Below are 205,572 nucleotides of genomic sequence, written 5' to 3' on the forward strand. Positions count from 1 at the left end.
AAACCATCAACTTATATCTCGGAGCATCCGTAGGAATATCTCCCTCCTATGTGTGTGATTTCAACATCACATATAAATTCGATCGTGCAAAGAAGGAATATATTGTAGATCAAATTAAGGTCGAACCTGTTGAAAAATAGAAAAGAATTGCAACAAGGTATTTTAAAGTTACTAGTACATTTGAAAATTGCAGCTAATAAAATTAATTTGTTCCTGAATCCCTCCTATTAGTTTCGCTAAATTTAGAAATAAACCGCAGAAAACGAAGCTAACAAAGAACAGGTCAATCATGGTGGTATTTCACCATAATCAACCTGTTTGATGTATCGAAATAGCGTTATTTAAATTATAAAATTAAAACATCAAATGTGCGTATAAACGATATGGAGAAATCTTTATACGGGTATTACATGGTAAATATGTGTTATTGGTTGAAGGAGGGGTATGTTAACTTTGACTATGAAACCAGATATACCATCGACCCCAATGGTATATCTATGGGTTTAATAGACTTACCAAGACATATGCCTACCATTTTTTTATCAGTTGGTGAGTTAGAAATTTGAACTGAAACAACTTCCAATTCTAGCTCTTTGTTTTCCGGTGTCCTAAGAACAATGTTATCACCAATTTTATTTAAAGAAGCGAGAGCAGGGTTAATTCCAACTATAATAGTTCCATTTTCTTTGGATTCAAAAACATCTCCAACTTCCATTAATTTTTCCATATAATACCTTCCCTTCTATCTATTCTGGATATATAGCTCATCCTTAACGTCTCGAATACGAAGTCCACCGTTTTTCAATCTTGTAATTGCATCCCTAAGTAATGTCATTCTTTCAGCTGAAGTTAAATCTGGGGCAAATCTAGCAGCTCTAATACTAGCCTGCGCTTCATCTAAAGCAAAGTTTCTTGCATATGTTGCAGGATCAACATCGTAAAGGTTAAATGCTTTTCCATTTACATACGCGTCATAATGCCCAACAATTTCATGGGCTATGGTTGCCTTACCTGAGACACGACTATTCGCATTTAAAGTTCCGATTCCGGGAGATTTAGCAGGTAACACGTCGGTATTTATATACAACCTGTCATACATCATTCCCGTATTCCAACTATCCCTAAATACAATATTTTCTTCAGGAAAACCTAGCTTTTTCGCATAATCAACCAATTCGCTTCTTTGTGCATTGGTTAATTTTATTTCATTTCTCAATCCTCCTGAAGAAATTTGGCGATGAACACCCGTCCCCTCAATCCCCTTCTCCAGCACCCCACCCTTATTCTTCATTATCGCGGCCGCAGCAACGGTGCTTGCAGATCCGCCCCCTATAAGTGGAGCAGCGGCAGTAGCTACTTCATCGGTTTCTTTTGCTGCTGCGCTCGCTGCTTTTTGCTCAGAACTAAGGGTCTCTGCTGTGGATTCGGCACGATGCGCGCCCATTCCTGCTTCTTCTGCATGTTCAATCTTCTTCGTTGCCGCGATTACATCCACAGCTTCGTCGCTGTGTCTGGTAACCTGCGTAATGGCTCCCGTTGCTTCGAGCGCCTTATCTGTCATCTTAATGATTTTGACTCCGTTACGCACACCTTTGCCTGCTGGTCCGAGCACGGCTAATGCTCGTTCCCATCCCTGTAGCTTCTCTCCCGTGATCAAATCCTGACCACTTATCGCTTCAATGATGCCTTTGGCATTACCAACGATCGGGAGAAAGTCTAACGCCATACTTCCAGCCGTCTTTGTAAAAGACCAAATCTTACCCGCATCAAAGCCTGTACCTTTACCATCGGCTTCGGTGAAGTGATCCGCTTTACGTTCTGTAAATTGCGAAAGGGACTCGAGTTCTTGATTTAGCTCGTTTAATTGCTGCTGCATGGCGCGAAATGCACCGTCTATTTCAGCTCGTCCGCGGCTTTCTAGTGTGAAGCTATTCATCATTCTTATAAGTCCACTTTCCAGCCGCTGTACCTCTTCAGATGCTCGCCTGAGCTCCTTACCTGTATGTCTTAGACTGGATGCCTGCCCTCGATCCTCAAGGTTCATCCCTCCCCGAAATCCCACTCCCTCTATGTATGTTGTGGTATACAAATGTCTTCTCAATGTGACTCAGGATCTAGCTTCAACTTGTGCATCCGCTTGTCGGAATGCTTCTGCCATCTGCTCTAATTGCTGGGAAAACTGCTGCATTTGACTGATGGTACGAGACATACGAGACATCATTTTCTGATATTCCACGTCAAAATGTTGCTGAGCTTGTCCTGACCAGGCTAGCCCTTGAACATTGCCTCTAATTCGACTGCTAGTCATACTCAAGCTTTCGCCAGCCGCTCTTACACTGCGAGCGATGGACATCATCTCCTGAACATCTGCGCGAATTCGCATCCGGATGAAACCCCCTCTATGAACTGGTATCTGCTGCCCTGAATCTCTCGGCAATTGCCGTTAATTCATCCCCAACATCTTTTAGTAAGGTCGATACACTTTGAAGCTGCTGATGTGCATCTTGATAGGATGCATAGAATCTTTCTTTGGAATTTCCTTCCCATTCTCCTCCCATCCCATCGATTAATGACTTTAATTCTTGGGCCATGGTCAAATTCTGTTCACTACAGTTTAAGAAGCGGGTTCCAATTTGCTGCAATTGATCAGGTTCAATTTTGATTCTTTGACTCATGATCTAGCTCCTTCCTTAACTACCTTGAACAAATCAGCAAAACATTCGAGGGAAGCTTTGACAATGGATGGTTCAAAAGCTTGAATTCGAATCGAAGACATATTCGTATCAGATACGAGATATGCCAGATCCCCTATTCTCACAAAATGATAGGATTCTTGATTCCAATAGGAGCCTGTACGAGTCCAATATTCCATGGAACCCGAACTCTCAGCATGAAGAAAACAATGACAAATAACTTCAGCAGCCTCCGGTAAACACCCTTCCTCTAGGAGTGCGTTCATCATTTGCTCGGAGCTGTATACAATCCATTCTCGCCAAGTTACTTGAGACAGTTCTATAATCCATTTTTTTTCACTAGACATATTCAAAGGAAATAATCCGTATAGCACATCAATAGACAATGGTGCATTAGCGACAGGACATATGAACATATTGCCATGCCCATCATCTGTCCATTCCACGGCTAGTTCAGGAGTGAAAAATAGGAACCCTTCGTAATCCCCTAGCCCATCGATGTGTTTCGTTGCACGAACGGCATAGTTAGATCCACATACTTCAATACAAAGAGCTAATGCACCATCGACCTCGTATGTTCCTTTCGTATCATTACGTATTAGATAACCTTTCCGAATAAGGATCGGTAACGTTACTTCCCACTCCTCTTCTATCTCGTCCATCAGATAACCACGAAAAGGATCACTGTAGCCCGCGATCTGATCGACACTAAGCATCTGAGTCAAGAAGAAAAACTCTATGTACGAGATTTTGAAAGAAAATTCATCTTCTTCCAAGCATAATCACACTCCTTTTACTGCAGAAATAACTCCAATAGGGATTTTTACCCAAAAATGGGCGAATCTAAATACCTGTCCCAGCATAATATAGAGAAATTCCACTGAAAGGAGCAAATGCATGTATCTGTTATGGGTATTGATCGTAGGCGGAGTCATTGGATGGTTAAGTGGTAATTTAATCGGAAGAGACGTTCCAGGCGGAGTCATTGGTAACATTATTGCTGGTTTTATCGGCGCATGGTTAGGAACCGAAATTCTTGGTGTTTGGGGCCCAGTTATAGGCGGATTCCATATCTTTCCTGCTATTTTTGGCGCAATTGTTGCGTTGCTTATTTTCTTCGCTATCGCACGTGGCGGCACATTCAGAAGACGTTAATCACAGTCCTTTAAAAATCGTACACGTTCATCTGTGTCATCATGTTGTTACTCTAAAGAAAATAGTATGCCATTATTTACATTGCAAGCTGGTCCCTGAATTCATCAGAGATTAGCTTGTTTGTTTTTCAAATCAAAGAATTTGAGAACATTAATAACCGTCTTCACTTTTAGATTCTTTTTATGTATTTTAAATTATAGTATGATTAGATGGATCCATATCCATATTCAGCATTAGACAAGTAAAGTGAGGTAATAAAATACATGATTATTAAACCAAGAACACGTGGCTTCATTTGTACGACCACACATCCGGTCGGCTGCGCGGCTCAGGTTCAGAAGCAAATTGAATATGTACAAGCTAAGCCTGCTATTCATGGGCCTCGCAATGTACTCGTTATTGGTGCATCGACAGGCTATGGCCTATCTGCACGCATCGCGGCTGCTTTTGGAGCCCATGCAAATACGGTTGGCGTATATCGTCCAAGCGCTGGATCAGAGAAACGTACGGCATCGGCAGGCTGGTACAATTCAGCAGCATTTGAAAAGGCCGCCGAAGCAGCTGGACTGAAGTCCTTTAGTGTAACAGGAGATGCATTCTCCACAGAAACGAAGACCAAAACAATTGAACTCATTCGCAAAGAATTAGGTAAGGTGGATTTAGTTATTTACAGCGTGGCTTCTGCTCGCAGAACCAATCCTGTGACTGGGGAATTCTCCAACTCCGTTCTTAAACCGATCGGTCATTCTTACACGAACAAAACGGTTAATTTTCACACAGGTGAAGTCAGCGAAGTTACTCTTGAGCCGGCAACACAGCAAGAAATAAGCGATACCGTAACCGTGATGGGCGGCGATGATTGGCAGCAATGGATGAATGCCCTTAGTGAAGGAGAAGTCCTTACAAATGATGTAACAACGATTGCCTATTCATATATTGGTTCCGAAATTACCCAAGCGATTTATCGTGAAGGTTCCATCGGTCAGGCAAAAGATCATCTTGAGTCGACTGCACTCCAAATGAATGAAAAACTCGCTGCACATGGTGGACGAGCTTATGTATGTGTAAGTAAGGGTCTGGTAACCCAATCAAGCTCCGCGATTCCAGTGGTACCCCTTTACATGTCCGCACTATACAAAGTTATGAAGGAAAAAGGGCTGCATGAAGGTACCATTGAACAGACATACCGTCTCTTTTCGGAACGCTTGTATCCTGCATCAGGGGTTACTCCTCTTGATGACCAAGGACGTATTCGTATCGATGATTGGGAATTGCGTGAAGATGTACAAGCAGAGGTTCAAGAAATTTGGAACCAAATTACAACAGAAAACATCTACGAACTAACTGACCTTGTAAGTTTCCGCAAAGAATTCTTCCAGTTATTTGGTTTTGAAACGGAAGGTGTGGATTATGATGCTGACGTCAATCCTGACGTAGCTGTTCCACATTCAATTTAATGTAGTTTAACAATGAGGGCTTACCCATTTGGGTAAGCTTCTTTCTATGGTATATGGCTCAAATCTTTTCTCCCCCCTCGTCCACTATTGAAAGGCAACTGTGTTCTGTGTGTGGACATATGACAAATTTCTACTCACCACAATGACATTTAGCTGGCTAAATGAATCAACAAGGACGTATAATGGTAGCGAGTCTAATTGTAATAGCGTTTACAATAGACTCCTATTTTCCAGTACGTAACAGTCGGAGGTATGATTTCATGAGATTAGAAAAGGATTTTCTAGGCTCCAAAGAGGTTCCAGCCGAAGCTTATTATGGTATTCAAACCATGCGCGCAGCGGAGAATTTTCCGATTACAGGTCAGCGCATTCATCCAGAATTAATCAGAGCTATGGCAATCGTGAAGAAAGGCGCAGCCATCGCTAATATGGAAATCAAAAGGCTACTACCCGCCAAAGGCGATGCAATTGTTCAGGCTGCAGAAGAAGTTATCAACGGCCAATGGATCGATCAATTCATCGTGGATCCCATTCAAGGCGGTGCAGGTACGTCCATTAATATGAATACAAATGAAGTCATTGCCAACCGGGCTTTAGAGATTATGGGCAAAGAACGAGGTAGTTACGCCGATATCAGCCCTAACAATCACGTGAATATGGCACAGTCAACAAATGATTCATTTCCAACGGCTGTGCATTTAGCTACGCTGTCTATGATAGAGAAGCTACTAGTTACCATGGAAAACCTGCATAAAGCCTTTACTGATAAAGCAGTAGAGTTTGATGGTGTCATTAAAATGGGACGTACGCATTTGCAAGATGCAGTTCCAATTCGCTTAGGCCAAGAATTCCAGGCTTATGCTCGTGTACTGGATCGGGACATCAAACGTATTAGAGCAACGAAAGCTAATTTACTTCATATTAATATGGGTGCTACAGCTGTCGGGACGGGCCTTAATGCAGACTTACGCTACATTAAGCATGTCGCAGAAGTTCTAGCTGAATTAAGTGGTTTTCCTGTTGAGCCAGCAGAACATCTTGTCGATGCAACTCAGAATACGGATGCGTATACTGAAGTTTCCGCTGCCCTAAAAATTTGTATGATGAACATGTCCAAAGTCGCGAACGATATTCGATTAATGGCTTCGGGACCTCGTGCTGGATTGGGCGAATTAATTCTGCCTTCACGTCAGCCTGGATCCTCCATTATGCCAGGGAAAGTGAATCCCGTCATGTGTGAAGTCATTAACCAAATTGCATTCCAAGTGATTGGTAATGATCATACTATTTGTTTAGCATCTGAAGCCGGTCAATTGGAACTTAATGTTATGGAGCCAGTGCTTGTCTACAACCTGCTTCAATCTTTGGAAATTATGAATCAGGGCTTCCGTGTTTTCCGTGAACACTGTATAGAAGGTATTCAAGTAAACGAGGATCGTTGCCGCGAATATGTAGAAAACAGCGTAGGTATTATTACCGCACTTAATCCTCATTTGGGCTATGAAGTCGTATCTCGTATTGCCCGTGAAGCGATCACGACGGGAAAATCGGTTCGTGAGCTCTGCTTACTCTATAATGTACTATCAGAAGAAGAGCTCAACATCATTCTGGATCCTTATCAAATGACGAATCCAGGCATTGCTGGGGAAGCTTTACTTCATAAAGATTAGATCTTATACAAACAGGCAATACCTAAATTTTGGTATTGCCTGTTTTGTTATATCTAAATAGGTATTGGTTGTGCGATCATTTGCTGTTGTGACAAATATAGAAAGTTCGAAATGATGGTGTATAGAGTAAGAATCTAGACAGAATATATTTTTATTATTGTGAATTTTTCATATGTTGAAATTTTATAATATTGCTGCTTATTTCCATCTCTTTACATAATATCAAGTGATTTATGGCACCATATGGTAATAATTAAGCATTTAACAGTGAAATTAGGTGATTAAAGGGTATGAGCACCAGTAAAATTACTTTCGTTCAAGTCTGTTTAATTCTCATGCTGACTAACGGACTTACAAGTCACGTAATCTTGAATCCTATGATACTTGATGCCTCCGGTCGTGATGCATGGCTGTCCGTTTTATTTGCTACGGTGCTGTTTGTACCTTGGGTACTAATACTCGTGTGGTTTATGAGAAAATCCGGACAGAGTAAGCTACAACCATGGTTAGCTGCCCGAAGTAATCCTATCATTTCTTGGATTGCCGTTGCGCCAGTAATCCTGCAGCTTTATTTAATCGGCGGACTTACAGTTATGCATACCGCTACTTGGACGATTACCAATTATTTACCAGCAACTCCAAAACTGGTTTTGATTGCGTCCATAGCCTTCGCTTGCTATTACGCAGCCAAACTCGGGATTAATTCGATCGCGATAAGTTCCGGAATTCTATTACCGATCGTTGTTCTTCTTGGTATATTTGTGTCTGTTGCGAATACTCCAGTGAAGGATTTCTCTTTACTTCGTCCTATTCTGGAACATGGCATGCAGCCCCCACTAACTGGAATGATCTACGCTGGAGGTGGTTTTATTGAATTACTCATCATTATCACAATGCAGCACAGAATTAAAACCCAAGTGAAGAGCTGGCATTTATTAATCTTCGCATTAATCATCTGTCTTATGACTATAGGTCCTATTATTGGAGGAATTACGGAATTCGGACCACTCGAAGCCGCGAAACAAACAGAATCTCCTTATGAACAATGGAGACTCGTAAAAATAGGGGATTATATTGAGCATGTAGATTTTTTATCTGTATATCAATGGCTTTCTGGGGCAACGGTGCGTATCAGCATTGCCTTATTTCTCTTAGCGGACCTTATGCCTTTTAAGACTAGAGAAATGGGAAGACGTTTTATCTTAGCAATTACATTCAGTTACATTCTTCTATCCATGCTTCCAATTAGCCAAGAGCGATTTTATCAATGGGTATACCATTTTTATTTCCCCTTCTCACTTATCTCTGGAATTGTCTCCACCATGATATGGGTTGGCATTTCTTTCAGCACTAAGAAGAAGCCTAAGGAGGAGAAAACCACATGAACTCTACGAATTCAGACTCAAACCAACAATCGGAGAGTCATACTATTTGGACACAACAAAAGTTCAAACAATTATTTGCAGCAAGCGCTGATGTTCAAATGAAAGTGTATAATTTGGATCATCATTCTCACTCCTCTGAGATCATGCTTATTTATGCTGATGGCTTAACGGATACATCCCTGATTGCAAAGATTATTCTTCCGGAGCTCCATGAAATGTTCCAGAAATCTGGTTTTCTAACCATGAATCAAGGGAATTTATACAGTAAGTTACCTTTAGTACCTATGGTAGGGAATGTAAACTCTCAATTGATTGAAGACACTATATTTGATGGTCGAATCATTATATTCTTCTCACAAACGAACGAATTGTACGAGATGAGCATTAGCAAAATGCCCTTACGCACTCCCGATGAGTCAAATACAGAGATATCCATCAAGGGACCAAAAGATGGTTTCGTTGAGGATATTTCTACTAATGTAGCTCTGATCAGAAAACGGATTCGTAGTAATTCTCTTTGCTTTGAAGAACAAATCATGGGCAGGAGGACTAGAACTAAAGTAGGCCTATTATATTTCCGTGATATTATTTCACCAAAAATTCTTAACGAGGTTCGAAATCGGTTATCAAAAATTGATCTCGATGGTCTTTACACCGTTAATCAGTTAGAGGAACTCCTTGTTGATTCTAAATACTCACTGTTTCCTCTCATTGATACCACTGGAAGGCCAGATTATGTCGTTGCCTGTTTATTAAATGGCCGATTTGTAATCATTGTAGACGGAAATCCAATGGTATTAATCGGGCCAGGTTCTTTGGCTTTGCTTATGAAATCACCCGAAGATGTCCATTTCAATTACATTTATGTATCCGCTGTTCGTTTGATCCGTGGACTCAGTCTCTTTCTGTCCATCGTACTCCCTGCCTTTTGGGTTGCCTTAACCGCTTTTCATCAGGATGAGATACCTTACCGGCTTATGGCCACTATTGCTACCGCTCGGCAAGGACTTCCTTTCTCCGCGCAAATGGAACTTTTCTTGTTGCTACTGCTCTTAGAGATTTTTCGAGAAGCAGGCGTGCGACTGCCTAGCTCCATTGGACAGACTCTCACCGTTATTGGGGGCTTGATCATTGGTGATGCTTCTATACGTGCTGGTCTTGTTTCCCCCTCCTCGGTCGTTGTTGGGGCGATTACGGCTGTAACCGGGGCGACCCTTGTGAATCAGGCACTTAGCTCTGTAGTGAGTGTTCTTCGTTTCGCGTTATTTCTAATCTCTGCTATTCTCGGGATGTATGGTCTCATTCTTGGATGTATTGTACTTGTTATTTACATTTCAAGACTTAGAACATTCGGAATATCCTATTTATCACCGATTTCACCATTTAAGGCCCCAGATTTTATTCGTTCTATTCTTCGCTTACCGTGGACAAAGTTGAAGAACCGCCCATCATTTCTGGACACCATAGATTCCGATCATCAAGGGGATGATAAACCATGAAAAAATGCATACAATGGATTGCCTGCGTTGCTTTATTAATGTTAGTACCAGGCTGTTGGAATGCAAAGGATATTCAAAGTATGGCTTATGTAACAGCTCTTGGTCTGGATTTTGTCGATGGAAAATATAAGAGTTACGTTCAGGTGCTCAATTTCTCTAATATCGCTAAAAATGAAAGTGGGGAATCGGGGAAACCCGTTCCCATATGGGTGGGTAAAGGAGAAGGGAAAACGTTCACTGAATCTTTAACGACCATGTATTCTACTTCACAGCGAAGAATTTTCTGGGGACATTTGAAATCAGTTATATGTACCGAGAGAATGCTTAAGCATGGCGTAACAGAAGCATTTGATATGCTTAACCGTTACCGTGAAGTTCGTTATAACATCCTTATCTATGGAACTAAGGAGCCTTTACTTGATATTCTAACGCAAAAATCTATACTGAATCTCTCGCCATTAGAAACCATTTTAGATTCACCTAGTCAAATCTACTCTCAGCGTTCATTTATTTTGCCTGTATATGCATTCAAGGCTAATGCGCAAATGAATGAAACTAGCTCACCTGTTATGTTGCCATCCATTTCTCTTGTGAGGAACAAATGGTATGAGGATAAAAAAGAGATGCCTATGTTTCGAATTGATGGTTCTTATTTTTATCATATGAAGAAGCTCACAGGCTGGCTGTCAGAAGACGATTTAAAGGGCGCGAGGTGGATCCAGCGCAAACTTGAGCGTTCTCCTATTAACATTCCAGACAGTCAAGATCCTACTGCGGTTCTGATTATCGTGAAGCCACATTATCAATCCATTCCTATTTTTGAGAAAAATAGGGTTCGATACAAGATCAAGCTTACTGCCGAAGCTTATTTGGATGAACTTATTCGTGATACACCTCAGCAAAAGATGGAGCAGCAGGCTGCAAAAGTAATTCAAGATGAGATTATGATGAGTTATAAAAAAGGTCTTGCCATTCAATCCGATATATTTATGTTAGATGAAAAATTATATCGAAAATATCCGATAAAATGGCATGAATTGCATCGACATAAGGATTTTATATTAGACGAGGATTCTCTAAAAGATATACTCGTAAATGTTCAGATACTCAATTCAGGGAAATACAAGGAGAGAATTCACTGATGCCTAAGATCCATAATTCACTTGAGGCTATACATTGAAGGAGCAAGTTTCACTAAGGGGAATATTTGGACTGCCGGCCGCTGTTGTCTCCTGATTTCTTGAATTGTACCGCTGTTCGCGGATGAAATCCGGAGACATAAAAAAGGCGAATTCTCACTCCGAATGTAGTGGAATTCGCCTTTATCATTTCTTACTATTGTGCCGTCAAAATAAGAGGTCCATCCGCTGTGATCGCAAGCGTATGTTCGTACTGTGCGGACAATCCGCCATCCATTGTTCTTGCAGTCCACCCATCGCTATCCATTTTGCTGCGGTAGGTACCAGTATTCAACATCGGTTCAATGGTAATAACCATTCCCTCTTTCAAACGGGCACCCACATGTGGTGGACCATAATGAGGTACTTGTGGCGCTTCATGCATTTGCTCACCGATCCCATGACCAATGAACTCACGAACGACAGACAAACCCTCTGATTCCGCATAGACTTGTATGGTATTCGAGATATCGCCAATGCGATTACCGATAACTGCTTTTTCGATACCTTTGTACAAGGATTCCTTTGTCACATCCATCAGATGCTGAGCTTGCGGGGATATTTCGCCTACAGCATAGGACCAGGCAGAATCAGCAAGCCATCCGTTTAAATTTACGACCATATCAACGGTGATAATATCACCATTCTTCAATACCGTTTTACCCGGAAAGCCGTGGCAAATGACATCATTAAGAGAAGTACACGTTGCATAAGGAAAGCCATTATAACCCTTTTGCTCGGGTGTAGCTCCGTTCTTACGCATAAATTGCTCAGCAAAACTATCGATCTCTAAAGTTGTAATTCCCGGTGCAATCAAGTTTTTGATTTCCCGGTGACAAGCGGCTAGAATCTCGCCTGCTTCTTTCATGCGCTGAATTTGATCTTTGGTTTTGATAATAATCATGGTTCTCCCTCATTCCTGAATGATCTTCTTATTATACCCAAACTTTCCTCACTCTTAAATGCCATAGGGATAATTGATTAAAAAAGCCCCGACCCCAAATATTGGGGTCAGGCCTTCGTTCTTGTATTTCAGTCCATTATGATACGGTAACAGCCAAATCAGACTTTTCGTTATCAGATGACTTTTTACGTCCTTTGAATAGGAAATAACATAACGTAAATAGTAGGAAAATAGCTGCATCTATCCCTAGAATACCTGCCTGTCTCCATACAACATCGAAATTCCCACTGGAAATAATCGCTTTATATCCTGTAACACTATGAGACATAGGTAACCATGGATTCAATGGCTTCAGCCAGTTTGGAATCAGTTCCAGCGGGAATGTACCTGCACTGGTGGCCAATTGAAGGATAAGTAGAATAATGATAAGGAATCGGCCTGGCATATCAAACCATGTGACCATGGCCTGCACAATAAACATAAAGGTTATGCTTGTAATAAAGGAGAACAAGAAGAAAAGCGGTATACTTTTTACTTCCAGTCCTAATCCATATAATATAATGGCAGCAGCCACGACGGATTGGAATAGGCTCATGCCTGCAAAAGATAATGATCGGCTCACAAAGCGACTAAATCCAGATGCGCCTGGAACCGTAGTGCCATTCACAGATATGACGAGCGTAGAAATAAGTGCTCCTACAAATAATCCTAATGACATAAAGTATGGAGTTAATCCAGTTCCGTAATTTGTAACTTTACGATCTGTATTCTCTTTCGTTTCCACCGGACTTGCAAACATATTTACCAGTTCGTCCGTCTTCTTCAGTTCTGAAGTCTTGGAAGCAGCATCATTCAATTTGGTTTCTAGCTCCTTAGAGCCATCATCCAATTTAACAATACCTTCCTTCAAATCTCCAGCGCCGTCATTCAGCTTTTGCGAACCATCTGCTAGCGTAGTCAAACCACCGGCAAGCTTACTAACACCGCCTTGTAGCTTCGATGTACCATTGACAAGCGATTTTGCGCCGCCTAATAAGGTTTGGCTTCCACCAGCAGCTTCAGATAGCTTGCCACCAAAAGTCTGTAGACCACTTACTAGCTTGTGTTGACCTGCAGTCAACTGCGCTGCGCCCTGTTCAAGCTTCTGTTGGCCTTGGAGCAATTGATCGCTTCCTTGAAGCAGCTGCTTCTGTCCTGTGTGAAGCTGTGTTGCTCCGCTAAGGAGCTGCTTTTGTCCTGCGTGAAGTGCAGTCGCACCTTGCGACAGCTTTTCCTGTCCTTGTACAAGCTGTGTGCTACCGTCAGCAACAGCTTTACTGGCTGCAAGCAGCTTCTGTACTTGTGGATTAGAAGCAAGCTCTGGGTCAGCTTTAGCTAGCTGCTCTAACCCATCTGCTACACCCTTAGCTCCAGCCGCTACTTTATTCGTACCGTCTAAGGATGATTGCAATCCTGTTGCAAGATCCGAACTGCCTTGCTCGGCTGATTTCAGGCCTTCCTCAAGTTTCGCACTGCCCTGCTCAGAACTCTTCAGACCAGTATTCAGCTTATGGGTACCCGTTACTGAATCTTGTAAACCTTTATGAAGCTGGGTTCCACCCTGCTCGGCCTGAACAGCACCAGCGGTTAACTGCCCTTGAGCTGCATTTAGTTGTTGTAGACCACTTGCAAGGGTACTCGTACCCTTCTCCAATTGTCCCGCACCTGTGTTCAAGTCTCCAGCACCTTTACTAAGCGGTACCAGGCCATCCTTAGCTTCAATTGTACCTGATGCAAGCTTCGCTAAATTCTCTTTGAGTGTGTTCGCACCATTATTTAGCTCACCCGTACCATCGTGTAGCTTGCCAGCACCTTCACCTGCATCCGCAAGGCCATCAGAGACCTCCTCAAAGTTATCTAGCAAGTTCTCCGTATAAGACTCTGTTACCTTAGCGGATACTTTAGCTTTAATATCTTTAATTGCCGTATTTCCGATTTGGGAGGCTACGAAGTTATAGTCTCCATTCGGTTCGTACACAATATCGGCTGGCTCGGGTTTATCATCCAGAAGTGTCGTCGCTTGACTAGAAAAGTTTTCAGGTATCGTTATTTTCATATAATAGCGATTATCCTTAATTCCTTGTGCCGCCTCTTGCTCACTGACAAACTTCCAATCAAAATCCTTACCCTTCTTCAGCTCATCCACTAAATCAGAACCAATATGAAGTTCTTTCCCTTTCAACTCGGCGCCATGATCCTTATTCACCACAGCAACCGGCAACTGATCCAAATGACTGTATGGATCCCAAAATGCTGCCAAGTATACACCACTGTACAAAATGGGAATAAACATAACGGCGATCACAGGGATCAATACCTTTGGGTTTCTCAAGGCCGAGCCAGATCTTTGAAAAACACAGAAATGGCGTTCATGTAACGGTAATCCCCCTCTTATGATATGTCTGACTATTTCTCAAATCCGGTCATAAACGCACGAAGAGAAAAGCTCCAAAGGCGCTGCTCTAGAGCATTTCTTACACCCAAATCATGATTTCATGATATTTACTGAACAGCTAAACCTTCCTCCAAAAACAAACGAATATGCTCTTGAATTTGTTGCTTACTTAAAGGCTCATGGATTTTATTCCATTCGGAAGTCAAAGCAATGTACATCTTGAACATTAGAAAAGATACAATCTCCGAATCGCATTCGCGAATTTCTTGATGTAATATCGCGTGCTTCACTTCTTTATCCAAATAGTTCAGAATAACGCTCTCCACCCGGGTCATAGCTTCCTGTGATTGGGGAGTACCAAAATCCCGGACCTCCTGTGAAAGCTTAACCAGCAATTCATGTTCACTGCGGAATTCAAGAAGTGAGTCGAGCACACGAAATAAATTATCAAAAAATACTTTCTGATGATCTACTTCTCGCTCAATGATCTTCTTCATTTCCGAAATGACATCCAGCAATATCTCATCAAACAGCTGCTCCTTTGTATCAAAGAACGTGTATATCGTACCCTTGCCGACATTAGCGATTTTCGCGACCTGATCCATCGTGGTCGCTTTGTATCCAAATAAGGAAAATGACTGGGTAGCCGCTTCTAAGACCTGTTTTTTTCGATCAACTGGTGGTATGATCCGTCCCTCCCCTCTCTTATCCATTATATTTGAGTTGTTAAGTACGTATGACCGTTTTGTTAAAATAGTCATAATGCATTCCATTACTTTACCACGTTCTTGATCATATGACAAAGTTTTAATATAAGGGATTGTTAAGTCATCATTCTTGAGCTTAACAATCCCCTATTCTAAAGGTTACATATCCAGCTTGATTGTATACTTCGCACGCTCTGTTTCAAGTACAATCCGACTCTGCTCCGTTTGAACATGAGACAATCCATCTAAAGGAATTTCGAATGTACTTTGTGGAAGAGGGCTCTCCCCCATCTCATTTATAATACTACCCGGGCCATGTAAGAATAACTTTCTTCCTTCTGTATATTCATCCAACCCCGGAGAGCTCTCCTTAAATTCTATTTCTTCTAATTGTACACGAGTTGTATCCAAATCATCCTGTTCCTTCTTCTCGATGAGAACAGGTTGATTCATATGCTTATTAAACCACTCAATCACATGCTGTAATTGATCACTCATGGATAAAACCTTCCTTCTGCCAAATTTATGATGCCTACTAAGAGTCTAACCATTCCACAACCTAACAAAACATGGATTTACTCCATATACGCAATACTAGGATTCATTAAATTTTACCGGATGAACGTATCCATTTAAAAAGGCTGGAGCCCATCCATTGGGCTCCAGCCTTTCATCTATTCCATGCTTATAAGTATTCTATATTTCATAATTTGAATATTTATTCTGATAACTCCGCCTGCTCTGCACTAGACCTTGATTCCGCTGCGCCTAGCCAGCTACGAATCATAGATAGCAAGTGAGCACTGTTTACCGGTTTGGTAATGTAGTCCGAAGCACCTGCTTCCAGACATTCTTCCCGGTCACCTTTCATCGCTTTTGCAGTCAAAGCAATAATTGGCAATTCCTGAAACTCCGGTTTCTGGCGAATAGCTCTTGTCGTTTCATAGCCGTCCATAACTGGCATCATAATATCCATTAAAACAATTTCGATATCTGGAGTTTCTTCCAGAACACGAATGGCCTCATGCCCATTCTCAGCTGGAATGACCATCATGTTATGTCTCTCAAGAATGGTCGTCAGCGCGAAAATATTACGAATGTCGTCATCCACCACAAGTACTTTCTTAAACTTAATCATCTCATCCGACTGATACAAGTTCATAATGGTTTCGCGCGGCCCATCTGGAAGATTATCCGCTTTTCTATGAAGGAAGAGACTTGTTTCATCCATGATTTGCACAGCTGTCCGCACTTCTTTAAGAACTGCTGTTTTTTTCAGCTCCTCAAGCTCGTCCTCTTCCTCAAGACTCCATTTCTCACTACGGTTGAGTACGACTGGAACATATTTATTCTTCAACGTTTTTTGCATCTCACGTACAAAATGTAAAACGCCCATATCCTTCAAATCATTATCCACAAGCACACAATCATAATGCTTACTCTTAAGCTGGTTCAGCGCCTTACGTGCCGTATCGACGGCAACAATATTAACATCCTTATTATTGATCCACTCCGTGAATTCCTTACGGCGCGTATCGTCACTTACAACAATAAGTAGATGATGAACCGTCTGATCTGCATATCGATTCAATTTATCTAGCGTGTTGTCCATCTCTTCATTGGTAACAGGCTTACAAATATAGTCGTAGACGCCCTTTTGCATCAATTCAATTTCATCTTCCTCAACCGTAATGACACAAACCGGAATGTGGCGAATATGAATATCATTCTTCAAATGTTCAATAACCATCCAGCCATCCATATCCGTTAGCCGCAAATCAAGTGTAATCGCTGCCGGTTTATATTTACGTGCAAGCTCAAGCGCATTCGAGCCCTTCATGGTGATGACTGCCTTAATATTTCGCTTATGCAATGCTTCAAGCATAATTTCATTAAACTTCATGTCATCTTCAATAATCAGAAATACACGATCACCAGGTTCAATGCAATCACGGTCATCATTGATTTTTGCATCCGTCTTTCGCGTATAGACTAGTTTCTGCTCAGGCGGAGTTACATCAATAACTTCCGGTACATATTTGGCATGTATCATAGGCGTTGGAACATCGATATCAATCGGAAGATACAAATTAAATATGCTGCCTTTTCCAGCCACACTGTATAAGGTTAATTCGCCACTGAGCATGCTCGAGATTTCACGTGATATCGCAAGCCCGAGTCCAGTCCCCCCATATACACGGTTCGTACTGCCATCAGCTTGCTGGAATGCCTCGAATATGATTTGCTGCTTCTCTTCTGGTATGCCAATTCCTGTATCGCTTACTGAGAAGCACAGCACAGCTTTAGCTTGATTTAATACTTCATTATTGTCATTCCAACCCTCAGTTGCCGTCCGTAGATGAAGAACAACCTGTCCCTCTTCCGTAAATTTAAAAGCATTCGAAAGCAAGTTTTTCAAAATTTGTTGAACACGTTTAAAATCCGTTACGATCGTTTCTGGCACATTGGAATCCGTTTTGATCATAAATTCAATTTTGCTAATATCCACCATATGACGGAAGGAGCGATCCATACCATCCAATAATTCTGGCAAGTTCACTTCACTATAATCTGGCGTAACTGTACCCGATTCAATCTTGGAGAGATCTAGAATATCGTTGATCAGACTTAGTAACTCAAGCCCTGAATCTTGAATCGTCTTAGCAAATTTCACCTGATGGTTCGATAAGTTCTCATCCGGATTCTCAGCGAGCTGTTCAGCTAATAATAGCAATGAATTTAGCGGTGTACGCAGCTCATGCGACATATTGGCTAAGAATTCAGATTTGTATCTTGAGGTCAGTGCAAGTTGTTCAGCCTTCTCCTCTAGGAACTGCTTCGCAACCTCAACCTCATTGTTCTTGCTCTCTACTTCTGCCTTTTGGATCACCAACATCTTCGCTTTATCTTCCAGTTCATCATTCGTATGCTGCAGCTCCAGTTGTTGATGTTGCAGCTCTTCTGTTAGTGACTGTGATTGAGTTAGCAGTTCTTTCGTCCGTTGATTCGCCTGCATCGTATTCATTACAATTCCAATAGATTCTGTTAATTGGTCAAGGAAAGCAACATCAATGTCACTGAAAGATCTGAACGACGCTAGTTCGAGTACACCAAGCACCTGCTCCTCGAAAATAATCGGCATCAGAACGATATTTAGTGGTGTTGCTTCACCGAGTCCCGAAGATATCATCACATAATCGTTAGGTACGTTCGTAAGCAGAATCCGCTGCTTTTCAACCAAACATTGACCTACTAATCCTTCACCAGCACGGAACTGATTAGAGAGATGTTTACGCTGCTGATAAGCATAACTTGCAAATAAAGACAAAATCGGCTCTCCGTTAATGAGTTCATTGATATAAAATACACCATGTTGCATAGAAATGAGCGGAGCTAACTCAGACAGGATCATCTTGCTTATCGCATTCATATCTCGCTGACCCTGTAGTAAGCGAGAGAAGTTAGCTAGATTTGTTTTAAGCCAGTCCTGCTCTGTATTGATCCGTGTCGTCTCTTTGAGATTACGAATCATCTCATTCACATTATCTTTCAATGCGGCAACTTCACCTGCCGCTGCAACATCAATGGTACGTGACAAATCACCCTTCGTAACGGCTGTAGCTACGTTCGTAATCGCTCGCACCTGCGTCGTCAGTGTACTTGCCATATAGTTAACGTTATCGGTCAAGTCGCGCCATGTGCCTGCTGCTCCAGGTACACTCGCTTGCCCGCCAAGCTTACCTTCCGCACCAACTTCTCTGGATACGGTAGTAACCTGATCTGCAAATGTAGCAAGTGTTTCAATCATGTTATTGATTGTATCCGTCAGAGCGGCAATTTCACCCTTGGCCTCTACCGTAAGCTTCTGATTCAAATTACCGTTCGCTACAGAAGTCACGACCTTCGCAATTCCCCGCACTTGATCCGTTAGGTTCGTCGCCATAATGTTAACGTTATCGGTCAGATCTTTCCAAATACCTCCGACACCCCGAACTTGCGCTTGGCCTCCAAGCTTACCGTCCGTACCTACTTCACTTGCAACCCGTGTAACTTCAGATGCAAATGAATTCAGCTGGTCCACCATGGTATTGACTGTATTCTTCAGTTCTAGAAGTTCACCGCTAACATCAACTGTAATTTTCTTGGATAGATCCCCATTCGCAACGGCTGTGGTAACACCGGCAATATTACGCATCTGTATGGTCAAGTTGCGAGTCATATTGTTGACGGTATCTGTTAAGTCTTTCCATGTTCCCGATACGTCTTTTACATCTGCTTGTGCACCAAGCTTACCTTCGGTACCCACCTCGCGAGCCACACGTGTAACTTCAGACGCGAAGGTGCTGAGCTGATCTACCATCGTATTCATGGTATTCTTTAGCTCTAGAATTTCACCTTTGGCATCAACTGTAATCTTCTTCGATAAATTCCCTTTCGCTACGGCTGTAGTAACATCAGCAATGTTACGCACCTGATCTGTCAAGTTACGGGCCATGTTATTAACGCCCTCCGTCAGATCTTTCCACGTTCCGCCTACCCCTTTTACCTGAGCCTGTCCGCCAAGTTTGCCTTCGGTTCCTACTTCTCTGGCTACGCGGGTGACTTCAGAAGCGAAGGTACTGAGCTGATCCACCATCGTGTTAATGGTGATTTTCAGCTCAAGAATCTCACCCTGCACATCTGCTGTAATCTTTTTGGATAAGTCGCCGTTCGCTACTGCGGTTGTGACAACCGCAATGTTACGCACTTGATTCGTCAGGTTCGAGGCCATATAGTTAACACTTTCTGTTAAATCACGCCATGTACCTGCAACACCTTTAACCTGAGCTTGTCCGCCAAGCATGCCGAGTGTACCAACCTCCCGTGCTACTCGCGTAACCTCAGACGCAAACGTACTGAGCTGATCTACCATCGTATTGATGGTATTCTTTAGTTCCAGAATTTCACCCTTGGCATTAACGGTAATATGCTTAGATAAGTCACCCTTAGCTACTGCTGTCGTGACTTCGGCAATATTACGCACCTGATCCGTCAGTGTCCCAGCCATGAAGTTAACGCTGTCCGTTAAGTCCTTCCACGTTCCTGAGACATCTTTAACATCAGCCTGACCGCCCAATTTACCTTCCGTGGATACCTCACGAGCTACACGAGTTACTTCTGAGGCAAAGTTACTAAGCTGATCTACCATCGTATTGATCGTACTCTTCAGCTGTAGGATTTCACCCTTCGCATCAACTGTAATCGTCTTTGAAAGGTCACCCCTTGCTACGGCAGTCGTGACTTCAGCAATATTACGCACCTGATTCGTTAGGTTACTCGCCATATAGTTAACGCTTTCCGTTAAATCTCTCCATGTACCTGCTACACCGCTTACTTCAGCCTGTCCACCGAGAATACCTTCGGTTCCTACATCTCTTGCCATTCTTGTTACTTCTGATGAGAACATAGATAGCTGATCTACCATCGTGTTGATCGTATTCTTCAGCTCTAAGATTTCACCCTGAACATCAGCTGTGATTTTCTTCGACAAGTCCCCGTTCGCTACTGCCGTTGTAACCACTGCAATATTACGGACTTGATTGGTTAAGTTGGAGGCCATGTCATTTACGCTCTCTGTCAAATCTCTCCATGTACCAGATACGCCTTTAACATTAGCTTGTCCACCCAGTTTACCTTCTGTTCCTACTTCGCGGGCCATACGTGTAACTTCTGATGAAAATGTTGATAATTGCTCCACCATCGTATTAATCGTATTCTTCAGCTCTAAAATTTCACCGCTTGCATTCACTGTAATTTGTTTAGACAAATCGCCTCTAGCCACAGCTGTTGTAACCGTAGCAATACTGCGAACTTGATCCGTCAGGTTGGTTGCCATGTTATTCACATTTTCAGTTAAGTCTTTCCATGTACCCGAAACACCTTTTACATCTGCTTGACCACCTAAGATTCCTTCTGTTCCTACCTCTCTCGCCACGCGAGTCACTTCGGAGGCAAACGTACTTAATTGAGTAACCATCATATTAATATTATTAGCAGATTTTTTAAATTCACCTGTGAGTGGTCGTCCCTCAAATTCAAGTTCAACATTCTGGGAAAGGTCACCTTGGGCTACAGCGTTAATAACACGGACCATTTCACTAGTCGGTTGAATTAAATCGCTGACTAGGCCATTAAGGGAGTCCACTCCCTTTTCCCATGAACCTCCTGTGTTTTTATGAACAAATCTACGAGTTAGCTTCCCCTCTTTACCTACCACTTTAGCTACCGTTTGGATTTCAGTAATTAGACTTTCCTGCATATCCATAATTTCATTAAATGTATCCGCAACTTTACCTGCGATCCCCGTGTGATCATAGGCATTCGATAAGAAAAATCACCTTTCTTCAAAGCCATTAAAGCATTTAACAATTCTCCGTTATGTATTTGATCGTTCATAGGTTCCGGTACTACATTCTGATCCGACATCTTATTTACCCTCTTTCGACACTAAATTTTCTATTTTGAGCATTTGTGCCTGATCTTTTCTACCTTTTAGTTTACTATTTCAAAGCTGTATTGTCATTATTCTGATGTTTCCTATAAGAATGAACCGTTGAATCCCCTCGCTCCACATACTAAAAAACCGCTGGCATCCGCCAGCAGTTTATACAATTAGCAAGTTTCCTAGGACTGACGCTCAGCCACAGGTTTCTTCTCAATTTTAATTCTAGCATTTCCCATTAAAAATACGACAACTACTGCAATCACAATCGGTATACAGGCAATTGCAAAGACATGAGCAATCGAACCTGACATCGCTGCTACGATTTTATCCAGAATGTTGGGTGGAATCTTCGAGCGCACATCGGCCTGAAAGATTTGTTTAGGATCTCCTAAATTAGACATCGGGTTATCGCCACCACTCATGCCTTTGAAATTCTCAGCTAGTTTACTCGTAAATGTATTGTTCTGAATGGTGCCGAAAATTGTTATGCCCATCGTCATACCAAGCGAACGTAGAAACTGATTCGTCGAGTTAGCAGTACCACGGAAACGTGGCTCCAAGTTATGTGTTGATGCGGTTGGCAGAAGTGAGAATGAGAAGCCCATTCCGAATCCAACCACCACCATAAATACGGTTAAGAATATTCGAGCCGTATCCGGTGTTAACGTACTTAGCATATACATGCCCACTAGGTATGAAAACACAGAAAGTATCATCAAGTTGCGATAACTTGTTTTGGTTGAGAAAATACCTCCGATCGAACTACCCACAACTGAACCTAACATCATTGGTGTTAGAATTAAGCCTGCATTTGTAGCTGAACCACCATATACCGCCTGCACGTAGATTGGAATATACACCGTCATAATGATAAACGTCGCACCGTATAGAAAAGCCAAAATTTGCGACGTTGCAAATAATCTTCGTCTAAATAGAAAGAACGGAAGAATAGGTTCCTTTGCTTTCAATTCAACAAAGAAGAAGACGATGAAGAAGACAGCAAAGCTTACGAAGAGCGATATAATCGGTACAGAGGACCATGCATATGTTTTGCCACCGAGCTCAAGTGCAAACATTAAACTAATGACTGCAATGACAAGTGTAGCTGCACCCCACCAGTCTATCTTTTGCTTCGCATGAGACGGGGACTCCTTGTAATACTTCATAATAAATGTAAATGCTACAATTCCGATTGGAACGTTAATGTAAAATACCCACTCCCAGCCAGCATATTCAGTAATATAAGCTCCGAGTAGTGGACCCACTACACTCGCAGCTCCGAATACAGCGCCTAGCAGCCCCGTCATTTTACCTCGCTTCTCCATCGGAAAGATATCGAAAATGATGGTAAACGCGATCGGCATCAATGCACCCCCGCCAATACCTTGAATAGCACGATATAAGCTAAGCTGTTCGATCGTCTGTGCAAAACCACATAAAGCTGAACCTAACAAAAACACGGTAAGCCCAAAAATAAAAAAGCGTTTCCTACCATACATATCAGACAATTTACCAAAGATCGGCATACCCGCCATGGTTGTAACCATGTAAGCCGAGGTAACCCAGACAAATTTGTCTAACCCACCAAGCTCAGATACGATCGTTCCCATCGCCGTCGCTACAATCGTATTGTCTATTGCCGACATAAAAATGGCGAGCAGAAGACCCGCTACCACCATTTTAATATTACTTCTGGATGATTCCATGTGTTAACTCCTTTACAAGTTTGTCTATAATCAGCTAAAATACTGGAAAGTTAATTGTCTCATTCTCCAAATATCTCGACCGTCAAGGTAATGAAATTTTAACTGGGGGGTTACCTTATTGTCAAGCCAAAACCACGTTCATTCTATAGAGACCATGGAACAGATGTATTCAGGAATACGCTCGCTCTCCACCCGAATTATCCTGTATCAGCAGAACATTGCTAACGCCTTAGGGGTTTATAACAATGATTTGAAAACGGTGGATATTCTAAGGGAAACAGGACCTATTACGGCTGGTGAATTATCTAGATATACGGGACTCGCAACAGGAACCATTACATCTCTTATCGATCGTTTGGAGCTATCAGGGTATGTCAAGCGTCAGCATGATCCTTCAGATCGCAGACGTGTTATCATTGTTCCCACTTACGAACAAAAATCAGAAGTACAGGAAATTTATAAACCGATACAAAAGGCTATGGATAACTTATGTACTGCTTATTCTGAGGAAGAGCTCAAGATCATTCATCATTTTATAAATAGTATGTCTGGTATGCTAGAAAAGCAAATTCAACCCATAATGGTCCATGATCAAAACACCTCACCTCTTTAAAATTATATGAAAAACCTCCAAAGCCACAATGAATGTGATTTTGGAGGTTTTTTAATGTATAAAGGTATTTCTATTATTTAAATACTTTTACGCGATCTTCAAGCGGTTGGAACTCTTTTTCGCCTGGTTCAAAAGTAGGTTTACCGAAAGGCATTTGTGCAACAAGTGACCAGCTTTCAGGTAGATTCCACTCACTAGCTACTCTTTGGTCAATTATTGGGTTGTAATGCTGCAAGCTTGCGCCAAATCCTTCAAGCTCAAGAGCAGTCCATACCACTAGTTGATGCATACCTGAAGAGTGTGCAGAGAATCCTGGGAAGTTGTCTTTATAGATTGGGAATTGAGCTTGAAGACCTTCAATAACTGCAGCATCTTCAAAGAACAATACGGTACCGTAACCGCTGCGGAATGATTCCATTTTCTCAGCAGTTGGAGCAAAATGCTCAGCAGGAACTACTTCACGAAGAACATCTTCGGTTAAGTTCCAGAATTTATCATGTTGCTCTCCCAACAAAACGACAAGACGTGCACTTTGTGAGTTAAAAGCTGATGGTGTATGTTTCACCGCTTCATTTACGATTTCTTGAATACGCTCATCAGAAATCACCTGTTCTTTGCTAATTCCGTAGTATGAACGTCTATTCTTAATTGCTTCCATAAAATTATTAGACATTTGTATAGTTGCCTCCTTTAATTTATCTACTTACTTTTTTAGTATAACTCCTGTTGCCCAACTTTTCAACACTTTAATCAAAATTAATTTTATATAAGTTTACCTGTTAACTTGGTTTATAAAAGTTAGTACCTTCTTTGTAACAAAAAAACCAGCCGTTAACCAACGACTGGTTTTTCATTACACCTAAGTTTAATCCACAACGACCACTTCAGGTTCTGGAACAAATCCGAAGTTTTTATCAACAGCTTCCATAATGACATTCATTAAATATTTAACATCTTCAGCCGTTGCATGATCATGATTTAATATCATATTCCCGTGAAAAGGCGAAATCATTGCCCCTCCATGAGCAATATTTTTCATATCCAAACGATCAACAAGCGCTCCTACTGCCGTTCCATAATCATAATTATTTTTGAAAACAGATCCACATGAAGGATATTCAAAGTGTCGTTTGCCGCTTCGATAGTTATCGATTTCCGTCATGGAGCTAGGAATAATAATTCCTTTTGAATGAAGCGCAGCAGCTTCGATATTCATGAACTCATAAAAGGATGGTAATGAAGAAGCTCTTTCCCATTTCTTCCAGCGATTCAATAAATCATCAGCACCTTCTACGGGTTCTACTGGCTTCATGACCATATCAGCGCCCACAATGATCCAAGGGTTCTGCTGAAAAATAGACTGTTTGTACCCGTACAGGCACTCAGCCGTTGGAATGGAACGAATATTCAATGTTGGGTCCGACAAATCGATATAATATACCGTCTCAATGATGTCGTTGATTTGATGAGGACCGTATTTTGCATTCATATAGATACCTGCACCCAGACCACCTGGGAGCAAATACGTAAATTCTAGTCCTGGTAAGTTATACGTTAGCCCAGCGACAGATAGCATCGACATCGGAGTACCCGAGGCAATGAACCATTTGTCAGGTTTCATCTCCCAATGAACATAATTTTTGAGCGAGATATATAATCTATCCTTCTTCGGTTTATCCGGAAAAAGCAGGTTAGATCCCATTCCAAAGAAAAAATAGTCCAGCCCATGAGTCTTACATCCTTGCAGAAGTATGAGCAATTCTTCAGGCGTTTCTGGCATGGCTACAAAATTCGCATTTCCACCAATTTCATAAGAAGAATGATTCGCAAGCGGTTCATTCCGCAAGCAGAGTTTTTCAAAAGTTGTTGAGTTATTTGTCATTTTTATGTTCTCTCTTTCGAATCCAATGTAATACAGACTTATCTATTCTAATATATCCCGAAGCAGGATGCCATGTTCCATTTTGCGAGCCGTATTTAAAGTTTCCTATTGTTAAAAGTATCCATCAGCTCAACCTCGTCAATAATGACTGTAGCAGCTTAACTATAAATAGAGGTGTTCACAATGAAATCAGGCAAACCACACTTATCTCAAGGATTCATGATCATTTTGTTGTCCATTGGTATTATGAATCATGTTTTCATTATTCCAGTGCTTCTTCAAACCGCTAAAAGAGATGCATGGATTTCTGTATTGATCTCCATTATACCTTTAATGATCGTAACGACGATGATTTATTATATTTCAAGACAGATGAAGGAGCAGTCTCTTGAAGATTGGATTAAAAATAATTTTGGTAACGCCTCGATTCTAATATTCAGAATACTCATGACTTTTTTCTTTACAGCGATCTGTCTGTTTACTCTTTTTGATACAACCAATTGGGCTCGGGTGACGTTCTTAGCAGCTACTCCGACTTTAATGACAAGCTTATTTCTCCTCGGACTGTGTCTATTTGCGGTCATTTCTGGATTCAAACCCATTGCGGTCGTTTCAGGTATTCTTCTTCCTTTCGTCGTTTTATTGGGTTTCTTTATCATGACTGTAAATGTTCAATATAAAGACTATAGTCAGCTATTACCGATTCTGGAGAACGGGTGGGGCAAGGTATGGAAAGGTGTTATTTACTCTTGTGCTGGTTCTTTTGAAATCTTAGCTTACTTGTTTATGCAATCTAAGCTAGCTAAACCAGCCAAAGCTTGGCAGCTATATATGTTAGCTTTCTTTTTAATCGGATTAACGTTGGGTCCCTTAATTGGTGCCATTACTATTTTTGATCCCATGGAAGCAGAACGTCAGCGCTACCCTGCTTATGAGGAATGGAGAATCGCTACTTTAGGTCGATACATTTCTCAAACTGATTTCTTCTCGATATATCAGTGGCTATCTGGATCATTTATACGAATTTCTCTTGCTTTGTATTTAATGGTCGATCAGTGGAATATTAAGAGTAAGCAACGTAAAAACCTCACTTTTTTTGCGATATCGTTAGGTTTTCTCTTCACCAATCTGCTTCCAGCCAACGACATGATATTTCTTAATTTTCTTAAGAAATGGTATTTCCCAGCATCTTTCGTGTTTATGACAGCTTTCGTTGTAATCTTGTTCTTACTCGCTTTTATTGCATCTAGAAAGAAGGTTCAGAAAGAATGAATACCAGCCCACAAATCGAATCGGTCGATACTCAAAAAGCCAATCAAATGGATTTGGGAGATATCAACTCTAATTTTCTAAGAAATTATTATCAGAAATGTAATGATGTTGTTCTGCATCCTATTGAAGTGGGGCCTAAAGAGCATAAGCAAACCATTCTGCTCATCTATTGTGATGGTATGACCGATTCTGCTCAAATTAACCAATTTGTTCTCCCAAAATTAAACAAAATGTATGGTGAAACTGGGTTTACTGATACTGAGAGTATTGAGTCTGCTCAAGCTATGCCTATAAATAAAATGGAATCGGAATCACATCAAATTTTTACAGAGCTTAATACACAAGTTTTTGTAGGAAATTTAATAATGTTCTTTGAAGACTTACATGTTTTTTATACGATAAATGTTAGTAATATTCCCAACCGTTCCCCTGAAGAATCCACAACGGAATCTTCTATTAAAGGTCCGCATGATGGGTTTACTGAGTCTATTAGTACCAACATAGCTTTGGTCCGTAAACGGTTACGCACACAATCCTTATGTGTTGAAACATTTGTTCTGTCCGAGCGGGGACATAATCAAGTCGCACTTTTATATGTCCAGGATATTATTAATCCTGAAATTGTAGCTGAAATTCATAAACGTCTGAGCAATTATGATGGTGATGCCATCATTGGAACCTCTCAAATCGAGAATGTTATTCAAGGAAATTTAAGAAGCATCTTCCCACTCACGGATTATATCGGGCGTCCTGATTTTGTGGCCGAATGTGTTCTCAGTGGACGTTTCGCCGTACTGGTAGATGGTTCACCTATGGCTATTATCGCTCCTATATCCATGTCATCACTTCTTAAATCACCTGAAGATACAAATATGCCCTTTCATATTGTCTCCATACAACGTATGATCCGTATGGTTGGTCTTATGATTGCTCTCTTTCTGCCGGGCTTTTATGTTGCGTTAACCTGTTACAATATTGAACAAGTTCCCATTCCTTTACTAGCGACTATTATGAATGCACGTACGGGATTACCACTTTCAGTTCCTTTAGAGGGATTCTTAATGCTATTCCTGTTCGAATTATTTCATGAGGCAGGCGCACGCTTGCCCAAGACTGTTGGACAAACCGTTACTGTTGTAGGAGGTTTAATTATCGGAGATGCCGCCATACGAGCTGGCATAACCTCGCCAACGATGATTGTTATGGTATCGCTGACCACAATTTCAACCTTTGCGCTTGTAAATCAAGTGCTAAGTGGGACTACTTCTATCGTTAGACTCTATGTTCTAATGATGTCTTCATTACTGGGGATGTTTGGATTTTTTATCGCATTATTCTCAATTGTGCTTCATCTCTCAAGATTAGAATCTTTTGGAGTGCCTTATTTTTCTCCCATCTCCCGTTCAACCGCCAAGATTTTTGGGAAGGACTATTTCGGAGGCCTGTTCAATATATTCGATACCGTCCAAATGTTCTGCGAACCCAAGATCCAACACGTAAGGAGGAATAGTACATGAAGCATTTCATAGTTTTCTTACTATGTTCCTGTTTATTGACGGGTTGCTGGGATATGAAGGCAGTTCAAGATATGAACATTATTACAGCACTCGGCGTAGATTACGTGAAAGATAAATTTGTTGTTTATGGTCAACTTACTGATTTCAGTGCGGTATCCTCTTCCGATACCGGTGGAGGTAAGAAGAATGATTCAACAAGTTGGGTGGGTCATGGGACTGGAGATAATATGATTATGGCCTTTAATGATATGTATCGTACGGCTCAGCATAATACAATGTGGACTCATGTCAAAGCCATTGTGTTAACTGATTCGGCACTGGAGCATCTGGTAGAGATTGTTGATGCCTCATGCGGGCTAGAGAACTACGTTACACTCCATGGGTGTATGGTACGAAGCAGTCTCTAGAAGAAATATTTTCAGCAAGTACAACACTTAATCAGTCTCCACTTGTCATGCAATTATTCGAGCCTATTGAAGTTTTTAAACAGAATTCAGGTGTTGAACCTATTCATTTACAAAAGTTAATCAACAGTGTTCGTGAACCGGCTACCGTTACGTTACTTCCAGACCTGAATGTCAATAATAAGCATTGGACAGTAACAACGGATGGACATCCCAACCTAATGGAATTCGTTGGTGTCTATGTTATTAAGCAAGGAAAAAATCAAGGTAAGATTAAAGAAAGTGAGCTCACTGGAGCTCGCATGATTAAGTTTTCACGTATGGATAAATACCCTATTCAACTTAATGATGTGGGTCAGAGACCCTTAGTACTATATCTGAGCCAACCTCATTCGGCAATAACCCTTAGACAACAAGGAGAACAGTTGAAATTTAACATCGAACTTATAACTCAAGCTAATATTGTTGACACATCTTGGGATAATCCAATAAGTGAACAGACCATAATTGGCAAAACAAGTGAGACATTAAAAAAGGAAATCGCGAAAAATTTTGAAGATGCGAAAGCGAAAGGAATCGACTTATTCGGACTTGAAGAATATGTATACCGACATCATTATGCTCTGTGGAAACAAAAAAAAAGCAGCGGCAAACCACTGCTTGAGCAAAGTGAACTTGATCATATTAAAATAAAAGTTAACCTAAACCACTCTAATACTTATAAATTGCATTTTGATAGTTAACTTCGTAGGACTAGTGTAACTTAGTTATAAATGTATTATTCCATATCAGAGGGTCCCCAATAAGCCTTCATACTCGCAATTTGACCCAATTCATTAAACGTCATAACCTCAATAACGTGGATGAGCAAATGCTTCTCCTCTGTCTTTGTCTCAATAGATAAGCACATCGCACCCGAATCACCGTGAGATCCCCGAATGGGTCCGTCTAACTTGATTCGGGTATTGCCATTCATCACTTGTCTATAAAATGCTTCAATAGCTGCTTTACCAGAGAGTGGTGTTTTTCCTACGGGATCCTCTACTGTGGCATTCTCCGCGAACATAGAAAGCAACTGTTCCGCATTGTCCATGTTAAATCGATCGATATATTGTTGCATCGCTGCTTTAATAACCTGTTCTTGTGGCATGTCATCGTCCTCCTTAGCTTCCGTTATCCATTCTAGTTTTTCAAGAGTTCTCTACCCTCTTTCTTTAAACTTTAAGAACTTTAGCTAAACTCCCCTCTTATGCAACTCTTTACACGTCGCCATGATCAGGATATGGTTATATAGATTATTAATGCGCATTTTACTATAGTCTAAACGTATGAGAGGACATCCTTATGAACATCAAATTAGCGGATGAAACCATCCACAAACTTGAAACAAAACATACCCGGGTTCTAATCATGACTGCTGTGGAGGCTGAACAAGCAGCCGTACTTCGCGGACTACGCGGTTCGGATCGGTTTGATGTACTGCTTGCTGGCGTCGGCCCAGCGTCGGCTGCGGCTCATACCTCAGCTGCGTTATCTCAGTCTGAATATAGCCTTGTGATTAGTGCCGGAATCGCCGGCGGTTTCTCAGAAGTGGCTCCAATCGGTTCCGTTGTTATCGCAGAACGGATCATTGCTGCCGATCTTGGCGCAGAAACACCTGATGGATTCAGCAGTGTGGACGAGCTTGGATTTGGCTCGTCCAACATTGAAACTGATAATAAACTTGCACTGATGCTTACTTCAGCGATGGCGGCGACAGAATTAACGGTATGTTGCCGGCCCATTCTGTCCGTCTCTACCGCGACAGGCTCAGCTGAACGCGCTACCATACTGCAAGCTCGAGTATCTGGTGCAGGCGCTGAAGCTATGGAAGGCTACGGCGTAGCAGAAGCAGCACGTATTCATGGACTTCCCGTTCTTGAAATTCGCACCATCTCTAACGCAGTCGGTCCTCGTGACCGATCCGCTTGGCGTATTGGCGATGCTTTAGCATCCCTTGAACTCGCTAGCACAATCCTATTGGAGGTATTAGAATCATGAATATTGCTTTTTCCCCGTGTCCTAATGACACATTCGTCTTTCATGCTTGGGTGCATGGACTAATTCCAGGGGCTCCTCAACTGAATGTAACTTATGCTGATATTGATATCACCAATAATTTGGCTGCTAATCCAAGTTCACATGAACTCGATATTTTAAAAATCTCATATGCAGCACTACCATGGGTACTTGATGAGTATGCTTTACTTCCTTGTGGCGGAGCCTTGGTAGAGGCTGTGGCCCATTAGTCCTTACTGCAAATCAAGGCAATGGCACACAAGATCCATCTATTCTCAGTGGACAGCGGGTTGCCGTGCCTAGTGAACGCTCGACAGCTTATATGCTATTCAGACTATGGGCTGCACAAAATGTCCCAGCAGGCATCGGAGAAATTGTTGTGATGCCCTTTGATCAAATTATGCCCGCCGTTCGCGACGGCTCAATAGATGCAGGGCTAGTCATTCATGAAGCGCGTTTCACGTATCCTTCATATGGTCTATCACTCTGACGGATCTTGGAAATTGGTGGGAGCATGACACAGGCCTGCCGATTCCGCTTGGGGCTATCATTGCTAAGCGTACCCTCGATTTACAACAAATCGTAGACTGCACTCGCAAATCTGTCGAATATGCTTGGGCTCATCCGGCCGCATCCCAAGAATATGTTCTTCAACATGCACAAGAATTAGATCCCAAAGTAGCAGATCAACATATCAATCTATATGTTAATGAATTTACAGCTAGTCTCGGCGAAGATGGATATGCCGCGATCACCTCACTCTTAAATCGTGCCGCAGAGGAAGGTATCGTTCCAGCGATTCCTGCTGAAGCACTGAAATGGTCTAAATGACAATAAATTGAGTATGTAAATGTAAGCAAGAAGGCTGCACCTCCGATCTTTCAGATCGGAGGTGCAGCCTTTTTACCTATGCATATGAATTACCTATTGAAGATTCCGATTATCTGAACTCAGGTGGTATTCTACGAGCAACACCAGTCAAAATGGCCGTCTGAATAACAGCTTTGCGAACTTCATCCACGACTTTGTCATTGAATATACTCGGAATAATATAAAGTTCATTCAGTTCTGCACTCGTTACCACAGAAGCAATAGCACGGGCTGCCGCTAGTTTCATAGGCTCATTAATGGAACGAGCTCTGCAATCTAGTGCGCCTCGGAACAATCCTGGAAATACAAGTACATTGTTAATCTGGTTCGGATAATCGCTACGTCCAGTCGCATATACACGAGAATGTGGAATAGCTTCTTCTGGCGTGATCTCCGGTTGAGGATTGGCCATTGCGAATACAATCGGATCAGCAGCCATTGTCTGTATATCCACACCTTTCAAGATGTTTCCACGGGATACACCGATAAATACATCTGCTCCATGGAGAACGTCAGTCAAGCAGCCAGCATGCTCCTCCACTTGAGGTTGATCCGCAAGCCATTGCCACATTGGCTGATCATATGTTCCTCCTCGTACAATCGCCCCTTCACGATCGACTGGAACAAGACGCTGAACACCAGCACTAAGTAGCATTTTACAAATGGATACACCCGCTGCACCGATACCGTTAACGACAACACGGATATCCTCGATACGCTTATCCACAACCTTAAGTGCATTCAGTATTCCTGCTATGACAACAACCGCCGTTCCGTGCTGATCATCATGGAAGACTGGCATATCCAGTTCCTGTGCCAGACGTGTTTCAATCTCAAAACAACGTGGAGAGCTGATATCCTCTAAATTAATTCCACCAAAGATTGGACTAATAGCTTTGATCGTACGGATAATTTCCTCGGTATCTTGAGTATCCAAGCAAATCGGAAAAGCATCTACATTCGCTAGCTGCTTAAACAGCATAGCCTTTCCTTCCATTACCGGTGCCGCTGCGTAAGCCCCAATATCACCAAGACCTAATACAGCCGTTCCATCGGTAATAACAGCTACCGTGTTCCGTTTAATTGTAAGTGAATAGGCTTTCTCTGGATTCTCATGTATAGCCATGCAGACCTTAGCCACACCCGGCGTATACACACGGGATAAATCGTCACGATTCTTAATCGGTAAGGTTGGCTGAATGGTTATTTTGCCTCCTAGATGAACAAGGAAAGTTCGATCCGAAACGTTAACTACTTTAATACCATCTAATTTTTTCAGTGCATCTACAAGTGTGTTTTCTAAGGAATCCGCAACTTCTACCGTGATGTCTCGAATAGAGAAGTCCTTTCCTGGTCGGATTACGTCGATAGAAGTAATATCCCCACCAGACTTACTGATTGCAGCTGCAACATCTCCAAAAGTTAATTTTTCATGATTAAGTTCAACCCGTATAATAATACTTGTATTAGCCAAGATGAATTCCCCCATATCCTTCGTATTCTGAACTCGGATAGTTTTGTTAGTTCATGACATAATCCCCATATGTATACGATTACAATTTCATCAAATCGCACACTGCAACTCTTCAAAGCGTCCGCGCTGGGAAGACAACCATGATCCGCACATATCATAACAGGAGGCTGGGAACAACACAAGTATCTATAGTACAGTATTTACCGGGATCTCTTCCTACTAAAGGATGAATTTAATATTCCGCTTCATTATTTATGCCTTTAACGTCTTATAACGAAGCAGGTGAACCCCCATTTTGATGATGTTTACGTATCGCATGAACTCCCATGACTACAGCAATCAGCTCATAGCTATCCAACAAAGTTGAATGATTTTGTAAACGAAAGGCACCTGACTGCAACCAGCTACTCGTTTGATCGAACAAAGCTACCCTTTGTCCACCCTGATCATACACGGTATATTCTTTGGAAAAAGCAGGGGATGTAATATCATATACACCACGTTCACCCGCGTCGTATTCATACTTTTTGGCTAAAAAGCTTATTCGCTCGCGCAGTACACCGATCGCGTTCCCGCTCCCGTTTGACACCTCCCATTTTCTTGAGAAAAAACGGAACTTTCCACTGCAGATCAATTCACCAATCCCATTATACACATCGAGAGAAGAACCGAACGCACTCTTCAAATCTAAACTTCCTGCTGCTTGCTCCTGCCGATCCATAATCTGTGTATACCCGGCGCTGAAAAAGTTATCCTTAAAAAATAATTCTGTCATCACTCGAACATCCATCCCCTCGCAAAGAAATCGATTGATATCGACTGTTATGCACTAGATGCTGAATCATTTCAATTATAAATCACATCTCATATGAACCAAATTGGAGCTTGGAACAAAGCCCATCTGCTCTAAACTTCGGATAAGTATCGGTTGAGAATGCATCATATGAACCGTTTTGCGTATCAGGACTTGATCGGGAGAGCCATAAACTTCTGATAATAAATATCGAATGATATCCTCTTCATCTTCGTTTCCTGCGATTGCCATACACTGTTTTAGCGTCGTCATGTAATGCACACCTTGCTCATTAAAGCTACGCTTGTAGAGTGCATATCCCACAGCACGCCCTTTCTCATCCCACGCGATATAAGATTCTCCATCTTTTATACTGGCCCAATGTGACCGCCACGGAACCTGGACATCTTTAAATTCAACGCACTGTAAATCATGAGATATCCCATGCGTGAGATGGTACTTCTTGCTAACCTGCTTCGAGAAAGAGAGTACTTGTGACTGTTGCTGCTCGTAATATGTAAGTCTATCAATGATGCTATAACCCAATTTTTCATACAATGCAATGGCTGGATCATTCTCCAGCACGGCCTCCAGCAAAGCTGTAACAGCTCCTTGCTCCTTATAAATATGCTGCGAGGCACCTATTAATTGTCGACCAATTCCCTTGTTACGATATTCAGGAATAATACCTGTGCCACCGTTCCAACCCGTGAGTCGTCCGTTCATCATGCGCACACCATTCATTACAAAACCTACAGGTCTACCATTTATACATGCCGCAATCGATAATTCTAGAGATAACTGTAGATCAGCTGCACGTTGTATAAATGTATCCTCGTTCATATCCATATTGAAGAAATAACCTGTAAATCCTTCGTTCCACAATCGAGTCAGTTCAGGAATCGTGAATGTGCTAAATTTCCGAATTACAATCTCCATTTGTATCCTCCAGTCAATGAACAGCTTTATTACCTATATACATTTTATACTATAATTGAATCTATTCCATCGATAATCTGGTGAGGTGAAATAATGTTCTCTTCAGTCAGGACAGCTTGTATCATTGATATAAACTGTCAATAAGAATTCTAATGCTTTGAAAATAATCGTACTATTGGCATGACTTCCGTCCTATATCCAGTCAGATTTGTATAAACATGATTCAAAATTCCCATAATGCAAAAAGTCAGTTAGATCAACGCTAATCTAACTGACCAACGATATGCTTTACTTACGTTAGGATATATCCATTTGACTGTGAATTATAACTCTTGTTAGAGGAGGTCGCTACAGTGATTCAACCATTAGGAGTTTGTGAGTTATGCGGCCGTGAAGGGGTTGAGACAACGAAGCACCATTTGACACCTAAAGAAAAAGGGGGAACTTTTCTTCCAACAGCAGATCTTTGTATTCCATGCCATAAGCATATCCATCATCTATATACGAACGAACAAATTATGGAGAATGAATTGACAAGCGTTCATTCTCTACAGTCTGATACCCAAATTCGTTCTTTTATCCGTTGGATTCGCAAGCAACCACCTGGAGCTATACCCAAATCACGGAAATCACGTAATGTCAGGCAAAGACGATAGCTTCTTCTGCATATAATTCTTCTGAAGAGAACCCTCAATAATTTCATCAAGGAGTGACGTGAACGAAATACCTGCCGCGCTAGCACTTAAAGGCAAAAGGCTAGTCGGAGTCATACCCGGTAGTGTATTAACCTCCATTACATATGGAACGCCATCCTTCAGCATGATATCCACCCTTGCATACACACTACATTTTAGTGCTCGATATGATGCTAACGCTGCATTTTCCACCTTAGCCTGAAGCTCAGGTTCAAGCTCAATCACTTGATCATCACTCTGCCTGATACATATTTAGACGTATAGTCAAAGAAATCGGCTGCAGGATTAATAGCTATGACGGGTAAGAGCCGACCGTTCAATATGCTGCATGATATTTCTTGGCCTGCAATATACGACTCAATGATGACCTCTTCCTCTAATTCAAAAGCACTGCGAATGGCAGGCATGATCTCTTCTTCCTTACGCACAATAGCCACACCTATACTGGAACCTCCGCAGTTAGGCTTCACGACAAGCGGCAATCCTAACGTCATGATATCAGGAAGACAGACCTCATTCATATTGCTGAGAATTTGCCAACGAGGTGTAGGAATACCTTCGCTCCGCAGCAACCTTTTACTCATATCCTTATTCATACAAATACTACTGGATAGAACTCCACTGCCTGTGTAAGGAATACCTAGTGCCTCAAGCGTACCTTGCACCGTTCCATCTTCTCCATATTGACCATGTAGTGCAAGTAAAGCAACATCAAGTCCACGCACTTCAGAAATCCAATTCTCTCGATTACGAATATCAATGGACACGACTTCATATTTGGAATGATCCAGATGAGTTACCATTTCTTGCCCCGTCATTAACGATACATCCCGTTCACTGGACAAACCTCCCATAATTACGCCAACCTTCATCTCGCTTCCCCCTTGATGATTATTCTTCATCTTAGACTTCAATACTTAGCAGCTTACATTCGGCGCCTCACCGCATCACCAATAATCTGAATCCCCCTCAATAATTCCTCATCATCAACTCTAGAAAAACCAAGTCGAAGCGTATTCGCTCCTCCACCATCGGTGTAGAAAACATCTCCTGCCGTAAATACGACACCTTGCTCATAACAATCCTGCAGAATGTCACGTACATAGCAGTTATCTTCTAGCTCTATGAATAGGTGAAGTCCGCCAGATCCTGTCATACGCTTAAAGGGAATATACGTTTTGCAGTATTCTACCGCTAATTGATGCTTTCGTTTATATTCATGCTTTGCTCGTTTCAAATACTTCTCGAAATTCCCATTATGGAAATACTGAAATAATACCGCTTGATCCAGCGTGGAAGTATGAATATTTCGAGCTCTTTTCACACTCACCAAGTAATCAATCAATTCACGATCCGCTGCAATCCAGCCAATCCGAATGCCTGGAAATAGAATCTTGGAGAAGCTTCCGAGATAAATGATACTATTTCCACTACCCCCGAATGCAGCAAGTGGTGCGACATGCGATCCTGAATAACGAAGTTCTTCATTAAAACCATCTTCGATGAGGGGCACTTGATATTCAGCAAGTAGACGAAGTACTTCACTTCGTTTCTCAGCAGACATCACAATACCTGTGGGATTATGATAAGACGGTGTAAGATAGGCAAGACCAAATGGTTGCTCTTTCAGTGCCTTCTCTAATAACTCTAGGTGAATACCATCCTGCTCCATGGGGATACCTGTAATTTCGAAACCATGCAGCTTGGATATTTTAATCGCCGTATGATGAGTTGGATTTTCACATAAAATTGTTCGGCTTTTCACTTGTAAAGAAGACAGAAGAATATCATAGGCTTCCGTAAACCCATTCGTAATCAGGATATCCTTACCGTCCATATCCACGCCTTTAGTCTCCATATAATTGTGCAAATACTGAATCAATGGTTTATATCCCTTCGCATAACCATAATTCAGCAATACTTCGCCTTCAATCGCCATACGATCAAGAAATGCCCGTTTCACATTGTTCAGATCAAAGAGCTTCTCATCTGGGGCAATCGTTGCAAAATTAATCATACCCTTTACACCACGCAGGTCATGTTTCATTAAATCTAGTTCCGATGCCTGTATAGCCTTCTCATTCAAATGCTCACTCCAGCTCATCTTCCATGTAGGCACAGAGGCAATCCCAACTTGCGAAACAAAACTCCCTTTAGAGTGAATGGTGTAAATAAAGCCTTCTTCCTCCAGCTCCGTGTACACCCTAACAAGCGTGTTACGGCTGACTCCTAGTAGAACGCTTAATTCTCGCGTTGAAGGCAGCTTCTGATCAACTCTTCCCTTCCCCTTCGTAATCCATTGCTTCATATATTCTTTGACTTGAATCGTCAATGGACGATCCATAGCTATCTTAAAATCTGTGAACATCGCTTGATCCCCCCTTTTCTATCTTTACATAAAGTTTCATTCGAAGGAAGATCCACTCCCATAGCAATTCATGCTTCATGTGGTTTATGGTTCCACTATACAAAAAAACCGCCTGGCTCCAAGTGGCCAAACGGTCATTCTCACGCATATACTCATTCAGGAACATAGAAAAACTCCACAGAAGGCTTTGTATCCATAGTCACGTTTCCTGCTACCGCACGTGATATCATACATGAACTTTCTGCTTGGATCGCCAGTTTAGTTGCTAGTTCTAATTCCTTCTCAGACGCCTCAGGCTTTAGGATGATGCGCGGCATATGTGTAATCGACTCATACGTGAAGATGTTATTCGTTACATCCACAATTGCATCGGATTCAAGTGACAATTCTTGAACAGGAATACTCGCTCGCTCAAGCATCGCTGCAAGTGTAATCAGATAACAAGTAGCTGCTGCCCCAAGCAACATTTCATCTGGATTCGTACCTATGCCTGGGCCTCCCATTACTTCTGGAATCGAAATGGTCGTCTTTAACTGTCCCGCTTCGATAAAACCGTCACTATTGCGACCTCCATTCCAATCCGCGTTCAATTTGAATGAATGTTTCATTTATGAGTTAACCTCCTTAGGTAGTCACCACTACGGATTCTTCTCCACTGGGCACTACATTGAAACGTTTACGGTATCCACACTTTCGGCATAGCTCTTCGACCACTTCACGTCGAGAGAATCCATCCACCATCTTCGTAGCCCGTTCCCCTTCAATGATCTCTGCAAAAGATGTCTTATGCACATTGCCCAGATTAATCACACCCTCACCGTCGAGGCAACACGGAATTACTGTACCATCCGAGAGAATGCCTGCTTGATTGCGAAGACCGTGGCAGAAGCCTGGACCAAAATCTTCTTCTTCCTTCAGATCTGGCCATTTGAACTCGTAATCCATGTTAATGTAGACGCGTTCGGCAATCTTAATACCGCTACCGGGCACAATCTTCTCTTCGATTTTGTAATCCAGATTAAATTCTTCCTCAATATAAGCCAGCATTTCACGATTACGACTGCGCTCCAGATTCGTTGTATTATCCTGATCTAGATTCCATAATCGCAAGGAGACAATCAGTCCCGACTCAGAAACCGCTTCTTTTACAAAAGATAGCACCTTCGCGATATAAAGATCCTTGTCTTTGGAGCCTTCATGACCATCGAAACTATGTAACGAGAAATTCATCTGCCGCAGCGCAGGTTTATTTAGAAGTTTGTGCTTCGCCTTATGAAGCAGCGTTCCGTTAGAAGTAATGTTAACTTTGAATCCCTTCTCATGACTGAGGTCCAATAGTTGATCAATATGGGGATGAAGCAAAGGCTCCCCTTTAACATGAAAATAAATATAATCTGTAAATGGTTTAATCTCATCTAGAATATGCGAAAACTCTTCCACTTTAATATAATTTGTACCTCGAATCGTCGGCGGACAAAACGTACAGGCTAAGTTACATTTACTCGTCAGTTCAATATAAAACTTTTTGAATTTTTTCATAAGTTCTCCAGTCTGTTTACAGCTCATTTCCGTGCACAATGATGAATTTGTATATGAAAAATATTATATGAGAAAGCCAGGTTACGCAAATTTATTTACAATCACAGCGCGGAATTAGAGATATTTTGCACATCCAGAAGCATTTCTTTGTTTGTCCAATACATAGGCTATACCATTGCACTAAGTTTGAGCTACTTTCCATATGTGGGTAACGTAAATAAGGAGCGTGATTATTGTGATTTATATTGGAGAACAGCAATCAACATTGGACCCCTCCCCTTGGCCTAACTTCTGGAAAAAGCTCTACTCAGATAAGAGCAATAGCACTGTAGCCTACCATTATGAGTCACCGGAACATCTGAAATTTGAACTTCGTCTGCGCAGTGCTATTGTAGAAGCAGCCAAAGCTTTGAACGCTAGTGGTGCTGAATTCACAACGTTTGTAAATGCACGCTGTAATCAGCGTCTGTGGATATTAAATCAACGCGGAGGATTTGAACTGAGAAGAGGAGTCACACCTGCCCAAGGAATTCGAGATATTTTTATGAACGGAAGATTATATGGGTTCGAATGCGCGACAGGAGTCGTAATTGTCTTATACAAGGGTGTTCTAGATAGCATTAAAGAGAATGAATTTAACAGGCTTTTCGCTGATTTATTACTATATGACTGGCATTATGACAGTGATCTACGCTTGATTGACAAGACGGGTGTAACAGAGTCTTTTCCTGGAGACGTGATGTACTTCAAAAATCCCGATGTAAGACCATCACAAATTGAATGGCAAGGCGAGAACACGGTTAAGATCAACAATGATCTCTATTTTGGTCATGGGATTGGTATTGTGTCTGCAGAAAAAATCATCTATGAGCTAAATCGTCATCGGATACCTGGAAGTACAACATCTGCCTATCAAATGGATCAGGTCATATATCCCGACTTTCTTTATTTATCACAATTTGCTTCTGGGGGCGACATCGTAAGCAGAGAGCTGCTAGAAAATAACTATCATAGAGACGCAAGCATCTATGGCCAAATTGGTGCAAGGCGTTATTTGCACGGTGAAACGATACAGATCTAGGCCCATCCCCTTTAAATGATCGAAACCCGTCTTAAAAACAACTATTTTATCATAAAAAGTAGATATATATAATATTTTACAATACTATTATAGACCATTTTTCTTATTTGATGCTATAATATGGTAAAATTAGTTCATTTTAAGGGGGTCCTATTTCCTATGTCGTGGTTTAAGAATCTTCCGCTATCCAAGAGAGTAATCACAGGATGTTATTTAGTTGCTGCATTATTTGCTCTACCGATGTTGGTTGCTTTCATCGTGACCGGCAATATTATTCTTGGTATTGTGATGGTAGTTGTACTTGCTCTCCTTACACATCCTCTTGCTAGCTATATCGAGAGAGCGCTTACATCTTCATTCGATGATATTGCAAACGTTACCTCTAGCATTGCAAAAGGTGATTTTACAGGGCGGGTAGATGAAACGGGTTCGATGGGTGATCTTAGTCGTTCCTTCAACAGTATGGTGGATAAGCTGAAAAAGATTCTAAATGACGCATCCGGTATCACGAAACAAGTGATGGAATCAAGCCGCGGCATTGCCGACAAGAATCATGAGCTTAAGAACGTCATGTCATCCGTTGCAATGTCTGCTACCGAATTGGCTGTAGGCGCTACCGAGATTTCTAATGATGTTGCTGGAATGACTCAGTCGATTCAGGATATTGAACACAAAGTAGGAAATTACACAAACTCTACCAAAGAAATGAAGAAACAATCCGAATTAACACTAAACCTCGTTGAGAAAGGTCGCCAATCCGTCGAGAAGCAATCCGAAGGGATGCGTAAGAACGTAGCTGCCACAAAGAATGTTGCCCAAACAATCGACACTCTTTCTAAAAGCGCTCGGGGTATCAGCAAAATTACCAAAACCATTTCCGAACTTGCCGAACAAACCAACTTACTTTCGCTCAATGCTTCTATTGAAGCGGCAAGGGCCGGTGAACACGGTAGAGGCTTTGCCGTCGTAGCCCAAGAAGTACGAAAGCTTGCAGAAGAGTCCACTTCATCGACACAAGAAGTGTTTGGACTCGTGAAAAGTATCGAGTATGATGTTCAGCAAGCCATTGAGAACATTAAATTAAATGAAGAAGTCGTTCGTTTGCAGAATGAGATGATCGGTGAAGCAGAGCAAATTTTTGCTCATATCGTGCAAAGTGTGCAATACATAACAGAACAAATAACTGAATTTTCGAATGAGAGTGATCTCATGCTTGAAAGTGCGCAGAAGATTTCTGGATCGATCCAGAATATTTCGGCCATTACGGAGGAGTCTTCCGCGGGCACAGAACAGGTATCTTCGTCCATGAATGATCAAATGCAGTCCATTCAAGCTGTCGTAGATGAGACGGAAGCCATGAGACAAGCTGTATTCCAACTGCAAAAAACGATACATATTTTCAAATTCTAATCTACATAATCCATTCTTCCCCTCTCATTCGTTGCCCTGATCAAGTAATCATTATATGATGGTTATTACGATAGGAATACGTAATTTGGAGGACTATAATGATGGCTGCTCAAATGAAGAAGACAGATCCACGGGTCGTTCGTACACAGCGTCTGCTTCGTAAAGCCATGTTTGAGCTTATGGAAGAACGGGAATTCGAACACATTACGGTGCAGGATATTGCAGATCGAGCGACCATTAAACGTGCGACTTTTTATTTGCATTTTAATGATAAACAAGACTTAGTACACCAGTGTATTTCTGAGCTACTTGAGGAATTACATAATTCAATGGAGTACTCGCAAGAAGAGCTTGAAAACTTTGATTTCACGAGTCGTGAAGCTCATCCAAGCTTTATCCGACTGTTTCACCATATTGCTGAACACTATGATCAATATCAGGCACTTTTGGTCAAGAATCGTATTCCGGCCCTCTCTACTGGATGATGAATCTGATCCATGAGTTTGTATCTCAAGGGATTAATCGCACGGAGCCGAATGATCATAATCTTACTGCAAAACGAGATGTGATTATCAAATATGTCGAGTCAGGATTTCTGGAAGTGATCATTTGGTGGATTGAGAATCAAATGCCATATAAAGAGCAGGATATGGCTGCACAGCTCATGAATGTATCCATTAAAGGGCCTTATATTATACAGCCCGGACTTCATGCCGAATGATCAATATATATCATAGATGCAAAAAGAGCTTTCCCGCTTACGATACGGGAAAGCTCTTTTTACATACACGCTTACAATGCGGTCCATCCACCATCGATAACCAGTTCTGATCCAGTCATAAAGCGAGATTCATCAGAAGCAAGGAACAATACACCATAAGCAACATCTTCTGGCTTACCGAAGTAAGGAAGCTGCGTAAATGTCTTATAATACGGTGTAGATTCTTTAAAGCTTTCAGCCGTCATGGGCGTTTCAATGATACCCGGATGTACTGAATTCACACGAATTTGCTGCTTAGCAAACTCAACGGCAGCTGCTTTTGAAATCGAACGTAGAGCGCCTTTGGCAGCTGTATATGCACTTGAACCAGCCATACCTACAAGTCCACCAATCGATGAAATATTGATGACTGAACCTGCGCCTACCTTCTGCATTTCAGGGATCGCATATTTCATACCTAGCATACAACCGTTCAGATTAATATCCATAACTTTATTCCACTGCTCCATCTCTAAATTAGCAATGGTCATGGTGGAAGAAATTCCTGCATTGTTCACAAGAACATCTACTTTTCCGAAACGTTTGAGTGTTTCTTCGATTACTCTCTTCCAGTCATCTTCAGAAGCTACATTATGTTGAATGGCAATGGCTTCTCCACCATTACTTGTAATTTCATTTACCAATTCATTTAGCTTATCCATATTGAGGTCTGTACCAACAACCTTACCTCCCTCTTGCGCAAAAAGTCTAGCTTCGGCTGCCCCCATGCCATTAGCTGCTCCTGTAATAATTGCTACTTTTCCATTTAAACGGCCCATATTCATCTTCCTCTCCCTCAAGTAATGAATGCTGTTGTCATTGACATAGGAGAAGCATACACCTTTTTGTCTAATTTGTGAAGTAGTGTACACAATGTCATTTAAGTTTATTGAAATGTTGTGCCCACTCACTCCATTGCTCATACTGATGATTATAATTACGAGTTATACTTGACGAACGAACACGCCGATGATAGAGCAATTTATTTACATGTTTAGTTTCAAAATGATTCATTAATCTCAGAATAAGCAGCATGTCTTCATATAATCGTCCATTGGATGGGTCTGATACGTACCAACCACTTATATCCCGCAATGATTCGGTGCGATAGAAACGTGGAGCAAGTGGTGTTGCCCGTTGCAACAGCTCCCTCTCACTCATGGAAGGATTAAATATGCGAGGACTCGACAAGGATAATGAACCATCTCTTTGCTCCATCCATTCGTAATAATTACCATATACGAAGGCGACTTCGTTGGAAGCTGACTTTGTAGCATTGTGTAATATCTCAATACATTCCGGCGTTAACCAGTCATCTGCATCGAGTTCCAGAACCCATTTGCCCCGCACATGAGATAGGCCAATATTCAGCGCATGAGCTTTCCCTAGATTGTTATCCTGCCTGACAACTCGAATACGTTCCCCACATACAAGCTCTGCCATGAGGTTCTTTGCAATGACGTCCGAGCCATCATCTATAATGATAAGTTCCCAATCTTTAAATGTTTGACAAGTGATGCTGTGCACCGCCCATTTCAGATACTTTTCGTCGTTGTATACAGCCATTAATACGGAAACTAAGGGTGTCGTACATTGATCCGTTTGTTTATGATAATTAAGCAAAGGTGAAACGAGCTTCCACTCCGCTTCTTTCCGTTTCCATCCGATCTGCTTGCTTTTCTCAGGCTTCCAAACGTTATCAAGCCACATGTTCAGGCCATTACAATACAGCCCCATCTGGTTAATAGCGAATACTTCCACATAAGTATCAAAGGGAAGCCACTCACTACCCGGAAAAGGAGCTGACCTCATCAGTGAAATATTCCATAGTACGGGTCCGATCTCACCAGAGCGAAATGTATCTAGATATTCTTTATCTTCCTCAGCAGGAAGGAATTGAATCCATCCAAGACCTTCCTGCAACTTTTGCTCCATCTGTTCCCAATGTAGACGAAATGCAGGTAGCAATATGCTACCTGCTCGAATCGTCATACAAAAAGCTGAATCGCTGGCAGCGATGCCAAGATTCAGCTTCTCCATTTGTCCGGACTGGATCGGAACAACATTCCAGAGCGGAAATATGCCATGAATAGACCTCGTTGTTTGATTTAGTGCCCCGTTACGATCGGCCCCGAGAACAAATATATTCATATTAAACTTCCCCCACATTCAAACAGAAACGTCCTATATTGTATGTGATGAATGGAGAAATGTTAAATATAGAATTAATTAAAAAGAAATTCGTAAACAACAAAACCAGCCGCAACAAAGTGTTGGACTGGTTAATCCTTCAAGCCAAATACGTAATATTAACTTAAATCAATCAATCGATTTACGCTTAGCTACCTTCTCAGCGGCATCAACCGTATGTTTGAGTAGTGTAGCTATCGTTACAGGTCCGACTCCGGCTGGGACCGGAGTTATGGCTGAGGCCTTTTCCAAACATCGATCGTAATCAACATCTCCTACGTTACCTTTGTTATAACCCGCATCTAATACAACCGCACCTGGCTTAATCCAGTCGCCCTGAATAAATTTGGGCTTACCTACCGCTGCCACTATGATATCACCTAGACGTACCACATCTTCAAGGTTTTCTGTTTTGGAATGACATGTCGTTACCGTTGCATTTTTATTTAACAACATTAACGATACAGGCTTTCCTAGGATTGGACTTCTCCCGATGACAACAGCATGTTTACCCTCAACAGGAATCTTATAATAGTCTAAAATAGCAACGATAGCGGCTGGTGTACAAGAAGGGAAATCGGCGTAACCAAAGGCATTCTGAGCGAACCCTAGAGCTGTTACTCCATCTACATCTTTCTCAATAGCTATGGCTTCAAAAGCCGCTCTTTCGTCAATTTGTTCCGGAACGGGATGCTGCAGCAAAATTCCATGCACTTTAGGATCGGCATTTAATTTGTGTATCGTCTCGATTAATTGTTCCGTTGTCGTTTCTGTAGGCAGATCAATACGAATAGACTCAATGCCTAGTCGCTTACATGCATTGCCCTTCATTCGAACATAGGTAGCAGATGATGGGTCTTCACCGACTAAAATCGTCGCCAAACATGGAACGATAGCTTGTTCCGCTAGGCCTTGTATTCTCTCCAACAACTTTTCCTTAATGTCAGCTGCAACTACATTTCCATCTAAAATTAATGCTTCTGCTGTCATCTTCTCATCCCTTTCAGTTGTAAAAAATATAAAGAGGTAAGGGGAACCTAATCCCCTTACCTCTTGCCCAGGCGTACGGCTATATATCCATGTGCTCCCTCATGGTTACCCATGTCCGCCAGTCACACACAGTCGATGTATAACTTTATCATAACAAGCACATCTGCTTTTTTCAATAACTTTCCTGTGACATTACGCTTAGTAAGGGAAAGGAGGAACTAGACGCCCAAATATTCCTTAATACCATCTACAATCGACTGCGCTACCCTTTGTTGGAAATCTTCTGTTAACATCGTGGATTCCTCGGCAGGATTCGATAGGAATCCGATTTCTAAAAGTGTTGCAGGCATTGTCGCATCTCGTAGCACTTGTAAACTCTTATATTTTACTTTCCGATCTGTAAAACCCGTAGCTGCAAGCAGATGTCGATGCATTAATTCGGTAAATGCTTTGCTACGATCATTATAATAGTATGATTCCGTTCCGTGCGCTGTAGTAGATACACCTGCTGAGTTACCATGAATAGATACGAAGACATCTGCATTTAAATTATTCGCAATCTTACCGCGATCCGTAAGCTCTACCGCCGTATCATCACTGCGCGTCATGATAATGTTAATTTTACTCTCTTGTTCTAAAAGTCTTCCTACTTTTAAAGCCACCGCTAGATTAAACTCCTTCTCCTTCTTCTTGGAGTACCCTGTCGTACCTGGTGCATATCCCCCATGACCTGCATCGATAACGACAATTTTCTTACCATCTGTAATTAGAGACTGTCCATTCAAATCAATAACAAACTGCCCAGATGTAGATGAACCTTGTGCATAAAAAGAATAAGGAGCAGAACTGCCAAATGGCATTTCAATCCGAACCATTGGAGGCTGCTGAGACACCATTGTATAGTGAATGGATGTGATGTTTGAGTTCCCCACAACCTGAATATCACCTGTAGATTGACCCCCATTAAACGAATTGGAGAATTGTGTATTCGGCAATTCCATCACGATCCGATCGGGGTTCGTCATCTTTACAACATTCGGCTGTGTTGAACCTTCATAACCTACCATTAGACGATTATCGTAGAAGCTTATCGAGTTCACTGCGGCACCATTTATCGGTTTCGTAGGCGTTATTGGTGTTCCTTCACCCGAATTCGTATGCCCAGGTACAAATTCTCCTTCGCCAGAGTTGGTTGAATCTGTCGGTTTGGACGGAGTTACGATAACCGGAGGGTTCTCCATGATCGGCTCATCAGGCAAGGACTCAAGCGATACAATTTTATTCTTATTATCCCAGCCTACCGTTAATCCCATTTCTTCACTTATAAAACGAAGTGGAACAAGCGATGTATTCGACTGAATTAATGGAGCAATATTCAGTTTCTTATCTGCACCATTTACGGTAGCTACCTTACGGCCAATTGTGAGTTCTACAGTACTATCCGCTTTACTAACCGTCACTTTTCCTTGCTTTTGGTTCCAATTCGTATCAAAACCTAAATTTTCAACAATAACACGTATAGGAACCATAATATTGTTGTTTACATTTTGAACCTGCACGTTTCCTGGCATCTTGAGCTGCTGTCCGTTCAGCATGATGACCGAGTTGTTCTTCTTGGCACTAGCAGCCATGACTTGTTGTGATGACAAACAGAAAGTAAAAATGAGCAACATCAGCATAAATCTGTACTTCTTCATCATTCACCTCATCCAATCTCTTTATGATTTAATATAATGCAAAGCAAAAAAGCCGCTAACCTTTAGACTCCAAAATCTTCCAAAGGTTGCAGCTATCATAGATTTAATTCATGTTGTGAATGATTAGCGCTAAGGTTTTAGCACGACTTTGATACAATCGTCTTTCTTGTCGTCAAAAATGTTGTACGCATGCTCTGCATCATTGATACTAAGACGATGTGTAATAATATCTGTAGCATCGATCTTACCTGACTTAATCTGTTGGTACAGCTCTGGAATATAGTGAATTACAGGTGCTTGACCCATCTTGAGCTGAATATTACGTTCAAATAAGTGTCCTAACGGAAACATATTGTAGGTCAGCCCATACACACCCACGAGTTGAATCGTTCCGAATTTTCGGACAATCTTAGAAGCAAATTCAAATGCTCCAAGAGAACCACCTTGCAGCTTCAATGTCGTTTCGACTGTTTCGACTGCTGTGCGTTTAGCGTCAAGCCCCACACAATCGATAACGACATCTGCCCCTCCGCGCGTAATCTCTAACATATGCAGCTCAAAATCTTTGATTTTCTCAAAATTGAATATTTCCACGTGATTGGTGCGCTTCGCATGTTCTAGTCGGTAATCCACATGATCTACAGCAATGACCCGCTTCGCTCCCTTTTGCCAAGCAAACTTCTGTGCGAGTAGTCCAACGGGTCCACATCCCAGAATAATGACCGTATCTCCCGGCTTAACACCTGCACTATCAACACCCCAGTAGGCAGTAGGCATAATATCGGATAGAAATAAGATTTGTTCGTCTTCAAGCTCCGCATCCTCTGGTATTTTAAAAGGGACAAAATTCCCATATGGCACGCGCAGCAGCTCTGCTTGTCCACCCATGTAGCCACCGTATGTATTAGAATAGCCGAAATATCCCCCTGTATCCCGAGCATCATTCGAATTATCACACTGACTCTCCATTTGATTCTTGCAGAAAAAGCATTCTCCACAGGCTATATTGAAGGGAACGATGACGCGGTCACCTTTTTTCACATGGGTTACATCTGGGCCTACCTCTTCTACAATACCCATCGGCTCATGACCAATGACATAATTATCATACATCCCTGGAATAAGGCCGTGATAAATATGAAGATCCGAGCCGCAAATCGCAGTCGTTGTAATACGGACAAGCACATCATCCTTCTTCTCTAACTTTGCATTGTTAACTTCTTTCACTTCAATCTTCTTATGTCCTTGGTAAGTTACAGCTTTCATTTCAAAACCTCCTTGAATATCGTTATTTTGTTCAATACATGATGAAATTAATACAAAAAAGGCACCCTGCTAAGGATGCCGTTCTTTAACTCTTATTAAACCTTGATTGATTAAGCTACTTCGGGTTCCATCTTCGGTTCAGGCTCAGGTTTAGACCTTCCCTTCCACTTTCCTGCATTAAGAAACAAAATCAATCCTAAGATGCTAGCATACCGCCAATCATTTGAAACCAGCTCATTTGTTCACCAAGCAGTAGAAAAGCGAGAATACTAGCTCCTACCGGTTCACCGAGAACACTCATGGATATAGTCGTTACCGACACATACTGCATAAGCCAGTTAAATAACAAATGTCCAAATACAGTTGGAATGACTGCGAGCAATAGGAAGATTCCGTAGTCCCGATTTGGATAATCCGTAAAGGATATACCGCGGGCCGCATTATAGATCGCAAATACAAATGCCGCTGAAGCAAAAACGACAAAACTGTATACAAAGGAAGAAAGCTGTGAAACCATTTTTTTGCCAATCAACATATGAACGGCGACGGCAAGCGTACCGAGAATGGAAAGTACATCACCGATTAGATTCGTTTGGGATACCCCAACATCTCCCCAACCAATGAAAGCTGCTCCTACCATAGCTACCCCCATGCCCAACATAGCGAAAGATGACGTTCGCTCTTTATACACCAAGTATGCCCCAAGAACAATAAACACCGGTTCTAATGATAAAATAATAGTCGAGCTGGATACGCTTGTGAGCTTAAGCGATCCCATCCAGAGCAAGAAATGTAGAGCCAAGAACAGACCAGATGAACCAAGCATCAGCCACTGTTTAAGCGTAATCAACTTGATCTCCGGCAAATGGCGCCGAATGAATGGTAGCATAAGCAGTACAGTAAAGAATAAGCGATACATTCCTTGAATGGAGACGGGTGCAGCAGACCATTTTACAAAGATCGATGAAAATGAAATGGCGATAATGCCAATAATCAAAGGCAGGGCCAACGGGACAGGCGCTGTAGATTTTCTCATGGATGTTCCTTTCCAAATGCCTAACATGAAGTTATTTTACAACATGTTATTGTAGCACGGTCCAGATCAACCCGCCATCCTCCGTTTGTAGCATGGAAGCAGGCGAGGTCAAGAAACCATTCATATCGTCCGTAAAAGTCATCTGTACATTGTTTTCTAAATAAAGAGATTCAGTAAAATCCTGACTTATCCAAGTCTTACCTCCATCTTTCGTGCTAAGTAAACGATATTGCTCGCTGCCTAGAGTATCTACTCCAGCAACCCATCTCGCAAGAAGTAGCCATCCATGCTTCGTATCAGGAAATGAGAGTGCCTTTGTATTCCAATCATAGCCAGGTATGGAACCCACTTTATTCCAATGCTTACCATCCTTCATATGAAAGATATTTATTTGCTCCTTCTTCCGCTCACTTCCATAGGTTGTATACCAACCTTCAGTAAGCGAGAGCATTGTAAATCCTTGAATCGATGTCAGTTTAGGATCCTTAAAACTCTCCTGCCAGCTGATTCCGCCATCCTTTGTTTGAATGATACGTAAACCTGATCCCTGAAATTCAGCCGATACTCCATTGTTGTGGTCTAAAAAGTTCAAATACATCGAGTTAAAACCTGAGCTCATTCCCTGATCCATATCCGTAGACACTGGAGTCCACGTCCTTCCTCCGTCCGATGTAACTAAGTTTTGTGTAAGGTGATGAGTCGGACCTTGCTTGGTCACTATCATCCATCCATGATTCGGATCAATAAACGATATATTATGAAGCTGCGAATATCCATTAAGCGATGTCAAAGCAGACCAAGTCTTACCTCCATCATTCGTTTGTAATAATTGTTGCTGGCTGCTTTGAATGCCAATGCCATACCCGTGAAGCTTATCTGACATGATGATATGGTTAACAGGATGCAGCGGTGGATAAGATTGACCCCACGTCTTACCCCCATCTGCTGAATGCATTAAATAATCCGACGAATTAAAACCGTTACCCGCAGCCCAAATTGAATCTTTGTTGAAAGCTTGTAGCTCATGTATACCCCATCCCTTGTTCTCGGCAATATTGTTGAGACTCTTTCCCCCGTCATTTGTTGACCAAATACCCCCTTCAATGGGACCCGCACCGGGATCGAGTGAGATGAAGCCTCGATTTGCATCAATTAAATCAAGTGATGTAGGACGTGGACGTCCTGTCCGCTGCTTGCTTTGTTTGCTCCAATGCTTACCTCCATCTGTCGTAAGATATAGGTCACCACTTAGCATCCCTTCCTGGTTAGTTAGTAGCCAGCCCGTATTAACATCGGAGAAATCAATTCCTAAGCTTGACCAAACTTCACCCGATTCGGATAAGACAAACTGCTTTTTCCAGTGTACTCCACGATCTGTTGTCTTAAATACTAGCAGTTTAGGATGACTACCTTCCGTTACGCCTGTCACATAACCCGTGTTACTCTGCGGAAAACTCATATGGGAAGGCTTAAACTGCGTGTTATCAAAATTCACCTTCTTCCAATGCTGCCCACCATCATTGGTTAATAACATCTGCTTGTGCACGAATACAAAGCCATGATTTTGATCCGGAAATTGTATCGTTTTCGTATTCCAATCTTGATTCGAGACATTTGAAGCAGCATTCTCCCACTGTGTTATCCACGTTTTACCTGCATCTTTGGTATGTAGCAACTTTTCTTTAGCGCAAATGACGGTACCTTTATTGTTACTTTTACAATCGTCGTCCACCAGCACCCATCCGGTCGTCTGGCTAATGAACTTTAGACCCTGTACCCTCCATCCAGGTAATTGCTTCTCAGCCCAATGACTCCCACCATCTTTGGTTTGAAGCAAAGTGAGTTTATGGTCCACCCCTGATTTAACAGCCCAACCTGTTTGTTCAGTCACAAAATCCATATACGGTATGCTAATACGGCCAAGTTCTTGTTTTATTACTATTCGTGGACCGACTGTTATCGAGAGATCTGTGTCTGCTCCGTTACCGTTAGCAGCAATCAGATCGGTTTGAAGTAACCTAGAAACATGATGCGTTTTGTTAGTTTCTATTCGTGTCGTTTGCTTGGTTTCAGAGTTGCATCCCGACAACAACATCGTTGCAGAAAGTACAATCACTGCCAGTGTTAAAAATCTATATCTAGTAAGTAAATTCATCTGAATTAACCTCCTTTAAGATTACACATTAGGAAAATCTATCAATTAGTATAATGTGTAACTCCATTCGAAAGGTTACCATTTATTCTCAATCAGAAGTCAAAAACTTCTTTTTTTGACCGTAGCCCAGCCTCCAGCGACGGCAAAAGCAGCGCTAAATAATAAGATGTAAGGGTTATAGTAGAGCATGCTTAAATCCGAATTACCGGGTAAACTATGCGTGCTATAATAAGCATTTCTAACTTTCGAGATTTCCAATCCTAGCGCCAAAAGCATGCTTGCCAGAGCAAATGATGGAATGGCTTGAGGATATAACATTTTTGATACCCGATCTTCTAAAGAATCGAAATAACGCACAGCTGCTACGTATATCATGAAGATCAATATAGCTAACATTGGCCAACCCAGCCCATATGTAATCCACACGGTATTTACGTGACTTGAAGTGTCTTGATCATCAGAATAAGTATCGGTCATCATACGAACAAGAAACATCAGGAACACATTCATGGCTAAAATGATCCAATAAGCAATCATCGCTTTACGGCTCAGCATCGTTATTCATTTCCTTTCTTAAATCGAATGTATTCTATGTATATGAAGCTAGTACTGATATTTTGCCTACAATTTAATAGAATGACGATATTTCACTCTATTTGTTTTCCTGCTAATAATCCAAGCCCGGAAACACCCTTAATGAGTAGGCCGATTGACAGAAAAAGTTGAGGTATGGCATCGATCTAGTGCTGCGAGAATCACCTTATATAAGGTTTGGATTAATTAATATATTTAGAATAAATTATGAAAAGGAACTATCCCTATGCTTCTAGAAAACACATGTGATAAACAATAACCTAGAAAGGGGAATATACTTGGATCCATTTCGTTATCCCATAGGACAGTTCGAGCCCATACCAAATCCAACTCAAACTCATCGTGATAGGTGGACTCAGGATATTTTGGAAATACCAGCCATCCTTCGCCTAACTGTGCAAAACCTAAATTCGGAGCAACTCCTTACCCCATATCGATCTAAGGGTTGGACTGTACAACAAGTAGTACATCATCTCGCAGATAATAATATGAATGCTACATTCGTTTCAAAAGAGCACTAACCGAGGATCATCCCACAGTAAATTCTTATCGAGAACATTTGTGGGCGGAACTGAGCGATTATCAGATTCCTATAGAGTCTTCACTCTTTCTGCTAGAATCTCTTCACTGTCGGTTTGCAGCCTTACTTCGTTCATTAGGACCCTCAAGTTTCCAAAAGACATTTACAAGTCCTACTCACGGTTCGATGAGTCTTAATAACGCAACACAAAGATATGCCTGGCATAGTCAGCATCACGTTGCACAAATCGCTTCTCTTAAAAAGCGTTTAGGATGGCAATAAAAAATCCGACCTCTTAAAGGTCGGATTGTTTCCCATATCCAAATGTTAGATGATTTAATTAATAGGAGGAATATCGATTCACATTCCTTATACTTGTCCAAATATCGGCCGTTTCGGCTCCAATGTACCAATAAGCAAATCCAGCAATGCCATGCTCAGCAGCCATGAGATATTTACTAGATATTGAGCGTCCTTCTTCCATCCATATACGGTGCTGCAATCCGTTTTGTGTATAGGTCGCCACATATTGGGCAAGATTCGAATCCCATGACTTTGAGGACCACACCGACCGAAGTCTCTGTCCTTGTTTAACAAGTGATAATTCCTCTGAAGTGGCGCCACTTGTCCTAATCGTCCAGTCACGTGTATAGAGAGGTAACGCCAGAATGGTCTTGCTGGCAGAAACCGAGGTAAGTAGCTTATTGGTCGCTCTTTCAACCCAAGGAAGTGAAGAAACAGAACCCGCTATAGGATCTCCATCCCAATGTTCATCATATCCCATCAGAACAACATAATCTGCTGCCTTACCGAGTGCTGCATAATCAAAAGCATCCGTCCAATCCGTTCCAAGATCAGGTGAGACGTCGATTGACACTACGCCACCCACCGTGTGCAAGCTTTTTGTTAGTTCCGTTACGAAGGACGTTAGGGGCAAGCGATCCTGGGGACTCACATTTTCAAAATCTACATTAATACCTGCAAGTCCATAGCTTTTAACATAAGCCGTAAGCTGCTTAATGATGTTATCTCTACGAACTAAATCCGTTAAAGCTGTATGTGTCCACTCAGCATTCGAACGGTTACCCAGCATTGCCCATATTTTTTTGTTATTTTGTTTCGCATAGGTGAGCAGGCTAGAATCAACGTAGTTAGCGAGAGGTTTATCATTATTATTATCAAAGAAAAACCATCTTGGCACTAGTGTATTAATCGTTGATTGTTTAATTGTCGCAATATACTGGGCAGTCGTGCTCGCATTCTGCCAACCGAGCTGAATATTGGATGCAGGTGTCGTATTCAGAACCTTAGACCAGTAACTGTCCTTAAACACTCGATCAAGAATGGCTGCTGTTTCCTCTCTAGTAACGTAATCATTTGGACGAAAGGATCCCTGATCTCCCCTCATCAGTCCAAGCTTAAGCGCTACCTGAACAGATGATACTGCCCAGTCGGCAACTTTCATTCTGTCCTGATATGGGAGCTCTACATTGGCAGAAGAATCCCTCTCTTCTTTCAAAGCTCGTACGATCAGCACCGCTGCCTCTTGACGAGTAATTCTCGTATCGGGCTGAAACTGATTCATACCTTTTCCTTCAACGATTCCGAGATGGATGCCAGCTTGCACCCAACCATAATACCAAGCACTCCGCGGTACATCACTGAACGTCACGATATCACTGTCGACGGGCTGTAATTTCAACAATCGACTGGTCATCGTTATAAATTCGGCGCGGGTTACATTCTTCTTCGGTTCAAACTTACGATCCCCCGTACCATCAATTATACCTTCTTTGGCTAAATCGATAATATTTTGACGGGCAAAGCTACTTGATATATCATCAAAAGGTTGGCTAGATTTTGTTGTTGCAGCATATATTGGACTCGTTGTTCCAATCGTCAACATCGAAGTCATAATGACTGCCACAAGCTTATGCAGTTTTTTCAAGGAGAATGCCTCACTTTTAATAGTTTATAGATACTCTATCTATCCTATCAAAAAGAAGCTTAGGCGTTGATCTCTAAATAATGGAATAAAACGAAATTTAAGGAGAACTAGAAAGTGAGATATGAGAATGAAGCTATATATGTAAGACTTTTAGAGCTAGGCGATGCGGAGTCGCTTCTTTCTCTACGATTAAGAAACCATGAATTTCTGAAGCCTTTTGAGCCGACAAGGCCAAGCGAATATTTCACCCTTGAAGGACAACAGCTCGATATTGAACAAGGTGTCCGAGGAGCTGAAGCGGATCAATCCTATATTTTTGGCGTGTTTCTGAGTGAACCAAATGAACTAATCGGTAGAGTCGCCTTAACAGGAATAGCTCGTGGGCCCTTTCAAAATGTTAATTTGGGCTACTTGATGGGTCAAGCCCATAACGGTAAGGGATATACGACGGCAGCCGTGCGTATGGTCGTGACCTTTGCTTTTACGGAGTTGAATTTACATCGTATTCAGGCTGGGGTCATGCCTAGAAATACCGCATCCAAGAGGGTTCTTGAGAAGGTGGGCTTCCGGAACGAGGGACTCGCCATCAAATATCTTCGCATTAACAGTCAGTGGGAGGATCATATCCTATATGCACTGACGCAAGAGGATTAGAAATAAAGAAGCATACAAAAGGTCCGACTCGCCTGAGCCGGACCTTTATCATTATGATGGACGAATCTACAGTTGCTTGACCATGTGATAGTACACATGCCCATTAATCATGATCTCTTTATCCACTTTGTATCCTAAATATAGATAGAGTGAATAGGCTCTTTCATTATCGGTGATCACGGCCATAGCAATTTTATTGTATTTTAGTTCTTTTGCTTTGTCTTCCGCCGCACTAATCAAAGCTGATCCAATACCTCGTCCACCAAATTGCGGTGATACAGATAATGTGTCGATATAATATTCATCCTCATCCGACTCTTTATCAAGCTGAAGGGTGGGATCGTTTTTTAGTGCACGAAGACGTTCCAGAATCGGCTGATCCAGTACATTAATTTCATCGCCACCATAGGCGACAACAACGCCTGCAACTTCGCCTTCCACTTCTTTTACAATAGCCTGATGATGCCCAAGACGACCTTTCTCATCTGCAAAATATTGCTCTAATACTTCAACGACTGCTTGCTCGCTCTCTTCACCAGTCAATTGATGCGCGACATCATGCAGTGCATCATAAAGCAATCTTGCTGCGGTGTGGGCATCTTCTCTTGCTGCGGGTCTTATTGTCATGTCATCCTCCAAGTACCGTTCAAATTATGCCTAAAGGCACCTTCACAATAGCTTCTATTATACCCTCTACCCATTAGAGGAACAAATCCCGCTCCAAGCTAATGAAAGTGCTCCATTAAACTAAACCATGATTGCAAGCACAAATTTTACTTTTTGCTGCCTACAGGAATAGATATTTTATGATTAAGGGTTTTAATATAGTCAAATCCATCTAGAAGTAGGCTTTCAGGTTTCTCCATTGTATAAAATGAATATGTCTGCTCCCAAAGAATGTTACCATTCTTCAAATCCCAAGGCTGAGCTGAGGAAATGGATGATACGGGAACGACTGTACCACCAGCTTGAACAGATAAATGTTCCTTATTCAAGAATGTAAATTGTTTTCTGGCGATAACGATATCATAGCCTGTATCCGTTTTTGTGACGCTTCGAATCCATATCTTTTCATTCCCGATTGTGATGGACTTGTCTGATGGTGAGGCTAGAGAAATCGGTTCTTCTACTCTCTGATAACCAGGGAAATTTTCGAGTACAAGTTCAATTTTCTCGATCTTGTCTGTTGGAAGCACATCGAATTCAAGTTCAAATCCCAATTTTTCATTTTCAGCGTAACCTCGCGATCCCCGTGGTTTCACTTCTGATCCATTTACATAAAGCTTTGTTTCACCTTGAAATCTCGGGAATCCATCGTTATCCATTTTATCCATTTCATAATGACCCTTCACGATGGTAGAAGTTGGTGATGCCGTAATAGAATCGTAGTAGACCTTCCCCTGATCGACAGAAACGAATTTTGAAATATCTTCCTTAATAATGCTTTTCATCGCTTTATTGGGTTCATATTTGAACTCAATCGGATAGGTAGCTCGCTTCCCGTTATCTAACCACTCGATGAATGTTACGGTTAGTGTCCTAGAGAATGGACTTACCGGGTCAAATTTATACACTCCCTCGTAGTGGGTCTTGTCTTTGCTAATAAAACTGCCGCCTCCACCTCTTGCCTTGGAATTCGTTAAGAATCCTTGGATTTTATCCAGGAAATAACGATATGAACCTTTCTCATCATAAATAGTGCCTGTTTTACGATCTATCGTGTAGTACAGTGACAATCCATTATCATCCGCAATAACCCCGTTAATTGTTATGATAGACCCATCGAGTAGTGTTTTGCTTTTATTAATCGTTTGACCGTACCCCTGCTCCTCCATTTCAGCAAAGCTGAGTGAATTTAGCTCCATTTGATTTAATAATCTACCTCCGTAATAAGCAAATGCGGGATATTGATAAGTTCCTACAATCAGAAGAAGCGCGGCAGCTGAAGATGCAAGCCATATCATCGTTTTATTTAATTTTCTTTTCTTTGTGGGCACATGTTCGAGTGCAATTCGCAGTCTGCTCTCAAGTTCTGACGGAGCCTGCACACTATTCAAATTTTGCTTATGCGCCTGTAGTCTCTCCTCGATCGTTGTCATAACGATCACCTCCGATCTTGGCTTTTAGTCTCCGTATGCCTTGCGAAATTCTAGATTTGATTGTGCCAATCGGTGCACCCGTCATGTCCGCAATCGTCTGATACGGAAGATCATGTACATAGCGAAGCTCAATTGCTTCCCTCTGCCGTGCATTCAGATGAGAGAGCAGCTCCTGCATATCCATTTCTGACACCGAATTCCGATATGGATTATCATCCATTAATGCATCAAGTGATACTTCTTGCTCGCCATCCAGTGGAACAAATCGTTCCTTTTTGAGCAGCATGGTTTTGCAACGATTGACTAGAATGGTTTTACTCCAGCTGTAGAAGGCTTCGCCCTTTTGCAATTGATCCAGCTTTTCATAAAGTGTAACAATCATGTCTTCCATTGCATCCATCGCGTCATGCTCATTTCTCATGTAGCTGTAGGCAAGTCGATAATAAGCGTCCTGATCGGCTATGATTAATTGTAGTAAAGCTTCCTTGTTGCCTTTTTGGGCTTGTTTGACAAGACGGCTTATATTCATGTTCTCACCCCTTTTCATAGATAAGAGCTCGCAGAGGTTACTAAAGTTCATTATGTACAAAAAAATCTCCACTGATGGATTTCTCCAACTCACATTTATTTATCCAGCACCCTTATTTTATCAAGCTTTATTTTATTGGATACTAAAAAAACGAGAGGTTCGCGCCAATACGCAAAGCCCCTCGTTCTCATCATTTCATGTATAAAACTCTCAAAATCCTAACATCATCTATGCTTTTTTTGCAATAATCATAAATCGTTTTGAATTGGTTTCAATTCCTTTTTCAGTTGTATGATTGTCTATAAATGTTTGGAGTATTTCAAAATCATCATTATAATTACCGAAGTTTGGAATAATCGGAGTAAGTTTAAGCAAGAATACCAAGTCTTCGTAAGTTTCAAAATATTCTTTGGCATCATATTCAAAGGACTGAATATCAACAAAACCTGCTGCATTCAATTCCTCAATATATTTATTTTTTAAAGTCCCATCTATATGGGTATTCTGTCCTCTTCCAAAAGCTTGCGCAATATTGCACTTATCATTTTCGCTTACTTGTTGAGTGAGAAACCATCCATCTTTAACTAAAACTTTGGCTACTTCTTTGGCATGGAAGGGCGAGTGTCTACAAGATACTATATTAAATGAATTTTTGGGAAAATCCAGTTGTTCAGCATCCATTTGTATAAATCGTACATTTGTTATTTTGGAATTGTCCAAATTATGATTTGCGGTTTGAATCATTCCTGACGAGAGATCAATTCCAACTAACAGTGAACAAGCATGCGCAATGGATAATAAAGTTTCCCCACCGCCAGTACCAATATCCAGCAACCTGTCAGACTTTCTGCATCTTTTGGTTACTTCATTATAAAACTGCCACTTTACTCCTTCGGATCTAGCCTTTACTTTACTAAAATCCCAACCGTTTAATAGACCGACTTCATCGTAAAATTTCTTATAATCAAATGGGTTCATATCTAATTTCCACCTTTCAAATGAAAAGAATGTGCAATACATGTGCCTCAACACTTAATCAAAAGTACCTATTCCCGTAGGTGAAAAGGGTAAACTTCCCCCTTTGTTAGCTGGTACGCGTTTTATCCAGCCCGGGAACTAGTTACTTCGAATAAAGCGGAGATCCATTCCATTCACCTCATTTAAAAGTTTCACTTAATATAAATGATAATCCGCCCAAAACACAAGGGAAATTCAAAAATTTTCAATAATGGAATGAATGTAATTCCAGTCTACCTCACCAAATCTCGCTTCATATTTTTTTGCCAATACATTGCGGTAGTTTTGATAACTTATGAGTATGAATTAGCGTAAATACTTTGTTATCAGACGTTATCGCCTTTTTAAATTCATAAAGATTTAGCAATCCGGAATCCAAGGTCATCTATGCTGAACGTTGGGTGACCACGGCGACGATTTGTTGCAAGACAACCCCTCTCTGGATCGCACCAACCTCCTCCACGAAATATACGATAGGAGCCGTATACCTTTTCATCATATACATCCCAGCACCACTCCCAAACATTCCCCAACATGTCATATAGACCCCATGCGTTGGATTCTTTGTTACCTACTTCATGTGTTTGGTCTCCTGAATTTTCTTTATACCATGCAATGTCATCAATTTCCCCATATCTAACTTGTGTAGTACCTGCAATACATGCATATTGCCACTCCGCTTCCGTAGGGAGACGATAACCGTTCGCTTCCAAATCGCAGCTGACATCTTTACCATCACTACTTATTGAATAATATTCTTTTAATTCCAATTCTCGAGAAAGCAGATTGCAAAAATATACAGCATCGTTCCATGAGACATTTTCAACCGGATGTTGTTCTCCTTTACAAAAAGAAGGCGATTGTTGGGTGACTGCAAAATAGAATTCCTGGGTTACAGGATACTTCGAAAGCAGAAAGGGTTTAATTTCTACGTTCCATGTATGTTTTATTCTATCGTCTCGCAAACGAATTTCTCCTTTAGGAATATGTATCATCATACCCTCTACATGACCCTTTATTTTATCAGGCACGCTAAGACCTCCTAATCTAGATTTATTGGTTTAGCCTTCAACTAATTTAAAGTACTTTATATCGCCCTCTTTTGTCTCAGCTATCAAAATATCACTTCGTTCTTTCACACTAAATATCTTTGTGCCTACTGTTAATTTATTAGCTGTCCCATTTTCGAAATATTCACCATTACTTTTTTGCTGCGCAATTTCTGTGATTTGCTTGTCCTTTGTAAGATTCATTTCATCTACCCATGACACCCCTGCGCTATAAATAATATCACTGTACATAAAAATATTGGCCTCTGGATTCCCTTCCAGAACGTTTTCAGCAGTTGGATTTCCAATGAATTCCCCTTTTTCACCAGTTGATTCATTTGAGTTACACCCTGTTAGCATGATAAAGATCAAAATCATAACAAATAATTTCTTCATTTTGCTCACCATTTTGCTCACCCTTTTAAACTTATTTCTCAGGTTTTCGATTAATGAAATAAATACATATGTAATAAATAATCCAAAATAATAATGGAATGCCAATAATAAGGTAACGTTCATCATCAGGAAGAATAGAAACAGAGATGACTGAAATCACTCCGAATGGTATAAATAATCCAAAATACAATCTTTTATGAAGTGGATTAAACATTGAACCCCTCCTATATTTTCAAGCAATAAAGAATCTCGTCGTCTAACATCTTCCCCGTATTTATAAATCCAACCTCATCATATAATTTTTTGGCAGAATGATTTTCAGGTTCAAACGAAATATATATTTCAGTGCATTCCTTAATCTTGCTCATCTCACGAACAACTAGATTTATAGCCTTACGGCCATATCCTTTACGCTGAAATTTATGGTCAATCATAATTCGGCATATTTCAAAGCACTGATCCTCCTTTGAAAATCCGTACATTGTAAAACCTACCATTGTATCGTCGCTATAAATTGCTTTTGTGATCCATCCTTTTTCGATCTTTGATTGCGCAATCGAAACTGCATTTGAAGCTACAAATTCCTCTTGAAGGTAATGTTTGTTATCCGTATCCGTTGTTAGAAAAATACATTGTATCCAGTTCGTTTCGTCTATGTCCTTTAAGCTAACTTCCATAAAATTTTCCTTCTTTCTGTTTCTAAAAAATCTTTATTTTATTCCTTATTTTAACATAAACAAATGTATATTTAATTCCTAATAAAAAACACCCCCTAAGCATCATCAGTTTCCAATTTGGATTCCAATATCTACTTAAGGGGTGTACTATTTAAAATTAAACTTACCTAACTCATTGCAATTTCTGCAGTAGTTTCACTCGATATGCTTCACTCTCAAGCGATTGAATCTCTTTATATTCTTCGTCAGTTAACACTTTAGGTGTGCCGACGGCTTTGGCAGCTAAATAAATTTTTGCGCTTTCCTCTACAACTTCGGTACGGTAATAAGCTTCACGCAGGTTTTTGCCTGTCGTCACGAGACCATGGTTTTCGAGCAAAATGGAATTGAATTTATCTGCTTTCGCAGCGACAGCATCTGCCAATAAATCAGTTGTTGGTAGCACGTAAGGAACGAACGTAACTTCACCCACCAGCGCAGCTTGGTCAGGGAATAGCATCGGAAGCTCTTTACTCACGAGTGTCAGAGCAATACAGTATGCAGGATGCGTGTGAACGATAGCTTGCATGTCTGGATTCACACGGTATGCATACAAGTGCATCAGTACTTCGGAAGAAGGACGAACTTCTTGATCCAACACTTTACCCGATTCAATTTCCACCCGAATCCATTGATGCGGTTCAATATCCTCAAGGGCGAATCCGCTTGGTGAGAGCAGCATGATATCATCAGCGCGAGCACTGATGTTGCCACCAGGTCCAACAACAAGCCCTTTTGCTACGATTTTGCGTGCGTATAATGATAGTTCTTCTCTAGTTTTTTGTTCCAATGATTGTGTCATATGGATCTCCACTCCCTAAATTTAAATTAAGAAAGATGAACGAAGAGCTTCAAATAACGCTCATAACGCTCTTCCCACATCGCTGTATCTTCTGGATGGTAGATTTCTGGCGGGAAGGATTGCTTCACAATTCCACGAATCTCGCTTAAATCCTTCACTTCACCATGCGCTTTAGCCTGCATCATCATATTTCCGATAGCAGTAGCTTCTACAGGTCCTGCAATAACAGGTTTGCCTGTCACACTAGCGGTCAATTGACAGAGCAGTCGATTCTGTATTCCACCGCCTACCATATAAATATGCTCAAGACGTTTCCCAGAAAGCTTCTCCATCTCCGTGAGTGTCTGCTTGTACTTGAATGCTAGACTCTCGACGATACATCGGACGATTTCAGCGCGCGATTCAGGGACAATTTGCCCCGATGCTCTGCAATATTCTTGAATACGTTTCGGCATTCCTCCTGGAGGTAAGAAGACTACGTCATCAGCATCAATGTAACTACCATTCTGAGGCGCAGATAGCGCCATTTGAGTAAGCTCATCATAATTCAATGTAGTTCCTTCAAGCGCCCATGCCCGTCGGCATTCCTGAAGTAGCCACAGTCCCATAATGTTCTTCAGAAGACGAATCTTATGCTCTGCTCCACCTTCGTTGCTGAATAAGCTTTGCCGGCTGTCTACAGATAAAATGGGCTCATCTAGCTCCATTCCCATGATCGACCATGTACCTGAACTTATAAAAGCATAATGAGATACATCTGTAGGAACCGATACTAGGGCAGATGCCGTATCATGTCCGCATGCTGCTACAATGGGTATCGCTCCCACATGAAGCTCATCGCCAATGGCCTTACGGAGGCTTCCCAGCTTTGTACCAGGAGCAACAATATCGCTAAATAAGGTGCTAGGAATATTTAATGTATCCATGATTTCAATATTCCAGTTCCTATTTATGGGATTTAACAGACCACTTGTACTTGCGATCGTATATTCATTAGCCATTACACCCGAAAGATAATAATGGAATAAATCCGGCATAAATAACATTTTGAGCTGATCAGTATGTTGAAAACTGCGAATTCGATCTTCGGTATATAGTTGAAAAATCGTATTGATTTGTGAAGACTGGATGCCAGTTTGCTTATAAAGCTCATCCTCAGATATCAGACCAAAAACCTCGTTCATCGTAGAATCCGTACGTGAATCCCGGTAATGATAGGGGTTGCCAACTAAACGTCCTTTCCGATCAACCAGACCGTAATCGACGCCCCATGTATCTACGGCAATTGAAGCGGGGGAAACGCCTGACCTCAGTTTAGACAGGTGAATTCCCGTCTTCAGTTCATGGAATAATCTGAGAAAATCCCAATGAAGATTTCCACCAAGCTGCACAGGTTCATTAGCAAAACGGTGCACTTCCTGAATCGTCAGCTTCTCTCCATTAAACGATCCTAACATCGCACGGCCGCTGCTAGCGCCGAAATCAACCGCCAGCATGTTTAAAGCTTCTGTTGTATTCACCGTATCACCTCATCTACTCTGGATGTTACTTGTACAGTGGGCCAAAGGTTTGGCAAGCACGGTAATCGGCACTTTCTGGTTCAGCCGTTCCGAAAGATCCCCATGCTCTTGGACGGAAAATCTCTTCTTCTTTTACATTGTGCATACTAACTGGAATGCGAAGAATCGAAGCCAGTGTAATCAAATCGGCGCCGATGTGTCCGTAACAGATGGCACCATGTTCGCTCCCCAGTTATCCATAACAGAATACACATCTTTGAATGCACCCTTACCTGTTAGAACTGGAGCAAACCAGGTTGTAGGCCAAGTGGAGTCTGTACGCTGATCGAGCGTATCATGCACATCCTTTGGTAATTCCACAGTGTAGCCTTCTGCGATTTGCAAGACTGGACCAAGACCCTTAACTAAGTTCAATCTGGACATGGTTACTGGCATACCACCACGCGTCAGGAAGCAAGATGAGAATCCCCCTCCACGGAAATACTCCACGGCTGCCGGTCTCCAAGATACGGCCTTCAAACAGTTATCTGCATCCTCAGGTGTAATCTCCCAGAAAGGCTTCATCACTGGCTGACCATCCTGCATCTGCTCACCTGTTCCATCCAAGGTGGCAGAGCCCGAATTGATCAAATGCAATAGACCATGCTCAGCAACGCCACTTAGCTCATGTCCTGTCACACGTTTCACAGCATCCGGACTCCAGTATGTACGAACGTCTGCGAAAATTTGCGCTGTATTCGTAAGTAGATTCCCGAACAACATTGTCACACCATTCAAGCTGTCATTCTCCGTTGCTACCTGATAAGGAGCGCGTATACCATTCCAATCGAAGGATGAATTTAGCATTGCTTCCAAGAAGTCACCATTCGGAAAGTGATCCGTCCATTGACGTTGCCCTTGGAAACCGGAAACGATCGCATTGTGTCCCATCGCTTCTTCACCAAATCCAAGCTCTCCGAGACGCGGATTGCCAACCATGAGATCACGAACAATTTGCGTCATTTTGACTACCGTCTCCCAATCTTTATCTTTCTGCTCTCTTGAAGTCTGCAACGATTCAGCGTTATTGTCTGAACCTTCCTTACAGTTCTCTTTCACCCAAGCCATTGCAAGCTTAAATTCTTCCGGATCATAAATTTCCTCTTCAATTCGACGGGTAAGTTCGGACATATCGACGTATTCATTACGCATGCCAAGATATTCTTGGAAGAAATCTGGATCAATCATCGAACCCGCGATACCCATGGAAACGGAACCAATCGATAGATAAGACTTGCCTTTCATAAGTGCAGCAGCCATTCCCGCTTTAGCGAAACGAAGCAGCTTCTCCTGTACATCCTGAGGTATGGATGGATCATTCATATCCTGTACATCATGACCATAGATTCCGAAAGCTGGTAGACCTTTCTGAGCATGGGCAGACAATACAGCTGCAAGATATACTGCACCGGGTCTTTCCGTACCATTGAAACCCCAGATGGCTTTAGGCAGCGAAGCATCCATATCCATCGTTTCGCTACCATAACACCAGCAAGGAGTAACCGTTATCGATACACCCACCCCAGCTTTGGCGAACTTATCAGCCGCTGAAGCGGCTTCAGCAACACCACCAATGCAAGTATCCGCAATAACACATTCTACAGCTTGCCCGTTCGGGTAACGAAGCTCGTTACTTAAGAAGTTTGCAACCGCTTTCGCAAGACTCATGGTTACATCCTCAAGCGACTCTCTGACACCCTTTCTTCTACCATCAATCGTTGGGCGAATTCCGATCTTGGGAAAATCCTGATTACATCTTATATCCTGATTCGTCATATGGTTTTATCCTCCTTAAATTTAAATAGGGTTACCGATAACCCTATTAACGAAAAAAAACATGTTTACATTCCATTTTCAAATAATAAACGATAACATCGCATTCTAATTATTCGCAAGTATAGAAGTAACATGGATGCTTAATAAATCTCAAAGTCAAGTATAGTTAGCAGTAGGTTATCGATAACTTTAAAATAACAATCGTTTGGGTTGCTGTCAATCCATTTTTTCTTTAATATTGATTTATAAAGCTAAATGGAGCATTTTAGATGAAAAGAGGTTAGAAGTGGTTACAATATATGATATAGCTCAACATGCTAATGTATCGGCAATGACAGTATCCAAGGTCATTAACAATACAGGCAGAATAAGCGAGCAAACGCGCAAAAGGGTTAAAAAAGTGATGGAAGAGCTCAACTATATTCCTAACTCCAATGCTCGCAGTCTTGTTTTACAGCAAACAAAGATACTCTCATTGCTCATAACAGATATTACTAACCCTTTCTATACAAGCCTCGCAAGAGGTGCAGAAGATACAGCCAAACGGCTAGGGTACCGTCTTCTTTTTGGAAACAGTGATGAAGACTATCTGAAGGAACAAGACTATGTAGATATGGTTCTCTCTACAAGAGTAGATGGTGTACTTTTTGCCCCGGCGGGTGATCAATCCTTGAAAAATCTGGAGAAGCTTATGGCTCACAAAATACCATTTGTTATTCTTGACCGGGCCGTTCCTGGTATTGAATCCGATATCGTTGCGGGTGACAGTAAAGAAGGCGCTCGGAAATTAGTCGATTATTTGATTGAGCTTGGTCATAGCCGTATTGCCCTTGTAAATGGATCTTTAGAAGTTTCAACTGCAAGACTGCGCTATCAAGGTTATGCTGAATCGCTAAAGCTGCAAGGGATTGAACTGGATCATGAGTTAATTATTCAGAAAAGCTATCGCGACTATAAGGATGGGGAATATTTGAATCAGCTATTGTCTAACCCCTCCCCACCTACGGCTATTTTTGCAGCAAATAACTTCCTTGCAGTCGGAGTCATCCGTGCGCTCCGTGAGCGTGGAATACGTGTGCCTGAAGACATGTCAGTCGTATGTTTTGATGATCTAGATTTGTCTTCGGCTCTTGATCCCTTTCTCACCGTCGCTTCACAACCCGCCTATTTATTCGGGGCGATGGGGATGCAGCTTCTCGTAGAGCGCATCCAAGGCAATTCGACACCAGACATACGCAAAATTATTTTACCATCAGACCTTATTATCAGGTCATCCGCTCAAGCATTAACCTCAGAATATGTGTAGTTAATGGAATATTAAATGTAGAAGGTGAGATTATTCTTCGAAACAAATGGCTAAAACAATGGATTACACCTGCTAAAATTTTAGTATTCGGTTTCCTGTTTATTATTGCAATTGGTACTCTTCTATTGTATCTGCCTATTGCATCTTCAACGGGTAAATCCATTTCATTTCTTAATGCTCTCTTTACCGCCACTTCAGCAACTTGCGTAACTGGACTCGTTGTATTGGATACCGGAACAGATTTCTCCCACTTTGGTCAAATCGTAATGATTATGCTCGTACAGGTTGGTGGGATTGGTTTTATGACAATGGCTACACTGATCGCACTCGTATTAAATAAGAAAATCTCACTCCGAGAGCGTCTTATATTACAGGAGGCTCTGAATCACGGTTCAATGGACGGTGTCGTTCGCCTTGTCAAGAAGGTTATCTTATATTCACTCATGATTGAAGTTGTAGGAGCAATACTGATCACACTGCGTTTCTCACGAGAAATGCCTTGGGGACAAGCCTCCTACTTTGGTATTTTTCACAGCATCTCGATGTTTAACAATGCCGGTTTTGATTTGTACGGTATGATTAAGGGTCCGTTTAGTGGATTAAGTTCCTATGTAAATGATCCTTTCATGAACATCGTACTGATGGGTCTAATTTTTCTAGGCGGGATTGGTTTTGTTGTTCTATCAGATGTCATTGAATTCCCTACAAAACGTCGATTTTCATTACATAGTAAAGTGGTTTTATCTGCTACTCTCATGTTAGTTGTCGTCGGAACGTTAGTTATCTTTGCAATGGAATACAATAATCCACAAACGCTTAAGCCACTGAGTCCTACAGGTAAAGTGTGGGCTTCGTTATTTCAATCCATCACAACTCGTTCGGGTGGCGTGAATACGGTTGATATTGGGGCATTGCAACAATCAACTCAGTTCTTCATGATTATTCTAATGTTCATTGGAGCAGCACCTGGCTCAACTGGTGGCGGTATTAAAATCACAACTTTCGTCCTACTCGTCGGGGCAGTCTATGCAATGATTAGAGGAAAAGAAGATGTAATATTGTTCCGCAAACGTATTGCCAAGAAAGTGGTATATAAAGCTGTCACACTAACGATGCTCTCTTTAGTTCTCATTGTGATCTTCTCTATGTTGTTATCGCTGACGGAGCATAAAGATTTCTTAACAATCTTGTTTGAATCAACATCAGCGTTCGGTACGACAGGCATATCCATGGGTTTAACGACTGAACTTTCTCCCTTAGGTAAGGTTTGGATTATATGTCTCATGTTCTTAGGTCGAATGGGTCCCTTAACTCTTGCCTACGCTCTTTCAAAGACTGAAATTGAGAAAGAACTATTTAGTTATCCAGAAGGTAAAATCATTATTGGTTAAGGATCACAATAAAAAAAAGCCCACTTGGATGGTTGTCCAAGTGGGCTTACTTTATTTTCCTACACCATAAAGATTTACATCTTACATAATTGTTTTGATTTCATCCTTCAGAATTTCAGACTGTGGACCAAATACGATTTGAACCGCACCTTTTCCAAGTCTCATGACTCCAGATGCACCCAGTTGTTTCAGAGCTTGGTCATTCACAACTTTGTCATCTTTAACAACTAAACGAAGTCTTGTGATACAAGCATCGATACTTTCAATGTTGTCAGATCCACCAATGTTAGCTAGAACTTTAGCAGCTTTGCTGTCATTAGCCGAATAGCCAGCATTTGCGTTCCCTGGTTCAGTAACGACTTCACCTTCGGTTTCAACATCGTCTTCACGACCTGGCGTTTTCATGTTGAACTTAACGATGACGAATCGGAACAAAGCGTAGTAAACGACTGCAAAGATTAATCCAACAGGGATTAAGAGAAGCGGCTTAGTAGAAATTTTGAAACCTAACAAGTAATCGATTAAACCTGCCGAGAAACCAAATCCTAGTTTAATACCTAAAGCGTACATGATATAACCGGATACCCCAGCCAGAATGGCATGAATACCATACAATACTGGAGCAACAAACATGAATGCGAATTCAAGTGGTTCCGTAATACCGGTTAAGAATGAAGCGACTCCAGCACTGATGAAGATGGAAGCCACTACTTTGCGTTTCTCTTTCTTAGCGGTGTGAATAATTGCGAGTGCAGCAGCAGGAAGTGCAAACATCATCACTGGGAAGAATCCACTCATAAACATACCTGCAGATTTGTCACCTTGGAAGAAGCGGTTCAAGTCTCCGTGGATAACTTGTCCAGCCGCATTCGTAAAGTCTCCAATTTGGAACCACACGATGGAGTTAAGAATGTGATGAAGACCAAATGGAAGCAACAGACGGTTAGCAATCATATAGACGGCAGCACCAAAGCCTCCGAGCCCAACAATCCAGTTACCAAATGTGTCTAGAACGTCTTGTACTGGACCCCAAATTAGACCAAGAATAATACCGACGACAACCATCGTAACGGACGTAATGATAGGTACAAAACGTTTACCTGCAAAGAAACCAAGCCAATCCGGAAGTTTGATTTTGTGGAATCGATTGTAGAGATAAGCGGCAATCAAACCAACAATAATACCCCCAAGCACACCCATATCGAGCTTAACATCTTTACCCATGATGGTCGTAAAGGTAGTTGGCACCACAACGAGTACTTTACTAAGAATAAGGTAACCGATTACAGCGGATAATGCGGCAACCGCATCACCCGTGAGACCAATCGCTACCCCAACGGCAAAAATCATCGGCAGATTATCAAAAATGGTCGTTCCGCCTGCGTTAAGAAAAGGTGCGATGTAGTGGTTCAGGAACCAACCAACTTGATTGCCCAAATGGAAATCTTTAATGTAATCAATTTGGCCAAAACGCATCAAGATGGATGCAGCAGGCAGTGTTGCGACGGGAAGCATTAATGACTTCCCGATCTTCTGAAGAAAAGCTAACATAGTTGTTCATCCCCTTTAAAATATAATGTTCAAGCTTCAACTACCCTTTAAGAACCAATGACATGATGCTATTACTGCCGGCAGTTACCGGACCGAATGTCGTATCCAAACTTTCTACCTTATCTTCACTGTTCGTAATGATGATCGGCGTAATTACTGGATATCCAGCTGCTTGATCGCTTCAATATCGAACTCGATTAGGGTTTGACCCGCTTTCACCTGATCACCCGTAGCAATGTGACTGGTAAATCCAACACCTTTGAGTCCTACCGTGTTAATTCCGATATGGAACAAAAACTGTAGGCCATTCGAATCCTCAATAATCACTGCATGGTTCGATTTGATGACATGTGCAACGGTTCCGTCGAACGGAGCAATTAATTTACCTTCCGTTGGTTCAATGGCAATCCCTTTACCCATATGTCCACCTGCAAATGCTTCATCAGGTACCTTTTCTAAAGAGACTGCTTCACCAGTAACCGGGGATAGAATTTCGATGGGTTGATTTTTCTTTGATTTCCATTTTGAGAACATTGTTGTTCCTCCTCATTGTTGTTTGTTTCGTACGTAAATTTTTAGCTCTTTCTCAATTATGTCCAGCAATGGATTAACTATGTTAGAGCGTTGCACTGTAAGCGATTTCAAATTGACTAATCATATCTATTCCATTTGGAATGCGGTACACCATAAACTGAATTCACGAGCGTATGCAACTCCTTCCTTCAAAATATGTCAACAAAAAAAGCCAAGAATAGACTCCATTCAGGAAGTCGATTCTTGGCTCATGCCCAATTTAAAGGTAACACGCCACAAAGGTTATTCGTTTATGTGCCTATAATAAAACAACCTTAAGCATACGTCAATAGTAAATATCTCATTCATTTTGATTTTGCTTCTGTTCAGAGATTCCACGCATCCCCCTTATTCTTGCAATGACCAACAGAAGTACAGGAATAAATAGTCCAGGTAGAAGTGTGTAAATCGTATAGACATCCCGATTAAACTCTTCGACTTCTGTCGTATTATTAGCTACCCATAAAGACAGCGGGAGCAATAGAAAAACTAAAGGAATCAATAAATATCGATAAGAGGTTACTTTAAATATTTGAACTGTGGCCAAGGTACAGACATACAAGCATAGACTCATTTTAACAAAGGTTGTACTCATCCAAATAATGCCTACAATGGCTTCCATTCGCTCTAATATCCGCTCAACATGTATTTCTTTAGCCATATCATAGACAACGTAAGGGGCGCGTGCAGTCATATCCACACCGAGTACCATAATGGTATATGCCGTTATTAATAAACTGGTCAATGGGGAAGCAACAATTCCTATGTAAAATAATTTTTTAGTCTTTTTTTTATCTTTTACAAACTTAAAAAGCATAAGAGCAATTGCAGATTCCATTAGGGGAAATCCTAATACTGGATAAGTCCCCTTAATCGAAGGCATAATGCCGTTCGGAAAAACAGGTAGCAGATTACTAAATTGCGCTTTCGGAATGAGCAGTAGTGCCGTTAGAATAAATACTCCTAATGCGACGGGTAGTAAAATTTGCGCTGCTTTCCCAATGACTCCTAGACCCAGAAAAACGCCATAAAGTGCAGGAATAAGAAATGTTAAACTTAGTGCATCCAAAGGCGTTTGAATTAGAATTACCGAACCAATGAAATCGCTAACAACTCGAATAATATACCCACCTAGCATTAAATAATAAAGCAAATAGATACAACTTACGATGGTTCCGAGATAGGGTCCTACGATTTTTCGACTGTACTCAATGATTGTCTCATTAGGAAATCTGTAAGCCAAACTCATATATAGTGAAGCCAGTGCCAATTGAATGATCATGGCAATAACTAAGGTGAACCAAGCATCCTGTCCAGCGAGAAGAACCATGAGATGGGGTTGAATTAATGCAGCAGTACCCACAGAGAACATATACATCAGCACAGCAAACTGAACGGATGAAATACTGCTTTCTTTATCCATTATCAATATCCTCCATGATCCAACGTGCTACAGGTTTATATAGCGGTTCTATTCCTTTACTCAATAACTGGCTTAAGGTTGGCATAGGAACTTCAAAAAGAAGGAAAAGATACAGAGTTGTGCCCAGCGTCAAAATACTTAATGCTACAACAAGATCTTTCGTTTTCCCCTGCTGGAGCAAACTTTTCCACTCTAAAATACCTGTAATAACTGCTGCAATAATGATCCCAATCCAAATATACAATCTTGCCACCCCATCTATCTATTTTTGTTTCTCGTTTTATTAAGGTAAGATTGGTTTCGGATACCTGTTGCTAGAATATCAACCTTGGCCTTTACGACAGTATTGATTTCTGGATATATGTTGCTCCATTCCTTACTATGCTCTCTCCAATACTTAGGACTGGCTTGATAGATATAGCCACCATAACCCATAACATCACTATTCAACCGTCTTTGTAAAGTGTGCGCGCTTTCCGCAACTTGATCTTCAAGCTGTTTTTCTGCTTTTTTCTCAAGCCAAGCAATGGTTTGAGTATCCTGTACTCTTACTTTCGAGCTCTTTACCTCAAATATATGGGCCTTTTCTTCAATTTCAATGACTACAACCGGCTTATTTCTGTATATATTGGCTTTTACTTTCGTCTTACTACGGAGCACCCCCAGAGATACCACATCCTCGCCATCCAAAGGTATATCAATTTGGGATCTATTCATTTTTTTCTTTATAATCGTCAGCCCTAACGAGTCTTGTTCATTTAGAAAGCCTACAAGCTTTCCATCTTTAAAAATAGCCATACCACCAAGTTTCAAATAGTTGGCAGGTTTAATCTGTTCGATATTGTCTTTTTTCTGAGCCTCCTCAGCATCGCCAATCAGTTCAATGCTTCCCGCTGCGGGCTGCTGTTTATCACTATCAAGAGATCGAATGAAATCCAACGCTTTAACGGGATACGTGACACCCTGCATTTTATTGTATGTTCGTACCATTTCATACATTTGCTTCACTGGAATTTTCTCCATCGTCGTAAGTGTTGTGAGGATATCTGCAGCAGTGCCATTCTTAGCAACTAGTATTTCGAAATCCGTACGTATTTCTGTGTCTCGATCTATTAGATCAAACATGGTTCCAATCCCTTTCCTCGCTAACTTCTCTCCAATAATCAGCACTTGATTATGTGAAAAGAACAATCTTCTAGACGTCTGTGAGTTCATGGACCTTACAGTATCAATTAACGTTTTTCCTTTACCTGTATACGTTGTAACTGGGATACTTCCAGCCCCACCTCCATTTTGACTGTCTGAGACCTGACTCGGAACAACAACTTGTAGAGTTACTACAACATGTCCAGGTTTATCCGGATCTTCGTCCATGCCGATGGCCATAACAACCGTTAATTGATCCAAATATTTCACATCCCAGCAGCCACATAGAACTAGAATTAAGATGATTGAAACGATAACGGGACTAATGCCTCGAATCATATCAAGGTTTCTCCTTTGTCTGTTTTGCACTATAATTCTCGGGTTGACCGTCAGAACGAAATCGAACTGGATTTTTCTGATTTATTAATTTAGGGCGTTTCTTCATTTTGCTAAACGGGAACCGAAAAAAAGAGTCTTTCATATCACTCGTAACTAAGGGAGCATATGGAGCCATATACGGTACTTTTATTGATTTTAAACTGCATAGGTGGAGCACTAATAATAATAAAAAAATAGATATTCCATACATGCCCAATATCGATGCAAAAATTAACAGAATAAATCGCAACATTCTTGCCGCAATTCCCATGTTGTACGTAGGAGATACGAAACTTGCAATGGCAGTCAGGGAAACGACGATAACTGCCGCAGCAGATACAATTCCAGCCTCTACCGCAGCCTCACCAAGAACTAGTCCTCCTACAATTGAAATTGTACTTCCTACGGTTCTAGGCATACGTACACCCGCTTCTCGCAATACCTCAAATATAAGTTCCATAATGAACGTTTCCACAACCGCAGGAAATGGAACCCCTTCTCTTTGAACAGCTAGTTTGAGTAACCATGATGTGGGAATCATTTCTTGATGGAAATTAATAATTGCGACGTAAAAGGATGGTAACAGCAGCCCAATAACAAAAGAAATGTACCGTAAAACTCGAATTAAACTGCCAACATCGAATCGCTGATAGTAATCTTCCGCCGATTGAAAGAACATATTAAATGTTGTTGGAACAAGGAGTACAAATGGAGTACCATCAACGAGTATAGCAACCCGTCCCTCCAGTAAATTTGCTGCAATGACGTCTGGTCGTTCGCTATTATAAATCGTTGGAAATAAGGTAACATGCGTCGTTTCTATAAGCTCCTCGATGTATCCCGATTCCAGAATTCCATCGATATCGATGGAGCCCAGACGTTCTCTTACTTCTTGTACAATTTCTTCTTCAACGATCCCATGAATGTACATGATACCTACATCGGTTTGCGTAACTCTTCCGATCTGAGTTTCTTCGAGCCATAGATATGGACTTTTAATTTTTCTCCGTAACAGAGCGGTGTTGGTTCGAATGGACTCAGTAAACCCTTCCCGTGGCCCTCGTATAACCGTCTGCGCTGTTGGCTCTGACACCGATCGGCGTTCCCCACCTTTGGTACCTGCAGCAATTCCTTCTGCACAGCCATCGATGAATACAATCGTATCCCCTGATATCAGATGCTGATACACCATTTTCCAATCGGTGAGAACATTAAGTTCACCAATCGTGAACGATTTTTCCTTGAGTACATTTAAGATATACTCTCCGTGTAATTCTTCCTTCGAAGGTATTTTTCCAATTTCATCCATTACGGTTTGAATCGTAAATTCTGATACAGAGGTTGTATCTGTCAATCCGTCTATATAAACAAAAGCTACCGTTAAGTTTGGAGTTCCAGATACGATCTCTCGAGTAACTAGATCGTTGCTGTTACCAAGGTCCTCTTTCAGTTTTTTCAAATTCTTCTTGATATCACAATCCATCTGCTCATTCTCAAAAGATCCGAAGTAGGGCTGATCCTTCTGCTGCATTTTCTTAGATCGTTTTTGAGAATTAGATGTGCCAGTCACGGAAGTCCCCACCTTGTTGTTTGATACTTGTTATGATTCCCAAATTCAAATCAATAATCCAATTTTATGCATTTGTGTAGCAACGTAAAAAAGACGGGAGCAATCGCTCTCCGTCTGTAAACAGTATTTTTTATTCTTTCCGCCTATTAAACAAACCTTGCTTACGGCTCGCAAGTCCCTTTTCCATTGCATATCGGGTCAATTGAACTCGGTTCTCCAGATGAAGCTTCTGTAAAATATTCTTCAAGTGATTCTTAACTGTCTGATCGGATATATGGAGCTGGCTTCCAATCTCTTTATTCGTAAGACCTGATGAAACCCAGCTTAAAATTTCACGTTCGCGTGTCGTCAGCGTCTCATGCTGTTCTCTGCTCGGAAGAGATAAAGGGAATTCCTGTAGTATTCGAGTAGCTAACTCTCGGCTCAGCGCGGCTTCATCACTCATCATTGCGCGTAAATATTCAATCCATGTTGATGATGATAAATTTTTAAGCAAATATCCCTGAGCTCCCTGTTTCAGAGCCTCAAATAAATAAGAAGCATCATCGGAGACAGTCATCATTACGATTTTGACATAGGGGTATCGCAGCTTAATCTGCCTTGTTGCTTCAAGTCCCCCCATCCCTTGCATTTGAATGTCCATCAGAATTAAGTCTGGCATAAGACTATCCGTGAGCTTCAGTGCCTCCTCACCACTCTGTGCCATGCCAACAATTTCGAATGTCTGATCGGCAGCCAGTATTTCAGACACCGCTTCTCTCGCATGAGCTGAATCATCTGTTACTAGCACTCTGAATGAATTCACAGAGAATCAGCCTCCTTATTAATTTCGATCCGACTTCCACGTTCCAATGCTATGATTTTTATACCCCATTGTAATTCTTCTGCCCGTTCTTTCATTATGCGTAGTCCATAACGATCACTCAAATCGAAAGGATTCTGGGTTATTCCTTTGCCATTATCATCAATGTGAACCTGCCAAGATTGACCTTCACCTTGCCCACTTACAGCTACTTGCGTAGCTTGAGCATGTTTATGAATATTCATTAGAGCTTCACGAATACATGCAAGCAGCTCCACTTTCTCCTTGGTACTCAGCACTGTGTCTGGAATGGACCACTCGATTCTAGGGGATACCAGCGTCTCTTTAGCCGTATGTTCAATTCTAGACTTCATGGTATCTTCATAAACAGGCTCATGAATTGCAGATGGAAAGCGTAAATTTGCGATGGATTGACGCACATATCGGTTCACTTCATGTACCGTTTTGCGAATATCCCGAAAACGCTCCTGTTCTGAAAGACTGGACTTCCCAGATTCGGCCTTGTCAATTTTGACAGACAATAAAAATAAGGATTGTGCGATTCCATCGTGCAGCTCGCGTGCGATAAGATCTCTTGCCTGAACGGAAGCCTTCTCGGCTCGTTCCTTATTTAATTCTTCCTGCACATGTTCAAGTAACCGAAATAAGCGGCTGAGTAACGTAATACTGATTAAAAATACAAAAATTGGAGATAAGATATTACCAGCATCCATTGAAATATAAGGCATCAAGAACGTATGTCGCATATATTCCCATAACCCTACCGCTAGCGTGGGCAGAATGATAATCATCCACTTTATTTGTTTATATGACATTGCTTCCTCCTGAAATTCATGAGTTAAATTCCGTAAATAATTCCTATCGTATATTGTAGCATGAGCTGAGCGATTCACGCTTTCTTGATTCGACAAATGAATGATCGATGTATGCTAATAGCCACAATTTCACATACTACAAAACGGACTTTATCTTCGGACCTTAATTGTTCTTTACACACGGGAGGGCACTATGCATAAACGGCTGCGCAAACTAGTATTATGGACGGCTTCATTCACAGTATTCATCTGTTTCACACCTGGACATGTGGAGTCCACTGGATCACCCAAAACCCAGAAGGGCCGGGAATACTATGAGAAAACTGGCGATGTTACATGGGAATATCCTTCGCAAAAGAATATGATCGCACTTACCTTCGATGATGGACCCGATCCAGTCGATACACCTCAAATTTTAGACTTATTAAAAAAATACAATGCCAAATCCACATTCTTTGTCGTTGGCAAGCAAGTCGATGAGCATCCTGAAGTTGCTAGACGTCAAGTGGCAGAGGGGCATGAGCTGGCGAATCATACATATACGCATGCCTATTTCACTAGAAATAGCTCTGTTGCTAGTATTCGTAATGAAATGGAAAAAACGCAACAATCGATAATTAAAGTTACGGGACAGAAATCATATTTATTCCGTCCACCAGGCGGATTCTATAGTGATCGTATGATTGATACATGCAGAAAAGACGGCTATTTGGTCGTAATGTGGTCTTGGCATCAGGACACTTGGGATTGGAATCGCCCCGGCGTTCATAAAATAGTAAACAAAGTGCTGAATAATGCTCGTAGTGGGGATATCGTCCTGATGCATGACCATGTAGAGGGTAAATCGCAAACGATCGAAGCACTCAAGCAAATATTGCCTGAGCTTCAAAAGAGGGGTTTTCGCTTTGTCACCGTATCTGAGCTTGCGGGTCGGCATATTCCCCATGATGCTTCACAAGTCCATTAATACTGTTTAATTGTAATCAACTAGCGTTTATTGAACATTCCATTCCGCATAGAATTCTGTAAGAAACTGCTCCATAAAGGAATGTCTCTTCTCCCCGATCATACGAGCACTTTCCGTATTGAGTAGATTGTTAAGCTTCAGAAGCTTTTCATCAAAATGATTAATTGCCGTCCCTGGTTCGTTGCGATATTGCTCGGGAGTCATATCCATCCTAGCAGGCTTATCTGGATTATAAATTAGATTCCCCTTGGCTCCCGCATAGGCAAAGGTTCTGGCAATGCCGATGGCTCCTATAGCATCTAAACGGTCTGCGTCTTGTACCACGCGTCCTTCGAGGGTAGTCATCTGTGCACCCCCGCCCCTGCGTAGGACATGGTCGAAATAATTTCAATAATGTGCTCAATCGTAGGTGAATCGACTTTGTGTGATGTAAGCCATTCTGAAATACCACCCAGAGCGACATTCTTTGATTCTACTAACTTTTCATCTGCTAAATCATGCAGAAGCGCTGCAAGTTCGCAGACAAACTCATCTGCCCCTTCCGATCTAGCTAACTTGATCGCAAGTAAAGACACGCGGTAAATATGCCACCAGTCATGACCCGATGGTTCATTCTCTAGCTCTGCTTTTACATAGTCCTTTGCAGCCATGATGACTTGCTCCTGATTCATCACTTCACAACCTTAAGTACGTTATTTTTGTCGTTCGGAGTTATATGCTTTAGACCAATGATAAGGCTGTACTTCATGCAATGCCTTAAACGTCAATTCCTCCTAAAATTGATCCTGTCTCCATGCACAAATTCACGGAATCATTGAATACTTCAGGAGCTACGCTTGTCAAAATTGTACCATCCTCAAGAGCGACCGCGGCTGCCCCTCCCCATCCAAGTGGATATCTCACTTCTATTAAATCAATGACTGCCTGATATAGTTGTTGTTCCAAATCCATCACAATCTTCCTCTCCACAATACAGCAATATATTATAGAAACGTAACATCATAAGCTAATTTATTGTAACAAAATAAAGCTTCCACTTCATCTTATCTTCTTTCCGAATAGATGCTTTAAAGGAACAATGCTCTTATGTATAGAATGATTGTTTACATGACCACAAATGGTTGTTAACAAATATAACATAAGGGAGATGGGTCCGAATGATCGAATCATTAAAATATCCTATAGGGCAATTCGATTCCCCTGCAGTAGTGACTCTTGAAATACGCAGAATATGGATTGAAGAGATGCGTGCATTACCCAAACAATTATCACTAGCAGTCATGAACCTGAGCCAAGCCCAACTTGATACTCCTTATCGACCAGAAGGCTGGTCGATGCGTCAGGTCGTTCACCACGTGGCTGATAGTCATATGAACAGCTTTATCCGCCTCAAGCTAGCCTTAACGGAGGATAGTCCTTTAATTAAGCCCTATGAAGAAGCTTTATGGGCCATGCTACCAGATGGATCCGAACCAGAGATCGAGATCTCCTTAACACTACTTGAAGCGTTACATCTTCGTTATGTTTACCTTTTAGAACAACTGAAGGAAGAGCAGTGGAATCGTTCTTACCGTCATCCGGTAAATGGTGACACACGTCTCGACATACATTTGGGTTTATATGCTTGGCACGGTAAGCATCATGTCGCACATTTAACTTCTCTGCGTCAACGAATGAAGTGGTAAGATTACACTTGGTTTCCCATCTTGCGTATGGCACCACGATTCCTATGCAATACTAATCAAAAATAATGTTCTAAGGTAAGGTAGGCGAGTTGAGAATGAAGCATATTGCGACCATATTTGCACGGGACATTAAAAACATAACAACAAATTGGGCCGCCTTAATCATCATACTTGGTCTCGTTGCTTTGCCTTCCTTGTATGCCTGGTTTAATATTAAGGCCTCTTGGGATCCGTATGGCAACACAAGCGGCATAGCTATTGCCGTCGCGAATGAAGATAAAGGTACTACACTTCGAGGAACACCACTTAATCTGGGCAAAGAAATCATTAGTTCTCTGAAAGATAATGAAAAGCTTGGTTGGCAATTTGTAAATAAAGAAAAGGCCATGAATGGAGTAAAGCATGGGGATTATTACGCAACCATTGTGATACCAGCTAATTTCTCTGCCACCATTGCTACCGCACTCTCGGACAATCCCAGTAAAGCGGAAATTTTATACTATGTAAATGAAAAGATTAACGCTGTCTCGCCGAAAATCACTTCTTCCGGAGCAAGTGGCATTATTTCGGAAGTCAGCAAAAATTTTATCAAAACTGCGAACGGTACCATCTTTAAAATATTCAATGATTTGGGCATTGAGCTGCAAAATCAGCTTCCCACAATCGAAAAGGTCAAAACGCTTGTTTTCAAATTAGAAAAGAATTTTCCCGAGCTAAATCATGCCGTAAATGTTGCTTTGGAGGATATTCACAAAACAGATCAGCTTGTAGACAAAGTTCAGAAAAACTTACCTTTAATTACCGATATTGCCAACAACGGTAAAGGTTTTGCGAGCGATTTGGATACGTTTCTCTCTAAAGCATCCACGACTGCGCAAGACATCAGCCCTAAAGTAAAACAGGACTTGTTATTACTTCAGCAAACGGCAAACGCCGGGCAGCAGCTCACCGCTGTGCTCCAAGATTCAAATATAAACCCTGACGTCGTTACTAGTACGCTAGACCATGTATCCAAACGTATAACCCAAGGCATCAAAGTACAAGAGACCTTAATTCCGTGGTTTGAACGCCTAAACAAAATAACCGGGGACCGCATTGGCTTCGTACCTACGAAACTAAAACAATTTAGAGACAAGCTCACTCAGCAGCTATCTCTTGTAAACAATATCAATGTTGCGATTAAGAATGGCGAGCAGCCTGCCCAAGATCTTATCGACAAACTTAACCAAGTTTCAGGTGAAGCTTCGGACATTCTTACTGATATCTTAAACCGGTATGATGGAGAAATTCAGCCTGCGATTATAAGCGGCATTCAAAAAGCTGAGCAAACGGCTAAGAAAGCTCAAACCGTACTAAATCATGCTGTACAAAGCCTACCAGATGTAAAAAAAGTATTAAGTGATGCCTCTAAAGGACTTACCGTTGGCAGCAAGGGTGTAAATGAAATCAAAAAAGAACTACTCGAAGTAGAGGCTAAAATCACAGCATTAGCCAAACGAATGCGCGAATTTCAATCCGAAGGTAGTCTACAAGAAGTGATTGATCTTCTCAAAAATAACTTTGAGCTAGAGAGCCAATTTTTCGCAGAACCCGTAATTTTGAAGGAGAATCAGCTCTATCCCATACCAAATTACGGTTCGGCTATGTCGCCCTTTTTCTCCACCCTTTCTCTATGGGTAGGTGCGACGTTATTGGTTTCCCTTATAACTACAGAGGTTCATACGGAAGACCATACGTACCGAAGTTACCAAGTTTATTTCGGACGATTCCTCACCTTTTTGACACTAGCCCTTCTTCAGTCTGCATTGGTTACATCAGGTGATATTTTTATTCTCAAAGCTTATGTAGTAAATAAGGGCTTATTTATTCTATTGGGTCTAGTCAACAGTGCTGTATTTATGCTTATGGTGTATACTCTCGTTTCTGTATTTGGGAATGTCGGTAAAGCTCTCGCTATTGTGCTGCTTGTCTTACAGCTTGCAGGCTCAGGTGGAACATTTCCAATTCAGACCACACCGGCCTTCTTTCAAGCCATCCACCCGTTCCTGCCCTTCACCTATGGCATCAGCATGATGCGTGAAGCGGTTGGTGGAACCATTCCTGATATTGTAACAAGTGATCTACTCATGATGTGCATTTTTGTTGTAGTCACATTATTGGTGGGACTCGCTCTAAAAAAACCCATTAACCGTTTGTCTGCCGGACTCGTTAAGAAGCAAAAGAAAGCCAATTGATCCATTAGGATTCATGATATGGGTTCCACTCCGACTAGATTGAATCATGTCATGAATTAGACATCTACACAAAATAATAAAGCACCTATGTTAGGATACCTTTACCTAGGTTCCATCATAGATGCTTTATTTACTTGTGTCTGGAAGTTGTTGAATTTGTCCGTATTCCTTAATCTTGGTATGCACGATACAATTCAACTTAACTTTAGGATATACTTCACTCCATTTTAGAGCATTCCACTCCTTATAATTCATATGATTTCGAATATGTTTACCAATACCTATACTGTCTACGCCATTTGTCTGCATCGTACTGACCATTCTGTTAACCGATGCTTGAATGGAATGACTAATCTGTTTCGCCAATTGTTCGATATCGATGTTGTTCGTAAGAATTTGTGTGCCCGTGTATTCTTGAATAGAGCCTTTAAGGTAAAGATGGAGATCCACCATCCAAGAACCTTTGTTATCCTGATGAACATGAAATTTATGTCTGCTGCTTAAGGTACCGAGCATCACTGAGCTAGTTTTCTGATCCTCTTGTAGCTCAACAAATAACTCTCCTTGCTTGAAATTACCTCGTGTCATTGCAAAAATTAAATTATATTTGGGATCTAATCGTACAATATATTTATCATCCTTGAACAATGCAATTCCATCGATGATCACATTGTCTCCTGCTTTCTTAATAATAGGGGCCACAGGATCAATACCATCATCAAGTAAATCCCTAGTGAATTGATGCAGGTTAACTAACGGTATATTCTGATTCTTCAAGTTTTTATTCAGCATATGATCCACATATTGGCTTGTCTCCGGATGACCCGGATAACTGCTAGTTAATAAATCATGTACAGAACCTGCTACTAAAGTTATTTTAACACGTGGTGAAATGGACGGATCCCTAGCTAGATTCTGAATCAAGTCTTTAAGTCCACTACGGGCTATTTCCTCACTGTACATCGTATTCCTCAACTGACCTGTCACAATGCTACGACTTGACTCTCTAGCAATGTTAATTTTAGCTTCCTTACTTGTTTTAGCTGTACTCGTCAATATTTCATCGTTACCTTCGTTTATACTTTTGGGATTGGGTAGAGTTGCCGTAACAAGCAGTTTACCTTGTAATTGATCATAGCCAATGGTATGATCCATACCCAATTTCTCTAATACTCGTTGATTCTTTGCACAACCGCTACAAACAATAATTAAGATTAGTGTAAATAAACAACCTTTTACTATATTACACAAGGGATTTACCTCCCTTCGATTTCTGGAATATTAGTAAAATGATCAACAAAAGAGGCAGTCCAAAAGCAAAAATAATTTGACAATAAGTCATAAACGTTAGCCAATCTCCTATTTTCATAAATGTGTCGGGGATCGTAGAAATCATAAACGAAGCGAAAATAATCAATACGGCAAGTAGTCTCGAATTCGCTCTTGGTATAATCTGTAATAAAGATTCTCTTGCAGACCACATGTAGAGCGTGCATGTAATGATCGATGGGAAAAGAAAAAAACTAAATAACAAATTTTCTAATCTTTCGATAATGGGAAGCTGAACATAAGCTAACATGTTTAGCGCAGGAAACATCGTATGTTTCAATTGATCTAGCTAAAAAAACCGAAACTGAGCAATACGTAAGTAACATAAATAGTTACTGTCATGGCATTGGCTATATACACTGATTTCATCCATTTCTTTCGCCGATCTACATAGGGAATTAGAAACAAGGATAACTCATAGCCTACAAAAGCTGAATACATGTGAACAGAACCGACAAGCATATGCTCACCACCCTTAAACAAAAAAGGAGTTAAGCGAACAAATTCGAAATCACCTGAGAATACAAATAAAAGCCATATCATCCAAATAAGTAGGCAGAAGAAAATTGTAGCTGCCTTTCCTATATTGTATATGCCTTTAATAAGCAGCAAAAATATGAGTACATCAAAGGCTATATTTAGAATAAGCGAAGAAGCGGTTGGGAATGCAATAAGCTGAAACAAAAAAATGTAGAATTTACCTATTACAGAGCCAAGCATGGCTAAAAAGGCCATCATCAGAACATACATCGGCATCAATATCCACCGAGGTATTGAACGTTCAAGAATGGTAAATATGGACTGTCCTTCCCCCATGCGATTAACGATTGATATCAGAAAGATATTAAATGTCGCAACTGCACCCAGAATCAATATGGAAATCCATCCATTGGTGCCGTAATAATTCGCTGCCAGCCTTGCTAGACTAAATGCAATCACGCCCGTTTGAGCCATGTGAAGCATGATTGCTATATGCCTTGGGTACAATCGTTCTTTCATTAATGAAGACACCCTTTATTTTTTCATTTTATTACGTATCGGATTAGGGGAGCTCGATTGAGAGGGTCTCTTCTTAAGCATCCAAAAAGGGCCTCTAACAAATATATCTCTCCAGTCTCCAGGATACATTGGTGCTATGGACGTAACGTAAGATGTCCCAAGACTTGTAAGTTTCGACAGGTGAATGACAATCACAGCAATACCCATCATTAGACCAAAGTTACCCCAAATGCCTGCAAGAATAATGAGGAAAAAGCGAGCAAACCGAATCGACGCGCTCATTACATAACTCGGAATAACGAAGGAAGCTATGGCTGACAATGCTACGGAAATAATTAAAATGTTACTTGTCAGCCCTGCCTGTACAGCAGCCTGACCAATAACGATCCCACCAACGATTCCAATGGTTTGGCCGATCTTAGTGGGGAGTCTGGCTCCCGCTTCTCGCAATAGCTCAATTGTCACCTCCATAAGGAGAGCTTCAAACACAGGAGGAAACGGTACTCTACTCCGTGATTCGATCAAAGTATATATTAGATTCTCTGGAATCATCTCATAATGGTACGTCAGAACCGAAACATAAATAGCTGTGAAGGAGATCGTCACCACAAATGCAATATACCTCAAAAGCCTTGTCGCAGTACCTATAATCCAGCGCTGATAATAATCATCAGGCGAAATGAAAAATTCGAAAAATGAAGTGGGCGATGAGATTACAGACGGGCTTTCATCCATAACCGTAATAATTCTGCCCGCAGCCAGTTTTGACACGGCAAGGTCTGGTCTTTCTGTCGTTAAGAAAAGCGGGAAAATTGAATTTGGGAAATCATCAATATGCTGCACTAACATATTCGTATCAATAATCACATCAATTTCTATGCTCTTAATCCTATCGATCATCTGATCCACATAATCCATATTGACAATGCCATCGATGTAGAGAACATATACATCTGTCTTGCCAACCTCACCTACAGTCAACTTCACGACCTTCAGATGGGAGCTTTTAAGTTTGCGTCTTAGAAGCGACAAATTAGTTGAAGCGGACTCTGTAAATGCATCATGTGGCCCAATAATTACGGTCTCAGTTTCAGATTGCTGGATTGCTCTAGTTTCCGGACCATACAGATTAATTAAATAAGAACCCGTTTGGCAAAAGATAGCTACTCCGCCTTCGAGAACGCCATTTACCATCGTTTTGCTGTCCTCTAACCGAACGTAAAGAGAGCTTTGGAGTATTGCTTCCAGTTCATCTTCTGCCTGAATATTAGTAAAGGGAGTGACGACGTCTCGCTCGAATTCATCTTGATTAATTAGATAATAGAAGTAGACTATATCCGCCTGGATCACAGGGAAATTACGATGAATCAAATCTGCGCAGCGATCAAATTCCTTCAATATGTACGACAAGGAGAGTTCTCCTGCTTCCTTTTCATCTACCTTCATACATGTCTCCTCCTCTCCAGCATCTTTAGTCTGGTTTCTTAAAGGGAAAATATACAATTTATTCTTTAAAAAACAAAAAAGCCGCGCACAGCGCGGCTTAACTAACATTCATATTCATCTTATTGATTACGTAATTCTAGAATGGTCTGTTCCAACCAATCATGATCACACTTAAGCAGTGCAATCCGGTGCCGAAAGGATAAATTCACACCACTTCCCTTACCATGATCTGGTATAAGAGAATAGGTGTGTAACATGACTTGTATCTTCTTCAGTTTCATCTCTAATAGGTCACAGACAACTTCCTTGGGGAGATGATCGATAAACATAAGTCCAATATCGCCAGTAGGGGTCACATTCTCAACATGTACTAACGAGTTACGAAGTAGCTCAAAGAATTTTTCTTGTCCCGTACCCGTAATGGAATACATTTGTCTTGGCGGCCGATTGCTTCCTGCTCTACACTGACATCCACATAACCTGCTTTATCTAAACGCTTCAAAATCGAGTAAGCCGTTGCTTTTTTCATATCGGAAACTTGCCCTAAATTTCGTTCAATAAAATCATTAATTTGATATCCATGCTGGCTCTGAGCCATTAATAATCCCAATACTAGTAGTTCACGCTCATCCATTTCGAAAAAACTCCTTCACATGCTTCTAACATTAGTATAGTTACACTTGACTAAAAGGTCAAAAAATATGCTGTCGTAGCGACATTTTTCATATAAAAAGAACGATTGCCCTATCCTTTTAAAAGGTTAGGAACAATCGTTCTTACTATACCGTTATTGTTCAATTTGGCTACGATTAGCTAACTTCAACCTTCGTTAACCATATTTTCATACGTGATATAACTTCACTAATATTTAAAGGTTTACTCAAATAATCCGAAGCTCCAGCGGCCAGACATTTATCTTTGTCTTCCTTCATCGCTTTCGCGGTAAGCGCCAATATAGGCAGATCATTTAATTCGAGTGTCGTACGAATGTTACGCATGGTCTGATAACCATCCATTTCGGGCATCATGATATCCATAAGAACAATATCGATATCTTGCTCAGCCTGCAACATATCCAAACACTCGTAACCATTTTGCGCTGTTAACACTTTCATATTGTATTTCTCCAAGGCATTGGCAAGAGCGTATACATTACGGATATCATCATCGACGACCAAGACTTTCTTTCCGTCAAATAATTTAGACTCTTCCATAATATACTGACCTTCTTCTTGTTGATAGACCGTTGGGTCCGAGCTCCATGCACTTCTAGTTAGAGGCTCCGTGTCTAAAGAAGCTACCTTGGATACCTCCGGCAGGGTCATCATGAGAGGCGACTCATCAATATGCTCTACCTGATATGGTATCTGGAGTCTGAACGTACTTCCTTCGCCTTCCTGACTCTCAACGACCAAATCCCCACCAAGTAACTGGGCAAACTGAAGTGAAATCGACAATCCAAGTCCTGTACCACCAAACTTACGTGCAGTCGCTCCATCAGCCTGTTTAAATGCTTCAAAGATTAACTCCTGTTGATGCTCTGGAATACCTACTCCTGTATCTTGTACTGCAAAGACAAGTGTTTGGTTTGAAGTAGGTTCTATAGATGTAATTACGGAGTCCTGTATATATACGCTTAAATTGACGTGTCCACGCTCTGTAAACTTAAAGGCATTGGATAATAAATTCCTTAGAATTTGATGTAGTCTAAGTTCATCACTGTAAATAATGTCCGATACATTCGGAGCAATGTCGATAGTGAAATGAAGTGATTTGGATTCCGCAGTCTTTTCAAACAAACGATACAAGACATCGGGTAGCTCCGTCATATTAACAGGCGCAATTTCCAATTGAACTTTGCCCGCCTCCACCTTAGACAAATCTAAGATGTCGTTGATCAAATGTAACAAATCAGTCCCTGATGAATGAATAACTGACGCATATTTAACCTCTTCTTCCAGCAAGTTGCCGCTCTTGTTCTCCGATAATATTTGCGAGAGGATCAGCATGCTGTTAAGCGGTGTTCGAAGCTCATGCGACATATTTGCCAGAAATTCAGATTTATAATTCGAACTCGTCTTGACCTGTTCGGCATATTTCTCCATCTCCGCAGCCGCTGACTCAGCACTATTCTTCTGAACCTCAAGCTTATCGTTCAAGGTCATTAATTCATCTGTTTGCATATGCAGTTCTTCAGATTGAACTTGCAGTTCCTCTGTCTGTACTTGTAACTCTTCTGACTGAGCCTGTAGTTCTTCATTCATTGATTGTGATTCCATATACAGACGCTGGATTTCCATTCGATTTATTACGCTATGCATGGTCACACCAGTGTTATCTAGCATTTGTTTAAGCATTTCCATATGATGGTCACTTAACTTCTGAAGAGCTGCAATTTCAAGTACTGCCAGTGTTAGACCTTCAAATATGATTGGCGCAACTAAAATATACGATGGTGGCGTACTACCTAGCCCTGACGATATTTGGACATACTGAGCAGGTACTTGTTCGAGCGCAATTATCTTCTGATCTGCTGCGCTTTGACCTACAAGTCCTTCACCCCATGCAATAACAGACTTACCAGCATTGTTATCTTTATCCCCTGCATAAGAGGCCATTTTAACCAATTCATTATCTTTTACCGTGTACAGCACACTATACGGAACATTGAGAAGGAATGCCGATTTGTTTACGAAGACCTCACTGAGAGACTTAAGATTAGATTCGTTCTGCACAAGTGTGGAAACTTCAGCAATTTGATCTTTCATCTCGCTTTGCTGCTCCATTACTTCCAGAAGTTCATTCATTCCACGACCTAAGTCTGCAATCTCATCTCGAGTTCGTATCTGAATTCGTCGATTTAGATTACCGCCAGCAGCGATATCTTTGATCGTGCCTGTTACATCCTTAATCGTTGTTACGATATTTCTTGAGATCACAATCGCGACGGCAATTGATACTAGTGCAACGATGGCCCAGAGAATATAGATTGTTATAATTAAACGTTCATTACTTGATGCTAGATTAGCAATTCGTTCATTCGTTAGTGTCTTCTCCGTATTTAGAAAAGAAGTGAACTTATTGCGCATCGCATCCATTTCAGGCTTACCAAGATCATTCTTGAAAAAGTTAAGTACTTCATCTTCTCGCTTATTCTTCTTCATATCGATCGATGGCTTACCTGCGATATCAATCCACTTCATAATATTCATTTTAATATTGTTAAGATTCTTCTGCTGATCCGGATTGTCAGAAATCAGATTATACAGTTTGTTGTAATCCACTTCCCACTGCGTACTACCATTATTATAGGGCTCAAGATAACTTGGATCCCCCGTAATGACATAACCTCGCTGACCTGTCTCCATATCCAGCAAGTATTTCTCCACATTATGGGCTAAATCATGCACTTCAATATCATGTTTACTTAAGAAATCTGTTTCTTTCTGTAAAGAAGCCACTCGGCTTGAGACAACCAGAAGAAATACACCGACACATACCAGGATGAGTATGTATCCGAGTGTGATTTTCGAGCGTATATTTAATTTCAATTTCCCCGGCAAAACGACACCCTCCGTCCTACTAATTTCTCTCTATCGAAACAAAGTTATTAACTATATAATAAAAGGCTCATTGAAACATTTTAAGTCTAGTAACTATTTATTTCAACTGTTATATAAAGTAGATTACTTATAAGCAGCCGATCATTCCGAGATAATCATAAATCTGTGACAACTTGTGTCAAAATAACCATACTGCTCAATTTGTTTATGTATATTCCGTCGCTGCTACTCATATGTAGTAACTGAGAAATCTTGAACTTTCCAAGGAATCGTATTCAAGCAATGCTCAAACTGATTATTTAGTACTTCGAAGAGTTTATTTAATTTCTGATTAATTAGACCACCAAACCGTTGAGTTATAAACAATCGCAGTTAAATCTAATTGTTTCAGCATTTCTTTGAAAACAGTTTGTTTAGAATCGATGATGCGCGAAACCTCCAATCATTAAATAATAAGGTCTATTTAGAAAAAAATGGATTTGAAACTACTAACTATTATACCATTAAAATATGAAGTGGGAGCCCCTTTATACATAAATAACCTTCCCCTATTCATAGGGAAAGGTTATTGGGTCTAGCTACAGTGAATTATCTATTCGGTTCGTTCCTTATTAACCTAGCACAATTCGGTCATCCGCAAGTTTGTGACCACTAATCTGTTCGAATTCGAAGAGTAGTCGTTCTACAGTCAGATTCTGCTTACGCTCCTCATCAATATCAAGAACGATTCGACCTTGATCCATCATAATTAATCGGTTACCAAGTCGTATGGCTTGATCCATATTATGTGTTACCATAAGGGTCGTCAGTTTCAAATCTCTCACAATATTTTCAGTCAGACGGGTTATTAATTCAGCTCTTGCTGGATCAAGTGCTGCAGTATGTTCGTCCAACAGTAGAATTTGTGGCTGTGTAAACGTCGCCATCAGGAGGCTTAACGCTTGACGCTCCCCTCCTGATAACGTACCAACTTTCGCACGTAAACGATCTTCTAGTCCTATGCCTAAGCGTTGAAGCTGTTCACGAAACATCACACGTCTACTTTGCTTGATACTAAATTTTAGACCGCGGGTCTTACCTCTGGCATAAGCCATGGCAAGATTCTCCTCAATCGTCATGTTTGGAGCAGTTCCAGCCATTGGATCTTGGAATACGCGACCTACCCAGCGACTACGACGGAATTCAGGCAGATGACTGATAACCTCACCATTAATACTTACTCCACCTGCATCGGGCTTCATAACGCCGGAAATTAAATTCATTAGCGTTGATTTACCTGCGCCATTACTGCCAATAACCGTTACGAAATCACCTGGATTTAGCTTAAGGTTAATATGATTCAGTGCTATTTTTTCATCTGCAGTACCTGGATTAAACAATTTGGTAACATGCTGAATTTCAAGCATCAGAAATCACCTCCGACAGCATGCTTATGGATGTTATTGGATAATTCCTCTGAACGTTTCTTTGCCAGCTTCTTTTGCTTCACTGAGCGCCCTACAGATGGCAGCACAAGAGCAATAATAACGATTAAAGCGGTAATAATCTTTAGATCAGACGTATCCAACCACTCCACTCGAAGTGCGACGGCTACGACCATCCGATAGACAATTGCTCCAAGCACTACGGATATGGTCGTATGAATGACATTCCGAGCCCCGAATATGGCTTCTCCAATGATTACGGAAGCCAGACCGACTACGATCATTCCGATTCCCATTGAAATATCGGCGAATCCAGTCTGTTGAGCAATTAACGCACCCGATAAAGCAACCAAGCCGTTGGACAAACTCACACCAATAATCTTTGTGTTATCGGTATTTGCACCGAAGCTGCGAATCATTCGTGCGTTATCACCGGTAGCTCTCAAAGCTAATCCCACATCTGTACGCATAAACAAGTTCATAAGTAACAGTACCACGATTACGACAATGGGCATGATAACCATCGGATGAACGGAAGTGAATATCGTATTCTCATCCATTAAGGCAATGTTGGGCCTCCCCATCAATATACGCATGTTAATTGAATACAAAGCGATCATCATCAGGATTCCAGACAATAGTCCATTAATTTTCCCTTTAGTATGCAGGAGTCCTGTACATAATCCTGCTGCGAGTCCTCCGCCAAAAGCAGTTAAGCTAACGATCCATGGATTATAGCCATGGGAAATCATGATGGCTGAAATAGCTCCTCCTGTCGCGAAGCTACCATCAACCGTCAGATCTGGGAAATCAAGAATTCGATACGTAATATAGACTCCGAGGGCCATTAAAGAATAGAGCAGACCCTGCTGTATTGCTCCGTATAATGATTCAAGCACGATGTAACCCCCTTCAATAATGAAAAGAGTGGTCGAAGGATCTCGGCCACTCCCGAATGTATGGCTTATTCAATAATGTCGTTGTCTTTATCTTGAACCTTTTCTTTCATAGCATCCGTAACTGTAATACCTTGGGCTTTCGCAGCCTTCAGATTAAGAATCAGATCCAGCTTCTCCTGCATTTTCACTTCCATATCACCAAGATTTTTACCATCTTTAAGAACTTCTACTGCCATTTTACCTGCCTGATAACCGTGATCATAATATTTAAATCCGACTGTTGCAAAAGCTCCCTTCTCCACCGTATCACGGTCACTCGAGAAGAATGGAATATGTTTAGCATTAGCAACTTGTATAATCGTATCCGCTCCACTAACTACTATGTTATCAAGCGTGATATACAATGCGTCTACTCGACCGACAAGAGATTCTGTAGCTTGCTTAATTTCAGAAGTATTTGTAACGGCCGCTTTTACAAGCGTGATACCATGTGGTTTTAATGCTTCTTCAGCCTTACTCGCCATCAATACAGCATTGGATTCACCTGTATTCAGGACGAGACCCAGCTTCTTCACATTTGGAAAATTCTCAGCAATGAAACCCATTAAATCAGTAACGGCCTTCGGGTTCATATCCGCAACCCCTGATACGTTACCACCGGGTTTTTCCAAATTTGATACCAGTTTTGCATTTAGCGGATCGGTTACACCTGCAAACAGGATAGGGGTTTCTTTTTCTTGTTTAACGATAGCTTGAGCAGATGGAGTCGCTATAGCTAAAATAAGATCATTATTATCTGCAGCCATCTTCTGAGCAATGGATATGTTGTTGGCCTGATCGCCTTGAGCGTTGTTCGTGTCTACTCTAAGATTGTTATCCGCTTCTGATATTCCAGCATCTTTAAGTGCTGCAAGAAATCCTTCTCGAATGGCATCGAGCGATGGATGCTCCACGATTTGTGAAATGGCGATTTTATACGATTTCTTCTCTGTATCGCCGCCTTTATCGCTTGTTCCACCTGAACCCGATGTATCTTTTGCATTACCACAGCCTGCTGCAGTCACGAGTAACGCAGACATTACAACAGATAACAACATTTTCTTTTTCAAAAAAATTACCCCTCTCTAAATTCAGCTTCTTCTAAGTTCATATCGCAATGTCGTGTTACCTTATCAACACTTTTCCGTTCAACTGCGCTAAAGTATATGTATAAAAAAAGAGAGCCCCGCAGCAGGAACTGTTTATTATTTCCTATCATATATGCGGTTCTCATCTACGTCAATTGGTAGAAAGCGAAAACCTTTCTTTTTTCAAAACCTTTTCACGCTGATATGCTAGAGATATTTAAAGTTTATACATTTTCATTCTCGATTACCTCGAAATGCTAGTTATAACATCCGCAAGCGCCATATCAGTCATGCTAGGAATCATTAAGCTATACTCCAGAAATGTATAGTGCTTCGTCATTTCGTTAGGAACAATTACGCAAGGCATACCTGCTGCAAAAGCAGCCTTAGAGCCGTTTATCGAATCTTCAAATGCGATCGCATCAGCAGGATCGACCCCTAGCTTTTCCGCACAAAGCAAATATAGTTCTGGATTCGGCTTAACCTCACTAACTACATCAGCAGTACAGATTGCATCAAAGTAATGACGTAGGTCAAATTTGATTAAATAAGGCTCGATCCATTCATAAAATGAACTCGATGCAAGTCCGATTTTCAAATTCATCGCTGTGGCTGATTTTAAATACTGCTCAACTCCGGGTCTTGGTGTTGCAGCTTGAAGCATTTCCTTGAAGATCACATCCACTTTAGTTCGAATGAGCTCAGTTTCCACCTTATGATCTAGTAACTCAACTAAATGTGTATATGGATTAAATACATCAAAAGATGTTCCACGCACTTGGCATAAGTTAGCAAGGGCAGCTCTTGGCCGTATTCGGCATAAACTTGGCAGAAAGCATGATAAGCGGGGGTCTCCGTATCTACCATCAATCCGTCAAAATCAAATATAATCGCTTGTGTCACTACCTTCACCTTCTCTTTCATATTTGCTTCTAGATACTGTTCAGCATAGGGCTATGGAAATCCTGCGCAATGACATCATAAAAGGGCCAGATGCTAGGCATTCGGCCCTAATGATGACCCAATATTTCATATCGCAAACGAAAAGAACTCCCGCTCAGTCTTGAGTAACCTTTACTTCTTGTCGAAGCTGTTCATAAGCATCGATATTAATACTACCAGCCTGCTCTGTCATTGCATTCGCAGTTCCAGCAGATGCGGATATTCGCAGGCACTCTTGAACTTCAAGTTGTTGAGCAATAGCTAATGCAGTACCAGCGACGAAAGAGTCGCCACATCCAACTGTATTTATAACTTGAACCGGAGGGCAAGTCGCTCGGTAAAACCGACCTTGATACAAGGTTAGCGAACCCGCACCACCTAAGGACACAATGAGGCGGTCCATCTCATACTTCTGCTCCAGCTTTAGCATCGCAGCACGCAGTGCAGATTCATCCTGCACTTCAATTCCAAGCAGAGCAGCGACTTCTTCTTCATTAGGCTTAATCATATTCGGTTTAGCTTCAAGACCAAGCCGAAGTGCCTCTCCACTCGTATCCAAAATGACATAAGCACCAGCCTGTTTGGCAATCTCAATTAAGGACACATAATAATCCTTCGGTACGCCAACGGGAAGACTTCCACTGAAGCATACAACTTCTGATTTGGCCGCAAGCTCCATAATCTTTAGCTTCATGAGTTCAAGTGATTCAGCCTCTACCGAAGGTCCTGGCTCCAAAATTTCAGTCGAAGATTGATCTTCTGCATCTAACATATTCAGACACAAACGAGATTCACCTTCGACAACGACGAAATCATGAGAAACCCCCATCGCACTAAGCTGCTGCTTAATCCATTCCCCATTCATACCCCCTACGAAACCTGTGGCCGTTACAGCCATACCCAGTTGAGACACGACTTTAGCCACATTAATTCCCTTACCACCTGGAGCCGCATGAAGACGATCCATCCGTGATACATGACCTTTAGGTAGACTTGTTAAATAGTAGGTTTTATCAATAGCCGCATTAAGTGTCACTGTCGTAATCATCGCATCATTACATCCAATCTTTAAATTTATTGAAGCATCCGAGTATGTTCATTTTTACTAGAATCGCTTCTGACTAATAAAACATTAACTTTATTCGCGCCTTGGTCATTTCTGATTTTGTTTAAATGAAAGAATGAAGACGCTATCATAATTGAAGTATAACCTGCATGAATACATAGCACAACGACATCAGAACATGTGCTGTGAAACTTGCTTATTTCTACTAAAGTTCGGTTCAATCGTTAAGAAGAACCTAATTCTGTCCCTTTTCCATCAAAGCTTGGATCGATTCCATTGTGGGTAGCGACCCTGTCCCCCCTACACCTTGAGTAGAAATCGCTCCACATGCATTGGCGAACTTGATCATATCCTCATCCCGCAAACCGGATAGATAAGCATAGATCAATCCTGCATTAAAAGCATCACCAGCACCCGTTGTGTCCACTGGAGTTACTTTAAAAGAATGAACATGCTTCGGCTCTTTCCCTGGAGCGTATAATGCAGCCCCAAGGCTTCCGCATTTCACGGCAAGAATATTAAATTTCTCAGGCAATAACGCTTTAACCTCATTAAGCAACTCCACTCCGTAAATATGAGTAATTTCTTCCTCGCTTGGGATAAAAAGATCCGTGTGAGCCATTAATCTATCAATCTTCTCCCGATACCACAGGCCATGCACATCCCAACCTGTATCAAAAGACGTACTGACCCCTTGTTCACGGAGCTGCTCAAACAATGTTTCCCAATGATCCCGCATACCCTCCTGTAAATAGAAGGAACCAAAATGAACATGATCTGCTGCGATCAGCTTCTCCATCGGTAAAGCTTCCGGACGTAGTAGAGGAATCGTTCCCATATATGTAAGAAGTCCGCGATCATTTGGCGTAGAGAACGACAAGGTTACGCCTGTCTTAAGCTGCGTGTCCAGCTTGATTTCGTCGGTGTTCACGTTCATTCGTTTCAATTCGCGGATACATAATCTACCGAAATCATCATCACCAACAATACTGACAAATTCCACCTTCGCTCCGATACTTGCCAAAGCGCATGCGGTAATTGCCGATGATGATCCGAGAACAATGTCAAAAGAGTCAATCAATTTCTCTCGATTCCACTCGGGCATAAGATCCCCACCAGATAGAATTACATCCACATTGAGTTCACCAATAACGACAACGCGCACAGCATCATACCTCCCTTATTTCATGTTAGGAATATATTCGCGTTCTGCTTCGAACAGTTCATCGAACATATCTTTAATCTCAGCTAGTGAACATACAGCAGAAGTCAATGGATCTATCATCAGAGCATGCATCGCCTTCTCTTTGTCGTTCTCCAGTACAGAAGAAACCACGAGTTCGAAGAACGACATGTTGCTACGACATAAAGCAGCCAAGTGCTCTGGAAGATTACCAAACGGTGTTGGAGTGATACCATTTTGATTTACTAGACAAGCAACTTCAACAACGCCATTCTTAGGCAAATTGCCAATTAAACCATGGTTAGGTACATTTCCATGAATAACCCGAGTTTCATTTTTAACCATGGATTCGATAATGATTGGCGCGTATTCCATACCTCTTTGCATATTTATCGGAACTTCACCAGAAATTTGTTTTAGAATTTTCTCATCATTTTCTTGTCTCCATCTTGGCCAGTTGTTGGCATAAAACCCAGTTGCTCCGTTATAACCACTATTACAATGCTGATCAATTAGATCTTGTCTTTTCCGGTAGTATGGGATGTATTCAGAGAAATGTCCGCTGGATTCCGATACAAATGCACCAAGATATTTCATGGCATCGAAACGAACAGGATCTTTCTTCAGGAATTCAGGGTCTTTAATGTTCTCCTTCAATATTGGATATAGATCTTTACCGTTGTGGGAAAGCTCAGTGAACCATGACATGTGGTTGATACCACCTGCTCTCCACTTCAACTCTTCATAAGGAACGTTCGCATATTCAGCTAGTTGACGGGAAGAATGCTGAATAGAATGACATAAACCCACTACAGGAAGATCCGTAATGCGAGAAGTAAGCAAGGTTACCACTGACATTGGGTTCGTATAGTTTAAGATCGTAGCATTCGGAGCCAAATCTTCGATATCTCTGACAATTTCAATCCAACTCGGGAGTGTACGAAGCGTTTTGAACAATCCGCCAGGACCTAGTGTATCTCCAATACATTGGTTTACTCCGTATTTCAAAGGGATTTCAAATTCATATTTCACGTTGGCAAGACCGCCAACCTCAATTTGATTAATGACAAATTGAGAATCGCTAATCACTTCCCTGCGGTTAGTCGATGCAATAACGCGCCACTTCTTGCCGGTTTCTCCTATAAGCTTTTGCACGAGTTTGCGTGCAATTCCAAGTCTCTTCTCATCCAAATCAACAAGGGCGATTACACCTTCATTCAAATCAGTGATATTCAAAATATCTATGACAATTTCATTCGTGAAAGCACTTCCCGCACCTATAATCGATATTTTTGTCATGTGGATGTCCCCTTTTTGTAAGATTACTCTTATCCCTTTAAAATGCTTTTTATAGCAAAATTGTATGTCCATAAATTTGCAATGTCAACCTTATTTTTTTATATTTTTGCCGCAAATATTGCAATATTTATTTTATATATGCGCAAAATTTGCAATTGACCTCTTGGACCCAATGCATTAACATTAGACCTAAGATTTGCGGCAACATTTACACATTTGGTTAAAAGGCGGTTATACAAATGCCCACACTTAAAGATATTGCTGATGTTGTTGGCGTCTCTGTCTCCACTGTGTCTCGGGTTCTGGCTAACGAAGCCAACCGTTCCGTGAACACGGATACGAAACAACGAATTTGGGATACGGCAACCAAGCTTGGATATAAACATAAAAATAAGGTCGTGGAGCAACCAGACACATTAAGAAGTGTCGGTTGTATCGTGTCCACACTGCAAAACCGTCACTATCATCCGTACTTTTCCGTTATTTTAGATGGCATTGACCAAGAACTCGCTAAGCACGGCTATACAATGGCTTATACCTATACGCAGCAAGATCTCAAAAAGCCTGAACTACTGAAACAGGCCGTGCAAGCGAATAAAGTCGCAGGCATCATTCTAATCGAAGGAATTGACGCAAAGAGCTATAGTTTTATTAAAAAGCATGTCCCTACTCTTGTAGGAATCGACGTCTCAGACCAGAGTATATCCAATATATCGTACGACCGGCTCAACGCAGCCGAATCTGCTGTAACTCATCTCATTGAGCAGGGACATCGCAAAATTCTGTTTATCGGCGGCACGGGCTTGTCCGGACATTTTGAAAGAGAGAAGCGTTTCAGAGGTTACAAGCTGGCACTACAAAGAGCTGAAATCATGTTTGATCCGGCACTTGTTATGGATGCCAATTGGGAACCAAACCAAGCATATGAAGGCATGCTAGCCTATTTAGATGCGAATGCTTCTGCTTTGCCCACAGCAGTTTTTGCGGCAAGTGACATCATGGCGATGGCTGCTATGCGTGCAATCTCTGAGAAGGGTTACCGCATTCCGCAGGATTTTGCGATTATAGGATTCGATGATAATGAACCTTCACAGTATACGATCCCTCCTTTATCCACGATCCATATTCCAACGTTCGAGATTGGTGTTATTGCGGCTAAGACTCTTTTGCAGACGATCAAAGATCCCTACCCGCTTCCGGTGCGTATTTCCGTACCATTCGATCCGATGTTCCGAGCATCGAGCCAATGGGTAGTCTCAACATGAATAAGAAAAGGCTAGAGATCAGAAAATATCTGATTCTCTAGCCTTATTTTTGAGTGTTACATGTGCACCTTTAATGTACGATATTTTTCATCTAATCCACGATTGACAGAATAAATAAGCAGTCATATTCTGTAAGAATATGACACTAAGGGAGCCATTACTTTGCCTGATATAAATAAAAGTTCAAAATCTCCATTTGATATGAGTCACCTTAGTCTACGTGCAGACTGTGAGAATTGCTTCGGCTTATGCTGTGCTGCACTGCCCTTCGCAGCCTCGGTGGACTTCGCAATGGATAAAGACGCCGGACAACCCTGCCGCAATTTACAATCTGATTTCCGTTGCGGTATTCACACTTCACTCAGGGAGCAAGGATTCCGAGGTTGCACGGTGTATGACTGCTTTGGCGCTGGGCAAAAGGTTGCCCAGATCACCTACGGTGGAGAAGACTGGCTAGAATCTCCAAGATCCGCGAAGCAAATGTTCGAAGTATTTCCCATCATGCGACAACTCCATGAATTACTCTGGTATATAAACGAAGCACTCACTGTACAGCCAGCAAGTTCAATTCACGATGAGCTTCGCTCCATGTTCAATGAAACAGAACGCCTTACTTTCCTTAGCCCCGAAGCGCTCTTACTGCTGGATGTGGATGCGCATCGAGGACATGTAAATTCGCTACTGCTAAAGACAAGTGAATTTGTTCGGGCAGAAGCCCTTCTTAAGCTAAAGAGCCGTCCAGGACAACGAAAAACATTCGAACGTGGTGCTGACCTCTTCGGCGCTAAACTCCGAGGTGCTGACCTAAGAGGCGCCAATTTGAGAGGGGCTTATCTCATTGCTGCGGATCTTAGAGGTGCAGATCTAAGAGCTACGGACCTCATTGGGGCTGATTTTAGAGATACTAATATCAGCGGTGCGGACCTCACAGATAGTATCTTTCTCACCCAATTTCAGCTCAATGCTGCGATAGGTGATACCAATACAAAGATACCACCCTTGCTTACTCGACCAACGCACTGGTCTAATGTTTAAAGATTTACTTCCCTACTTCACCGTATTCGAATTACTTTAGTAAAAAGCTCATTCGTTTCTACATCATAAGCATGATTGTTTGATAAAGGCTCTTCTATGAAGTTGAGACCCGGCGAATAAATAAAGGCTCCACCTACTTTTAAAGCTTTTAAGATTTCCATGTATTTCAAAGCATAATTCTCAAAATTACCATCCTCTTTCATATGATGATGCATGAAATGATTAGAGAATGCCATATGAGAAACAATAGTGCCCCACGTATCCGGTGTGAACGTATAATCAAGCCAATTTACCTGAATTAAAAAATCAGTATCATTTACATTTCGATCCATTCCACATGCATCTATTTCATTCTCTCTGAGGAAGTGAACCATGCTAGCTTGTGAACCGCATCCTATATCTAGTACGGGTTGCACAATTGTGTCAAAATCTAGTTCTAATAAGGACATTTGGAATTCAGGAGTGTATTCAGCACATTTGATATCCAACAGATCGGATCTCTCTTTATATTTTTCAAATATTGCGGTGCCGTTAGATTTAACTAGATAGCTCTGCAAATTCTGATAATGAGCAGCAAATAATAGCTCAAGTTCTTCTGTCGAGATCTCTAGTTGATTAGCAATATCATAGACTTGATCAAATAAATCACGATACATTTCATGTAGCTTCTTCTGATCATCTTGACTAAAATTCAGATACTGATTCGCCTCAATAAATGACTTAACTGTTTTAACAGAAACATCCTTAATTAACTGTTTATAAGTGCCATCTAATTTAACAGATTTGATGAAATCTGAAAGCTCAGGAGCTCTTTTTCTTAACATTTCCATCGTTTCATCAGAAGGAGTTAGTACAAGATGTCCGTTCGTTTCATAAAAGAAGCTCTTATTTCGATTATGAAATATTTGCTGCTCGATCTCATCCTGAAAATCGGATAACGTGAACATGGTTTTCCTCCTACCTATTCAAAAAGGACTTCCTTATCTAAAATGATGATTTCCTCTTGAAAACTCTCTATTGGCTCCGCATAAGGAATCAATGAAAGAGTAAAACCTGTCATGTCATCAGACAAAGTAGGACTGACTATGAAAGTCAAATGCGTCTTGCCACCGCCTCCACTGGAGCCATTTCTGCGAGCACTATACTCTTTATCGCCTTGAATGTCTAAGAGTAGCTCTGTCCGAAGATATCCTCTGATATTCTCACTATTAAGACTATTAATATCAATATGCACAACACTTCCATGTTCATGCTGCATTGCATGGGTTATATTGTATTCAAAGCCTTCAAGAACCGCTCTTTTCATGATAGACACTGCTTCATCAGGAAACTCAGGACGGTAACGATCGTTAAGACTGTGCATAAGCCAATTAATTTTTGAAATTTTCATATCAAACGTTGTAGCCATTTCTTGTATGATTTCTTGTTCTGGAAAATATCTTTTGCCTTTTGATAAATCCATTCGCTGCCTCATAAGGTTCAAAATCCCCTCATCGATTGCCCGAAATTCATCGTTATACTCGTTAGGTATCATACGAAGTTCACTCCAGCCCATCAATTTTTACCCCTTTCAACTTATACTATAATATTTTATTATAGCTAAACTATAGATGTTTTCCAAATGATGGAATACAAAAAAAAGACAGCCAATCTCTCAGCTGCCTCCAGTTAAATATATTATTTCACTGCCGAAATTATCAAGAACATCGGTCTCCGAGTCTCGTCTTGCATCCATTGATCATCCTTCATCATTTCTTCAGAAGGCACGGGTTCATTAACAGCTTGAATTGCAAAGCCAGCTCCAATTAAATCATTGAAATAGGTCGAGATCGTTCGATGATACTTAATCACATTCTCCGTTAAGAATGTAGTTTCTCGAATCCCCTCTGTTTGGTACTGATCTACTGGCCAATGTAGGCGATTACCCTCACCATCATAGGACCAGTCTTGTTCGTTTCGAGATGTAAATATAGGATGCTCGACAGAGAAAATGAATGTTCCTCCCGGCTTCAAGCAATCATATACCTTTTTACAAACTGCTTCAAAAGATTCGATGTAATGAAAAGCCAATGAACTCAACACCACATCAAATTGTGAAGCCGGGAAATCGATATCTTCAATTGGCATATGGATATATGTAATTGCAGGATCATCAGTTTGATCACGCGCCGTCTGGAGCATTTTCTCAGAAATATCCACACCCACTACTGAACTTGCCTGCTGCTCACGAGCATATCGACAATGCCACCCGAATCCACATCCTAAATCCAGTATCGTTGTATCTCGCAGATCAGGTAATAAGGTTCTAAATTCATGCCATTCTCCCGCACCTTCAAGTCCTTTGATGGAACGTGGCATTTGCTTATATGCTGAAAAGAAATTTGCGTCGTCATATTTGTTTTGCTTCATCAGGTATACATCTCCTATTGTCACTTGTTAATATTCAGTGTTCATTAATATGCTAACTTAAACATTTCTCTACTTCAAGTAGCTCACCAATAGTCGAGAAAAGATAAGGACTCGGAAGTTCTATCTTTGCAATGTATATCTATGTAACCTAACTCTGCATGTTAAATTGCACTTATATTATAACAAAAAAAAAGAGCTGCAATATTGCAAACCCTTTTAACGTATCTAACGATTACAATGCACTTTTTGTCACGTATTGATAAAATTAACCTTCTGTCACATCCGCACGCAATTCTCCCGCTACCTCAAGCATTCTAGGAATTACTGCTTCATTCGTACCCGATACATATACATCTCCTTGATAATATCTGAATGGAATTTTCGTATCTTTAAAACTCCACATGAAAAAATCTCCCTGAATGGACATGCTTGTAGAACCAGTCACCTCAAAAACGGATGTATAGGTAAAATCAGGCTGAGACGTGAAATACTGTTTACATTCTTCCAAAGATATCGTTTGTGGCAAGTCACTATTTTCCTGAAATGCTCTTGTAATACGATAGCGTTGACTCATTTATATGCCTCCAATATAGTTCCCTAAATTAATGCGTTCCGTAAGCTATTTTACACCATGTATAGCTTACTTTCATTCTATCGTCCCTGTTTACAGCCAAAAAGTCGGATAATTACGATCGTTACGCAAATTATTAATTAAAAGTGCAAACAATACAATCAGTATGGATCCAATGAATACAGGTGTAAACAAATACCTCCAACCGTAACCACCCAGCATGATAATGATTGGATCAGCCCCTGCTGGTGGATGGGTTGTTTTGGATATCATCATCAATGCGATGGCTAAGCCGACTGCTAAGCCAATTGCCCAAGGTTCAGATCCTAATACATGGTATATAACTAAGCCAATGAAAGACGAAATCATATGACCACCTATAATATTTCTTGGCTGAGATAACGGTGCATTCCAAACACCAAAGGCAAGAACACAACTCGCACCAAATGGTGCCATTAACCATTCGGAAGCAGTCATACTCGTAAGTAATGCCAAGACAGAGATCGTCAAGAACCCTCCGAAAAGTCCTGTGATCGAATCCTTTACATTGATTTGTAATGGACTTCTCCCTGTTCCCTTCATTTTAGATAAATATTGCCAATAATTCCGTTGCACTTTTTCTTCTTCTCCTGCAATCATTCCATTCATTGCTCCATCCATATATAATTCATCTTACTTTACAGTAAAATAAATTAACCTGTCAAAGTGGCTCACACCGGTAAATTTTCCTAATAAAATGTCGGGTTACTTTCTTATGGAAATGAAGTTCGATCTACTTTTGAATCTATTTTATCAATTTTACATTCTCTATTACTTCCCTTTAATTCACCTATGTCACAAATAAAAGGGAATCTATGGGTTGATAAAGGATTCTGTGATACGGTACATTATAATCACAAGGAGGTTATATAGGATGTCAAAGAGAACTCATATTTGGTTAATTACTACAGATCAAATGCGTGCGGATGCACTTGGTATTGAAAACTCTGCCGTCCTAACGCCTGAGCTTGACAAGCTTGCTGCACAAGGAACACTTTTCACTGGAGCTTATTGCGCCAGTCCTATTTGCACGCCCTCCCGTGCCTCCATTTTTACCGGAAGATACCCACATGTACATGGCGCTTGGAACATCGGAACCGCACTAAATGAAGATGAAATCACCTTATGCGATCATTTAAAGAAAGCAGATTACAAAACCATAGGTATAGGAAAGATGCATTTCCGTCCTCAGATGAAGGGGGATTTTTCACAAGAGTATGAGGAGCCTGCTTACCGAGATCGCGGAAGGTCTACCGATGGCACGTATTATGGATTCGATGAACATCATATTACTGAAGACAACTGCATCGGAGAATACATAGAGTGGCTAAGGGAACGCGACCCTATCGCGGCGGAGCGATTTAGCAAGGACCGTTTTAGAGCCTCCGATGCTCAAAGCGATGTATGGGAGAGCGAAATTCCTCCGGAGCTGCATCAAACATACTGGATTGCTGAACGGAGCATCGATGCTGTCCTTTCTCACAAGACAGACCAACCGCTATTCCTTTGGTCCAGCTTCGTCGATCCCCATCATCCTTTCGACCCTCCACAAGCTTATGCAGAAATGTACGCAGACACTGATATTCCATCGCCAATCAGGGAGGCAGGTGACGTGCATCTTCGTCCAGAGCATCTGCTGCGTCAGGGACAAGGGGGCTATTGGCCGGGCGGAGGAGAGGAACATTCCCATAATGAGGAGCATTTAAAACGAATAACTCGAAATTATTATGCGATGATTACCTTCATTGATGAGCAGATCGGACGCATTATCAAAGCTTGGCAACAAAAAGAAATGTACGACGATTTAATCATCCTGTTCACTAGCGACCACGGAGAGCTTCTTGGTGACCATGGACTAATGTACAAGGGACCCTGGTTTTATGAAGGTTTAACGCGTATTCCAATGATCGTTCGCGTTCCTGGGATGGCTCCCGGACAACGCGTCTCTGCACTTATGGAACATGTTGATATTGTTCCCACACTACTCGAAGCCGCAGGACTGAATAGCGCCTACGGAATTCAAGGCGTGTCACAAATGGATGTGCTTGCGGGAAGGCAGTCCCATGTGCGCAATTCTGCCATTACCGCTTATATAGCTCATGATCGAGGCATCAATGCGAAGTGTTTGCGTACTTCTCGTTATAAACTAGTTGTCTTCACTGGAGAGACCTACGGTGAGTTATATGATCTGAAAGAGGATCCGCAAGAAAACCACAATCATTTTGAAGATCCAGATTATAGAGTAATCCGTCTTGAAATGATGGAACTGCTCGTTCATCGAATGATTCAGGATCAAGATCCTTTACCAGAGCGCCGATGTAGCTGGTAATAATGCAAGCAACACTGGACTCATTTTTATCTAAGAGACAGGAGTAGGGCTGTCCCATAAATAGAATATTTCTTCTATAAAGACAGTCCTTCTTCGTTGAACAACACGTCAAAAGATAACAAAGCGGTAACTCTCACATTATTGGAGAATTACCGCTTTACTTTTTTGGCACCCTTCGATCTACAACACGAATTCACGATTTGACAGGCCAATTAGTTGACGCGTCAACCCAGCTTTATCAAGTTGATATGGAAAAGCAACGAAGCGAATACTCGTATTTGCAAAGTCAGCCAGGTTATAAACTGGGAGATTACCCACACAGGGACAACCTCCATTTCAACTCTCGTCTGCACTTTAGTTCATAACATAACCAAGGAGGACAACACTACGCTTCCTGTGTGGATAAGTTCAGATACTCCTTGGCATGATAGGGTCCACCCTCTTTAAGTACCGTCCATAATGGATCAATATCATAGTCCATTGAGCCCATCATGCTGTCATGCCATTCATTTAACAGATACACGGCATCCTTACAAATATCTTTACGTTCTTCGGCAAGATTATGTTGTTCGTAGGGATCTTGCTTCAGATCAAACAACATTTCTTTTGGAAATCCATGGTACCCATCATGATAGGTACGTATATACAACCAATTCTCAAATCGGACGCTACGCTGACACACATGTGCACATTGCGAGATTACAAGATACTCACGCCCAACGGAGTGTCCTTCTAGGATAGTATCAGCATAGCTTGCACCATCCCATGATGGAGCCCCTTTCAAATTCAAAAGATCGGCTAGTGTCGGCCCCAAATCAATATGATAATGCAGCCCGTCATCCACGATTCCTTCCTTACCGCCCGGCCACCGGATAATCATCGGAATGTGGCAGGTTGCCTCATCTGCCGTACCATGTTCAGAATAAATCCCCAGCTCACCGAGGTTCTCTCCGTGATCTGCGCTGATGATGATAGTCGTATCTTCCATGATGCCAAGCTCAGTCAGCTTAGCAAATACATGCCCGAGATGCTCATCCAAATAGTAGACGGCAGCATCATAGTTATCAAAAATAACTCGCAAATCATCATGATTCTCTATAGCTTGATTATGCCTGTTATGCTGGTGGTAATGCGATTTAGCCAGTGCATTCATGTCTTCAATGCTATGCTGACCCTTCTTTGTCCGATGAAGGTCGAACACATCCTCTGTGATCCATGCCGGTAAAGTATCCTTCTCGAACGGATTCCCGTAGCTTTCGGGTGTACGATAAGGTGTATGTGGATCCCAGAAATTAAGGTGCAGGAACCAATCCTCCGATTCTCCGTTATCCTCAAGCCATTTAAGCGCCACCGGAAGCACCTGCTCCGCAGTCTCATGACCTTTACCACCAATATTAAAAATCTCCTGAAAACCAGCATTGAATGTCCAAGCGGAGTGTCGTTCAGAGAACGTGCTGATCGAGGCGGTCTTCATGGCCGCTTGCCTTAATATGGCGGCAAGGCTCTCCATGCCCAGGCGGTCATTGAATTCCCGAGTCGCCCCTTCTTTGCGCATATCAGCAGCGGTGCCGCCATGTCCAACGATGCCAGTGTGAATACCGAATCGGCCCGACATTAATGCGGAACGAGATGGTAAACATGGGGCATCTGAACAATAGTAATTGGTGAAGGTGACACCTTCTCTGGCAATAGCATCAATATTCGGGGACGTATTCCGATGATAGCCATAGCATCCCAGATGATCAGGCCGAAGCGAATCCAAATCCAAATACAAGATTCTCATAAGTTATTCACTGCCTTTCTTTTTGATCGAAATGGATACGAAACAACAAGCGGGCAGGTCAGAATGATCTGCTTATGATATTCAGAGTAAATGAATATGGATGGTTTAGCTATGGAGAAGCGATGCTTGTTTTTGTAAATTTGATACTTTTCCGGTATGCAGCCGGACCCTTGCCGTATACGCTAAGGAATACCTTGCTGAAGTGCGAAGCGTCATAATAACCAAATCTATGGGAGATATGCTCTAATGTATAATCCGTGCTCTCCAACATTTGTTTAGCATGCTGTAGCCGCAATTTACGAAGCATTTGCATTGGTGTCAGTTTATATATTTCCTTGAATGCCCTACTAAAATAGACTGGATTCATATGATAGCGCTTGGCTAGCTCCTCTCGAGTAATCTCCTGATCAAGCCGATCCTCCATATATTGCAGTACGTCGTTAAAACGGTCTGTGATAGCGGGATCTCGTAAAGAGCGGCGCCCACCTAGCTTGGTGCTCTCCACAATTTCATATAGTAGAAAAAATACCAATGAACCGATTTGAACATTTCTGAAATCATCTTCCTCCTGCAACCACAGACTCCTCAATTCGTCAAACTTCCTCTCATACTCCTTTCGATCCCGAATCTGAATCACCTTACCTAGAGGAATTAATTTAAAGAAGTCCTCCTCATCTCTTACCTTAGCGTTAATATTAAACAAATAATGTACGCCATCCGATTTGGAGATGACATTAAAAGGCTCGTTAGGACGGTGAATCATCACGTCCCCGGCAGAAGCTACAAATTCTCCCTCTGGAGATGTCGTCAATACCTCTCCTTTTTGAATATACGAAACGGTGTAGCATGATTGGACGTAATCAAATAGAATCCGCTTCTTATACTGAGTTTTCATTACGTCCAGCACGGTTACGGCAAACTGACTGTGAATATTAGCAGACAAAGCAGTCCCCCCTTGAGCTTCAAAAGCTACTCGCTGAATCGCAGTCCATCATTTTCAGGAAATATTTTCTAACACACAAATGGACTACCAATATATCCGAACGTTACCGTTTGCTCAAGAAATCAACTGATGAGTACTTCTAAAAATAGGATCGCTTGAAATATCGTTCGTTTCATATGAATTACACTCTTTAATTTCTGGCTTGAATATCCCTTTAGTTAAACGAAAAGTCGGTTTAATTATAGTTCTATAGTTCCCAGCATAAACTATCTATTTAATTCGATCTCTTCTTCCATTCCATTCCATTTAACAATTAATTTCACCTTATCTCCTTCATGTTCATAACCTTCACTAATCCCAATAAAATTGACCGCGAAAGGTGTCGTCTGTTTATCTACACTTCCAGATGCTGATATTTTGTTGCCTGAAAATACATAAGAGAATTTACTAATATTTTTTTCATTACCAATATATTTAATTCTAAAATTCATTTGCTTATTTTCACTAGTATAGGTTAAAGAGGAGCTCCAATGAGAACTTTGTCCCTTCCATTTGTAATGACTACAGCCACTGAGAATGAACAAACATATGATAATGATGAACATGGAAGTAAATTTATTTTTTCTCATCATAGTCTCCTTTATTATCGTTTTATCCTTGTTGTTAACTTAATCAAATCATCCATAAGACATGGATTGATGTAGTCAACAGCGATGAACCCCGATTCATACGGTTATCTATGGTGGTTACTCGAAGAGGGAGAAATTTTTGCATACCTATCACTAGGTGATGGTGGTCATGTCATTTGCTTCATTCCTGAAAAAGACCTAGTCGTCGTGATTCTTTTAAAGATGTTTTGTCATGATGATTTCCAATGGCTCTTTTTCTAACAATAAACATCCTGCATCTCGATACCCAAGTTTTCGATAAAAATGTTGAGCTTCTTCACTAGATAATGTAGAAGTCATTACCCTTTGAAATCCTTTTTGTTTCATTATTTCTTCCCAATAAGTTATCACTTTTTCACCAAATCCCTGTCCTCGATGCTCTTCATCAATCCAAATCATATTCATGAAGGGGATATGATCCCAGAAGTATCCATACCTCATCCAACCTATTTCTTGATTTCGATCTCGAAGAATGAATATCTCATGATTATTGATCTTTTGTCTTATTAATGTTTCTATGAGGTGCTTATCATTTTCGACGATATATGGGTAATCTGATTCAACAGCATAATCGATTCTCATAGGATGCCCCTCCATTCATTATCTGTTATCTTTAAGATAAATCGATAGATACTTGTCTCTTAACCATTTCTAAATGAAACATATAAATAGGCTGCCTCAAGGGCAGCTATTTATAATTATGGCGTTATTTACGGACAGTTAAAATAAACTTCTCAAGTAATCCTGTTTCGGTGATACTTTGATTACATTTATGGTTATCCATACATACGTATTGACCAACCGCAGAATAATCATCCGGTGAAGCGTTCGCATGCTTGGTCTTAACCAAGAAGAAGGCAAGCTCTTGATGTCTATTACAAAAAAGGCAATAACCCTTCTTGTTCGTCGGGGTGATTCTTCCCTCGATGCCGATAAACTGTCCTTCAAACGGATATACAATGAATAACCTGTTCGTAGCAATATCTACCCAGCTCAGATAGGTTACATATCTAAAGTCAATAGATTGAAGATCAGGTATTTTCAGTTTCTTATTCTTAGGAAATAGCTTTTGAATCTCTTTTACCGTGATCGTCGGATATGGCTCTAGGAATGGTTCTAATGAGCTAAGATATCTCTGGAAATCAAATGCTGTCTCGAAGGTCGATATCTGTTCCAGCATCTGCTGCTGTTCTATGGTCAGAGAAGGTATTGCTTCAATGATGTTCGTTGCAGCACGATATCTTACAGTCTCCAAGACTTTTCGATCCGCGACAGTTCGCAGTGTTTTCAAAAGAAAATCCGTTTGTTTCTTAATAACGTTATATTGATGGTTTCTAATAAATGGTGTACTCATAGCTCTTCAGCCCCTTATTTTTTATAAAAAATCATAAGGTGCAAAGCCCGTTATTAGAAACGATAAAATTAAGTTTGGGCGATCGACTATCCTATCGCACCCCACGCAAAGTATCGCCCTAGATTAGGCTTTGCATGAGGACCCTAGCTAACGAGCAATTCAGAATTGCCATCAAAATAACCCCCAATCATATATTATTCGAAAAAAATTATAGCAGAAAATCCCAGAAGGGGCAATTTTACGCGGTGAATAAAGCAAATAATCCAACTAAGTTATATTCTTTGTGTATGAAATGAATGAGTTTTATTACATGTATTTCAGTTAAAGTTCTTGTGGACTACACATTTCTGACGTTCTAAAGTTACTTACAATTTCTCTTTAAAGATCTTTAAATATATTTGATAATTTTCTTCATCAAAGCAAACGAACTGAATTCTATCCATAAACTTCTCATCTTCAATAAATGATTGGACTGAACTGAACGCTATTTGAGCAGCTTTTAACTTTGGAAATCTATATATTCCAGTACTAATGTTCGGAAAAGCTATACTTTTAACATTGTGTTTTACAGCAATATCTAAGGAGTTTTTATAACACTTCTCCAATTTATCTTCCTCATTATTGATTCCTTTATTCCACACAGGTCCCACTGTATGAATTACGTATTTGGCATTTAATTTACCCGCTGTAGTAATTACTGCTTCACCGACAGAACAACCACCTTGCCGAGCTCTAATTTCCTTACATTCTTCTAATATCTCAATACCGCCAGCACGATGTATAGCACCATCTACGCCTCCACCACCAAGTAAACTCGTGTTTGCTGCATTTACTATACAATCCACATTGGTTTTAGTGATATCTCCATAAATTAATTCTATTATTGTTGTACCCACTAGTAATTCCATGTCTGTCCTTCCTTTCGTCTTATCGTCATCTAACGCAACTAATGCATCACCACTATTTGTCCAGTCAGAATCTTGATCCACAGTTAACATTAATTTCCTCCGATTACTCTTCTAAAAAATTAATAATGGACTTTATTTCTAAGCTCTCCATAAGCTTCTTTCAACCAGGGATGAATAACCTTCAACGTTTCTTTCCGTTCCCATAAGTAATTTATATATGCAAATGCCCCATGGGTTAAGGATTTCTTTAATTCTCTATTCAATTCCTTAATATAAGGAGGTTCACCTGACTGATCCCATGCAATCTTATCTGCAACAAATAATACTTGATCAAGTAAGGTGGCATTTGCCCTTAATGTCGTATGACAGCCAACGGCCTCTAATATTTCTTGATCTGTAATTCCAAAAATCTCTCCGGCCATCACCTTTGATATCTTTTGATGAATGATCATTGGAAATAGTTCTTCTTCGGGCAAAACTTCGATTTGCAATTGTCTTGAGACTTCTATACGCTCAGCACTTGGAAATACAGCACTAATATCATGTAACCAGCCTGCAATTTCAGCTGCTTCATGATTAGCTTCAAACATTAATGCAATTCTCCTTGCTTCCGAACCAACGTCAATACAATGATCTGCTGTTTGTGGACATTTATTAGTTGTTAAGAACAGGTGAATATTGCTCTTCAAATCACTTGAAAACTCAATATTCTTTGTTAGATTTTTAAATATGGTATGCATTGTCCGATTCACTCTCACTTATATTAAGTTACATTAATTTCTGCTAACGTTATCGTATTCCTGATGTCAATTTCCCTTAGCTAGTTTTTTTATTAGGTGGATACTCTATTCTTTGTCTGAAATTCTTCCATTCAACTTTTTCACGTGGACTCTTAATAAGTATATCTCTTGACTATCGTTAACAACAAAATACTTTAGTTCTGATAACAAGTTTCATACGTATCCTTCATTAACAAGCTTTTACATGCTAATCCATTTTCGTCATAAATCTCTTTAGCAACTTCCAATTCAATACTTCCATTTGAGTTTGGATACTTAGGTTCTACATTCACGATATTTAGAGTATCCTCATTCTTCCACTCCATAGAAAAGTTACTTTTTGCCTCACTATAATAAATTGTCTTCTTCTTATCATTCTCATTATTGTAAGTGATTTCTACCCATAGATTGACACCACCAGCGGCACCACCATATGTCATATAATAAGCATTAGCTGTATATTTTCCATTGGGAGAATTCAAAGGTCCCTTATACAATTCACCCTCAAGTTTATTAAATGTAAAAAAGTATTGTTGATATAAAAATAGTGCAGAAATCACAATCACTCCTGCCAGGGAAGCAATTAAAAGTTTTTTCGGAAATCGTTTCCTTTGTATAAAAAAACCAGATAATTTGACACAAAAAATGATGAATATGACAACAGTTAAGAAAAGCATGAAAAGACCAACTAAATGTATATAAAGACTATTCATATTACCTCCGTTATTATTGGATGCTATCGTTTTTATAAAATCCAACATTTAATCAATCATATATATAACCCATTCCCCATCTTGTTCCTTCACAAAATTATAGCCTATATTACTTTCATGATTATCTTTAACGTTTACATAGTGAACCATTATTAATAATTTACCTAAATCGATTTGTTGCTTATCAATTATTAATTCACCACTAAAAATATAATCATAATCATCACCTAATAAATACAAAAATGGTTTTGATTGCTCCTCATTTACAAACCCTTTCATAAATTCTTCTTGATCCTTATCAACAATCGCATGCAAGTTTTTTTGTAGAACCTGTAAAGGTTGTTTAAGAAATTCATCATTTTTGTATTTAGAAATATTAATTGAGACTTTCCCGTCATTCTTCTTTTCTACTTCAATTCCATGATCAACTTTATTATTTTGCGAGTTTTTCATTGAATCATTTGTACAAGCAGTTAGCAACAAAGTAATTAAGAATACAAGCATTATTGTCTTCTTTATCTTCATAATATTTCCTCCTATTATACAATAATAAATGAATATTCTAAAAAATTCCAAAAGTTGTAGTTTGCCTAAATTCTTCAACAACTTAGTCATTTTTTTATTTTCGTTATATTTATTAAAAATATTAGATAAATGTTGTTGTTTTCCGAATATATTTTTACATTTTATGGCAGATAAATTCCCCTCGCATATTATTTCACATTTTTACTTTTCTGACGGCAAAATGCTGAGAAATCCGGTGTTTGATTTAAATCATAAGTCATTATTTTTCTAATTAGTGTCTCTAAAATGTTTTGCTCAAGATCATCTTGGCGATCAGGTTTGATTTGAGTGCGAGCAAAGCGTATTTTTGGTGAAATGATAGTTAATATTTCTTGTAAAGCATCGTTATCACCATTTTGGGCACGAAGTACCAAATCATATAATTCATTTTTCATGTTTTCCCTTCCTCTCTAGAAGAGAAATTCTCATTTTTTCTAATGCTAGGTTTCTCGTTTTAGAAATGGATTGCTGCGAGACACCGAGTATGCGGGCAATTTCATGATCTTTATAACATAGTGCATATCCGAGGGTAGCAATCAATTGTTGCTTATTCGAAAGTTTTGAAAAGGCATTCGATAATTCTTCATTCAAAAAGGTAGACTGAAATTGAGTAGGGTTTGAGATGATAGGGTAGGAAGTAGGTGAGTTATGAATGCTTAGCACCATTTCTCCGAAAGTTGCTTGGGCATTATCATCGCTATTTTGGTTAAACGGTATGTCAAAAATGAGTTGAAACCTCTTATCGTTTTTTTGGTTTAGTCTCATATAACCTATTGCTGTGTATTTAATGGTTGATGCGAGAAACTTTGAAAAGCGTATTCGAAAGAAATATTTACGGAATTTTTCTTCTAGTGCTTTTTGACCATCTTGATCTCCATCAAGTGCTTTTAATAAGAGAATAATGTTTTCTTCGATTTGAAAGAACTCCTGAGCAATACGATCCGAAATGATGGTTTTATGGCTACGAATATAATCTTGAAATCTTCTGTTTTGTTCTTCTGAAAGCCCCATTTTTTCACCCCTGTATTTTTACATTCTTACTAATAAAGTAAAGTTCGGGTCATAAAAACAACCTAAAATAGAACAAGTGTTCTTATTTTAGATAAAAAAATAACCCCTAATTAGGTGTGTTGTAAAGTACGTTTCTATATAGTTTTAATGTTATGTGCATTATAATATTTGGTTGTTTTTATTGGAATCAACTTCACTTTAATAGTATGGAGGCCCGATAGAGAGGGAATCTCCGGTGCCGTCCCCTTCATTAAACCATACCAAATCAAAGGAGGTTGTTGCAATGGATTACAATTATCATATCGGGGTCAGCTTCCCAACAAACCGCGATAAAAAAGGGATTATGAAAATGTATAATTCCTCTGGAGTTCTCGTGTTTGGACCAGTTGATGCACTTGGCCGCGGTTCCAACGCGACTGAGAATGGCAACGATCATACGCAGTGGAAGAAGAAATACGCTGATATTCCAACTGGGGAATACGAGACAACGGTTATAGCAGCAAACACACCTGAATCTTCCTATGGACCCCATAAACGTGTATGGCTTAATCCAGCTATTAGTGGCAATGCTAAAATTGCGGAGACTGCTGGTAGAGATGAAATTCTTATTCACGGTGGGAATCTCACGACCGATACAAGTCTACCATGGTATCCTCTTAGACCCACACTGGGATGTATACGTCTTGAAAACTCCAATCAGAAAAAACTAATTGATGCAATCTCAGCTTTAGGTGGAGGTACGGGTTACATTACGATTAACAATGTGTAACCGGAGTAAATGAGGATGTTTATAACATGTAATATAAAAGCAACCACAAATGATAGTCATAGATCTTAGAAGGGATCCGATAAAACGGATTCCTTATTTATTGTAGATGAATGAAACGAATAATAATTTATCTTTTTAACTGAAGGAGAATATATGAAACCGAGAAGCTCACGTTGCTAGTTCGGTCGAGCAGAGCGAATAATAACGTCATTCAAGGTAAAGATCAAGTCGCACTATCTCTAAATGCATTAGATTTACAAGAAAATGAAGAAAGAAGTAGCGCTTCTGTTTTTGGAGGAAACGTTATCTACTTCACTAAAGTAAATGGATCTCTTATGCTCAGCAAAGCAAGTATAAAATCCGCTGGATTGCTGTAATTCATAGAAGATAAGGCTGTTCTCCTTTGAGAGCAGCCTTATTTCATGAAACAACATTGATCACATGACTTATTCGTTACCCTAATAGTTTGTGTCAACAAAAAACTGTGGGCAACAAAATATACCATCTAAGGCTTTTCGACATTTCTCTTAATAAAGCATATAAACTAAGTACTATCCCAAAAATAGCAAAAAGTCGAAAGCTTTAGCTCTTGCTTTAACTAATGCCTGCTCCGAACTATCCATTTTTTTCATAATATTAATATTAAGCTGATTGAATGTATAGCCTGAATTAAACTTCACCGAAATTCCTCTTGGCGGCCAAGCGGCTTATGCGGCGAAGCTGGAATATGTTAGCCGAATTCTCTGCCATCCTGAATTACTTGCAATCTCTCTGTCTTGTCTCTTTACCACACAGATAAACGTGTTCTCATGTCATTTTCTTCAGTTATGTATTCAATATTGATATATCCTTGATATTTCGCATTTAAGTAAAATAATTCAACTATCTCATTATTCTTGCAATAAATTGTTACGTAAGCACTATCAACAACCAAAAGTACAAGTTGACAATCACTAATAAAAAATTCCTCAGATCTTGAAAAATCAAATAGTAATCATTTTCTTCCAAAATACTCTTTAATGTTTTTCCCTCCATACACTCTATTTCTTCTGGAAAGAGAGGTTCACCTAACGTACCGTTAACTATTAAGTAAGATTCTTCTCCACCGACTCGCCAACTATATTCCTCCGTGTCAAAGGGTTTTAGTATATCTCCAAGAAATCTTCCGTATTGATTAGGAATTTCAAAACTAATTCCTCTTATCATCGAAGCCTCCCCTTTCAACAATATTTTTTCATAATGCTGAGATTTCGGATAACGTTTATATATTCGCGATGTCCATTCCCCTTAGATAGCTCTGATCTTAGGGGAATGAATCTGTCTGCCAAAATCTACTTCCTCAAATACATCTGGAAGATCAAGGGCCGAATGGACCGCAGTGCAAATATCGTGTTATCCGAAGTCCTTTGCTTCATTGAAATATCCTAATATGCCCTTCAATAATGTTTCTCTAACTTCTTCACTTGATTGATCTAACATTTGTACTAACTGACTTGCATGATAGGTAACAAATGCAGGATCTATTTTAGAGTTTTTATCAAAAAAGTTTTCAGGGTACCCCGATCGTAAAATATCTTCTTCCTGAACTGCTCCAAAGTAATCAAATAGGTCCCTAAATCCTTCATTTACAATTAATTCGTCAATTACTTGCTCAATTCTGTCACGACTTATATTATCTACAATAATTATTGGAGAAGAAGCGCACCAATATGCGCCATTCAAACAATGTCCTTTCAGTAAATAATCTTTTTTCATAGATTCAATACATTTAATAGTATAGAAATTTGAAATCCATCTTGTTGAATCGGGAAATGTTACGACAACATCTACATGAGCATCTTCTAAATCTTCCGCCCATCCCTCTGCATCTATTCGAATATGTCTTTTTTTCTCAAACAATCTTTTTACTCCTTTGTCTTTAGAGATTTTATACATGCTTTAAGGATACCTCTTCTCTGCCAATCACTTCTCGCGGACCGAATACCGTCAGAATACGATGCATGAATATGATGTTAGCCAATGCCGCTCTGAAGTTACCCTTAAAATATGTTCCTATTAATCCATCTCATCCCTGGAGCATCTGAAGGCCGCTCTTCAAACCCATAATTTTTATAAAAAGCATACTTGTCCTTAGCAGCGAAAAGTTGAATCATTAAAATATCTTTCTCATTGCACTTTCTCAACAGCTCTTTCAAAATAACCGATCCAATACCTTTTCCTTGGTAAAGTGGTAATACGATTAAATCACATACTAATGCATGTAAAACACCATCAGAAAGTATGCGACCAAATCCAATTGTTTTGCCTTGATCAATTGCACTGATAGAATACCAACTGTTTGAGATAGACTCATTTAATTTTTGCTCTCCTTTTGGAAGAATTCCTTGCCATCCTGTGCTTTCAATTAATAGTGTATACTCATCCACTGAAGGAATGACTTCAGAATAACTAATTTCCATATTAAACTCCTTTATTTTTTACTTCTGGGGTTTCATCTAACGTTTGGCATTCCTAACGTTCAAGCAGCTTAAGTGACCATATGAAAGGGGTCGTCAGACATACTCAAAACATTTCACTATTATAATTCCTAAGATCGTATTTCTAAGTACTTATTAATAAAAGCATGTAATGCTTCTTTGGTCTGATAACCAGATTTTCTTACTCAATTTTGTCTGTTGTTATTCCAAGCAAAAAAACAACTATTCACAAGTTAATTTTTTGTAAAATCGTCGATAGCTTGAACCGCTAATTCTATAGCTTTAATTCTTCGTTCTAAAAGGGTTCTTTGCGGACTCCCTTCCTTTAACTTTACGTAAGCCTTTTCCATTGATGGGAATAGTCCATCTAAAATACTTCGAGCTTCTGCGATATCTTTCTGGTTATACATTTGAGGTTTTTGATTCCAAGTGTTTTCAAGCATGGCTAAACCTATCTTAAGAGCATTGAGTCGTTTTTTAATTAATGTAGTACTAGCACCTTTTTGAATCATCTGAGCCAATCCATTTTCTGATTTACTTATTGTCGATTGAAAGGATTTTATAGATTCCAATTTAACTTCATCTGATACCTTTTCCACGAAATCCCTCCCTCGCATTGTAATATAGGGTTGTTCCTTTAGTTTAGTCACCTATAATAGTCTTCTTTACCATTTCCAGGTATGCCTCATCTCTCTAATTCCAATGTCCCATATTCTTTCATCCCCCTCCAAGGTGATCACGAGCTCATTGGCTCCCTGAAGATAAATTGAGGACATCCCCGGTTCATCGCTTGGATCTTTAGAAGACGCAGACAGATACTCCTGGCCATCGGCTGAGATACGAAGACTCCCATAAGCATGCTCTTTATTGGGAATCCCAAAATTTAAGTAGAGATAAAGTTCCTTTTTGCCTAGCGTATATGTGTACGTCACCGTATTTTCACCTTCGGTGCTATATGCATTATATTGGGGCTCTACGTTTTGTCCACCAATTTGAAAGCTGTCTCGCTTTGTTCCTGTCGATGAACTTATACCGCTGTTTTTTAGTTCGTTTAACGCAACGAAGGGGCCAAGCTCTTTTGTGAACGCTTTGTCGGCGATCCCGAAGATTCCCCAAATGAAGGCCAACAGGATAATGGCGGAGATGCCCGTAGTAGCTATGTTTCTCCAGACTTTTTTCGTACGAAATCCGAATCTAAATGCCCCGAATCCGACTGCTGCACCTAAAGAGTTTTGAATTACGTCATTCATATCGAAGCTGCCAAGCATAGAGCACGCCTGAACAGTCTCAACTACAAGGATACACAGAATGAATAAGATCATAAATCGTAAGAAACCTGTTCGATACAACAACGGGATCAAGATACCGTAAGGAATAAAGGCTGCGATGTTTCCAAAAACCCAAGCATCCATCAGAGTAGGATGTTGAAGATCCGATAGACTCGGCAGCCTAAAAAAATCACTTGGTAAAAGTTGAAAATTGAAACCTGTCCCTACGTTTTCTGTTCTCCCAAAAGCTACAAACATATAATAAAGAATCAACACGGTATAACATAGGATTATGACCAAAATCACTTTGCGGTGCTTCGTATTCATTATAATCTCCTTTAAACAAACTGCTTTCTAGACCATCCAAAACATCTCATGAAATATTTTGTAATATGAAGTTGGGGTTCTTAAATATGCGTTTATACTTTCTCGTCAATTATATATTTGTTGTCACCTTGTTTTTCGTTATTTTGTATTTTTATTTCAGTTCTTAAATCGTGAACTTCATTTATCAAATCTTCAAGTCTTTTCGATGTTTTTGATGAATCTAATGCATAACGTACAATTTGGGTTTCCCCACTTTCATATAATCCCCTTCTATACATTAATAAGGAATTCTTCAATTATTCTTAATGGTTTCAACGAGTCCTCGTATATCTCACTAGTTATTGCTATTACCATCTTTAATCTAGGTATTATACAAATATATTGTCCACCAAATCCCAATGCAAAAATCATTTCTGTCCTATTGATTTCTTCTGTTTTCATATTTAGGTTTCTTACCCACCAATGATAAGCATAATAGCCAGTAGATTCATAAGTTAGGTAATAAGGTTGTGTAGATTTCTTCAACCACGCTGAAGAAACAATACGACTGTTTTTCCAGTTACCCTCCTGTAAAATCAAAGTCCCTATCTTTAACATATCAACCGTGCTCATAGTCAAGCCATCAGCACCACGGTTAATACCTTTATTGTCTTCGAACCAATTTGTATTCGTAATTTCTAAAGGTTTGAACAGATGAATGTTTGCAAACTCAATAGCTTTCATCCCTGTTGTCTTCTGCAAAATTGCTGTTAACACGTGGGAACAACCAGAATTATAATTCATTTTTACTCCTCGACTATCTTGAAGGTCTCTCTCAAACACATATTTCACGATGTCTGAACTAAATACCATAGGGGCGAAAAAGTTCCATTCGCCAAATTCTGGCCAGTCAAAACCCGCCGACATAGTAAGCAAATCTTCAATTGTGATGTATTGTTTTCTAGTATCTGCTAGTTTATTAATTAATTCCGGAAAAAAACTACTAACTGGTTCAGAAATACTTTTTATATATCCTTTATCAAGTGCAATGCCAATAAGTATTGATAAAATACTTTTAGTACACGAATTGATTTTTTGCGGATTCATTTCAACTTTCCTATTTTTATAATATTGAAAAAACAATCTATCTTCACTCATAATTAGACAGCTTTTGATCTTCACTTTTTTTTATTGCACGTTCAAATTCATTAAGTATATTAGGATTCATTCTCTCATCCTTATCTGCATATTATTTTACCTAACGTTTGAGTATTCAGAAAACGCTCCAGTCTTAGATAGCTCATATCTTTCAACTTCTCGTAGAAATTCTTACCTATATCATTGATAGACTAATAATCTAATTCAATTTTCTTAATATTATTGAGCTCTGCAATATCATTGACTTTGTTCATTATTTTCTTTCCTGACCCCTTTATTTCAAAGGTTATAGACTTAAATAGTAATGCAAAAATTCGTTATCTTTTTTATATCCATTTCGTTCGTATATTTTTGAGCTCTATCATTATCATTTGACGTTGATAAACCTAAACCTTTTGCTTTTGTTTGTTTTGCGTATATTTTTGCTGAATCTAATAGCAATTGAGCAATACCACGACTTCTATATTCATCTACTACATATAAATCATTCAAAATCCAAGATCTCTTCATTGAAACCGAAGAAAACAAGGGATATAGTTGTGTAAAACCAACTGGTTTATTCGATTCACTTTCTTTGACTAGAAATATAACAGATTCTCTATGTTCAAAACGATCAAACAAAAAACACCTTGCTCCTTCAAGGTCAGACTCTTGCTTATAAAAGATTCTATACTCATTAAATAAGGATATTACCTCTTCAAGATCTTCTATGGTTGCCTGTTTTACAATAAAGGGATTCATATTAATCAATCCTTCTCTTGGATTTTTATGTTTTATTAGATCTTTGCGGGAGTTTCAGATAACGTTCCCGCATTCACGAATCCGAGAACCTTAAGCCCCCAACGGGGGCGGCCGTGAGGGGTTAGGTTCGCAGGGTTATCGCCTGAATTCGCTCCCTCGAAATCCCTCTGACGACCCAGGGCTGCAAGAACCGCCGCGTGAATGCATAGTTATAGGATGTCAGCACCTTCTTCGAAATACCCTCAATTCTCTGTTCGATTAAAATTCCGCAAAATTCTAAGGGCATTAAGTGTTAAAATACCCTTCCACTCTTCTTTTGCGGTTAACCATTCTTCTTCAAACTGATACCACGACCAATTAGGTTCCCATGAGCCATCTTCAGATTGCTGGTCGATAAGGTTATCAAGTTCAATTGGGATTAGTTCTCCATATTTACTGTAATATGGAGAGCTTGGTGAATCTACTACCTGAAGGGGTGTCGCTCCATATCCGCTTCTTTCTTCTGTATTGATACTCACACAATTATCCATAAACAAATATAACTTCCTTGCTATTATTGATATCCGATCGTCATCCAGCCTTTCGGCTAAATGCAGATAACAAAATAACTCGTGCATTTCTGTCAAGTCACATTTGTGCAGTAGATTTTTCATTGCAAAATCGATTAGATCATTAAGATTGTTTAAAGTGTAATCATTCTTATAATCCATAAAGAAACCAATAACATCGGCATTAGGATTACCCCAATTCTCCCTAAAAGCACCGTAATTCCACCAAACCGCCCTTGGTGATTGCTCAGCCTCCTTAGGTATAATATCCCAACCAAATATTTCCTTATCAAATGTCCCTTCTAAATAATTTAATGCTCCCTTTATCAAATCAATAGATTCGTTATTCAGATGTAAAATTTCTAACGCTCTTACTGTTGCTAATGTGGAGGATTCTTTGCATCTCAAATCGGGATCAAGAGCATTGCCAAATCCACCATCTTGATTTTGAAATCTCCTTAATTCATCAAGTACTGCAGAAAAGGATTGGGATTCAAACTCATATTCGAAAATTGATTTCTCGAGTTTCCTAGCCTTTGTTTTTAAAAAGGTAATCGCCGATTCATAATTATCTTGGGTAAGTAGCTGCACCTTCAGTCCCTCCTAATATATGGGTTTTCTATTGGGTTTTTGCGCTTATTTCCTATAACGTTTGGCATCTGCGACGCGACCCGGCCTTAGATAGCTCTTATCTTAGGCAGGTTCGTGTGTTGTCTGAACCTACTTCCATGATTAGACACCTGACAACCAAGGGGCGAATGCCCCGCAGCGGGAAAACCTTGTTATACGATGTTAATGCCATCATTGACTCTACTAAATCAATCTCCTAATGTTTTTTGTAATAATCTTTCAGTTTTCACTGATGGAATTTGGTTAATGTTATTCAGAGTAATTATATGTATCTTAGTTAATGATTCTAAGTAACGTTAGCTCCAAAACAACATATGATCTCATGAATGCCTAAAAATTATATTTATTTAATCTCTATCATTCTTCATAAAAAAACCTATAAATATGAAAATAAAGCCTAATAGCCCAATAAAAAACTCATTACCGTAAAATTGGATACCAGGTTCTCCTTGGATGTATATACAAACTAAAATTAAGGATACGCCGAACAACATCAGTTTAATTGATTTCATTGGTGATGCTCCTTTAAATTGAGATCTGATTATCTTCGCATTAATTTCGTATAACGTTACTGTATCTACGAACCCGAAAGGCTTAAAAGAGCGTAGCGACTGGGTCCGCAGGACTTAGCCTTGCAGGGTTATCTGCCTGATCTAACTTCATCGAAATGCCTCGGGCAGATCAAGGGGGCTTACCCCCGCAGCGTAGATACTATGTTATGTGCAGTTACTGCCATCTTGGAATACTCATATTGGGTTGCATAATTTATTGTATGATTTCGTTATTTCATCTTTCACATATTTATTACTTGCAAAGACATTCCTTATATTAAGTAAATAAAGACAGCGCAAATAAAATCCATAACACTTATACTCATTGAAACTTACTTCGATTATTTCGTTTAATTCTCTTTTTCCAATCCACTTTGCAACTATTTTCTGTTCTGCCCCTCGTTCTAACTTCAAATTAAAAAATAGTTCAAATTCTCCTTCTTCATTATAAACATTAAAATTCATCTCATCCCATGTAAGAACTGTAATTACTGATTCTAAATTTGATACAAATGCCGACACTAAATCGAAGTATAAATCTATTTCGTTTATGTCAGGTATTGTATATTCATGCTCCATTTTATTTCTAATTTTATTTAGTTTAGCAAGAGAATTAGAGTTGAAAACACCTATTGCCTCAACGAGCTCAAGCTTTCTTTCAAATTTCAGGTTTCTTTTCTTAAATACTTCATATATTGAAAGCGAAAATAAAAAAGTATCAATTTGACAATCCACTGCCCTCTTTAGATTTGAAATACAATTAATTCTTGCTTCTGTTGTTCCAATCTTAATTTGGTTTTCTGCAAACCCTAAATAATCTCTAGCGTATAAATCAAATTCTGGAATCTTAAAATCACTCCCTTCAGAACCTTCATCTTCGAATTTATCAATATAAAGGTTAATAAATGTCCTAAGTTTTTCTATTTTCTCTAGTTCTTTCATTCCTTTAATACTCCTTATTTGATCTGCATTAATTGCACATAACGTTTCCGCATTCCTGACGTTCAAGCGGCTTAAGGTGCGTAGCACCGGGTCGTCAGACTTAGCCGTTTTGAATGTGTCGCCTGAATCTACTTCTACGAAAACCATCAAATGGCGACTGAGGAGCGTCAGCTACGAAACAGGAATGTTCTGTTAACTGTTGTCTCCGACCTCTTTGATATACTAAAATTGCTCTTCATATCGTACTTAACACAGTCTTTAATAAAGTCCTTAGATGGTATTATAACCCATCTCTATTGATCTGGCTCTTCCATTTATCTTGCCTTATTCTCCTACCATCTTTTATAATTATTCAGTGATTTTTTGTGAAAAATAGCCGCGGCGCCGAAGGGGGTTACCCATTTCTTCGGATTCACTCGCGACTATCTATCTCTTTGTCTTTTAATTTGTAGATTTACCAGTACTTATATATTCTTTCCAAGGTTTTACCTATATCGGTGATTTCAGTTAACGTTCCCGTGTTCACGACAATCCATATCCCTTAGATAGCTCTTATCTTAGGGATATGGATGTGTCCGGCTGATTTGACTTCTCTGCCAACTTCTTCTGCCGGACCGAGGGCCAGATGGCCCGAAGCGTGAACATATTGTTATCTGATGGGGCACGCTTCGAAGCGATACTAAAAGAAGTTATATATCCCGTCTTCGAAGTAGTTATACTCTTCATCAGTTATTCTTAGCTTTCCATATGCGTTCAAGAATATTTCTTTATCTCTTTCATTATCAAAAGCATTATATTTGGGTCTGATTGCTAACGCTACATCATATCTGGGATCTCCATATGCAGCCCCTGACCAATCAATAACTCCGACTACATTACTTTCTTTAACTAATACATTATCTATTGTAAAATCTCCATGAATCAAAGTGTTTTCTACTGGTTTTGGCCTTAATTCTTTCAACCGTATTAGTCGTTCTTCTGTTCCGTCTACATCAAAGTGAGTAAGATTATATTCTGCTTTAATAAGCATTGCATCTAACCAAGGTTCTTCATCATTTAATAATTCAATGGGGCAAATACATTCATGTATTTTCTTCAAACTAAGTCCAAAGTTAGAAATTACTTTTTCTTTATCTTTTGAATTGGGCTCTTTAGATAGATATTCTCTTAAACTTATTCCCTCAATATGATCCATTAAAAGCCATCTAGATTTATTCTCTACATAATATGAATATGGTTTCGGAACTGGCAGTTCCGTATGGTAAAGATATCGAAGTGCTTTGTATTCTTCTGACAACCACTCATTGTATAGCTCGTTTTCTGTTTTCTTAAGTATGTACTTTTTATAGGATGTATCTAATATAGCAACGACTGAAGTATGACCTTGTCGAGGAAAAATAATTTTCTTTATATCCCCAACTTGTTCAATTATCTCTATTGGTATATCTTGAATTTTCATATTTTCATCCTTTCTTGTCTTTGTGCCCTTTCAGATAACGTCTTATTCACGTACTTCCCAAAATACTCCCCAAATGAATTATTCGCGAAATAATTAAGCTCTCACCCTTCTGAGAATCCTTTTCTAGCGTTAGTTTCCCATCATTTTAATATAATCCATCTAAATTTACATCTTATTTCCTCTACTCCTAGTCGGTTAAATTTACAATAACTTAAATCATTTGCATCTAGAAACGCACCTGAAAATTGGGCTGATCGATATAAAATCCACGTTAGATAGATCACATTTCTCAAAAATAATATCTGTACATTAATCACCTGTTATTGTTTCTATGAACGTTACATTCTTAAACAAGATTTTACCAATGGTAACTTTATCGGCATTTTGCTTCTCAATCACACAATCTTAATTTCAATATCCATTAATGTTAATTGGATTGTTCACTTGGAAATAGTTTAGGAGCTTCTAATTTCAAGACTTTTTTCTTTTGATTCATCGTTGTGTGTTGTCCCCTTATGTATAATTTTAAGCTTCACTTCAAATATTAACAGAAATATGTGTGATAAAGGAGGCTTCTCATGCCTACAAATCGCTTCATGATTCCAATCGTTTTAAGTCTAATGCTATCCTTGTCATTGATGTTTGCCAATGTATCGTTAGCTTCGTCCCAGCCTTCATATGCAAAGTGGGGCAGAATCGCAATGAAAGAAGCACAACATAAATACCAAGCTCCAATTACGGACTATTTACATGTTGGACGCACAACAATATCCTCCACACAAGCTGAAGAAACTTTCAAACTTCTGATGACAAAAGAAGGCCGCCCATCTGCCGTATTCGTCACAATCCGATTCAATTCAGTAACGGAATCGCTAGTATCAGTTCGTTATAAGGAAACAACCCCTTAGGTTGGTAAGGTAAGGTCACGCAAATTAAAGAAGAAGAAAGAGAACAAACTTCCCTTTCTTCTTTTTAAACGGAATTCCCCCTCTTACATCTTTCACCTCAGTTCTTAAGATTCGACTTCTCTCCTTCCTTCAAGTAGAAATTTCATGGCATTCTTTAAATTGCAAATGTCAAAGAAATAATGCACACACAGTATGTGAAATTATGAACAATGTATGAACATCTACATATATCTATTGTATTGTGAAATAAATCACAGTATATTGAGAGTGTGAAATAAATCACAATAACAAATTCTAAATACATTCCATTCATACAAACCATACTAAGAACACATCCTTAAGGAGGAATTACTAATGAAAATTGCCGTCATCGGATGTACTCACGCAGGAACTGCAGCAGTGGTCAATGCTGCCAAGCTTTACCCAGAAGCAGAAATTACAGTTTACGAGCGTAACGATAATATCTCCTTTTTATCTTGTGGTATTGCCCTTTATGTAGGTGGGGTTGTGAAGGATCCTGACGGACTTTTTTACTCCTCTCCTCAGCAGCTTGCTGATTTAGGGGTTACGACCCATATGCGTCATGAAGTGATGTCCGTAGACACTCACGCCAAAACGCTGCAAATTCGTAATTTAGCTAGCGGAGAAGTTTTCCATGATTCATTTGATAAACTCATTGTCACTACTGGCTCATGGCCAATTATTCCGAAACTTGACGGTATGGATCTTGGTAACATCCTTCTTTGCAAAAACTACGATCACTCCAACACCATTATTGAAAAAGCACAGCATGCTCATCATATCACCGTTGTCGGTGCTGGCTACATTGGGGTGGAGCTGGTGGAAGCATTTCAGCAGAGCGGTAAACAAGTAACACTGATCGACAGTGAAGATAGAATATTAAATCGTTATCTCGATGCAGAATTCAGCAGCCAGATCGAGGAGTTCTTCCGTAGCAAAGGCATTGAATTAGCATTGGGACAGACGGTTCAATCTTTTGACGGCCAAGACGGCATGGTAAGCAAGGTCATTACAAGTAAAGGCGAAATCCAAACGGATTTAGTTATCCTTTGTATTGGATTTCGTCCGAATACGGAGCTGCTACGCGGTCAAGTAGATATGCTTCCAAATGGGGCAATTATTGTAGATTCTTATATGCAAACAAGCCAGAAGGATGTCTTTGCCGCTGGCGATAGCTGTGCTGTTCGTTATAACCCAACGGGTAAAGCAGCTTACATTCCCCTTGCCACTAATGCAGTTCGTATGGGCATGCTGGTTGCACGCAATCTGATGGGAAACACAACGAAATATTTAGGCACACAAGGAACTTCTGGTCTAAAAATATATGAGCTGAATCTTGCCTCCACCGGGCTTACCGAAGGTGCAAGTGCGGACGAGAACCTGAATGTTGACACGGTTACAATTCAGGAAGCCTACCGACCAGAGTTTATGCCTACAGCCGAAACAGTTACCTTGAAGGTTGTATTTGACAAAGAAAGCCGACGTCTCCTAGGCGCACAAATCATGTCTAAAGTTGACTTAACCCAAGCGATGAACACCTTGTCTGTATGTATTCAGAATAATATGACTGTCGATGAGCTGGCCTTTGTCGATTTCTTCTTCCAGCCTCATTACAACAAGCCATGGAACTTCTTGAATTCCGCTGCAATAGCGGCTCTACCTGAAATTAAAACGCAGCAGTTGCAACATAGCTAATTCGCTACAACTAAAAAAACATTAGAGGAGCATAGCGAAGGGAAAATTTGGAACTGTAGGAGCGATAGCGACCGCCTTTGTTTCCGGATTTCATCCGCGAACAGCGGTACAATTCAAGAAATCTGGAGACAACAGCGGCCGGAAGTCCAAATATTTCCTGTAGTGAAACTTACTCCTTAAATGTATTGCCTTAGTAACTGAAATTTTTCAGTGGCCTCTCTGTATAGGGAGGCTTATTGTGGCTTACCCCGAATATGATGACCCTCTCGTAATGGAAACACTTGATTCTCTGACAATAAGCCTCGGCTCGAATTGGAATCGTTCAAATTCACCTTGCGTCTGCTCACGAATTCTTTTTAACAACAATTCCGTAGCCAGTCTGGCCACTTCAACACCCATAATCGAGACCGAACTGACCTTCGGTGTCGTAATTGTCGTCCAAATATTATTATCAATACCGACCACAGCCACGTCCTCAGGTACACGAATACCAAGTTCCTTGAACCGGTTAATAATACCTATCGCAACCATATCATTGCCTGCATATACAGCATCCGGCATATTTTTGAGACTATAGAAATAATCCGCTGCTTTGGAACCCGTCTGTAATGAGAAGTCCTCGCCAAAATAGACTAGAGAAACATCCACATGACTCAAGCATTGAACATAGGCATTGTATCTTTCCTCAATAATGTCTTTCGGGGCTCCGGCATAAGCAATCCTCGTCCTACCGATACTGATGAGATGTTCCATCGCAAGCCTTCCCTCTTGATGGGAAAGACTCACAATATCCGCCTTCACCTCAGCGGGTAGTTTTTTACCATAATTAATCATGGAAATAGGAACCGTAGATTTGTTAATGAGATCAACCAAAGTGTTGGGATATGCTAATGGTAAAATCACGAGACCATCTACGTGCAGCTTCTTCACATCACGCATAATCTCAAGCTCCGTTTGTGCGTTACCTGACGTATTAATCAGCATCACACGATAACCATATTGCTTCGCAGCCTGTTCAACAGACCATGCGATTTCGGGAACAAAAGCATTCCTTATATCCGGTACGGCTAAGGCAATTTGATTCGTATGTCTTATTTTAAGGCTTTGTGCCGATAAGTTCGGAATAAATCCTAATTCTTCAATGGCCTCTAGAATTCGAGCTTTCGTGTGAGGGCTTATACTGCCAGAATTATTAATCGCTCTAGATACAGTTGCAATGCCAACACCAACTTTTTGAGCTACATCCTCGATCGTTACCTTTGATTTATTAGCCAATCTAAAATTCCCCTTCTATAATGGAATCGTTTCCTCTTTTTATATAAATATATATGCTGTATCCTTATTATATCATTATTATGACCAGTATGTAATTTTTGCCACCGTAACTAGGACTAAGCACGCATATTCCGCAAAAAACATCACTAGTTAATTATAAAAAAGTTTTAAGATTCATTGACAACTCACTCTATCATGTGAGATATTGGGTGTGGAAACGTTTCCGTTATGTGATGGGAAATTTCATCATAACTCTACTATATTTATGGAGATGACGATATGAAAGCACTAAGATGGCATGGACAAAAAGATTTGCGTTTAGACACAATTGAAGAGCCAGCAGCCCTTAAAGGTAAAGTGAAAATCAAGGTTGAATGGTGCGGAATTTGTGGTAGTGATTTACACGAATATACATCTGGACCTATTTTCATTCCGAACGAAGCTCCTCATCCACTAACTGGTGAACAGGCTCCTGTTGTTATGGGTCATGAATTCTCTGGCCAAGTTGTTGAAGTTGGTGAAGGTGTAACGAAAGTGAAAGCCGGCGACCGCGTTGTTGTTGAGCCTATATATGCTTGTGGTACATGTGAAGCATGTAAGCAAGGTAAATATAATCTTTGTGATAAAATGGGCTTCTTGGGTCTTGCAGGTGGCGGAGGCGGATTCTCCTCATTTGTTGCTGCTGAAGAAGTTATGGTCCATAAAATCCCTGAATCCGTATCCTATGAACAAGGTGCTCTTGTAGAACCCTCTGCTGTTGCTTTGCATGCTGTTCGTTCAAGCAAACTGAAGGTCGGCGATAAAGCTGCTGTATTTGGTACAGGCCCTATTGGGTTACTTGTTATTGAAGCTCTGAAAGCTTCCGGCGCATCCGAAATTTATGCCGTCGAACTTTCTCCTGAAAGAAAAGCAAAAGCAGCCGAACTAGGAGCTATTGTGATTGATCCTAAGGAATTCGATGCTGTACAAGAAATTAAAAAACGCACAAATGGTGGCGTAGACGTAGCTTATGAAGTAACAGGTGTCCCTCCTGTGCTAACTCAAGCGCTGAATTCAACTAAAATGGGCGGAGAGCTGATGATTGTCAGTATCTTCGAGAAAGAAGCACCTATCCATCCGAACCAAGTCGTTATGATGGAACGTACCATAAAAGGTATCATCGGTTACCGTGATGTATTCCCAGCCGTAATCAGCCTGATGGACAAAGGGTATTTCCCTGCAGATAAGCTAGTAACTAAACACATAAAGCTTCAAGATGTGCTTGATGAAGGCTTTGAAACACTTCTGAAAGAAAAGAACCAGGTTAAAATCCTTGTGAAACCTGAATAATAGCATGTATGATCAAAAAAACCGGATGAGAATTTCTCATCCGGTTTTTTTAATAAAATTCGCATTCTATCATCTGGCTTCTTCCAAATGCTTCGCACAGTTATACAATTCACATTCCCAGCGGGCTTCCCCTTTGCTGATCCTAGTGATGGATGTGTTATGAAGATGCTCTCTTGTATCGGTATGAGGAATGAGAACGGGCAGAAGCTTGCCAATCCATGCACCATGACTTACAATCAGAATTCGCTCATGCGGATGCTGGTCACATATGTCATTCACGACGGAAACGCCGCGCCGTATTAATGCTTCGTCACTCTCAATCCCTAACTCAAAAGTGTCCCATTCTTCTCCCCATTTACGCATCCGATCTTCTTCCGTCGTACCTTCAATCAGTCCGCAATGGATTTCACGTAGACGCTCGTCCAAATGAATCTCCAGACCCGTAGCAGCCGCAATCATTTCCGCCGTTTCCCTAGCACGTGATAAATCACTTGAATAAATCATGTCCCACTCTTCGTTCTGAAGCCTGGCTGCCAAAGCTCTTGCTTGTGCTTTACCTGTCTCATTCAACGGTATATCTGTTTGTCCCTGTGCACGATTCTCAATATTCCATTCTGTGATCCCATGTCTTACAAAACCCATTACTGTCATCGTATATCCTCCTACTCTTGATAACCACTTATGTACCACTATGTATTATTGCGGATAGTCAAACTCAATCGCTCTTGTGTTTAACACTCCGGTGTTTCAAAAAAATGCATATGCTCTTTAGCTGACCGATAATAATCCAGCCTGTCCTGAAGTGATCCTGTATGAAATTCAAACTGATGTCCATCGGGGTCCAGAAAATATACCGATAACTTGTCTCTTTCATCCCGCTCCCGACCTGGCAGAACCCTTACACCTAACAGTCTGTTTACTTTTTCTCCAAACTCCTCGGTCGCCACAGTAAATGCGATATGTGTATTCGACGATGGATACACACGTTCATTTACTTGTCCATCATCCACCTGATTGAGTGCAACCCATAATCCATCTAAATCGAAATAGGCCAATTTTCGGCCCTTCACTAATATATTCGCACCAAATACATCTCGGTAAAAGATAATTGAACGATCCATATCAGCAACTGCGAAGCAGATATGGTTAATTACCATGTCTGCTCTAGTTTATCCGCATAGAAGTGTATTGCCTTCTCGTATCTGCGAATACCCACATCAGAAGATGTATCCGCTAATGATTTTAACAGTAGGTTCATTGCCTCTGCATGTTCACCAAGATTATGTAACGCCATGGCTAGGAACACCTTAAACTCTTGCCTCTCTGGGAACGTTAAAATCGCTCGTTCCAATATTTGTTTAGATTGTATGTATTGGCCTATGACACGGTAGGTGCTTCCAAGTCCCAGCATTGCACCCGCAAGGTCTTCCGAGTCCAAACCGAGCTGGATTGCCCTTTCGTAAAAAGGTACGGCTTCCCATTCCAATCCAAGCGCATCATGTGCCCATGCAGTTTGATATTGCACATAGGCATTCTCAGGTTGCTGTTCCCCAAATGCTAGAAGTAACGTTCGCGCTTTCTCAAGCTCCCCATCTTCTCTTAAACGCACGGCAATTTCAATAGTTTCGCACATCACATTTCCCCTCTTTCAACTGCGATAATATGATACTCCCAAAATAATTATTGACATAATAAATAATTTGTGATATAATTAAATATTTTTGACATTTACATATTTTATGTATACAATTAGGGTCATCCAATTCAAGTCGCGACTGAACAGGAGAATACGATACTACGGAGGTTTGATATGAATTCTGATCAGACATACTCGATTTCAATGTTAGACATTTCCGCTTCCATTATGGGACGCATGGATACGATTCACCCTACCCTCATTCGCGATTCCGATCATACGATCCTCATTGATACAGGATATCCAGTCAGCTGCCATTGTTTATTGAGGCATTCCAGCGGCTAGAAATTCCATTCGATCAACTTACCCATATTATTATTACACATCAGGATCTGGACCACATTGGTGGATTACCTGCCATGCTGAAGCAGCATCCTCATTCCATAGAGGTCATCGCAAATGCTATCGAGAAGCCTTACATCGAGGGCGATAACATGCTACTCAAAATCACGCCAGAATCCATAGAACAAGCAAAAGCCATGCTATCCGAAAGTATCCCAGCAGCATGGCGTGATGCTTTTATCTCCACCTTAGAGCATCCGCCTAAGGCACCTGTAAATACTATTATGAATGATAGAGAAGAACTTCCCCTTGGGGGCGGACTCATCGTTATTGAGAGCCCTGGTCACACGCCAGGACATACTAGCTTATATCATAAAGCTAGTAAAACGCTTATCGCTGGGGATGCTATGCGTGTAGTCGAAGGTCAGCTTGCTGGCCCTAGTCCGGACCAGACGCTCGATATGACTTTGGCCATGCAATCCATCCAGAAGTTCACCCACTACGATATCGAGACCGTTATTTGTTATCATGGCGGTGCTTATAAGGATAACCACATTCATTCATCTATTGCTGCTCTAGTTGAGCAGTATACCATTGATAAGCCTTAATCATTTTATCAACGTATTCAGGTTCATGACCTGAGCACATAAATTGTATATCGGCATGACCGCTATGGCTGGCGATAGTATTTAATTCTAAAATAGAAGTTAGTCGCCTAACAGTGCCTGCACTACCATCAATAATTTCAATATGCTGGGGCAATAATTGTCTCAGCATATTTTTATAAAATGGAAAATGTGTGCACCCAAGCACCAACGTACCATAATCATTTAGATCATAAGGCTTAAACTTCTTATCGAAATAATCACTCATCACATCCAGATCAAATTGAAGCTCCTCACAATAAGTTACGAGTTCCGGTAGCGGTAAAGAATCCACAATGCTATGATCATGAACATCCACACGTGACACAAGCTCCGTATATTTAGACTGACGTAAGGTTAATGGGGTCGCAGCGACTAGTACTCTTTTACCTGTATCCCGATTCATTTCTACAGCAGGCTTTACCGCAGGTTCCATCCCGATAATCGGAATGTCCACTTCACTTCGTAGCTGAGCAGCGACCGCGCTCGTTGCCGTATTACAAGCAATAACTAGCGCCTTTATATCTTGCTCCATGATCTGATCTACAGATTGGCGCACATATTGCTGCACCTGCTCTTTCGTTTTGGTTCCATAAGGCACATGTAAAGTGTCTGCAAAAAATAAATAATCTTCTGTTGGAAGCTGACTCACAGCCTCCGCAAGTACGGTAAGACCGCCCAGTCCTGAATCCAGTAGGGCTATTCTCATGATATTCACCTGATTTGTATGTATTATAGACATGAAGTCTATTCCCTCTACTTGATGAAATCGAAATTTCGGTTAAAAGTCAAGAATAGTGCACTGGAAATTAAATACATACTAACAATTTAGCAAGACAAACCACGCCCGATAAAGTTCGCAGATACCCGCTCAATCCCTATCTCTTTTGCCCACACAGATAGCTGTCCGATGTGATGAATCTCATGGGCAATGACATGCCGCAGCACTTCACCATAGGAATAAGATTCCTCTTGCCATGATACTTTGACGATGCGATCTTCATTCTTTGCTGTTGACTGGAGTAGAATTTCTTTGAGCGTTACTCGATATTGATCCGATAATGCCTTTACATCATCTAATGTCATATGAGCTTCGAGAGATGGCTCTAGATCTTCCAATCCTTCGATCTCTCTAATCCAGCTGGATTCCACATCCACGATATGAAAAAAAGTATTCAGAATCGATCCTACGCCTCCAATTCGTTCCTGTCTCAACTGCTGTTCACTTAGCTCGCCACATACTTTAAACCACTCGTCTCTAACTTGCCAATTGTATACAAATAATGATTCCATTTGTGTCATAACTCCTTCTATATTGTCTCTAGCTTATGCTGCGTCCACTAAGGACAGTAGTAATTATCTTTAGTCTAGTTACGATGTACCGCATACCGGTCGGGATCAGATATGTTAAACTAATGAATGTCTTCTTTTCAATTCTATAATAAACAAGGGGAGAGATGATCTTGAATATCAACAATCAGGAAGATATTATCCAGCTCGTACGCGAAGATCAATGGATGATGGATATCCTCTATGCAGCCCAAACCTTAAATCTGCCAGACTGGTGGGTATGTGCAGGCTTCGTACGCTCTAAACTGTGGGATGTATTACATCATTTTGAAGAGAGAACCCCCTTACCCGATGTAGATGTCATTTATTACGATCCACATCATATCGATGAACAAGTGGAGAAGCAGCTAGAGCAAAAACTAAGAGAGATTAACCCTCACATCCCTTGGTCTGTTAAAAATGAAGCCAGAATGCATCTCGTCAATCAAATTCCGCCTTACTTATCCTCAGTAGACGCGATTTCCAAATTCCCAGAGACTGCAACTGCACTTGGACTTACATTAGATGCTGCAAACCAAGTGATCTTGGCAGCCCCATGTGACATAGAGGACGTACTCCATATGGTGATTAGACCTTCACCCTACTTCGAGCGTTCCGATGAGAGAATGAAAATTTACAAAGAACGTATTGTAAAAAAGAACTGGAAAGGCATCTGGCACCAAGTTATTCAGGCTTAGTTTTAGATTCTTCACTTAGGTCTGAATTTAAGTTTGCTTCTGACTCGTACTCATTCCATTTGTGATTTATATCGATAAATTGATTATAAATCCATTCCTTACACACTAAAATAATGCCTATAATCAGGAATACGATAGTACTTATGAATAAAGGTTTACCCGTGTAGCTGAGAATGTCATCATATATCACACTGTTCCATCCTTGTGCGCCCGACATGATCATAGCAGCAATTACATAGCGCAATACAAACACAAAGATTGCTACAAAGATAAAAATCCAGCCCATGATAACTCTAATCATGCAAATCCCACTCCTTTATTATATCAACACGCTAATACTATAAATTTTACCATTAATTTCACCTTAAGATCTTAAATTTTCCAAAATAAAAAGTCTGGTGAGTTAATCCCACCAGACTCCCATTCAACTTATAGAACTTTTTTATTTATGCAGTAGCACATACATCATTTTCGCAACCTCTTCACGTGTTACGCTTCCTTTTGGATCAAATACGTTATTTCCTTTACCATGGATAAGTCCAAGTGTATTTGCTTTAGATACAGCTTCCTTAGCCCATATAGATACTTGATTCATATCTTTGAATACGGCTTGGGATGAAGTCGCGCCGCTTGATTTCCTCAGATCATCAGCCATTTTGATCAGGATCACGGAAGCTTCTTCACGACTGATGGTATCCTTAGGACGGAATTCCCCTCCGTTTCCTTGAATCCATCCAAGCTTAGAAGCTTTGGCAATTGCATCAGCATAATATGCATTCGCTGGCACATCAGAGAATGAATCTCCCATAGCCTGCTGATCTGGTTCCAATGCTCGCACTGCTAACGTTACAAAATCAGCTCTTGTCACATTTAACTTCGGACCAAAATGATTATCATCCATTCCTTGAATAATATGCTTCGCTGTAAGCTTGCTAATGTACTCTTCAGCCCAGCTTCCAGTAACATCCGCAAACTGCTTATGATATTCAAGTACCGCAAAGGATGAGAAATGATTTGTCGTAAACGTTACCGTATCTCCAATAAACGTTCCACCCATATATTCAGGTTTCGACCCATTCAAGGAATATACGCCTGCATAATCAATATTCTTGGAATTTTTCATGACAGTAGGTAAAGATCTTTCTACCGTTATTGGCCCTTTGAAATCATGGATTTCCGTCTCAGTTTTGCCTTTGACCTTCACCATACTTAGCGTGTAGACAAGCCCAGACAAGGTATACTCTCTATGATTAGCAATGGTCTGATTGATGGCATTTTGCATCGATGCATTCATCGTCGTATCCATCCGAAGCACAATATAATCTGAATCTTGAAGTTGATCGGGCAATGAAGCCGCGGACAGCGTCAATGTTACATCCGGTGCAACGATAATGATCGACACATTGTTGTTCTTCGCTTTTTGAATACTTGCAGCTGGTAGCTGAATGACAGAAGCAGTACCTGAAGTATTTTTATAATCTAATCGAATAATAATTTTACCATTTGTAGTTTCTGTAATTGCCTGATCTAAGGCAGCCAAATCTGCTTGATAACGCCCATCGGCCGATGGGGTAAGAATGATTTCCCCTTGAACCGGTGCTGTTGTGGCGGGCGGTACTGGTTTCACTGATGATGTAGTTGTTCCGGTTCCTTGGTTTCCTGAATTCGTTGAACCACCACTACCACTTCCACCACCGTTTCCACTTCCTCCACCTGTATTACCTCCACCGCCAGGTACTTCTGGATGTCCTCCGTCGCCCGTAGCACCAGTATAGAAGCCCCAAATGTCTGACTTGGTACTACCACTATTCTGATCTTCTGCTTTGGTATACCACTGCTGGTACGTGTTTGGAATTAGATTTGTCCAGTTCACAGTCGTTTGAGTTCCACTCTGAACCTTCGTATTTGATCCGATTAATTGATCTGTATACACGTTTACTCCAATATAATCGGTTGCGACTTGCTTCGTCTTCGGCGCTAGATCAAGATCTAACGTGAATTCGTCTTTACCTGGTTGAGCTTGTGGATCATAGAAGTTGTAGTCATCCAAATAAGGTGAGTATGTCTTCATATGAATTTTATTGTTCTTCATGTCGAACTGCATCAGACGAATATATCCAAGTCCACCCTCAGGAGCACCTTGGTAGTCTGCAAGCATTTGGAATACTTTACGATCGGGTGCTCCGTCACCGTTATCGTCTAGCTCGTCTACTTTGAGCTGCGCATCATGATAATGACCCGACAACGCTGCAATGACATTTTTATTTGGTTTCACTACCTTTTCAAATATTTTATCTGCAATCGGTGCCCGGTTATTCGATACGAGCATATATTCATGTAACGCTAAGATCGCTTTACGCTCTGGATATTTGGCAACAACCTCATTCATCCAGTCGATTTCTGTATCCCCAAGTCCCCATCCCATATAGACGATAATAAAATCATTTCCGTTCGAGGATACCAAATCATAGTGTCCACGATTGTTATCATATGAACCAGCAAATGTGGAATTGTTCTTAAAACGATCTTCGCCGAAATATTGCTGGAACTTGGTATAGTCATTATCCTGATGACCTACGTCATGGTTACCTGCGAGTACTCCATATGGAATTTCAGCATCTTCAAGCACCTTCATATCCTTGTCGCTTCAAGCCATTGGTACTCCTGATATGATTTATCCACGACATCACCTGTATGGATTACATATTTGATGTTCATCTTTTCTTTTTGGGCCACGATCCAGTTTACAATTTCTTGATAAATCTTCGGATAACTCTGAGAGTAATACTGCGTATCAGACATCCATACGAAAGAGAAATCATATGGGTCATCGGTTTCTGGGGTCGGTTTGGAACCAGATGAAGCCGCTTGCGCAGCAATTTCATCTTGTACCATGACCTGAATCATCTGCCCGGACGCATAGTCACCTGACTTCACGACTGCATGTAATTCAAAATCAGTTATGCCCGCAATGACATGATCAAGCTGGTTCCACTTTTGTAAAGAAGGACTCCAAGCATACAAGCTCACCTTACGGCCTTCTAATGATTTACCCTTCCAGTTAATCTCAACTTGATCTGTTGCTTTAACCGATGGATCTAATTTGACTTCGAAACGCTGGTAGGGGAATTTCTCCACAGATTCATTAACAAGATAGTCTCCATCTACAGCACTAATCTTCTTATAATCCTCAGGAGTTAATACCTCCTCACCTGCTGGAACCATTTCCTTCGGAGGCTCTGTTACCGATGCACTTTTGTAACCCGTGAAGCCTTCCGCACGATTACCATCATATTTATATCCTTTATAAAATAATACGTTCATGAGGTCATTGGTTGGATCCTGAACCTTCACTGTAAGCTTTGCGTTACTGCCAACATCCTTTTGTCCTTGTGTTGGACTAATGAGCTGTGGTTGAAGTGGATTCTCATCAGGAACGTTAAAATTCACATGTGCCTCTGACGTATTTCCTACTTTATCTGTCGCTTTGATGTAAAGCTTGTGCGCTCCTCCAGTCATTTGACCGGATGATGTTGTATATGGAAATACAATTGTCTTATCATCTAATTTAACTTCAACTTTATCTAACCCTGCATACGTATCTTTAATGATTGCATCTAGCGTAATCGCTCCACGATATTCCTTACCATTCTCGATGGTCGGCTTAATTGAAGGGGCTGTATTATCCACAATCACTTTAGAAGTAAACTCTTTATCTGCACTGGTTACGGTTATCTGATGGGGTCCATCTGTAGCAGTTTTAGTATCCCATGAATAAGCTTTGGAGCCTACATGCTCTGCTTTAAGGTCAAATCGGAAACCGATGGATTCAGCTTTACCAGCAGAGTCACCCATTTTGATCTGCTTCTCACGTTCTGCATAGGCTTGGTCCCAGATTTCGGTACCATCTGCAAGCAGCAATCTCACATTTTTAATTTCGAAATCATCCTTATTTTCTTCTGGACGCTTATCGAAAGGTGAAGTCTTGGATCCAGCACGGATATAAATCACATTATCATTTCCGGTCTTGAGACGATCTGCACGAATTGGGAAAGATAATGTAGTGTATGACGTAATAGGATCCATAAACGTATAAAGAATTGTTTTATCTTCATCAGCTGGCGGTCCCATCGTAACGGCATTTTTAAAATAGTAATCCACATTCGTCGCATCGAATACGAAATATGCATCATTTTCAAGCTCAGAGAAGGTTTCTACATCGGCAAGCTGTTTACCATCAATACTTAACTTCAATGCATCCATGCCTACACTCTGAGCAGAAGCTTTAATGGTGTTGGTTCCTTTTAAAATCTCATTATCTTTCACATTGAGCCTAAGAGGGGATCGATCCGGTCCACCTGTTATGGCTATCTTCACAACCTCAGATGTTGTCTCGTTCATTCCATCCGATACTACAAAATAGTATTCAATGTATTTGCGCCCAATTAAGTCTGCAGAAGAAATTTTATAGTGATACATCGTATCATTGAAGTCTTCTGAAAGATTATGCTTTACATAATCCGCTTGTTTATCAGAACGGACATAGACCTCAACCGATCTAACTGCACGGTCATCCTTAGCATCTGCCTTCAATTCTAGACTTTTGAACTGATCTATTTCCTTAACTGCCGTGATATCTGTAATGGTTGGGGGTACATCATCCAGCTCCACTTGCACAGGTTCAGTTGGCACTTGCGAGTTAGTAACCGTGCCTGGAGTTGGCGTTTGCGTACCTGAGCTTGCCTTAAGCATAACCGAGCTTCCATTTACCGGATAAGCGTAAACAATAGCTTTGTCTTCTTTGGTCTCGTCATTTGTCCCTCCCTCATATAGGTATCTGCATCGTAATAGGCTGAGGATATTTCTTTACCTGTGTTTGTTTTAATCACAAGCGCCCGTCTACCGGAATTCGCCATCCCATCACTTTGAATCGTAAATAAAGTTTGGTCCTCTACTAAATTAGTTTTGTAGAATGTGTTGAAATCATTCGTTGTATAGGATGCGTTCACACTGTTCTTAATCCATAAAACAACAGTTTGCTTAGCAGGAATTATAAAATTATCCTTCGTAGTAGGCCATTCGACATCTGCTGAAGCTCCTTTGTCAGGATAACGATAATATAGCTTGTAGTTTTTAAAATGAATCGGTTGATCCGTATTATTGTATACCTCAATATATTCGTAGGCATCTGAAGAGGTAGCCGCTACATTGGTTGTATTCGGAACAACTTCCGTCACTAGCAGCACTGGCGCTGTCGCTGCATTAAATACAGGTACATTGACTTGGGTAGAATACGTTTCCTCGGTGCCTTGCACTTGAATACGGTAATGGATAGTGGATTCAGCAAGAGCAGCCGCAGGAATCGTAGCTGTATAATCTCCTGTATTTTTTGTATCAACCATCGTTGCCATCGTATATCTGAGCTGTGAAGGCGTTTTGTACAATAACGTTACGGGATTCTTGGTTCCATCAGGTTTCGTGCCGGGATTCACCACATGTGCTGTAATATCTAGGTCCTTAACCTCTACTGAAATAGCAGGTGAATGTGTAATTTCCGTCTTATTACCTGGATCGACCACGACAGGAATTAGCTGCTCTGGATCAGTCACGCCTGGTGTCGCAGGCGACAACCCTGAATTACTCATGGCCACCATCGCTGTGTTACCTGCGGCTGGATGCTTGAAGAATATTCCCTGATTCGCCTTAACCTGAGCTGCCACATAGTCTGCAGATACAATGGTATTTCCCGTCTTGTCTTTAATCGTTAGATTTCTTGGGCTACCATTTGCCATTCCTCCTCCACCATTCATGCGGAATAGGTTCTGTCCTTCCACAAGTTTAGACCCAGGGTAGTTCTTGTTAAAGTCATCGCTCGTGATTAGATTGTTGTCGCCGTTCATAATCCAGAATACAACCGATTGATGGGCAGGTATCATCATGTCTTTATCTATAACGGGTGTCCAAGTATCTTTATTGTTATAAAAGAATGAGAAATCCTTAAAATTCAAATCTTGATCGGTATTGTTATAGACTTCAACGAATTCATATGCATCCGTTGTCTTACTAGGAACATTGGTTGTGTCTGGAACCATCTCTGTAATAAGTAGCTTCGGAGCTGGCCCTATGATTGCTTTTTCCAGAATAGCTTGATTAGCTTCGATACCTACTGTATATGTAGCAGACTGTATCAGCTTGGACTGCTCGTCCAACGCCTCAATCGTATAGCTTATTTCCTTTCCCGTCATCTCATCACCCGGAATGGTAGCGATGTAGTTATCGGACTGATTTCCTTGAACTTGTGGTACGAATGGAATCGTTTTTTCTTCGTGACCATCCATAGAATACTTAAGAAGACCCGTCCAGGGTTGATTGACACCGCTAATCATAGCATTAACCGTAAAATCCTGATGTTCTGGTACCCTATTCAATGGAATATGACGGATTTGCATCTGTTCTACATTATTTACTTGTGGTTTCTTTGACGGGGATGGTGTTTCATTCTGGGTTTCTAACCCATCTTCTACAGGTGTAATATTGAGCTCCGTGACATTTGTTCCTGCAGCAAAACCTACGGGTGTCACGGCGCTCAGCATCATGCTGCTCAACATTAGAATCGAAACACTACGACTTATCTTGCCTCTCCTGTTCAATGTAACTAACATCTCCCTTTTCATATACATTTGTCATTCTATGCACTATATATTTTAAGGGAGGTATGTTCGGTACATATTATTTGAAGGTTAATAGATAATTAACATTATTAAATTCAATTATGACATATATCATTTAACTGCCGAGTCTACAAACACTTCCATAGCATCTCTCATATAGATGGACAGCCCTTCCCCAAACTTGTCAATATTGCGTGTAAACCGTTCATCCTCCACGTATATTTGACCCAGTCCCTTAAAAGACTCCACTGAATAGTTGCCAATTCGATTCAGAAAAACAAACCATTCTTTGATTACTGCTTGTGAAGCTTCAGATGACGGTGATTCATGACGCAGTGAGGCCAGCTTCCGATAGATTACGTTCATACTTTCTGACAGTTCTGTCTGCCCGTCCTCTGATTTCGTGTTTTTGCTGGCATTCCATTCATCAACTGCTTGATTCCCCCACCGTTCACGAGCCTCCTTTTCATATCCATTGTTGTTAAAATCAAATCCTACAAACTTCTCCTCATTATTCATCTCAATCTCTCCTTTGTAGCTTCTCATCGTTTTCTCCAATGTTTCAATCATTTGATCCATCCTCGCCCGCTTCGCAAGAAGCATATTACGGTGAAGCTCCATCACTTCCCATTGATCGTACGAAAGACTACTTAGAATCTGTTTGATCTCCTTTAATGGAAAAGCAAGCTCTCGAAAAAATAAAATTTGCTGTAGCTTGGAAAGATCATCGTCTGAGTATATTCGATACCCCGCAGCCGTTATTTTCTCAGGACGAAGAAGTCCAATATCATCATAGTGATGGAGTGTCCGGACACTTATTCCTGCAATTTTCGCAACTTCTTTAACCATCATGATGATTGTTTTCCTCCTTTCACATTCACTATAAGGAATAACGTAACGTTAGAGTCAATAGATAGATTGAATGATTCAAATTGTGAATTTGTTCCTGGTCCATGATATTATAAGCATAAATAAACCTAACAACAGGGAGCTGAAATAGATGAAGCAAGAGATTATTGAACGGTTTATCTCCTATGCACAAGTAGAAACACAGTCTAATGAGGAAAGTGAAACTTGTCCAACCACACCTGGTCAACTGACACTAGCTCATATGCTTGTTGAAGAACTAAATGCGATTGGCATGCAGGAAGTGACCATGGATCAGAACGGATACGTCATGGCTACCTTGCCTTCGAATACGGATAAAGACGTGCCGACAATTGGGTTTCTAGCTCATTTAGATACCGCTACCGATTTTACCGGGGCAGGCGTCAACCCACAGGTCGTTGAAGATTATGATGGGAAAGATATCGTTCTAAATGAACAGCTTAAGGTTGTTCTTTCTGTTGATAAGTTTCCTGAACTCAGTGGGTATAAGGGACAGACTCTAATTACCACGGATGGTACTACATTGCTAGGCGCAGATAATAAAGCCGGTATCGCTGAAATTATGACTGCGATGGTATATCTTCTGGCCCATCCAGAAATGAAGCATGGTAAAATTAGAGTGGCATTTACCCCCGACGAGGAAATTGGCAGAGGCCCAGACAAATTTGATGTCGCAGCTTTTGGCGCTAAGTATGCCTATACCATTGATGGCGGCCCACTAGGAGAGCTAGAATACGAAAGCTTTAATGCTGCTAGTGCTAAGATAACGATTAAAGGGACCAATGTGCATCCGGGTACAGCGAAAGGTAAGATGGTTAACGCGATTAAAATCGCAATGGAGCTGGGTTCCATGCTTCCTGCCGAGCAAGCACCTGAACTGACGGATGGATATGAAGGCTTCTATCACCTGCTATCTCTGAATGGAGATACCGAGCTTACGAAGATGTATTATATTATCCGTGATTTTGATAAAGAAGAATTTAATGCTAAGAAAGCCAATATGACTAGAATAGTCGAAGAACTTCGAGCAAAATATGGTCATGAACGATTAGAGATTGAGATCAGAGACCAGTACTACAACATGCGGGAGAAAATAGAGCCCGTTAAAGAAATTGTAGACATTGCTTATGAAGCTATGGAAAGTCTAGGCATTAAACCCATTATGAAACCGATTCGCGGTGGAACCGACGGTTCACAGCTGTCTTACATGGGACTTCCTACGCCGAATATTTTTACAGGGGGAGAAAATTTCCACGGTAAATTCGAGTTCGTGTCCGTCGATCATATGTTGAAGTCTGTTGCAGTCATTGTTGAAATCGTTAAGCGATTTGAACAGCGGGCTAGCGTATGAATCATGTCCCCGATGGCAATCGTTTAAGCAATGTGGAACGCTTCTCCGGCTTCGAAGATACCTATGACCGCTATCGTCCTGAAGCCCCAGCGCTTATTATCGACATACTGACAGGATACTTGGGACGAACCCCTTCGCTTGTAGTGGATATAGGCTGTGGAACAGGCCTGTCCACGATGATTTGGAAAGATCATGCTGATCAGATTATCGGTGTCGAGCCTAATGATGATATGCGTGGAAAAGCGGAGCGCAAGCTGTTTGATGATACAACTCGGAGCAACGTATCTTTCATCTCTGGTTATTCGAATCAATTGGATCTGGAATCAGCCTCTGCTGACATCGTAACCTGTTCTCAATCCTTTCACTGGATGGAGCCTGTTAGCACGCTGAAAGAAGTATCACGGATATTACGTCCTGATGGAATATTCGCTGCATATGATTGTGACTGGCCTCCCACACTAAATTGGGAACTTGAACAGGCATATATGGAGCTTACGAACAAAGCCGACAATATTATTGCAGAAGTAGCCGATTCAGAAGAGCATGCTGTTAAGAACGACAAAGGGCAGCATCTGACTAATCTTAGGCAAAGCGGAGAATTCCGCTTTACGAAGGAAATCGTATTCCACAATGTTGAAGATTGCGATGCACAGCGATATAGCGGACTTGCGATAAGTCAGGGTGGTGTCCAAACCGTATTGAAAATGGGTACAGGTGTGCTAGATGCGGATATTCAGCGTTTCTGCGATCAAGTTTCAGATCATTTTCAAGGGCGGACACTACAAATCCTGTTTAGCTACCGTATGCGGATCGGCATCAAATAATTAATTGATTACCGTTTTAATTATACAAAAAGAGACTCTCCAACAATCTGGAAGAGTCTCTTTTTATATGGAAATCATTCCATTATAACTTCACTATACTCTGACCGATTTTATAAGTCTCATGACATTCTCGGCTGTTCTTTCCATGTTTTCCTCGCCTTTGGCTAACGCTTCCTCCAATGTACAAGCACCTGGTAGAATACTAAAGATCGAGTCGATACCTTGATCATACAGCCTTTCCATTTGACCATCGATTCTTCCTGCTAGAACGACAACGGGCTTGTTATATTTCTTCGCAATCTTGGCTACTCCTAGCGGGGTTTTACCATATTGAGTCTGGAAATCAATGCTTCCTTCTCCCGTCCATACCATATCAGCATATTCTATCTTGTCTTCTAGTCCAGTATATTCGATGACTAAATCGATGCCTTTCTTGAGCACACCATTCATAAATACCATCAGCCCTGCACCTAAACCACCTGCAGCGCCTGCCCCAGGCATTTCCGCGATATCCTGATTGAATTGAGATTTAATAATCGAGGCATAGTGACGAAGATTGCTGTCCAGACATTCGACCATGCTTGGCGTTGCACCTTTCTGTGGTCCGAATACGAAAGATGCTCCCTTCTCGCCAAATAGCGGATTTGTCACATCACAAGCTACCTCTACCTTCACGGTTTGAAGCCGTTTATCCAAATCAGTCAAATCGATACTCGCTAGCCGATCCAGTTCTCCTCCACCGAAACCTAGCTCTTCACCATGCTTATCCAATAACTTACCGCCAAGTGCCTGAACAACTCCAGCACCGCCATCATTCGTAGCGCTGCCTCCGATCCCAATGAATAACTTCTTCACCCCATGATCAAGGCAACCTTTAATGAGCTGACCTGTACCATAAGTCGTCGTTAGCAGCGGATTCCTCAGATTAGCAGGTACCAGCTCAATCCCGCTAGCCGATGCCATCTCAAGAATTCCAGTTTCGCCATCTCCAGTTATACCGTATGAAGCCTCAACTTCCGTTCCGAGAGGTCCTTTGACTTTCAAGAAATACACTCGTCCACCCGTTGCATCCACAAGGGATTGCATCGTGCCTTCCCCTCCATCTGCCATAGGCACATGAACACATGTTACATCCGGATCAATGAGATGAATGCCACGTTCCATGGCTTCGCAAACCTGTTTAGCCGTCATGCTTTCTTTAAAAGAATCCGGTGCCAAGACAACCACAAAGTTTTTGCTCATATGATATACCTCACTTCTTCGCAAAAACGCCTACCTCCGATAAGGCAAGATGTTTCATGTTAGATTTTAACTTCGTATGATCTAACTATATTACTGCTCTTTTTCAGGTTTTCTTGGCCGTGCTATTTTACGTGTAATCTGATTCGTCACTTCAGCAAGTAATAGGCCTAGCGCGATCGCTCCTGAAATCATAAATGCCTCCGCACCCAATTGAACAGCTTGATCGTATTGGTTTTGGACAGCCTTACGCATAGCATCATAAGCTAATCCCCCAGGAACAAGTGGAATGATACCCGATACGCTGAAGACAATGATCGGTGTGCGATATTTTTTAGCGAAGATATGACTTACCATCGTTACAATAAATGCCGCAACAACGGTAGCCGTTATTCGTACCACCTGCATTTCCTGTAACCAGATATAAAGTATCCAGCCTACCATTCCAGCAAATCCACATTGCAGAAGCGCTTTCCTCGGGGCGTTAAAGATCATTCCGAATGCAGCTGAGGCCACAAAGCTAGTAACTATTTGTTGTATGTACAAATTCGAGTCGCCCCTTCTAATAAAATGACAGCATGAACGCAATCCCTGCCCCAATCGCAAATGAAGTAATAAATGCTTCTGCACCTTTAGACAAGCCCGATACGAGATGACCTGCCATGAGATCACGAATTGCATTTGTTATCAGTAACCCAGGTACTAACGGCATGACCGAACTAATAATGATAATATCCAAATTCCCACCAAACCCGTAGATTACCATTAAAATCGAGCATAAGCCGATCATCAGCGCACCTGTAAATTCCGAGAAGAATTTCACAGGGACCACACGATGCAGAAATACCGAACTGTAGAAACCGACTCCACCTGCAATCATTGCGGGTATGAAATCTGCCCAAATGCCCTTAAACATAATCAGGAAGCAGCCGCTAGCAATCGCTGCCATCATCACTTTCAGCCAGAGGGGATAAATCGTATCATGCTTCTCAATTTCTTCAAGTGCTGCTTTCGCCTCAGCTATACTAAGTTTACCTGTACTAATGCTACGTGAGACCATGTTGACCTGTTCTATTTTATATAAATTAGTCGTACGGTCCGAAATTCGGATTAACCTTGTGATCGGCTGAGGATCCTCCATGGAGAAGATAATTCCTGTAGGTGTCATATAACTATGCGTGTGCAAAGCACCAAAAGATGCTGCAATCCTCACCATTGTATCTTCAACCCGATAAGTTTCTGCCCCACTTTGTAACATAATTTGTCCAGCTAATAAGCACACTTTAATTATTTCATGTTCCCTTTGCAAGAGATTCTCCACGCATATACCTCCACATTTATGTATGCAATGTTAAATTTAATTGTATGTTGGGCCTACGCTACTCTCACCCAGTATAACTCATTCAATCTGTCTAAAGAAGACATGGATAAGTGCTATACAAATCCAATAAAGCACCGGCATACGCTAGACGTATACCGGTGCTTTAACAGAGTTACTATCTTAAACTATGGCTGTACGGTCCAGAGAGCCGGAACATTCGTAGGCTCCCATCCTGCAAGCGACGTATGCGGTTGCGCACATTTATATACTTTACCGGAGTAGGTAACCAAATCACCCTTTACGTAAGCTTTATTCGCAACCCACGCAGGTGCTACAGGTGCCGGTGAATCGGTTGTTACGCTCAGCGCATTGCTAGCGACCGAAGCATTTCCTGCAGCATCTTTGGCAACAACAGTGAACGAATAGGCAGTATTTGCCGTCAGCCCATTCACGACTGTAGTTAACGTGCTACCGCTCACAGAAGTCACCAAATTCGTTCCATTGTAAACATCATAACCCGTCACAGCGACATTATCTGTAGACGCAGACCAAGCTAACGTTACACTTGTTTGCGTTTTGCTTGCAGCTGCTAATCCAGCAGGTGCAGATGGAGGTGTCGTATCCGTCGATGGAGCATCCGTTGTAATCGTTGCCGCGTTACTGGCAGCGGATACATTTCCTGCCGCATCCTTAGCTTTAACCGTAAAGGTATAAGCTGTACTTGGCGTTAAACCGCTGACCGTTGCGGTTAATGTGGAACCACTTACGGATGTAACCAGCGTATTTCCTTTATACACATCATAACCTGTCACACCAACATTATCTGTGGATGCTGACCAGGTCAATGTTGCAGTTGTTGCAGTCTTAGCAGACACAGCGACATTTCCCGGAATCGTTGGTACCGTCGTATCCGCTGCAGCTAACGTCACATTTGCTACGTTACTCGCTGCGGACACATTACCTGCTGCGTCTTTAGCTTTAACTGTAAAGCTGTAAGCCGCTCCTCCAGTAAGTCCAGTAGCGGTATAGCTTGTGCCTGTAACATTCCCTACCAGAGCATTGCCTTGGTAAACATCGTAACCGGTAACGCCTAGGTTATCCGATGCTGCAGTCCAGGTAAGCGTTGCAGAGTTTGCCGTCTGAGCAGACACGGCCAAATTAGTCGGAGCTGTTGGTGCTTGCGTATCTTGTGGTGGAGCGGCTTGAAGCTGCCACAATGTTGGTGATGCTGATGGCTCCCAACCTACTAATGAAGTATGGGCATACGTACATTTGTAAAGTTTGCCGTTGTAAGTAACGTATGTTCCCACTGCATAGGCAGTGCTGGGCTGCCAGACAGGATAATTAGGATCTGCCTGGGTAGTCACCGTAATGCTTGTGCTTGCCGCAGAAGCATTTCCTGACAAATCTTTGGCTTTTACATAGAACGTATACGTTGTACCCGCAGTTAAACTAGATACCGTATCCGTTAAATTCGCCGTTGATTTAACCAACGCACCATTCTGGTAAATGTCATAAACAGATACATCATCGTTATCTGTGGATGCATCCCAGCTTAATGTAACGGATGTTTTTGTTTTGGCTGTTGAGACCAAATTACCCGGAACGCTAGGCGGCTGGTTATCTACAATTGGCGGTGAAGTGACTACGGTAATGGCATTGCTTGCCGCAGACAGATTACCCGCTGGATCTTTTGCCTTCACTGTAAACGTATACGTATTATTTCCCGTGAAGCCACTAACGAGAGCTGTCGTTGTTGCACCATTCACCGATTTAACAAGCGTGCTTCCTTGATAGATCTCATATGAGTTGATTCCGACATTATCAGTAGAAGGATTCCAACTGAGTGTAACCTTTTTATCGGTATGACTCGGTGAAGTCAAATTCGTTGGTGCTGTTGGAGCTATCGTATCTGTCGGAGGTGTACCCGTATTCAGATCGTTTACGACTTTGTCGAGGAGCTTCGGACCAGTGCAGCTAAATTTCGGACTTACACGGCAATCCGAGCTGAACTCCCAGAACATCGCACCCCCTAAATATTTGTTCTTAATATAATCTGTTTTATAACCGATTGATTCGACATCATCATAGGAAATGAAAATTTTAGTTGTCGGGTTATACAAATATGGAACCTTAGCTGTGCTGTTCCAATACCTTGTGTATCCATTCTTACCAACATAATTTGCAGCAATATCGCCATAATCAAATACACCTGTATTGCCCGATTTAGCATCGTCCCATGTACCAACAGGTGACCATTTATACGTCGAGCTGGCATCGGCTGCACAAGTTTGGAACTGCCCATCTCCATTCGGACCTGGAGGACAGTTCTTCCAGCTTCGAGCCATAAATTCGAGTCCGAGAACAAGCTTATTCATCGGTACTCCGGCCTTTTGATAAGCCTGAATCGCACCATCCACCGTAAAATTATTAGCGAGATATGGATCTTTAGCATCCGCATAAAGTCCAGTGTTATGGCTTGTTGTATCTTCAAAAGAACCACCGTGGAAGTCATACGTCATAATATTGATCCAGTCAAGTATTTGAGCGATCTTAGCGAGCTCCGTATTGTCTACGAATCTCTGACTTGCGCCTGAAGCAATCGTAAGAATATAATGTTTGCCATCCTGCGCACCCGCTGCATCTAGCTGGTTACGTACTTCCTGTAACAGCAGCGTGTAATTTTGCTTATCTGCTGGACTATAGCTATTACCAGGAATAGCCTCAACATTTGGATACTCCCAGTCCAAATCAACTCCATCAAATCCATATGCTCGAAGTGCATCGACGGTGGACTTCGCAAACACCTTACGTGTCACATCCGTAGCTGCGGTGTCAGAGAACCGATTAGACCACGTCCAGCCACCAACTGACAATATTGTCTTCAGCTGTGGATTTTGAGCTTTTAAATTACGTAATGCACCAAAGTTCCCGCAGGCTGCATCTGCCCAGCAGCCGGTTGTAGGTCCGCCTGGTGTTGGTCGGAGTGCATCCGCATCAGGGTCACCAAGTACTAAAGCACCGTTTGGTACGGTTCCTGATTGTAAAGGGATTCCGGCTGTTGTACAAGGCCATGTTACTTTATTAGGATTCCCTGAATCCGTGGATGGATTGCCATGTATACCATTCCAGCAAATATCTGCAAAGGCATAGTTAATGTGAGTTACTTTCGTTACGTCAATGTTGGACACGTTATAATTTCGGCCGTAGATTCCCCATGAAGGAAAATAGCCAACAACCTTGTAGTTTCCGTTCCCTGCAATTGCTGCTGTTGTTGCCGCTGCACTTGCTGTACTCGACGTCCCGTTGCCTTGAAAGAATGGAGCGAAAGAAATTAGCAACCCTAACAACGTAAATATAACCGCCTTCATCATCCGGTTTATGCGCATTGCTCTTCCTCTCTTTCATAACTCAAATTTTTTGACTACATGTAAAATAAATGCTGAAACTCACCTCCAAAAATTTAATTTGTCATTTTTAACGCAATCAACTCCATCATCTTATGAGACCCAAATGGAATCATATGCACATTATTTTTTGAGCCATAACGCTGGAACGTTAGGCGGTTCCCACCCGTTCAAAGACGTATGAGCCGTACGACATTTGTAGACAACTCCACCATAAGTCACTTCCGCGTTCAGGGCATACGCTGTATTGGGTGCCCATGCAGGTGCTGTTACCGTACCTGTAGCATTCGTTGTTACCGTAACAGCATTGCTTGCTGCAGATACATTCCCCGATGCATCTTTCGCTTTCACGGTGAAGGTATACGGACTGGAAGCGGTTAGTCCTGTAACGGTGTAAGTTAAAGTAGTGCCTCCTACTGAACCTACTAAAGTCGTACCTTGATAGATGTCATATGCTGTAACGCCGATATTATCTGTTGCAGCACTCCACTGTAGAACAACAGTTGTATCGGTTTTCGTAGAGGAAGTGAGATTCGCAGGAGCAGTCGGTGCTTGTGTATCATTTACAGCAAGCGTTTTGATAGTAACCGTATTACTAAACGGAGAACTGTTACCTGCTGCATCTAACGCTTTAATTTTGAACGTATACGAAGTATTTTGTGTGAGTCCTGTAACGGTATATGTCGTTGACGGAGTAGAGGCAATATTCGTGCTACCCTGGAAAATTTGATATCCAGTAACACCCACATTGTCTGTTGCTGCTGTCCAGTTTAGAGTTACACTCGTGTCGGTTATGGCGGATGCGGCTGTATTCTTAGGAGCGGTTGGTGCTTGAGTATCTGCTGTTGGGGATAGAGTAGATATCGTGAGAGGTGTACTAGCGTTGGATACATTTCCAGCTGCATCGGCAGCTTTAACTATAAAGGTATAAGCGGTTTGTGGTGTTAATCCTGTGACGGTATAAGTTGTACCTGTTGTCCGGGTAAGAAGTGTCGTTCCTTGATAAATGTCATAACCTGTAACACCAACATTATCTTGTGATGCATCCCATTTTAGATTAATCGAATTGCTAGTTTGCGACGGTGAGATCAGATTAGCAGGAGTGGTTGGTGCTTGAGTATCTGATGGAGAAGAAGTCACATTTAATTCGGAGGCAAGTTGATTAAGCAGTTTATTACCTGTGCACGTATATTTCGGGCTTGTCCGGCAATCTTCACTAAGCTCCCAGACCATTGCTCCCCCAAGTGTGCGGTTTTTAATGTACGTAGTCTTGCCAGTAAGTGATTGAGGATCTTCATAGCTGATAAAAGTTTTAGATGTAGGATTGTACAAGTAAGGTACCTTGCTACCGAGTTCCAATAACGTACGAATCCATTCTTGTTCACATAATTTGCAGCAAGATCGCCATAATCGAACATTCCGCCAGCCCCTGTTTCAAAGGTATCCCATGTACCATTTGGAATATAGCTACCGTTAAAATCAGGTGTGCAAACTTGGTACTGTCCATCCCCATTTGGTCCCGGAGCACAGTTCTTCCAGCCGCGTCCATAGAATGGAACACCAAGGACGATCTTAGATGCAGGTACCCCTGCATTGATATAAGCATTCACTGCATAATCTGTACTGAATTTATTAACTGTGTCCGGATCGTTAGGATCGGAGTACAGCGAGGCATTATGATTCGTTGTCTTTTCCCAGTCTCCATGAAAGTCGTATGTCATAATGTTGATCCAATCCAGTATTTGAGAAATACTAGACATTTCTGTTGTGGTTGTATAAGACTGGTTCGCACGTCCAGCGATGGTAAGCAAATAGGATTTGCCATCCTGCGCCCCAGCTGCTGCGAGCTTATTACGTGTTTCTTGCAATAGTAACGTGAAATTATGCTTGTCCTCTGGACGCCGACTGTTGTCCGGTAGACCTTCACTAACTGGATATTCCCAGTCAATATCAATACCATCCATGCCATAAGCTCTAAGCACATTTACTGCTGAATTCGCAAAATTTGTACGTGTTACAGGATCCGCTGCTACATCTGAGAATCGGTTAGACCATGTCCACCCTCCCACAGATAAGAGCGTCTTGAGATTTGGATTGGTCTGTTTTAATGCTTTTAGTTTATACAAATTGCCGCATTTTCCTTTCTCACAATCCTCCCATTCGAGCGGAACACCATCATTGTTGTTCACATCTGCCCAAGGATCGCCGAGAACAATCGCACCATTTGGTACCGTTCCAGTTTGAGTTGGAACTCCCTTATCCGTACAATTCCATGTATTTCGGTTCGGATTGCCCGGATCTGTTGATGGATTGCCATGCTTACCGTTCCAGCAAAGGTCGGCAAAGGAATAATTGATATGGGTTAGCTTCGTGGCATCAATGTTCTCGACCTGATAATTCGGATCATAAATGCCCCAGTTTGTAAAATAACCTACGACCTTGTAGGACGAATTTGCAGCATCTGCCTTTGCTGTTCCCGTCCATCCCATTGTCATCGTCCAAGAAGAGAAAAGAAAAAGAACGCTTAATAAGACAACCGACATCTTTTTTCCAATGTTCAATACGTGCATCATTCATCCTTCTTTCGGCTTCAAATACTTGAACCGCACGCCCATCATCGATTTGAACGTTTGCTTCAAGCTGCTTGTTGAACCGAATCTACCGCCCTCACCTCCTTTCATATATACAAGCTTATATGTAATTCCTTACTTATATAATTTACAAATAATGCGCTTACATAAATAAACTCTATGAATCGGTTTAAACTTCACAATCAACTCATTTTATCCATTAATTGTAATTTAATTGATCTGCTACTTATTCTATTCTCATTTTTTAACTTCTTCAAGCACTTTAGGTAGACAAATTATTTTTATTTTTAAATATTCTTGAATGTCATCATTTATAGCTAGTTATCGAACACAAAAAAGCGCCCCTCAGAAGAGCGGCTCACTAAGCGGCGTATCAATAGTCTACTAATCCTAGATCATTGTGTTTCCAAAATCTTTAATAACAAGGTGCTATCTTCTTTTGAGAGCTTTCCATATTTGGATTTCCCTTCTATAATAACCTCAATTAAATCTTGCTTAGGAGAAATCCATAAATCATAGGTCTCTTGTATATATGAAACCTGAGGATTTGAGGTAATCGCAACTATTTTATAGTCAGGCATGTGAGACATGGATACTTTTGCGTTTTTCCATGGCACCTGTTGTAGAACATTCAAGATCGTGTTTACCGTTTCAAGATCTTTAATTTTCTTATACAAGGTGTAGTTTTTATTCTCAATTTTGCTAACTTGGAGAGTTACATTCTGTTCATTCACTGCCACAGCATTGATGTTATTCTTTGCTTCGCTCAGCGTGTCCGAACTACATGAGGTTAATAGTGCTAAAATGGATACACTCAACATGAATTCCTTAAGCATCTTCTCCCCCCTCTTATAACAAACGAAACTTAGGGGAGTATAGTTGCCAAAAAGCAGATCAAATCTTCAAGATTTAATCTGCTTTTTTGAATTAAAAACCACTGCTATTACTTGTTAAAGAATTCATCATACAACTCAACAAGTTCTGCAAGGATCTTCAACGAATGATGAACAGAACTTACTTCCAAAGCATGTGTACCTTCTGGTACTGCATGTACTTTTAACTTTGCAGCGCCATGCATGATATCAATACTTTCCTCTGAAATCATCGGATCATTTGTCCCATAAATCGCCATACCTGATGACTGCAACAGATACGGAACTGATTTATCAACAGGTGTAAGAAATAATTGACGAATGGTAATCCCCTCTGCTTTCCAAGATTCCTCCACTCTGCCTGCTATAATTGTACCTAAGCTTTTGCTGACAAAATGAACCGTTTGGTAGGATTCACTAATCTGACGTATACCTAAAAGACATTCCTCTACAATCGTATCTAAATAATGAAAATCCAGCTCTGTCCTAGCACTTTGATAACCATACTCAAGTAATAATACGTCATTCTGATGTTCTAAGGCACTCTGTTTTGCATAATACAATAGCGGCAAGTCACAGGAATAGTTCTGACCTGGAAAAAAAACGACTAAGGAAGTCGAACCATTTGATATATGGCGATGCCTCACCTCGCTTCCCCAGAAGGAAGGTAACGTTATGTAATTTAGATTCATCTCAATATCTCCTTTTACCTGAGTGCTTTGCACCCAACCTGTATACATATAAAATTAAAGAATCTTGCTCCACGTTGCAGAGAAACGGTACATTCTATTGTTGAATCCAGCAAGTCTGCGAGTTTGATATCATCTAATATCTGATTCAATCAAAAAATTGCGAATTTTTGCTTTGAACAAGTCCTCTTCTTCCTCACTAATTCGATGTCCAGACTTTTCAAACCTTCTTCGAAAACGAAGAAAATCTTCTTTCAAACCAAGGCTGCATCGGCATTTGCATCACTTCTTCAGGAGTAACCCATTTCAGTTCCTTCTGGGGGGGATTCTCAAGCAGCTTACCTTCAAAAGAATAAGGTTATTAAAAAGAAGGTCCTTGTTCTGTCCATTGACAACGTAAGGGCCTTTTCCTCATATGTCTCAGTCTAAATCGATTAGCTTTTCAAAACAGTGAAATGGCACACTACTATGTGGGAACACAACCAGCCCACGATGTACAAAGTTCATCTTCTCATAGAAGTGATAAGCCCTCTGATTCTGGCTAAAACAATCCAAACGAATACTAGAATATTGATGCTCTTTGGCATAAGATTCCGCAAAATCTATTAGTTTAGCTGCTATGCCTTTTCCTTGTAACTGAGGATCTACAGCCAAACGATGAATAACAAGCACCTTCTCTGCTTTCGAATCTGCCCAAGTAATGGACTCAAATTCTTCGGGTAAATCTTCGTCTAATGTGATAATCCCTGTTATATGTGATTCACCACGATAAGCAAATATCGTACCTTGTTTGATGTCCTCTGTTACAATCTTCGTGTTAGGGTAGTGTTCATTCCATTGAACTACCCCTTTTCTCTCTAGATGCTTACTACATGATGCGTACAGCTCCATAATGTCGTTGATTTCAGTAATCAATGGTTGATTAATCAAGTGGTTTCACTACTCCCTAGGCAGATATCTTTTGTCGAATCCACATGTTTATTTTATTGCCATCATAGAATGGTATGAGCGTCAAAAATAATATAGATAATGTAGTCGAATTGTATCATCTTTTGTTTACTATTTTCAAATTAAGGGAGGGTTACCGTTGGCTAATTTATTAAGCGGTTTGTTCGGCAATTATTCGGAAGTATCTGTACAAGAGTTATCTAATCTCTATGGCATCTATCTCATGCGAGATGAGAAAATCCAGATGGGATTCCGTTTAGTACGAGATACATTTCTCGTAACGGAAGACCGACTCATATTTATTGACCATCAAGGAATAACAGGTAAGAAGACTCGTGTTGCATCCATTCATCTTGATTCTATATATGAGGTAACTATGGAAACAGCAGGTACTGGTTTTGATGATAGTGAACTAACGATACACTATATGACTTCTCCTTATTACAAAACGAATAACATTCAGACGTCTTAATATAAATTTGAATTTGGTAAAAAATTTAATCTTCAGCCTATTTATGTAGCTTTACTAACTCTTGCTCATGAGAATCACAAACGTTTAAACGCATAAACAACATCAAATGATATTCCATAATATAACACTTTTTCGAAAGCCTAATGGAATTTCCCTTTCATATTATGTAACGAAAACAAACTCCCAGTAACGGAAAGCAAATGGATATATTTGCCTCCTTACGGGAGTCTAGATATTTTAAACCTATGTAATGAATTAATCGATATAGAAATCCGGCTCTGGCCTGATTTTAGTCTTCAGTTGTCTGAGATTGTACTCCATTTTCAGGACAATCTCCTCTATCTGTTTCGGATCAATCGATGGGCGTTCCGGTTCTGCGCGAGCTCCTGTTTTAAGCTCTCGGAGCGTAATTTGCTGCTCCTGCCATTTATCCATTAGGTCTGAAATTGTTGCATAGAAACGTTCATAATCGCTGATGACTTCATCCAGATACGCATCTACTTCTTCTGGGTCATAACCCCTCAGCTTATTACTAAATACCTTTTCATGAATTGAAAGAGCATCCAGCTGAATGCCAAGCTGTTTGAACAATTTCTTCTGTTTCTCCAACCGGCGTTGCATATGTTCATCCATTCCGAATACCTCCAAATCTGTTGCACTTCACATGACCATCCGCATGAACACGGATTATCCCTCTATTTTTTATATCACATCCTTGGTGAAGATGAAAACCATTCACCACTATTTTGGAGGATGTTCCAAATAAAACTAGCTGCTCGCTTCAATCTGCATCCTAAATTGACATCAGAAATGGGAATCTTTAATACATCATAAACCTTACTTTAAGAATACCTCGAATTGAATGTGATTGTCCAAGCCCTCTTTAGGGTAAATCATAGTACACCAATTTCTATAACGAAAGGAAGTCTTAATAAGATGAGTCATTTAAATAGTGCTCAACTGAAAGAGCTCGAACATACATTGCATGAGGAAAAGAAAGATTTGGAACGTCATTTCTCCGTAGAAGAAGAGGATCAAGGCGACCTTTCTGAATCACTTACAGATTCAACCGGAGAATTATCATCTTATGATAACCATCCTGCCGATATGGGAACCGAAACTTTTGAGCGCGGACGTGATCTTGCCGTGGATGAAAAACTAAGCAGTGAATTGGAACAAGTCAATGCTGCTCTGTCGAAGATCGACAAGGGCGAATATGGAGTATGTGAAGTTTGTGGGAAAGATATTCCGTTTGAACGTCTACAAGCTCTACCCTATACTCCTTATTGCATAGATGATACGCCTGAGAAGAATATCAGCGACGATCGTCCTGTGGAAGAACAAGTCATGACTCCACCCCCTTCCGGTGCAGGTGAAGGTCGCCAAGAGCGAGAAGGACGTTTCGATGACGCAGATGCTTGGGAATCTGTAGAAGAGTACGGAACCTCTAATTCACCTGCTATGGCAGCTAAACGAGATGTTAAAGATTACAACGAAGGTATGTAAAATATACGATTCATCAAAACAACCCCGAATTCCATCTTCCATGGAATTCGGGGTTGTTTGTGATTGCAATCTAATTTATTAATTAAATGATTTCAATTCGACTAGACGTTCTGGCAGATTGAAGGCATGCATCAATGACCTTCATGTTAAGAACAGCGTCTTCAGAAGGGTACAGCAAGTCCTCGCCATCCAAAACTGCTGCTGCAAATGCATCTGCTTCCAAACCAAACGAACTAATAACTCCAAGCCTCTCTGCACGTTGCCCAGCAGCGGTGTGTACGATGAGCTGAGGATCTTCTTTATCATGTTTCCAGCCGAAAGCTAGCGGCATCTCAATTCTACTCTGTGCCCACTACTTCAAGAGAACAACGTGGTGCAGTCTCCATACCACAATCAAAGGTTAGTCCCACATCATTTGGGAATTCAACTAAACCAGAAGCGGTAACATCGATATCATAATCAGGTGAAAAGCGGGCTTGAACAGTAACGGCAACTGGCTCCTGCTCCAATATCATCCGGGCTGCAGATATTGGGTAACAACCTACATCATAGATTGCTCCACCACCCATTTGTTTCTGATATCGAACATTGTCCGTAGTTCCTTCCAGCTGATTGTACGTAAAATGACCGTGAATCGACTGAATCGTACCCAGCTCACCACTCTGTATAATCTCCATCAATCGCAAATGCTTAGGATGGTGTCGGTACATAAAGGCTTCGGCAAAAATAACCCCCGCCTTTTTACAGCCTTCTACCATATCTGCAGCATCTTTTGCATGAAGCGCAGCTGGCTTCTCACACAATACATGTTTGCCTGCCTCAGCCGCCTTGAGCGTCCATTCCTTATGCAAATGATTAGGTAAAGGAATATATATAGCATCCACATCAGGATCAGATAAGAGTTCCTCATAGCTTCCGTAAGCGCGAGGAATATCAAATTCCGACGCAACTTTATTGGCATTATCCATACTTCTGCTGGCAATAGCTACAACAACGCCACGGGTTGAATCTGCCATTCCTGGCAGGAAGGCACTTAAGGCAATACTTGCTGTACTTAGAATTCCCCATCTCAGCTTCTTGCGCATTCTGATCCCTCCCCTTCCTGTAACCTAATAGGGATTAGTAATTATCATTAACCGCCTTATTCAAAATACCCAGACAGCGATCCAAATCATTTTTGACCTGTTTTTTATATAATTTAGCTTTTTCTTGTCCGTCTGCTGTGAAATGATATAGGACAATTTCCTGGAAATCGACACGGGGATCGTTACCCTTAAGCTGTTTTGTTCGGTAAAATACACCCTCCTGCACTAATTCGTGAAGTGCTCGATATATTTCACTTTGTGGAGGTGCATACCCATGGCTTTTAAACTGAGTACGGAGTTCCTCCAGCATTTGATATCCGTAGCCGCGATGTTGTTCCACCATTGTAATCATATAAGCTTTGATAAAAGCGCGTTGTGCAATCATGAAGGCCATGTGATCCCTCCTCATATCCCTATTTTTCCATTAACCTTATTAAACCTATTATAAACTACTATTTACCAAATTGCATAACATGTAATTTTCATGGATTTGTCCATTTGTACTAGAAAAGAAATAAATAGATACGCGGTTATTTGAGGAAATAGTTAAGTATAAACAAAGTTCAGTGAGTTGATCTTATTGATGTGAATTTTTCATATAGTGTAATAATCACATATTATGACCTTTACGTTGCACATAAAAAAGGCCACCGTTTGTCGGCAGCCCCTTGATTTCAATGAGTATCCAAATTCTTTTATCTTATGATTTGCGTATCTGATGCTCAAAAGCATCCATTAATGATTGCAGCTCTTGCTTCGTCTTAGCATCCGTAATGACACCCTGTTGATTCAACTTCAAACTGATATGTGGAATCTTCATCGTTCCCTCTTCTACTATCACCGCATTAATCATTCGCAGCGTAAGGAGTATGGAATCATACGCCTTATCGCCGCCCATAGGCGATGGTGAAGCCGTTATGACAGCTGTAGGTTTATTCACAAATTCACCCGTAGATACGATCCAGTCCAGAGCATATCAGGATTGAAATGCGGAAGATCTCCTAGTCCACCAAAGATCGTAAATTCCATATACTCTGGTTCCAATGCAATAATAGCGTTCATTAAAGCTGTATTCGAAGACTTTTGACGAAGACTTCCCGAAATGGCTAAAACTTTAATTGCTTTTCTCATCCCTCTTCAGCTCATTTCTTGTTTTCGTTTGATCTAACTTACTTTGAGAAGATATACCAACCGTCCACTTCCCGAAAGGCAGCATAGATAAAATCATTGTCAATCCATAAGATAGCAGACAACAGATGAGGAACGAAATCATCATCCGTAATGTAATATTTAAAGAAATAAACCACATGTTATCCATACGATAGCTAACTCTAAGCATAAGTAGATGAATCAAATAGGCGCCGAAAGAATATTTTCCGAGAAAATTCATCATCCGTATCAATCCTGGTCGACCATGGACGGCCACTAGTTCCGCCAATAAATAAACCACGAAGATTGAACTTACCAAGAAAATAGCCATAAGTGGGCGCAGTAAGGATACTGAATTAAAATTGATCTTGAAGCCTGCGGAAGTCTGAAAACTTTCAATCACTTGATACACGAAGTACCCGAACAGGATCACGAAAACAGTCATGTATACAGGTTTCCCGCGCTTCACCCAGCTCTTCCACAGTTCTGGGAATAGTCCGGCAGCAGCACCCAAGATAAAATATATTGAGAAATAGATGAAATTTCGGTCAGCATAGGTCGTAAACCAAGGCGTGATTATGGGAATATGGAGCTGTGACATCACATTACCAATAGCTCCAAGATTGTTCACAAGAATGAGATACATTAGCCCTATGATCAGTAGCACCATTCTACGCATTGCTGATGACACATGCTTCAACGTCCGATTAATGAAATATCGAATGATTGGAAACACAAGATAGAACTGAAAAATCATCACAATATACCATAAGTGAGAGCTGTTCTTGCCTGTAAATACCATCGTAACCCATTTCCATGCCTGCTCAACCGATGCTGGCTGCGAGTAAGCTCGCACAGTGAAGTAAACAGCAGACCACAATATGTAGGGGATTAGAATATCACTACATCTTTTTCGTATGAACGTTAAATAATTTATCTTACCATCGTAATTGTAGAACAATACCATCCCAGTAATAAAAATAAATACAGGCACTGCAAACTTAGCTGCCATCAGAAGAAGGGTCATCCATACTCCGTCAGTCTGGGTTACCCCATTTAAGCCAGCAAAGTGCGCAATGGCATGCTGCAAAGCAACGGCCAGAAAAGCCATTCCACGCAGTAATTCAATTTCCATAATTCTAGGTTTTCTAGACATAGGTAATTCTCTCTCCTGTTTCAGTCAAACATAAATAATTGTAACCATACATAACTGTATAAACCTTGAGTCCTATTCACCACAAGACGGGGTTAGCTCGTACTCTACACGGATATTCCTAAGTATAAATTCGAGTAAATAGCCATAATATGCCAAAAAGATTGGAGATTCAAAATTTAATGAGTGATATCCATTATAGTAAACCATTACCCATTCAACTTCCAGACTGTCCTTCAATACAATTGCTAATCCGGCATGATACCTTAAGTATTATCAAATCCGAAACGTTTACAGAGCTCGTATCTGACCCGCTTCTTAAAGATGAATTAAAACTGAATTCTAACATACACAAAACACTGCTCGATTTCGCCAACGCGGGCATGCGATCACATTCTCGGGAGGAATAAGCTATGAATCCCATTGTGGAAAGTCTAACCGGACTCAAAGCATTTAATGACCAATATATAACCGCTGACCTCCTGCAGGATTGCTCTATACGAATTCAGCTATTGACTCATTGTTTGAGTACTACCGTGAATCCTGAATTAAGAGAACTCTTTGAACAACAGATGCAAGTTTCAATCAAGCAGCAACAAAGATTATTAGATTACAGTCACCTTAAAGATTGGCTGTCAGACAATTCAGAGCAGCAGTGGGTTTATGATTTGAAGCAAGCTTACAAAGCTTCTCGAATGATCTAATCATGACTACCTTAAAACAGAATAAAATCCGGCTTCTAATTGTAGAAGCGGATAAATAAGTAATATCTAAATATGATTATAGATCGCGTTTAATGCGATCAGTATTACGGCCATTAATTGTTGCGGTCTCGTTCGAGATCAAGCCCAAATCTGAATTATAACGTTCAGCATTTAATGAGCGGTTCTCACGGAAGATATCATAAATATCTGTGTCACGCTCAGAAGCTTCAGCAATAACCAATATTTTACCTTTATTAACAAAGCCTTCATATTCTTTCGCATCTTCCTCAGGAATACCCAGACCAATTAGACCACCTACCATACCGCCAGCACCTGCACCTACGGCAATTCCAGCTAATGTAGCCGCTATTGGTCCAGCAGCAAGAATAGGTCCTATGCCTGGAATCGCCAATGCGCCGATACCTGCCAGTAATCCGGTAACTCCGCCCAATACACCTCCAGTTGCAACTCCTGTTGCAACACCTTCAGGTGCTTTTGTACCCGTTTCCTCCGTAAGTGTTTCTAAATCGTCGCGATCTTTCGTAATAACCGAAATTTGATCTGATCTGAACCCACTCCGTTGTAATCCTGTAATGGCACGTGATGCTTCCGCTTCCGTCTCAAACACACCTACAATTTTCTTTTCCATTTCCCATTCCTCCTACGCTGTATTTTATAATCAAGTATTACCCACCGGAAGAATGAAGCAAACCAACTTTCACATAAATACATGTTGTCCTGGAAAATAAATTTATTGAGGTCGCGTTCTGCGTGTTGGTACAGCTTCTAACGGTTGGTCTGGCCAATAATGCTTAGGATATCGACCCTTGAGGTCTTTTCTAACTTCAAAATAACCTGTTCGCCAGAAACTTGCCAGATCCGACGTTACCTGTACGGGTCTCTGTGCCGGAGATAGAAGATGGAGTGTAATAGGAATTTTACCATTACCAATACAAGGCGTATCCAAAAGTCCAAACATTTCCTGCAATCGTACCGCTAGCGCAGGATGCTCGGGGCTGCTGTAGTCAATCGGAATTTTGGAACCACTTGGTACACTCAGATGTGTTGGCACTTCTCGATCTAACTGTTTGCGCTGCTCCCAGCTCAATCGATTCTCTAGTACATCTATCATTCGTAGTCTCTGTAAATCATTCTTGGTTCTCATCCCCGAAATATAGGGCAGTAACCAGTCACCCAGCGTAGCAAGGAGAGCCTCATCCGATACATCGGGCCACTCTGAATTCAGTACATGCATATATTGTAATCGCTGTCTTAACTGAATGGATGATTTCGACCATGGCAGGAGCTGTAGACCTTCCACAGTAATCCCCTCAAGTAAAGCAGTCGACACGGCTTCTGCTGGAGGATTAGGATAGGGAGAATCTTTCAGAATAATTCCCCCAAGTTTAAACTGTTTGCGCGCTTTAACACCTTGTAGGTCTCTGTCCCAGCTTACTTGCATGACTTCTTCCATATCCTTAACATGGGCGGCATACAGCTGTGCTTCCGTAAGTTCAGCTGCGAGCAGCACTCTTCCCTCCGCACCGCGATCATCCACAACCGCTGCTACGATAAAGGAGCTCCGACTGAGTTGCTGTAGCTGTAATAACTCAACACGTCTTCCACTTGTAAGTAGAAACTTACCATTGCCACGCCCCTGTCCAATTCGGTCTGGATATGCGTAAGATAGAAGCAGCCCACACTGCTTCACATCCATTTCGCTATCAGGTTGAATACCGAGTGACTTCTCCATATGCCGGCTCTCCCGAAGCATACGACGTAACTGGGACTCATCTGCTAGTAAGGCTTGATTGATATCAGCATCGTTTCTCAACCAATTGATCCACTGCAGCATACGTGTCTCAATATCCACATCTCGACCCGGTGTTCCTTTATGAAATGGATCACGTTCTTGAATGAGAACTGCCAGCATGCATGCCAGTTGACTCCTCCCCATAGCCATTCCTTGGAGCACCATGCGTGCTAATCGGGGATGCATACCAATCGAAGCCATCTTTTTACCCTCTATTGTAATCGCTCCACCCCTATCGAGAGCACCTAATTCATGCAAAAGCCCATTTGCGCGCGTGTAAGCTGCATCCGGTGGACAATCGAGCCACTTTAGTTGCTGAGGATCCTTTACTCCCCATGTAGCGAGCTCAAGCGCAAGCGGAGCCAAATCAGTTTGAATGATTTCAGGCGTATTCCGATCTCTCAAAAAGTCATGCTCTGTCCGGCTCCACAGCCGGTAGGCAGCTCCTTTTGTAGTCCGACCAGCTCGTCCTTTCCGCTGATCAGCAGATGCTTTGGATACAGGGACCGTTGTTAAATAAGGCATCCCTGTACGCGCTGAAAACACTTGAGTACGCATTAAACCGCTATCTACTACAATTTGTACACCGTCAATGGTAAGACTGCTTTCTGCAATAGATGTAGACAGTATGATTTTACGATTCCCTGCTGGATCGGGACGTATGGCTTCGTCTTGTCTAGACTGTGGAAGTTGTCCATACAACTCCCGCAAAACACATCCTTGCGGAATACCGCCCCTCTCTATTTCCTGGCGCACTTGCCGAATCTCTCTTACCCCTGGGAGAAATACGAGCATGTCTCCTGGAAATTCGGTCAGTCCTTGCCGAATGACAGCAGCAGTAGCCTTTTCAAGCGGAACGTCTGAATGACGTGGAACATATACAGTTTCGACTGGAAATTGCCTGCCGGGGCATTGGATGATAGGAGCATTTTGAAGCAGCGCCGCTACCGGTTCAGCATCTAAGGTGGCCGACATTATTAGAATTCTCATATCTTCACGCAGAACGGATTGTGATTCTAGAGCCAAGGCTAATCCTAAATCTGCATGAAGATTTCGTTCATGAAATTCGTCAAATATAATTAAACCCACTTCTGCAAGCTCCGGGTCACTCTGCAACATCCGGGTGAGGATTCCTTCAGTCACGACTTCTATGCGCGTGTGTCGGCTAATTTTTGTATCCATATGAACACGATACCCTACGGTTTCCCCAACCTTCTCTCCTAATGAAGAAGCCATAAATTGAGCAGCCGAACGTACTGCCAGCCGGCGTGGTTCCAGCATAATAATTTTCTTATGTTCCAGCCAGCTTTCATTTAGGAAGGCTAGTGGTACTTGCGTTGTTTTACCCGCTCCAGGCTCTGCAATTAAAACCGCCGCAGTTCTCTTTTGTAAAGTTTGAATAACTTCCGGTAATACCTTAAGAATAGGTAAACTGGTCATCTTGAGTATGTCCACCGCTTTCATTAATAACTGGTCATTTTTATTTAGTCGATTTACCGAAATTTGTGATGTGTTGTTCATACTCTCGAAAAGCTGTATTGTCTTTCCATCCACGTTCTTCAGCCAATCGCTGTAAGCGCAATCGCTTTTCATTCAATTTAGTCTGTAAATCTTCCTTCTCATCAGCATGCATGCATAGATTAATTAAGTTCTCTAACCTGAGGCAATCACCCTGCAATGCAAGTTCATCTGGAATAAGTCCTGCATTTTTCATAATTTTATAAGGTACGCGTAATTCAGGTGGTATATGAGACAAATCCTCTATATATAGAGGCTTTCCTTGACCCGGTAAATGGTTGAATTCACCTTGCTCCATGGCGTCTTTTATTTTTTGTTCGGCAAGCCAGTCCATAATCCCCATATCGGGTAACCTCCCTTATAGACTCTCAATTTCTCCTAAATATAAGTTTAACATAACAAAAAAAGCCGTTCCATGAACGGCTTCACATTAGAATGCAATATTAACACAACAGCGATTCAGCACCATCAATAATGATTTGCGCACCCGTAATATGGCAGGATTCTGCCGAGCCCAAGAAGGCTACGAGATCAGCAACATTCTCTGTAGTACCCGGACCTTCTGCCAGCGGCTGACTTCCCTCCGGAAATTCAACAGGAATAACGATTTCTTTCAACTCATCTTTTTTATGAGTACTTTGATCAATATTCGTTGCTATAGCTCCCGGACATATGACATTAACCCTAATTTTGTATTTGGCTAGCTCTAGTGCGGCCATTTTAGCAAACCCAACTTGTCCTGCTTTAGTTGTACTATATGCTGTCATACCAAAGCTCGAAAATCTTCGATTTCCATTAATAGAGCTTGTTATAATAATGCTTCCACCCTGCTTTTTCAAGTGTGGAATAGCGTATTTAACCGTTAAGAACGTGCCATTAAGATTAACATCCATCGTTTGCTGCCAATCCTCAAGCGTTAATTCTTCAATAGGAGCAACAACGCCATTAATACCCGCATTAGCAAACACTACATCTAAGGAACCGAATAATTCTACCGTCTCAAGTACACCCTTTTCCACACGAGCTGCATCCGAAGTATCTACATCAAATGCTCTAGCAGCTCCTGGACGTATTGCATTAATTTCCGCCTCCGTCTCCGAAGTGCGATCATTCAATAGATCAAATAATGCTACGTTTGCACCCTCTGAAGCCATTTTAATGGCTGCTGCTTTTCCTATTCCTGATCCCGCTCCGGTTACAATGACGGTCTTCCCTTCAAATCGCTGTCTATTCATCTGTTCCTGGCTCATTATATGATCGCTCCTCTTGATTTTCTCATTAGATATCTCATTGTCTCAAGATTACCCAAAAATCAAGAAAACTAAATCACCAAACGAAGTAATTATCAAATATTTCTCTTTTATTTTATATTCGCTTCTATTCCGGCAAACTACCACTTTAATTCTAAGAAGGCTGCATCATCACATAGTCCACCCGTGTGCGGTGCATTAAGTAGTAGCTGAATCTGCTCATCTGGTAGCCATTGACGCATTGGATCCAAATCATCTAATCCATCCGTATATAACTGCAACCGCATTGGCTCACCATACTCAAGTCGGCTCTGATATACATGTGGCAATCCTCCAACCGGGCCACTTCGTGTTGACCAACGCTCCTTAGTTAGCATCGTTCCACGGAAATATTGGCTGATTTCAGTCTCATCCTTCCAGTACCTAAGACGAGAATCCCCTTGCCAGGCCATCCAAATTCTTCCTTGTTTTTTGCGTGTCGGTAATTCAATACGGCCACAAATGTACATGGTTTGACTTCCTAACCGTTGCTTGTCTTCAAGCACTTCCCTTAGAAGAGGTGATACATCACCAGAAGGAGTTAACTGTTGAAGCTGCTCTGTAGCCTCTGATGTAATCTGCTTCATGTAGCTTCCAAATCCCGCTGAAGACCAATCAGAAGTCCGCTTAAGCCAGTCTAGAAGTGTGTTACCTAGATACCTTGCGGCGAAATCACCTTGATAACTCATACTCACACCATCACATAATACAAAATTGCATACATTGCCCTGAATATGTACACCTACAAAATCTTGTCCATTCTCACCCTGAATCAAAGTATCCATGGCTCTCCCGTAAGCATATCGACATATGAAATCCCCTGTATAAGAGGTTACGTGCTGTTCAGTTGCCTGCGAACTGATGAAGGTGAACTGTTCAGCCGTATTGGTCAATTCTGTTCTCATATTCACTACATGCACCTACGCTCTCACTGGCGTTGCCGCCGACATTTGAAATCCGATGGAGACAAGTTCCGCACAGCTACCTGGAAGCATCATCAATGCACCCGGTTCAAGAAGGTAATCTGCTTCTACCAGCATTTCACGATAACTTTCGGGAAGCTGCGAAGACATATTGCGCAATTTAACTGCATGCTCATCCACAAGTTCTGTCTCTGGAAGCACACCCTTCCAGCGCCGAGGCTGAGGTATAGGGGCGTTTAACATGTGATCCGATATAAATATATTCTCCACAAGTACATTCCCGTCGGGTACACTCATATTCATTATACGTTTAGCAATAGGTTCTGGATCATCACCTGTTGCCACGCCATCTGTCATATGACACACCAATGGAGCTGGACAATCTTGAATATGAGGTAGCTCAGACTGTAAAATTCGTTCAGCCTGTAAAAAAGCTTTGGCTGCATCTGAGAACCTTTTAGGCGTCAAATCTGGCAATGAACCCACTGCAGCAATTTCATCAATACCCTTAATACCATTTAATAAGTCGTAAACATCATCACTGTAAGCAAGAATTGCAATCCTATATCTTGGTGTAAGGCGACTTCCTTTCGTTGAACGAAACACCATCTGACGAATCGCTAGCGATAGAGCCTCATATACAATATCAATCCGCCTTTTATTATCCATCAGCATATTCATCGAGGCGCTGATATCAATTAAATATATAATTAAAGCTGGTGTACGCTGAGAAGCCTGAATGGTGTAATTCATCTAGCATATGCCCCCTTATGAACAGTTTCTAAATTCTAGGTGTCCGGTAGTTTATAAGAACTATTTGCGAGTAGCTTATACACACCATTTGCACGTGAGCTAACTCTACCAACAGATGCAAAATAACTAGAATCGCTTTCATATAATCTTACAAATTGCAATGCATATTGTTTCGCTTTGGCATTATTACCGCCCTGTTGAGCATTATATGCCTGATTATAATATGCAATGAGCTGTACAACTTGATTAGAACGTTTCTTATTTAAAGCTCTAGCTCTTTCTGCGGCTCTCTCAGCAGCTTTCTCAGCAGCTTTCTCAGCAGCCTTTTTACGCTCTGCCTCTTTCTTTAAGGCCAGCTCCTTTTGCTTTGCAAGATACGCCTCATATTGAGCCTGCTTTTCGTACTGCACCTGTAATTGTTGCTTGCGCAATGCTTCCTTCTTCTCCATTTTCTTTTTCTGAGCCAGATAAGACTCGTACTGTGCCTGCTTCTCATATTGAGTTTTTAACTTATTTCGCTCTGCCTGCTGCACACGCAACCGTTCTTGTTCTAACGCTTTTTTCTTACGGTCTGTCTCTTCTTGCTGCAATCGCTTGGCTTCAGCCTGTTTCGCTGCTTCCGCTTTTAATTGATCTGCATGAATACGGGCAGAATTCGCTTCGGCCGCCGCTGCTTCCTGCTGCGCTGCTTCCTGCTGCCTTGTTTGTTCACGTTCGACTCGTACCTGATTTGCAGCAATTCCCGATCCTCCAAGTAGTAAAATAACTACAGAAGCAATTAAAAGCCACTTTTTCGAACGGTAAAAAGGAACCTTATCCCGGGAATTATCTTGTTCAACTTTAGGATATAGTTGATCTTCCAAACCCTGAATAGCTGCTTCTAATTCAACTTGCATAGGAGAGCCACTGCCGACAAAATGATGTGCAGAGCGATATACCTCCAAAGCACCCTTCAAATTTCCTGACTGCTCTAGCCCACGGGCTTGATTAAATAATCGGGTAATGACTTTCCCGTCTGCGTTTGCATGAGTTCCAGCATCGGAGCCGAGGAGAAGGCTATTTCTTTCCGCTTCACTTAGACCTGCGTAAGGAATCACTGCCTCATCATCTGATGTTGTAGTTCCATGATCTGAACTCGATTCTTCATCCTTCTCAGGTACTACCTCTGTTGGTAATTCAATAGAATTCAGAACAACCAGCCACTCTCCGAATGTAGGACAACTACTTAAGTCCTGACTTTCCCATGCCCGTGTAAATAATTCCGTTACTCGGCTGCCCCAGTTCCGTTCTATGGATTTCTTCAAGATCACATATCGTTCGCACGGTGTCTGCATTTCTACTTGGTCAAAGTAGCTCTCGCCCCAAGCTTTCTCCACAATCAACGGATCGCACCATGCCAGCATTTCCCCTATAATTACTGCACCAGCAAAACGATCTGCATAGGCACTCCAAAGTCCACTCTGCACCGTTCGATGCGACGCGTATCCCGGGGAACCCGCAAGAAGTACGTCAGGTCGATCCATCTTAGAGCTGTACATCTGCTCAACGTCTACCAATTCAACAGCAGCAGTCTGGTCGGGTAATTCCACTTCAGAAAAAAACGGGATCATCACATTGGGTGCCGAAAGATCGCAGTGAGCAAGCCCTCTTTGTTCCATCCCTGATCCAATGCCAGACAATGCTTGCGCTAAGGTTAGACTCTCGCTCAGCTGAAGCTGACGCTGATCTGTAATCACATCAAACCAGGTTAATCCATATATCCATGGCATCAAGACAGAGTATAGCAAATCAGGATTTTCCGCGATCAACTCTCCGTTTCTTTCGGGAGTGAGCACGTCTCGACTACAGACCTGCAAACCCGGACTTCTACCAAAATTATGCATATTTTCGGATTGATAAACCATGCAGGTAGCCGGAATTTAGGGAAAAATACTTTCAGTGCCTTTGCACCATTGATGTCTCCGTCTGATGGTATCAATTGGTATACGATTCCTTGCCTGCCTGCTTGTGCGTAGGCCAAGCCGGGTGCAGCCGGATGCTGTCCTACAGTGTAGGCCGCTCCGTTAATGAATAATTCATCGCCCGGATTCGGCTGAAAAGACATAACCATCCCTCTTTCTTATATTAAATCGATTGTCAGCCTCTCGCGATAAGCCTGGCAATCCGTTATGTATACATATGTTTTATTAGATTTGACTACATAGGACTGCAAGAAAACCGGGAGCTTACCACACCCGGTTCTCAAGCTTATGTGAAATTTATCATTCAGCAAATTCTAGCGAGTTTCGTCCACAGAACGGAATTTCGTTGCAATTGCAGTCAGTTCTTGACTGATACTATTAAGAATTTGCACAAAAGATTGCATTTGTTTGTTGGCATCTTGAAATTCCTGGAAGAAACGTTGTTTCGTCATACCTTCCCATTGCCCTTCCATACCATGAATAGCTTGTGTCAACGTTGAAACGATTTGTTGACTTTGCTCCCCACTTTGCTTGAACTGGTTAGCTACTTGATCGACCTGTTCTGGGGTAATTAAAATGCGTCCTGCCATCATTCGTCGCCTCCTTGATTATTCGATAGTTTTCATAGTTAAGCATGTCAATCTTCGACTTTATACTCTCTATGATTTTCCAAGATTTTCATATATCCTGGTCATGATTCCTTGTACCCTCTTATTTGGGATGTGAAACATTTTCCAGTACCTTTTGAAATCGATCTTCTTCGTCATTAATATAACCAATATATTCTACTTTTTCGACATCATCTTGATTAAACAAAAAAGAATAATTTGGATCAATATATCCCTCAGGATAAACTACGCCTATGTAATCAAATAGCCTATTGCTTTCAATCTGAATTTGTTTTCTGCCATAGATCATAAGTTTTTTATGAGCGCCCTTAAGCAGAACTACCGATCCCAAAGGAAGTAGCGCATCGGTTTCTTTCCGCGTCTCCATTGCTTTAACCACCCTCTCATTTAACATTATGCATGTTCCTTTTTAATTCCATATATTTAGAGAGATTACTTGTAATTAACATATAGCACAAAGATAGTAACAGGAGAAACACGATGATCAAAACAACTTTAATACTATATCCACCAACCCATTTTATCAGTACACTTCCCAACAAAATTCCAGCACCCGATCCAACAAGGATGTAAGATCGTGCTTTTTTTAATTTAGTTGGCTCAGGTTCTTCTGTCCCCATATTCAAATCTACATCGCTTTGATGATATTTCCCTATACGTTGAAGTGTTCTATGAATCATATAAAGACAAACGAATACAACAATATAACCTAAAACAGTGGCTATCATAAACCAGTCCGAGGTTACACCTAGTGTTGCATAAGCTAGTTTATTTGCTGCCGCTAGAAATGCAGATGATGCTAACACTCCTAAGGCGCCCAGAAATAGTAGATGAAATATCTGCATACGGGCAGGGAAAAGAATGATTATAACTCCCATAATATCCATGATTACCAAAGGAACTAACAACATCCAAGCCCATAATTCAACATACGGATCTGCAAAAGCCATCACAAGCAGCAGTAAATTAGGCAAAATAAGCAAACTCACCGTTTGTGACCTAATCAACCTAAGCGGATAAACCGCCTCTTCTAGTAATGAATCTCTCTTTGATTGTGTATTGAGGCCATTCATAGTCAGCTCTCCTTCTAAACGAACAGCTTGCTGAGATTGCCCAGTTTCTGTTGCACTTCATTTGCAACCTGGCTCGCCCCATGTGATACGGCTTTGATCGAATCTGAAACGGTTTCTATTGTATCTTCAGCGAGATGCTCAGCGCCCTCAGCAACAGACTTTATTCCATCTACCGTACTATCAATCGCTGTATCCACACCATCAACAGCATATGTTTTTAAAGATTTTCCGTTGATTTCAATATCTGTTACTGCAGAAATTACAACGCCAGCTACAAGACCAACGCCTGCTCCAACAATTGTGCCAGCTACAGGTACTGCTGAACCTACTGCCGCACCGATTGCAGCACTGCCAGCCAGTGTTCCTAACCCAATCCCACCGTTTACCACTACACTAGCTGCTGCTCGGGTTGCCCCACCTTGTTGGTAATCTTGGTATCCAGATACACCCGTATCCAGTATTAATCCTGCATAGCCGAGTTTACCTCCGATACCTTTAACGGAAAAAGCCTCTTTAGCAGCTATTTTGGGATCTATAAATTTCCACACCTGTGGATTCTTAGCCGCATTGTTTAACGTATATCTTGTTCCGTTTATTCCTTCTTTTAATGCAAATGAAGAACGTGCCCCTTTAATTGTGGCAACAGACCCGTTATTTTTCATATTCACATTAAATCCACTTTTGGCCATCGCACCAAGCATTAAGGAACCATAACCGATACTCGCCCATCCTGCGGCTGTAGGACCTTGATAACCCCAACCTACACTCACTCCATCGTCATTGTGTTGTGAACCCACAGCATTTACCGCTGATAGAGGATTCGACATTACATTCGTTGATTCATATCCGGGAAGTATAGGTCCATTACTCTGATTTCCGGGCAATTTGAACATCGCCAAAGGAGAAACAAATATAGGCGCCTCTTTCAGAATAGAATTATTCTGCATATCCGCTGAATGAAATTGCTCAGCTTTATTTTGAATATTTCTACTCATCTCAGCAAGTAAATTTGTAATCAGTTCACTTTGACGATTAGCTACCTGCCATTCATTCATTACGGACTGGCGTATGGATGCTTCCCATATCAAAGAACCAAGTGCTTGGTTCAGCGTGGCTGTTATTTGACGGATTTGCTCACTACTTTGCTCTAATTGACGACTTAAAGCCCGAAGTGATTCCGGTTCAACAGAAATACGCACAGATCATCACCTTCCATCTGATTCTGCAGTCTGCTTCAACCATAGAAGCAGCATCTCTTGAAATTGTTTCTTGCTAGCCGGGCTCGCAGTCAGCCAATCTTGTTCTCCGCTCATACTCATCCGGACAAGCCAGTTCATTGAATCATTAACAATAAAAGCAGCATTCTGAGTTTCCCATCCGCTTCCATTCCATGTTGATAAACGTAATTCACCTTCAGTAGAACGGTATTTCATACATCGGGCAAGCGCAACCGATCCTTCAGGATCATTCGTAACTGCCGCTAACTCGTCACTTAAGGTATCAATATTCATTTCTGGTGATTGGCTAAACAATTCACCAAATTTCTTCTTGGACAACAGTAGTGCAGGCACCTCCGCAGGTGAATAGTTCTTGAAGTTCATTTCTTCAACTAAACGACTACAGGCTTCTTCAACATCACCAAGTTCATCTAATCTATAAATCAAATTTTCATCATCACTTCTGCACACTTGGACTACCCGTTCATTCGTTACATGAAAGTAACCTTCGAATTGTTCATTACCTTGACTATACTTTAACCAGCAAGAGCGTTTAGCCAAACCTGCAATGGCCACTCTGGAGAATACTTTAGGTGGCATAGCTAGTTCGATTTCGTTCTCTTCCTGAATCAAGTATCCCTTGTTAATTAAAGATGCTCTGACGGTTTCCCATTCTTCAGCAATATCCTCTGAAAGATATCCTAGAAATGGATCCTCGACACCTAAAAGCCGATCTGAGCCGAGAATCCCAGCTAGAAAAAAGAACTCTTTATTATCAAGAGTAATGGTGTCCTGTTTGGAAGCATGAATCGTCAACATTATGAGCCACCTCCCCTCAAACGACAACATGCCATCGGTCGCGTATTTCTGTTATCCAGCGATGGCTGTTCCAATAGTCATCAAACGGAATTGCAGCTTTAACCCTGGCATATTTCCGTTTAATATAGTACCCCTGACCCGGAGGCAAAATTTTCAAGCTTCCTGGGGCATTGTTGGACTCTGTAAAAGGAATCCGAAAGAACGATAAATCATTAGGGTCCAAAGTCCCAAATAGAAATCCGCTTTGGCATGATTTAACATCATTAAACCATTCTACACCGAACCCTGGAAAGTCTGCCGGTACGCCTGACAGAATAACATGGACATTTCGATCACGTCCCTGTCTGACAATGGCACTTAATTGTTCTTTTACTGTAAAGTCATGAAGCTGTTTGGATAATGCATCTGCATCATCAATAATTAGCACCAAAGAAGGTCCTCCGCTCATATTACTTCGTTGCTTAACCTGATCATATAAACATTGGATAAGCATGGCGAGTTCTTCTTCACGTCCAGCATGAGCTTGTACATGAGGTAACCCTTCTAATTGTCCAATTCCACGGCCTCCATAACGTGTATCTACCGTATACATTTGGAGCTGGGCAGGAGAAATATAATAAGCTAAGGAAAGCATCCAGGTCAACAGAAAGGATGTTTTACCCCCTTCCATTGGGCTTCCTACGATGAAATGTGGTCCTTCTTGCAAATCCACATGAAAAAGATCTAGATCATCACTCATTAATCCCACAGGTACACTAAACGGAGTATGTTCTGTTCGTGCTATGAATTCCCCAGCGGCAGGGAGTAATTGTCGAAGTTGAATTTTATCAGGAAGCATTTCAATCTTCGGAACTTTGTCGCCTGTCCACTGTTTACTTAGAGTAGAAATTTGGTTTCTCAACTCCTGTGAACGGCGAACCTCATCGTCACCTGCCGCAGGAAGAGCACACTGGAATTCGAGTGGAGGTATTGCCCCTTTAACGAGGCCACGACCTGGAGGCAACTGTCCTGGATTACGGGAAGGCCTTCCTACTGCATAATAATAGTCACCTGCATCTGCCAGTTCAAAAGTAACCGCATGAGCAATATTACTACGTACTTTCTCATAAATATCCGAAATGCGATTCGATGTAATAACGAAGGTCAAGCCGAGGCTTCCGCCTTCTCTAAGTAAATATTCCAGCATCTCATTCTCATCAGGATATGTATTTCGAAAATTCAAATAACCATCAATTACAATTAGGATTTGTGGTAATGATTCCGGGTGTGAGCGTCGATATGCTGCAACGGTCTTCACTCCAGCTTCGGCAATAAATTCTTTGCGCTGAGCTGCATTCTTTATCAGAAAACGAAATAACCTCTTGATCCGATCTTCCTCTTCTGACATCATCACTGCACCCACATGTGGGAGCCCTGCGAAATCACGCATCATTCGCCCCATATCTATGATGTATCCATTCCAATCATCTGGAGAATACTTGCGTGCAAGGGACATCAGCAGCGTTTGGATAAACGTCGTCTTACCAAGACCAGGCATGCCGTATACAGCCCAATGCCCTTGAAGAGATACGCGTAATTTTCGCTGACTTTGAGCAGGTAGATCATCAATGATACCTGCGACTCCCTCTACTTCCTGAATAAGATCTGAACCAAATTCATCTTTCATAATTTGATCTAAATCCAGACGATCAGGTAGAGGAGGTAGCCAAGGGCCTTGCAATCGCTCTATTTGTTCTTCTTGGGCCGCTTGAGCTAATTTATTTATAAAAACTTGTAGCTGCTTTGGCGATTGTTCAGATTGCACGCCAGGAGCCGATAGGCTACCGGTAAGTACACTCTCACGCTTACCATTTAGGCCGATTTCAGCTACAACTAGACGCCCAGGAGAATCATTTTGTTCCACATATGGAGCCCCGCTCCATGCAAACTGCATCTCTTCGAATATCTCATCACTGCCGACTTGGAAATATCCCCGACCTGGCTTGTTAATCCAAGCAGCGTTAGGGATTTTCAACATATCACGGCTATCACCTTCATCCTGGACACGTAAGCAAATACGAAATCTAGAATTACTCCATATTTTATCATCTACCACACCAGCAGGTTTCTGCGTTGCTAGAATCAAATGCACACCTAATGTCCGTCCGATTGCTGCAATACTAATTAATTCATCCATAAATTCAGGCTGATCTTTCTTAAGCTGAGCAAACTCATCAATAATGATAACCAAATGAGGAAGAGGCTGTCCATTCTGATGCTTCAGAAGCTTATAGTACTCATCAATATGCTGAAGATTGCCGGCATCATTAAGTATTTTCTGGCGACGTACAAGCTCTGCCTTCAGTGAGATTTGTGCACGGTCCATCAAACTACTACTCAAATTCGTAATTGTACCTACTACATGAGGTAAATTAACAAAGGTGTTAGACATCCCTCCACCCTTGTAATCTATCAACATAAATGCTAGATCATTCGGATGAAATTCCGCTGCAAGAGAAGCTACAATAGATTGTATAACTTCACTTTTACCAGAACCCGTTGTACCTGCAATTAAACCATGCGGCCCATGACCACGTCTCTCTATTTTATCATGCAGGTTCAGGTTTACTTTCTTTCCACCCGCTCTTACCCCAATAGGTACTGGCAAACTGTCTGGAAATCTATTTCGATTCCAACGCTGCTTGACATCGAAGGCATCGATACTATCAATATTCATCATTTCAAATAGAGGCAATATTGCAGGGATATCCGAAGCCGATGAACGCTTTAGCCTTATTGGAGCCATATAGCGAGCTAAAGAATCCACTTTATCAAGGGATAGGATGTCCGCATTAAAGTGTTGTTGCTCAAAAGACCCATCCTCCTGCTTCAACGTGTAGCTGCCTTTTCCTTGTCCCACCTCGACGATGAGCTGACATTGCATAGGAAGCGTCTCCTTGCGGTCTGAAATGACAATGGTGCATGTGTCCACCATCTCTGCATCCTCTAGAAGTAACGGAAGCACCGGCTCTTCCTCAACTAATTGACTACTCGCTAAAACAACGACATATATAGGAATCTCAGGCCCTTTCCTCTGTCGTTCTTTACGCGAATTTTTCCGTCTATTAAGCTGTTGGAATAATTCGTCCGCTAATTGATGAGCACTGCTACGACGGTCAGCCATAAATCGTTGACTACGCTGCTCATCCAAGTATGTGGCAACCATCTCATCCAGTCCCAATCTTCTGCATCCTTTTCGTCATAAAAAGAGGCTAGCTTACTTCGTCTGGAGAATGTCGAACAGCAATTTGTATGAGAGTAACCCGTAATGCGTTCATTACAGCTTCTCGGTCCCCAACCATCCCAATCACCTTCGCTTGAAAAAGTGGAAGTGTGATCGATGAACCCTGTACAGTCTTAAACTGTTCTGCTAGATTCTGAGCAGACTCTATTAATGGGTCCTTTACGTATCCATCAGCACGGGGAGACTTAACTTTCACGTAGAACGGTAGACTACCTATACCCACTCTTGTCTGTAGAAAGTCTTTGTCTTCTGGAGACCTTTCCCAGAGCGAACTCATGCGATTCTTGACAATGTGAAAGCAGACATCAGGATCTCCATGAATGTCATACAACACATCCACCTGCTCCTTCTGCCCTGCTATAAGTTCTTCTTTATGTTTTTCCAGTTCTGCATTGTACATACGCACTCGCTCAGCAAGCTGTTGCTTGTACTTCTTCTTGTTACCCAAGTATACAAAAAAAGGGATGGTGTATGAGGTTAGCATCATCATAACAGACACCATTTGAAACATCATATAATTGCCATTCCCCATTTTCCCTGTGAGATTCATATAAATATAGAAGCCTATACTAAATAGAGTCATCGTCACTGGTAGTACAATGGATATAAGAGAAAATGAAGGCTTATTGGGCTCATTTGGAGGCCTTAGAATCTCCATTTCTTCTTCTCTAATCATCGGTTTTATTCGCGGTGAGCGTTGATACAGAACATTCACGAAACGTCAGCCCCTCTTTAACTGTCCGGTTAAAAATGATCAAGTCATCACTTATTCCGGTATTTCCGAGTTTAAATGTTCGTTAACCCCATTGAAATCATTCTGAAACAGGCTTCGTCTACCATAGATAGGTGCCTCTTCCTCAGTAGTAGAATAAGCACGCTGAATTCGGATGGAGCTTCCTTCTCTCAGTCCGGCTTTTGCAACGTTCTGAGCATCAATAATCGTAAACCACTGACCTTCCGGAAATTTTCCTTCTAATATATATTGTAATCCATCCTTAGACGGTTCACCATAAATTCTCATGCCAAGCAGGTTTTTAAGCTGGATAATCGGATAATCATCAGGTACTTCAATATCAAACCATTCTCGTTCATAACGATTTTTAACGACAGTAAGTATCATTAGTAGCATCCTCTCCATAAAAACTTACCTATGATAATGTATCACTCTTGCATTTTTATGTCAATTTGTGACAATTTGACTAGATGATCATGTAGTAAACTGTAGTTTTATAGGATAAATTGACTATTATTTTTCAATAATTTTACATATATAATGCAATATCCAAAAATATTTTTATATTGAGTCCTATGAATCTATTCTATTTTTCATGAAATAATAAAGTTGAATACTATGAAAATATTTTCTCAATTTAACTATTTATAAGCTTTCTTTAAGGTATTTTTAATAAATGGGGGTTAGAATACAGGTATGGAATAACACGAAGAGGTGATTTCTATGAGAATGTTAATCAGTTTTCAGAACAAATTGGTACCTGTATATTTCACTACTGATAGTAAACAGCCTGTACAGAAAATATTGAAGCTGCTAAGCGGCACCTTAGACAATAAAATTCAAACTGGTAAAAGAGCCATTCAAAAATGCTTGAACTCGTTAATCAGTATTGAAATTGAAGGTTCAGAAGCGATTTTACACAGTAAAAGTGAATATGATACGTTAGCATTGTCCCTCTATTAAGAGGGATTTTTTTTGAAATATAATCATTGTATACAAACAGAGGTCTTCAATGAAGACCTCTTAATCTTTGGTGCATATACTCTATATTATATGTGTCCTTACTTGTGACGTTTCTGCCCGTTCAGCCTTCTTGATGCGGATTTTAAACAATTGCAGTAGATTGGCTCGTGTGTGTTCTTCAGGGCAGGCGTCCAGTTTTTTGAGAATAAAACGATCAATGGACATTCCTCATCCTCTCCCTTAAACCAACGGATTTACAGGAACATATTTCCTGTATTTATTATTACCCTCGTATATTTTTCTCAATCAATAATTAGCACGGAAGGATAAGCCACGAATTATTTAAAAAGTTTGAGCTTGAACTAATCGATTTCGATATCCTTTTTCCACTTATTTCTAACCTGACTACGTTCGCGCTCTTTGGATTTAGAGCCTGTCACTCTCGCATGACTTCTTGCCTCTTTTCGAGCTTGGAAAGCAAGTTCCTTCTGTGTTTTACGATAATTCAGAACACGCTTCTGATCTAATTCACCAGTACGAATGGACTCTTCTATTGCGCATCCAACCTCCCCTTCATGCTTACAATCCGCGAAACGGCAACGCTTTCCTATACATTCAATATCTGCAAAAGCGAGTGCAAGTCCACCTTCGTCCTCGTACAGCCTAAGCTCACGCATACCTGGTGTATCCACCATTACGCCTCCTTGCGGTAAAAGGAATAGCTCTCTATGCGTAGTGGTGTGCCTTCCTCGGCTATCATCTTCACGAACTCCTTGCGTGTGCTGAATATTTGAACCCGACAGCCAATTTACGATAGTAGACTTACCACACCCTGACGAGCCTACCAGTGCCAGAGTTACACCAGGTTTGATATAAGCATCTAGTAATGATTTACCTAAGTCATTAGAAGCACTTACAGCATGAACTGGAACGCCGGGTGCTGCCAGCTCCATTTCAGCTACTTTCAATTTAACATTTTCGCATAAATCAGACTTACTAAGCAGTATCACTGGCGATACGCCACTGTTCCAAGCCATAATCAAATACCGCTCCATTCGGCGTACATTATAATCATCATTTAGTGCACTAACAAGAAACAGAATATCTACATTAGCCGCGATAATTTGTTCTTCAACCGTGCTAACGCCAGCAGATTGACGACTGATACAGGTTTGGCGTGGTAGCACACCATGAATAATTCCCTTATCTTCATTGGGTAACAATTGAACCTGTATCCAGTCTCCTACAGCTAATCCTGTTCCCCTATTGATAAGTTCACTACGCAATCTACCAGAACACGCTCCCCAGATTTCTCCTGAAGCGGTGATCATACGAACTTTTTGACCGAAATCAGCGATAATCCGTCCCGGGACATGATCGGTGTGATCTACATTCGACCACTGTTCCTCCAACCTGCTATTCCAACCATAATTTTGTATATTCAAATATGTTCCTCCTGAAAATCTAATTTTAAAAAAACATAAAAAAGACCGACGGTTTATTCCGTGGCCTTCATGTCCGTATAGATGTGCTACACATCTATTCTCGCCATAAAAAAACCGCGGAACCCAAAGGTCTCCGCGGTTAAGAATGTACAATAAACATTCATATGTATAACAAATTCTAACTGACAATGAAAGACGTATGTACATCACATAATCACGTCTGTGCCAGAACTAACCGTTATACAACAATCCGTTGAAAGGAGACCGATAGCATAAATTGGTTGTACAATCTTATTGATTTCATCATGCTATCATCTCCTTTCCATTCATATGCTGACATCATATATGGCTAATAACATTTTTGTCAAGTCTCTTATTTTACTTGTTCCCACTTTGTCCATTGCTCACGCGGATTGAGTTCATAAATATCATTCTCTCTGTACATAAAATGGTGCATAATAAATTCTCTACGAATCGTAGCGAAATCCTCATGATATTGCTTAATAAACTCATTTAAATCTCTTTCCGTATATTGACGTCCAGGCTCAAGTTCTTCGACCATATGCTGTAAAGCAATCAGCTTCTTCTTATATTGAGCAGGAATCTGACGCAACCGGCCATCTTTGGCAAAAAAATTACGCAATACAGATGTTTTTAACGTTTCATTTACAGGTTCGGCTGTCATGACATCTTCCCCCATCTTCGTTATAAATTGTAGTGATGCCTCAGCGTGCTGTTTAATAAAATACGGATTTTGCGCAAAATAAACCACATTCTTATCACGTCTCTCCGTGATCAAAGCCGCTTCCCTAAGCTTCGCAGCATGATGTGTCACGGTAGGCTGTGACAAATTTAATTTCTCTGCCAAAGCCTGTCCATTCATCTCACCTTCAGATAACAACAACAATATCCGCATTCTTGTTGGATCAGCTAATGCCTTGTGATAATTCACGATTTTATCTAATTGCATCATAAAATTCTCTTCACCTCATTTCAGAATTTTGAATTATATCTAATTAGATATTTATCTAATTTTATGGTTATATAATATGTTTGTCAATCCGTAACCGTTTTCATCATGTTATGAAGCATTTGAAACTGCTCATTTCCTGCCCCCTTGCTGGTTTTCAAGGCCAAATTACGATAGGATAAGAAAGGTATATACGGGTTAATTTAAATGAATGGTCTCATTGTCAGAAGGAGGAAATATAACATGCAAGACGTTATTATTATCGGAGCTGGACCTTGCGGACTGTCCGCAGCTATAGAATGTGGTCGTCGTGGTTTAACTACACGTATTATTGAAAAGCATTGTCTAGTGCATTCCATATTTTTGTATCCCACGCATATGCAATTTTTCAGCACGGCAGAACTTCTTGAAATCGGAGACATTCCGTTTCCAACACCCAACGATAAACCTTTCCGCTATGAAGCTCTTTCGTATTACAGAAAGGTTGCTGAGCACTATAATCTATCCATTTCGCAATATGAAGAGGCCGTTTCTGTAGAACGCCTGCCAGATCATACTTTCATTGTTCATACCCGTGATCGCAGCGGCACGAAGCAACGCTATGAAGCACGCCATGTTGTCATCTCAACTGGATACTTCGATCATCCTAACTATATAGGCATTCCTGGTGAAGATCTGGATAAAGTCACCCACTATTTCCGAGAGGCACATCCATACACAGGGATGAGAGTAGCAATTATCGGCGGCAGTAACTCTGCGGTAGATGCATCTATGGAACTTATTCGCGTCGGCGCACAAATTGACATGATTTATCGTGGTGAAACCGTGTCTGAGAATATAAAGCCTTGGGTCCGCCCAGCTTTTGAAGCGATGGTGCAAAAAGGTAAAATTAAGCTCCATACACAATCCATGGTAAAAGAAATCAGCCAGTTGTCTCTTACGATTCAAGGTCTCGATGGAACGGTTACAGAAATCGATAATGATTTCGTACTCGCATTAACCGGGTTCCGTCCTGATCGACACCTACTCGCTTCTTGCGGGGTTGAGCTTGACGGAGACATGGAGAAACCTCTGTACAATCCAGAAACCATGGAGAGCCAAGTTCCAGGTCTGTATGTTGCGGGTGTTATTGCTTCAGGGCGTAATGCAAATGAAGTGTTTATTGAAAGTGGACGTAAACATGGCGTGCATATAGCAGAACATATTATGTCAACTCGGGCTAAGCATTAAGGCGTAGATTATTACGAAGGAAAGGGTTGAACCCTGTGGATTTCACTGCTCTAATTCTGCTTGGTCTAGCTGGTCTAGGTATCTTCAGCAATAACACGCCTATAACAGTAGCGATGATTATTTTACTGCTGCTACGAGTGTTACATCTGCAGAATGTATTTCCGTGGCTTGAAAAATACGGTTTGACCATTGGGATCATTATTCTGACCGTCGGTGTCATGACACCCCTTGCCAGTGGCAAGATCAGTTTAAACCTTATCGGCGAGTCTTTTCTCAGCTGGAAATCTTTATTGGCTATTGCAATAGGTATGTTAGTGGCGTTCTTAGGAGGACGCGGTGCTTCACTGATGACTTCACAGCCAACCATCGTTGCTGGACTGTTAATCGGTACGGTGCTCGGTGTAGCATTCTTTCGAGGTGTGCCCGTTGGTCCTCTTATCGCTGCAGGGATTTTATCCCTTTTAATCGGAAAATCATAAACATACAATCCTAAATCAAAAGAACCGTTTACGAAGTAACAGATGTTACTTCGTAAACGGTTCTTTGATTGTAATTATGCTTCTAAATGCTGCACATTATATAGACGTGCATAACTTCCATCTAAGTTCATTAGCTCATTATGCGTTCCCTGTTCAGTAATCATTCCATGTTCCATGACTACGATGAGATCGGCATGAGTTATGGTCGATAAACGATGAGCTACAATCAGTGTTGTACGGTTCGCGGCAAGCTTTTGCAGTGCCTGCTGAATTAAATGCTCTGATTCAAGATCGAGCGCGGATGTCGCTTCGTCAAGAACTAGAATATCCGGATTTTTTAGAAACACACGAGCAATGGCAAGTCTCTGCTTTTGTCCACCCGAGAGCTTGACCCCCCGTTCCCCTACTTCCGTTTCATAACCTTCGGGAAGATTCATGATGAAATCATGGGCATTTGCAGACATAGCTGCTGCTTCAATGGATTCGGTACTCGCATCAGTATTACCGACCAAAATATTCTCACGTACAGAACCACTGAAAAGGAAATTATCTTGTAATACCATTCCAATCGACTCACGTAGACTCTTCATCGTTAAATTACGCACGTCTGTGCCGTTGACGGTAACGCTACCTTGTTGGATATCATAAAATCTTGGAATTAGAGATATTAAACTAGATTTACCACCGCCACTCATCCCGACGAAAGCCACGGTTTGCCCCTGCTCTATTTGCAAATCAATATCCTTCAATACCCAATCACTCTTGTCATTATATTTAAACCACACTTTATTAAAAGCAATTTGACGCGCAGAAGTTCCAAGCTGCTTAGCATCCGGCGCATCAACAATATCATAGGGCTCTTCCATCAGCTCCAATACTCGTTCCCATGATGCTGAAGCTTGTGTTAAAACTTGAGATGAATTAATCAACCTTCTCAATGGAGCATATAGTCTGTCCAAATAGCCAAAGAAAGCAACGAACGTACCCAATGTAAGATCATGCTGTATAACTCGATATCCGCCATAACCGATCACTAGGATCGGAGCGATATCTGTCAGTGTATTGATAATGGAAAAAGTTAATGCATTCCAGCGTGTCTGAGCAAGTGCCTTGTTCAGAAAATTCTGATTAATACCTTTGAATTTATGATGATCAAACTTCTCTAAAGTGAAGCTCCGTATAACCGAGATACCTTGGATGCGCTCATGCAAGTAAGCCTGTATACCTGCCAATGCTTGTGAACGATCTTTCGTAAGCTTCTTAAGTCTTTTGTATAACATACTTACTGCGATTCCATAGAACGGTAAAATGGCGATGGATACCAAAGTAAGGACTGGATTTAAAAAGAACATAACAATTAATACAAAAAGTAATGTAAACATATCTAGCCAAATGTTCATCATACCCACTTCAACGATATTCTTCGTTTGTTCCACGTCGTTAATAAAACGTGAGATGCTTCGCCCGTCTTGGTGTTCTGGTAATAACGCAATGAAAGCCGCTGTAAATGGCTATACAGTTTGTTGCGCATATCAAACAAAATTCGACTAGTAATTAGCTGTGAAAAATACTGACGGTAGTATTCCACTGGGCCTCTAACAATAATAAATAACACCAGTGCCCCGCCCAAAATAACAAATAACTTCGAGACCTGCTCAGCTACCGTAAGCTTTGGATTCATGAGTAAGTCGTCAACTACATATTTTAGAATCATCGGTAATGTTAGCGGAATGCCAAATTTAATCATTCCAATTAATAACGTAAGTACGATCCATTTGGTGTAAGGCTTAACAAATTGATAATAGGCTTTCCAGTTGCTCAATGAACTGCACTTCCCCCTTCTACGTTGTCCGAAGCTCTGGCTGACGCCTTTATTATGATGTGACCATAACAATCTTATGTCAAGAAACCGGATGCTTGGACAATTAAAGTATTCATATTATTGACTTTTCATCCCTTCAATGCTTATATATCTGTAAGTTATAAGAATCTAACAACGCATAGGGACACAACATTTTTATGAAATATAATACAGATACCTATGGTTGTTCATTGGTTTCAGGAGGTTTAATTCTATGTCTAGACCCTTTGTTACAGAAGCGGTGATGTTGGCGATCTATGGTGAAATGACCCTAACGCCTTTACCTGTTGAATATATGATACCCTACACTAGCATTTTGGAGCTCTATGAGCTTCAAGAGAGCATAGAACCTCTAATGGGAGATGCTGAGGAGGACCTTTACGTAAAACAGAAAATCAAGGATTTAGTCTCTTATTTTGATCAACCGCTGAATAAGAAAAAAATTCAAAAAGCCCTTCATATGCCTTGGGCCAAGAGCCCCTTTATTCTAATCGGGGAGCAAGTTCGAATAACGGTTGTTAATGCTCTGGACACTGCTCCATACGGTGAGAAATTCGACCCAATTGAGACTGAGCTATTGCTTGTCTCCAAACGCGAACAAGTGCCAATCTTAACAGATCAAACCGAGCTAATACAAAGAATTATAGAACAAGGTATACCTGTTCAAGTGTTCGATATTGATGATTTCCAATTTGCTTTAGAAGCTGAGACATGCACCCAGCCTCTATAGTAAAGGAAACCGAAGCAGTCAAAAACTCCTTTTCTTCTGGAAAAGGAGTTTTTTGCTTTTCATGCAAAAGAATCATCAAATAATCCCAAAAAACTTCAAATATTATAACTTAGGTAGTATATCACAGATCTCTTTCATTAAAAGCTCTGACAAAGGCGCGAAATCGGGTAACTGATCAGTAACATAGAAGCGCAGTGCCCCGTTAGCATGTGCTTTAGGGGCAAGTTCACTATGTAAACCTTTGGCTTCATACAGTGCAATAACCATGAACTCTTCGTCCCCATTCTCATGCACTCTCTTAAAATTCGGTCCAGAGAACATGTGCATTAGACGAATATCTTTAGCAGTAAGCGCCGTTTCCTCCCATAACTCCCGGCGAGCCGCTTCCTCTAGAGATTCACTTGGATTTAGCTTTCCCATCGGAAGCCCCCAGATGTCACCACCAGGTCGCTGTTGTAACAGTACTTCCCCTGCCTCATTTAATACAAGGATGGCCGTCAGAACGGTTATCCTTGATACCTTCCGTATATACTGGCGGTAATCTCGTTCCAAACGTGCCACTCCTTTCACAATTACGTTCTACTGTTATTTTATTTAACTTCCGCAGAGCTATTCAACTGCTCCGGTTCGTAGACATAATCAATGTCATCATAGGTCTGCAAATAATTCACAACCAAATCATACTCCCTTAAATACCAGACATCCTGTTCCTCCATATAAAAGTTAACGCCCTCCACATTCTCTTGAAGAAAAGGCCGCTCCGCTGGTTCTTCCGATATGCCTAGTGAAAAACCCGGGTGCAGTCCTCCCCCTGAACTATATCGTGGAAAAAAACGTAAAAAGGAGCCTTCTTGTAGTCCCAACTCTTTAATGTACCACCTTGCAGCATCCTTACTAATCCGTATATTCATGAGTTCCACACTCCTTCTTCGTGAGTACTTTCCATTCTGTATAATGTACATCATACCACTTATTTGACATTTACTAAAAATATAAATTGACACAATTGCAATAGCGGTGATAATATTTTCACCATACGAGATCCAAATTTATCTAATACCTAACGAAAGGGTGAGTAACATGTTCAATATGTTGGATAATCAATTTCATTATCATCGCGCACAACAATTGAATATTGGAGCAACCCTGCTGGTGGAACCTTGGAACGGAGATTGCAAGTAACCGTTTTATGTTCTTACACCCATTGAATTTTACCATCCTGCGCGGCGGTTGCTTACTACGAACCGTACGCATAGTATATGAGGAATTTTAGGCATATCATCCGTGATCGGATGATATGCCTTTTTTATGTTCAGTGATGTAACTTCGTTTAGCCGGCGATACATAAGACTTGAGAGGAAGTGAAAGATTTGTTTTCCGTACTAAAAAATCTAGGATGGTTTTTCCGTCAAGAAAAAAAGCGTTACCTCATTGGCTTGATCATGCTGATCCTATGTGGAGTGGGAGAGTTGTTTCCTCCAAGGCTGCTTGGTAATGCCATTGATGAGATCGTCCGTGGCTCCATAACATGGGAATCTCTTACAAAGTATATTGTATTAATTGTAGTGACGTTAATCGTGATTTATATCTTCACCTACATATGGATGCATAAATTGTTTGGAGGAGCAAATTTGGTAGAACGAATTTTACGTTCTCGCTACATGAATCACCTTCTTAGAATGACCCCTCCTTTCTTTGAACGCAACCGTACAGGCGATCTGATGGCAAGGGCAACTAACGATTTGCGGGCAGTAGCTAACACTGCTGGATTCGGCATGCTAGTTATGACGGACTCCACTGCCTATTTGAGCGTCGTTCTGCTGGCTATGGGTTTTCTAATTAGCTGGAAGCTGACTCTCGCCGCTATTCTACCATTGCCATTTATTGCACTCGCGATGAAAATATATGGCAAAGTTATTCATGAACGTTACACGGCGGCTCAAGATGCATTTGGCGATATGAATGATCAGGTTCTTGAATCGGTAGCAGGCGTCCGGGTTATCCGCGCATATGTACAAGAGAGATCCGATGAGAAGCGGTTTCAACAAATCACAGATGATGTGTATCGCAAAAATATGCATGTTGCCAAGCTAGATGCTCTTTTTGAGCCAACCATAAGGCTTTGTGTCGGTCTAAGTTATATCATTGGTCTTGCCTTTGGCGTCTATTTGGTCTTTAAGAATCAAATCACTCTAGGGGATCTCGTATCGTTTAACATGTACCTAGGGATGATGATTTGGCCTATGTTTGCCATTGGTGAGTTGATTAATGTTATGCAGCGAGGAAACGCCTCCCTTGACCGTGTCAATGAAATATTGTCTGTTATACCTGATGTTCAGGATGTACCTCATCCCTCACATGTCAGTCAGCCCGAGACGATTGAAATGCATAATGTTACATTCCGCTATCCCACTTCAACAATAGACAATTTAAAACAGGTTAACCTTAAGCTACATCGAGCCAGACTCTTGGAGTCGTAGGCCGAACAGGCAGCGGTAAATCTACGCTACTCAAGCAACTTTTACACGAATATCCCACTGGAACTGGGGAGATCATGCTTTCGAATGTTCCTATCGAACTCATCGCTAAGGATCAACTGCATAGCTGGATCGGGTACGTTCCACAGGAACAGATCCTGTTCTCGAAATCCGTTCGTGAGAATATCCAATTCGGTAAAAATAACGCCGACGACGAAATCATTATGGATGCTATAGCAACAGCCGCATTTGATAATGATCTGCACACACTGTCTGACGGACTTGATACGCTTGTAGGTGAGAAAGGTGTATCCCTTTCTGGAGGTCAGAAGCAGCGCGTGTCGTTAGCTAGAGCATTCATTTCAGAACCAGAAATTCTAGTACTTGATGATGCCCTATCCGCAGTAGATGCCCGCACAGAGGCAAGGATCATTGAGAATATTCGTGAGCAGCGCGCAGATAAAACAACGCTGATTTCCACACACCGTCTCTCTGCCATCGAGCATGCGGATTGGATCATTGTACTTGAGGATGGAAGCATTACAGAGGAAGGTACCCACACTGAACTGCTTGCCAAAGGCGGATGGTACCGTGAGCAATTTGAACGCCAGCAAGTTGAAAATAATTTGTCCACTGAGGAGGTGTCATCCAATGACTCCTAATCCTAATCCAAAAACAGCTAAACGGCTGTTTCAATATGCCCTTACAGCTAAAGGTATCTTTATTGCTGCGTTTATCGCACTTTCAATCGGCGTAGCTGCTGAGCTCGCTGGACCTTTTATCGCTAAGAACATGATTGATGATCATATGCTTGGTATTGAGAAGCCCTATTTTGAAACGACGCAAGCCAGCAATGCGGTTTCTTACCAAGGTCATTTGTACAAACGAGGAGATCGTTTTGAAGCCAATGAGTCAAAGGGTCAAGAAGTTCGTATTCTGCAAACGGGAAGAAGCTTTATTTTTATCCCAGAAGCTGTGGTGAATCCGAATGGTGACCGTAAGTTTGCAGATGGTCAATTTACGATTAAACATGGTGATAAGCAGGAGACCTATCCTGCTACGAAGTTGTCAGCAAATGAATTGTACTCTTTTTATAAACTAGAGATTCCAGGTATTCTCAAGCTAGTTGGACTATACTGTATATTCCTGATCATCAGTATATTTACAGAGTTCGGCAAAACCTACTGGCTTCAATCATCAGCAAACAAAGTCATTCAAAAGCTACGTACTGATGTGTATTCCCATATTCAGCGCCTGCCTGTATATTTCTTTGATACATTACCCGCAGGTAAGGTAGTTTCACGTATAACGAATGATACCGAAGCGGTAAAAGATTTATTCGTTGCCGTTCTCTCCAACTTTAGTTCAGGATTCATCTATATCATCGGCGTGTATATCGCATTATTCATGCTCGATTTACGACTCGGGCTGGTCTGTCTGTTTGTCGTTCCTTTACTTATTGTCTGGATTATTCTCTACCGCAAATTTGCGACACGCTATAACACGATTATCCGTTCGCGTCTGAGCGAAATTAATGCCATTATTAATGAATCCATTCAAGGTATGTCTATCATTCGTGTCTTCCGTCGTCAGAAGCAAACGAACGAAGAATTTGAATCGTTAAATGAAGATTATTTAAAACATCAGAACAAAATGTTAAATCTGAATGCCTTCACTACACATAACCTTGTCAATGTATTGCGTAGCTTCTCTTTTGCAGTCATTCTCACCTATTTCGGTTTCGGTACACTGATGGGTGGCGCCGCAGTATCCATTGGTGTACTGTACGCATTCGTAGATGTTCTTGGGCGTTTATTCCAACCGATTACAGGCATGGTCAACCAGCTTGCTGCGCTTGATTCATCTATGGTCTCAGCAGGTCGTGTCTTCACGCTAATGGATGAGGAAGGTGAAGCTGTTACGGATGGGGAAATGCCACGTTATAAAGGTAATGTTCAGTTTAAGGACGTATCCTTCGCTTACAATAAAGACTATGTTCTGAAGAACATTAATTTTGAAGCAGAACAGGGGCAAACCGTGGCACTGGTAGGTCATACTGGTTCAGGTAAAAGCTCCATCATCAACCTACTGTTCAGGTTCTACGATCCACAGAAAGGTCAAATTCGTATTGATGGGCAAGATGTAAAAGATCTACCTAAACAATGGATACGCCATCACATGGGTATCGTTTTGCAAGATCCATATTTGTTCACAGGTACCATTGCTTCTAACGTCAGCTTGGGCGATGACAAAATCACTCGTGAACAAGTCGACAAAGCACTGCAAGATGTCGGGGCAGACCGTATCCTTGCCCATCTCCCACAGGGCTTTGATGAGCCTGTAGTTGAGAAAGGAAGTACGCTGTCTGCAGGCCAGCGTCAGCTGATATCCTTCGCTAGGGCGCTCGCTTTCGACCCAGCCATTCTTATTCTCGATGAAGCTACCGCCAATATTGATACCGAAACCGAGAGCATGATTCAATCTGCGTTAGAGGTGCTTAAGAAGGGGCGTACGACGTTTATTATCGCTCACCGGCTGTCTACAATTCGTAATGCTGACCAGATCCTTGTTCTACATCGAGGCGAAATTGTTGAACGCGGCAATCATGATGAGCTTATGCAACATCAAGGCCGATACTATCAAATGTATCAGCTACAGGTCGGAACAACCACCTCTGCTGAATCAGAAACAGTTCCCTCTGTCTCTATGGCATCTCCAACACTAGCATAATCTAATACCAATTCGTTATAGTAAAAGCTAAAAATAAAAATAACCCACTATCGTATACGATAGTGGGTTATTTTTATACACCAATTCATGAAAATCAGTTATTATCAAATTTCTATGGAGAAGTTGACCTTCAATGGACTGCTTCAATACACCATCTATCGTAATCGTTAGTTATCATTATTTCATCTCACGGGACTTCGGTGTCTGGCGACGATGCTTCGGAATACGGATGGTGACCGTCGTACCTATCCCCAAAAGACTGTGGAGGGTAACACCATAATCCTTACCATAATGAAGCTGCAAACGATCGTTTACATTACGAGTACCATACCCTCTGTTCGCTTCCATATGGGGATCCGAGAGAATATTCACCATATCACTGGACATGCCATTTCCGTCGTCCATGACTTGGAATATAATACAATCCTCAGTCATTCTTCCCGTTACACGGATATGAATTCGATCACCACACCAAGCATGCTCGAGGACATTCTCTATAAATGGCTGCAATATAAGTTTAACCGTCATAAAGCTGACGATATCTGAATCAACATCGAATTGTACATTCATACGATCTCCATACTTAACTTGCTGGATATCAATGTAGGCCTGAACTTGTTCCAGTTCCTTATAGATGGAAATAATGGATTGACCTTCATTCAAAGAAAGTCTATAAAACTTCGCTAAATTCATGACCATCTGATGTTGTTTATCAACCTCACCAAACTTCGCTAATCGGCTAATGGAGGACAACGTATTATAGAGAAAATGCGGATTGATCTGCGCCTGCAGTATTTCCAATTCTGCTTCTTTCTTCTTTAATTTAGTGACGTACACTTCCTCAATTAAATGCTCGGTCTGTTCCCCTAGCTTATTGAGAGAGGTAGCAATCATTGAAAACTCATCCTTACCACGATAGTGGACTCGTTTATGAAAATCTCCTTGTTGAAATAATCTCAGTACAGATACTACTTTAGATACCCGTGTCGAAAAGAATCGTGATACCCCAAATGCCACAATTGAAATAACGATAAAACTCATAAAACAAATCACCAGTGTAAGAATATTAATTTTACGAGTCTCACGCTCAATAATTGTATTCGGGACTAATGCCGAGAGCTTCCACTCTTCCGTTTGTAACTGTTTACTAATAACGGCGTGGTCTTTCACATTGATTTTGTCCCAATTTGAACCGTACATTGGTGAATTTTTACCTGAAGCATACAGAACCCGATTATCTGCGCCTGTGATTAAGAGGACACTTCCCGTGCCCATCTTATTGTAATCTACACTTTGAAAAATATCAGATAGATAAACACTGACGCGCATAAAACCTACCGTTTTCAAATTCGTGGGTTTCTTGGTATCTACCAGTCTACGAAGAAGTGATATTCTACCATATTCAGCATCATCTTCAATCTGTCTCCATTGCATGGTTTTACTATAATCTTCTTCAGGAAAGTTCCTATACCATTGCTTATTCTCAATACTACGTACATATCTAACATCAAAGAACCTACCTTTGATCTTCAAAGGATCTACATTATTGAACACATTGTATATTTCAGGAAATTTCTCATCTACCAAAAACACCGTGAGCCAAGTCTCTCGATTAGTTGAATCTAGAACCTGCCTAAATTTAGGTAGGAGATAATCTTTAGTTATCTGGTAGTTAACCCAGCCTTCCTCGTAACTTTGCAGCTGAATAGGTAGTTTTTCATCGAAATATAGCAGATCAGTAATACGCTGAGTATCTTCAAGCTTGTACATGATATTATCTTGAATTTGCTGCAAGGTTCCGGCTAAATTATTATTCATTTGCTTACGATATGAATCCACTAAAATTGTGTTAGCAATATAACCAAAAATAAATATAGGTATAATAATCAGAATCAAATAAGAAATAAATAATTTCATACCAAAAGGTAAAAATTTAGATTTTACAGAATCATTCTTTCTTCTTCTAATCATACTTAAATTTTTCTCCTGAACTCGCCGGGCGTCATCCCAAACACTTCTTTGAACTGACGACTAAAATAAGGCATATACCTATATCCCACTCGATCAGCTACTTCATAAATTTTAATCCGAGGATCTTTAAGCAGTTCACCCGCTTTTTCCATGCGTAAAGCAATAACATATTCACTAAAATTAGTTCCTGTGACCTCTTTGAAAAGAGAACCCAAATAGTTAGGAGAGAATGACAAGTAATCTGCTACTTCCTTCAGTGTCACATTATCATGCAACTGATCTTTCACATAACGTATCATTTCATCTACAAGCTTCGCACTCTTCTTCTGCTTCTTGCTTTGGATAATTTCTGCCGCAGCAAATAAGCGATATCGTAACCATGAACGAATATCATTGATTGTTTCATATTGTAGCACAATATCTGGCTTATTCGTGTCCATTTGTATAGCGGCTACTAAATTTTCATTAATTGATTTTAAATAACTATCTAGACGCATTAGTACATGCATTACAAAAAATTGTATTTTAAACTTGGAACGTAGGTTCGCTGCCGATATAAACAACCGATCTATCTCATCGCTTATTGTTACCAACTGATAATTGAGAATAGCGTTAAAAAGAGGTTCCAGAGGAATGTCCGTATTGATAATGTCTTCAGCATCCGAATACTCTAATGCATTTTGTTCTATCACTTTGCCCTTACCAAGAATTAATTTATATTCTAACGCAGTAAGTGCCTTCCCATAGGAATGTCGCAACTCATATAAATCATTGGCTTCATGTCCTAACCCAATCGTTACAGTAAAAGGATGCATTGTATGTATTTCTGAGATGAGCGATTTTAAATCATCGACTTGGATTCTACTTTCCGCTAATAAAAAAATGCGTTGTTTAGACGTTCGACACATATGACGAATTTCTATTTGCTTAAACACGGTCACCACAGATTCATAGAAATGATTAAACCATTCCTGTTTCACATGCTCATCCAATTTTTCAAGCTTCCAGCTTAAATCATCAATCTCTAGCACAGCTGCTTTTGCTGGCCAAGCAATTTGGTTCAAACCATAGTTATGAAGTAGAATATCTATCGTATCATCATTGATAACACCTTCTAAAAGCTGAAGCATATATTCGTTTTTGGCAATTTGTCGATAGGCTTCCTCTGTATTATAGCGGATTTTCTCATCATCAAGTTCACCCTTTATCTTAATGAGTACACCGATTAATTCGTTATCATCCATAGGTTTAAGTACATAGCTGTAGGCATTCAAAGAAATTGCCTGTTTCACATAATTGAAATCCTGATACCCACTTACAAAAACAATCTTAATGTGATTTGAGAGTTCTAATGATTTCTTCGCAAGTTCAAGCCCAGACATACCTGGCATATGCACGTCTGTAACTAAAATATCAATATGTTGGCTTTCTATAAAACCTATCGCGTCAAATCCATTATTGACTGCTCCTACTACTTCAAGCCCCAGTTCAGTCCAAGGTATAAACGTACGCATACCTTCCAGATCAAGGATTTCATCGTCTACAATCAGAACTTTATACATGAAATCATCTCCAGATCAAGTAAATTAAAGAGTCAAGAAAAACGCATACGCCGTCCCAAGGGACGGCGAGCGTTTATTAAGTGTATTACTAGAGTAACATATTATTATTATTTACTTCCGATTTTCACTAAGTTTTCTTGCCATTTTTTCGTTTTATACTCTAGAAGCTTGTCGTAACCTACAGCTTTAGCATCCTGATCAGCCTTATCAAGAATACTTAATACTTCTTCATCACTCTTCGCATATACTGCTTTAGCTCTTGCTTCAAGATAGATTGTTTCTACATTTTGAGCAATAATTCCCTCTTCTGATTCTGGTGCTGGTCTTAAATTAACAAACTCTGTAGCATTGTATACGGTTTTCCATGTGATAGAAGATTGGTAACGTGTTTCCCAGTTTTGTTTCTCAGCAGGAAGTTGTGATTCAAACTTCATCTTAGCTTTGTCAATGTAAGCCGTATTTCCGTCAAATTGCAGGTTAACCATTGGATCCATCATTTTAGAAGTTCTTTCATGATCGTCTGAGTAGGTACTTGTAAATTTAGGGTATCCTTCCTCGTCTAAGCCTTTCCAGAGAACGCCCTCAGGTCCCCACATGATTGCACGGCTTCCTTCAGGTCCAGTTAACCAATCCATGAAAGCAAAGATTTTCTCAGGATCTTTAGCGGACTTTGTAATTACAGAGACATTCCAACCTAACTGATTGTAAACACCTGCGTAAATTTTGTTCTTATCCAAACCTTCTTTGTGAATTGGCCAAATCATTTCATAACCAGCCGTTGGATCTTTCTTCTTCAGCTCTGCATCGCCCTTACTTCCGTATTCAGTTGGACTTGAACCTGCTGCAACAGCAAAGCGCCCATTATTAGCTTTTTCTTTAAGTTGATCTGTTGTTTGCGTGAATGCATCTTGTGCCATCAGCTTCTCACGGAATAATTTAGAAGCGAATTGTGTGGATTCACGGAACACTGGATCTAAGAAAATAGATGTTAATTTATCACCATTAGGTACTGCTCTTTCACTCAAATAAGACTGTGGATGGTTCTCTCCAAAAGCTCCATAAAGCACGTCAAGTCCTTGACCATCTTTTGCTAAATCTGGATCAAATGGAATGATATTTGGATATTTAGCTTTTACACTCTTTAAGTAATTGTAGAAATCGTCAGTAGTTTCAAGCTTAGGTTTACCCAATTCTTCATAAATCTTCTTATTTAATAGATAACCTGCGTTACCTGCTGGTTGTGATGTATACCAGTTCGGAATTTGATATAGCTTACCATCGCTAGAGCGAAGCATGTTTAGCGTGGAGTCTCCTGCCCATTTCTTAAGGTTAGGATATTTATCTAAATAATCATCAAGTGGTACCAACATTCCAGCAGCTCTGAGACGTTCTACATCAGCGCCACGGTCGCCCCAAATCACATCAGGTAATTCTTTAGAAGCAATCATGGTATTCATTTTTTGCTTTTGACTACCACCTGAATTGATAGCATTAATGGTAACTTTCTTTGAATCTTGAATGGCTTTACTTCCTTCGTCCCACCTTTAGGCATGGTATACCAATCATAGTTACCATATAAAGTAAATTCAAGCGGTTCACTACCAAGTACAAATGCTTCGCCTTCAGTACCTTTTGCAGGATCTTTGCCATTTTCCTTATCTACCACTTTTGGTGCATCTGTTGTCTTTGTATCGCCACTTCCACAACCCGTTAGCGCTGTTGACGTCGCACACAGGAAAACCAGTGATACGATCAACGATCTTCTCCAATTTTTCATTCTAAATAACCCCTTTTCCCCAATTTCAATTTATGTTTAAAGCTAATGCTCTAAAACCTATTCTTTAATCGAACCTACTAAAACACCCTTAACAAAGTACTTTTGTACGAATGGATATACCATAATGATCGGCAGCGTTGCTACCATCATCGTAGCCATAGACAAAGATTTTGTAGTAAAGCTCTTGGAACTATTCAACCTTGCCTGTGCTGCCGAATCTAATTGGCTTAATTGTTGGGAGCTAATGTTGGTTGACAAAATTTGTTGCAACATAGACTGGATCGGTAACAACTTTTCGTTTGTGATGTAGATTGTTGGCAGGAACCACTCATTCCAATGGGCAATAGCAGTAAATAAACTTAATGTAGCTATTACTGGACCAGATAGCGGTAGAATGATACGGAAAAATGTTGACCAATTCCCACATCCATCAATTTTCGCCGCTTCTTCCAAGCCACCTGGAAGACCCATAAAAAAAGTTCGAAATATAATCATATTCCATACACTCACCAGACTCGGTATGATGAAAACCCAGAAGGAATCCATTAATCCTAATCCACGAATGACGAGGAATGTTGGAATTAAACCGCCTCCAAAATACAATGTTACTACACACATAACCATATAGAAGTTGCGACCAATTAATTCTCGCTTAGTCATACCGTAAGCAAAAATAGATGTACATAAAATGGATAATATCGTACCAATAATGGTTCTTAGTACACTAATCATAAACGCATTAATGATGCGACTGTCTTGAAAAACAATTGAATAATTCTCTAGTGACCATGTACGTGGCCAGAATGTAATTCCGCCTAAGGCAGTATCCATTCCGTCATTAAAAGAAATGACTAGTGCATTCCAAAATGGATAGAATGTAGTAAATCCTAGTAATAGAAGGAATATATATATAGCGGTGCTAAAGACCTTGTCTCCTAAACTTTCTCTTTTCACAATATCTTGACCTCCTCTAACCTCTGCTGATTAATATGCATGTTCAAAGCTCTTACCACAGACTGTTACCAGACCTTCTAGCAAACATGTTAGCGAAGGTTAGGAGCCCTACACTAATCACGGCTTTAAATAGTCCAACTGCTGCAGCATAAGAGAATCGCTGATTGTTAATACCGACCCGATATACATATGTATCAATAACGCTTGAAACTTGTGTTAATACCGGATTTGTACCCAATAGCAATATGTCTTCAAAACCAGCACTCAGCAAATTACCAATAGCCAGAATCATAAAGATTGAAATGACTGGTAATATTGAGGGTATAGTGATCAAGAATATCTTCTTAATTCTACCTGCTCCATCCATTTCTGCTGCCTCATATAAACTTGGATCGACACCAGCGATCGCTGCTAAATAGACTATAGATCCAAAACCAATCTCTTTCCATACGGTAGACGTAACAATGATGCTCCAGAAATATTCAGCCTTACCTAAGAAACCGATAGGTTCTGTGATTAAATGTAGTTTCTGCAGCAATATATTCAAGCTTCCGTTATCTGTGGACAGGATTGACATCGCAAAACCTGCTACAATAACCCATGATAGAAAGTGTGGAAGATAGCTGACTGTCTGAATAATTCTTTTAAAGAAGAGGTTCTTAACTTCATTCAGCATAAGCGCGAGAATAATTGGAGCCGGAAACCCAATACAGAATTTCAATAAACTGATAATAATGGTGTTGTTGATAACCGTCCAAAATTCAGGTGAATGAAAAAACATTGAAAAATGCTTAAATCCTACCCAAGGACTGTCCAGAAAACCTGTAAAAATGTTGTAGTCCTGAAAAGCGATTAATAACCCATACATTGGCACATACGAAAACACAAATATTAATAGTAGTGCCGGAATGACCATAAGCTGAATATCCCACTGTTTAATTAACCGCTGGAAGACTCCTCGCTTTTTCTTTACATGTTTGATTGTTTTATTAGTTGCGAGCTGTGTCATTTTCTTCCCTCCCTTGCTTTATTGTAAACGGTTGCAATAGGAGATTACTATTTGCCTCAACAACTAAAAATGATACTTTTACACTGTTTATGATCTTTGATTATCATCATAAATACTCCTCCTATCTTCCTGCATGTAGAAGATAGGAGGAGTTCATTAATTTTATACTACTTATTTGCGATTTGTGTCAGGAAGTTTTAGTAGAGGAGGTAAGACCGTTTCTTTAGCATTAACTTCGATGCTGCTATCCATATAGAAAAATGTTTTAGCTGTGGATATCACTTGTGGGTACATCATCTTAGGATCAGGACTCACCAGATGATAATATGCAATGGCCTTCTTAGTCGATGTAAACTCAATGCGGTCCATAACAATTCCATAACCTGGATTCGGCATATTTTCACGTATCAGTTTCACTTTATTAATCTGATCCGTTACTTTTTCCATCTGGATAATAATTTCTTCTTGCGGCTTCGCTTGTAATTTCGTGGCATTGATCTTTATTTGAGCACCTTCTATTTTCATCGTTTTTTTATTCTTATCGGGCTCCTCGTTGTGAGTGTCCGATAATGCGAATACATACGATCCAGCCAGGAGTGAACCAATCATCATCAATATCACAGCTAGTTTTCCTTTAAAATTCATGAGCTATCACCTCCACCCATCCTGACGGGTAACATGATATAAATGTTTCAAATATATCCATTCTAATCTATAGTATTATGCTTCATTATGCAGATTAACATCCTTCGAATGTCGTTCATCTAATTCTAGTTTTTCATACAATTCATGAGCATGTCTTTGAAGCTTTTGTTCAAGAGCCTGAGCCTGATCACGAAACGTTGAAAGTTCATGAATCATCGCCGCCCTACCTTCGGGACTAAATGTTTCTTGAATTCGTTCTTTAAAATAATCATGTACAATATAGTTGCGCTGCTTCCATACTTCCTTAAGCTGGAGGGTTTCTTCTTCTGTAAAAGGGAAATAATGCTTGATTTCTTGTACTAGTTGTCCTAATGAATTGCTTAGTTTACGCTGATAATGTTCAGTAACATCTTCGCCTAGGGGTACCTTACCCTGAGAAAGCTTAATGAGCAAAAGTAAATTAGCAAGCTGCTGCTCCAAGGCTTGTGAATAATATACAGCAAGGCCAAAGTAGGCAAATAGTTCTCTTGATTGTTCACTTCCTGGTGTATTCGTCTGCATCATGGGTTTACTCCTGTCATGTGAACTTTTACTTTCCCTATATAATATAAATACCTTTAGTTCCGAGCATCCTTTTGTCTGACAAAATATAGATAGATGCACCCAAGAACCATCGCGTAAATCAACGTACAAAGAATTGAGAACCAGACATCACTTCTTGGAAGATGATCGGCATTCAGCATCATATTCATTGTATGGAATGCCGGTGATACGATCCATTGCACCCCTACTAGTTGATCCGGTAGCTTGTCTAACAAAGTCTTGAAAGCAATCGATATGATAATAACAATACATAGTAGCGCAGTCGCTCTTTGCTTCTTCCCTTCATTATGGAATATAGCAATAAGAAGCTTAAGCAATCTCCTGAACCTGAAGTTAAAATGTTTACATGCGCTCTGGAGTCTGTAGGCCAAGAATATGCAGTATTGTAGACAAGATCTCTCCCGTCAACTGGGTAAGGGCAAGTCTAGCTTCTCTAAGCTTCATATTTTCCGTTAAAATTCTCTCTTTATTATAGTATTTATTAAATGCTTGTGCCACTTCCACCACATATCTAGCAAGTACAGATGGCTCATTTTTTTGGACTCCACGAACTAATTGTTCAGCATAACGGGTTAATATCTTGAGTAATTCCCATCCACTGTCCCCCAATAGTTCAGATTCCTCTTGCTCACATTGCTTGATATCCTCTTGGTAACCCGAAGCTGCATGCTTGCTAAGAATGCTTTGGGTACGAGCGTAGGTATATTGCACATAAGGTCCTGTCTCTCCATCGAAATTCAAAGCTTCTTCAAGTGAAAAGTCTACTTCGTTTGTTCGATTGTTTTTAAGATCACCGAATATAATCGCTCCGAGTCCAATTGCTTCAGCTACCTCTTGTTTATTTTCAAGTTCCGTATTTTTATCCTCGATTGTTTGTAATGCACGTGCTGCCGCTTCATCTAGTACATCCTCAAGAACGACAATCTTACCACGCCGGGTAGACATTTTCTTCCCTTCAAACTTCATGAGTCCGAAACCCACATGAGTACACTTCTCCACCCATGCAGCTTCCATTTTTTTTAATACGGCAAAGACTTGTTCAAAATGGAGCGTTTGTTCTTTGCCAACAACATATAATATGCGATCTGCCTTCATGACATCATGACGGTAGAACGCTGTCGCCAAGTCACGTGTTGGATAAATAGTTGTTCCATCCTTTTTCAGGATGAGACAAGGTGGCATCCCTTGTTCGTCTAATCGTACGACAAGTGCACCATCGCTTTCTTCAAGTAAACCTTTATTTTGTAAGGATTCAACTACGGCTCCCATCTTATCATTATAGAAGCTCTCACCTAGTGTGTAGTCAAATTGAATGTTAAGTCGCTCGTACATGCGGTTAAATTCCTCCATACTCACTTGGACAAAATAAGTCCATAGGCGCACAGCTTCTTCATCACCAGCTTCAAGCTTACGAAACCAATCACGCGCTTCCGGATCAAGCGAAGCGTCCTGCTCAGCTTCTTCGTGGAAACGAACATACAGTTTGAGAGATTCCGCAATCGGATCATCTTGAAGCGCCTTTTCATCCCCCCAACGTTTAAACGCTGTAATTTGTTTACCGAATTGTGTACCCCAATCCCCGATATGATTGACGCTTATCACTTCATATCCAGTCAATTGATACATTTTATACAGAGCCGCTCCAATAATGGTCGAGCGTAAATGTCCAATCCCAAATGGCTTAGCTATGTTCGGTGAGGACATATCAATAACAACTCGGTCGCCTTGACCCAAATTGGGCACAGACCACCCCTTCGTCGAAAGTTCCTCGAGTATTTGCTCAGAAAAATAATACCGATTGAAACGCAAATTCACATAAGGTCCCGCAGCTTCAGCTTGTATTTCACTGCTCGTAACCTGCTTCGCCAGCTCCTGCGCGATTTGAACAGGTGATTTCTTTAACATTTTAGACAATTGAAAGCATGGAAAAGCAATATCGCCCATATTTGCGTTTGGAGGTATTTCTAGCAAATCCTCGATCTGCTGCTCGTTTAGTGGAACATGTGACTGAAGTGCTTGGATTGAAGCTTGGATTAACATCTGGACTCATCCCCTCTTTATGTATAACGAATAAAAAAGACAAAAAAGCCCTCGTCTCTAAATAGAGACGAGAGCTATATTCCCGCGGTACCACTCTAAGTAAATGCTAGGTATATACCATTGCATTTCACTTCATTACCCATAACGAAGGTTAGCCGGGTCTATCTACTGAACCATTCATAAAACGAATGCTGTTGGAAAGACCATCTCCCGGGTGCGCTTCATGTAGTTAGTGTATGCCGGCTTTCACCTAATCCGACTCTCTATTCAATACACGTAAACCTCATTACTCTCCCGATCAAAGACGATTGATTTTCCAACATTATATAGGTGTAAGTATGAGAAAGCAACCTATTTGGCTGAAAATTTATATTCCATTCGAAGCCTGAGTTGGTTGATACTTACCAGAATTATCATGAGGTGACCATGTCAACCAATCGTTTATCTCAAGTATTTCTATGAATTTCGTAATCCGAGGAAGAAGCGGTTCGGCCTCTTCTCCATATTTATTATATATACGATCGGCAATATCACGTACAGTTAGTTGACCATTGCAAGAATCTATAAATTCACTTCCTAGGGGATCCAAATGTACTTGGACAACGGCAGGCTGGCGTAGAAATTTTACGGATTGTTTTTCAAGCCAGCTGCGTCTAGGCAGCAGTAATGTAACCCGCTCCTCATCCTTTTTCAATCCGATATGCTCTTTAAGTACAGGCTTCATCTCCAGAAGGTTGTACAATTCTTCTTTCTGCTTAGGCTTACGATTGTTTCCAAACATAAGTCTACACCTCCCTTCTCGAGGATGCTGCTGGCACTGTCTTCTGTTTCAAAGTAATCCATGTAAGCATGATCACAACTAACAAGAAGATAACTAGCGGTAACCAATTGTTTGTAATGAATACATTTCCTGGAATGGGTACATTCAGCCAGATCAGTATGGCAATGATGACTCCGATAAGCGATTCGCCAGCAATTAATCCGGAAGCTACGAGAGTACCTGTCTCAACCCTTGCTTTTAGCAAATCAGGATTTTTGCGTGAACGCCATTCTACAAACCAGCGTACTATACCACCGATCATAATAGGTGTACTAACGTGAATAGGTAAGTAAATACCTACCGCAACCGTTAAAGAATTAAGTCCCAGAAATTCAAAGACAACGGCCGATGCCGCTCCAATAAATATTAAATCCCAAGGCAGATTATTCGACATAATTCCTTCAACAATTAATTTCATAAGTACAGCTTTAGGTGCGGGTAACTCTTGTGAGCCCAGTCCGTAACTCTCGTTAAGTACAGATAATATGAACCCAATGACTAGTCCTGAGACCAGTACCCCAATCATCATCGCAACTTGCTGCTTCCAAGGCGTGCCTCCCACGAGATATCCTGTTTTGAGATCCTGTGAAATATCACCTGCTACGGCTAACGCTACACACACTATAGCTCCGACTGTAAGCGAGGCAATCATTCCAGTCATCCCTGTCAATCCCGTTAAACGAAAAATGACCGTAACGATTAATAACGTGGCAATTGTCATTCCAGAAACAGGAGAAGACGAACTCCCCACAAGACCAACAATTCTGGATGCAACGGTTACAAACAGAAATCCGAAGACCGTTATAGCGATAGCTCCAATGATGCCTACATCTGTTAAAGGCGCAAAAGCAATGATGATAATGATCAATGCAATCATTACAGTTACCCAAAATGCAGGAATATCACGTTGCGTTCTATCCAGTTCCAGCTTTTGACTCTGATTTTTCCGCATACTTGCGAGTGTTGCTGCTAATGAACTGAAAAGCATCGGTATCGTTTTGACTAGCGTAATTAAACCACCCGCTGCTACGGCTCCGGCACCTATATAGCGGATATATCCTTCCCAAATCCCCCAAGCATCAAGCTTAGATATAGCATGTCCGCCGGAATAAGTGCAGTCGGATTTCCACTACCGAAGAATCCGATCATAGGGATCAGCACGATCCAGGTCAGTATGCCACCCGCCAGCATTTGACCAGAGATTCGAGGACCAATAATGTATCCTACCCCGAGTAATGCAGGATATGCATCCAATCCAATAACAGCATTTTTGAATCGGTATATCCCTGTCTCTATTTCTGTTTTGAACCATTTAAAGCCATCCCCCATAGCCTTAACTAAGCCACCAGCTAAAAATCCGTAGACGACCATTTTGGCGTTCTTACCGCCCGTTTCACCAGATTTAAGCACTTCTGCACAAGCCGTGCCTTCTGGGTAAGGTAATGTTTCATGTTCATTTACAATAAGCAGGCGTCGCAGGGGAACCATCATGGCTACACCTAGAAAACCACCCACTAGTACAATAAATGTGACTGTCCCCATACCAGGAACTTGTTTCCACATATACAGTGCTGGTAAGGTGAATATCGCTCCTGCAGCGACGGCTTCTCCAGCAGTTGTCATCGTCTGAACAATATTATTTTCGAGAATCGATTTACGTTTGAAAACCCCGCGCAGAACTCCTAATGAGATAACCGCAGCGGGAATGGACGCACTAACGGTTAAACCTATTTTTAGTCCCAAGTAGGCATTAGCTGCTGCGAATACAACGGCAAGAATAATTCCCAAAATAACGGATAGAAGAGTAAGCTCAGGTAATGATCTAGAAGCAGGTATGTAAGGTACAAATGTAGATGATTTCTTAGATTCTGTAGAATTCATAATGTTTCCCCTTTCTATACTATAAAGTCTCTAGCTAATGGTATCTCCCAAACACAGATAAATACCCTAATATTCGACAACTCAAACCCACAATTTAACAAACTATTTTATGTAAGTTCATAACCTTACAACACAAAAAAACCGCTAACTATATAGCGGTTTTGTATATTTCTTATGTAGTCAGTGCTGCTCTATATTAAGCAACCACTAACATTTGGCGGCAAGTGTCTGCACATTTGCGGCATGCTTCGGCACAAGCTTTACAGTGATCATGTTCATGCTTACCACATTCAGCGGCACAAGCATCACAAGCCAGAATACATAGCTCACAAATTTCCTTCAGGAAAGGGCTATTCCGCTGCATGGATTGAGCTGCCAAATCACAAATATCCGCACACTCACGATTTAAACGAATACATTCACGTAACATTGCTAAATCATATTCTTTTAAGCTGGAAACATAACAAATATTGCAAGCATTCATGCAGTCTAAACTGGCTTCTATACATTCCTGATATTGCTGATCTTGGTTCATTGTATTAACCTCCACATTAATGGGTTTCGAATAACTCTCTGTTCTTCTATTAACCATAAAGGAAGACCTAGAAACGAGGAATAAAAAGGTATCTATCTAAACCTTTAGACCTATGTTTTACTATTCTCGAGTGCTCTTAAAGCATCTGCAAGGGATGAACGGGAAAAATGTTCCCCAATAAATACAGCAACATCTGGCACATCACCCTGTGGATTAATCTTCAAAAAGTCCGGTTCACGGAAAGCATATTGGAATAAGAATCGACTATTGGTATCGCTAAAAGTCAGAATCCCCTTGGCACGGTAAACTTCTCGCGGAAGGTTGGCTATGAGTTCTTCGAATGCCTCACTATCTACGGCCTCGTTAAAATAATGCGTGTACACCATCACATGATCATGTGAAGCATGAAGATGCTCTGATTGTGATAACGAAGAGCCTGCCACTGGTAGCTCAGCGCGCATGTTACCTAACATAGATAAGATGTCCACATCACATTTCACTGACGGGATCACCGGCGCATAGCTATTCCAGCTCGCTACAATCGTATTCAAGGTATCTACTTCCTCTGCACGGACCCTGTCGATCTTGTTCAGAAGCAGAACGGATGCACAACGAATTTGCTCCTGCATTAGTCGATAGGTTTTCCCTCCCTGCTCACGGTATAGCTGCAGAAGATGTTCTGAATCGACAACAGTAATCAGCCCTTTTAAATCGATCTTGAGATAAAGCGCGGCTTCCGTTACCCCGTCTAGGATCTCCAGCGGATTTGCAACGCCGGTTGCTTCAACGACAATCACGTCTGGTGAATCCTTATGAATGAGATTCGCAATTTCAGAGCTAAGGTCTCCACGGCTTGTACAGCAAATGCAGCCACTAAGCATCTCCGTCATTGGTACCTGCTCCTTCACTAGCAGAACATCCAAGTTCACATCACCAATCTCGTTCATGATCACAGCAGGCAATAGGTCTTGTTCTTGCCAGAAATCAATAAGCTTTTGCAGCAGCGTTGTCTTTCCACTTCCCAAAAATCCCGACAAAATATAAATGGGTGTTATTTGCTTCATGTTAGTGCCTCCAGTTGCTTTCAATTACATATTGTATTGGTTAGCAAAGTTTACTACAGCAGCGTGAACGCTGCAACAATGTCTGTATTCATTTATTTGCTTTTAAAATGGTTGCAGTTTGAATGCTATGCACGAATGTACTATGCTAGAATAATTAACATTGCTTATGGTTATAGGAGGATGATATGTATGATGAAATCAGTAGACGAACACCGCAGTCAAGGACCATCTACTGTAAATTGCATGATTATTACCGTGTCCGATACACGTACCCAAGAAACGGACGCAGGAGGCTCCCTAATTCAAACCATACTTGAAGCAGGAGGCTTTAACGTCGTTAAATATGTAATTGTTCAGGACGATTATGAAGGAATACGTGAGCTTATTCATGAGGCTTCTGGAACTACCGAAGTGGAAGCTATTATTCTCACAGGAGGAACAGGTATTTCACCTAGAGACACTACGTATGAGGCAGTTTCATCTCTATTAGATAAAACGCTACCCGGGTTCGGAGAAATATTTCGATATTTAAGCTATACCGAAGATATCGGTGCAGCGGCGATATTAAGCAGAGCTATCGCCGGAACTGTTAATAGCACGGCTGTTTTTTCCATCCCTGGCTCAACCGGAGCAGTTAGATTAGCAATGGAAAAGATTATTGTCCCTGAATTGCGTCATGTCATGCGTGAAATCTATAAATCGGAATGATGTTTATACGACCACGGAGTAGTGTTATTTTTGACTAATAAAAAAGATGCCCTTACAGGGG

The 205,572-nt window shown here is 40.9% G+C and carries 189 protein-coding genes, 14 pseudogenes, 1 riboswitch and 1 other annotated feature (1 of these 205 running past the window's edge); of the genes and pseudogenes, 51 read left to right on the forward strand and 152 right to left on the reverse strand.

Annotated elements, in window-relative coordinates; translation table 11 throughout:
• Nucleotides 1-140: the 3' end of a hypothetical protein gene (locus JCM16418_RS07950; protein ID WP_036647446.1), read on the forward strand. 616 nt of this gene lie to the left of the window's left edge; only the last 140 of its 756 coding nucleotides appear in the window; the start codon falls outside the window, past its left edge; it ends in the stop codon at nucleotides 138-140.
• 317 nt (nucleotides 141-457) lie between these two features.
• Here the strand turns inward: JCM16418_RS07950 and JCM16418_RS07955 are convergent, their stop codons facing one another.
• The 5 genes from JCM16418_RS07955 to JCM16418_RS07975 all read right to left on the reverse strand — a co-directional run bounded on the left by JCM16418_RS07955 (nucleotide 458) and on the right by JCM16418_RS07975 (nucleotide 3,469).
• Nucleotides 458-727: a hypothetical protein gene (locus tag JCM16418_RS07955; RefSeq protein WP_036647448.1), complete on the reverse strand. Its 270-nt coding sequence runs from the start codon at nucleotides 725-727 to the stop codon at nucleotides 458-460.
• A 15-nt stretch (nucleotides 728-742) separates the two neighbouring features.
• Nucleotides 743-2,044 (reverse strand): pre-toxin TG domain-containing protein, encoded by a 1,302-nt coding sequence (locus JCM16418_RS25710; protein ID WP_081765356.1) that lies wholly within the window; start codon nucleotides 2,042-2,044, stop codon nucleotides 743-745.
• 63 nt (nucleotides 2,045-2,107) lie between these two features.
• The gene (locus tag JCM16418_RS07965) at nucleotides 2,108-2,383 is read right to left on the reverse strand and encodes a WXG100 family type VII secretion target (protein WP_036647451.1); all 276 of its coding nucleotides are present in this window, start codon (nucleotides 2,381-2,383) and stop codon (nucleotides 2,108-2,110) included.
• Between the two features lie 16 nt (nucleotides 2,384-2,399).
• Nucleotides 2,400-2,675, reverse strand: coding sequence for a WXG100 family type VII secretion target (locus tag JCM16418_RS07970; RefSeq protein ID WP_036647453.1), 276 nt, complete (start codon nucleotides 2,673-2,675; stop codon nucleotides 2,400-2,402).
• On the reverse strand, nucleotides 2,672-3,469 hold the full coding sequence (locus JCM16418_RS07975; protein WP_036647455.1) for a hypothetical protein: 798 nt from the start codon (nucleotides 3,467-3,469) through the stop codon (nucleotides 2,672-2,674). Before JCM16418_RS07975 ends, JCM16418_RS07970 begins: the two co-directional genes overlap by 4 nt.
• Before the next feature lie 121 nt (nucleotides 3,470-3,590).
• On the opposite strand from JCM16418_RS07975, the gene JCM16418_RS07980 reads away from it, so the two are divergent.
• The 6 genes from JCM16418_RS07980 to JCM16418_RS08005 all read left to right on the forward strand — a co-directional run bounded on the left by JCM16418_RS07980 (nucleotide 3,591) and on the right by JCM16418_RS08005 (nucleotide 11,001).
• A complete protein-coding gene (locus JCM16418_RS07980; RefSeq protein ID WP_036647457.1) occupies nucleotides 3,591-3,848 on the forward strand; it encodes a GlsB/YeaQ/YmgE family stress response membrane protein in 258 nt (85 codons plus the stop codon).
• A gap of 263 nt (nucleotides 3,849-4,111) precedes the next feature.
• Nucleotides 4,112-5,305 carry an enoyl-ACP reductase FabV gene (fabV, locus tag JCM16418_RS07985; protein ID WP_036647459.1) on the forward strand — a complete coding sequence of 398 codons (1,194 nt, stop codon included), beginning with the start codon at nucleotides 4,112-4,114 and terminating at the stop codon, nucleotides 5,303-5,305.
• A gap of 260 nt (nucleotides 5,306-5,565) precedes the next feature.
• A complete protein-coding gene (gene aspA / locus JCM16418_RS07990; RefSeq protein WP_036647462.1) occupies nucleotides 5,566-6,975 on the forward strand; it encodes an aspartate ammonia-lyase in 1,410 nt (469 codons plus the stop codon).
• 290 nt (nucleotides 6,976-7,265) lie between these two features.
• On the forward strand, nucleotides 7,266-8,360 hold the full coding sequence (locus JCM16418_RS07995; RefSeq protein ID WP_036647464.1) for an endospore germination permease: 1,095 nt from the start codon (nucleotides 7,266-7,268) through the stop codon (nucleotides 8,358-8,360).
• Nucleotides 8,357-9,859: a spore germination protein gene (locus JCM16418_RS08000; protein ID WP_036647466.1), complete on the forward strand. Its 1,503-nt coding sequence runs from the start codon at nucleotides 8,357-8,359 to the stop codon at nucleotides 9,857-9,859. Before JCM16418_RS07995 ends, JCM16418_RS08000 begins: the two co-directional genes overlap by 4 nt.
• Nucleotides 9,856-11,001: a Ger(x)C family spore germination protein gene (locus JCM16418_RS08005; protein WP_036647468.1), complete on the forward strand. Its 1,146-nt coding sequence runs from the start codon at nucleotides 9,856-9,858 to the stop codon at nucleotides 10,999-11,001. The genes JCM16418_RS08000 and JCM16418_RS08005 overlap by 4 nt, the downstream gene beginning before the upstream one ends.
• 193 nt (nucleotides 11,002-11,194) lie before the next feature.
• Here the strand turns inward: JCM16418_RS08005 and map are convergent, their stop codons facing one another.
• The 6 genes from map to JCM16418_RS08035 form a co-directional block, all read right to left on the reverse strand.
• The gene (gene map / locus JCM16418_RS08010; RefSeq protein WP_036647470.1) at nucleotides 11,195-11,941 is read right to left on the reverse strand and encodes a type I methionyl aminopeptidase; all 747 of its coding nucleotides are present in this window, start codon (nucleotides 11,939-11,941) and stop codon (nucleotides 11,195-11,197) included.
• Nucleotides 11,942-12,077: 136 nt separating this feature from the next.
• Complete coding sequence (locus JCM16418_RS08015) at nucleotides 12,078-14,273, reverse strand: YhgE/Pip domain-containing protein (RefSeq protein ID WP_242403749.1); 2,196 nt, start codon at nucleotides 14,271-14,273, stop codon at nucleotides 12,078-12,080.
• Between the two features lie 209 nt (nucleotides 14,274-14,482).
• Nucleotides 14,483-15,088, reverse strand: coding sequence for a TetR/AcrR family transcriptional regulator (locus JCM16418_RS08020; RefSeq protein WP_052020153.1), 606 nt, complete (start codon nucleotides 15,086-15,088; stop codon nucleotides 14,483-14,485).
• A gap of 153 nt (nucleotides 15,089-15,241) precedes the next feature.
• Nucleotides 15,242-15,580, reverse strand: coding sequence for a protein YmzB (ymzB, locus tag JCM16418_RS08025; RefSeq protein ID WP_036647472.1), 339 nt, complete (start codon nucleotides 15,578-15,580; stop codon nucleotides 15,242-15,244).
• Nucleotides 15,581-15,800: 220 nt separating this feature from the next.
• On the reverse strand, nucleotides 15,801-21,386 hold the full coding sequence (locus JCM16418_RS08030) for a HAMP domain-containing protein (RefSeq protein WP_242403750.1): 5,586 nt from the start codon (nucleotides 21,384-21,386) through the stop codon (nucleotides 15,801-15,803).
• A 359-nt stretch (nucleotides 21,387-21,745) separates the two neighbouring features.
• On the reverse strand, nucleotides 21,746-23,272 hold the full coding sequence (locus JCM16418_RS08035) for an MDR family MFS transporter (protein ID WP_036647475.1): 1,527 nt from the start codon (nucleotides 23,270-23,272) through the stop codon (nucleotides 21,746-21,748).
• A 118-nt stretch (nucleotides 23,273-23,390) separates the two neighbouring features.
• Here JCM16418_RS08035 and JCM16418_RS08040 point away from each other — a divergent pair, with 118 nt between their 5' ends.
• Nucleotides 23,391-23,885, forward strand: coding sequence for a MarR family winged helix-turn-helix transcriptional regulator (locus JCM16418_RS08040; protein ID WP_036647477.1), 495 nt, complete (start codon nucleotides 23,391-23,393; stop codon nucleotides 23,883-23,885).
• Between the two features lie 73 nt (nucleotides 23,886-23,958).
• Here the strand turns inward: JCM16418_RS08040 and JCM16418_RS08045 are convergent, their stop codons facing one another.
• Nucleotides 23,959-24,558: a nitroreductase family protein gene (locus JCM16418_RS08045; protein WP_036647481.1), complete on the reverse strand. Its 600-nt coding sequence runs from the start codon at nucleotides 24,556-24,558 to the stop codon at nucleotides 23,959-23,961.
• Nucleotides 24,559-24,750: 192 nt separating this feature from the next.
• Nucleotides 24,751-25,767 (reverse strand): UDP-N-acetylmuramate dehydrogenase, encoded by a 1,017-nt coding sequence (locus JCM16418_RS08050; RefSeq protein ID WP_036647483.1) that lies wholly within the window; start codon nucleotides 25,765-25,767, stop codon nucleotides 24,751-24,753.
• 183 nt (nucleotides 25,768-25,950) lie between these two features.
• Here JCM16418_RS08050 and JCM16418_RS08055 point away from each other — a divergent pair, with 183 nt between their 5' ends.
• The 4 genes from JCM16418_RS08055 to JCM16418_RS08070 are packed head-to-tail and all read left to right on the forward strand — an operon-like array spanning nucleotide 25,951 to nucleotide 29,703.
• Entirely contained in the window at nucleotides 25,951-27,039 is a 1,089-nt protein-coding gene (locus tag JCM16418_RS08055) for a GerAB/ArcD/ProY family transporter (RefSeq protein ID WP_036647484.1), read from the forward strand.
• Complete coding sequence (locus JCM16418_RS08060) at nucleotides 27,036-28,556, forward strand: spore germination protein (protein ID WP_052020127.1); 1,521 nt, start codon at nucleotides 27,036-27,038, stop codon at nucleotides 28,554-28,556. Before JCM16418_RS08055 ends, JCM16418_RS08060 begins: the two co-directional genes overlap by 4 nt.
• On the forward strand, nucleotides 28,553-28,963 hold the full coding sequence (locus JCM16418_RS08065; RefSeq protein ID WP_036647487.1) for a Ger(x)C family spore germination protein: 411 nt from the start codon (nucleotides 28,553-28,555) through the stop codon (nucleotides 28,961-28,963). Before JCM16418_RS08060 ends, JCM16418_RS08065 begins: the two co-directional genes overlap by 4 nt.
• A complete protein-coding gene (locus JCM16418_RS08070) occupies nucleotides 28,906-29,703 on the forward strand; it encodes a Ger(x)C family spore germination C-terminal domain-containing protein (RefSeq protein ID WP_081765357.1) in 798 nt (265 codons plus the stop codon). Before JCM16418_RS08065 ends, JCM16418_RS08070 begins: the two co-directional genes overlap by 58 nt.
• 35 nt (nucleotides 29,704-29,738) lie before the next feature.
• On the opposite strand, the gene JCM16418_RS08075 is transcribed toward JCM16418_RS08070, so the two are convergent.
• Nucleotides 29,739-30,110 (reverse strand): steroid Delta-isomerase, encoded by a 372-nt coding sequence (locus JCM16418_RS08075; RefSeq protein WP_036647492.1) that lies wholly within the window; start codon nucleotides 30,108-30,110, stop codon nucleotides 29,739-29,741.
• Nucleotides 30,111-30,304: 194 nt separating this feature from the next.
• Here JCM16418_RS08075 and JCM16418_RS08080 point away from each other — a divergent pair, with 194 nt between their 5' ends.
• Together JCM16418_RS08080 and JCM16418_RS08085 are read left to right on the forward strand one after the other, a co-directional pair.
• Nucleotides 30,305-31,000, forward strand: coding sequence for a futalosine hydrolase (locus JCM16418_RS08080; protein WP_052020128.1), 696 nt, complete (start codon nucleotides 30,305-30,307; stop codon nucleotides 30,998-31,000).
• Nucleotides 30,997-31,849 (forward strand): annotated as a pseudogene (locus JCM16418_RS08085) (1,4-dihydroxy-6-naphtoate synthase). The gene JCM16418_RS08080 and the pseudogene JCM16418_RS08085 overlap by 4 nt, the downstream one beginning before the upstream one ends.
• Before the next feature lie 109 nt (nucleotides 31,850-31,958).
• Here JCM16418_RS08085 and JCM16418_RS08090 read toward each other — a convergent pair.
• The 3 genes from JCM16418_RS08090 to JCM16418_RS08100 all read right to left on the reverse strand — a co-directional run bounded on the left by JCM16418_RS08090 (nucleotide 31,959) and on the right by JCM16418_RS08100 (nucleotide 35,094).
• Nucleotides 31,959-33,362 (reverse strand): NAD-dependent malic enzyme, encoded by a 1,404-nt coding sequence (locus JCM16418_RS08090; protein ID WP_036647494.1) that lies wholly within the window; start codon nucleotides 33,360-33,362, stop codon nucleotides 31,959-31,961.
• Nucleotides 33,363-33,630: 268 nt separating this feature from the next.
• On the reverse strand, nucleotides 33,631-34,137 hold the full coding sequence (locus JCM16418_RS08095; protein ID WP_036647808.1) for an LURP-one-related/scramblase family protein: 507 nt from the start codon (nucleotides 34,135-34,137) through the stop codon (nucleotides 33,631-33,633).
• 75 nt (nucleotides 34,138-34,212) lie between these two features.
• Nucleotides 34,213-35,094, reverse strand: a complete 882-nt coding sequence (locus tag JCM16418_RS08100) for a GNAT family N-acetyltransferase (protein WP_036647496.1) — start codon at nucleotides 35,092-35,094, stop codon at nucleotides 34,213-34,215.
• Nucleotides 35,095-35,447: 353 nt separating this feature from the next.
• Between JCM16418_RS08100 and hlpB the strand changes: the two genes are divergently transcribed.
• Entirely contained in the window at nucleotides 35,448-35,750 is a 303-nt protein-coding gene (gene hlpB, locus JCM16418_RS08105; protein ID WP_036647498.1) for an HNH nuclease-like protein HlpB, read from the forward strand.
• Here hlpB and JCM16418_RS08110 read toward each other — a convergent pair.
• From JCM16418_RS08110 to JCM16418_RS08130, 4 genes and pseudogenes are all read right to left on the reverse strand, one after another.
• Nucleotides 35,724-36,661: pseudogene (locus tag JCM16418_RS08110) on the reverse strand (D-alanine--D-alanine ligase). The gene hlpB and the pseudogene JCM16418_RS08110 overlap by 27 nt on opposite strands.
• A 53-nt stretch (nucleotides 36,662-36,714) precedes the next feature.
• Nucleotides 36,715-38,157, reverse strand: a complete 1,443-nt coding sequence (locus JCM16418_RS08115) for an aminotransferase-like domain-containing protein (RefSeq protein ID WP_036647500.1) — start codon at nucleotides 38,155-38,157, stop codon at nucleotides 36,715-36,717.
• Between the two features lie 152 nt (nucleotides 38,158-38,309).
• Nucleotides 38,310-38,765 carry an OsmC family protein gene (locus JCM16418_RS08125; RefSeq protein ID WP_036647506.1) on the reverse strand — a complete coding sequence of 152 codons (456 nt, stop codon included), beginning with the start codon at nucleotides 38,763-38,765 and terminating at the stop codon, nucleotides 38,310-38,312.
• 16 nt (nucleotides 38,766-38,781) lie between these two features.
• Nucleotides 38,782-39,696 carry a radical SAM/SPASM domain-containing protein gene (locus JCM16418_RS08130; protein ID WP_052020129.1) on the reverse strand — a complete coding sequence of 305 codons (915 nt, stop codon included), beginning with the start codon at nucleotides 39,694-39,696 and terminating at the stop codon, nucleotides 38,782-38,784.
• Nucleotides 39,697-39,931: 235 nt separating this feature from the next.
• On the opposite strand from JCM16418_RS08130, the gene JCM16418_RS08135 reads away from it, so the two are divergent.
• The 4 genes from JCM16418_RS08135 (at nucleotide 39,932) to JCM16418_RS23625 (ending at nucleotide 42,908) form a co-directional block, all read left to right on the forward strand.
• On the forward strand, nucleotides 39,932-40,777 hold the full coding sequence (locus JCM16418_RS08135) for a protein-glutamine gamma-glutamyltransferase (protein ID WP_242403751.1): 846 nt from the start codon (nucleotides 39,932-39,934) through the stop codon (nucleotides 40,775-40,777).
• A gap of 159 nt (nucleotides 40,778-40,936) precedes the next feature.
• On the forward strand, nucleotides 40,937-42,187 hold the full coding sequence (locus tag JCM16418_RS08140; protein ID WP_036647507.1) for a methyl-accepting chemotaxis protein: 1,251 nt from the start codon (nucleotides 40,937-40,939) through the stop codon (nucleotides 42,185-42,187).
• Between the two features lie 98 nt (nucleotides 42,188-42,285).
• The gene (locus JCM16418_RS23620) at nucleotides 42,286-42,672 is read left to right on the forward strand and encodes a TetR/AcrR family transcriptional regulator (RefSeq protein ID WP_081765358.1); all 387 of its coding nucleotides are present in this window, start codon (nucleotides 42,286-42,288) and stop codon (nucleotides 42,670-42,672) included.
• Nucleotides 42,669-42,908, forward strand: a complete 240-nt coding sequence (locus JCM16418_RS23625) for a TetR-like C-terminal domain-containing protein (RefSeq protein ID WP_148298763.1) — start codon at nucleotides 42,669-42,671, stop codon at nucleotides 42,906-42,908. The genes JCM16418_RS23620 and JCM16418_RS23625 overlap by 4 nt, the downstream gene beginning before the upstream one ends.
• 71 nt (nucleotides 42,909-42,979) lie before the next feature.
• Here JCM16418_RS23625 and JCM16418_RS08150 read toward each other — a convergent pair whose 3' ends face one another.
• The 8 genes from JCM16418_RS08150 to JCM16418_RS08185 form a co-directional block, all read right to left on the reverse strand.
• A complete protein-coding gene (locus JCM16418_RS08150; protein WP_036647509.1) occupies nucleotides 42,980-43,726 on the reverse strand; it encodes an SDR family NAD(P)-dependent oxidoreductase in 747 nt (248 codons plus the stop codon).
• Nucleotides 43,727-43,823: 97 nt separating this feature from the next.
• On the reverse strand, nucleotides 43,824-45,098 hold the full coding sequence (locus JCM16418_RS23630) for a glycosyltransferase family 2 protein (protein ID WP_052020132.1): 1,275 nt from the start codon (nucleotides 45,096-45,098) through the stop codon (nucleotides 43,824-43,826).
• Between the two features lie 168 nt (nucleotides 45,099-45,266).
• Complete coding sequence (locus tag JCM16418_RS08160) at nucleotides 45,267-46,127, reverse strand: bifunctional 5,10-methylenetetrahydrofolate dehydrogenase/5,10-methenyltetrahydrofolate cyclohydrolase (RefSeq protein ID WP_036647511.1); 861 nt, start codon at nucleotides 46,125-46,127, stop codon at nucleotides 45,267-45,269.
• 58 nt (nucleotides 46,128-46,185) lie between these two features.
• Nucleotides 46,186-46,263, reverse strand: a riboswitch (ZMP/ZTP riboswitch).
• 82 nt (nucleotides 46,264-46,345) lie between these two features.
• Nucleotides 46,346-47,776, reverse strand: coding sequence for an N-acetylmuramoyl-L-alanine amidase (locus tag JCM16418_RS08165; RefSeq protein WP_158442417.1), 1,431 nt, complete (start codon nucleotides 47,774-47,776; stop codon nucleotides 46,346-46,348).
• Between the two features lie 177 nt (nucleotides 47,777-47,953).
• Nucleotides 47,954-49,090, reverse strand: coding sequence for a zinc-dependent alcohol dehydrogenase (locus JCM16418_RS08170; RefSeq protein ID WP_036647515.1), 1,137 nt, complete (start codon nucleotides 49,088-49,090; stop codon nucleotides 47,954-47,956).
• Between the two features lie 196 nt (nucleotides 49,091-49,286).
• Complete coding sequence (locus JCM16418_RS08175; protein WP_242403752.1) at nucleotides 49,287-50,126, reverse strand: DMT family transporter; 840 nt, start codon at nucleotides 50,124-50,126, stop codon at nucleotides 49,287-49,289.
• 46 nt (nucleotides 50,127-50,172) lie between these two features.
• Nucleotides 50,173-52,281 (reverse strand): WD40/YVTN/BNR-like repeat-containing protein, encoded by a 2,109-nt coding sequence (locus JCM16418_RS08180; RefSeq protein ID WP_036647516.1) that lies wholly within the window; start codon nucleotides 52,279-52,281, stop codon nucleotides 50,173-50,175.
• Between the two features lie 99 nt (nucleotides 52,282-52,380).
• Nucleotides 52,381-52,836, reverse strand: a complete 456-nt coding sequence (locus tag JCM16418_RS08185; RefSeq protein WP_036647518.1) for a hypothetical protein — start codon at nucleotides 52,834-52,836, stop codon at nucleotides 52,381-52,383.
• Between the two features lie 434 nt (nucleotides 52,837-53,270).
• Here JCM16418_RS08185 and JCM16418_RS26850 point away from each other — a divergent pair, with 434 nt between their 5' ends.
• The gene (locus JCM16418_RS26850; RefSeq protein ID WP_373280701.1) at nucleotides 53,271-53,396 is read left to right on the forward strand and encodes a hypothetical protein; all 126 of its coding nucleotides are present in this window, start codon (nucleotides 53,271-53,273) and stop codon (nucleotides 53,394-53,396) included.
• Between the two features lie 38 nt (nucleotides 53,397-53,434).
• The gene (locus tag JCM16418_RS26855) at nucleotides 53,435-53,677 is read left to right on the forward strand and encodes a DinB family protein (RefSeq protein WP_373280693.1); all 243 of its coding nucleotides are present in this window, start codon (nucleotides 53,435-53,437) and stop codon (nucleotides 53,675-53,677) included.
• Between the two features lie 58 nt (nucleotides 53,678-53,735).
• On the opposite strand, the gene JCM16418_RS08195 is transcribed toward JCM16418_RS26855, so the two are convergent.
• Nucleotides 53,736-55,343, reverse strand: a complete 1,608-nt coding sequence (locus JCM16418_RS08195; RefSeq protein WP_242403753.1) for an S-layer homology domain-containing protein — start codon at nucleotides 55,341-55,343, stop codon at nucleotides 53,736-53,738.
• Between the two features lie 114 nt (nucleotides 55,344-55,457).
• Here JCM16418_RS08195 and JCM16418_RS08200 point away from each other — a divergent pair, with 114 nt between their 5' ends.
• Entirely contained in the window at nucleotides 55,458-55,997 is a 540-nt protein-coding gene (locus JCM16418_RS08200) for a GNAT family N-acetyltransferase (protein WP_036647521.1), read from the forward strand.
• A 66-nt stretch (nucleotides 55,998-56,063) separates the two neighbouring features.
• On the opposite strand, the gene JCM16418_RS08205 is transcribed toward JCM16418_RS08200, so the two are convergent.
• The 10 genes and pseudogenes from JCM16418_RS08205 to JCM16418_RS08255 all read right to left on the reverse strand — a co-directional run bounded on the left by JCM16418_RS08205 (nucleotide 56,064) and on the right by JCM16418_RS08255 (nucleotide 65,940).
• Nucleotides 56,064-56,624, reverse strand: a complete 561-nt coding sequence (locus JCM16418_RS08205) for a GNAT family N-acetyltransferase (protein ID WP_036647524.1) — start codon at nucleotides 56,622-56,624, stop codon at nucleotides 56,064-56,066.
• A gap of 146 nt (nucleotides 56,625-56,770) precedes the next feature.
• On the reverse strand, nucleotides 56,771-58,096 hold the full coding sequence (locus tag JCM16418_RS08210) for a DUF4179 domain-containing protein (protein WP_036647528.1): 1,326 nt from the start codon (nucleotides 58,094-58,096) through the stop codon (nucleotides 56,771-56,773).
• Nucleotides 58,062-58,625, reverse strand: a complete 564-nt coding sequence (locus tag JCM16418_RS08215) for a sigma-70 family RNA polymerase sigma factor (RefSeq protein ID WP_036647530.1) — start codon at nucleotides 58,623-58,625, stop codon at nucleotides 58,062-58,064. Before JCM16418_RS08215 ends, JCM16418_RS08210 begins: the two co-directional genes overlap by 35 nt.
• Nucleotides 58,626-58,853: 228 nt before the next feature.
• Complete coding sequence (locus JCM16418_RS08220; protein ID WP_036647532.1) at nucleotides 58,854-59,603, reverse strand: class I SAM-dependent methyltransferase; 750 nt, start codon at nucleotides 59,601-59,603, stop codon at nucleotides 58,854-58,856.
• 389 nt (nucleotides 59,604-59,992) lie between these two features.
• A complete protein-coding gene (locus JCM16418_RS08225; RefSeq protein WP_172679217.1) occupies nucleotides 59,993-60,640 on the reverse strand; it encodes a formylglycine-generating enzyme family protein in 648 nt (215 codons plus the stop codon).
• 63 nt (nucleotides 60,641-60,703) lie between these two features.
• The gene (locus tag JCM16418_RS08230) at nucleotides 60,704-61,213 is read right to left on the reverse strand and encodes a hypothetical protein (protein ID WP_158442418.1); all 510 of its coding nucleotides are present in this window, start codon (nucleotides 61,211-61,213) and stop codon (nucleotides 60,704-60,706) included.
• A gap of 98 nt (nucleotides 61,214-61,311) precedes the next feature.
• Nucleotides 61,312-61,764: a GNAT family N-acetyltransferase gene (locus JCM16418_RS08240; protein ID WP_036647541.1), complete on the reverse strand. Its 453-nt coding sequence runs from the start codon at nucleotides 61,762-61,764 to the stop codon at nucleotides 61,312-61,314.
• Nucleotides 61,765-61,936: 172 nt separating this feature from the next.
• Nucleotides 61,937-62,605, reverse strand: coding sequence for a class II aldolase/adducin family protein (locus JCM16418_RS08245; protein WP_036647543.1), 669 nt, complete (start codon nucleotides 62,603-62,605; stop codon nucleotides 61,937-61,939).
• A 26-nt stretch (nucleotides 62,606-62,631) separates the two neighbouring features.
• Nucleotides 62,632-64,125 (reverse strand): rhamnulokinase, encoded by a 1,494-nt coding sequence (locus tag JCM16418_RS08250; protein ID WP_242403754.1) that lies wholly within the window; start codon nucleotides 64,123-64,125, stop codon nucleotides 62,632-62,634.
• Nucleotides 64,126-64,150: 25 nt separating this feature from the next.
• Nucleotides 64,151-65,940, reverse strand: a pseudogene (locus tag JCM16418_RS08255) (L-fucose isomerase).
• A 286-nt stretch (nucleotides 65,941-66,226) separates the two neighbouring features.
• Between JCM16418_RS08255 and JCM16418_RS08260 the strand changes: the two are divergent.
• Nucleotides 66,227-67,246: a LacI family DNA-binding transcriptional regulator gene (locus tag JCM16418_RS08260; protein ID WP_036647546.1), complete on the forward strand. Its 1,020-nt coding sequence runs from the start codon at nucleotides 66,227-66,229 to the stop codon at nucleotides 67,244-67,246.
• Between the two features lie 32 nt (nucleotides 67,247-67,278).
• On the forward strand, nucleotides 67,279-68,637 hold the full coding sequence (locus tag JCM16418_RS08265) for a TrkH family potassium uptake protein (RefSeq protein WP_036647548.1): 1,359 nt from the start codon (nucleotides 67,279-67,281) through the stop codon (nucleotides 68,635-68,637).
• Nucleotides 68,638-68,718: 81 nt separating this feature from the next.
• Here the strand turns inward: JCM16418_RS08265 and nagE are convergent, their stop codons facing one another.
• The 8 genes and pseudogenes from nagE to JCM16418_RS08305 form a co-directional block, all read right to left on the reverse strand.
• On the reverse strand, nucleotides 68,719-70,188 hold the full coding sequence (gene nagE / locus JCM16418_RS08270) for an N-acetylglucosamine-specific PTS transporter subunit IIBC (RefSeq protein ID WP_036647551.1): 1,470 nt from the start codon (nucleotides 70,186-70,188) through the stop codon (nucleotides 68,719-68,721).
• Nucleotides 70,189-70,228: 40 nt separating this feature from the next.
• Nucleotides 70,229-70,722, reverse strand: a pseudogene (locus JCM16418_RS08275) (PTS sugar transporter subunit IIA).
• A gap of 340 nt (nucleotides 70,723-71,062) precedes the next feature.
• Nucleotides 71,063-72,184 (reverse strand): GerAB/ArcD/ProY family transporter, encoded by a 1,122-nt coding sequence (locus JCM16418_RS08280; RefSeq protein ID WP_036647554.1) that lies wholly within the window; start codon nucleotides 72,182-72,184, stop codon nucleotides 71,063-71,065.
• Complete coding sequence (locus JCM16418_RS08285) at nucleotides 72,177-72,428, reverse strand: hypothetical protein (RefSeq protein ID WP_036647556.1); 252 nt, start codon at nucleotides 72,426-72,428, stop codon at nucleotides 72,177-72,179. Before JCM16418_RS08285 ends, JCM16418_RS08280 begins: the two co-directional genes overlap by 8 nt.
• 14 nt (nucleotides 72,429-72,442) lie before the next feature.
• Nucleotides 72,443-73,669, reverse strand: coding sequence for a Ger(x)C family spore germination protein (locus JCM16418_RS08290; RefSeq protein WP_036647558.1), 1,227 nt, complete (start codon nucleotides 73,667-73,669; stop codon nucleotides 72,443-72,445).
• Between the two features lies 1 nt (nucleotide 73,670).
• The gene (locus JCM16418_RS08295; RefSeq protein ID WP_242403755.1) at nucleotides 73,671-75,278 is read right to left on the reverse strand and encodes a spore germination protein; all 1,608 of its coding nucleotides are present in this window, start codon (nucleotides 75,276-75,278) and stop codon (nucleotides 73,671-73,673) included.
• 130 nt (nucleotides 75,279-75,408) lie between these two features.
• Nucleotides 75,409-76,083, reverse strand: a complete 675-nt coding sequence (locus JCM16418_RS08300; RefSeq protein ID WP_036647561.1) for a response regulator — start codon at nucleotides 76,081-76,083, stop codon at nucleotides 75,409-75,411.
• Nucleotides 76,080-76,916, reverse strand: coding sequence for a sensor histidine kinase (locus tag JCM16418_RS08305; protein WP_036647562.1), 837 nt, complete (start codon nucleotides 76,914-76,916; stop codon nucleotides 76,080-76,082). The genes JCM16418_RS08300 and JCM16418_RS08305 overlap by 4 nt, the downstream gene beginning before the upstream one ends.
• Nucleotides 76,917-77,109: 193 nt before the next feature.
• On the opposite strand from JCM16418_RS08305, the gene JCM16418_RS08310 reads away from it, so the two are divergent.
• A complete protein-coding gene (locus tag JCM16418_RS08310; protein WP_081765361.1) occupies nucleotides 77,110-77,883 on the forward strand; it encodes a polysaccharide deacetylase family protein in 774 nt (257 codons plus the stop codon).
• A 27-nt stretch (nucleotides 77,884-77,910) separates the two neighbouring features.
• On the opposite strand, the pseudogene JCM16418_RS08315 reads toward JCM16418_RS08310, so the two are convergent.
• Both JCM16418_RS08315 and JCM16418_RS08320 read right to left on the reverse strand, forming a co-directional pair.
• Nucleotides 77,911-78,554 (reverse strand): annotated as a pseudogene (locus JCM16418_RS08315) (HD domain-containing protein).
• A 103-nt stretch (nucleotides 78,555-78,657) separates the two neighbouring features.
• Nucleotides 78,658-78,834, reverse strand: a pseudogene (locus JCM16418_RS08320) (cytidine/deoxycytidylate deaminase family protein); the annotation flags it as partial.
• 209 nt (nucleotides 78,835-79,043) lie between these two features.
• Between JCM16418_RS08320 and JCM16418_RS08325 the strand changes: the two are divergent.
• Both JCM16418_RS08325 and JCM16418_RS08330 read left to right on the forward strand, forming a co-directional pair.
• Entirely contained in the window at nucleotides 79,044-79,568 is a 525-nt protein-coding gene (locus JCM16418_RS08325; protein ID WP_172679218.1) for a YfiT family bacillithiol transferase, read from the forward strand.
• Between the two features lie 95 nt (nucleotides 79,569-79,663).
• Nucleotides 79,664-81,802 (forward strand): YhgE/Pip domain-containing protein, encoded by a 2,139-nt coding sequence (locus tag JCM16418_RS08330; protein WP_036647566.1) that lies wholly within the window; start codon nucleotides 79,664-79,666, stop codon nucleotides 81,800-81,802.
• Nucleotides 81,803-81,928: 126 nt separating this feature from the next.
• Here the strand turns inward: JCM16418_RS08330 and JCM16418_RS08335 are convergent, their stop codons facing one another.
• The 15 genes from JCM16418_RS08335 to melA form a co-directional block, all read right to left on the reverse strand.
• On the reverse strand, nucleotides 81,929-83,053 hold the full coding sequence (locus JCM16418_RS08335) for a Ger(x)C family spore germination protein (protein WP_036647570.1): 1,125 nt from the start codon (nucleotides 83,051-83,053) through the stop codon (nucleotides 81,929-81,931).
• The gene (locus JCM16418_RS26860; protein WP_148298765.1) at nucleotides 83,046-83,411 is read right to left on the reverse strand and encodes a GerAB/ArcD/ProY family transporter; all 366 of its coding nucleotides are present in this window, start codon (nucleotides 83,409-83,411) and stop codon (nucleotides 83,046-83,048) included. Before JCM16418_RS26860 ends, JCM16418_RS08335 begins: the two co-directional genes overlap by 8 nt.
• Nucleotides 83,412-83,416: 5 nt before the next feature.
• Nucleotides 83,417-84,130 (reverse strand): GerAB/ArcD/ProY family transporter, encoded by a 714-nt coding sequence (locus JCM16418_RS26330; RefSeq protein WP_052020136.1) that lies wholly within the window; start codon nucleotides 84,128-84,130, stop codon nucleotides 83,417-83,419.
• Between the two features lie 15 nt (nucleotides 84,131-84,145).
• On the reverse strand, nucleotides 84,146-85,576 hold the full coding sequence (locus tag JCM16418_RS08345; RefSeq protein WP_036647574.1) for a spore germination protein: 1,431 nt from the start codon (nucleotides 85,574-85,576) through the stop codon (nucleotides 84,146-84,148).
• Nucleotides 85,577-85,695: 119 nt separating this feature from the next.
• Nucleotides 85,696-86,007: a hypothetical protein gene (locus JCM16418_RS25725; protein WP_242403756.1), complete on the reverse strand. Its 312-nt coding sequence runs from the start codon at nucleotides 86,005-86,007 to the stop codon at nucleotides 85,696-85,698.
• Nucleotides 85,947-86,210: a PadR family transcriptional regulator gene (locus JCM16418_RS25730; protein WP_242403757.1), complete on the reverse strand. Its 264-nt coding sequence runs from the start codon at nucleotides 86,208-86,210 to the stop codon at nucleotides 85,947-85,949. The genes JCM16418_RS25725 and JCM16418_RS25730 overlap by 61 nt, the downstream gene beginning before the upstream one ends.
• Before the next feature lie 175 nt (nucleotides 86,211-86,385).
• Entirely contained in the window at nucleotides 86,386-89,139 is a 2,754-nt protein-coding gene (locus tag JCM16418_RS08355; RefSeq protein WP_036647576.1) for a CHASE3 domain-containing protein, read from the reverse strand.
• A gap of 611 nt (nucleotides 89,140-89,750) precedes the next feature.
• The gene (locus JCM16418_RS08360) at nucleotides 89,751-90,545 is read right to left on the reverse strand and encodes an ABC transporter ATP-binding protein (protein WP_036647579.1); all 795 of its coding nucleotides are present in this window, start codon (nucleotides 90,543-90,545) and stop codon (nucleotides 89,751-89,753) included.
• Complete coding sequence (locus JCM16418_RS08365; protein WP_036647581.1) at nucleotides 90,545-91,462, reverse strand: ABC transporter permease; 918 nt, start codon at nucleotides 91,460-91,462, stop codon at nucleotides 90,545-90,547. The genes JCM16418_RS08360 and JCM16418_RS08365 overlap by 1 nt, the downstream gene beginning before the upstream one ends.
• A 65-nt stretch (nucleotides 91,463-91,527) precedes the next feature.
• The gene (locus JCM16418_RS08370) at nucleotides 91,528-92,571 is read right to left on the reverse strand and encodes an ABC transporter substrate-binding protein (RefSeq protein ID WP_036647583.1); all 1,044 of its coding nucleotides are present in this window, start codon (nucleotides 92,569-92,571) and stop codon (nucleotides 91,528-91,530) included.
• Between the two features lie 262 nt (nucleotides 92,572-92,833).
• Nucleotides 92,834-93,367, reverse strand: a complete 534-nt coding sequence (locus tag JCM16418_RS08375; RefSeq protein ID WP_158442420.1) for an HAD-IA family hydrolase — start codon at nucleotides 93,365-93,367, stop codon at nucleotides 92,834-92,836.
• A complete protein-coding gene (locus JCM16418_RS26865) occupies nucleotides 93,322-93,513 on the reverse strand; it encodes an HAD hydrolase-like protein (protein WP_373280694.1) in 192 nt (63 codons plus the stop codon). Before JCM16418_RS26865 ends, JCM16418_RS08375 begins: the two co-directional genes overlap by 46 nt.
• Before the next feature lie 133 nt (nucleotides 93,514-93,646).
• Entirely contained in the window at nucleotides 93,647-94,579 is a 933-nt protein-coding gene (gene pfkB, locus JCM16418_RS08380) for a 1-phosphofructokinase (RefSeq protein ID WP_036647585.1), read from the reverse strand.
• A gap of 253 nt (nucleotides 94,580-94,832) precedes the next feature.
• Nucleotides 94,833-95,762: a carbohydrate kinase family protein gene (locus JCM16418_RS08385; RefSeq protein WP_036647587.1), complete on the reverse strand. Its 930-nt coding sequence runs from the start codon at nucleotides 95,760-95,762 to the stop codon at nucleotides 94,833-94,835.
• A gap of 15 nt (nucleotides 95,763-95,777) precedes the next feature.
• The gene (gene melA / locus JCM16418_RS08390; RefSeq protein ID WP_036647589.1) at nucleotides 95,778-97,079 is read right to left on the reverse strand and encodes an alpha-galactosidase; all 1,302 of its coding nucleotides are present in this window, start codon (nucleotides 97,077-97,079) and stop codon (nucleotides 95,778-95,780) included.
• Between the two features lie 239 nt (nucleotides 97,080-97,318).
• Here melA and JCM16418_RS08395 point away from each other — a divergent pair, with 239 nt between their 5' ends.
• Both JCM16418_RS08395 and JCM16418_RS08400 read left to right on the forward strand, forming a co-directional pair.
• Nucleotides 97,319-98,344, forward strand: coding sequence for a LacI family DNA-binding transcriptional regulator (locus tag JCM16418_RS08395; RefSeq protein ID WP_036647591.1), 1,026 nt, complete (start codon nucleotides 97,319-97,321; stop codon nucleotides 98,342-98,344).
• Nucleotides 98,345-98,545: 201 nt separating this feature from the next.
• A complete protein-coding gene (locus tag JCM16418_RS08400; protein WP_052020157.1) occupies nucleotides 98,546-99,379 on the forward strand; it encodes a pentapeptide repeat-containing protein in 834 nt (277 codons plus the stop codon).
• A 17-nt stretch (nucleotides 99,380-99,396) separates the two neighbouring features.
• Here JCM16418_RS08400 and JCM16418_RS08405 read toward each other — a convergent pair whose 3' ends face one another.
• From JCM16418_RS08405 to JCM16418_RS08425, 5 genes are all read right to left on the reverse strand, one after another.
• Entirely contained in the window at nucleotides 99,397-100,326 is a 930-nt protein-coding gene (locus JCM16418_RS08405) for a hypothetical protein (protein ID WP_036647595.1), read from the reverse strand.
• A 14-nt stretch (nucleotides 100,327-100,340) separates the two neighbouring features.
• A complete protein-coding gene (locus tag JCM16418_RS08410) occupies nucleotides 100,341-100,841 on the reverse strand; it encodes a hypothetical protein (protein ID WP_148298766.1) in 501 nt (166 codons plus the stop codon).
• A 215-nt stretch (nucleotides 100,842-101,056) separates the two neighbouring features.
• Nucleotides 101,057-101,788, reverse strand: coding sequence for a class I SAM-dependent methyltransferase (locus JCM16418_RS08415; protein WP_036647599.1), 732 nt, complete (start codon nucleotides 101,786-101,788; stop codon nucleotides 101,057-101,059).
• A 265-nt stretch (nucleotides 101,789-102,053) separates the two neighbouring features.
• Entirely contained in the window at nucleotides 102,054-102,362 is a 309-nt protein-coding gene (locus JCM16418_RS08420; RefSeq protein WP_036647602.1) for a hypothetical protein, read from the reverse strand.
• A 90-nt stretch (nucleotides 102,363-102,452) separates the two neighbouring features.
• Nucleotides 102,453-103,007 carry an HPP family protein gene (locus JCM16418_RS08425; protein ID WP_036647826.1) on the reverse strand — a complete coding sequence of 185 codons (555 nt, stop codon included), beginning with the start codon at nucleotides 103,005-103,007 and terminating at the stop codon, nucleotides 102,453-102,455.
• A gap of 265 nt (nucleotides 103,008-103,272) precedes the next feature.
• Between JCM16418_RS08425 and JCM16418_RS08430 the strand changes: the two genes are divergently transcribed.
• Nucleotides 103,273-104,727, forward strand: coding sequence for a sulfatase family protein (locus tag JCM16418_RS08430; RefSeq protein ID WP_036647604.1), 1,455 nt, complete (start codon nucleotides 103,273-103,275; stop codon nucleotides 104,725-104,727).
• Between the two features lie 180 nt (nucleotides 104,728-104,907).
• On the opposite strand, the gene JCM16418_RS24900 is transcribed toward JCM16418_RS08430, so the two are convergent.
• The 12 genes from JCM16418_RS24900 to JCM16418_RS08485 all read right to left on the reverse strand — a co-directional run bounded on the left by JCM16418_RS24900 (nucleotide 104,908) and on the right by JCM16418_RS08485 (nucleotide 113,450).
• The gene (locus JCM16418_RS24900; protein WP_156327212.1) at nucleotides 104,908-105,045 is read right to left on the reverse strand and encodes a hypothetical protein; all 138 of its coding nucleotides are present in this window, start codon (nucleotides 105,043-105,045) and stop codon (nucleotides 104,908-104,910) included.
• Nucleotides 105,046-105,112: 67 nt separating this feature from the next.
• Nucleotides 105,113-106,510, reverse strand: coding sequence for a sulfatase family protein (locus JCM16418_RS08435; protein WP_036647607.1), 1,398 nt, complete (start codon nucleotides 106,508-106,510; stop codon nucleotides 105,113-105,115).
• Between the two features lie 109 nt (nucleotides 106,511-106,619).
• Nucleotides 106,620-107,453 carry a helix-turn-helix domain-containing protein gene (locus JCM16418_RS08440; RefSeq protein ID WP_036647609.1) on the reverse strand — a complete coding sequence of 278 codons (834 nt, stop codon included), beginning with the start codon at nucleotides 107,451-107,453 and terminating at the stop codon, nucleotides 106,620-106,622.
• Nucleotides 107,454-107,719: 266 nt separating this feature from the next.
• Nucleotides 107,720-108,085: a hypothetical protein gene (locus JCM16418_RS08445; RefSeq protein WP_148298767.1), complete on the reverse strand. Its 366-nt coding sequence runs from the start codon at nucleotides 108,083-108,085 to the stop codon at nucleotides 107,720-107,722.
• Nucleotides 108,086-108,298: 213 nt separating this feature from the next.
• The gene (locus tag JCM16418_RS08450; protein WP_036647613.1) at nucleotides 108,299-108,703 is read right to left on the reverse strand and encodes a GNAT family N-acetyltransferase; all 405 of its coding nucleotides are present in this window, start codon (nucleotides 108,701-108,703) and stop codon (nucleotides 108,299-108,301) included.
• Between the two features lie 124 nt (nucleotides 108,704-108,827).
• Nucleotides 108,828-109,475: a FusB/FusC family EF-G-binding protein gene (locus tag JCM16418_RS08455; RefSeq protein WP_036647615.1), complete on the reverse strand. Its 648-nt coding sequence runs from the start codon at nucleotides 109,473-109,475 to the stop codon at nucleotides 108,828-108,830.
• A gap of 365 nt (nucleotides 109,476-109,840) precedes the next feature.
• On the reverse strand, nucleotides 109,841-110,383 hold the full coding sequence (locus tag JCM16418_RS08460; protein WP_036647828.1) for an O-acetyl-ADP-ribose deacetylase: 543 nt from the start codon (nucleotides 110,381-110,383) through the stop codon (nucleotides 109,841-109,843).
• A gap of 119 nt (nucleotides 110,384-110,502) precedes the next feature.
• A complete protein-coding gene (yqeK, locus tag JCM16418_RS08465) occupies nucleotides 110,503-111,123 on the reverse strand; it encodes a bis(5'-nucleosyl)-tetraphosphatase (symmetrical) YqeK (protein WP_036647618.1) in 621 nt (206 codons plus the stop codon).
• A 194-nt stretch (nucleotides 111,124-111,317) separates the two neighbouring features.
• The gene (locus tag JCM16418_RS08470; protein WP_036647830.1) at nucleotides 111,318-111,875 is read right to left on the reverse strand and encodes a DUF5412 family protein; all 558 of its coding nucleotides are present in this window, start codon (nucleotides 111,873-111,875) and stop codon (nucleotides 111,318-111,320) included.
• A 48-nt stretch (nucleotides 111,876-111,923) separates the two neighbouring features.
• Nucleotides 111,924-112,400, reverse strand: a complete 477-nt coding sequence (locus tag JCM16418_RS08475; protein ID WP_036647620.1) for a hypothetical protein — start codon at nucleotides 112,398-112,400, stop codon at nucleotides 111,924-111,926.
• 188 nt (nucleotides 112,401-112,588) lie between these two features.
• Nucleotides 112,589-112,834 (reverse strand): helix-turn-helix domain-containing protein, encoded by a 246-nt coding sequence (locus JCM16418_RS08480; protein ID WP_036647622.1) that lies wholly within the window; start codon nucleotides 112,832-112,834, stop codon nucleotides 112,589-112,591.
• Nucleotides 112,824-113,450, reverse strand: coding sequence for a sigma-70 family RNA polymerase sigma factor (locus tag JCM16418_RS08485; protein WP_036647624.1), 627 nt, complete (start codon nucleotides 113,448-113,450; stop codon nucleotides 112,824-112,826). The genes JCM16418_RS08480 and JCM16418_RS08485 overlap by 11 nt, the downstream gene beginning before the upstream one ends.
• A gap of 283 nt (nucleotides 113,451-113,733) precedes the next feature.
• Here JCM16418_RS08485 and JCM16418_RS08490 point away from each other — a divergent pair, with 283 nt between their 5' ends.
• Together JCM16418_RS08490 and JCM16418_RS08495 are read left to right on the forward strand one after the other, a co-directional pair.
• On the forward strand, nucleotides 113,734-114,219 hold the full coding sequence (locus JCM16418_RS08490) for a L,D-transpeptidase (protein ID WP_036647626.1): 486 nt from the start codon (nucleotides 113,734-113,736) through the stop codon (nucleotides 114,217-114,219).
• A 173-nt stretch (nucleotides 114,220-114,392) separates the two neighbouring features.
• On the forward strand, nucleotides 114,393-114,596 hold the full coding sequence (locus JCM16418_RS08495) for a hypothetical protein (RefSeq protein ID WP_036647628.1): 204 nt from the start codon (nucleotides 114,393-114,395) through the stop codon (nucleotides 114,594-114,596).
• Between the two features lie 407 nt (nucleotides 114,597-115,003).
• Here the strand turns inward: JCM16418_RS08495 and JCM16418_RS08500 are convergent.
• From JCM16418_RS08500 to JCM16418_RS08550, 10 genes and pseudogenes are all read right to left on the reverse strand, one after another.
• Nucleotides 115,004-115,425, reverse strand: a pseudogene (locus JCM16418_RS08500) (DUF2691 family protein).
• Between the two features lie 186 nt (nucleotides 115,426-115,611).
• The gene (locus JCM16418_RS23640) at nucleotides 115,612-116,154 is read right to left on the reverse strand and encodes a hypothetical protein (protein ID WP_052020137.1); all 543 of its coding nucleotides are present in this window, start codon (nucleotides 116,152-116,154) and stop codon (nucleotides 115,612-115,614) included.
• Nucleotides 116,155-116,258: 104 nt separating this feature from the next.
• Nucleotides 116,259-116,678: a GNAT family N-acetyltransferase gene (locus JCM16418_RS08510; RefSeq protein ID WP_036647630.1), complete on the reverse strand. Its 420-nt coding sequence runs from the start codon at nucleotides 116,676-116,678 to the stop codon at nucleotides 116,259-116,261.
• Between the two features lie 251 nt (nucleotides 116,679-116,929).
• The gene (locus JCM16418_RS08515) at nucleotides 116,930-117,295 is read right to left on the reverse strand and encodes a hypothetical protein (RefSeq protein WP_036647632.1); all 366 of its coding nucleotides are present in this window, start codon (nucleotides 117,293-117,295) and stop codon (nucleotides 116,930-116,932) included.
• 66 nt (nucleotides 117,296-117,361) lie between these two features.
• The gene (locus JCM16418_RS08520; protein ID WP_172679216.1) at nucleotides 117,362-118,291 is read right to left on the reverse strand and encodes a VanZ family protein; all 930 of its coding nucleotides are present in this window, start codon (nucleotides 118,289-118,291) and stop codon (nucleotides 117,362-117,364) included.
• Between the two features lie 270 nt (nucleotides 118,292-118,561).
• A complete protein-coding gene (locus tag JCM16418_RS08530) occupies nucleotides 118,562-119,428 on the reverse strand; it encodes a serine hydrolase domain-containing protein (RefSeq protein WP_081765363.1) in 867 nt (288 codons plus the stop codon).
• 294 nt (nucleotides 119,429-119,722) lie between these two features.
• The gene (locus tag JCM16418_RS08535) at nucleotides 119,723-120,169 is read right to left on the reverse strand and encodes a GNAT family N-acetyltransferase (RefSeq protein ID WP_306304762.1); all 447 of its coding nucleotides are present in this window, start codon (nucleotides 120,167-120,169) and stop codon (nucleotides 119,723-119,725) included.
• 242 nt (nucleotides 120,170-120,411) lie between these two features.
• The gene (locus JCM16418_RS08540; protein WP_036647637.1) at nucleotides 120,412-121,308 is read right to left on the reverse strand and encodes a hypothetical protein; all 897 of its coding nucleotides are present in this window, start codon (nucleotides 121,306-121,308) and stop codon (nucleotides 120,412-120,414) included.
• A 785-nt stretch (nucleotides 121,309-122,093) separates the two neighbouring features.
• Nucleotides 122,094-122,840 carry a hypothetical protein gene (locus JCM16418_RS08545; protein ID WP_036647639.1) on the reverse strand — a complete coding sequence of 249 codons (747 nt, stop codon included), beginning with the start codon at nucleotides 122,838-122,840 and terminating at the stop codon, nucleotides 122,094-122,096.
• 679 nt (nucleotides 122,841-123,519) lie between these two features.
• Complete coding sequence (locus tag JCM16418_RS08550) at nucleotides 123,520-124,299, reverse strand: aminoglycoside phosphotransferase APH(3') (RefSeq protein WP_036647641.1); 780 nt, start codon at nucleotides 124,297-124,299, stop codon at nucleotides 123,520-123,522.
• Nucleotides 124,300-124,877: 578 nt separating this feature from the next.
• Between JCM16418_RS08550 and JCM16418_RS08555 the strand changes: the two genes are divergently transcribed.
• Both JCM16418_RS08555 and JCM16418_RS08560 read left to right on the forward strand, forming a co-directional pair.
• A complete protein-coding gene (locus JCM16418_RS08555; protein ID WP_036647643.1) occupies nucleotides 124,878-125,207 on the forward strand; it encodes a DUF3889 domain-containing protein in 330 nt (109 codons plus the stop codon).
• A 354-nt stretch (nucleotides 125,208-125,561) separates the two neighbouring features.
• The gene (locus JCM16418_RS08560) at nucleotides 125,562-126,923 is read left to right on the forward strand and encodes an FAD-dependent oxidoreductase (protein WP_036647645.1); all 1,362 of its coding nucleotides are present in this window, start codon (nucleotides 125,562-125,564) and stop codon (nucleotides 126,921-126,923) included.
• 243 nt (nucleotides 126,924-127,166) lie between these two features.
• On the opposite strand, the gene JCM16418_RS08565 is transcribed toward JCM16418_RS08560, so the two are convergent.
• Nucleotides 127,167-128,198, reverse strand: coding sequence for a LacI family DNA-binding transcriptional regulator (locus JCM16418_RS08565; protein ID WP_036647648.1), 1,032 nt, complete (start codon nucleotides 128,196-128,198; stop codon nucleotides 127,167-127,169).
• A gap of 279 nt (nucleotides 128,199-128,477) precedes the next feature.
• Between JCM16418_RS08565 and JCM16418_RS08570 the strand changes: the two genes are divergently transcribed.
• Nucleotides 128,478-129,527, forward strand: coding sequence for a 2,3-butanediol dehydrogenase (locus JCM16418_RS08570; RefSeq protein ID WP_036647650.1), 1,050 nt, complete (start codon nucleotides 128,478-128,480; stop codon nucleotides 129,525-129,527).
• Nucleotides 129,528-129,596: 69 nt separating this feature from the next.
• On the opposite strand, the gene JCM16418_RS08575 is transcribed toward JCM16418_RS08570, so the two are convergent.
• The 3 genes from JCM16418_RS08575 to JCM16418_RS08585 form a co-directional block, all read right to left on the reverse strand.
• On the reverse strand, nucleotides 129,597-130,178 hold the full coding sequence (locus JCM16418_RS08575; RefSeq protein ID WP_036647653.1) for a histidine phosphatase family protein: 582 nt from the start codon (nucleotides 130,176-130,178) through the stop codon (nucleotides 129,597-129,599).
• Nucleotides 130,179-130,258: 80 nt separating this feature from the next.
• Entirely contained in the window at nucleotides 130,259-130,684 is a 426-nt protein-coding gene (gene fosB, locus JCM16418_RS08580) for a metallothiol transferase FosB (protein WP_036647655.1), read from the reverse strand.
• Nucleotides 130,678-131,160 (reverse strand): tetratricopeptide repeat protein, encoded by a 483-nt coding sequence (locus JCM16418_RS08585; RefSeq protein WP_036647657.1) that lies wholly within the window; start codon nucleotides 131,158-131,160, stop codon nucleotides 130,678-130,680. The genes fosB and JCM16418_RS08585 overlap by 7 nt, the downstream gene beginning before the upstream one ends.
• Nucleotides 131,161-131,337: 177 nt before the next feature.
• On the opposite strand from JCM16418_RS08585, the gene JCM16418_RS26620 reads away from it, so the two are divergent.
• Nucleotides 131,338-131,508, forward strand: a complete 171-nt coding sequence (locus tag JCM16418_RS26620) for a hypothetical protein (RefSeq protein WP_306304763.1) — start codon at nucleotides 131,338-131,340, stop codon at nucleotides 131,506-131,508.
• Nucleotides 131,481-132,113 (forward strand): MBL fold metallo-hydrolase, encoded by a 633-nt coding sequence (locus JCM16418_RS08590; protein WP_306304764.1) that lies wholly within the window; start codon nucleotides 131,481-131,483, stop codon nucleotides 132,111-132,113. The genes JCM16418_RS26620 and JCM16418_RS08590 overlap by 28 nt, the downstream gene beginning before the upstream one ends.
• On the opposite strand, the gene murI is transcribed toward JCM16418_RS08590, so the two are convergent.
• Together murI and JCM16418_RS08600 are read right to left on the reverse strand one after the other, a co-directional pair.
• A complete protein-coding gene (gene murI / locus JCM16418_RS08595; RefSeq protein WP_036647659.1) occupies nucleotides 132,070-132,858 on the reverse strand; it encodes a glutamate racemase in 789 nt (262 codons plus the stop codon). The two genes, JCM16418_RS08590 and murI, sit on opposite strands and share 44 nt — an antisense overlap.
• Nucleotides 132,859-132,977: 119 nt before the next feature.
• A complete protein-coding gene (locus tag JCM16418_RS08600; protein WP_036647661.1) occupies nucleotides 132,978-133,442 on the reverse strand; it encodes a DinB family protein in 465 nt (154 codons plus the stop codon).
• A gap of 170 nt (nucleotides 133,443-133,612) precedes the next feature.
• On the opposite strand from JCM16418_RS08600, the gene JCM16418_RS08605 reads away from it, so the two are divergent.
• Complete coding sequence (locus JCM16418_RS08605; protein ID WP_036647663.1) at nucleotides 133,613-134,176, forward strand: nucleotidyltransferase family protein; 564 nt, start codon at nucleotides 133,613-133,615, stop codon at nucleotides 134,174-134,176.
• On the opposite strand, the gene JCM16418_RS23645 is transcribed toward JCM16418_RS08605, so the two are convergent.
• The 5 genes from JCM16418_RS23645 to JCM16418_RS08620 all read right to left on the reverse strand — a co-directional run bounded on the left by JCM16418_RS23645 (nucleotide 134,163) and on the right by JCM16418_RS08620 (nucleotide 141,705).
• Nucleotides 134,163-134,477, reverse strand: a complete 315-nt coding sequence (locus JCM16418_RS23645) for a hypothetical protein (RefSeq protein WP_052020139.1) — start codon at nucleotides 134,475-134,477, stop codon at nucleotides 134,163-134,165. The genes JCM16418_RS08605 and JCM16418_RS23645 overlap by 14 nt on opposite strands.
• A 141-nt stretch (nucleotides 134,478-134,618) precedes the next feature.
• Entirely contained in the window at nucleotides 134,619-136,811 is a 2,193-nt protein-coding gene (locus JCM16418_RS23650; RefSeq protein ID WP_052020140.1) for an S-layer homology domain-containing protein, read from the reverse strand.
• On the reverse strand, nucleotides 136,808-138,928 hold the full coding sequence (locus tag JCM16418_RS23655; protein ID WP_052020141.1) for a metallophosphoesterase family protein: 2,121 nt from the start codon (nucleotides 138,926-138,928) through the stop codon (nucleotides 136,808-136,810). Before JCM16418_RS23655 ends, JCM16418_RS23650 begins: the two co-directional genes overlap by 4 nt.
• Before the next feature lie 14 nt (nucleotides 138,929-138,942).
• Nucleotides 138,943-140,826 carry a lamin tail domain-containing protein gene (locus tag JCM16418_RS23660; RefSeq protein WP_158442421.1) on the reverse strand — a complete coding sequence of 628 codons (1,884 nt, stop codon included), beginning with the start codon at nucleotides 140,824-140,826 and terminating at the stop codon, nucleotides 138,943-138,945.
• 132 nt (nucleotides 140,827-140,958) lie between these two features.
• The gene (locus JCM16418_RS08620) at nucleotides 140,959-141,705 is read right to left on the reverse strand and encodes a MerR family transcriptional regulator (RefSeq protein WP_036647665.1); all 747 of its coding nucleotides are present in this window, start codon (nucleotides 141,703-141,705) and stop codon (nucleotides 140,959-140,961) included.
• Nucleotides 141,706-141,847: 142 nt separating this feature from the next.
• On the opposite strand from JCM16418_RS08620, the gene pepT reads away from it, so the two are divergent.
• Nucleotides 141,848-143,086, forward strand: a complete 1,239-nt coding sequence (pepT, locus tag JCM16418_RS08625; RefSeq protein ID WP_036647668.1) for a peptidase T — start codon at nucleotides 141,848-141,850, stop codon at nucleotides 143,084-143,086.
• On the forward strand, nucleotides 143,083-143,910 hold the full coding sequence (locus tag JCM16418_RS08630; protein ID WP_036647671.1) for a class I SAM-dependent methyltransferase: 828 nt from the start codon (nucleotides 143,083-143,085) through the stop codon (nucleotides 143,908-143,910). Before pepT ends, JCM16418_RS08630 begins: the two co-directional genes overlap by 4 nt.
• 93 nt (nucleotides 143,911-144,003) lie before the next feature.
• Here JCM16418_RS08630 and JCM16418_RS08635 read toward each other — a convergent pair whose 3' ends face one another.
• From JCM16418_RS08635 to JCM16418_RS08680, 9 genes and pseudogenes are all read right to left on the reverse strand, one after another.
• Nucleotides 144,004-145,152 carry a glycerate kinase family protein gene (locus JCM16418_RS08635; RefSeq protein WP_036647836.1) on the reverse strand — a complete coding sequence of 383 codons (1,149 nt, stop codon included), beginning with the start codon at nucleotides 145,150-145,152 and terminating at the stop codon, nucleotides 144,004-144,006.
• A gap of 90 nt (nucleotides 145,153-145,242) precedes the next feature.
• Nucleotides 145,243-145,695, reverse strand: coding sequence for a threonine/serine exporter family protein (locus JCM16418_RS08640; RefSeq protein ID WP_036647673.1), 453 nt, complete (start codon nucleotides 145,693-145,695; stop codon nucleotides 145,243-145,245).
• A gap of 16 nt (nucleotides 145,696-145,711) precedes the next feature.
• The gene (locus JCM16418_RS08645) at nucleotides 145,712-146,470 is read right to left on the reverse strand and encodes a threonine/serine exporter family protein (RefSeq protein WP_036647674.1); all 759 of its coding nucleotides are present in this window, start codon (nucleotides 146,468-146,470) and stop codon (nucleotides 145,712-145,714) included.
• A gap of 185 nt (nucleotides 146,471-146,655) precedes the next feature.
• Nucleotides 146,656-149,844 (reverse strand): glycosyl hydrolase family 18 protein, encoded by a 3,189-nt coding sequence (locus tag JCM16418_RS25740; RefSeq protein WP_373280695.1) that lies wholly within the window; start codon nucleotides 149,842-149,844, stop codon nucleotides 146,656-146,658.
• Between the two features lie 156 nt (nucleotides 149,845-150,000).
• Nucleotides 150,001-151,110: a fibronectin type III domain-containing protein gene (locus JCM16418_RS27065; RefSeq protein ID WP_081765376.1), complete on the reverse strand. Its 1,110-nt coding sequence runs from the start codon at nucleotides 151,108-151,110 to the stop codon at nucleotides 150,001-150,003.
• Nucleotides 151,111-151,146: 36 nt separating this feature from the next.
• Nucleotides 151,147-152,450: pseudogene (locus tag JCM16418_RS27070) on the reverse strand (glycoside hydrolase family 18 protein); the annotation flags it as partial.
• A 413-nt stretch (nucleotides 152,451-152,863) separates the two neighbouring features.
• Nucleotides 152,864-153,304, reverse strand: a complete 441-nt coding sequence (locus JCM16418_RS08670; protein WP_036647676.1) for a YhfM domain-containing protein — start codon at nucleotides 153,302-153,304, stop codon at nucleotides 152,864-152,866.
• A gap of 107 nt (nucleotides 153,305-153,411) precedes the next feature.
• Nucleotides 153,412-154,032: a hypothetical protein gene (locus JCM16418_RS08675; RefSeq protein WP_036647678.1), complete on the reverse strand. Its 621-nt coding sequence runs from the start codon at nucleotides 154,030-154,032 to the stop codon at nucleotides 153,412-153,414.
• Between the two features lie 417 nt (nucleotides 154,033-154,449).
• Complete coding sequence (locus tag JCM16418_RS08680) at nucleotides 154,450-154,959, reverse strand: GNAT family N-acetyltransferase (RefSeq protein ID WP_036647680.1); 510 nt, start codon at nucleotides 154,957-154,959, stop codon at nucleotides 154,450-154,452.
• A gap of 157 nt (nucleotides 154,960-155,116) precedes the next feature.
• Here JCM16418_RS08680 and JCM16418_RS08685 point away from each other — a divergent pair, with 157 nt between their 5' ends.
• Complete coding sequence (locus tag JCM16418_RS08685; RefSeq protein WP_242403758.1) at nucleotides 155,117-155,449, forward strand: PH domain-containing protein; 333 nt, start codon at nucleotides 155,117-155,119, stop codon at nucleotides 155,447-155,449.
• Between the two features lie 255 nt (nucleotides 155,450-155,704).
• On the opposite strand, the gene JCM16418_RS08690 is transcribed toward JCM16418_RS08685, so the two are convergent.
• Nucleotides 155,705-156,082, reverse strand: a complete 378-nt coding sequence (locus tag JCM16418_RS08690) for a DivIVA domain-containing protein (RefSeq protein WP_036647682.1) — start codon at nucleotides 156,080-156,082, stop codon at nucleotides 155,705-155,707.
• Nucleotides 156,083-156,385: 303 nt separating this feature from the next.
• Here JCM16418_RS08690 and JCM16418_RS08695 point away from each other — a divergent pair, with 303 nt between their 5' ends.
• Complete coding sequence (locus JCM16418_RS08695; protein WP_036647684.1) at nucleotides 156,386-156,955, forward strand: TraR/DksA C4-type zinc finger protein; 570 nt, start codon at nucleotides 156,386-156,388, stop codon at nucleotides 156,953-156,955.
• A gap of 82 nt (nucleotides 156,956-157,037) precedes the next feature.
• Here JCM16418_RS08695 and JCM16418_RS08700 read toward each other — a convergent pair.
• The 5 genes and pseudogenes from JCM16418_RS08700 to JCM16418_RS08715 all read right to left on the reverse strand — a co-directional run bounded on the left by JCM16418_RS08700 (nucleotide 157,038) and on the right by JCM16418_RS08715 (nucleotide 160,345).
• A pseudogene (locus tag JCM16418_RS08700) lies at nucleotides 157,038-158,040 on the reverse strand (Gfo/Idh/MocA family protein).
• A gap of 34 nt (nucleotides 158,041-158,074) precedes the next feature.
• Complete coding sequence (locus tag JCM16418_RS08705) at nucleotides 158,075-158,434, reverse strand: replication termination protein (RefSeq protein ID WP_036647687.1); 360 nt, start codon at nucleotides 158,432-158,434, stop codon at nucleotides 158,075-158,077.
• Nucleotides 158,435-158,740: 306 nt separating this feature from the next.
• Nucleotides 158,741-158,980, reverse strand: coding sequence for a hypothetical protein (locus JCM16418_RS26875; RefSeq protein WP_373280696.1), 240 nt, complete (start codon nucleotides 158,978-158,980; stop codon nucleotides 158,741-158,743).
• The gene (locus tag JCM16418_RS26880; protein WP_373280697.1) at nucleotides 158,977-159,171 is read right to left on the reverse strand and encodes an NADPH-dependent FMN reductase; all 195 of its coding nucleotides are present in this window, start codon (nucleotides 159,169-159,171) and stop codon (nucleotides 158,977-158,979) included. Before JCM16418_RS26880 ends, JCM16418_RS26875 begins: the two co-directional genes overlap by 4 nt.
• Nucleotides 159,155-160,345, reverse strand: coding sequence for an acyltransferase (locus JCM16418_RS08715; RefSeq protein ID WP_052020146.1), 1,191 nt, complete (start codon nucleotides 160,343-160,345; stop codon nucleotides 159,155-159,157). Before JCM16418_RS08715 ends, JCM16418_RS26880 begins: the two co-directional genes overlap by 17 nt.
• 179 nt (nucleotides 160,346-160,524) lie before the next feature.
• Here JCM16418_RS08715 and JCM16418_RS08720 point away from each other — a divergent pair, with 179 nt between their 5' ends.
• Nucleotides 160,525-160,752, forward strand: coding sequence for a hypothetical protein (locus JCM16418_RS08720; RefSeq protein WP_036647689.1), 228 nt, complete (start codon nucleotides 160,525-160,527; stop codon nucleotides 160,750-160,752).
• A 3-nt stretch (nucleotides 160,753-160,755) separates the two neighbouring features.
• Complete coding sequence (locus JCM16418_RS08725) at nucleotides 160,756-161,046, forward strand: spore coat protein (protein ID WP_036647691.1); 291 nt, start codon at nucleotides 160,756-160,758, stop codon at nucleotides 161,044-161,046.
• Nucleotides 161,047-161,122: 76 nt separating this feature from the next.
• Here the strand turns inward: JCM16418_RS08725 and JCM16418_RS08730 are convergent, their stop codons facing one another.
• The 15 genes and pseudogenes from JCM16418_RS08730 to JCM16418_RS08795 form a co-directional block, all read right to left on the reverse strand.
• Complete coding sequence (locus JCM16418_RS08730) at nucleotides 161,123-161,695, reverse strand: general stress protein (protein ID WP_036647693.1); 573 nt, start codon at nucleotides 161,693-161,695, stop codon at nucleotides 161,123-161,125.
• 102 nt (nucleotides 161,696-161,797) lie between these two features.
• On the reverse strand, nucleotides 161,798-164,299 hold the full coding sequence (gene hrpB, locus JCM16418_RS08735) for an ATP-dependent helicase HrpB (protein ID WP_036647696.1): 2,502 nt from the start codon (nucleotides 164,297-164,299) through the stop codon (nucleotides 161,798-161,800).
• 40 nt (nucleotides 164,300-164,339) lie between these two features.
• Nucleotides 164,340-164,720, reverse strand: a complete 381-nt coding sequence (locus JCM16418_RS08740) for a DnaJ family domain-containing protein (RefSeq protein WP_052020147.1) — start codon at nucleotides 164,718-164,720, stop codon at nucleotides 164,340-164,342.
• A 100-nt stretch (nucleotides 164,721-164,820) separates the two neighbouring features.
• Nucleotides 164,821-165,627, reverse strand: coding sequence for an SDR family oxidoreductase (locus JCM16418_RS08745; protein ID WP_036647697.1), 807 nt, complete (start codon nucleotides 165,625-165,627; stop codon nucleotides 164,821-164,823).
• A gap of 140 nt (nucleotides 165,628-165,767) precedes the next feature.
• Nucleotides 165,768-166,571 carry a hypothetical protein gene (locus JCM16418_RS08750; RefSeq protein ID WP_052020148.1) on the reverse strand — a complete coding sequence of 268 codons (804 nt, stop codon included), beginning with the start codon at nucleotides 166,569-166,571 and terminating at the stop codon, nucleotides 165,768-165,770.
• 15 nt (nucleotides 166,572-166,586) lie between these two features.
• Entirely contained in the window at nucleotides 166,587-167,342 is a 756-nt protein-coding gene (locus JCM16418_RS08755) for a vWA domain-containing protein (RefSeq protein ID WP_036647699.1), read from the reverse strand.
• Nucleotides 167,343-167,377: 35 nt separating this feature from the next.
• Nucleotides 167,378-169,114: an SPFH domain-containing protein gene (locus JCM16418_RS08760; protein ID WP_373280698.1), complete on the reverse strand. Its 1,737-nt coding sequence runs from the start codon at nucleotides 169,112-169,114 to the stop codon at nucleotides 167,378-167,380.
• 32 nt (nucleotides 169,115-169,146) lie between these two features.
• Entirely contained in the window at nucleotides 169,147-169,446 is a 300-nt protein-coding gene (locus tag JCM16418_RS26885) for a hypothetical protein (RefSeq protein WP_373280699.1), read from the reverse strand.
• Between the two features lie 171 nt (nucleotides 169,447-169,617).
• Entirely contained in the window at nucleotides 169,618-169,893 is a 276-nt protein-coding gene (locus tag JCM16418_RS08765; protein WP_036647701.1) for a WXG100 family type VII secretion target, read from the reverse strand.
• Between the two features lie 121 nt (nucleotides 169,894-170,014).
• The gene (locus tag JCM16418_RS08770; protein ID WP_036647854.1) at nucleotides 170,015-170,299 is read right to left on the reverse strand and encodes a DUF4176 domain-containing protein; all 285 of its coding nucleotides are present in this window, start codon (nucleotides 170,297-170,299) and stop codon (nucleotides 170,015-170,017) included.
• Between the two features lie 16 nt (nucleotides 170,300-170,315).
• Nucleotides 170,316-171,005, reverse strand: coding sequence for a hypothetical protein (locus JCM16418_RS08775; protein ID WP_036647704.1), 690 nt, complete (start codon nucleotides 171,003-171,005; stop codon nucleotides 170,316-170,318).
• 14 nt (nucleotides 171,006-171,019) lie between these two features.
• A complete protein-coding gene (locus tag JCM16418_RS08780) occupies nucleotides 171,020-172,204 on the reverse strand; it encodes a WXG100 family type VII secretion target (RefSeq protein ID WP_036647707.1) in 1,185 nt (394 codons plus the stop codon).
• A gap of 6 nt (nucleotides 172,205-172,210) precedes the next feature.
• Entirely contained in the window at nucleotides 172,211-173,041 is an 831-nt protein-coding gene (locus tag JCM16418_RS08785; protein ID WP_036647709.1) for a hypothetical protein, read from the reverse strand.
• 16 nt (nucleotides 173,042-173,057) lie between these two features.
• A pseudogene (essC, locus tag JCM16418_RS08790) lies at nucleotides 173,058-177,039 on the reverse strand (type VII secretion protein EssC).
• Between the two features lie 51 nt (nucleotides 177,040-177,090).
• Nucleotides 177,091-177,444 carry a hypothetical protein gene (locus JCM16418_RS08795; RefSeq protein ID WP_036647712.1) on the reverse strand — a complete coding sequence of 118 codons (354 nt, stop codon included), beginning with the start codon at nucleotides 177,442-177,444 and terminating at the stop codon, nucleotides 177,091-177,093.
• Nucleotides 177,445-177,780: 336 nt separating this feature from the next.
• On the opposite strand from JCM16418_RS08795, the gene JCM16418_RS08800 reads away from it, so the two are divergent.
• Nucleotides 177,781-178,020, forward strand: coding sequence for a hypothetical protein (locus tag JCM16418_RS08800; protein WP_036647714.1), 240 nt, complete (start codon nucleotides 177,781-177,783; stop codon nucleotides 178,018-178,020).
• Nucleotides 178,021-178,101: 81 nt separating this feature from the next.
• Here JCM16418_RS08800 and JCM16418_RS25285 read toward each other — a convergent pair whose 3' ends face one another.
• The 3 genes from JCM16418_RS25285 to JCM16418_RS08810 all read right to left on the reverse strand — a co-directional run bounded on the left by JCM16418_RS25285 (nucleotide 178,102) and on the right by JCM16418_RS08810 (nucleotide 180,435).
• A complete protein-coding gene (locus JCM16418_RS25285; protein ID WP_162832472.1) occupies nucleotides 178,102-178,245 on the reverse strand; it encodes a hypothetical protein in 144 nt (47 codons plus the stop codon).
• Between the two features lie 137 nt (nucleotides 178,246-178,382).
• Entirely contained in the window at nucleotides 178,383-179,465 is a 1,083-nt protein-coding gene (gene rsgA, locus JCM16418_RS08805; RefSeq protein ID WP_036647716.1) for a ribosome small subunit-dependent GTPase A, read from the reverse strand.
• Nucleotides 179,466-179,838: 373 nt separating this feature from the next.
• Complete coding sequence (locus tag JCM16418_RS08810; protein ID WP_036647857.1) at nucleotides 179,839-180,435, reverse strand: DUF2087 domain-containing protein; 597 nt, start codon at nucleotides 180,433-180,435, stop codon at nucleotides 179,839-179,841.
• Between the two features lie 243 nt (nucleotides 180,436-180,678).
• Between JCM16418_RS08810 and JCM16418_RS08815 the strand changes: the two genes are divergently transcribed.
• Nucleotides 180,679-181,665, forward strand: coding sequence for a YpdA family putative bacillithiol disulfide reductase (locus JCM16418_RS08815; protein WP_036647718.1), 987 nt, complete (start codon nucleotides 180,679-180,681; stop codon nucleotides 181,663-181,665).
• A 35-nt stretch (nucleotides 181,666-181,700) separates the two neighbouring features.
• Nucleotides 181,701-182,144, forward strand: a complete 444-nt coding sequence (locus tag JCM16418_RS08820) for a DUF441 domain-containing protein (protein WP_036647720.1) — start codon at nucleotides 181,701-181,703, stop codon at nucleotides 182,142-182,144.
• A 74-nt stretch (nucleotides 182,145-182,218) separates the two neighbouring features.
• On the opposite strand, the pseudogene JCM16418_RS08825 reads toward JCM16418_RS08820, so the two are convergent.
• Nucleotides 182,219-183,966: pseudogene (locus JCM16418_RS08825) on the reverse strand (ABC transporter ATP-binding protein).
• A 253-nt stretch (nucleotides 183,967-184,219) separates the two neighbouring features.
• Between JCM16418_RS08825 and JCM16418_RS08830 the strand changes: the two are divergent.
• Nucleotides 184,220-184,735 (forward strand): hypothetical protein, encoded by a 516-nt coding sequence (locus tag JCM16418_RS08830; RefSeq protein ID WP_036647723.1) that lies wholly within the window; start codon nucleotides 184,220-184,222, stop codon nucleotides 184,733-184,735.
• A gap of 102 nt (nucleotides 184,736-184,837) precedes the next feature.
• On the opposite strand, the gene JCM16418_RS08835 is transcribed toward JCM16418_RS08830, so the two are convergent.
• Nucleotides 184,838-185,287 carry an NUDIX domain-containing protein gene (locus JCM16418_RS08835; RefSeq protein WP_052020149.1) on the reverse strand — a complete coding sequence of 150 codons (450 nt, stop codon included), beginning with the start codon at nucleotides 185,285-185,287 and terminating at the stop codon, nucleotides 184,838-184,840.
• 38 nt (nucleotides 185,288-185,325) lie between these two features.
• Entirely contained in the window at nucleotides 185,326-185,646 is a 321-nt protein-coding gene (locus JCM16418_RS08840) for a HesB/YadR/YfhF family protein (RefSeq protein WP_036647725.1), read from the reverse strand.
• A gap of 459 nt (nucleotides 185,647-186,105) precedes the next feature.
• Between JCM16418_RS08840 and JCM16418_RS08845 the strand changes: the two are divergent.
• Together JCM16418_RS08845 and JCM16418_RS08850 are read left to right on the forward strand one after the other, a co-directional pair.
• Nucleotides 186,106-187,874, forward strand: a pseudogene (locus tag JCM16418_RS08845) (ABC transporter ATP-binding protein).
• Nucleotides 187,864-189,942 (forward strand): ABC transporter ATP-binding protein, encoded by a 2,079-nt coding sequence (locus JCM16418_RS08850; protein ID WP_036647727.1) that lies wholly within the window; start codon nucleotides 187,864-187,866, stop codon nucleotides 189,940-189,942. The pseudogene JCM16418_RS08845 and the gene JCM16418_RS08850 overlap by 11 nt, the downstream one beginning before the upstream one ends.
• Before the next feature lie 177 nt (nucleotides 189,943-190,119).
• Here JCM16418_RS08850 and JCM16418_RS08855 read toward each other — a convergent pair whose 3' ends face one another.
• The 13 genes and pseudogenes from JCM16418_RS08855 to JCM16418_RS08915 form a co-directional block, all read right to left on the reverse strand.
• Nucleotides 190,120-191,913 (reverse strand): sensor histidine kinase, encoded by a 1,794-nt coding sequence (locus JCM16418_RS08855; protein ID WP_036647729.1) that lies wholly within the window; start codon nucleotides 191,911-191,913, stop codon nucleotides 190,120-190,122.
• A gap of 2 nt (nucleotides 191,914-191,915) precedes the next feature.
• Nucleotides 191,916-193,475: a response regulator gene (locus JCM16418_RS08860; RefSeq protein ID WP_036647731.1), complete on the reverse strand. Its 1,560-nt coding sequence runs from the start codon at nucleotides 193,473-193,475 to the stop codon at nucleotides 191,916-191,918.
• Nucleotides 193,476-193,582: 107 nt separating this feature from the next.
• Nucleotides 193,583-195,252 (reverse strand): annotated as a pseudogene (locus tag JCM16418_RS08865) (extracellular solute-binding protein).
• Between the two features lie 57 nt (nucleotides 195,253-195,309).
• Nucleotides 195,310-196,206, reverse strand: coding sequence for a carbohydrate ABC transporter permease (locus JCM16418_RS08870; RefSeq protein WP_036647733.1), 897 nt, complete (start codon nucleotides 196,204-196,206; stop codon nucleotides 195,310-195,312).
• Between the two features lie 52 nt (nucleotides 196,207-196,258).
• Nucleotides 196,259-197,122 carry an ABC transporter permease gene (locus JCM16418_RS08875; protein WP_242403761.1) on the reverse strand — a complete coding sequence of 288 codons (864 nt, stop codon included), beginning with the start codon at nucleotides 197,120-197,122 and terminating at the stop codon, nucleotides 196,259-196,261.
• Between the two features lie 264 nt (nucleotides 197,123-197,386).
• Entirely contained in the window at nucleotides 197,387-197,860 is a 474-nt protein-coding gene (locus JCM16418_RS08880; protein ID WP_036647739.1) for a hypothetical protein, read from the reverse strand.
• Between the two features lie 75 nt (nucleotides 197,861-197,935).
• Nucleotides 197,936-198,424 carry a hypothetical protein gene (locus JCM16418_RS08885; RefSeq protein WP_052020150.1) on the reverse strand — a complete coding sequence of 163 codons (489 nt, stop codon included), beginning with the start codon at nucleotides 198,422-198,424 and terminating at the stop codon, nucleotides 197,936-197,938.
• A gap of 53 nt (nucleotides 198,425-198,477) precedes the next feature.
• Nucleotides 198,478-198,780 (reverse strand): hypothetical protein, encoded by a 303-nt coding sequence (locus JCM16418_RS08890; RefSeq protein ID WP_036647740.1) that lies wholly within the window; start codon nucleotides 198,778-198,780, stop codon nucleotides 198,478-198,480.
• A gap of 25 nt (nucleotides 198,781-198,805) precedes the next feature.
• The gene (gene argS, locus JCM16418_RS08895; RefSeq protein ID WP_036647742.1) at nucleotides 198,806-200,503 is read right to left on the reverse strand and encodes an arginine--tRNA ligase; all 1,698 of its coding nucleotides are present in this window, start codon (nucleotides 200,501-200,503) and stop codon (nucleotides 198,806-198,808) included.
• A 60-nt stretch (nucleotides 200,504-200,563) separates the two neighbouring features.
• Nucleotides 200,564-200,814 (reverse strand) — a binding site (T-box leader).
• A 56-nt stretch (nucleotides 200,815-200,870) separates the two neighbouring features.
• Complete coding sequence (locus JCM16418_RS08900) at nucleotides 200,871-201,284, reverse strand: PqqD family protein (RefSeq protein WP_242403759.1); 414 nt, start codon at nucleotides 201,282-201,284, stop codon at nucleotides 200,871-200,873.
• A 4-nt stretch (nucleotides 201,285-201,288) separates the two neighbouring features.
• Nucleotides 201,289-203,204, reverse strand: a pseudogene (locus tag JCM16418_RS08905) (OPT family oligopeptide transporter).
• Nucleotides 203,205-203,400: 196 nt separating this feature from the next.
• Nucleotides 203,401-203,739 (reverse strand): four-helix bundle copper-binding protein, encoded by a 339-nt coding sequence (locus tag JCM16418_RS08910; protein WP_036647743.1) that lies wholly within the window; start codon nucleotides 203,737-203,739, stop codon nucleotides 203,401-203,403.
• 110 nt (nucleotides 203,740-203,849) lie between these two features.
• A complete protein-coding gene (locus JCM16418_RS08915) occupies nucleotides 203,850-204,803 on the reverse strand; it encodes a CobW family GTP-binding protein (RefSeq protein WP_036647746.1) in 954 nt (317 codons plus the stop codon).
• 192 nt (nucleotides 204,804-204,995) lie between these two features.
• Here JCM16418_RS08915 and JCM16418_RS08920 point away from each other — a divergent pair, with 192 nt between their 5' ends.
• Nucleotides 204,996-205,511 (forward strand): MogA/MoaB family molybdenum cofactor biosynthesis protein, encoded by a 516-nt coding sequence (locus JCM16418_RS08920; RefSeq protein ID WP_036647865.1) that lies wholly within the window; start codon nucleotides 204,996-204,998, stop codon nucleotides 205,509-205,511.
• The last annotated feature ends 61 nt before the right edge of the window (nucleotides 205,512-205,572 follow it).

Origin of the sequence: Paenibacillus pini JCM 16418, assembly GCF_000576305.1 — a bacterium.
Taxonomy (GTDB): Bacteria; Bacillota; Bacilli; order Paenibacillales; family Paenibacillaceae; genus Paenibacillus_AQ; species Paenibacillus_AQ pini.

What these genes read in the sequence shown, in the direction of transcription:
- JCM16418_RS07955 (WP_036647448.1), bottom strand. Translation starts at nt 727, where the DNA reads ATGGAAAAATTAATGGAAGTTGGAGATGTTTTTGAATCCAAAGAAAAT.
- JCM16418_RS25710 (WP_081765356.1), bottom strand. Translation starts at nt 2,044, where the DNA reads ATGAACCTTGAGGATCGAGGGCAGGCATCCAGTCTAAGACATACAGGT.
- JCM16418_RS07965 (WP_036647451.1), bottom strand. Translation starts at nt 2,383, where the DNA reads ATGCGAATTCGCGCAGATGTTCAGGAGATGATGTCCATCGCTCGCAGT.
- JCM16418_RS07970 (WP_036647453.1), bottom strand. Translation starts at nt 2,675, where the DNA reads ATGAGTCAAAGAATCAAAATTGAACCTGATCAATTGCAGCAAATTGGA.
- JCM16418_RS07980 (WP_036647457.1), top strand. Translation starts at nt 3,591, where the DNA reads ATGTATCTGTTATGGGTATTGATCGTAGGCGGAGTCATTGGATGGTTA.
- fabV (WP_036647459.1), top strand. Translation starts at nt 4,112, where the DNA reads ATGATTATTAAACCAAGAACACGTGGCTTCATTTGTACGACCACACAT.
- aspA (WP_036647462.1), top strand. Translation starts at nt 5,566, where the DNA reads ATGAGATTAGAAAAGGATTTTCTAGGCTCCAAAGAGGTTCCAGCCGAA.
- JCM16418_RS07995 (WP_036647464.1), top strand. Translation starts at nt 7,266, where the DNA reads ATGAGCACCAGTAAAATTACTTTCGTTCAAGTCTGTTTAATTCTCATG.
- JCM16418_RS08000 (WP_036647466.1), top strand. Translation starts at nt 8,357, where the DNA reads ATGAACTCTACGAATTCAGACTCAAACCAACAATCGGAGAGTCATACT.
- JCM16418_RS08005 (WP_036647468.1), top strand. Translation starts at nt 9,856, where the DNA reads ATGAAAAAATGCATACAATGGATTGCCTGCGTTGCTTTATTAATGTTA.
- map (WP_036647470.1), bottom strand. Translation starts at nt 11,941, where the DNA reads ATGATTATTATCAAAACCAAAGATCAAATTCAGCGCATGAAAGAAGCA.
- JCM16418_RS08015 (WP_242403749.1), bottom strand. Translation starts at nt 14,273, where the DNA reads ATGTTTATTCCCATTTTGTACAGTGGTGTATACTTGGCAGCATTTTGG.
- JCM16418_RS08020 (WP_052020153.1), bottom strand. Translation starts at nt 15,088, where the DNA reads ATGGATAAGAGAGGGGAGGGACGGATCATACCACCAGTTGATCGAAAA.
- ymzB (WP_036647472.1), bottom strand. Translation starts at nt 15,580, where the DNA reads ATGAGTGATCAATTACAGCATGTGATTGAGTGGTTTAATAAGCATATG.
- JCM16418_RS08030 (WP_242403750.1), bottom strand. Translation starts at nt 21,386, where the DNA reads ATGGATATGCAGGAAAGTCTAATTACTGAAATCCAAACGGTAGCTAAA.
- JCM16418_RS08035 (WP_036647475.1), bottom strand. Translation starts at nt 23,272, where the DNA reads ATGGAATCATCCAGAAGTAATATTAAAATGGTGGTAGCGGGTCTTCTG.
- JCM16418_RS08045 (WP_036647481.1), bottom strand. Translation starts at nt 24,558, where the DNA reads ATGTCTAATAATTTTATGGAAGCAATTAAGAATAGACGTTCATACTAC.
- JCM16418_RS08050 (WP_036647483.1), bottom strand. Translation starts at nt 25,767, where the DNA reads ATGACAAATAACTCAACAACTTTTGAAAAACTCTGCTTGCGGAATGAA.
- JCM16418_RS08055 (WP_036647484.1), top strand. Translation starts at nt 25,951, where the DNA reads ATGAAATCAGGCAAACCACACTTATCTCAAGGATTCATGATCATTTTG.
- JCM16418_RS08060 (WP_052020127.1), top strand. Translation starts at nt 27,036, where the DNA reads ATGAATACCAGCCCACAAATCGAATCGGTCGATACTCAAAAAGCCAAT.
- JCM16418_RS08065 (WP_036647487.1), top strand. Translation starts at nt 28,553, where the DNA reads ATGAAGCATTTCATAGTTTTCTTACTATGTTCCTGTTTATTGACGGGT.
- JCM16418_RS08070 (WP_081765357.1), top strand. Translation starts at nt 28,906, where the DNA reads ATGCGGGCTAGAGAACTACGTTACACTCCATGGGTGTATGGTACGAAG.
- JCM16418_RS08075 (WP_036647492.1), bottom strand. Translation starts at nt 30,110, where the DNA reads ATGCCACAAGAACAGGTTATTAAAGCAGCGATGCAACAATATATCGAT.
- JCM16418_RS08080 (WP_052020128.1), top strand. Translation starts at nt 30,305, where the DNA reads ATGAACATCAAATTAGCGGATGAAACCATCCACAAACTTGAAACAAAA.
- JCM16418_RS08095 (WP_036647808.1), bottom strand. Translation starts at nt 34,137, where the DNA reads ATGACAGAATTATTTTTTAAGGATAACTTTTTCAGCGCCGGGTATACA.
- JCM16418_RS08100 (WP_036647496.1), bottom strand. Translation starts at nt 35,094, where the DNA reads ATGGAGATTGTAATTCGGAAATTTAGCACATTCACGATTCCTGAACTG.
- JCM16418_RS08115 (WP_036647500.1), bottom strand. Translation starts at nt 38,157, where the DNA reads ATGTTCACAGATTTTAAGATAGCTATGGATCGTCCATTGACGATTCAA.
- JCM16418_RS08125 (WP_036647506.1), bottom strand. Translation starts at nt 38,765, where the DNA reads ATGAAACATTCATTCAAATTGAACGCGGATTGGAATGGAGGTCGCAAT.
- JCM16418_RS08130 (WP_052020129.1), bottom strand. Translation starts at nt 39,696, where the DNA reads ATGAAAAAATTCAAAAAGTTTTATATTGAACTGACGAGTAAATGTAAC.
- JCM16418_RS08140 (WP_036647507.1), top strand. Translation starts at nt 40,937, where the DNA reads ATGTCGTGGTTTAAGAATCTTCCGCTATCCAAGAGAGTAATCACAGGA.
- JCM16418_RS23620 (WP_081765358.1), top strand. Translation starts at nt 42,286, where the DNA reads ATGATGGCTGCTCAAATGAAGAAGACAGATCCACGGGTCGTTCGTACA.
- JCM16418_RS23625 (WP_148298763.1), top strand. Translation starts at nt 42,669, where the DNA reads ATGATGAATCTGATCCATGAGTTTGTATCTCAAGGGATTAATCGCACG.
- JCM16418_RS08150 (WP_036647509.1), bottom strand. Translation starts at nt 43,726, where the DNA reads ATGGGCCGTTTAAATGGAAAAGTAGCAATTATTACAGGAGCAGCTAAT.
- JCM16418_RS23630 (WP_052020132.1), bottom strand. Translation starts at nt 45,098, where the DNA reads ATGAATATATTTGTTCTCGGGGCCGATCGTAACGGGGCACTAAATCAA.
- JCM16418_RS08160 (WP_036647511.1), bottom strand. Translation starts at nt 46,127, where the DNA reads ATGACAGCAGAAGCATTAATTTTAGATGGAAATGTAGTTGCAGCTGAC.
- JCM16418_RS08170 (WP_036647515.1), bottom strand. Translation starts at nt 49,090, where the DNA reads ATGAAAGCTGTAACTTACCAAGGACATAAGAAGATTGAAGTGAAAGAA.
- JCM16418_RS08175 (WP_242403752.1), bottom strand. Translation starts at nt 50,126, where the DNA reads ATGAGAAAATCTACAGCGCCTGTCCCGTTGGCCCTGCCTTTGATTATT.
- JCM16418_RS08180 (WP_036647516.1), bottom strand. Translation starts at nt 52,281, where the DNA reads ATGAATTTACTTACTAGATATAGATTTTTAACACTGGCAGTGATTGTA.
- JCM16418_RS08185 (WP_036647518.1), bottom strand. Translation starts at nt 52,836, where the DNA reads ATGCTGAGCCGTAAAGCGATGATTGCTTATTGGATCATTTTAGCCATG.
- JCM16418_RS08205 (WP_036647524.1), bottom strand. Translation starts at nt 56,624, where the DNA reads ATGACAATAAGACCCGCAGCAAGAGAAGATGCCCACACCGCAGCAAGA.
- JCM16418_RS08210 (WP_036647528.1), bottom strand. Translation starts at nt 58,096, where the DNA reads ATGACAACGATCGAGGAGAGACTACAGGCGCATAAGCAAAATTTGAAT.
- JCM16418_RS08215 (WP_036647530.1), bottom strand. Translation starts at nt 58,625, where the DNA reads ATGAATATAAGCCGTCTTGTCAAACAAGCCCAAAAAGGCAACAAGGAA.
- JCM16418_RS08220 (WP_036647532.1), bottom strand. Translation starts at nt 59,603, where the DNA reads ATGAACCCATTTGATTATAAGAAATTTTACGATGAAGTCGGTCTATTA.
- JCM16418_RS08225 (WP_172679217.1), bottom strand. Translation starts at nt 60,640, where the DNA reads ATGATGATACATATTCCTAAAGGAGAAATTCGTTTGCGAGACGATAGA.
- JCM16418_RS08230 (WP_158442418.1), bottom strand. Translation starts at nt 61,213, where the DNA reads ATGATGAACGTTACCTTATTATTGGCATTCCATTATTATTTTGGATTA.
- JCM16418_RS08240 (WP_036647541.1), bottom strand. Translation starts at nt 61,764, where the DNA reads ATGGAAGTTAGCTTAAAGGACATAGACGAAACGAACTGGATACAATGT.
- JCM16418_RS08245 (WP_036647543.1), bottom strand. Translation starts at nt 62,605, where the DNA reads ATGACACAATCATTGGAACAAAAAACTAGAGAAGAACTATCATTATAC.
- nagE (WP_036647551.1), bottom strand. Translation starts at nt 70,188, where the DNA reads ATGTTAGCTTTTCTTCAGAAGATCGGGAAGTCATTAATGCTTCCCGTC.
- JCM16418_RS08280 (WP_036647554.1), bottom strand. Translation starts at nt 72,184, where the DNA reads ATGGATAAAGAAAGCAGTATTTCATCCGTTCAGTTTGCTGTGCTGATG.
- JCM16418_RS08290 (WP_036647558.1), bottom strand. Translation starts at nt 73,669, where the DNA reads ATGATTCGAGGCATTAGTCCCGTTATCGTTTCAATCATCTTAATTCTA.
- JCM16418_RS08305 (WP_036647562.1), bottom strand. Translation starts at nt 76,916, where the DNA reads ATGTCATATAAACAAATAAAGTGGATGATTATCATTCTGCCCACGCTA.
- JCM16418_RS08310 (WP_081765361.1), top strand. Translation starts at nt 77,110, where the DNA reads ATGCATAAACGGCTGCGCAAACTAGTATTATGGACGGCTTCATTCACA.
- JCM16418_RS08330 (WP_036647566.1), top strand. Translation starts at nt 79,664, where the DNA reads ATGAAGCATATTGCGACCATATTTGCACGGGACATTAAAAACATAACA.
- JCM16418_RS26330 (WP_052020136.1), bottom strand. Translation starts at nt 84,130, where the DNA reads ATGAAAGAACGATTGTACCCAAGGCATATAGCAATCATGCTTCACATG.
- JCM16418_RS08345 (WP_036647574.1), bottom strand. Translation starts at nt 85,576, where the DNA reads ATGAAGGTAGATGAAAAGGAAGCAGGAGAACTCTCCTTGTCGTACATA.
- JCM16418_RS25725 (WP_242403756.1), bottom strand. Translation starts at nt 86,007, where the DNA reads ATGTATTCCATTACGGGTACGGGACAAGAAAAATTCTTTGAGCTACTT.
- JCM16418_RS25730 (WP_242403757.1), bottom strand. Translation starts at nt 86,210, where the DNA reads ATGGATGAGCGTGAACTACTAGTATTGGGATTATTAATGGCTCAGAGC.
- JCM16418_RS08360 (WP_036647579.1), bottom strand. Translation starts at nt 90,545, where the DNA reads ATGCTTGAAATTCAGCATGTTACCAAATTGTTTAATCCAGGTACTGCA.
- JCM16418_RS26865 (WP_373280694.1), bottom strand. Translation starts at nt 93,513, where the DNA reads ATGAAAGAGAAGGTGAAGGTAGTGACACAAGCGATTATATTTGATTTT.
- pfkB (WP_036647585.1), bottom strand. Translation starts at nt 94,579, where the DNA reads ATGATTACGACAGTGACACTTAATGCGGCTATTGATAAAACCTACTAT.
- melA (WP_036647589.1), bottom strand. Translation starts at nt 97,079, where the DNA reads ATGACAAAAATATCGATTATAGGTGCGGGAAGTGCTTTCACGAATGAA.
- JCM16418_RS08395 (WP_036647591.1), top strand. Translation starts at nt 97,319, where the DNA reads ATGCCCACACTTAAAGATATTGCTGATGTTGTTGGCGTCTCTGTCTCC.
- JCM16418_RS08400 (WP_052020157.1), top strand. Translation starts at nt 98,546, where the DNA reads ATGAGTCACCTTAGTCTACGTGCAGACTGTGAGAATTGCTTCGGCTTA.
- JCM16418_RS08405 (WP_036647595.1), bottom strand. Translation starts at nt 100,326, where the DNA reads ATGTTCACGTTATCCGATTTTCAGGATGAGATCGAGCAGCAAATATTT.
- JCM16418_RS08410 (WP_148298766.1), bottom strand. Translation starts at nt 100,841, where the DNA reads ATGGATTTATCAAAAGGCAAAAGATATTTTCCAGAACAAGAAATCATA.
- JCM16418_RS08415 (WP_036647599.1), bottom strand. Translation starts at nt 101,788, where the DNA reads ATGAAGCAAAACAAATATGACGACGCAAATTTCTTTTCAGCATATAAG.
- JCM16418_RS08420 (WP_036647602.1), bottom strand. Translation starts at nt 102,362, where the DNA reads ATGAGTCAACGCTATCGTATTACAAGAGCATTTCAGGAAAATAGTGAC.
- JCM16418_RS08425 (WP_036647826.1), bottom strand. Translation starts at nt 103,007, where the DNA reads ATGAATGGAATGATTGCAGGAGAAGAAGAAAAAGTGCAACGGAATTAT.
- JCM16418_RS08430 (WP_036647604.1), top strand. Translation starts at nt 103,273, where the DNA reads ATGTCAAAGAGAACTCATATTTGGTTAATTACTACAGATCAAATGCGT.
- JCM16418_RS08435 (WP_036647607.1), bottom strand. Translation starts at nt 106,510, where the DNA reads ATGAGAATCTTGTATTTGGATTTGGATTCGCTTCGGCCTGATCATCTG.
- JCM16418_RS08445 (WP_148298767.1), bottom strand. Translation starts at nt 108,085, where the DNA reads ATGATGAGAAAAAATAAATTTACTTCCATGTTCATCATTATCATATGT.
- JCM16418_RS08450 (WP_036647613.1), bottom strand. Translation starts at nt 108,703, where the DNA reads ATGAGAATCGATTATGCTGTTGAATCAGATTACCCATATATCGTCGAA.
- JCM16418_RS08455 (WP_036647615.1), bottom strand. Translation starts at nt 109,475, where the DNA reads ATGAGTACACCATTTATTAGAAACCATCAATATAACGTTATTAAGAAA.
- JCM16418_RS08460 (WP_036647828.1), bottom strand. Translation starts at nt 110,383, where the DNA reads ATGGAATTACTAGTGGGTACAACAATAATAGAATTAATTTATGGAGAT.
- yqeK (WP_036647618.1), bottom strand. Translation starts at nt 111,123, where the DNA reads ATGCATACCATATTTAAAAATCTAACAAAGAATATTGAGTTTTCAAGT.
- JCM16418_RS08470 (WP_036647830.1), bottom strand. Translation starts at nt 111,875, where the DNA reads ATGAATAGTCTTTATATACATTTAGTTGGTCTTTTCATGCTTTTCTTA.
- JCM16418_RS08475 (WP_036647620.1), bottom strand. Translation starts at nt 112,400, where the DNA reads ATGAAGATAAAGAAGACAATAATGCTTGTATTCTTAATTACTTTGTTG.
- JCM16418_RS08480 (WP_036647622.1), bottom strand. Translation starts at nt 112,834, where the DNA reads ATGAAAAATGAATTATATGATTTGGTACTTCGTGCCCAAAATGGTGAT.
- JCM16418_RS08485 (WP_036647624.1), bottom strand. Translation starts at nt 113,450, where the DNA reads ATGGGGCTTTCAGAAGAACAAAACAGAAGATTTCAAGATTATATTCGT.
- JCM16418_RS08490 (WP_036647626.1), top strand. Translation starts at nt 113,734, where the DNA reads ATGGATTACAATTATCATATCGGGGTCAGCTTCCCAACAAACCGCGAT.
- JCM16418_RS23640 (WP_052020137.1), bottom strand. Translation starts at nt 116,154, where the DNA reads ATGTATAAAATCTCTAAAGACAAAGGAGTAAAAAGATTGTTTGAGAAA.
- JCM16418_RS08510 (WP_036647630.1), bottom strand. Translation starts at nt 116,678, where the DNA reads ATGGAAATTAGTTATTCTGAAGTCATTCCTTCAGTGGATGAGTATACA.
- JCM16418_RS08520 (WP_172679216.1), bottom strand. Translation starts at nt 118,291, where the DNA reads ATGAATACGAAGCACCGCAAAGTGATTTTGGTCATAATCCTATGTTAT.
- JCM16418_RS08530 (WP_081765363.1), bottom strand. Translation starts at nt 119,428, where the DNA reads ATGAGTGAAGATAGATTGTTTTTTCAATATTATAAAAATAGGAAAGTT.
- JCM16418_RS08535 (WP_306304762.1), bottom strand. Translation starts at nt 120,169, where the DNA reads ATGAATCCCTTTATTGTAAAACAGGCAACCATAGAAGATCTTGAAGAG.
- JCM16418_RS08545 (WP_036647639.1), bottom strand. Translation starts at nt 122,840, where the DNA reads ATGAAAGAACTAGAGAAAATAGAAAAACTTAGGACATTTATTAACCTT.
- JCM16418_RS08550 (WP_036647641.1), bottom strand. Translation starts at nt 124,299, where the DNA reads ATGAAAATTCAAGATATACCAATAGAGATAATTGAACAAGTTGGGGAT.
- JCM16418_RS08555 (WP_036647643.1), top strand. Translation starts at nt 124,878, where the DNA reads ATGCCTACAAATCGCTTCATGATTCCAATCGTTTTAAGTCTAATGCTA.
- JCM16418_RS08560 (WP_036647645.1), top strand. Translation starts at nt 125,562, where the DNA reads ATGAAAATTGCCGTCATCGGATGTACTCACGCAGGAACTGCAGCAGTG.
- JCM16418_RS08570 (WP_036647650.1), top strand. Translation starts at nt 128,478, where the DNA reads ATGAAAGCACTAAGATGGCATGGACAAAAAGATTTGCGTTTAGACACA.
- JCM16418_RS08575 (WP_036647653.1), bottom strand. Translation starts at nt 130,178, where the DNA reads ATGACAGTAATGGGTTTTGTAAGACATGGGATCACAGAATGGAATATT.
- fosB (WP_036647655.1), bottom strand. Translation starts at nt 130,684, where the DNA reads ATGGTAATTAACCATATCTGCTTCGCAGTTGCTGATATGGATCGTTCA.
- JCM16418_RS08585 (WP_036647657.1), bottom strand. Translation starts at nt 131,160, where the DNA reads ATGTGCGAAACTATTGAAATTGCCGTGCGTTTAAGAGAAGATGGGGAG.
- JCM16418_RS26620 (WP_306304763.1), top strand. Translation starts at nt 131,338, where the DNA reads ATGAATTCTGATCAGACATACTCGATTTCAATGTTAGACATTTCCGCT.
- murI (WP_036647659.1), bottom strand. Translation starts at nt 132,858, where the DNA reads ATGAGAATAGCCCTACTGGATTCAGGACTGGGCGGTCTTACCGTACTT.
- JCM16418_RS08600 (WP_036647661.1), bottom strand. Translation starts at nt 133,442, where the DNA reads ATGGAATCATTATTTGTATACAATTGGCAAGTTAGAGACGAGTGGTTT.
- JCM16418_RS23645 (WP_052020139.1), bottom strand. Translation starts at nt 134,477, where the DNA reads ATGATTAGAGTTATCATGGGCTGGATTTTTATCTTTGTAGCAATCTTT.
- JCM16418_RS23650 (WP_052020140.1), bottom strand. Translation starts at nt 136,811, where the DNA reads ATGAAGGTGCTTGAAGATGCTGAAATTCCATATGGAGTACTCGCAGGT.
- JCM16418_RS23655 (WP_052020141.1), bottom strand. Translation starts at nt 138,928, where the DNA reads ATGCTTAAGGCAAGCTCAGGTACGCAAACGCCAACTCCAGGCACGGTT.
- pepT (WP_036647668.1), top strand. Translation starts at nt 141,848, where the DNA reads ATGAAGCAAGAGATTATTGAACGGTTTATCTCCTATGCACAAGTAGAA.
- JCM16418_RS08630 (WP_036647671.1), top strand. Translation starts at nt 143,083, where the DNA reads ATGAATCATGTCCCCGATGGCAATCGTTTAAGCAATGTGGAACGCTTC.
- JCM16418_RS08635 (WP_036647836.1), bottom strand. Translation starts at nt 145,152, where the DNA reads ATGAGCAAAAACTTTGTGGTTGTCTTGGCACCGGATTCTTTTAAAGAA.
- JCM16418_RS25740 (WP_373280695.1), bottom strand. Translation starts at nt 149,844, where the DNA reads ATGATGAAGGCGGTTATATTTACGTTGTTAGGGTTGCTAATTTCTTTC.
- JCM16418_RS27065 (WP_081765376.1), bottom strand. Translation starts at nt 151,110, where the DNA reads ATGGTCTGGGAGCTTAGTGAAGATTGCCGGACAAGCCCGAAATATACG.
- JCM16418_RS08670 (WP_036647676.1), bottom strand. Translation starts at nt 153,304, where the DNA reads ATGCTTAAGGAATTCATGTTGAGTGTATCCATTTTAGCACTATTAACC.
- JCM16418_RS08675 (WP_036647678.1), bottom strand. Translation starts at nt 154,032, where the DNA reads ATGAATCTAAATTACATAACGTTACCTTCCTTCTGGGGAAGCGAGGTG.
- JCM16418_RS08690 (WP_036647682.1), bottom strand. Translation starts at nt 156,082, where the DNA reads ATGGATGAACATATGCAACGCCGGTTGGAGAAACAGAAGAAATTGTTC.
- JCM16418_RS08695 (WP_036647684.1), top strand. Translation starts at nt 156,386, where the DNA reads ATGAGTCATTTAAATAGTGCTCAACTGAAAGAGCTCGAACATACATTG.
- JCM16418_RS08705 (WP_036647687.1), bottom strand. Translation starts at nt 158,434, where the DNA reads ATGGCCTTCATGATTGCACAACGCGCTTTTATCAAAGCTTATATGATT.
- JCM16418_RS26880 (WP_373280697.1), bottom strand. Translation starts at nt 159,171, where the DNA reads ATGAGAAAAGCAATTAAAGTTTTAGCCATTTCGGGAAGTCTTCGTCAA.
- JCM16418_RS08715 (WP_052020146.1), bottom strand. Translation starts at nt 160,345, where the DNA reads ATGTCTAGAAAACCTAGAATTATGGAAATTGAATTACTGCGTGGAATG.
- JCM16418_RS08720 (WP_036647689.1), top strand. Translation starts at nt 160,525, where the DNA reads ATGAGTGATATCCATTATAGTAAACCATTACCCATTCAACTTCCAGAC.
- JCM16418_RS08725 (WP_036647691.1), top strand. Translation starts at nt 160,756, where the DNA reads ATGAATCCCATTGTGGAAAGTCTAACCGGACTCAAAGCATTTAATGAC.
- JCM16418_RS08730 (WP_036647693.1), bottom strand. Translation starts at nt 161,695, where the DNA reads ATGGAAAAGAAAATTGTAGGTGTGTTTGAGACGGAAGCGGAAGCATCA.
- hrpB (WP_036647696.1), bottom strand. Translation starts at nt 164,299, where the DNA reads ATGACCAGTTTACCTATTCTTAAGGTATTACCGGAAGTTATTCAAACT.
- JCM16418_RS08740 (WP_052020147.1), bottom strand. Translation starts at nt 164,720, where the DNA reads ATGGGGATTATGGACTGGCTTGCCGAACAAAAAATAAAAGACGCCATG.
- JCM16418_RS08745 (WP_036647697.1), bottom strand. Translation starts at nt 165,627, where the DNA reads ATGAGCCAGGAACAGATGAATAGACAGCGATTTGAAGGGAAGACCGTC.
- JCM16418_RS08750 (WP_052020148.1), bottom strand. Translation starts at nt 166,571, where the DNA reads ATGAGAACAGAATTGACCAATACGGCTGAACAGTTCACCTTCATCAGT.
- JCM16418_RS08755 (WP_036647699.1), bottom strand. Translation starts at nt 167,342, where the DNA reads ATGAATTACACCATTCAGGCTTCTCAGCGTACACCAGCTTTAATTATA.
- JCM16418_RS26885 (WP_373280699.1), bottom strand. Translation starts at nt 169,446, where the DNA reads ATGTCTTTTCAGCCGAATCCGGGCGATGAATTATTCATTAACGGAGCG.
- JCM16418_RS08765 (WP_036647701.1), bottom strand. Translation starts at nt 169,893, where the DNA reads ATGGCAGGACGCATTTTAATTACCCCAGAACAGGTCGATCAAGTAGCT.
- JCM16418_RS08770 (WP_036647854.1), bottom strand. Translation starts at nt 170,299, where the DNA reads ATGGAGACGCGGAAAGAAACCGATGCGCTACTTCCTTTGGGATCGGTA.
- JCM16418_RS08775 (WP_036647704.1), bottom strand. Translation starts at nt 171,005, where the DNA reads ATGAATGGCCTCAATACACAATCAAAGAGAGATTCATTACTAGAAGAG.
- JCM16418_RS08785 (WP_036647709.1), bottom strand. Translation starts at nt 173,041, where the DNA reads ATGTTGACGATTCATGCTTCCAAACAGGACACCATTACTCTTGATAAT.
- JCM16418_RS08795 (WP_036647712.1), bottom strand. Translation starts at nt 177,444, where the DNA reads ATGATACTTACTGTCGTTAAAAATCGTTATGAACGAGAATGGTTTGAT.
- JCM16418_RS08800 (WP_036647714.1), top strand. Translation starts at nt 177,781, where the DNA reads ATGAGAATGTTAATCAGTTTTCAGAACAAATTGGTACCTGTATATTTC.
- JCM16418_RS25285 (WP_162832472.1), bottom strand. Translation starts at nt 178,245, where the DNA reads ATGTCCATTGATCGTTTTATTCTCAAAAAACTGGACGCCTGCCCTGAA.
- JCM16418_RS08810 (WP_036647857.1), bottom strand. Translation starts at nt 180,435, where the DNA reads ATGCAATTAGATAAAATCGTGAATTATCACAAGGCATTAGCTGATCCA.
- JCM16418_RS08815 (WP_036647718.1), top strand. Translation starts at nt 180,679, where the DNA reads ATGCAAGACGTTATTATTATCGGAGCTGGACCTTGCGGACTGTCCGCA.
- JCM16418_RS08830 (WP_036647723.1), top strand. Translation starts at nt 184,220, where the DNA reads ATGTCTAGACCCTTTGTTACAGAAGCGGTGATGTTGGCGATCTATGGT.
- JCM16418_RS08840 (WP_036647725.1), bottom strand. Translation starts at nt 185,646, where the DNA reads ATGAATATACGGATTAGTAAGGATGCTGCAAGGTGGTACATTAAAGAG.
- JCM16418_RS08850 (WP_036647727.1), top strand. Translation starts at nt 187,864, where the DNA reads ATGACTCCTAATCCTAATCCAAAAACAGCTAAACGGCTGTTTCAATAT.
- JCM16418_RS08855 (WP_036647729.1), bottom strand. Translation starts at nt 191,913, where the DNA reads ATGATTAGAAGAAGAAAGAATGATTCTGTAAAATCTAAATTTTTACCT.
- JCM16418_RS08860 (WP_036647731.1), bottom strand. Translation starts at nt 193,475, where the DNA reads ATGTATAAAGTTCTGATTGTAGACGATGAAATCCTTGATCTGGAAGGT.
- JCM16418_RS08875 (WP_242403761.1), bottom strand. Translation starts at nt 197,122, where the DNA reads ATGGTCATTCCGGCACTACTATTAATATTTGTGTTTTCGTATGTGCCA.
- JCM16418_RS08880 (WP_036647739.1), bottom strand. Translation starts at nt 197,860, where the DNA reads ATGAATTTTAAAGGAAAACTAGCTGTGATATTGATGATGATTGGTTCA.
- JCM16418_RS08885 (WP_052020150.1), bottom strand. Translation starts at nt 198,424, where the DNA reads ATGATGCAGACGAATACACCAGGAAGTGAACAATCAAGAGAACTATTT.
- argS (WP_036647742.1), bottom strand. Translation starts at nt 200,503, where the DNA reads ATGTTAATCCAAGCTTCAATCCAAGCACTTCAGTCACATGTTCCACTA.
- JCM16418_RS08900 (WP_242403759.1), bottom strand. Translation starts at nt 201,284, where the DNA reads ATGTTTGGAAACAATCGTAAGCCTAAGCAGAAAGAAGAATTGTACAAC.
- JCM16418_RS08910 (WP_036647743.1), bottom strand. Translation starts at nt 203,739, where the DNA reads ATGAACCAAGATCAGCAATATCAGGAATGTATAGAAGCCAGTTTAGAC.
- JCM16418_RS08915 (WP_036647746.1), bottom strand. Translation starts at nt 204,803, where the DNA reads ATGAAGCAAATAACACCCATTTATATTTTGTCGGGATTTTTGGGAAGT.
- JCM16418_RS08920 (WP_036647865.1), top strand. Translation starts at nt 204,996, where the DNA reads ATGAAATCAGTAGACGAACACCGCAGTCAAGGACCATCTACTGTAAAT.